The sequence below is a fragment of the Brevibacillus brevis genome, assembly GCF_001039275.2.
In the GTDB taxonomy this organism is placed as follows: domain Bacteria; phylum Bacillota; class Bacilli; order Brevibacillales; family Brevibacillaceae; genus Brevibacillus; species Brevibacillus brevis_C.
Map to the genome: position 1 here is coordinate 1,365,456 of NZ_CP030117.1, position 230,686 is coordinate 1,596,141.

209 protein-coding genes, 1 tRNA gene and 1 other annotated feature (1 of these 211 running past the window's edge) are annotated in these 230,686 nt (G+C 47.7%); of the genes, 159 read left to right on the forward strand and 51 right to left on the reverse strand.

Features of this window, described 5'->3' with window-relative positions; genetic code table 11:
* From AB432_RS07135 to AB432_RS07175, 9 genes are all read left to right on the forward strand, one after another.
* Positions 1–291, forward strand: the final stretch of a protein-coding gene (locus AB432_RS07135) for a MurR/RpiR family transcriptional regulator (protein ID WP_048031661.1). It extends 576 nt beyond the left edge of the window; the window shows 291 of its 867 coding nt (coding positions 577–867); its start codon lies off the left edge, out of view; its stop codon occupies positions 289–291.
* Between the two features lie 17 nt (positions 292–308).
* Complete coding sequence (locus AB432_RS07140; protein ID WP_048031662.1) at positions 309–1,346, forward strand: serine hydrolase domain-containing protein; 1,038 nt, start codon at positions 309–311, stop codon at positions 1,344–1,346.
* Positions 1,347–1,371: 25 nt separating this feature from the next.
* On the forward strand, positions 1,372–2,655 hold the full coding sequence (locus tag AB432_RS07145; RefSeq protein WP_048031663.1) for an ABC transporter substrate-binding protein: 1,284 nt from the start codon (positions 1,372–1,374) through the stop codon (positions 2,653–2,655).
* A gap of 136 nt (positions 2,656–2,791) precedes the next feature.
* On the forward strand, positions 2,792–3,685 hold the full coding sequence (locus AB432_RS07150) for a carbohydrate ABC transporter permease (protein WP_082196037.1): 894 nt from the start codon (positions 2,792–2,794) through the stop codon (positions 3,683–3,685).
* Positions 3,686–3,718: 33 nt separating this feature from the next.
* A complete protein-coding gene (locus tag AB432_RS07155; protein WP_048031664.1) occupies positions 3,719–4,543 on the forward strand; it encodes a carbohydrate ABC transporter permease in 825 nt (274 codons plus the stop codon).
* On the forward strand, positions 4,530–5,510 hold the full coding sequence (locus tag AB432_RS07160) for an N-acetylglucosamine kinase (protein WP_048031665.1): 981 nt from the start codon (positions 4,530–4,532) through the stop codon (positions 5,508–5,510). The genes AB432_RS07155 and AB432_RS07160 overlap by 14 nt, the downstream gene beginning before the upstream one ends.
* Before the next feature lie 127 nt (positions 5,511–5,637).
* On the forward strand, positions 5,638–7,050 hold the full coding sequence (locus AB432_RS07165) for an ATP-binding protein (protein WP_048031666.1): 1,413 nt from the start codon (positions 5,638–5,640) through the stop codon (positions 7,048–7,050).
* Positions 7,051–7,062: 12 nt separating this feature from the next.
* On the forward strand, positions 7,063–7,377 hold the full coding sequence (locus tag AB432_RS07170; RefSeq protein WP_007725309.1) for a DUF3870 domain-containing protein: 315 nt from the start codon (positions 7,063–7,065) through the stop codon (positions 7,375–7,377).
* 27 nt (positions 7,378–7,404) lie between these two features.
* Positions 7,405–8,619: a sensor domain-containing diguanylate cyclase gene (locus tag AB432_RS07175; RefSeq protein ID WP_048031667.1), complete on the forward strand. Its 1,215-nt coding sequence runs from the start codon at positions 7,405–7,407 to the stop codon at positions 8,617–8,619.
* On the opposite strand, the gene nhaC is transcribed toward AB432_RS07175, so the two are convergent.
* Positions 8,616–9,968, reverse strand: coding sequence for a Na+/H+ antiporter NhaC (nhaC, locus tag AB432_RS07180; protein ID WP_048031668.1), 1,353 nt, complete (start codon positions 9,966–9,968; stop codon positions 8,616–8,618). The genes AB432_RS07175 and nhaC overlap by 4 nt on opposite strands.
* A gap of 393 nt (positions 9,969–10,361) precedes the next feature.
* Here nhaC and AB432_RS07185 point away from each other — a divergent pair, with 393 nt between their 5' ends.
* From AB432_RS07185 to AB432_RS07195, 3 genes are read left to right on the forward strand one after another with little or no spacing between them, the layout of a single operon-like run.
* Positions 10,362–11,285, forward strand: coding sequence for an NAD(P)/FAD-dependent oxidoreductase (locus AB432_RS07185; protein ID WP_048031669.1), 924 nt, complete (start codon positions 10,362–10,364; stop codon positions 11,283–11,285).
* Positions 11,286–11,306: 21 nt separating this feature from the next.
* The gene (locus AB432_RS07190) at positions 11,307–11,555 is read left to right on the forward strand and encodes a glutaredoxin family protein (RefSeq protein ID WP_048031670.1); all 249 of its coding nucleotides are present in this window, start codon (positions 11,307–11,309) and stop codon (positions 11,553–11,555) included.
* 36 nt (positions 11,556–11,591) lie between these two features.
* Complete coding sequence (locus AB432_RS07195) at positions 11,592–12,146, forward strand: peroxiredoxin (RefSeq protein WP_048031671.1); 555 nt, start codon at positions 11,592–11,594, stop codon at positions 12,144–12,146.
* A gap of 95 nt (positions 12,147–12,241) precedes the next feature.
* Here AB432_RS07195 and AB432_RS07200 read toward each other — a convergent pair whose 3' ends face one another.
* On the reverse strand, positions 12,242–13,156 hold the full coding sequence (locus AB432_RS07200; RefSeq protein ID WP_048031672.1) for an NAD(P)/FAD-dependent oxidoreductase: 915 nt from the start codon (positions 13,154–13,156) through the stop codon (positions 12,242–12,244).
* A gap of 440 nt (positions 13,157–13,596) precedes the next feature.
* Here AB432_RS07200 and AB432_RS07205 point away from each other — a divergent pair, with 440 nt between their 5' ends.
* The 11 genes from AB432_RS07205 (at position 13,597) to AB432_RS07255 (ending at position 26,994) form a co-directional block, all read left to right on the forward strand.
* Complete coding sequence (locus AB432_RS07205; protein ID WP_048031673.1) at positions 13,597–15,819, forward strand: hypothetical protein; 2,223 nt, start codon at positions 13,597–13,599, stop codon at positions 15,817–15,819.
* Between the two features lie 21 nt (positions 15,820–15,840).
* Positions 15,841–17,025, forward strand: a complete 1,185-nt coding sequence (locus AB432_RS07210) for a HEAT repeat domain-containing protein (protein ID WP_048031674.1) — start codon at positions 15,841–15,843, stop codon at positions 17,023–17,025.
* 17 nt (positions 17,026–17,042) lie between these two features.
* On the forward strand, positions 17,043–18,485 hold the full coding sequence (locus AB432_RS07215; RefSeq protein ID WP_048031675.1) for a glycosyltransferase family 2 protein: 1,443 nt from the start codon (positions 17,043–17,045) through the stop codon (positions 18,483–18,485).
* Complete coding sequence (locus AB432_RS07220; RefSeq protein ID WP_048031676.1) at positions 18,482–19,273, forward strand: response regulator transcription factor; 792 nt, start codon at positions 18,482–18,484, stop codon at positions 19,271–19,273. Before AB432_RS07215 ends, AB432_RS07220 begins: the two co-directional genes overlap by 4 nt.
* A gap of 30 nt (positions 19,274–19,303) precedes the next feature.
* Entirely contained in the window at positions 19,304–20,665 is a 1,362-nt protein-coding gene (locus AB432_RS07225; protein ID WP_048031677.1) for a nucleotide sugar dehydrogenase, read from the forward strand.
* A gap of 44 nt (positions 20,666–20,709) precedes the next feature.
* On the forward strand, positions 20,710–22,542 hold the full coding sequence (glmS, locus tag AB432_RS07230) for a glutamine--fructose-6-phosphate transaminase (isomerizing) (RefSeq protein WP_048031678.1): 1,833 nt from the start codon (positions 20,710–20,712) through the stop codon (positions 22,540–22,542).
* Between the two features lie 54 nt (positions 22,543–22,596).
* On the forward strand, positions 22,597–22,803 hold the full coding sequence (locus AB432_RS07235) for a hypothetical protein (protein ID WP_048031679.1): 207 nt from the start codon (positions 22,597–22,599) through the stop codon (positions 22,801–22,803).
* On the forward strand, positions 22,800–23,822 hold the full coding sequence (gene glmU, locus AB432_RS07240) for a bifunctional UDP-N-acetylglucosamine diphosphorylase/glucosamine-1-phosphate N-acetyltransferase GlmU (RefSeq protein ID WP_048031680.1): 1,023 nt from the start codon (positions 22,800–22,802) through the stop codon (positions 23,820–23,822). Before AB432_RS07235 ends, glmU begins: the two co-directional genes overlap by 4 nt.
* Before the next feature lie 53 nt (positions 23,823–23,875).
* The gene (locus tag AB432_RS07245) at positions 23,876–24,736 is read left to right on the forward strand and encodes a hypothetical protein (protein WP_235617635.1); all 861 of its coding nucleotides are present in this window, start codon (positions 23,876–23,878) and stop codon (positions 24,734–24,736) included.
* Between the two features lie 3 nt (positions 24,737–24,739).
* The gene (locus AB432_RS07250; RefSeq protein WP_048031682.1) at positions 24,740–26,419 is read left to right on the forward strand and encodes a hypothetical protein; all 1,680 of its coding nucleotides are present in this window, start codon (positions 24,740–24,742) and stop codon (positions 26,417–26,419) included.
* A 68-nt stretch (positions 26,420–26,487) separates the two neighbouring features.
* Positions 26,488–26,994, forward strand: coding sequence for a hypothetical protein (locus AB432_RS07255; protein ID WP_048031683.1), 507 nt, complete (start codon positions 26,488–26,490; stop codon positions 26,992–26,994).
* 57 nt (positions 26,995–27,051) lie between these two features.
* Here AB432_RS07255 and AB432_RS07260 read toward each other — a convergent pair whose 3' ends face one another.
* The 5 genes from AB432_RS07260 to AB432_RS07280 all read right to left on the reverse strand — a co-directional run bounded on the left by AB432_RS07260 (position 27,052) and on the right by AB432_RS07280 (position 33,492).
* Positions 27,052–27,852, reverse strand: a complete 801-nt coding sequence (locus AB432_RS07260) for a hypothetical protein (RefSeq protein WP_048031684.1) — start codon at positions 27,850–27,852, stop codon at positions 27,052–27,054.
* Positions 27,853–28,223: 371 nt separating this feature from the next.
* The gene (locus AB432_RS07265; protein ID WP_048031685.1) at positions 28,224–29,531 is read right to left on the reverse strand and encodes a YheC/YheD family endospore coat-associated protein; all 1,308 of its coding nucleotides are present in this window, start codon (positions 29,529–29,531) and stop codon (positions 28,224–28,226) included.
* A 41-nt stretch (positions 29,532–29,572) separates the two neighbouring features.
* Positions 29,573–30,949 carry a YheC/YheD family endospore coat-associated protein gene (locus AB432_RS07270; RefSeq protein WP_048031686.1) on the reverse strand — a complete coding sequence of 459 codons (1,377 nt, stop codon included), beginning with the start codon at positions 30,947–30,949 and terminating at the stop codon, positions 29,573–29,575.
* A gap of 3 nt (positions 30,950–30,952) precedes the next feature.
* Positions 30,953–32,041, reverse strand: a complete 1,089-nt coding sequence (locus tag AB432_RS07275; protein ID WP_048031687.1) for a YheC/YheD family endospore coat-associated protein — start codon at positions 32,039–32,041, stop codon at positions 30,953–30,955.
* Positions 32,042–32,046: 5 nt separating this feature from the next.
* Positions 32,047–33,492, reverse strand: coding sequence for a YheC/YheD family endospore coat-associated protein (locus AB432_RS07280; RefSeq protein ID WP_048031688.1), 1,446 nt, complete (start codon positions 33,490–33,492; stop codon positions 32,047–32,049).
* 91 nt (positions 33,493–33,583) lie between these two features.
* Between AB432_RS07280 and AB432_RS07285 the strand changes: the two genes are divergently transcribed.
* The 3 genes from AB432_RS07285 (at position 33,584) to AB432_RS07300 (ending at position 37,506) form a co-directional block, all read left to right on the forward strand.
* Positions 33,584–34,741 (forward strand): DUF445 domain-containing protein, encoded by a 1,158-nt coding sequence (locus AB432_RS07285; protein WP_048031689.1) that lies wholly within the window; start codon positions 33,584–33,586, stop codon positions 34,739–34,741.
* Between the two features lie 214 nt (positions 34,742–34,955).
* A complete protein-coding gene (locus tag AB432_RS07290) occupies positions 34,956–36,266 on the forward strand; it encodes a DRTGG domain-containing protein (RefSeq protein WP_048031690.1) in 1,311 nt (436 codons plus the stop codon).
* 610 nt (positions 36,267–36,876) lie between these two features.
* Positions 36,877–37,506 (forward strand): DUF2087 domain-containing protein, encoded by a 630-nt coding sequence (locus AB432_RS07300; RefSeq protein ID WP_048031692.1) that lies wholly within the window; start codon positions 36,877–36,879, stop codon positions 37,504–37,506.
* 221 nt (positions 37,507–37,727) lie between these two features.
* Here AB432_RS07300 and AB432_RS07305 read toward each other — a convergent pair whose 3' ends face one another.
* Positions 37,728–38,039 (reverse strand): YtpI family protein, encoded by a 312-nt coding sequence (locus tag AB432_RS07305; protein ID WP_048031693.1) that lies wholly within the window; start codon positions 38,037–38,039, stop codon positions 37,728–37,730.
* A 169-nt stretch (positions 38,040–38,208) separates the two neighbouring features.
* Between AB432_RS07305 and AB432_RS07310 the strand changes: the two genes are divergently transcribed.
* The 11 genes from AB432_RS07310 to AB432_RS07365 all read left to right on the forward strand — a co-directional run bounded on the left by AB432_RS07310 (position 38,209) and on the right by AB432_RS07365 (position 53,099).
* Positions 38,209–41,637, forward strand: a complete 3,429-nt coding sequence (locus AB432_RS07310; RefSeq protein ID WP_048031694.1) for a DNA polymerase III subunit alpha — start codon at positions 38,209–38,211, stop codon at positions 41,635–41,637.
* Between the two features lie 169 nt (positions 41,638–41,806).
* Positions 41,807–43,051: an NADP-dependent malic enzyme gene (locus tag AB432_RS07315; protein ID WP_048031695.1), complete on the forward strand. Its 1,245-nt coding sequence runs from the start codon at positions 41,807–41,809 to the stop codon at positions 43,049–43,051.
* 105 nt (positions 43,052–43,156) lie between these two features.
* Positions 43,157–43,828, forward strand: a complete 672-nt coding sequence (locus AB432_RS07320) for a FadR/GntR family transcriptional regulator (protein ID WP_012685105.1) — start codon at positions 43,157–43,159, stop codon at positions 43,826–43,828.
* Between the two features lie 81 nt (positions 43,829–43,909).
* Positions 43,910–44,092: a hypothetical protein gene (locus tag AB432_RS07325; RefSeq protein ID WP_007725347.1), complete on the forward strand. Its 183-nt coding sequence runs from the start codon at positions 43,910–43,912 to the stop codon at positions 44,090–44,092.
* Between the two features lie 20 nt (positions 44,093–44,112).
* Positions 44,113–45,057 (forward strand): acetyl-CoA carboxylase, carboxyltransferase subunit beta, encoded by a 945-nt coding sequence (accD, locus tag AB432_RS07330; RefSeq protein ID WP_048031696.1) that lies wholly within the window; start codon positions 44,113–44,115, stop codon positions 45,055–45,057.
* Positions 45,024–45,980, forward strand: coding sequence for an acetyl-CoA carboxylase carboxyl transferase subunit alpha (gene accA / locus AB432_RS07335; RefSeq protein ID WP_048031697.1), 957 nt, complete (start codon positions 45,024–45,026; stop codon positions 45,978–45,980). The genes accD and accA overlap by 34 nt, the downstream gene beginning before the upstream one ends.
* A gap of 221 nt (positions 45,981–46,201) precedes the next feature.
* On the forward strand, positions 46,202–47,161 hold the full coding sequence (pfkA, locus tag AB432_RS07340) for a 6-phosphofructokinase (protein WP_048031698.1): 960 nt from the start codon (positions 46,202–46,204) through the stop codon (positions 47,159–47,161).
* Between the two features lie 40 nt (positions 47,162–47,201).
* A complete protein-coding gene (gene pyk / locus AB432_RS07345) occupies positions 47,202–48,956 on the forward strand; it encodes a pyruvate kinase (protein ID WP_048031699.1) in 1,755 nt (584 codons plus the stop codon).
* A 441-nt stretch (positions 48,957–49,397) separates the two neighbouring features.
* Complete coding sequence (gene nrdJ, locus AB432_RS07350) at positions 49,398–51,659, forward strand: ribonucleoside-triphosphate reductase, adenosylcobalamin-dependent (RefSeq protein ID WP_048031700.1); 2,262 nt, start codon at positions 49,398–49,400, stop codon at positions 51,657–51,659.
* A gap of 610 nt (positions 51,660–52,269) precedes the next feature.
* Positions 52,270–52,701: an acyl-CoA thioesterase gene (locus AB432_RS07360; protein WP_048031701.1), complete on the forward strand. Its 432-nt coding sequence runs from the start codon at positions 52,270–52,272 to the stop codon at positions 52,699–52,701.
* A gap of 2 nt (positions 52,702–52,703) precedes the next feature.
* Positions 52,704–53,099, forward strand: a complete 396-nt coding sequence (locus AB432_RS07365; RefSeq protein WP_048031702.1) for an FxsA family protein — start codon at positions 52,704–52,706, stop codon at positions 53,097–53,099.
* Positions 53,100–53,182: 83 nt separating this feature from the next.
* On the opposite strand, the gene ytvI (AB432_RS07370) is transcribed toward AB432_RS07365, so the two are convergent.
* Entirely contained in the window at positions 53,183–54,313 is a 1,131-nt protein-coding gene (gene ytvI / locus AB432_RS07370) for a sporulation integral membrane protein YtvI (RefSeq protein ID WP_048031703.1), read from the reverse strand.
* Between the two features lie 425 nt (positions 54,314–54,738).
* Here ytvI (AB432_RS07370) and citZ point away from each other — a divergent pair, with 425 nt between their 5' ends.
* The 13 genes from citZ (at position 54,739) to AB432_RS07440 (ending at position 70,302) form a co-directional block, all read left to right on the forward strand.
* Entirely contained in the window at positions 54,739–55,851 is a 1,113-nt protein-coding gene (gene citZ, locus AB432_RS07375; protein ID WP_048031704.1) for a citrate synthase, read from the forward strand.
* 153 nt (positions 55,852–56,004) lie between these two features.
* On the forward strand, positions 56,005–57,288 hold the full coding sequence (icd, locus tag AB432_RS07380) for an NADP-dependent isocitrate dehydrogenase (protein WP_048031705.1): 1,284 nt from the start codon (positions 56,005–56,007) through the stop codon (positions 57,286–57,288).
* Between the two features lie 52 nt (positions 57,289–57,340).
* Positions 57,341–58,279 (forward strand): malate dehydrogenase, encoded by a 939-nt coding sequence (gene mdh, locus AB432_RS07385; protein ID WP_048031706.1) that lies wholly within the window; start codon positions 57,341–57,343, stop codon positions 58,277–58,279.
* 634 nt (positions 58,280–58,913) lie between these two features.
* Positions 58,914–59,609, forward strand: coding sequence for a response regulator transcription factor (locus AB432_RS07390; RefSeq protein ID WP_007725334.1), 696 nt, complete (start codon positions 58,914–58,916; stop codon positions 59,607–59,609).
* Between the two features lie 13 nt (positions 59,610–59,622).
* Positions 59,623–61,386, forward strand: coding sequence for a two-component system histidine kinase PnpS (gene pnpS / locus AB432_RS07395; RefSeq protein ID WP_048031707.1), 1,764 nt, complete (start codon positions 59,623–59,625; stop codon positions 61,384–61,386).
* Between the two features lie 108 nt (positions 61,387–61,494).
* Positions 61,495–62,151 (forward strand): phosphate signaling complex protein PhoU, encoded by a 657-nt coding sequence (gene phoU, locus AB432_RS07400; protein WP_048031708.1) that lies wholly within the window; start codon positions 61,495–61,497, stop codon positions 62,149–62,151.
* A 255-nt stretch (positions 62,152–62,406) separates the two neighbouring features.
* Positions 62,407–63,495: a PRK06851 family protein gene (locus AB432_RS07405; protein WP_048031709.1), complete on the forward strand. Its 1,089-nt coding sequence runs from the start codon at positions 62,407–62,409 to the stop codon at positions 63,493–63,495.
* Positions 63,496–63,587: 92 nt separating this feature from the next.
* Positions 63,588–64,532 carry a VanW family protein gene (locus AB432_RS07410; RefSeq protein WP_048031710.1) on the forward strand — a complete coding sequence of 315 codons (945 nt, stop codon included), beginning with the start codon at positions 63,588–63,590 and terminating at the stop codon, positions 64,530–64,532.
* Between the two features lie 264 nt (positions 64,533–64,796).
* Positions 64,797–65,786: a hypothetical protein gene (locus AB432_RS07415; RefSeq protein WP_048031711.1), complete on the forward strand. Its 990-nt coding sequence runs from the start codon at positions 64,797–64,799 to the stop codon at positions 65,784–65,786.
* A gap of 592 nt (positions 65,787–66,378) precedes the next feature.
* Positions 66,379–66,807 (forward strand): MarR family winged helix-turn-helix transcriptional regulator, encoded by a 429-nt coding sequence (locus tag AB432_RS07425; protein WP_012685124.1) that lies wholly within the window; start codon positions 66,379–66,381, stop codon positions 66,805–66,807.
* Positions 66,808–66,816: 9 nt separating this feature from the next.
* Entirely contained in the window at positions 66,817–67,476 is a 660-nt protein-coding gene (locus tag AB432_RS07430; protein ID WP_048031712.1) for an HlyD family secretion protein, read from the forward strand.
* Between the two features lie 6 nt (positions 67,477–67,482).
* Complete coding sequence (locus AB432_RS07435) at positions 67,483–68,712, forward strand: efflux RND transporter periplasmic adaptor subunit (RefSeq protein ID WP_048031713.1); 1,230 nt, start codon at positions 67,483–67,485, stop codon at positions 68,710–68,712.
* 15 nt (positions 68,713–68,727) lie between these two features.
* Positions 68,728–70,302 carry a DHA2 family efflux MFS transporter permease subunit gene (locus AB432_RS07440; RefSeq protein WP_048031714.1) on the forward strand — a complete coding sequence of 525 codons (1,575 nt, stop codon included), beginning with the start codon at positions 68,728–68,730 and terminating at the stop codon, positions 70,300–70,302.
* A 62-nt stretch (positions 70,303–70,364) separates the two neighbouring features.
* Here the strand turns inward: AB432_RS07440 and AB432_RS30460 are convergent, their stop codons facing one another.
* Positions 70,365–70,505: a hypothetical protein gene (locus AB432_RS30460; RefSeq protein WP_162630221.1), complete on the reverse strand. Its 141-nt coding sequence runs from the start codon at positions 70,503–70,505 to the stop codon at positions 70,365–70,367.
* A complete protein-coding gene (locus tag AB432_RS07445) occupies positions 70,468–71,412 on the reverse strand; it encodes a DMT family transporter (RefSeq protein WP_048031715.1) in 945 nt (314 codons plus the stop codon). The genes AB432_RS30460 and AB432_RS07445 overlap by 38 nt, the downstream gene beginning before the upstream one ends.
* Before the next feature lie 130 nt (positions 71,413–71,542).
* On the opposite strand from AB432_RS07445, the gene AB432_RS07450 reads away from it, so the two are divergent.
* Positions 71,543–72,286: an N-acetylmuramoyl-L-alanine amidase family protein gene (locus AB432_RS07450; RefSeq protein ID WP_048031716.1), complete on the forward strand. Its 744-nt coding sequence runs from the start codon at positions 71,543–71,545 to the stop codon at positions 72,284–72,286.
* Here AB432_RS07450 and AB432_RS07455 read toward each other — a convergent pair.
* A complete protein-coding gene (locus AB432_RS07455) occupies positions 72,257–73,039 on the reverse strand; it encodes a divergent polysaccharide deacetylase family protein (RefSeq protein WP_235617636.1) in 783 nt (260 codons plus the stop codon). The genes AB432_RS07450 and AB432_RS07455 overlap by 30 nt on opposite strands.
* A 141-nt stretch (positions 73,040–73,180) precedes the next feature.
* On the opposite strand from AB432_RS07455, the gene polA reads away from it, so the two are divergent.
* From polA to AB432_RS07480, 5 genes are all read left to right on the forward strand, one after another.
* Positions 73,181–75,829, forward strand: coding sequence for a DNA polymerase I (gene polA / locus AB432_RS07460; protein WP_048031718.1), 2,649 nt, complete (start codon positions 73,181–73,183; stop codon positions 75,827–75,829).
* A 48-nt stretch (positions 75,830–75,877) separates the two neighbouring features.
* Positions 75,878–76,708 carry a DNA-formamidopyrimidine glycosylase gene (gene mutM / locus AB432_RS07465; RefSeq protein ID WP_048031719.1) on the forward strand — a complete coding sequence of 277 codons (831 nt, stop codon included), beginning with the start codon at positions 75,878–75,880 and terminating at the stop codon, positions 76,706–76,708.
* Between the two features lie 18 nt (positions 76,709–76,726).
* A complete protein-coding gene (coaE, locus tag AB432_RS07470; RefSeq protein ID WP_048031720.1) occupies positions 76,727–77,335 on the forward strand; it encodes a dephospho-CoA kinase in 609 nt (202 codons plus the stop codon).
* Positions 77,332–77,895 carry a lytic transglycosylase domain-containing protein gene (locus AB432_RS07475; RefSeq protein WP_048031721.1) on the forward strand — a complete coding sequence of 188 codons (564 nt, stop codon included), beginning with the start codon at positions 77,332–77,334 and terminating at the stop codon, positions 77,893–77,895. The genes coaE and AB432_RS07475 overlap by 4 nt, the downstream gene beginning before the upstream one ends.
* A gap of 174 nt (positions 77,896–78,069) precedes the next feature.
* Positions 78,070–79,116: a glyceraldehyde-3-phosphate dehydrogenase gene (locus AB432_RS07480; protein WP_048031722.1), complete on the forward strand. Its 1,047-nt coding sequence runs from the start codon at positions 78,070–78,072 to the stop codon at positions 79,114–79,116.
* A gap of 61 nt (positions 79,117–79,177) precedes the next feature.
* On the opposite strand, the gene AB432_RS07485 is transcribed toward AB432_RS07480, so the two are convergent.
* Positions 79,178–80,311 (reverse strand): HD-GYP domain-containing protein, encoded by a 1,134-nt coding sequence (locus AB432_RS07485; RefSeq protein WP_048031723.1) that lies wholly within the window; start codon positions 80,309–80,311, stop codon positions 79,178–79,180.
* Between the two features lie 137 nt (positions 80,312–80,448).
* On the opposite strand from AB432_RS07485, the gene nrdR reads away from it, so the two are divergent.
* From nrdR to dnaI, 3 genes are all read left to right on the forward strand, one after another.
* Positions 80,449–80,928, forward strand: a complete 480-nt coding sequence (gene nrdR / locus AB432_RS07490; RefSeq protein ID WP_048031724.1) for a transcriptional regulator NrdR — start codon at positions 80,449–80,451, stop codon at positions 80,926–80,928.
* 151 nt (positions 80,929–81,079) lie between these two features.
* Entirely contained in the window at positions 81,080–82,519 is a 1,440-nt protein-coding gene (locus AB432_RS07495; protein WP_048031725.1) for a replication initiation and membrane attachment family protein, read from the forward strand.
* Between the two features lie 15 nt (positions 82,520–82,534).
* Positions 82,535–83,467, forward strand: coding sequence for a primosomal protein DnaI (gene dnaI / locus AB432_RS07500; RefSeq protein WP_048031726.1), 933 nt, complete (start codon positions 82,535–82,537; stop codon positions 83,465–83,467).
* Here the strand turns inward: dnaI and AB432_RS07505 are convergent.
* On the reverse strand, positions 83,444–84,085 hold the full coding sequence (locus AB432_RS07505) for a YdcF family protein (RefSeq protein ID WP_048031727.1): 642 nt from the start codon (positions 84,083–84,085) through the stop codon (positions 83,444–83,446). The two genes, dnaI and AB432_RS07505, sit on opposite strands and share 24 nt — an antisense overlap.
* Positions 84,086–84,268: 183 nt before the next feature.
* Here AB432_RS07505 and AB432_RS07510 point away from each other — a divergent pair, with 183 nt between their 5' ends.
* The 3 genes from AB432_RS07510 to AB432_RS07520 all read left to right on the forward strand — a co-directional run bounded on the left by AB432_RS07510 (position 84,269) and on the right by AB432_RS07520 (position 88,005).
* The gene (locus AB432_RS07510; RefSeq protein WP_048031728.1) at positions 84,269–86,863 is read left to right on the forward strand and encodes an Ig-like domain-containing protein; all 2,595 of its coding nucleotides are present in this window, start codon (positions 84,269–84,271) and stop codon (positions 86,861–86,863) included.
* A 169-nt stretch (positions 86,864–87,032) separates the two neighbouring features.
* Positions 87,033–87,108 (forward strand) — tRNA-Ala (locus tag AB432_RS07515).
* Positions 87,109–87,345: 237 nt separating this feature from the next.
* Positions 87,346–88,005 carry a DNA-3-methyladenine glycosylase family protein gene (locus AB432_RS07520; protein WP_048031729.1) on the forward strand — a complete coding sequence of 220 codons (660 nt, stop codon included), beginning with the start codon at positions 87,346–87,348 and terminating at the stop codon, positions 88,003–88,005.
* Positions 88,006–88,018: 13 nt separating this feature from the next.
* On the opposite strand, the gene AB432_RS07525 is transcribed toward AB432_RS07520, so the two are convergent.
* From AB432_RS07525 to AB432_RS07535, 3 genes are all read right to left on the reverse strand, one after another.
* Positions 88,019–89,272 carry an MFS transporter gene (locus AB432_RS07525; RefSeq protein WP_053079556.1) on the reverse strand — a complete coding sequence of 418 codons (1,254 nt, stop codon included), beginning with the start codon at positions 89,270–89,272 and terminating at the stop codon, positions 88,019–88,021.
* 275 nt (positions 89,273–89,547) lie between these two features.
* On the reverse strand, positions 89,548–90,291 hold the full coding sequence (locus AB432_RS07530) for a LytR/AlgR family response regulator transcription factor (RefSeq protein WP_048031731.1): 744 nt from the start codon (positions 90,289–90,291) through the stop codon (positions 89,548–89,550).
* Positions 90,263–91,978 (reverse strand): LytS/YhcK type 5TM receptor domain-containing protein, encoded by a 1,716-nt coding sequence (locus AB432_RS07535; protein ID WP_048031732.1) that lies wholly within the window; start codon positions 91,976–91,978, stop codon positions 90,263–90,265. Before AB432_RS07535 ends, AB432_RS07530 begins: the two co-directional genes overlap by 29 nt.
* Before the next feature lie 271 nt (positions 91,979–92,249).
* Between AB432_RS07535 and AB432_RS07540 the strand changes: the two genes are divergently transcribed.
* The 3 genes from AB432_RS07540 to AB432_RS07550 all read left to right on the forward strand — a co-directional run bounded on the left by AB432_RS07540 (position 92,250) and on the right by AB432_RS07550 (position 94,927).
* Positions 92,250–93,563: an MFS transporter gene (locus AB432_RS07540; RefSeq protein ID WP_048031733.1), complete on the forward strand. Its 1,314-nt coding sequence runs from the start codon at positions 92,250–92,252 to the stop codon at positions 93,561–93,563.
* Between the two features lie 133 nt (positions 93,564–93,696).
* The gene (locus AB432_RS07545; protein ID WP_048031734.1) at positions 93,697–94,305 is read left to right on the forward strand and encodes a TetR/AcrR family transcriptional regulator; all 609 of its coding nucleotides are present in this window, start codon (positions 93,697–93,699) and stop codon (positions 94,303–94,305) included.
* A 7-nt stretch (positions 94,306–94,312) separates the two neighbouring features.
* Positions 94,313–94,927, forward strand: coding sequence for a GNAT family N-acetyltransferase (locus AB432_RS07550; protein WP_048031735.1), 615 nt, complete (start codon positions 94,313–94,315; stop codon positions 94,925–94,927).
* Positions 94,928–94,987: 60 nt separating this feature from the next.
* On the opposite strand, the gene AB432_RS07555 is transcribed toward AB432_RS07550, so the two are convergent.
* Both AB432_RS07555 and AB432_RS07560 read right to left on the reverse strand, forming a co-directional pair.
* On the reverse strand, positions 94,988–95,518 hold the full coding sequence (locus AB432_RS07555) for an ECF transporter S component (RefSeq protein WP_048031736.1): 531 nt from the start codon (positions 95,516–95,518) through the stop codon (positions 94,988–94,990).
* A 185-nt stretch (positions 95,519–95,703) separates the two neighbouring features.
* Positions 95,704–96,279 (reverse strand): NAD(P)H-dependent oxidoreductase, encoded by a 576-nt coding sequence (locus AB432_RS07560; RefSeq protein ID WP_082195885.1) that lies wholly within the window; start codon positions 96,277–96,279, stop codon positions 95,704–95,706.
* 142 nt (positions 96,280–96,421) lie between these two features.
* Here AB432_RS07560 and AB432_RS07565 point away from each other — a divergent pair, with 142 nt between their 5' ends.
* The 6 genes from AB432_RS07565 to AB432_RS07590 all read left to right on the forward strand — a co-directional run bounded on the left by AB432_RS07565 (position 96,422) and on the right by AB432_RS07590 (position 101,182).
* Positions 96,422–97,441, forward strand: coding sequence for an AraC family transcriptional regulator (locus tag AB432_RS07565; protein ID WP_048031738.1), 1,020 nt, complete (start codon positions 96,422–96,424; stop codon positions 97,439–97,441).
* A gap of 130 nt (positions 97,442–97,571) precedes the next feature.
* Positions 97,572–98,228: a TetR/AcrR family transcriptional regulator gene (locus tag AB432_RS07570; protein ID WP_048031739.1), complete on the forward strand. Its 657-nt coding sequence runs from the start codon at positions 97,572–97,574 to the stop codon at positions 98,226–98,228.
* 11 nt (positions 98,229–98,239) lie between these two features.
* Entirely contained in the window at positions 98,240–98,608 is a 369-nt protein-coding gene (locus AB432_RS07575) for a DUF4180 domain-containing protein (protein WP_048031740.1), read from the forward strand.
* A 2-nt stretch (positions 98,609–98,610) separates the two neighbouring features.
* The gene (locus AB432_RS07580; RefSeq protein WP_048031741.1) at positions 98,611–99,273 is read left to right on the forward strand and encodes a formylglycine-generating enzyme family protein; all 663 of its coding nucleotides are present in this window, start codon (positions 98,611–98,613) and stop codon (positions 99,271–99,273) included.
* Positions 99,274–99,350: 77 nt separating this feature from the next.
* The gene (locus tag AB432_RS07585; RefSeq protein WP_048031742.1) at positions 99,351–99,902 is read left to right on the forward strand and encodes a MarR family winged helix-turn-helix transcriptional regulator; all 552 of its coding nucleotides are present in this window, start codon (positions 99,351–99,353) and stop codon (positions 99,900–99,902) included.
* 74 nt (positions 99,903–99,976) lie between these two features.
* Positions 99,977–101,182: an MFS transporter gene (locus AB432_RS07590; protein WP_048031743.1), complete on the forward strand. Its 1,206-nt coding sequence runs from the start codon at positions 99,977–99,979 to the stop codon at positions 101,180–101,182.
* Positions 101,183–101,218: 36 nt separating this feature from the next.
* Here the strand turns inward: AB432_RS07590 and AB432_RS07595 are convergent, their stop codons facing one another.
* Positions 101,219–102,691: an MFS transporter gene (locus AB432_RS07595; RefSeq protein WP_048031744.1), complete on the reverse strand. Its 1,473-nt coding sequence runs from the start codon at positions 102,689–102,691 to the stop codon at positions 101,219–101,221.
* Positions 102,692–102,907: 216 nt separating this feature from the next.
* Here AB432_RS07595 and AB432_RS07600 point away from each other — a divergent pair, with 216 nt between their 5' ends.
* The 3 genes from AB432_RS07600 (at position 102,908) to AB432_RS07610 (ending at position 106,324) form a co-directional block, all read left to right on the forward strand.
* Entirely contained in the window at positions 102,908–103,354 is a 447-nt protein-coding gene (locus tag AB432_RS07600; protein ID WP_048035729.1) for an SRPBCC family protein, read from the forward strand.
* A gap of 126 nt (positions 103,355–103,480) precedes the next feature.
* Complete coding sequence (locus AB432_RS07605) at positions 103,481–104,242, forward strand: DUF4253 domain-containing protein (protein ID WP_048031745.1); 762 nt, start codon at positions 103,481–103,483, stop codon at positions 104,240–104,242.
* Positions 104,243–104,746: 504 nt separating this feature from the next.
* Positions 104,747–106,324 carry a restriction endonuclease gene (locus AB432_RS07610; RefSeq protein ID WP_048031746.1) on the forward strand — a complete coding sequence of 526 codons (1,578 nt, stop codon included), beginning with the start codon at positions 104,747–104,749 and terminating at the stop codon, positions 106,322–106,324.
* 497 nt (positions 106,325–106,821) lie between these two features.
* Here AB432_RS07610 and AB432_RS30465 read toward each other — a convergent pair whose 3' ends face one another.
* The gene (locus AB432_RS30465) at positions 106,822–107,616 is read right to left on the reverse strand and encodes a hypothetical protein (RefSeq protein ID WP_162630230.1); all 795 of its coding nucleotides are present in this window, start codon (positions 107,614–107,616) and stop codon (positions 106,822–106,824) included.
* 686 nt (positions 107,617–108,302) lie between these two features.
* On the opposite strand from AB432_RS30465, the gene AB432_RS07620 reads away from it, so the two are divergent.
* The 3 genes from AB432_RS07620 to AB432_RS07630 all read left to right on the forward strand — a co-directional run bounded on the left by AB432_RS07620 (position 108,303) and on the right by AB432_RS07630 (position 112,524).
* Positions 108,303–108,740: an SRPBCC family protein gene (locus AB432_RS07620; RefSeq protein ID WP_048031748.1), complete on the forward strand. Its 438-nt coding sequence runs from the start codon at positions 108,303–108,305 to the stop codon at positions 108,738–108,740.
* A gap of 127 nt (positions 108,741–108,867) precedes the next feature.
* Positions 108,868–111,528: a winged helix-turn-helix domain-containing protein gene (locus AB432_RS07625; RefSeq protein ID WP_048031749.1), complete on the forward strand. Its 2,661-nt coding sequence runs from the start codon at positions 108,868–108,870 to the stop codon at positions 111,526–111,528.
* An 81-nt stretch (positions 111,529–111,609) separates the two neighbouring features.
* Positions 111,610–112,524 carry an NAD(P)-dependent alcohol dehydrogenase gene (locus AB432_RS07630; RefSeq protein WP_048031750.1) on the forward strand — a complete coding sequence of 305 codons (915 nt, stop codon included), beginning with the start codon at positions 111,610–111,612 and terminating at the stop codon, positions 112,522–112,524.
* 81 nt (positions 112,525–112,605) lie between these two features.
* On the opposite strand, the gene AB432_RS07635 is transcribed toward AB432_RS07630, so the two are convergent.
* The 3 genes from AB432_RS07635 to AB432_RS07645 all read right to left on the reverse strand — a co-directional run bounded on the left by AB432_RS07635 (position 112,606) and on the right by AB432_RS07645 (position 117,642).
* Positions 112,606–113,451: a DegV family protein gene (locus AB432_RS07635; protein WP_048031751.1), complete on the reverse strand. Its 846-nt coding sequence runs from the start codon at positions 113,449–113,451 to the stop codon at positions 112,606–112,608.
* Between the two features lie 223 nt (positions 113,452–113,674).
* A complete protein-coding gene (locus tag AB432_RS07640; protein WP_048031752.1) occupies positions 113,675–114,532 on the reverse strand; it encodes an amidohydrolase family protein in 858 nt (285 codons plus the stop codon).
* Between the two features lie 14 nt (positions 114,533–114,546).
* Positions 114,547–117,642, reverse strand: coding sequence for a GNAT family N-acetyltransferase (locus AB432_RS07645; protein WP_048031753.1), 3,096 nt, complete (start codon positions 117,640–117,642; stop codon positions 114,547–114,549).
* Between the two features lie 136 nt (positions 117,643–117,778).
* Between AB432_RS07645 and AB432_RS07650 the strand changes: the two genes are divergently transcribed.
* Positions 117,779–118,498 carry a metallophosphoesterase family protein gene (locus tag AB432_RS07650; RefSeq protein ID WP_048031754.1) on the forward strand — a complete coding sequence of 240 codons (720 nt, stop codon included), beginning with the start codon at positions 117,779–117,781 and terminating at the stop codon, positions 118,496–118,498.
* 69 nt (positions 118,499–118,567) lie between these two features.
* Here the strand turns inward: AB432_RS07650 and AB432_RS07655 are convergent, their stop codons facing one another.
* Positions 118,568–119,776 (reverse strand): GDSL-type esterase/lipase family protein, encoded by a 1,209-nt coding sequence (locus tag AB432_RS07655; RefSeq protein ID WP_235617637.1) that lies wholly within the window; start codon positions 119,774–119,776, stop codon positions 118,568–118,570.
* Positions 119,777–119,995: 219 nt separating this feature from the next.
* Here AB432_RS07655 and AB432_RS07660 point away from each other — a divergent pair, with 219 nt between their 5' ends.
* From AB432_RS07660 to AB432_RS07730, 15 genes are all read left to right on the forward strand, one after another.
* Complete coding sequence (locus AB432_RS07660) at positions 119,996–121,189, forward strand: DUF418 domain-containing protein (RefSeq protein ID WP_048031756.1); 1,194 nt, start codon at positions 119,996–119,998, stop codon at positions 121,187–121,189.
* 124 nt (positions 121,190–121,313) lie between these two features.
* Positions 121,314–122,822, forward strand: coding sequence for an S-layer homology domain-containing protein (locus AB432_RS07665; RefSeq protein ID WP_048031757.1), 1,509 nt, complete (start codon positions 121,314–121,316; stop codon positions 122,820–122,822).
* A gap of 139 nt (positions 122,823–122,961) precedes the next feature.
* Positions 122,962–123,861, forward strand: a complete 900-nt coding sequence (locus AB432_RS07670; protein ID WP_048031758.1) for a helix-turn-helix transcriptional regulator — start codon at positions 122,962–122,964, stop codon at positions 123,859–123,861.
* Positions 123,862–123,880: 19 nt separating this feature from the next.
* Positions 123,881–124,690, forward strand: coding sequence for an NAD(P)H-binding protein (locus AB432_RS07675; RefSeq protein ID WP_048031759.1), 810 nt, complete (start codon positions 123,881–123,883; stop codon positions 124,688–124,690).
* A gap of 12 nt (positions 124,691–124,702) precedes the next feature.
* The gene (locus tag AB432_RS07680; RefSeq protein WP_048031760.1) at positions 124,703–125,656 is read left to right on the forward strand and encodes an ATP-binding cassette domain-containing protein; all 954 of its coding nucleotides are present in this window, start codon (positions 124,703–124,705) and stop codon (positions 125,654–125,656) included.
* Positions 125,653–126,435 carry an ABC transporter permease gene (locus AB432_RS07685; protein ID WP_048031761.1) on the forward strand — a complete coding sequence of 261 codons (783 nt, stop codon included), beginning with the start codon at positions 125,653–125,655 and terminating at the stop codon, positions 126,433–126,435. The genes AB432_RS07680 and AB432_RS07685 overlap by 4 nt, the downstream gene beginning before the upstream one ends.
* A 136-nt stretch (positions 126,436–126,571) precedes the next feature.
* Positions 126,572–127,954: a TraB/GumN family protein gene (locus AB432_RS07690; RefSeq protein ID WP_048031762.1), complete on the forward strand. Its 1,383-nt coding sequence runs from the start codon at positions 126,572–126,574 to the stop codon at positions 127,952–127,954.
* A gap of 142 nt (positions 127,955–128,096) precedes the next feature.
* Positions 128,097–128,600 (forward strand): tellurite resistance TerB family protein, encoded by a 504-nt coding sequence (locus AB432_RS07695; protein ID WP_048031763.1) that lies wholly within the window; start codon positions 128,097–128,099, stop codon positions 128,598–128,600.
* A gap of 183 nt (positions 128,601–128,783) precedes the next feature.
* Positions 128,784–129,503 (forward strand): lipoprotein BA_5634 family protein, encoded by a 720-nt coding sequence (locus tag AB432_RS07700; RefSeq protein ID WP_048031764.1) that lies wholly within the window; start codon positions 128,784–128,786, stop codon positions 129,501–129,503.
* A gap of 26 nt (positions 129,504–129,529) precedes the next feature.
* Positions 129,530–130,216 (forward strand): ABC transporter ATP-binding protein, encoded by a 687-nt coding sequence (locus AB432_RS07705; protein WP_017250832.1) that lies wholly within the window; start codon positions 129,530–129,532, stop codon positions 130,214–130,216.
* A 24-nt stretch (positions 130,217–130,240) separates the two neighbouring features.
* Entirely contained in the window at positions 130,241–132,223 is a 1,983-nt protein-coding gene (locus AB432_RS07710) for an ABC transporter permease (protein ID WP_048035730.1), read from the forward strand.
* A 140-nt stretch (positions 132,224–132,363) separates the two neighbouring features.
* Positions 132,364–133,062, forward strand: a complete 699-nt coding sequence (locus AB432_RS07715) for a response regulator transcription factor (protein ID WP_048031765.1) — start codon at positions 132,364–132,366, stop codon at positions 133,060–133,062.
* A 4-nt stretch (positions 133,063–133,066) separates the two neighbouring features.
* Positions 133,067–134,302 (forward strand): HAMP domain-containing sensor histidine kinase, encoded by a 1,236-nt coding sequence (locus AB432_RS07720; protein ID WP_048035731.1) that lies wholly within the window; start codon positions 133,067–133,069, stop codon positions 134,300–134,302.
* A gap of 173 nt (positions 134,303–134,475) precedes the next feature.
* Positions 134,476–134,877 carry a DoxX family protein gene (locus tag AB432_RS07725; RefSeq protein ID WP_048031766.1) on the forward strand — a complete coding sequence of 134 codons (402 nt, stop codon included), beginning with the start codon at positions 134,476–134,478 and terminating at the stop codon, positions 134,875–134,877.
* 432 nt (positions 134,878–135,309) lie between these two features.
* On the forward strand, positions 135,310–136,155 hold the full coding sequence (locus AB432_RS07730; RefSeq protein ID WP_048031767.1) for a BRB family alpha/beta fold macrolide esterase: 846 nt from the start codon (positions 135,310–135,312) through the stop codon (positions 136,153–136,155).
* Positions 136,156–136,305: 150 nt separating this feature from the next.
* Here the strand turns inward: AB432_RS07730 and AB432_RS07735 are convergent, their stop codons facing one another.
* Positions 136,306–137,358, reverse strand: a complete 1,053-nt coding sequence (locus AB432_RS07735) for a 2,3-butanediol dehydrogenase (RefSeq protein WP_048031768.1) — start codon at positions 137,356–137,358, stop codon at positions 136,306–136,308.
* A 336-nt stretch (positions 137,359–137,694) separates the two neighbouring features.
* Between AB432_RS07735 and AB432_RS07740 the strand changes: the two genes are divergently transcribed.
* The gene (locus AB432_RS07740) at positions 137,695–138,726 is read left to right on the forward strand and encodes a LacI family DNA-binding transcriptional regulator (protein WP_048031769.1); all 1,032 of its coding nucleotides are present in this window, start codon (positions 137,695–137,697) and stop codon (positions 138,724–138,726) included.
* A gap of 74 nt (positions 138,727–138,800) precedes the next feature.
* Here AB432_RS07740 and AB432_RS07745 read toward each other — a convergent pair whose 3' ends face one another.
* Positions 138,801–139,538 carry a cyclase family protein gene (locus tag AB432_RS07745; RefSeq protein WP_048031770.1) on the reverse strand — a complete coding sequence of 246 codons (738 nt, stop codon included), beginning with the start codon at positions 139,536–139,538 and terminating at the stop codon, positions 138,801–138,803.
* Between the two features lie 218 nt (positions 139,539–139,756).
* On the opposite strand from AB432_RS07745, the gene AB432_RS07750 reads away from it, so the two are divergent.
* The 4 genes from AB432_RS07750 to AB432_RS07765 all read left to right on the forward strand — a co-directional run bounded on the left by AB432_RS07750 (position 139,757) and on the right by AB432_RS07765 (position 144,448).
* The gene (locus AB432_RS07750; RefSeq protein ID WP_048035732.1) at positions 139,757–140,173 is read left to right on the forward strand and encodes a VOC family protein; all 417 of its coding nucleotides are present in this window, start codon (positions 139,757–139,759) and stop codon (positions 140,171–140,173) included.
* Between the two features lie 144 nt (positions 140,174–140,317).
* Positions 140,318–142,324, forward strand: a complete 2,007-nt coding sequence (locus AB432_RS07755; protein WP_048031771.1) for a serine hydrolase domain-containing protein — start codon at positions 140,318–140,320, stop codon at positions 142,322–142,324.
* Between the two features lie 50 nt (positions 142,325–142,374).
* Positions 142,375–143,082, forward strand: coding sequence for a response regulator transcription factor (locus AB432_RS07760; RefSeq protein ID WP_173630588.1), 708 nt, complete (start codon positions 142,375–142,377; stop codon positions 143,080–143,082).
* Complete coding sequence (locus AB432_RS07765) at positions 143,069–144,448, forward strand: HAMP domain-containing sensor histidine kinase (RefSeq protein WP_048031773.1); 1,380 nt, start codon at positions 143,069–143,071, stop codon at positions 144,446–144,448. The genes AB432_RS07760 and AB432_RS07765 overlap by 14 nt, the downstream gene beginning before the upstream one ends.
* 43 nt (positions 144,449–144,491) lie before the next feature.
* Here the strand turns inward: AB432_RS07765 and AB432_RS07770 are convergent, their stop codons facing one another.
* Positions 144,492–144,827: a hypothetical protein gene (locus AB432_RS07770; protein ID WP_048031774.1), complete on the reverse strand. Its 336-nt coding sequence runs from the start codon at positions 144,825–144,827 to the stop codon at positions 144,492–144,494.
* Positions 144,828–144,875: 48 nt separating this feature from the next.
* On the opposite strand from AB432_RS07770, the gene catA reads away from it, so the two are divergent.
* Together catA and AB432_RS07780 are read left to right on the forward strand one after the other, a co-directional pair.
* Positions 144,876–145,535: a type A chloramphenicol O-acetyltransferase gene (gene catA, locus AB432_RS07775; protein WP_048031775.1), complete on the forward strand. Its 660-nt coding sequence runs from the start codon at positions 144,876–144,878 to the stop codon at positions 145,533–145,535.
* An 81-nt stretch (positions 145,536–145,616) separates the two neighbouring features.
* Positions 145,617–146,780 (forward strand): PstS family phosphate ABC transporter substrate-binding protein, encoded by a 1,164-nt coding sequence (locus tag AB432_RS07780; protein WP_048031776.1) that lies wholly within the window; start codon positions 145,617–145,619, stop codon positions 146,778–146,780.
* A 487-nt stretch (positions 146,781–147,267) separates the two neighbouring features.
* On the opposite strand, the gene AB432_RS07785 is transcribed toward AB432_RS07780, so the two are convergent.
* Entirely contained in the window at positions 147,268–148,260 is a 993-nt protein-coding gene (locus tag AB432_RS07785) for a GNAT family N-acetyltransferase (protein ID WP_048031777.1), read from the reverse strand.
* A 239-nt stretch (positions 148,261–148,499) separates the two neighbouring features.
* On the opposite strand from AB432_RS07785, the gene htpG reads away from it, so the two are divergent.
* Positions 148,500–150,380 carry a molecular chaperone HtpG gene (gene htpG, locus AB432_RS07790; RefSeq protein WP_048031778.1) on the forward strand — a complete coding sequence of 627 codons (1,881 nt, stop codon included), beginning with the start codon at positions 148,500–148,502 and terminating at the stop codon, positions 150,378–150,380.
* A gap of 113 nt (positions 150,381–150,493) precedes the next feature.
* A complete protein-coding gene (locus tag AB432_RS07795; RefSeq protein WP_048031779.1) occupies positions 150,494–151,096 on the forward strand; it encodes an MSMEG_1061 family FMN-dependent PPOX-type flavoprotein in 603 nt (200 codons plus the stop codon).
* Between the two features lie 24 nt (positions 151,097–151,120).
* On the opposite strand, the gene AB432_RS07800 is transcribed toward AB432_RS07795, so the two are convergent.
* The gene (locus tag AB432_RS07800; RefSeq protein ID WP_048031780.1) at positions 151,121–151,756 is read right to left on the reverse strand and encodes a DUF5701 family protein; all 636 of its coding nucleotides are present in this window, start codon (positions 151,754–151,756) and stop codon (positions 151,121–151,123) included.
* A 162-nt stretch (positions 151,757–151,918) separates the two neighbouring features.
* Here AB432_RS07800 and AB432_RS07805 point away from each other — a divergent pair, with 162 nt between their 5' ends.
* Complete coding sequence (locus tag AB432_RS07805) at positions 151,919–152,620, forward strand: MerR family DNA-binding transcriptional regulator (RefSeq protein ID WP_048031781.1); 702 nt, start codon at positions 151,919–151,921, stop codon at positions 152,618–152,620.
* A gap of 56 nt (positions 152,621–152,676) precedes the next feature.
* Here AB432_RS07805 and AB432_RS07810 read toward each other — a convergent pair whose 3' ends face one another.
* Complete coding sequence (locus AB432_RS07810; protein WP_048031782.1) at positions 152,677–154,506, reverse strand: adenine deaminase; 1,830 nt, start codon at positions 154,504–154,506, stop codon at positions 152,677–152,679.
* Between the two features lie 336 nt (positions 154,507–154,842).
* A complete protein-coding gene (locus tag AB432_RS07820) occupies positions 154,843–156,213 on the reverse strand; it encodes an amino acid permease (protein WP_048031784.1) in 1,371 nt (456 codons plus the stop codon).
* A 417-nt stretch (positions 156,214–156,630) separates the two neighbouring features.
* Between AB432_RS07820 and AB432_RS07825 the strand changes: the two genes are divergently transcribed.
* From AB432_RS07825 to AB432_RS07840, 4 genes are all read left to right on the forward strand, one after another.
* A complete protein-coding gene (locus tag AB432_RS07825; RefSeq protein WP_048031785.1) occupies positions 156,631–157,374 on the forward strand; it encodes a metal ABC transporter ATP-binding protein in 744 nt (247 codons plus the stop codon).
* Positions 157,374–158,234: a metal ABC transporter permease gene (locus AB432_RS07830; RefSeq protein WP_048031786.1), complete on the forward strand. Its 861-nt coding sequence runs from the start codon at positions 157,374–157,376 to the stop codon at positions 158,232–158,234. The genes AB432_RS07825 and AB432_RS07830 overlap by 1 nt, the downstream gene beginning before the upstream one ends.
* Before the next feature lie 14 nt (positions 158,235–158,248).
* Positions 158,249–159,202: a metal ABC transporter substrate-binding protein gene (locus AB432_RS07835; RefSeq protein ID WP_048031787.1), complete on the forward strand. Its 954-nt coding sequence runs from the start codon at positions 158,249–158,251 to the stop codon at positions 159,200–159,202.
* 160 nt (positions 159,203–159,362) lie between these two features.
* The gene (locus AB432_RS07840) at positions 159,363–160,082 is read left to right on the forward strand and encodes a YebC/PmpR family DNA-binding transcriptional regulator (RefSeq protein WP_016741001.1); all 720 of its coding nucleotides are present in this window, start codon (positions 159,363–159,365) and stop codon (positions 160,080–160,082) included.
* An 824-nt stretch (positions 160,083–160,906) separates the two neighbouring features.
* Here the strand turns inward: AB432_RS07840 and AB432_RS07845 are convergent.
* Positions 160,907–161,845: an ABC transporter substrate-binding protein gene (locus AB432_RS07845; protein WP_048031788.1), complete on the reverse strand. Its 939-nt coding sequence runs from the start codon at positions 161,843–161,845 to the stop codon at positions 160,907–160,909.
* Between the two features lie 218 nt (positions 161,846–162,063).
* On the opposite strand from AB432_RS07845, the gene AB432_RS07850 reads away from it, so the two are divergent.
* Entirely contained in the window at positions 162,064–162,606 is a 543-nt protein-coding gene (locus AB432_RS07850; protein WP_048031789.1) for an RNA polymerase sigma factor, read from the forward strand.
* Positions 162,590–163,972: a hypothetical protein gene (locus AB432_RS07855; protein WP_048031790.1), complete on the forward strand. Its 1,383-nt coding sequence runs from the start codon at positions 162,590–162,592 to the stop codon at positions 163,970–163,972. The genes AB432_RS07850 and AB432_RS07855 overlap by 17 nt, the downstream gene beginning before the upstream one ends.
* A gap of 58 nt (positions 163,973–164,030) precedes the next feature.
* Here the strand turns inward: AB432_RS07855 and AB432_RS07860 are convergent, their stop codons facing one another.
* On the reverse strand, positions 164,031–164,513 hold the full coding sequence (locus tag AB432_RS07860; RefSeq protein ID WP_048031791.1) for a GyrI-like domain-containing protein: 483 nt from the start codon (positions 164,511–164,513) through the stop codon (positions 164,031–164,033).
* 51 nt (positions 164,514–164,564) lie between these two features.
* Positions 164,565–165,824: a hypothetical protein gene (locus AB432_RS07865; protein ID WP_048031792.1), complete on the reverse strand. Its 1,260-nt coding sequence runs from the start codon at positions 165,822–165,824 to the stop codon at positions 164,565–164,567.
* A gap of 167 nt (positions 165,825–165,991) precedes the next feature.
* On the opposite strand from AB432_RS07865, the gene AB432_RS07870 reads away from it, so the two are divergent.
* The 3 genes from AB432_RS07870 to AB432_RS07880 all read left to right on the forward strand — a co-directional run bounded on the left by AB432_RS07870 (position 165,992) and on the right by AB432_RS07880 (position 168,128).
* Entirely contained in the window at positions 165,992–166,324 is a 333-nt protein-coding gene (locus tag AB432_RS07870) for a PadR family transcriptional regulator (RefSeq protein ID WP_048031793.1), read from the forward strand.
* Positions 166,321–167,631, forward strand: a complete 1,311-nt coding sequence (locus AB432_RS07875) for an FtsW/RodA/SpoVE family cell cycle protein (protein ID WP_048031794.1) — start codon at positions 166,321–166,323, stop codon at positions 167,629–167,631. The genes AB432_RS07870 and AB432_RS07875 overlap by 4 nt, the downstream gene beginning before the upstream one ends.
* 80 nt (positions 167,632–167,711) lie before the next feature.
* Positions 167,712–168,128, forward strand: a complete 417-nt coding sequence (locus AB432_RS07880) for a VOC family protein (RefSeq protein ID WP_048031795.1) — start codon at positions 167,712–167,714, stop codon at positions 168,126–168,128.
* A 77-nt stretch (positions 168,129–168,205) separates the two neighbouring features.
* On the opposite strand, the gene AB432_RS07885 is transcribed toward AB432_RS07880, so the two are convergent.
* Entirely contained in the window at positions 168,206–168,586 is a 381-nt protein-coding gene (locus tag AB432_RS07885) for a VOC family protein (protein WP_048031796.1), read from the reverse strand.
* Between the two features lie 158 nt (positions 168,587–168,744).
* Here AB432_RS07885 and AB432_RS07890 point away from each other — a divergent pair, with 158 nt between their 5' ends.
* Positions 168,745–170,475, forward strand: a complete 1,731-nt coding sequence (locus AB432_RS07890) for an ABC transporter ATP-binding protein (RefSeq protein WP_048031797.1) — start codon at positions 168,745–168,747, stop codon at positions 170,473–170,475.
* Position 170,476: 1 nt separating this feature from the next.
* Positions 170,477–172,318 (forward strand): ABC transporter ATP-binding protein, encoded by a 1,842-nt coding sequence (locus AB432_RS07895; protein ID WP_048031798.1) that lies wholly within the window; start codon positions 170,477–170,479, stop codon positions 172,316–172,318.
* A 52-nt stretch (positions 172,319–172,370) separates the two neighbouring features.
* On the opposite strand, the gene AB432_RS07900 is transcribed toward AB432_RS07895, so the two are convergent.
* The 3 genes from AB432_RS07900 to AB432_RS07910 form a co-directional block, all read right to left on the reverse strand.
* Positions 172,371–173,108, reverse strand: coding sequence for a class I SAM-dependent methyltransferase (locus tag AB432_RS07900; protein ID WP_048031799.1), 738 nt, complete (start codon positions 173,106–173,108; stop codon positions 172,371–172,373).
* Entirely contained in the window at positions 173,105–173,863 is a 759-nt protein-coding gene (locus tag AB432_RS07905) for an MBL fold metallo-hydrolase (RefSeq protein ID WP_048031800.1), read from the reverse strand. Before AB432_RS07905 ends, AB432_RS07900 begins: the two co-directional genes overlap by 4 nt.
* 83 nt (positions 173,864–173,946) lie before the next feature.
* Complete coding sequence (locus AB432_RS07910) at positions 173,947–174,213, reverse strand: CD3324 family protein (protein ID WP_048031801.1); 267 nt, start codon at positions 174,211–174,213, stop codon at positions 173,947–173,949.
* 271 nt (positions 174,214–174,484) lie between these two features.
* On the opposite strand from AB432_RS07910, the gene AB432_RS31270 reads away from it, so the two are divergent.
* From AB432_RS31270 to AB432_RS07925, 4 genes are all read left to right on the forward strand, one after another.
* A complete protein-coding gene (locus tag AB432_RS31270; RefSeq protein WP_256434937.1) occupies positions 174,485–174,607 on the forward strand; it encodes a hypothetical protein in 123 nt (40 codons plus the stop codon).
* Positions 174,608–174,639: 32 nt separating this feature from the next.
* Positions 174,640–174,789, forward strand: coding sequence for a zinc ribbon domain-containing protein (locus AB432_RS30980; protein ID WP_206767977.1), 150 nt, complete (start codon positions 174,640–174,642; stop codon positions 174,787–174,789).
* A 13-nt stretch (positions 174,790–174,802) separates the two neighbouring features.
* A complete protein-coding gene (locus AB432_RS07920) occupies positions 174,803–175,018 on the forward strand; it encodes a hypothetical protein (protein WP_007727516.1) in 216 nt (71 codons plus the stop codon).
* Between the two features lie 86 nt (positions 175,019–175,104).
* The gene (locus tag AB432_RS07925) at positions 175,105–175,935 is read left to right on the forward strand and encodes a prohibitin family protein (protein WP_048031802.1); all 831 of its coding nucleotides are present in this window, start codon (positions 175,105–175,107) and stop codon (positions 175,933–175,935) included.
* A 48-nt stretch (positions 175,936–175,983) separates the two neighbouring features.
* Here AB432_RS07925 and ahpF read toward each other — a convergent pair whose 3' ends face one another.
* Positions 175,984–177,513 carry an alkyl hydroperoxide reductase subunit F gene (ahpF, locus tag AB432_RS07930; RefSeq protein WP_048031803.1) on the reverse strand — a complete coding sequence of 510 codons (1,530 nt, stop codon included), beginning with the start codon at positions 177,511–177,513 and terminating at the stop codon, positions 175,984–175,986.
* A 13-nt stretch (positions 177,514–177,526) separates the two neighbouring features.
* Positions 177,527–178,090: an alkyl hydroperoxide reductase subunit C gene (ahpC, locus tag AB432_RS07935; protein ID WP_048031804.1), complete on the reverse strand. Its 564-nt coding sequence runs from the start codon at positions 178,088–178,090 to the stop codon at positions 177,527–177,529.
* 307 nt (positions 178,091–178,397) lie between these two features.
* On the opposite strand from ahpC, the gene AB432_RS07940 reads away from it, so the two are divergent.
* On the forward strand, positions 178,398–178,889 hold the full coding sequence (locus tag AB432_RS07940; protein WP_048031805.1) for a PH domain-containing protein: 492 nt from the start codon (positions 178,398–178,400) through the stop codon (positions 178,887–178,889).
* Positions 178,890–178,891: 2 nt separating this feature from the next.
* Complete coding sequence (locus tag AB432_RS07945; RefSeq protein ID WP_048031806.1) at positions 178,892–180,412, forward strand: PH domain-containing protein; 1,521 nt, start codon at positions 178,892–178,894, stop codon at positions 180,410–180,412.
* Positions 180,413–180,452: 40 nt separating this feature from the next.
* On the opposite strand, the gene AB432_RS07950 is transcribed toward AB432_RS07945, so the two are convergent.
* Entirely contained in the window at positions 180,453–180,845 is a 393-nt protein-coding gene (locus AB432_RS07950) for a VOC family protein (protein ID WP_048031807.1), read from the reverse strand.
* A gap of 154 nt (positions 180,846–180,999) precedes the next feature.
* Here AB432_RS07950 and AB432_RS07955 point away from each other — a divergent pair, with 154 nt between their 5' ends.
* The gene (locus tag AB432_RS07955; RefSeq protein ID WP_048031808.1) at positions 181,000–181,710 is read left to right on the forward strand and encodes a DUF421 domain-containing protein; all 711 of its coding nucleotides are present in this window, start codon (positions 181,000–181,002) and stop codon (positions 181,708–181,710) included.
* Positions 181,711–181,781: 71 nt separating this feature from the next.
* Here the strand turns inward: AB432_RS07955 and AB432_RS07960 are convergent, their stop codons facing one another.
* Together AB432_RS07960 and AB432_RS07965 are read right to left on the reverse strand one after the other, a co-directional pair.
* Positions 181,782–182,414 (reverse strand): S-layer homology domain-containing protein, encoded by a 633-nt coding sequence (locus AB432_RS07960; RefSeq protein ID WP_235617638.1) that lies wholly within the window; start codon positions 182,412–182,414, stop codon positions 181,782–181,784.
* An 84-nt stretch (positions 182,415–182,498) separates the two neighbouring features.
* Positions 182,499–183,329: an MBL fold metallo-hydrolase gene (locus tag AB432_RS07965; protein WP_048031809.1), complete on the reverse strand. Its 831-nt coding sequence runs from the start codon at positions 183,327–183,329 to the stop codon at positions 182,499–182,501.
* A gap of 139 nt (positions 183,330–183,468) precedes the next feature.
* Between AB432_RS07965 and hrpB the strand changes: the two genes are divergently transcribed.
* Entirely contained in the window at positions 183,469–185,973 is a 2,505-nt protein-coding gene (gene hrpB / locus AB432_RS07970) for an ATP-dependent helicase HrpB (RefSeq protein WP_048031810.1), read from the forward strand.
* A 254-nt stretch (positions 185,974–186,227) separates the two neighbouring features.
* On the opposite strand, the gene bluB is transcribed toward hrpB, so the two are convergent.
* Positions 186,228–186,881 (reverse strand): 5,6-dimethylbenzimidazole synthase, encoded by a 654-nt coding sequence (gene bluB, locus AB432_RS07975; protein WP_048031811.1) that lies wholly within the window; start codon positions 186,879–186,881, stop codon positions 186,228–186,230.
* Between the two features lie 137 nt (positions 186,882–187,018).
* Between bluB and AB432_RS07980 the strand changes: the two genes are divergently transcribed.
* The 6 genes from AB432_RS07980 to AB432_RS08005 all read left to right on the forward strand — a co-directional run bounded on the left by AB432_RS07980 (position 187,019) and on the right by AB432_RS08005 (position 193,041).
* Positions 187,019–187,702: a response regulator transcription factor gene (locus AB432_RS07980; RefSeq protein WP_048031812.1), complete on the forward strand. Its 684-nt coding sequence runs from the start codon at positions 187,019–187,021 to the stop codon at positions 187,700–187,702.
* Positions 187,668–189,101 (forward strand): HAMP domain-containing sensor histidine kinase, encoded by a 1,434-nt coding sequence (locus tag AB432_RS07985; protein WP_048031813.1) that lies wholly within the window; start codon positions 187,668–187,670, stop codon positions 189,099–189,101. The genes AB432_RS07980 and AB432_RS07985 overlap by 35 nt, the downstream gene beginning before the upstream one ends.
* Before the next feature lie 146 nt (positions 189,102–189,247).
* The gene (locus AB432_RS07990) at positions 189,248–190,840 is read left to right on the forward strand and encodes an efflux RND transporter periplasmic adaptor subunit (protein ID WP_048031814.1); all 1,593 of its coding nucleotides are present in this window, start codon (positions 189,248–189,250) and stop codon (positions 190,838–190,840) included.
* A 4-nt stretch (positions 190,841–190,844) separates the two neighbouring features.
* Positions 190,845–191,576 carry an ABC transporter ATP-binding protein gene (locus tag AB432_RS07995; RefSeq protein WP_048031815.1) on the forward strand — a complete coding sequence of 244 codons (732 nt, stop codon included), beginning with the start codon at positions 190,845–190,847 and terminating at the stop codon, positions 191,574–191,576.
* Positions 191,563–192,774 (forward strand): ABC transporter permease, encoded by a 1,212-nt coding sequence (locus AB432_RS08000; RefSeq protein WP_048031816.1) that lies wholly within the window; start codon positions 191,563–191,565, stop codon positions 192,772–192,774. Before AB432_RS07995 ends, AB432_RS08000 begins: the two co-directional genes overlap by 14 nt.
* Before the next feature lie 51 nt (positions 192,775–192,825).
* On the forward strand, positions 192,826–193,041 hold the full coding sequence (locus AB432_RS08005; RefSeq protein ID WP_017250899.1) for a hypothetical protein: 216 nt from the start codon (positions 192,826–192,828) through the stop codon (positions 193,039–193,041).
* A gap of 370 nt (positions 193,042–193,411) precedes the next feature.
* Here AB432_RS08005 and AB432_RS08010 read toward each other — a convergent pair whose 3' ends face one another.
* The gene (locus AB432_RS08010; RefSeq protein ID WP_048031817.1) at positions 193,412–193,753 is read right to left on the reverse strand and encodes a hypothetical protein; all 342 of its coding nucleotides are present in this window, start codon (positions 193,751–193,753) and stop codon (positions 193,412–193,414) included.
* Between the two features lie 216 nt (positions 193,754–193,969).
* Between AB432_RS08010 and AB432_RS08015 the strand changes: the two genes are divergently transcribed.
* The 3 genes from AB432_RS08015 to mscL are packed head-to-tail and all read left to right on the forward strand — an operon-like array spanning position 193,970 to position 196,233.
* Complete coding sequence (locus AB432_RS08015) at positions 193,970–194,818, forward strand: nucleoside hydrolase (RefSeq protein ID WP_048031818.1); 849 nt, start codon at positions 193,970–193,972, stop codon at positions 194,816–194,818.
* 4 nt (positions 194,819–194,822) lie between these two features.
* Complete coding sequence (locus tag AB432_RS08020) at positions 194,823–195,755, forward strand: nucleoside hydrolase (RefSeq protein ID WP_048031819.1); 933 nt, start codon at positions 194,823–194,825, stop codon at positions 195,753–195,755.
* A 13-nt stretch (positions 195,756–195,768) separates the two neighbouring features.
* Complete coding sequence (mscL, locus tag AB432_RS08025; RefSeq protein WP_048031820.1) at positions 195,769–196,233, forward strand: large conductance mechanosensitive channel protein MscL; 465 nt, start codon at positions 195,769–195,771, stop codon at positions 196,231–196,233.
* A gap of 36 nt (positions 196,234–196,269) precedes the next feature.
* Here mscL and AB432_RS08030 read toward each other — a convergent pair whose 3' ends face one another.
* Positions 196,270–197,043 carry a YheC/YheD family protein gene (locus tag AB432_RS08030; protein WP_048035733.1) on the reverse strand — a complete coding sequence of 258 codons (774 nt, stop codon included), beginning with the start codon at positions 197,041–197,043 and terminating at the stop codon, positions 196,270–196,272.
* A 173-nt stretch (positions 197,044–197,216) separates the two neighbouring features.
* Between AB432_RS08030 and AB432_RS08035 the strand changes: the two genes are divergently transcribed.
* The 13 genes from AB432_RS08035 (at position 197,217) to AB432_RS08095 (ending at position 210,741) form a co-directional block, all read left to right on the forward strand.
* A complete protein-coding gene (locus AB432_RS08035; protein WP_235617640.1) occupies positions 197,217–198,041 on the forward strand; it encodes an AraC family transcriptional regulator in 825 nt (274 codons plus the stop codon).
* Between the two features lie 77 nt (positions 198,042–198,118).
* Complete coding sequence (locus AB432_RS08040) at positions 198,119–198,484, forward strand: MmcQ/YjbR family DNA-binding protein (RefSeq protein WP_048031822.1); 366 nt, start codon at positions 198,119–198,121, stop codon at positions 198,482–198,484.
* 5 nt (positions 198,485–198,489) lie between these two features.
* On the forward strand, positions 198,490–198,867 hold the full coding sequence (locus AB432_RS08045) for a VOC family protein (RefSeq protein ID WP_048031823.1): 378 nt from the start codon (positions 198,490–198,492) through the stop codon (positions 198,865–198,867).
* A gap of 316 nt (positions 198,868–199,183) precedes the next feature.
* Positions 199,184–200,404 carry an anhydro-N-acetylmuramic acid kinase gene (locus AB432_RS08050; protein WP_048031824.1) on the forward strand — a complete coding sequence of 407 codons (1,221 nt, stop codon included), beginning with the start codon at positions 199,184–199,186 and terminating at the stop codon, positions 200,402–200,404.
* A 26-nt stretch (positions 200,405–200,430) separates the two neighbouring features.
* Positions 200,431–201,966: an ABC transporter substrate-binding protein gene (locus tag AB432_RS08055; RefSeq protein ID WP_048031825.1), complete on the forward strand. Its 1,536-nt coding sequence runs from the start codon at positions 200,431–200,433 to the stop codon at positions 201,964–201,966.
* Between the two features lie 72 nt (positions 201,967–202,038).
* Positions 202,039–202,980, forward strand: coding sequence for an ABC transporter permease (locus tag AB432_RS08060; protein WP_048031826.1), 942 nt, complete (start codon positions 202,039–202,041; stop codon positions 202,978–202,980).
* Between the two features lie 15 nt (positions 202,981–202,995).
* Positions 202,996–203,829: an ABC transporter permease gene (locus AB432_RS08065; RefSeq protein ID WP_048031827.1), complete on the forward strand. Its 834-nt coding sequence runs from the start codon at positions 202,996–202,998 to the stop codon at positions 203,827–203,829.
* 25 nt (positions 203,830–203,854) lie between these two features.
* The gene (locus AB432_RS08070; RefSeq protein ID WP_048031828.1) at positions 203,855–205,075 is read left to right on the forward strand and encodes a serine hydrolase domain-containing protein; all 1,221 of its coding nucleotides are present in this window, start codon (positions 203,855–203,857) and stop codon (positions 205,073–205,075) included.
* Between the two features lie 18 nt (positions 205,076–205,093).
* Entirely contained in the window at positions 205,094–206,068 is a 975-nt protein-coding gene (locus AB432_RS08075) for an ABC transporter ATP-binding protein (protein WP_048031829.1), read from the forward strand.
* Entirely contained in the window at positions 206,065–207,033 is a 969-nt protein-coding gene (locus AB432_RS08080; RefSeq protein WP_048031830.1) for an ABC transporter ATP-binding protein, read from the forward strand. The genes AB432_RS08075 and AB432_RS08080 overlap by 4 nt, the downstream gene beginning before the upstream one ends.
* Before the next feature lie 44 nt (positions 207,034–207,077).
* Positions 207,078–207,986, forward strand: coding sequence for an N-acetylmuramic acid 6-phosphate etherase (murQ, locus tag AB432_RS08085; RefSeq protein WP_048031831.1), 909 nt, complete (start codon positions 207,078–207,080; stop codon positions 207,984–207,986).
* Between the two features lie 27 nt (positions 207,987–208,013).
* Positions 208,014–209,429 (forward strand): FAD-binding oxidoreductase, encoded by a 1,416-nt coding sequence (locus AB432_RS08090; RefSeq protein WP_048031832.1) that lies wholly within the window; start codon positions 208,014–208,016, stop codon positions 209,427–209,429.
* Positions 209,422–210,741 carry a (Fe-S)-binding protein gene (locus AB432_RS08095; protein WP_053079557.1) on the forward strand — a complete coding sequence of 440 codons (1,320 nt, stop codon included), beginning with the start codon at positions 209,422–209,424 and terminating at the stop codon, positions 210,739–210,741. Before AB432_RS08090 ends, AB432_RS08095 begins: the two co-directional genes overlap by 8 nt.
* A 36-nt stretch (positions 210,742–210,777) precedes the next feature.
* Here the strand turns inward: AB432_RS08095 and AB432_RS08100 are convergent, their stop codons facing one another.
* The gene (locus AB432_RS08100; RefSeq protein ID WP_048031834.1) at positions 210,778–212,022 is read right to left on the reverse strand and encodes a pyridoxal-phosphate-dependent aminotransferase family protein; all 1,245 of its coding nucleotides are present in this window, start codon (positions 212,020–212,022) and stop codon (positions 210,778–210,780) included.
* Between the two features lie 60 nt (positions 212,023–212,082).
* Positions 212,083–213,114, reverse strand: coding sequence for a sporulation integral membrane protein YtvI (ytvI, locus tag AB432_RS08105; RefSeq protein ID WP_048031835.1), 1,032 nt, complete (start codon positions 213,112–213,114; stop codon positions 212,083–212,085).
* A gap of 263 nt (positions 213,115–213,377) precedes the next feature.
* Here ytvI (AB432_RS08105) and AB432_RS08110 point away from each other — a divergent pair, with 263 nt between their 5' ends.
* From AB432_RS08110 to ileS, 14 genes are all read left to right on the forward strand, one after another.
* Positions 213,378–214,652: a cation:dicarboxylate symporter family transporter gene (locus AB432_RS08110; RefSeq protein ID WP_048031836.1), complete on the forward strand. Its 1,275-nt coding sequence runs from the start codon at positions 213,378–213,380 to the stop codon at positions 214,650–214,652.
* Between the two features lie 446 nt (positions 214,653–215,098).
* The gene (locus AB432_RS08120) at positions 215,099–216,007 is read left to right on the forward strand and encodes an NUDIX hydrolase (protein ID WP_048031838.1); all 909 of its coding nucleotides are present in this window, start codon (positions 215,099–215,101) and stop codon (positions 216,005–216,007) included.
* A 24-nt stretch (positions 216,008–216,031) separates the two neighbouring features.
* A complete protein-coding gene (locus tag AB432_RS08125; protein WP_048031839.1) occupies positions 216,032–216,892 on the forward strand; it encodes a TIGR02452 family protein in 861 nt (286 codons plus the stop codon).
* Positions 216,889–217,602 (forward strand): nicotinamide riboside transporter PnuC, encoded by a 714-nt coding sequence (pnuC, locus tag AB432_RS08130; protein ID WP_048031840.1) that lies wholly within the window; start codon positions 216,889–216,891, stop codon positions 217,600–217,602. The genes AB432_RS08125 and pnuC overlap by 4 nt, the downstream gene beginning before the upstream one ends.
* The gene (gene nadR, locus AB432_RS08135) at positions 217,590–218,648 is read left to right on the forward strand and encodes a multifunctional transcriptional regulator/nicotinamide-nucleotide adenylyltransferase/ribosylnicotinamide kinase NadR (protein ID WP_048031841.1); all 1,059 of its coding nucleotides are present in this window, start codon (positions 217,590–217,592) and stop codon (positions 218,646–218,648) included. Before pnuC ends, nadR begins: the two co-directional genes overlap by 13 nt.
* Before the next feature lie 41 nt (positions 218,649–218,689).
* Positions 218,690–219,277 carry a DUF1802 family protein gene (locus tag AB432_RS08140; protein WP_048031842.1) on the forward strand — a complete coding sequence of 196 codons (588 nt, stop codon included), beginning with the start codon at positions 218,690–218,692 and terminating at the stop codon, positions 219,275–219,277.
* Positions 219,278–219,310: 33 nt separating this feature from the next.
* Positions 219,311–220,291 carry a quinone oxidoreductase family protein gene (locus tag AB432_RS08145; RefSeq protein WP_048031843.1) on the forward strand — a complete coding sequence of 327 codons (981 nt, stop codon included), beginning with the start codon at positions 219,311–219,313 and terminating at the stop codon, positions 220,289–220,291.
* A 67-nt stretch (positions 220,292–220,358) separates the two neighbouring features.
* Positions 220,359–220,838 (forward strand): GNAT family N-acetyltransferase, encoded by a 480-nt coding sequence (locus tag AB432_RS08150; RefSeq protein WP_048031844.1) that lies wholly within the window; start codon positions 220,359–220,361, stop codon positions 220,836–220,838.
* A 234-nt stretch (positions 220,839–221,072) separates the two neighbouring features.
* Entirely contained in the window at positions 221,073–221,510 is a 438-nt protein-coding gene (locus AB432_RS08155) for an RrF2 family transcriptional regulator (protein WP_048031845.1), read from the forward strand.
* Positions 221,511–221,572: 62 nt separating this feature from the next.
* Entirely contained in the window at positions 221,573–221,962 is a 390-nt protein-coding gene (locus tag AB432_RS08160; protein ID WP_048031846.1) for an IDEAL domain-containing protein, read from the forward strand.
* Positions 221,963–221,992: 30 nt separating this feature from the next.
* Positions 221,993–222,556 carry a thioredoxin family protein gene (locus AB432_RS08165; RefSeq protein ID WP_048031847.1) on the forward strand — a complete coding sequence of 188 codons (564 nt, stop codon included), beginning with the start codon at positions 221,993–221,995 and terminating at the stop codon, positions 222,554–222,556.
* A gap of 31 nt (positions 222,557–222,587) precedes the next feature.
* On the forward strand, positions 222,588–223,793 hold the full coding sequence (locus AB432_RS08170; protein WP_082195888.1) for an MFS transporter: 1,206 nt from the start codon (positions 222,588–222,590) through the stop codon (positions 223,791–223,793).
* A 157-nt stretch (positions 223,794–223,950) separates the two neighbouring features.
* Complete coding sequence (locus tag AB432_RS08175) at positions 223,951–225,336, forward strand: VWA domain-containing protein (protein ID WP_048031848.1); 1,386 nt, start codon at positions 223,951–223,953, stop codon at positions 225,334–225,336.
* Between the two features lie 67 nt (positions 225,337–225,403).
* Positions 225,404–225,662 (forward strand) — a binding site (T-box leader).
* A 69-nt stretch (positions 225,663–225,731) separates the two neighbouring features.
* The gene (gene ileS / locus AB432_RS08180) at positions 225,732–228,812 is read left to right on the forward strand and encodes an isoleucine--tRNA ligase (RefSeq protein WP_048031849.1); all 3,081 of its coding nucleotides are present in this window, start codon (positions 225,732–225,734) and stop codon (positions 228,810–228,812) included.
* A 24-nt stretch (positions 228,813–228,836) separates the two neighbouring features.
* Here ileS and AB432_RS30470 read toward each other — a convergent pair whose 3' ends face one another.
* The gene (locus AB432_RS30470) at positions 228,837–228,977 is read right to left on the reverse strand and encodes a hypothetical protein (RefSeq protein WP_162630231.1); all 141 of its coding nucleotides are present in this window, start codon (positions 228,975–228,977) and stop codon (positions 228,837–228,839) included.
* Between the two features lie 20 nt (positions 228,978–228,997).
* On the opposite strand from AB432_RS30470, the gene AB432_RS08185 reads away from it, so the two are divergent.
* Positions 228,998–229,972: a Gfo/Idh/MocA family protein gene (locus tag AB432_RS08185; protein WP_048035735.1), complete on the forward strand. Its 975-nt coding sequence runs from the start codon at positions 228,998–229,000 to the stop codon at positions 229,970–229,972.
* 79 nt (positions 229,973–230,051) lie between these two features.
* Here the strand turns inward: AB432_RS08185 and AB432_RS08190 are convergent, their stop codons facing one another.
* Positions 230,052–230,642, reverse strand: a complete 591-nt coding sequence (locus tag AB432_RS08190; protein ID WP_048031850.1) for a TetR/AcrR family transcriptional regulator — start codon at positions 230,640–230,642, stop codon at positions 230,052–230,054.
* Between the last annotated feature and the right edge of the window lie 44 nt (positions 230,643–230,686).

Here is a 230,686-nt window from a genome sequence, read left to right on the forward strand (position 1 = left end):
CAGACCGAAGACATTATTCAATCGCTGACGGAGGCCAAGCAGCAGGGAGCGACCATCATTACCCTGACCAAATTCGGACCCTCGCCAGTAGCCGAACTAGCCAACATTCGGCTGTTCACCAGCTCGGTAGAAAAAAGCATTCGCAGCGGAGCCATGGCTTCACGCATTGCTCAATTGAACGTCATCGATATTTTATTTATTACCATGATCAGCAGGATGCAAGAGCAAGTCATTCCCCTGTTGGAAAAATCAAGGCTTGCTGTCAGCCGAACGAAACGCTCATCGACGTAGGAGAAGGGAGGGAAGACGTGGACGATTTGGAGCTGCTATTGCAAGGATGGGTGGACAACGGTTTGCTGCCGGGAGCTGCCTTGCGAATCGTGCGTGATCGTCGTATCTGGTATGCGTGTGATGTCGGAACGACGAGTATTACCAAAGACCAGCGGGTGACGCCGGATACCATGTTTGACCTGGCGTCGCTCACCAAAGTGACGGCGACGCTGCCGGCTATCCTTTTGCTCGTGCAGGAGAGAGTGATAGCGCTAGATGATCAGATTGGTCGATTTTTCCCCGATTGTCCCGCTGATAAAAAGCGGATCACACTCGCACAACTGCTCGCACATACCTCAGGAATGCCGGCAGATTTGGCAGAGAGAAGGCGCGATAGCGAGATCGATTTGCCAGAGCTATTGTATGCGCAAGAATTGATTCACGAGCCAGGGGCCCAGGTAGTTTACAGTGATTTGGGCATGATCTGGTTGGGCCTCGTTATCGAACAAGTAACCGGAGAGCGCTTGGACCAGTTTGTTACCCGGCGCCTCTTCACCCCATTGGGCATGGCACAAACCGTTTACTGTCCAAATCAGCAAATTTATCGGAATATTGCGTCTACTGAGTATTGCCGTCTCACTAACTCCTACATTACAGGCGAGGTTCATGATGAGAAAGCATTTGCGATGGGAGGGGTTGCCGGACATGCTGGACTATTTTCAACGGCTGACGATCTGTGCCGATACGCGATGAGCTGGTTGTACCAAGATCCTCGAATACTTGCGAGCGAATGGTATGAACTGGCGATTCGTAACCATACAGAGCAAGCAGGGGGGAATAGAGGGTATGGCTGGGAGCTCAATCAAGCTTCGACCACCTTGAGCTGTGGAAACGGCTTGCATCGTAAGAGCTTCGGGCATACGGGCTTTACTGGAACCAGTATGTGGATCGATCCGGAGCAACAGTTTGCTGTCATCTTTCTTACCAACGCCGTTCATCTAGGCCGCAATCATCAGCTTCGGCAATTACGACCAATTTTGCACGATGCGGTTACGGCTCAGCTTTTGCAGACCTAAGGGAAGAAAAAGGGGAGGGTTTCGCATGAAGCAATTTCGTTTTCGCTATGTAGCTTCAATCGTGTTGGCTGCAGTTATGGTAGTGACAGGATGTAGTAGTGGAGGAACCGAAACAGAGTCTGGCGGCGGGCAGGGTGGAGGACAGCAGGTAACACTCTCGATGCATAGCTGGCGTGTAGAAGACACAGAGGGCTACAAAGCCATCATCAAAGCTTTTGAGGCAGACAATCCGAATATCAAGATCGACTTCAAACCATTCAAAGCAACGGAGTACAATACCATCCTGAACACGGCGCTCCAAAGCGACAGTGGTCCTGATATTTTGCAACTGCGTCCCTACGCTCCAGGGATTACTCTGGCTGAAGCTGGACATCTGGAGCCCCTCGACAATGTGCCAGGTATATCTACCATACCAAAAGACGTGCTCGCAGCAGCCACAGGTAAAGACGGTAAAGTCTACGGTGTCCCACTATCCCTGAACTCCACGCAATTTTACTACAACAAGAAAATCTTCGAGCAAAACGGACTCCAGGCACCGAAAAGCTGGGATGAGCTGATCGCGACAGCCAAAACATTGAAGGAGAAAGGAATCGTCCCGATCTCTTTCGGAGCAAAGGAAGGCTGGCTCCTCTCTCTCAGTCATGGTGTGATTGCCCCTGCTAGCTACAGCGGAACGAATTATCTCGACAAGCTGCTAAAAGGAGAAAGTGACCTGAAAAGTGCCGAGTTCCTCCAATCTGTGCAGCGTATGCAAGAACTTATTCCTTATTTCCCGGAAAATTATGTAGGTCTCGAATTGAATGATATGCGGACGTTGTTCGCCACGGAAAAAGCAGCGATGTTCATCAATGGCAGCTTTGAACTGGAAGGAATCAAAAAGCTCAACCCCGATTTGCCACTTGATTTCTTTCCAATGCCAACCAATGACGGAAAACATGTCCTGACAACCTGGGTCGATGGTTCCTATGCCGTCAATGCCAAGTCCAAACACAAAGCAGAGGCATTGAAGTTCATGGAATTCATGGCGACGAAAAAGTTCGGGGAGCTATTCGCAAATCAGTTCAAACGAATCAGCGCGGTGCCAGGTGTATCGACTGACGATCCGTTGGTAAACAAGATGGCAGAGCTGTCCCAATCAAGCGCCACGCCCTACTTGATGGTCGTCAGCTTCGCGGAAGGAAAACCGACCACGAAGCAAACATTAGAAAATGCCCTCCAAGGCATGTATTTAGGCAAGCTCACCCCTGAGCAGGTCGTAGAAGAAGTCCAAAAGTCGGCGGCTACCTGGTTTCCTCCCTTTAAAAAGTAGAAAATAGCAAACGAAAAGGGGAGTGGACCTGAGTTGGGTTCACTCCCGGCTTCTAAACAGACCGCGATGATTTTCATAAGAAGGGGTGGGTATCATCGAGACGGTAAACCGGAAAAGCATTCGAACAAAGGGGCAGGTGCGCTGGCTGATTCACTTGTTTCCGCTGCCCGCGCTTGTTATTTATACGTTGTTTGTCGTGTACCCGATCTTTTCGGCATTTTTGTACAGCTTGTACGACTGGAATGGCATCAAGCGCGGGGTTTTTGTCGGACTGCAAAATTTCATTACGCTGTTTACGGTAGAGCCTTTCAACGAAATGTTCTGGAATGCTTTACGGCATAACGTCTTCTACTTTGTGGTCGAAATGATTGTGCAAAATGGGATTGCCTTCGGACTGGCTTTTCTCATCTATCGCAAAATACGAGGTTCCGGGTTTCTCAAGATCGCTTATTTCATGCCAAGGTTGTTGTCTGTCATTGTGATTGGGTTTTTATGGAAATTAATTTTAAATCCGAATTACGGTGCACTCAATACCGTTTTGGGGAAAATTGGTCTCGAAGAGTGGGCCAGACCATGGCTCGGTGATCCGGATACAGCGCTTCTCGCGATCATTTTGATTAACTGCTGGTTTGGCATAGGCTTTGCCATGCTGATCTTTTTGGCGGGACTTCAGTCGATCCCGGAGGATTTGATCGAGGCGGCGAGGTTGGATGGGGCAACAGGCTGGCGGATGTTGTGGAAAATGATTTTGCCGCTGTGCATGCCAGCAATCACGATTATGACGATATTCACGTTCATTCAGGCCTTTGAAGCGTTCGAGCTCGTCTACGCCATGCAAGGCTCGATGGGTGAGCCGTTTTATTCGACGGATACGCTGGCTGTTTACTTTTATCGCATGGCATTTAGCAGCGGAGCTGGGGATGTCACACTTGGACTCGGTTCGGCATTGGCTGTCGTGTTGTTTTTCATCGTCGGATCTGTGTCGGCGCTGTCACTCTATTTGATGAGGAAACGAGAAGTCCAACACTAGTTGCGTGTTCCTGAGTGGAAAGGAGGATGCGATGTGAAGATGACTGTGGGTGGGAGAGCTGTATCTTATGTGCTGGCGTATATCTTTGCGTTAATCGCGTTATATCCGATCGTACTGATGATTTCTTCTTCCCTGAAAACGAATATGGAGATTTTTGCGAGTCCGCTCTCCCTTCCGAAGACGTTTAGCCTGGATACGTATAAAAAGCTGTGGGAAGCGGTGCCTTTTGCTGACTTTTTGTGGAACAGTGTATTCGTCAGTGCCATGTCTGTCTTGTTGATTACGGTTTTTTCAGCGATGGCGGCCTTTTACTTGTCGCGCTTTTCCTTTAAATGGACAGGAGGACTATACTTCTTTTTCATTGTTGGCTTGATGATTCCGATCAAGCTGGGGATCGTTCCCTTGTTTTTGCTGATGAAGAATCTCGGGCTCTTGAATTCACTGTGGTCGCTGATTTTGATTTATACGGCGAGTGGCATTCCGATCTCCGTTTTTATTTTGACGGGCTTCTTTCGGACGTTGCCGATTGAGCTGGAGGAAGCGGCACGGATCGATGGGTGCAGCCATTTTCAGGTGTTTTGGCGTGTGCTCTTGCCACTGATTCGTCCGGCCTTGGCTACGGTGATCATTATTAATTTCATCCATGCGTGGAATGACTTTTTCTTCCCGTTGATTTTCATTCAAGAGGAAGCGCTCAAGACGATTCCGGTAGGCATGATGGTGCTTTTTGGAGAATATGAAACAGACTGGAGCCTGTTGTTTGCTGGGCTCACGTTGTCTGCCTTACCGATGATCGTCGTGTTTTTGATGGCATCGAGGCAGTTTATGGAGGGGTTGACGGCAGGTGCAGTCAAGTAATGGGGAAAAGTGGTTCATCGGGATCGATGGAGGCGGAAGCAAAACCAGAGCAGCGATCTGCAATGAGACGGGACAGGTTCGAGCAATTGTGGTGGGCGAATCATCCAACCCGCTCTCCAGGAGCTGGGGAGACGTGGAAGCTACTCTGCGCCAACTCATTGAGGCTGTAAGGATAAAAGCAGGTGCCAAAGAAGAGGAAGTAGCCAGCCTGTTTATCGGGCTTGGCGGTGCAGATCGTCCGCAGATTAGGGAAAGAATTCAGCATGCCTTTGTCGAAGAGTGGGGAGAACGGCTGTTGATTGATAACGATGTCATCGCAGCTCTTTACGCGGGAACATGGGGGCAGCCAGGCGTCGTTCTGCTTGCTGGTACGGGCTCGATTGCCTGTGCTTTTTCAAAAGAGGGGGCGCGGCACCGTGTAGGCGGATGGGGGTATCTGGTAGGAGATGAGGGCAGCGGGTTTGATTTGGGTAAAAAAGCGGCAATCGCCGTATTGCGCGAATACGATGGGCGCGGTGAATCGACCGTACTGACGGGACTGTTTATGGACCACTATGGCGTAGAACGTCCTGATGAGCTGATCAACCTGATCTACGGGGGAAGTAATCCGCGAATGGAGCTGGCAAAAACGAGCCAACTCGTGGAACAAGCCGCAACACTAGGCGATCCTGTGGCAAATGCATTGATCATGCAAGCAGTGGAGGATTTGCTAGAATTGGTCGATGCTTGCTTAAAACAGGTCCAGGAGCCTGTACCGGTCGTTTTGGCAGGAGGATTGTTAACTGCCGGTACAATCCTTCGGGAACAACTGGTTGCGAGCGCTTCGTTTCAAACGGTGATTCCCACAGTTTCACCTGTCGTCGGAGCACTGGTCGCGGCAATTACGAGGCTAGGCTTGGCTGTTGACGAAAAAATGGCAGAGCAATTGCGTGTCAGCGCAGCGATACTGGAAAAATCACACATTTAAATTTTTCGGGGGATGGAAACAACAGAGCGAATAGGGTAAAATTGGGTGAGAATAGGATTTGAGAACGTTGCAGGCTATTTCCGTAATTTGGAGTAGCCGTTTTCTCGTCCCAGGAGGGAGGGGCACGATGAAAAACTTATTGGACAGTGGATGGAGAAGTGGTCATCTCTATCGTTCCTTCTTTGATCAAATGATTCAGGCTACTTTTCTGCTCGATCAATTTGGTAGAGTTTTTAAAGGCAATCCTGCCTGCCAAGTGTTGAATGGGTATGCCGTAGAAGAATGGGAAGGGTCCTCATTTTGGAAGCTGGCTGTTTCGGAAGAACAGGAAATGGTACGCCTTCAAACACAATTTGCGATGAATGGCGATCCGAGACCTTATTACTCCGCTTTTCGTCATAAGGATGGGGCAAGTATTCCCGTGTATATTACATATGGAACCTTTTGGGAGGAAGGCACGTCTATTGGGTATTATGCGATGGTGCAGAAGCTTCCGGCCTCGTTTGGGAACAGCTATGGTTCCGAACAGTGCAGAGTATTGGATATTTCGGGTGAAGGTGCGTTCGTCTACCATGCTGGGGAGCTTCAATACGTCAATCAAGCAGGGATGCAACTAGTTGGGGCTTCCGGCTTGGACGAGCTGCTATGGTATCCTTTTCAGTCGTTTTTCCATCCCCGTGATGTACCGAAGATCAAGGGGCTACTCCGCATTTTGGAGGAAGGGGAAACGGCCGCGCCGATTGAGGTTGAGCTGATCCGCTTGGATGGCAGTCGGACGGAGGTAGAAGTGTGTGGAACATCCGTGCCGATGCAGGACAAGCCCTCCATATACATACTGATCCGAGATATTACGGAACGCAAACGGGCGCAAGAATTTTTGCAAAACTCGGAAAAACTCGCGCTCGTCGGGCAATTGGCGGCAGGGATCGCACATGAGATACGCAATCCGCTTACCTCGTTAAAAGGCTTTGTGCAATTAATGCAAAAGGATGGCATGAGGAAGCCAGAATACTTCTCGATCATGAGCTCGGAATTGGCGCGGATCGAGATGATTGTTACAGAGCTGTTGGTCTTGGCGAAGCCGCATACGGCAGTGTTTGAAGCCCGCGATCTGTCCAACCTGATCACGCATGTGGTGACTCTCTTGGAGACGGAGGCAATTTTGAAAAAGGTCATGATTCAGGTCGTTTTCGAATCGGAAGTCCCCATGATCCATTGCGATGAGAACCAGTTGAAACAAGCCTTCATTAACTTTTTGAAAAATGGGATCGAAGCGACCTCAGGGAATGGAGAAATTGTGATTCGGCTGCGGTGTGAAGATGACCGAGTCGTCATTCGGTTCGAAGATAATGGAGTAGGTATCCCGGCTCATCAGTTGGCGAGATTGGGAGAGGCTTTTTTCACGACGAAGGAAACGGGGACGGGCCTGGGATTGATGGTGAGCCGCAAAATCATCGAGAACCATCGGGGGACTCTGCGGTTGATAAGCACCCCAGGTAACGGAACGGCAGTCGAGGTATGCTTGCCGATCAGCAGCTAGGAGGACGACTGGATGAACAAAAATACGGTACTGACAGCAGGCTTCGCCCAAATCCCCAAGGGAACTACCTTGTACGAGGTTTCTACCATGGTTGGCTGTGTACTCATCATTGATGTAGACGCCGAAGTGATTTGCGACGCCAGCTTTACCTTTGTCATGGACAAGACGAGCGAGTTTTTGGTGAGCTTGCTGGTAGGCAAGACAGTTGCAGATGGCATGCAGGAGATCACAAAGGCGATCCAAGAACGTTTTTTAGCACCTGGTCAGGGAGCTGTCTTGCAAGCCATCCGTGCAGCTATTGAGCGATATCATGAAAAAAAAGCGTAAAGCTACCCAATAGCCGGAGGGTTAAATATGCATGAGAAGCAAGACGTTAGAGAAGCGTATGCAAGACAGTTGTTGGAGCGTTATAGCCAATGGCTCGGCAACATAGAAGCAGTCGAGCTTGGCGAGGTCGAAGCGTTATCTCGTGAGGTAGACAGTATGCTGGCGGAGCAGGACAGTGTCTTGCATGCAGAACTGCTGAAGCAGATTGTGGAGCTGCGAAATAAGGTAACCGAAATGATGTGGATCTCCGAGCACATGAAGATTTTACATGACCTCAGCCACATTTTTGCGAAAACGTTTGAGGAAAGTAAAATTTTGTGGAAAGCATTCGAGCTGGTCTCGCGCGTGATGCGTGCAGATGCTTTCTTTATTGCCTTTTATGATGAAGGCGACAGTGAGATCAAAATTCCGATCAGCATCGATAATGGGGTCAATTACGGTCCGCTCACGATTCCCTATGGGCAAGCAATGGTATCCAAAGTGATTGATACGCGGGAAACTATCCACATCAAGACGATGAAGAACGAACCAAGCGAGCCAGAAATGATTCGCTGGGGAAGCCCGGAAATTGATACGAATACATGCATTTTCGTTCCACTCATGCTGGGGAATCAGATCAAGGGCGTTATTTCTGCCCAGTCTTATCGCGAATTCGCTTATAAAAAAGAGCACGAGGAACTACTGAAAATCATTGGTTTTCAGGTAGCAAGTGCTATCGAAACGGCGCGTTTATATGAGCGAATGTACCAGATGTCGTTTCAGGATGAGCTGACAGGGATTGCGAACTATCGTGCATTCCATCGTGATTTGGAAAAGCTGCTGAGTGAAGAGGATGCGTCTGTCTCTTTGATCATGCTGGATTCCGACAGCTTAAAAGCGGTGAACGACCATTATGGTCATCATGCAGGGGACGCACTGATTAAGCAAATTGCCGAAGCGATGAAAGAAGTGGCCGGGCCGGAGGATACTGCGTATCGTTATGCGGGAGACGAGTTCATGCTGCTCTGCCCAGGATCGTCCAAGGAGATGGCGGAGGAAAAAGCGCATGCCATTCGGGAGTATTTGCGCTTGCGCCCCTTAACACAGGACGATTGCTGCATCTTGATTGCGGTCAGTGTTGGAATTGCGCGCTACCCTCAAGACGCAAACACGGCTGATGGCTTGAAGCGGGCAGCAGATGAGGCACTGTACCGCTCCAAGCGCAAAGGAAAAAACTGTACGACCGTGTATGCAGCCGGCTAAGCTTTCTGCTGACGCATGGCGAATAGAAACGTCAAAATTGGCGAGATCCACAGGTAGATGACATAAGGTAAGTATTCCAGTGTAGATACATGCAAGGTGGCGGTAAAGAATGCACCGCTTACCCCCCATGGAATGAGTGGGTTGACGAGTGTCCCGCAGTCTTCTAGAGTACGAGACAGTCGTCTGCCCGCCATTCCGCGAGCTGTAAATGCTTCACGAAACATCTGTCCAGGGAGCAGGATGGACAAGTATTGTTCTCCTGTCAGCAGATTCACGAGTATAGAAGAAGATCCGGCAAGACCGACCATCTCGGCGTCTCGTTTGATTCGATTGATGAATCCGGAAAAGAGAGAATGAAACACACCGCTGTATTGCAGGATACCCCCTAAAGACAAGGCAATTAAAATCAAGGCGAGAGACCAGGTCATCGACAACAGTCCACCGCGGTCCACAATGGATGCAACGGCTTCATTGGCGATATTGCTGACGAAGCCTTTTTGCATGACAGTCATCCATTCGACCGGAGAAGTAACTCCTTCGGAAAGAGCAGCAGTAACAATCCCGCTCAAAATCCCGAATACCAATGTAGGCAAAATTGGTTTTCGCAGCGCAGAGCATAACAGGACGACGAATGCTGGCAGTAGCGATAAAAGGCCAAGCGAGAAGTTTTGTTCCAAAGCAAGCTGGATTTCTTGAATCGCATCTAGATTCACATTGGCACTTTGTCCTTGAATTCCGAAGAAAATCGCGGTAATGACAAGGGCAGGAACGGCAGTGCGTGACATGAACTTGACGTGCTCCGACAAGGAAACGCCTGCTATGGCTGCCGCAAAGTTGGTCGTGTCGGAGAGCGGCGACATTTTATCCCCGAAGCATGCTCCACAAATAATGGCTCCGGCTGTAATCAATGGATCAAGTCCGAGAGCAGTCGAGACCCCCATCATAGCGACCCCTACCGTACTGATCGTGGTAAAAGAGCTTCCTGTAACAGTCGAGACGATCACCGTCAGAAACAGGGCGGAGAGTGTGAAGTACTCCGGTGAGATGAGCGAAATGCCGAGGTGCAAAATCATCGGTACGGTTCCACTCATCATCCATACCCCGATCAAAATGCCGATTAAGGAAAGAATCAGCATGGGGGCGATCGCGGTTTGAATGCCTTTGATCAAGCCCTCCTCCATTTGCTTCCACGGAACGCCGAACAGAAAGAGAAGAGTGGCAGCGCCAATGGTGGCGAGGAAGAGCGGCATATGCGGCTCAACTTTGCCCCAGAAAAGGGCAGGAAACAAGATTCCGAATACGGTGACAAGCACCCAAATACTTTGCGAAAAAGATAGTGGCTTGTTCATAATGGCAACTCCTTGTTAAATCAGGCTGAAGCAGTGAGAAGGGACATTTTTACTTTCGTACTTTTGTGCTTTCTTGCTTCTTTGCTTTTGTGCGTTCAAGTGTTAGTGGTACTTTATCCTGAATTACTTGTTTCGTCAACGAAATCGGGTGAATTCGGAATCGTAAAATAATTCAGGGCAGCGAGATGCAAAAATAGGTTGTCTAAACGGCAGTGATCAGTCACGTCCGCTACTCCTCAGAGGGGCGGACTTTTTCGTGCGCTTTTTTATAATAAGACCTTATTTAAAATTATTATAAAAAGATATTGACTTTCAAATTATATCAAGTACAATGATAATTGTTCCTAGTTGATAATAATTATAATTTGATAATAAGGAAAGGGGGAGCCGCCCATGTATGATGTCATTATCATCGGTGGAGGACCAGCTGGTGCTTCCGCTGCGATTTATACAGCTCGTGGAAATCTAAAGACGCTCGTCATTGATAAGGCACCCGGAACCGGGGCGCTTGCCCTGACACATAAAATCGCCAACTACCCAGGGGTGGAGGGCGAGATGACTGGGAAAGAACTGTTGGATAAAATGCGCAGACAAGCGGAGGGCTTCGGTGCAGAATTCATCCAGACTACGATTTCTGCGGTAGATGTAGAGGATGAGGAAAAAAGCATCTTCACGGCTCATGGTACTTTCCAAGCGAAGGCCGTGATCGTAGCGACTGGTTCCAAAGGACGTAACCGTATGCTCCCAGGCGAAGAGCAATTACTCGGGCGAGGCGTGAGCACTTGCGCGACATGCGACGGAGCTTTTTATGAAGGCAAGCACGTTGCAGTCATCGGTGATACGGAGGAAGCATTGGAAGAAGCGCATGCACTGACCAAATTTACAGACAAAATCACTTTCTTGGTGCCTCGCGCTGATCTTCAAGGGGTAGAAGGACTACCAGAGCTGCCAAACACGGAAATGCGTTTCCGTACACGCCCATTGGAAATCGTGGGAGAGAAGGCGGTCGAAGGGTTACGCATTCGCACGGCAGAAGGAACAGAAGAAATGCTGTCCGTTGATGGAGTCTTCGTCTTCCTTTCTGGCAGCAAGCCGGGTACCGATTTCTTGGATGGACAAGTTCCCCTCGATGAGGAAGGATTTATGATTCTGGATGAGTTCATGCAGTCTTCTGTTCCAGGCGTATTTGGAGCGGGTGAGGTACGCAAAACACCTGTGAAGCAAGCAGTAGTCGCTGCGGCAGACGGTGCCATTGCAGCTATGGCTGTAGACAAATACATCAACAAGCGTTCCAAAGTTGTCCCCCAATACAAATAGAAGAAAAGGAGAGAAACAAACATGGCACAAGCAATCGTATACTCCAGCACAAATTGCAACTTCTGCAAGCAATTAAAGTCGTATTTGACAGAACAAAACATTTCTTTCGAAGAGCGCAACATTGATGAAAAAGACGAGTATGGCCAGGAGCTGAGCCGTTTAGGCGTGATGTCTGTTCCTTTGACAGTCATTGGTGAAAAGCAAATTTTGGGCTTCAACCCGACACGTATCAAAAAAGCACTGGCAGCATTGGAAGAGGCTACGAAGTAATTTTTATCAGACACCATATAAAAGGAGAGATTTATCATGACAATACAGCAAACGATTCAACTTCAAGTAGGAAAACCAGCACCTGACTTTAACATGCTTACAACGAAAAACATCGAGACACTGGAAGAACGTGTGTCGCTGGCTGATTACAAAGGAAAATGGCTGATTTTGTTCTTCTGGCCGTTCGACTTTACATTCGTTTGCCCGACAGAAGTAACTTCGTTTAGTGACAACATGGAAGAGTTCGAGGATTTGGATTGCGAAGTGCTGGGCGTATCCACGGATAGTGTACATACGCACCGGGCCTGGATCAAAACACCACGCGATGAAAACGGCATCGGGGAAGTAAACTTCCCGCTCGCGAGCGACTTCAAAAAAGAGACGGCACGCGCTTATGGTGTCCTGGACGAAGAGACCGGTGCAGCTCACCGTGGTTTGTTCATCATCGATCCAGACGGCATTCTGCGCTACCAAGTGGTAACAGACATGAACGTAGGTCGCAGCGTGGCAGAGACGACTCGTATTTTGCAAGCCCTGCAAGCTGGCGGTCTGTGCCCGGCGAACTGGAAGCCAGGGCAGAAGACGCTGTAATCAATTGCTTCTATATATAAAAGAAGAGGGACAATCCCCAGTCTTTTGCACAGACGGAGGGATTGTCCTTTTTCAATGGAAGGAACACGATGGAGCTAACGTTGACGATTCCATTCCTCTACAAGCAGATCGTTGTTGATACTCATGCCAGCGGCAGAGCCAAGAGCCGCGGCAGTAATCACTTGGTAGTGTGTAGATGCTGCATCGCCTGCACTGTAGACGCCCGGTACGCTCGTTTTCCCAAAGCTGTCGACGATGACCGTACCTGCTTCCGTTACCTGGCAGCCTAATGCTTGCGGCAAGTCAGATCCAGCCACGAGCTTGGGAGCAAAAAAGATCCCTGTGCACGAAATGCTGTTGCCATCTGTAAGCGCAACGTGCTGAACCATCCCATCGGCAGATGCAATTCGCTCGATCGGAGAGTCAAAGACAGGAACGCGATGCTGCAACAGCTCCAACCTTTGTTCTTCCGTGAATTCATCTGGTCCATTGGTGCAGATCGTGTATTGATTGGTCCAACCAGACAACATTTTTGCCAAGTGCAATGCCTTCTCTCCATTGGCGATTAAGACGAGTGGCTGGTCGCGTAATTCCCATCCATCGCAATAAGGGCAGACAAAAGCACTTTTTCCATAGACTTTCTCTAATCCGTTAACAGGCAACGGGAGGTCCTTCATTCCCACTGCGAATAGTAGCTTTTTGCTTTGATAGGTTGTTCCCTGTGCAGTCGTAATGAGAAAATTTCCATCGTGTCCCGTGATTGTTGCCGCTGTATCCTCCACGAAATGGACGGAGGGATAGGCGCTGATTTGCTCCCTGGCAATGTGACGAAATTCGCCCGGAGTGATGCCGTCTCTCGTAAGAAAGCCATGCGACTCACGAGTAACCCGATTCCGTGGACGGCCTTCATCGATAACGACCACACTTTTTCTTGCCCTGCCAAGAGCGAGAGCGGCACTCATACCTGCTGGTCCTCCACCAATAATCCCTACATCGATATGTTGATTCATGCTTGTATACCACCTTTATAGATTCTCTATATCCGTAATAACATATTAAAACATCCATTATAGATCTTTAATATCTATTATAAACGAACCTTCCTGATAATCAAGCCGAGAAACACTTTGTATTCTTTTTGTAAATAATCCCTTATATCGGCAAAATCCAACGCCTTCCAAATAGTAGCAACCTACCATTTTCACAAGTGAAAAGGAAAAAAAAGGAAGAGTAAATATACCTAATTGAGAAAATGTGTGGGCCAGAAGACCGTCCCGGTTGCAGGACTTCCCTCCAAAAAACGTAGGACGATGGAGGCGAATCCGTCCCAACATTACAATTTCATGACAAATCTGAAAAAGACACAATAGTGAATTTTGTCTATGGGAACGATTTGCTCCCTATGTTTACAATGACTGTGACGTGGCAACATATCGGAGGTTGACGAGGAATGGAGCCAACAAAAAAGAGAAGATGGCGCTGGATGAGCCTGACCATGCTGATCGTGGTGGGGGCAAGTGCCTTCTGGTGGTTTTGGGCAGCAGACCGTGTCGAAAGCATGGAGACGACTACAGGTGCCCAATTAAAATTTCGCGCGAATGGCGAGCTGTTCGAAGTCTATCAGAATCAAAAATGGCAGCCCTTTTTCGCGAAAGGGGTCAATCTGGGGGCATCGTTACCGGGTCATTATCCGGGTGAGCTTCCCATCACAAGAGAGGATTACATGCGCTGGTTCGCGATGATCGACGAGATGGGAGCGAACGTCATTCGTGTGTATACCATCCATGCTCCTGTCTTTTATGAAGCGCTGGTCGATTACAATCAGCGAAAAGAAGGGGACCCTCTCTACTTGATGCAAGGCATTTGGAGTCCAGAAGAGCTGTTGATTGAAAAGAAAGACGCCTATTTGCCAGAGATTCGCGAGGAGTTTCGACAGGAAATCAAAGATGCAGTCGGCGCTGTCTACGGGGATATCACCCTGCCGGAAAAATCGGGAAAGGCAAGTGGTACATACCGTGCCAATGCGGGTAAATACTTGATCGGTTGGCACACAGGGACTGAGTGGGACCCTGTAATGGTGCGAAACACCAACCGCCTGCATCAAAAAGTTGCACCCTATCAAGGGAAGTACTTCCACGCGACATCGAATGCAACTGCTTTTGAAACATGGATTGCTGAAATGGTGGATACCGTCGCAATGGAGGAGAGCAAATACGGTTGGCAGCATCCGATGACTTTCACCAATTGGGTGACAACAGACCCCTTATCGCATCCAGGAGAGCCGATTCATCATGAGGATTTGGTCAGTGTCGATCCTACCCATATAGAGCCAACGCAGTGGGAGGCAGGCTACTTCGCTTCCTATCACGTGTACCCGTATTATCCGGATTTCTTCCGCTACGACACTACCCTGCAACAGTTGAAGAACGATGCAGGGCAAATCGATACGTACAAAGCGTATTTGCGAAAACTGAAGCAGTATCACAAAAACATGCCGATCATGGTGACGGAATTCGGGGTTCCGGCATCGGTGGGAGTCGCCCATCTGGGAAATTTGGGGCGCAATCAAGGTGGTCATTCAGAAAAGCAGCAGGGAGAGATCGATGTCGAGCTTTTGCAAGAAATTCATCAGGAAGGGTATGCGGGAGCAATTGTATTCGTTTGGCAGGACGAGTGGTTCAAAAAAACGTGGAACACGATGCGCTTTGAGTTGCCGGAAGATCGGCGCTCCCTGTGGATCAACGTGTTGACCAATGAGTCTCTGTTTGGAGTCCTCGGCATGTACCCGAACAAAGAAGGCGTGCTGACCATCGATGGGAATCGTACAGATTGGGATCAGCTCGTGGCAGAAGAGAAGCAACGCCTCAATGTTCAAGTCCCGGGTATTGACGAAATCTGGATGACACATGATGAAGGGTACGTTTATTTCCTTGCTCAGTTGAAGGAAGAGTTTGACCCGGCTAAACAACAACTTTATGTGGGCGTTGATACACTTCCTGGCGGGAACAAGCATGCGGCACAGCTTCCCGGCCTGACGCTGGATGAGGGGCTAGAGACGCTGATCACGTTGGGAAAAGCAGACGAGAGCCAGATTCAAATCGCCGCCAATTACGATTTTCATGCACGCTTATACGGAAAACGCTACGGCATGCTTACGGTCAAGGAAACGGAGAAAAAAGACAATTCCGGGATATTCAAGCCGTGGAAGCTGGCAGTTAGCCTGGAGATGGAGCCGCCAGACAGCAAGAAGTACTATCCGTTGGAGGAAGTCGAGGTCGGCAAGCTGATCCGGGGAACGACAAATGCCCAAGACCCGCAGTACGACTCACGAACCGCATGGCAAGCGAAGGGCAAAGTGGTAGAGCTGAGAGTACCGTGGATGCTGCTTGGATTTACAGACCCGAGCTCCTTGTCCGTCATGAGCTATGAGGATGATGGCAAAAGCTTCACGACGAAGAAGACGAAAGGCATACGCATTCTGCCACTCCTGGTGGATACAGCGACGAAACAAGTCGTCGGGCAAAACGCTTATGCAGTGACGAAGCTCCCGATGTATACATGGCAAGGCTGGGAGCAGGTCGGCTATCACGAACGCAAAAAACAAAGTTATTCCATACTAAAAAAAGCATTCCATGAGATTGAGGCTCCGGTGAAGATCGAGACTCAGCCTTGATTGGATAGGAGAGTGGCAAACGTGCAAACACCATTGGCGACGGCAATTGTTTTTCTGTACGCGCTATGTGGATTGACAGTATTAGGCTTGCTTGTCTTGTTCGCACTGAAGCTGCGCAACATTTCGGTGGAGAAACAGACCATGCGTTGTCTGGAAAAATATCGCGACTACTTCGTTTACCTGCAAGCACACGGGGAAGAAGAGGAGCGTTTGCAAGTGCCTTATGGCGATGTGACGCAAAAAGAAAAGCAAATCATTCAGAAAAAGCTGTTTGAGCTGATGGAGCGAGTCACAGGCATTCATCGGGACAAGCTGATCTGGCTCTGCGAGGATATGGGACTCGTAGAGCTGGACATGCAAAGACTAAATGGCTGGTGGAAATGGACGAGAGTGGATGCCGCATACAATTTGGGGATCATGCGCTCCAAGCTCGCCGTACCTGCTCTCTTAACCCTCCTGCAAAAAAACACAAATGACACCAGTGTTTTTATCATTGCGCGCTCTGTCGCCAAATGTGCACGCAACACAGAAGATTTGCGGGAAATGGTGACCCACGTTGTCAGAGCGAAGAAAAATGTCCACCAGCTCATTGTGGACATCATCAGTGATTCGCAGGTAGATACGGCACCTCTTTTTGCACAATTTTTACAAGAATCCGATGCTGAACTGGTCCAAATCGGACTGATTGGCTATGCCGTGCATGTCCAGCCCGGCATTGAGCCTGCGCTATACCAGCTCATTCAATCGCCTGACAAGGAAGTCCGAATTAAGGCAGTCAAGCTCATGTGCCGGGATATCCGCTATATGAATGAGCAGACAGTCACTGATTTTATGAATCACAAGGATTGGGAAATTCGGGCAATGGCAGCGAAGGCAATTGGCTCACTGAAATTGCATTCGTACATTTCCTCGCTGAAAAAGGCGGTGGGTGATGCGAACTGGTGGGTTCGTCATCACAGTGCACGCAGCCTGGCGCAGCTAGAGGTCGAAGGCTTTGCTGCCCTGTGTGAAATTTTGCAGGAAGAGAGAAACGGTCATAAGAGCGAGATGGCTCATCAAGTGATCCAGGAGGAGCTGGAAAAAGAGAAGCTTGTTCTACAGGGTGCGACAGCGACAGAGAAGCTCGTGCAATACAACGAAAAGCTGCATCTGTATCGCAAGTCGTATCGCAAAACGATCTCCACGGTTCAGGCACTGGAAAGATAGAGCGAAAGGAGGCTGCCATGAGAGAGTTTCTACTTTACTACGGAGTATTTGCGGTCTATTACGTCATTGCGATCAACTCTTTGTACTTCATCATCATGCTGTTCTCGTTCAAGAGCATCATGGGAATCTTAAAAAGCTCCATCTATTCGAGATTCCAGACACTTTCAGGCTCTGAGCACGTTCCGCCGATTTCGATTCTCGTGCCAGCATACAACGAGGAGCTGACGATTATTGAAAATGTAAGGTCGCTCTTATCCTTGAACTATCCACGCTATGAGGTACTCGTGGTCAACGATGGATCGAAGGATGCTACCTTGCAGGTATTGATTAACGAGTTTTCACTGGTTTACTCCGAGCACATGCCAGTACAGCCGCTTCTTCATACGTCGAAGATCAGGGGAGTCTACCACAATCCGGCTTTTCCGAATCTGTATTTGATCGACAAAGAGAACGGAGGAAAAGCTGACTCGCTCAATGCGGGGATCAACCTCTCCCACTATCCGTTGATCGCTTCTATCGATGCAGATTCCTTGCTGGAAAAAGACGCGCTGATTCGCATTGCGAAGGTGTATATGGAAAACCCGGATGAAACAGTAGCCATCGGTGGAGATATCCGCATTGCCAACGGCTGCAAGATCGAAGACGGTGTCGTGAAAGACATTCGTTTGCCAGATAAGTTTTTGCCGATGATGCAATCCGTCGAATACCTCAAGGCGTTTCTCGGGGGACGGATCGGCTGGAGCGCGATCAACGGATTGATTATCGTCTCAGGCGCGTTCGGTGTTTTTCGCAAGGATTACATCATCAAGGTAGGCGGCTATCGCGAGGGGTATCCGGGTGAAGACATGAACATCATCATCAAGTTGCACAAGTACATGCTGGAAAACAAGCTGCCCTACCGTGTGGCATTTTGCCCCGATGCGGTCTGCTGGACGCAAGCGCCGGATACACTCAAAATTTTGGGCAGTCAACGGCGCAGATGGGGACGCGGGAATCTGAAGAACATGATTGAGTACGGCAGACACATGGCGTTTCGCCCCAAGTACAAGCTGTTCGGGATGCTCACGCTGCCGTTCAATATCTTGTTTGAAACCTTGAATCCGTACTTCCGCATCACGGGTCTATTGGCCCTCATCGGTTACACCATGCTGGATATGACCAATGGCTACGTCCTTTTCATCTACGGCTTGCTCAATGTGCTGTATGGCATGCTGCTTGGCATTGGCTCCTTATTGCTGGAGGAAATCGCGTTTCGACGGTATCCGCGTTTTCGGGACATCGTCAAAATGCTTTTCTATACGATTCTGATGTTCTTCGGCTATCGGCAAATCGGTGTCATCTGGAGATTCCTCGGTCATATTGAATATTTACGCAACAACAACTCTTGGGGAACGATGACGCGGACGAGCTGGCAGACGAAGGGCAGCGAAAACATTTCAAGTTTGGAGGCTAGATCATGAGTAATCTCGTACCTGTTTTTTACGAGCATCTGAGCAAGATGGAAGAGAAACAATTGGCGTGTGGGGTTATTCTTGCGGCTTGCAAAACCCTAACGAAAGAGTCAATGGAGCTGATCAAGCAAGACCTGGGCACTCGTTCAGGAGACGGCTCCGAGATGGCTTTACATTACGCGTATGACAAAAACAAGCAGCTTTTCGGAATACTGCTCGAAGGACAGAAGCTTTCGAGTACCCATTTCTATGCTTTGCGTGTAAAAGACTATTTGCAAGAGCATAAACTGCTAGCAGGTAGCCTCTTCATTGCGAGTTTTCCCGAAAGCTCTCGCTCGTCCGGTCAAATGCTGATGCGGATGATCCAAGAGATGAGAGAGCCAGGCACGCATGGGGAGATCAAGATTTACGAGCAGAATCCCGCTCAAAAAGAGGAGCCGGCAAGTATTTTGCTGGTTAACCATGATGAGACTGTCAACGAATTTTTGAGCATCTACTTTCAACGCAAAGGGTATCTCGTTACGGTAGCCAATGACGGGATGGACGGCATGGAAAAATATCAGGAGGTCGCCCCTGATCTTGTCATTACCGACCTGAATCTCCCTATCCTCAATGGATACCAGCTCATGGAAAAAATCAAGCATATCAGCGCTTCCATGAGCAAGATTATGGTGCTCACTGACAAACGACTGGAAGAAGATGTGCAAAAATCGTTTGCGATGGGAGCATCTGACTACATTACCAAACCATTCTCCCCGGTAGAACTGGAAGCCAGGGTGAAAAGGCTGATTTCATAATTCTAGAAAGAGAAAGGGAGAGAAACGAGGATGGCGAGATACGAGGAACTGCAACAGAAGATTCAACGAAAGACAGCAAAAGTGGGTGTCATTGGGCTTGGGTATGTAGGGCTGCCGCTGGCGGTAGAGACGATCAAGAGCGGTTATACCGTAATCGGAATCGATCTGCATGGCGGAAAAATCGAGAGCCTGAAAAGAGGGGAGTCTTACGTTCAGGATATTTCCAATGAAACCTTGCAGGAATGCCTCGCGACCAACCGCTTTTTTCCGACGACCGATTATAGCGTAATCGAGGAGCTGGATGCGATCAGCATTTGCGTTCCGACGCCACTCAGTCCCAATCAGGACCCGGACACCTCTTACATTACAAACGTTGTCGAGCAAATCAAGCGATTCATGAAAAGAGGAATGCTCATTACGCTGGAGAGTACAACCTATCCGGGAACGACGGAAGAGCTGATCCAGCGGGAATTTGAAAAGCTAGGTTATCGGGCTGGCATCGACTTTTTCCTCTGCTACTCGCCGGAGAGGGTCGATCCGGGCAATCGCAAATACAGTACGTACAATACGCCAAAGGTGATCGGCGGAACGACAGAACGTTGCATAGAGTTAGGCACACTCTTGTACGGTAGCCTGGTCAAAACCGTCGTGCCGGTCTCTTCGCCAAAGGTGGCGGAGATGTCCAAGCTTTTGGAAAACACCTTCCGTAGCGTCAATATTGCCTTCATGAATGAGATGGCGATGATGTGCGACAGAATGGGCATCAATGTTTGGGAAGTAATCAAGGCCGCATCGACCAAGCCTTTCGGGTTCATGCCGTTTTACCCGGGACCCGGAATCGGTGGGCATTGCATACCGCTCGATCCGATGTATTTGTCGTGGAAGGCCAAGGGCTTTCGTTTTCACAGCCAATTTATTGAGATCGCCCAATCGATTAATGACAACATGCCGGACTATGTGCGCAATAAGACAGCACAGGTGCTCAACATTTACGCAAAAGCGATCAACAGCTCGCGCATCTTGATTCTCGGCATGGCCTACAAGCCGGAAGTTGATGACCTGCGTGAATCACCAGGTCTGGAAATTTACGAGCTGTTCACCAATAGCGGAGCAACTGTCGACTATTACGACCCGTATGCGCAGAGCTTTGTGAATAAAAAAGGCGAGATCGTCCATTCCATCGCCAATGACTACGAGGCGTTCAAGACTTACGATTGCATGGTGCTCATTACGAATCACCAATGCTTTGCTTATCAGGAGCTGGCGGATTTGGGAGTGGCCATTATCGATACGCGAAATGCGTTTGAGGGCATCACGAATCCGAATGTATATCGCATCGGAACCTCCGTCGCTATCAGGCAGGAGAAGGAAGTCGTTAGCTTGCTCGCATAATACAAAGTCCGAACAGTATACGCAACAAGGGAGGAACCGATGATATGTGCGGAATTATGGGATATATCGGGAACAAGGAAGCGCAGCCGATTCTAATCAATGGGCTGCGAAAGCTGGAATACAGAGGCTATGATTCGGCTGGCATTGCGATTTGTGACGGAGCAACCATCGGCATTCGCAAAGCAAAAGGCAGAATTGACGTACTGGAGAGCCAAACCCAAAAGTCCGGCTTGCAGGGCTCCATCGGCATTGGTCATACGCGCTGGGCGACCCACGGACGACCGTCTGATGAAAACTCTCATCCTCATTTTGATCAATCCGGCAAGTTCTCGATCGTGCATAACGGCATTATCGAGAACTATCTGGATCTCAAGCAGGAGTTGATTGAAAAAGGCGTGACGTTTACTTCGGAGACGGATACGGAGGTCATCGTGCACCTTTTGGCGCAGGAATACGATGACAACCTGGTTGCGGCAGTGCAGAAGGTCGCTGGCAAAATTCGCGGAGCATTTGCTCTCGGTGTGATAACAGAGCATGAGCCTGACAAGCTGATTGCAGTTCGTATGGCAAGCCCGTTGATTATCGGGGTAGGGGAGAATGAGAATTTTATCGGTTCTGATATCCCGGCGATCCTGGAGCATACGCGCGATGTGTACGTTCTCGAAGACGGAGACCTGGCGATTCTGACCAAAGATTCAGTTCACCTCATGCGTCTGGATACGACTGAGCCAATCGAGCGAGAGCTGGTGCGTATTGAGTGGGACAAGGAGCAAGCGGAAAAAGACGGCTTTGCTCACTATATGCAAAAGGAAATTTACGAGCAGCCGCGAGCCCTGCGCAATACCATGACAGGTCGAATCGATGCTACCCAGCAAAAGGTTGTTTTCCCCAATCTTCAGCTATCGGAAGCGAGTGCCAAGAATGTGGAGAAAATCTACATTGTCGCATGCGGTACCGCTTATCATGCTGGCTTGATCGGCAAGCATGTGATCGAACGACTGGCACAGATTCCGGTAGAAGTAGATGTAGCGTCGGAGTTTCGTTACCGTCGCCCGCTCTTTCAGCCCAATACGCTTACGATTGCCGTCAGTCAATCAGGGGAGACAGCAGATACATTGGCAGCCATGCGGGAAGCCAAACGAAACGGCTCAGCAGTACTCGCTATTACGAATGTAGTCGGTAGCTCGATTGCCCGTGATGCCGATGATGTGATTACGACAAATGCAGGTCCGGAAATCGCGGTTGCTTCGACGAAGGCATATACCTCGCAGCTGATTGCGTTTTACTTGTTCGGCATTTATTTGGCACAAGCGAAGGGGACGCTGGACGCTGACACCCGTGCTTCACTGCTTCACCAACTGACCAGTCTTCCGGATCAAGTCGAGCATATACTCGCGCATGCAGATGAGATACGTCATTTTGCTGAATCGATCAAGGACGAGCAGCATCTGTTTTTCATCGGACGAGGACTCGATCATGCGGTATCTATGGAAGGCTCGCTCAAGCTGAAGGAAATCTCGTATATTCACTCGGAGGCGTATGCGGCAGGAGAGCTAAAGCACGGCACGCTGGCGCTGATCGAAGAGGGAACGAGAGTCATCGCCCTGGCTACACAGGATGAGCTGCATGAAAAAATGATCAGTAATATTACAGAAGTGAAAGCCCGTGGAGCAAAAGTTCTCGGTATTACCTTGGAAGGACATGTAGAGCTGCATCGCTCGGTTGATGATGTTTGCCTGATTCCGCAGACAGATGCCTTGCTTACACCTGTTCTAGCCGTTATCCCCCTTCAGCTCATTTCCTATTACACTTCTGTTGCGCTCGGCAATGACGTAGATCGTCCACGAAATTTGGCCAAAAGTGTAACAGTTGAGTAAACACAAACGTCAGTCGTAAAGAAAGGTAGAGCATTCAAGAAGGGGGAAAGATGAATGAACACCTCGAATCGGACGTTGAATCAGGAGAAATTACTGGAGATTATGCTTCAGGCCTATCAGCTGGGCGTGCAGAGGAAAGACATTAATTTGACCATGATGATTGACACACTGACCTACGAATTGAAACCATACTTCGATCAGCAAATCCAACAAGGTCAGCTTGCAAAAGGGGAGCTGACCAAGACGGAGGCGATAGGATGAACATACATGCAGTAGTACTCGCAGCAGGAAAAGGAACCAGAATGAAATCTTCGCTCTACAAGGTCATGCATCCAATTTGCGGGAAGCCGATGATTGAACATGTCGTAGAGACATTGGAAGCATTGTCACTTCGCCACTTGGTCGTCGTTGTCGGCCACGGAGCCGAAGTGGTCAAAGAGCAGTTGAAAAACCGCGTTCAGTATGCGTATCAACCGGAACAACTCGGTACTGCTCATGCTGTTTGGATGAGCCAGGAAATTCTTGGAGCGCAGGATGGCGTGACGATTGTCATGAATGGCGATACCCCGCTCGTACAAGAACAGACGCTGCGTAGTTTGCTCGAATATCACCAGTTGAAACAGGCAGCAGCCACGGTTTTGACCGCCATTGTGGACGAGCCTACAGGCTATGGCAGGATCATTCGCGACGAGAACGGCGATGTCCGTAAAATTATCGAGGAAAAAGACGCGACCTTGGGCCAAAAAAAGGTGAACGAGATCAGCACCGGAATCTTTTGCTTCGACAATCAAAAGCTGTTTTCAATGCTGCCGATGGTCTCCAACGAAAACGCGCAAGGGGAGTTTTACTTGCCGGACGTTCTGGGGCTTTTGCAAGAGCAAGGTCATTTGGTAACGGCGTTTGCAACGGATGATCCCGAAGAAGGCAATGGCGTCAATGATCGTGTGCAGCTCGCTGATTTGGAACAGCTGATGCGCAAGCGAATCAACGATTTCCATATGCGAAACGGAGTTACGATGATAGACCCGAACTCGACTTACATCGATGCGGGCGTAATGATCGGGCGTGATACGGTGCTCTATCCGGGAACCTGCCTTTTTGGCGACACACAGATCGGTGAAGGCTGCCAGATCGGGCCACACGCGCTGGTCAAAAACAAGAGTATCGAGGATTATACCAGAATTCAGCCGTTTTCAGCGGTTGACGGCAGTACGTTTGGTGAGCGGGCTTTTGCTAGAGTGGGAGCGACGACACAACTGTACGGTATCGACCAGCGCTGATGCAGGTAATTCGTCGATATAGCTGGCTTTGGATAGCGCTGCTCCTTGTGACAGTGGCTTCGATCATCATGCTGTCGTTGGCAAACACCCGCTCCGCCCTGACAAAAGCAACCTGGATATGGGATGCCAAGCAAATAGAGACCCAAACCGAGGAAATGATCGCGTTTGCCGAGAAAAACGATATCAACCTGATCTATCTTCACGTTGAACCAGCAGCTGTTGCGCCTCAGACGTATCGTACCTTCATTGAAAAAGCCAACCAGGCAGGTATTAAGGTAGAGGCGCTTGGCGGTGACCCCAATTGGGCGTTAACAGCGAATCGCCAGAGCATCGACGATCTGATCTCCTGGGTGAAGGCGTTCAATCGCAGTGCCAAGTCAGATGAACAATTCTCGGGGATTCACGTCGATATCGAGCCGTATCTGTTGCCTGCATGGAAGGAAGACCAGGGAGAAATCGTCCGGCAATGGCTGGAAAACGTCAGCTATCTGGCGGCAGAGACGAAGAAGGATACGGATCTCGCTGTCGGTGCAGACTTGCCTTTTTGGATCGACTCCGTAAACGTTCCTGACAGTGATGAAAAAGTGAGCAACTGGATGGTGCAGCGACTCGACAGTATTACGTTAATGGCCTACCGCAATCAAGCCCTTGGGCAAAATGGGATCGTCGAAATCGTAGAAAAGATCGTCGATGATGCCAATGTACGCAAAAAAGGGTCGGTCATCGTAGGCGTCAACATCATGGAAACGATGGAAGGCGCTCATGTGAGCTTTTATGAAGAAGGCACAAAAGAGATGAACAACCAGTTGGCCATTTTACAGGAGGAGCTGTCTAGCAATCCGGCGTTTGCAGGAAGTGCGATCCATGATTACGAGAGCTGGAAGCACGCAAGTCAACGAGAGGAGCAACTTTGACGAATGAAAGCTGCGCGCATCTATTTGAGTGTTCTCTGCCTGACGGTCGGCTTTCTGTTCGGCTTTTCCCCCGCGGAGAAGAAGAGTAAAGCAACGTGGATCTGGCAGTCCGAAATGATCGGGAGAGAGAAACAAGAGATTCTCGATTTCTGCAAAAGTAACGATATTAATCTCGTCTACTTGCGAATCGAAATGAACAAGCCCTATGATTACTACCGCGATTTTATCCGCGAAGCGACAGAGATGGGGATCGAAGTTCATGCGGTTGCTGGCCATCCGGCATGGGCACTCAAAAGCAATGAAAAGCGGATGATGAATATCGTCCACTGGGTAAAAAGCTACAACCGTGAAGCGCAGAAGAATGAGCGAATTCGCGGGATTCAGTTAGACATCGAGCCGTATCTCCTGCCTTTTTGGGAGGCCGATCAGAAGCGGATTATCCGTGAATGGCAAGCCAATGTGCAGGCGTTCACAGCCGAGGTGTCAAAAGATGAGGATTTGGTTGCCAGTGCAGCCATTCCATTTTGGCTGGACGATATTCCCGTTCCGGGACAAGAAGAGATGTCCTTGTCCAAATGGATGATCAGCCAGTTTGATACGGTATGTATCATGGCGTATCGTGACACACTTTCCGGTCAGAACGGCATTCTGAATTTGATTGATCAGGAAATGAAGGAAGCGGATGAATTAGAGTCGCGTGTCTTGGTTGCTGTGAATATGAAGCCGCTGGATGAAGACCACACTTCTTTTGCAGAGGAAGGTCCGGCTCTCATGAAACAGCAAGTAGAGCAATTGCCTGCACATTTGGCACAGCATCCGTCCTTCTCTGGTGTCGCGATTCATGATTATCGCAACTGGAAGGAGGCGATTCCACTGCCCCCGGAAACGAAGCAACGCTACAAAGGCACCTACATATGGCGTGCAGAATTGCTTGGCACGGAAAAGGAGGAAATTCTCTCCTTTGCGGAACAAAACGGGGTGAATCTCCTCTATGTTCGTCTCGATTTGGAGCAGCCGATTTCCTATTACCGCGATTTTGTGAGAGAGGCCCGTGAAGCGGGGATCGAAGTTCATGCGATGGGCGGTCATCCGATTTGGGCGATGTCTGAAAGTCGGAGCAAGATCATAAAGCTCGTGAATTGGGTGAAAGCCTACAATGAGTCTGTCTCGACAAAAGAGCAATTTCACGGCATTCACTTAGATATTGAGCCGTACGTCCTTCCTGCCTGGCGTGAGGATAAAGAGGCAGTTTTACGCCAGTGGATGGGTAACATCGAAGTTTTTGTCGAAGAGACCAAGAACGGAACTTCCTTGGAAGCAAGCGTCGACCTCGCGGCGTGGCTGGACAAGACACCGACTCCAGGTCAGCCCGAGTTGCCGTTTTCGCATTGGATGATCAAACAGCTTGATCATACGACCTTGATGGCTTTTCGTGATCGAGCTCCTGGCATCATCGGCTTGGTCGAAAATCAGATGAAGTACGCAGAGAGCCTCCAGAAAAAGCTGGTCGTCGCTGTGGAAACGAAAGAGAGCCACGAAGGGAACGGGATCACCTTTTATGAGGAAGGGATGGGCGAAATGGATCGACAGCTAGATCTGGTGACAAAAGTGCTGGATCGATACTCCTCTTATTGGGGGCTCGCCATTCATGCGTATGACTACTGGAAAAACGGGAAAGAGTAGGCTGCCTGCATCGTGCACCTTTGTTGTAAAATAGAAGAAAACGAGCGTCGGAAAGAGGAGAACAAGCCATGCGAGATGTGCAAAACCGACATCGAAATCTTCCGCAGCGTACGCCAGAGATGTTGTACAACGTGGTGCGCAAGTTTTACCGTGGAGCAGTCAGTCATTTTGACCTGATTCAGGAGAAAAAACAGGAAGCACGTGCAGCCTTGGAAGCTGGTGACCACGACAAAATCCGTGCAGCCGTGCACACGTTATTTTTGGAGTTCCATTTTTATGTGACCTGCTGGCTCCAGATTGAGCTTGCCCTGTATCGGCTGGCGCGTCAGGATGAACGCCTTGCGCAAGTGATGGAAAGATATCGATCATCGATGGAAAAGCATGTAGCGGTACGGCAACTGCTGGAACAGACGGAGGCGTGTGTGGAGGCGCAGTTTCAACCAAACGGGGATGGATGGTCCTGCGTGCAGAAGGATGCCTACGTGTTTGGCAGCATCATTTTTACAGTGGATGAAGAGAGTCTGCAAGATTTGCATGCTGTGTATCAGGCGATTTGGGGAAATGTAGACTGCTAAACGATCACTCATAACAAAAAGCGTGACCGTCGCGATGGATGGTCACGCTTTTTGCATTTAGAAAGTTCCTGGGAAGATTGACCCTGTGTGTGGAGCAGCCTGACCTGGAGCGTTCAATTGGCGCACCTCTTGCACATTCGTGCCAGCAAAACCCGGATTGAAGACAGATTGTGCTCCCATGCCGAGTGTATTAGCATAAGCCTGCTGTTGCTGTAGAGGCTGCTGTTGCTGTAGAGGCTGCTGTGCTTGCAGACCGAAGCCCGTGTTGTTCAATTGGCGTACTTCTTGAACATTGGTTCCGGCAAAGCCTGGGGAAAAGATGCTGCCAGCATTTCCAGCTTGGTTTACAAAGCCCGTTTGTCCAGGGAAGCCAGTTTGACCTGCGAAGCCAGTTTGACCCGCAAAGTTGTTATAGCCAGCTTGATTTCGCGCCTGAACCTCTTGAACATTGGTTCCAGCAAAGCCGGGAGAAAAGACCGAGTTCGCTCCGCCACCAAATGCTGGTTGATACGATGGCTGCGCCTGGATGTACTGGGATGCCTGATTTTGCCCAAAACCAAATTGTTGTTGCTGCTGTTGTACTGGGTAGCCAGCATTTTGCTGTCTTACTTCTTGAGCATTGGTATTTGCAAAGCCTGGGGAAAAGATGGATTGGGCACCACCGACTCCGCCACTGAAGGATGCAGCAGATGAAGGCGCTCCGATGGATGGTGCATGACCACCTTGGTTCCAATACTGTACTTCTTGTACGTTGGTTCCAGCGAAGCCTGGTTGGAACATAGAACCTGCAGGGCTTACTGCACCGAAAAATTGAGGTTGTTGCTGGGATTGCATCATATTGTTATTTGTGTAGGTCATGGTTAAGACCACCTCCATGGAGTATTTTTTCCAAGCTTGGTTTTGTCATGCATCCGATAACGAAAAAAACATGCCGGAGTCTAAACGGCATGTTCCTTTAAAGCAAAACGTGAGACTTGCCTCATTGTTCAGTGCTACTCGCATGTACAACCAGCATACTCAATGCGGTAGCGTTTATCTACAACCAGGAAGGATTGACCCCATTTCCAATAGGAAACGGCGAATGTTTTCTCGTTTCTGGACCTTATGAGCCAGCAGCCTGAGGGTCAATCGCGTCAGCCAGTCGTTCGTTGGGTGATGCGCAGTTCCCCTTCCTGACGGGCAAATCGCACCAAGGACGTCTGTGAATCAGCTAATGCTGCTTGACTCCCTTATCCTGCGGCACTCCCTCGCTTGCTCTGCAAGTGAGAGACATGCTGTGCGTAGTGGATCAAATTCGCTAACGATAATCGTCGAATCGATGGTTCATCGAATTTCTCCGGCTTTGCATTCGCTTCAAAGAGCCATAGCTTTCCTTCTTCTGTCAAGCCAAGGTCCATCGACATCTCAGCCAAATCTGTCCATTCTGCATTTAATGACCGTGCGATGGCGAGCGCCGTATCGTGAATGTGTCTTTCCATTTGCTCGTGATTATTATGAAACAAGGCTTGCATAACGGTAGATAACGAGTGGATCGAGCCACCGCGTGGCACATGAGTGGTGATGCTTTGCGAGCCAGACCTTCTAATGCCAACTCCGGTTACGCTCCACTCGCCCTCGCCATCTTTCTGCACGAGGACGCGCACATCAAAAGGTTTGCCGTTGTAACGGGCACGACGAATACCTTGCTGCATGATGTACTTCTGCTGTTTGACATGAAGTCTAATATGCTTCCATACGTCATTCAAATTGGAAAAGCGGCGAGTAATGGCCTTTTGCTCCTTTAACCGTTGCAGGAACCACTTATCGTTTCTGAAATCAATGCGCATAATTCCCTGACCAGCCCTACCGCGCACGGGTTTCAAGTAGACAAAGCGATGTTCTGTGCAAAAGCTTCGAAACCGAGCCAAGGTGTCCAATTGTTTTGTCTCCGGTAGAAAAGCTTGCACTTCCAAGTGGGACTCAAGCATCGTAAAGAGCTGTTGCTTGTCAAAAAAGCCGCGATTAAACAATGTGACATTTGGCATCTCATGTATGCGGTTCAATGCTCTGCGGACTTCAGGTCGCCGTTCTGCTTTTCTCGTCGGTATTCGGTTGTAAACCACATGGGGGAAAGGTAGAATCACCTCTTGCCACGAGTTTAGACGACTGTTGTACAAATAGCCGCGCACCTTTTTCTTCTCCCAATTGATTCCTTGTGGAGTGAACACAAATACGAGTGCACCCCATTGCTTCCCCGATTGAGTAATATCCTTGAAGTTCTCGCGATTTCCTAAAAATGTTGCCCCTTCACCAACGGTCAATATGCCAAATAATGGGCCAAGCTTCAGGGAGTCGCCCGCCATTTTCCAGTTAATGCGTGTACGAATACGGCTTGCTTGCACGCGGGGTAAACCAGCGTATATCCGTTTCGTATGAGAAAAGGGACCGAGACTGGCGACCAGTGGCTTTGGCGAGCGTTTAAGGACTAGCCGAGGTAACTGTACGAACCATCTACCGCTAGGGAGGATCGTCAGCCACCCGGAGCGCTGCTGAAGCATGGTGTTCCTCCTTCCTGAAAAACGGTACAGATCGCGTGCGACTAGAAATTGGCCAAATAACAGCTATAATCGACGAGCAGCTTGCGTGATTCTTGATCAGCCTGCCTGAGACGAGCGTGCTTGAATATAGAACGGCCAGGCTTGGAGTTCGCTTCGAACATCCAGACATGGCCTTGCGTATCAATTCCCATGTCCAGCCCTAATTCGCCTAAATCAATCCCTTTGGCCAGTTCAATTGCGGTAGCCAGACGGATCGACGCTTCTGAAATGCGCTGGGTCATGAGGGCTTTTTGTCTGCCAAACAGGTGCTGCAACAGGTCATCGCCGGGGATGACAGTTCCACCTGTACGCACGTGGGTAGTTACGCTGCCAGAACCGGCAACCTTGGCTGCCGTGCACGAGACAACCCACTCGTTTTGCTGATTTTTATGCAAGTGAACACGAAAATCAAACGGACGTCCATGGAATGTCATGAGCGGAATGCCCTGTTGTGCCAGATACGCACTGACTCGCCGACTGCGGAAGACATGCTGATAAAGGCTGGACAGCTTGGAAAATTGCCTTTTTACATTGCCGCTGCTTGTATGATAGGAGGCAGTAAAGCCACCCCCTGCCTGGCGAACAACTTTGACAATACCGTACCCGAGACTTCCATTTTTGGGCTTCAAATAAACGATAGGGTATTTACGCAGCAAGTTTCGAACAGTCGTAAGGGAAGGAGAGGTGTAAGTCTCCGGGATATGCTCATTCACTTCTGGATTCGGATACAGCAGTTGATGTACGCCCCATTTGTTAAAAAAGCCCTGATTGAACATCGGTAAATTGGGGTAACTGGCGAGTCGATACTTGAATTCCTGAACGGCTTCATGCTTTTCTGCCGAACGAGAGGGAATACGATCATAGACGACATCGGGCATGGCGGTAACATGCTTTTTCCAAAAGTAGCCGCCTGACTTGTTTCTGCGCAAAAACCACGCTTTGACCGTATTGGATTCCCAGTCTACATCGGTTGGGGAAAATATATAGTAGAAAACACCCTTCCCTTCTTGAGCCTGTAACAGATTGTAAAAAAACGAGGTGCGAGAGCCAATTGGCTGCTTGGGATCTCGTCTTATGCCAGTCGTAACGATCCCGATTGAAGGACCGATCCGGAGTGCGGAGCCCTCTAGCTTGAGCTGGATCAAGCCAGGGTGTGGAATGCCCAGCTCTGCTTGCAAGAGCGTCGTCACTTTCAGGACGTTCGTATCCGGATTGCGTTTATCTTGTAAGACAGTTGCGACTACTTCCTTTTTGCCCAGTAAGACTTTAATTTTTTGGCGTTGTCGTAGCTGTAGCTGTTGGAAGAGAGTAGCTGGCAGGATAATCCCACTGATACGGGGGTTGGAAAGGAAGCGAAGCCGCATTCTGAACGTTTCCATGCTTTAACCTCCTACACGCTCTTTCATAAGATAGTGGGCGTAGCGAACAGGCTGAGTAATCGAATGCAGTTGTGCAGTCGGGTCGTCAATCATGCGAAAAACGGTTCGCCCTGGTCTGCTGTTTACCTCGATGATCCAAACATTACCTGCGGTGTCGATGCCAATATCGATTCCCAGCTCAACGAGTCTGCCGTGTGACTCTTCCAAAAAACGGGGAAGTTCTTCTGCCACTCGGTTGATTGTTTGCTCGATGCGTGCCGCTTTTGTGGATGTGAAGTGAAGGGGCAGGAAAGAGGCCAGAGGTGTTGCTTTCCCTCCTCCGTGCAAATTGGAGGTGATACTGCGTTTGTCTCCCAGGCGCACAGCTTTGCCAGTTGTCCCCCATTTACCCAGCCCGTTTTTTTGAACCAGAACACGGACATCGAATGGGGTACCATCCGGGGTATGCAGCTCCAAATAGGGCTGTACCAGGAACTTACGGCCGGCAGTAAAGACAGACACAAAACTTTTTAACCCGGCAGTGTCACGAATTCGCCTGGTGAAAGGCGTATTGTCTCGGTTTCGTCCGGAAGCTTCATAGCCACTGCGCATTTCTTTGATTCTCACAACGCCAATACCGTGAGTTCCCGCCATCGGCTTGATAATGGCTGCCCCGTATTTTTGCAAGGTTGCATGGAGCACAGGATATGAGAATATTTCAGTAGGCGGGAGCAGCGGGGCGAGGAGAGGGGACTTAACGAGCATCTGGTGCACCTGCCATTTTCCAGACAGACCATGCCCCAAAAACGTAATGTTGCGATCGTTTTGCAACTTTTCCACAAATGGTTTATAGTGGCGATAAGATGGGCCCACAAAGCAACGATCATAGATAAAGGCGGGAATTGGGAAGTCTTTCGCGTGCCAGGACCCATTGCGATATTCGAAGCCTTTTACCATACGGGTGGAAAAGTTAACCTGACGTGGTGAAAAAACGAAGACGCGAATACCGTGCTTGCGTCCATAGAGCGTAAGCTTTTTGTAGTACCCTTTGTCTACAAAGTGGGAGCCTTGGCACCGGGCCATGATGCCAAGACTTCTCTTGGATGCTGTCATGTAGGTCACCTTCGCCTGTTTTTGTTGCGCTTCGGTTTTCTTTTTATCGTCTTTTGTGGTTGTATGGTCCGGGGAAAACCACTTAGAAAGGCGGAATAATCCAGCATGCGAATGACAGAAGGGCGAGCACGCCGAGGCAGCTCTTCGGCACCTTCAGGCAGCGGAACAGTTTTGGCTGACTTGGATGGCTTGCTGTTGACCTCCAATAGCCACACCCGTCCATGAACATCGACTCCCAGGTCAATTCCGAATTCTGCATACTGCCCAGGCAGGGATTCCTCTAAAAGGATCGCGAGCTTAAGTGCTACTGCGTGTAACGTTTGAGGAGATGGTCGAATCGCGCTCGCCCGTGGTCCACAAACTCGCAGCGCCTGAAGGGGAGTCATCATCTGCCCGCCTCTGGATATATTGGAAACAATGTGGTTTAATCCCAGTCGAGCTACCATGGAAGTGATGGACCATTCGCCTTTTCGGTCTTTTTGAACCAATACACGAAAATCTGTCGGTCGTCCTTGGATGCCGATTAACGCTAACCCTTGTTGCAGCAAATAGGATGTGCCTTTTATCCTTTTTTGCAAATACTGATGTAAGCCCTGAATGCTAGCAAATGATTTGCGCAATCCTCCAGGGAACGCGAGCTGGTATCCCTCGGGCGAACTGCGAATTCGAATGATCCCGCGCCCCATGCTGCCGTTAGCTGGTTTTGCATAAACGGTGCGATACGTAGATAGCATTTTCTGCAGGTCTTCCTGTTTCAAATACCGAACCATACTGGGAAGATGCTCGGAGGCTGTCGGTTGATTCTCGAGAGCGGTGTGTACATGCCACTTATTCAAAAAACGCTCGTTAAAAAAGGGAATGGAAGCGTCCTTGCAGCGTTGGACCCAGTTGGCCATCTGTTCACTTCGTTCGCGTTGGCGGGATATGAGCCGGTTGTAAATGCATTGTGGAAGCGGAAGTAAGGTTTGTCTCCAGACGCCTCCTCTTCTAACGAGGCCACGAACGATTCCCGTATCCCAGTTGACATCCTGAAGCCGAAATGTGCAAAGGATACCTCCGCGTTTACGGGTGATATCGGACATCTCCTGGAAGAAAGAGTTTAGGTGTCCAAACGGTGCTTTCGGGAACGCTGCATTGTAGGTCGAAACAAGAACACCTACATACGGTCCGAAAACGATTGTTTTCTGACTCGCATCATAACGGACTAAGAGTGGAACGCCCCTGGGTAGATATAGGGATTGAGCTAAAGATGGTCGTATGAAGGTTTTACCCGAGGTTTTGCCTCCCCGTTCCGAACCGCCTACGCGTGCGGAAACGGTTTTGCTCCCAAATTGAACCGCAATGGTGGACGGTGTTGAAAGATTCCATTTGCGCAAGTGCGCCTGGGGCAGGTAAAGGTCTACTTCCGATATTATCTCGTTTTCGACAACGATTGTTGGAACGTAAGACATGAGTATCCCCTTCCCATCAGGCAAAGTTAGTCTATGGTATGAGCATCCAAAACGTTTGGTGCCATGTAGAGAAGAGAGGTTGTTAGTATTTATGAACGCTTGGGTACTATTAGTGAACATTGCAGTAGGCTCTGTCATCGGTGGGGTGACGAATGAGTTAGCCATCCGAATGCTGTTTAAACCAGTAAAACCGTGGTATATAGGCAGGTGGAAAGTGCCTTTTACCCCAGGATTGATCCCGAGGAGACGGGACGATATCGCGATACAAATGGGCAGACTCGTCGAAGAACATTTGCTGACGACAGAGGGAATCAAGCGTGCGCTGAATCAGAGTGGTTTGGAGAGCACACTGACAGGATGGATGAACACGATTGCTCGCGACTGGATGACAGATGAGCGTAGTCTACGTCAAGCATTGCTCACAGTGATGCCACAGTTATTTCAGGAAGACGGAACGTGGAGTGAGGGTGTCCGCGCGCCTATCGAGACGAAATGGGGTACTTTTGTCGAACAGGTTCTGGCACAATATGAAGAGAAAAAACTGCGAGAGTTGGTTACGGACAACGGACGCGAGCGTCTGGATGCTGCACTTGGCAGTGTGAGCGAACTGCTCTTGAAACGTTTCCGCGAATATTTACATTCCCCGGAAGGCCAGCAAACCTTGCAAAACATGGTGCGTGGATTGCTCGGTGGAGGCGGAGGCATGTTTGGCGGCTTGGTCGGGATGTTTCTGGGGGATGACAAGATTTTGGGCAAGATTCTCCCGTATCTTGATGAGCTTTTGCAAAGCAGAGAGCTTTCGGAGCGCGTGCACTACTTTTTGCATAAGGAAGCGGACAAGCTCTTGGACAAAAATGTGGGCGAAGTAGTTGCTTGGATTGGGCGAGATCAAGTGGACGATTGGGCGCGGAAGCTTTTTACCAAGTTGGAGGAGCAAAGCCTGCGCATCGTAGACGAGCCTCTATCTCGTTTGACAGCGCCTATTTCCGAAACGGTGACAACGGAACTCGTTCCTCGTTTAGCAAAGTGGATGGTGGACACGCTGCAACAAAACATAGAGAGAATATTTTCGCGTCTGGCCATCCGGGATATTGTTACCCGGCAAGTAGAGGGGTTCCCAATTGAAAGAATTGAAGAGATGGTAGTCGGGATCTCAGGGAAGGAATTCCGCATGATTACCGTGCTCGGATTCATCCTTGGCGGGATTATTGGGCTTGTCCAAGGGATATTGGCAAATTTGCTCAGTTAAACAAAACTGAAAAGAAACTGTAACTGTGTTGTAATAATCCTGTAATATTCCTTGGGTATGATAAAAGCACGATGAAAACCCCCTTAATGATATACTTTCTGGTCGGTAGCTTTCGAAAAAGCTACCCTTTTTTTTTGCCCCGCCTTCGGGTATATTGTTCGAAGGAGCGCACGTACATGGAACGGGTGGGAGAAAAGGAAGGGGGAATAGCAATATGGCAACGAAACATGAACAAATCTTGCAACATATTGATCGCCTTCCGATCGGTTCGAAGATTTCCGTGCGGCAGATCGCAAAAGACCTGGATGTGAGTGAAGGGACTGCATACCGCGCGATCAAGGAAGCGGAAACGCAAGGATACGTCAGCACGATTGAGCGTGTCGGTACGGTGAGAATCGAGAAGAAGCAAAAGGAAAATATTGAACGATTGACCTTTGCGGAGGTTGTGAACATCGTTGATGGTCATGTGCAAGCCGGACGTGAAGGCTTACACAAGACCTTGAATAAATTTGTAATAGGGGCCATGCAGCTCGAAGCCATGATGCGCTATATTGATGCGGGAAGTCTCTTGATTGTCGGTAACCGCTATCAGGCGCACAAAATCGCTTTGCAGCAAGGGGCTGCCGTATTAATTACCGGGGGATTCGATACAAGCGAGGAAATCAAGCAGCTGGCTGACCGCTTAGCGCTGCCAATCATCTCGTCTAGCTACGACTCCTTTACGGTAGCCTCGATGATTAACCGAGCCATTTACGATCGCCTGATCAAAAAAGAAATCGTAATGGTAGAGGATATTTTGAAGCCGCTTGCAGAAACGCCTGTATTACTGACATCAGATTCTGTTGCCAAGTGGCACCAGTATACGGAGCTGTATCAGGACACGAGATTTCCCGTCGTTGACGAGCAGATGCGCCTGATCGGGATTGTTACCTCCAAAGACATCATCGGTCATGAGGAAACGGCGACGATCGACAAGGTTATGACGAAGAACCCGATTACGACCTCGCCAAGAGTATCCGTAGCGTCATCTGCGCACACCATGGTGTGGGAAGGAATCGAGCTATTGCCTGTCGTAGACAACCATCGCAAGCTCGTAGGGGTCTTGAGCCGCAATGACGTGTTAAAAGCACTGCAATTTACAGCCAAGCAACCACAGATGAGTGAAACGTTCCCGAATCTGATCATGTCCCATTTCCGTGAGGAGCGACAATCAGATGAGATGGTCTATCTAGGTGATGTGAGCCCTCAGATGACGAATCATCTCGGAACGATTGCCAGCGGAATCATGACGACAGTCATGGTAGAGGCTGCTTGTAACCTGCTGCGCCACCATCGTCGAGGCGACATGGTACCGGAAAATATCACGGTCTATTTCCTAAAGCCAGTCCAGATGGAAAGTCATATCGAAGTTAAACCGCGCCTATTGGACATTAGCCGCCGCTTCGGAAAAGTCGAAGTATCCGTATTCCATGGGGAACAGCTCGTGGGGCAGGCCATGATTACTGCGCAAATTATTGAGCGTTAAATGAAAGGAACAGTCTCTCATGGACTGTTCTTTTTTATTTCCGGCCGTGGTGAAAGGAAGAAGCGCATTTCCAGTCTACGCTTCGGCCTCCGCCCCGCAAGGGATGAAGACTGTCCGCTCCGGGCTGAATAGCGGGAGCCGCTTCAAAAGTAGAAGTTTCGATGAGGGATTCGCAGAGTTGAAGCTAAAACCACTCCCTCCATTCAGTCCTCCACTTTGTCGGGCTCCAGAGGCGCTTGGACTGGAAATGCGCTTCTTCCACGCAGCTTTTGTAAAAAGCATCTTTTTAGTTCATTCATGAAGTTAAAAACTTCCTTGATTCACTGACAGTACAAATTCCAACAAAGACAATAGCCGCTTCAAGGAAAAAGGAGAAATAAGCGAGGCTCTTTGGGACGCGGTTTCCCTTTTTCCACGGAGACGTGCAGGAATGACCCCATGCAGGGGGCCCAAGAAGCTCGAGCGTTTTCTCCTTTTTCCGCTGCCGCCAACAGCAACGGCTAAGGGTATTTTAAACGCCCTAGAATTGACAGGCAAAGCAATGCAACTTATCATCTAATTAGAACATCATCTAATCGAAACGAATAAACTAGGAAAGGAGTGCCCCATTTTGCAATTAGACCAACTCGTCACCTTTTACAAAGCACTCGGAGACCCGACGCGCGTACGCATCCTCGCGATTTTGGCAAATGGTCCCCTGCACGGACAGGCGTTGGCAGGCAAGCTCGGCGTAACACCTCCCACCATCACCCACCATATGGCAAAGCTTCGAGAAGCAGGTGTCGTTTACGAACGTCGTGATAAAAACACCATTTACTTTTACCTGCACGAAGCCAATGTAAAACGTCAATCGCAAGAAATCGTGAACGTCATGGAAAAAGCAAAGGATTCCACAGCAGAGGACATTTTTGCGCAAGACAACTCACATGTTCAGAGGAGGCACCAGATGGCAGCGGAAAAAATGCAGGTCATTCGCAGCTTTATTACGCCAGATGGCAGGTTGAAACAAATCCCGTCCCAGCGTAAGAAAAAGCTGATCGTCTTTGAATACATGGTCCGTGGATTAGAAAAAGGCCGCAAATACAAGGAACCGGAGATTAACGAATACATTCGCCAATTCCACGAGGATTATGCTACGATTCGCAGAGAATTTATCATGAATCATTATATGTATCGAGAAGAGGGCATCTATGAGCTGAACCCAGAGGAAATGTGGGCAAAAGCCGAAGACCTGCAATAGCAGGAAATCGTTTCCTTCTGAATTGAACAGAAAAAAGGACAACCTTCGGCGCTGCCGCTCAGGTTGTCGAAGCAATAGAATGTCACACAAACTCATTATAGCGAGAGCTCTATCAGGTTTGTATGATAAACAGCTGGGAATAGAGGAAAAGTATTTCCAGTCATCGTTTTCCCAAAAATGAAAAAGGCATGTAGAACGTAATTTGTTCTCATGCCCTTTTTTTATACCCCTTTTTTCAATTCTGCCTGCCAAGCTGTTCGATAACGGAAATAATTGCGAGTTCCCAAAAATAAATTCATAGCCCCTACTATCAGCATGATCAACGCAACGACAATGCGAATCGTATCGAGAGAATCAAAAGTAAACTGATTGATGCCGAACAAAGAAACGAGTATCCCCAATGACACATTCATTTTCCCCAGCAACATACGCGATTCAAGCGGATGGATGCCTCGTCTGCGCGCATGGATACTATAGTAGACGCTGGCTACCAAGGAAGCGAGAACACCGGTCATGTAAAAGGCAGGCCACATATATGGATTCATCCTTTCTAGCCATTCTGGTATTAATCATCCTACCAAAATCAGGGGATAACGGTCAAATACAAGCAGGAACGTTTGTTCTTAACGTCCGTATGCGCTATACTTCCGGTATAATGTAAGAGAGAAAGTTTCAATCGTGAAAAGTGAGAGGGGTAATATCATGACCTCCTTTGTCCATTTGCATGTTCATACGGAGTACAGTCTGCTGGATGGAGCAGCACGTATCGATGAGCTAGTGAAGCGAGCCAGCGAATTGGGCATGCATGCACTGGCTATGACAGACCATGCCAATCTGTACGGGGCGATCCCGTTTTATAAAGCTTGTCTGGAGGCAGGCATCCAACCGATTATCGGAATGGAAATATACGTAATAGAAGGAAATCTGCAAGATCGCGTGCGAAATGCACCGCCGCCTAGTCATCTGATCGTTCTCGCTGAAAACGAAACGGGCTACCGGAATCTCCTGAAGCTGGCGACAATCGCGAATACAGACGGCAACTACATACTTCCGCGTCTCAACAAAGAGGTGTTGGCAAAGCATACAGATGGCCTCGTTGCACTGAGCGGCTGCCAGCAAGGGGAAGTAGCCAAGCTGTTACTGGCTGGAGAAGTGGACGCTGCGAAAGAAGCAGCCCGCAAGTATCAGCGAATGTTTGGTGAACAGCAGTTTTATTTGGAACTGGCTGATCATGGCCTGGAAGTGGAGCGCAGGCTGAATACTCGTCTCGTGAAACTGAGCCAGGAGACGGGGATTCCGCTGATTGCGACGAACAATGTTCACTACATCCACAGGGAGGATCACCAGCAGCATGATATCTTGCTGGCGATCAAAGAAGGCAAGACGATTGGCGAAGAAAACCGTTTTCGCTACGAGACGGATCAATACTATCTGAAAAGTGCGGAGGAAATGGCGGCGCTTTTTGCCTTTGCTCCCCAAGCGTTAGCGAATACGGTAGCCATAGCAGATAGATGCAAGCTGGACCTTACCTTTGGCGAACATATTTTACCGGAATTTCCCTTGGCAGAGGGACAAGCTTCAACAAAATATTTGCGTGAACTGTGTGAAAAGGGCTGTCTGGAGCGATACGGCGAGATGACACCAGAGGTGCAAGCGCGTCTGGATCATGAGCTGGCGATTATTACAGGGACGGGCTTCACCGATTACTTCCTGATCGTATGGGATTTCATGCGGTACGCTCACGAAAACGGGATACCAACTGGACCTGGACGCGGGTCTGCGGCAGGTAGTCTGGTTGCGTACGTTTTGAAAATCACGAATGTTGATCCACTTCGCTTTCAGTTGCTCTTTGAACGCTTTCTCAACCCGGAGCGGGTGACGATGCCCGATATTGATATCGATTTTTCCGTAGAGCGCCGTGACGAAGTCATTCACTATGTAGCGAGCAAGTACGGTCATGATCGTGTTGCCCAAATCATTACCTTTGGAACGATGGCGGCTCGTGCAGCCGTGCGTGACGTTGGACGGGCGTTAGGCCTGTCTTTGGGGATCGTGGATCGCGTGGCTAAAATGATCCCGCAATCGCCAGGCATGACGATTGAACGAGCGATGCAGATCAACCCGGATATCGGCAAGCTGTGCGCGGAAAACAAACAGGCAGCGCAACTGATCGAAACGGCAAGGGGCGTAGAAGGCTTGCCTCGCCACGCCTCCACACATGCGGCGGGTGTCGTCATTTCGCGGGAACCGCTGACGAATTACGTTCCATTACAGACGGGCAATGAAGGCTTGGCGCTCACGCAGTATCCGATGGAAATTCTCGAAGAAGTCGGTCTGTTGAAGATGGACTTCCTCGGCTTGCGCAATTTGACAATCATTCAGGAGACGTTGCGTCATTTGCAGGAGCAGGGAATATCGCTTGATCTGGATAAGCTGCCGACAGACGACGAGAAAACGTTTCGTATGCTCTCACGTGGGGAGACGACCGGCATTTTCCAACTGGAGTCTTCGGGGATGCGCAATGTGCTGCGAGATTTGAAGCCAAGCAACCTCGATGACATCATTGCGGTACTGGCATTGTATCGCCCAGGGCCGATGGAGATCATCCCGCAGTACATTGCCGCCAAACACGGACAGAGCAAAGTACAGTACGCCCATCCTGTTCTCGAGCCGATTTTGCGGGAGACACATGGTTTTATGATTTATCAGGAGCAAATCATGCAGATTTCCTCGACACTCGCAGGCTTCAGTCTTGGTGAGGCAGATATTTTGCGTCGAGCAGTCGGGAAAAAGAAACGGGAGCTTTTGGCGGAGCAGCGGGAGAAGTTCGTGGCTGGTTGTGTCCGGCAAGGGTACGGAGAAACGCTGGGCAATCAAGTCTACGATTTGATCGTGCGCTTTGCCGATTACGGCTTCAACAAAGCCCACTCGGTTGCTTATGCGGTCATTGCCTACCAGATGGCTTATTTGAAAGCAACGTATCCGCTTGCGTTCATGGCAGCGCTACTCTCGTTGTCCATTGGCAGTCAAACGAGAATTGCCGAGTACACGGAAGAAGCGCGGCGATTGCAGCTTACCGTGCTCGGGCCTGACGTGAATAAGAGCCTGGCCTACTTTACAGTGGAGCAGGATGCGATTCGCTTCGGTCTGGCCGCAGTGAAAAATGTCGGCTACGGTGCCATTGAATCGATCGTGAAAGAACGCAAAGGCAGACCGTATCGTGACGTCTTTGATTTTTGTGCCCGTGTGGATGCGCGGTTAGTCAATCGCAGAGTAGTAGAGTCACTCACTTTATGCGGCGCGCTGGACTCGTTGCCGGGACATCGCAGTCAGCTTTTGCTATTGCTGGATGAAGCGGTGGGGAAAGCAAACAGCAAGAGAATCGAGCGAGACGCCAACCAGCTCAATCTATTTGCGGGAGAAGAAGATTCGGCACCTTTGCGCGAGCCGACAGAATATCCCGAGGTGCCGCCGCTCTCACATACGCAGCAATTAAAAGAGGAGCGGGACTTGATCGGGGTATACATCTCCGGTCATCCACTGGATCAGTTTGCTCATGTCGCGAGCCGCCCGGAAGTATCAGTGATCTCTTCGTTGGGGGATGTGCCACGCGACAAGACGGTGAAAGTATTCGGAATGATAACGGAAGCCAAACGCATCCAAACGAAAAAAGGGGACCCAATGGCGTTTATTACGCTAGAGGACAAAACGGCACCCGTAGAGCTGGTCGTCTTCCCGCAGGTGTATGCGAAGTATGCATCACTGCTCGAGCGCGAACAAATCGTCGTGGCAGAAGCCCGAGTCGACCACCAGGACGACATGGTCAAGCTCATGGCTTCTCGTTTCTGGGATGTACAAACGCTGCCGCAGCCGAAGTCCGAGACCGTATTATTTGTCAAAATATCGGCAGAGCAAGAGCACGATTCGACGCTGCAAAGACTTTCACGCTTGTTTGTCGAAAAAAAAGGAACGATTCCTGTTATCCTCTTCTACGAAGGAAAAAGACAGACAATTCGCCTGCCAGAAGCAAATTGGGTAGACGTAGATGAGTCATTTTTGGAGCAAGCGCGAGAAATTGTGGGGCCTGACAGCGTAATTCGGAAAGAAATGCCTATAAATTGGGGAGGATGAGGAATGTCCTCCCTTTTTCGCCGTTTTCGGCAGGTTTACAGGAGAACAGTTTTTTATTATATTGAGATCATAACTCAATAAGTGGTCAGACCACTTGGAATAACCCAGGCATTTTTTACTGCCTACAAGCCATCATAGAAACTATTATCGTGAAATGGAGTGGGATCTCATGTCCAACCTGAGAGAGGAAGCACTGGAGCTTCACAAAAAACATCAAGGAAAATTGGAGGCAGTGACCAAGGTACCCGTTCGCAATGCTTACGATCTGAGTCTTGCCTATTCTCCTGGGGTTGCTGAACCTTGCAAAGATATTTTTGATGACAAGTCCAAAGTGTACGATTACACGATGAAAGGCAATCTGGTTGCAGTAGTCAGCGACGGTACTGCTGTACTGGGTCTCGGAAACATCGGACCAGAAGCAGCAATGCCGGTTATGGAAGGGAAAGCAGTTTTGTTCAAATCCTTCGCAGGCGTAGATGCATTCCCGATCTGCTTGAATACAACAGATGTAGATAAAATCGTAGAGACAGTTAAATTGCTCGAGCCTACTTTTGGCGGCGTAAACTTGGAAGATATCGCAGCTCCTGCATGCTTCGAAATCGAAGAGCGTCTGAAACGCGAAACAAATATCCCGATTTTCCACGATGACCAACACGGTACAGCAATCGTTACAGCAGCAGGTCTGATCAATGCTCTGCGTGTGGTTGACAAAAAGCTGGAAGATATCCGCGTAGTAGCGAACGGTGCAGGTGCAGCCGGTATCGCGATCATGAAGCTTTTGATTTCCATGGGCGTAAAAGAAGTAATCATGGTTGATACAAAAGGAATCGTGTACGAAGGCCGTCCATTCGGTATGAACCCAGTGAAGGAACAAATGGCGAAAATCACGAACCGCAGCATGCTGCAAGGTGACCTGGCTGATGCAATGAAAGGCGCTGATGTATTCATCGGTGTATCCGTAGCTGGCGCTGTTACACAAGACATGGTTCGTTCGATGAACCGCGATCCGATCATTTTCGCTATGGCAAACCCAGTACCAGAAATCATGCCACAAGAAGCAAAAGAAGCAGGTGCGGCAGTAATCGGTACAGGCCGTTCCGACTTCCCGAACCAAGTAAACAACGTTCTGGCATTCCCGGGAATCTTCCGTGGCGCTTTGGATGTACGTGCAACGGAGATCAACGAAGAAATGAAACTGGCTGCTGTATATGCAATCGCAGACCTGATCACGCCAGAAGAGCTTACTGCGGATAAAGTGATCCCTTCCGCATTCGATCCACGTGTAGCGCCAAACGTAGCTGCGGCAGTAGCAAAAGCAGCGATGGAAACGGGTGTTGCTCGCATCACAGTTGATCCGGAAGAAGTAAAACAAAAAACGACGAAATTGACAGCTATCTCTTACCAAGAGGCGTAAAATACTCTTTATCGAGGCACCGACGACACCCTCCGCGAAAAAACGTAGACTTTTTACAAACGTGGAGGGTGCTCCTCGTTGAAGGTACGAGTAAGGAGGATAATCGTGCTCGACTCTTCTCAAGATCGAAAGGTTTACGAAGGAATTCTCCTGCAACTTCATGAAATCATTCAGGAGCAAAACTTGCGGCCCGGGGACAAGCTGCCGTCTGAGAGAGAGCTGTCCGAGCAACTGGGAGCAGGTCGTTCCTCTGTACGCGAGGCTCTTCGGGCTCTGGAGTTGCTCGGACTCATTGAGACGCGTCGCGGGGAGGGCACCTTTCTCAAGCATTACCGACACAATCGGCTGATCGATATTCTTGGCTTTTTTATCCTACGGGATACCAAAACCAAGAAGGACTTGATCGAAATGCGCCGAATGCTAGAGCTGGATGCTGTCCGCTTAGCCTGTAGACGGGCGACTGACAAGCATTTTGATGAAATGGAACGCATCCTGGCCATTGCAGAGGAAAGAGTAGCAAGAGGCGAGGTACCTGCGGAGGAAGACTATCAGTTTCATCGCGTCATATGTCGCTCCAGCCGCAACTCGATTCTGCATCGCATCTGGACGCCATTGGTTGAGTACAGCAACAGTATCCGTATTGAATCACTGTCGCGTGAAGGCAGAGCGAGTGCAGCACTCGTAGAGCATCGACAGATTATGGAAGCCATTCGCGAAGGCGATGTGAACGTCGCACTAGAGAGAATGAAGAAGCATTTGGAAAACAGCAAGCTATAGATTTCCCCCAATTTGCGAGGGGCGCTGGCGCTGTGATATGATGATGCAGACCTGTATTGGACGATTGAGGAGGAAGCCAGCATGTGGACGGTCATCTACATCGCTCCTAGCGCTAGAATTGCAGAACGGATACAGCAACGTTTGACAGATGAAGGGTTTTTGGTAAAGGTTCGCGAAGGTAAGGTCTCGAAACAGTACGAGATTCTTGTGCCGGAGAGCGAACTAAACGAAGTCCGGGATGTACTCGGCACGATCCTTCACTGAAGAGAAAGGTGGGTTTACCTGTGCTTAAAGATCTTTTTGGGAAAAAGCGCAAATTCGCTACAGTTCCTTCAGAGACACTAGCACGTGTCCCTGCTTCCACCGACACTAGCAAGGAAGCGGGTACGAAAGAAAAGGAAGTCCCTGAGGGATTGATGAATAAATGCCCACATTGTGGGACGATTCACTACTCAAAGGATTTGGAGAAGAACTTGCGTGTCTGCAAAGGCTGCCAGTTCCACTACTCCATGTCCGCTCCGGAGCGTCTGCAAGCGCTTCTGGATGATGGGGTTCTGACAGAAGAATTTGATGCCAATTTGATTACAGCCAATCCACTCGGTTTTCCTGGCTATTTGGAAAAACTGGAGCAAGATATGGCCAAAACCAATTTGAACGAGGCGATCATTACAGGCGAAGGTGTTCTGGGTGGAAATCGCATCGTGATTGGGGTCATGGATTCTCGTTTCCGTATGGCGAGTATGGGATCGGTCGTCGGGGAAAAAATCACGCGTGCAATTGAGCAAGCGATCGAACGGCGTTTGCCTTTCATTCTGTTCAGTGCATCTGGTGGAGCACGCATGCAAGAAGGTGTATTGAGCCTGATGCAAATGGCGAAAACCAGCGCAGCGCTGTCTCGCTTGGATCGCGAACGCTTACTCTTTGTCTCGGTCATGACAAATCCTACATATGGTGGGGTATCAGCCAGCTTTTCTTCGTTGGGAGATTACAATATCGCAGAACCAGGAGCTATGATCGGTTTTGCTGGGCGTCGAGTCATTGAGCAAACGATCCGTCAGGAGTTGCCAAAAGACTTCCAAACAGCGGAATTCTTGTTAAAAAATGGGCAGCTCGATATGGTGGTACACCGTAAGGACATGCGAAATACACTGTCCAAACTGGTAGAGATGCACACGTCTCGGGAAGGAGTAGAAACATGGCAGGCGAGCTCTCCTTTGAAAAGCCATTAGTAGAATTACAAGATAAGATTAAGGAATTGCGCCGTTTTACTGAGGAAAAGGGAATTGATTTCTCTGACGAAGTACAGCGTCTCGAACAAAAATCAAAAGAGCTTGCTGAGCAAATTTACGGCAATTTGACTCCGTGGCAACGTGTACAGCTGGCCCGTCATCCTGAACGGCCAACAACTTTGGACTATATACAACTTCTTTTTACTGATTTTATCGAGGTTCATGGAGACCGTTTGTTTGGAGACGACCATTCCATCGTAGGTGGAATTGCCAAGCTGGATGGACGTCCGGTTACGGTCATCGGTCACCAAAAAGGGAAAGACACAAAAGACAACATCAAGCGCAATTTTGGGATGGCTCACCCAGAAGGCTACCGGAAGGCATTGCGCATTATGCAGCAGGCGGACAAGTTTGGTCGCCCGATTATTTGCTTTATAAATACATCAGGTGCTTATCCTGGAAAAGCGGCAGAAGAGCGCGGTCAGAGCGAAGCGATTGCCCGCAATCTGCGTGAAATGGCGACATTTGGCGTGCCGATTATTTGTATCGTCATCGGGGAAGGTGGAAGCGGTGGGGCCTTGGCGATCAGCGTAGGCAACCGCATCTATATGTTGGAGAATTCCTATTACTCCGTGATTGCACCGGAGAGTGCAGCTGCGATTCTCTGGAGAGATTCCAGCTTGGGTATGCGTGCAGCGGAGACGATGAAAATCACGGCTCCTGATTTATTGGAATTAGGAGTCATTGACGGAATTATTGATGAACCATTCGGAGGAGCCCATCGTGATTTGATCGCGCAGGCAGGGATGGTCAAGGCGGTCATCGCGGAACAACTAGAACAGCTGGGCCGTTTAACTCCAGATGAATTGATACAGGACCGTTACGAGAAGTTTAAACAGATCGGAGAATTCGCCACCCTGTAAGAAACAGGGGGCGTTTTTTTCTTTTTTCTCCGAGGGAAATCTGCTACAATCGAAGTCGAATGAAAGAGTTATCAGAGCTTTCAAAAAGTATGGCACATATCTTTCGAGTGTATAACAGATATGAGGAATTGAGTGATACAGCATGTTTCATACAAGGTATGGTACATACTGTTTCCGTTAAATGACATGCTAAAGACGATATGATTGGAGAGGTGGATTCCATGCGAAAACTTGCAGTTCTCACTAGCGGTGGAGATTCTCCTGGAATGAATGCCGCAGTCCGGGCGGCTGTACGTCGTGCTCATTTTCACGAGGTACAAATGTTTGGGGTTTACCACGGATACGAAGGGCTGATGAGGGGAGATATCAAGGAGATGTCTCTTGGCTCTGTTGGGGATATTATCCAACGGGGAGGAACCATTCTCTACTCCGCTCGCAGTGAAGCGTTCAAGACGGAAGCCGGACAGCAAAAAGCAGTGGACCAATTACGTGCTCATGGAATTGAAGGTTTGATCGTGATTGGGGGAGACGGGTCGTTTCGCGGTGCTCAGAAGCTGACCGAGAGAGGCTTCCCGACCATTGGCGTACCGGGTACGATTGATAATGATATTCCGTGCACCGATTTCACGATCGGGTTTGATACCGCATTGAATACCGTTGTGGAAGCGATCGATAAAATCCGCGATACGGCCACCTCGCATGAACGCACGTACATTATTGAAGTGATGGGACGAGATGCTGGCGATCTGGCATTGTGGGCAGGGCTTGCAGCCGGTGCCGAGTCCATTATTATCCCGGAAGCGTCACAGGAGATGGACGACATTATTGAGCGTCTGCATGCTGGACAACGCCGTGGCAAAAAGCATTCCATCATTATTGTGGCGGAAGGGGTAGGAAGTGCAGCTTCTTATGCCGAAGCGATCACGAAAGAAACAGGCTGGGAGACTCGGGTAACGGTACTTGGGCATATTCAGCGCGGTGGTTCCCCTACTGCGATGGACCGAATGCTGGCGAGCCGAATGGGTGCAGCAGCTGTCGATTTGTTGCTGGAGGGCAAGCAGGACCGAATGGTTGGGATTCAGAACAACCAGATCGTTGATGTTGATTTTCAAGAAGCATTGGCGAAAAAGCATCAATTGGATTTATCCATTTATCAATTGGCGCGCACGCTATCTATATAAAACTGACAGTTTCTACGAGTGTAGAGGAGGCTTACATCCTATGTTAAGGAAAGCAAAAATCGTGTGTACCATTGGACCGGCGAGTGAATCGGTTGAAACACTGAAAAAATTGATTGAATCCGGAATGAACGTAGCCCGTTTGAATTTCTCGCACGGTTCCCATGAGGAGCATGCGGCGCGAATTGTAAACATTCGTCAGGCGTCAAAAGAAACCGGGAAACCTGTTGCAATCCTGCTGGATACAAAAGGTCCTGAAATCCGCACGGGTACGCTCGCAGTAGATGCAGTCGAGCTCGTAGAAGGAAATACGCTGATCCTCACCACTGAGGAAGTAGCAGGAACTGCGGAGCGCGTCTCCATTACGTATCCGGAATTGCCTCGTGATGTAAATATCGGTGATACGATCTTGATCGACGACGGTTTGATCGGGTTGACTGTACAGGAAGTGAGTGACACCGAAATCGTCTGCTTGATCAAAAACGGTGGAACACTGAAGAGCAAAAAAGGCGTCAATGTTCCAGGCGTCAAAATCAACTTGCCTGGTATCACAGAAAAAGATGCACAGGATATCGAATTCGGTATTGAACAAGGAGTTGATTTCATTGCGGCTTCCTTCGTCCGAAAAGCATCGGATATCTTGGAGATTCGCCAAATCCTGGAGCGCCATAACGTGCGTATCGATATTATCGCGAAAATCGAAAACCAGGAAGGTGTCGATAACGTAGACGAAATTCTGGTAGTAACAGATGGAATCATGGTTGCGCGTGGTGATTTGGGCGTAGAGATTCCGGCAGAAGAAGTACCACTTGTCCAGAAGAAGCTGATCAAGAAGTGTAACGAACTCGCGAAGCCTGTCATTACGGCGACACAAATGCTCGATTCTATGCAGCGCAACCCGCGCCCGACACGTGCGGAAGCGAGTGACGTTGCGAATGCCATTTTCGATGGTACAGACGCGATCATGCTCTCCGGAGAGACGGCTGCCGGTAAATACCCGGTTGAGTCTGTTGAAACCATGGTGCGCATTGCTGTACGTGCAGAGCAGGAGCTGAATTATCGCGAGATCTTGTACGCACAAGCACAGCTCAAACAAGTGACGATTACCGATGCCATCAGCCAAGCTGTATCCAATGCAGCACTGGATCTGGACGCAGCGGCAATCATTACGGCGACCGAAAGCGGACACACTGCTCGTATGGTATCAAAGTTCCGTCCAAAAGCACCTATCGTGGCTGTAACGCCACATGAAGCGATTATTCGCCGTCTTGCACTCGTAAATGGCGTGTATCCGGTGAAGGGCGAAATGGCGAATACAACCGACGAAATGCTGGAGATGTCTGTTCAGGAGGCGCTCGATGCAGGCTTCGTTCGTCATGGCGATCTCGTTGTGATCACAGCAGGCGTGCCTGTGCGTGAAGTTGGGACAACGAACCTGATGAAAATCCACGTCATTGGCGATGTGGTAGCAAAAGGACAGGGAATCGGCCGTAAAGTTGTCACAAACAAGGTAGTGATTGCCAGATCCGCCGAAGAGGCGCTGGCTAAGGTAGAAGAAGGGGCGATCCTGGTAACCATCGGTACCGACTCCGATATGATTGAAGCGTTTGGCAAGGCTGGAGCGGTGATTTGCGAAGAGGGCGGGCTTACCTCTCACGCAGCCATCGTAGGCCTGAATCTCGGCGTTCCAGTCATCGTAGGGGTGCAATTTGCTACGGATGTATTGAAGGACGGGCAAATCGTAACAGTGGATTCTGAGCGTGGGCATATTTACTCAGGACATGCCCGGATTCTGTAGGTAATACTACTCATATTTAATGAAGAATGCCTCTGAAGGGTGACCAAGCGTCACCCTTTTTTGGCTTGGTATAAAAAGGATTAGCCGACGAACTGCCTGATAAGTTTTACCAGATAACGGTGATTATTAGGTGGTGCAAAGCAAGTGGGAATCTGTTAAAATCGGTCGGTGGCTTTGTGTCAGGACGGATGAAATCCATACGTTCGGAGTTTCCAAATCATGACAGAATGGATGTTATAGCGCTCGTTGCCAGGAAAAGGCTGAACATAGAACTGCCCTTTTGTACATCCAATGTTCGGGATTTTGTGTCAAGTGTTTTTTTAGAGCGAACACAACATCTAGTATTGTCGAAAATTATTTCGCACAATATATAGGTAAAACTATTGAGTTTTACAGATAAAGATAGTTAACTAGAGAGGAAAGATTCGAAGGAGGAACGATATGCTGGCGACCGAAACCGTATCCCGAACTCAATTTTTGCGGGATGAATTCTTAGATCAATATCCTGATTTTCCGATCCATATGAGTCCTCTGGGACAATTTGTTTACTACCGTACTTATTCTCGTTTTGTACCGGAAAAAGGAAGACGGGAAACGTGGAAAGAAACTTGCCGCCGCTCGGTGGATTACAATATTAAGCTGGCTTATCAGCATTTGAACAAAATCGGAATGTACGCCGATTCTCGCGCAATGGAAAAAGAGGCAGAAGGCTTGTTTGACAACATGTTCAACCTTCGCCAGTTTTTGTCTGGCCGTACCTTGTGGGTTGGCGGTGCAGACAACGGCGTAGCGGATTTGTATCCGTTGGCGAACTTCAACTGCTCTTTCCTGAACATCAAGTCTTGGGATGACTTGGGAGATTTGTTCTACCTTCTGTTGGTAGGAACTGGCGTAGGCTTTAAATGCACGAAGGAAATGGCTGCTGGACTGGGCCCGATTCGCACGAATGTTTCGCTGCTTTCTTCTGAATACAGACCGCTGCCAAAGCATCAACGCCTGGAGCGTTCTGAGCTGAATGTACTGGATAACGGCTTTGCCAAGATTTATGTAGGAGACAGTAAAGAAGGCTGGGTAGAATCCCTCCGTCTCTACCTGCAAATTTTGACAGATTCCACTTACGAACACATTCACACTGTGAAAATCTCTTATAACAGCGTACGTCCAAAAGGCGAGCGACTGAAGCGTTTTGGCGGTACTGCTAGTGGTCATGAGCCGCTTCGTGAAATGTTTGAAGGAATCGATAAAGTGTTGAAAAACCAAATCGACCAGCACTTGGCAGCGATCGAGAGTGATGAAAAAGGATACGGTAAAATCCGTCCGATACATATTCTCGACATTGGAAATCTCATCGGAGCAAACGTCGTAGTAGGTGGCGTGCGCCGTACAGCGGAAATTTTCCTGTTCGATCACGATGATTACGAGTGCATGCTGGCGAAATACGGCATCAACGGCTTCTGGACAGAGGATCAGTTGAACCACCACCGTCGTGTGGGCGAGCTGTTGGGTGAGCACAAGCCTGTTTGGTTTGACAGCATTCAAAAAGTAGGAGACGGACGCTTCGGTCTGGATCACCGCCGCATGTCCAACAACTCCATCGCTTTTACTAAACAACCGACCAAGCCATTCTTGAACCTCGTGTTCACTTTGATGCAATTGGAAGGCGAACCAGGCTTCATCAACCTGGAAGAAGCGAACCGTCGTCGTCCAAATGCAGAGGGCTTGAACCCTTGTGCAGAAATCCTGCTCGATTCTTATGGCGTCTGCAATCTGACGACAGTCAATCTGGTTGAATTCGTGAAGGATCGCGAGGATGGCTCCAAGTATCTGGATCTCGATGGCTTGCTGGAAGCACAACGCAAATCTGCTCGTGCCGGTCTTCGCATGACGCTGGTTACGCTGGAACTGCCGCATTGGGATACCGTTCAACAGCGTGACCGTTTGCTCGGAACTTCCCTTACTGGTGTGAAGGATGCGCTGGCATCCCTTGGCTATACAGAAGAGAAAGAGCTCGAACTGCTGCGCAAGCTGGGCGATGCTGCTCGTGACGAGGCGAACCGTTATGCATATGAGCTGCGTGTGAACTCTCCACTCTTGGTAACGACAGTGAAGCCGGAAGGTACGCTGTCTCAGGTTGCTGGTGGTGTCTCCAGCGGTCTGCACTGGTCCCATTCGCCGTACTACATCCGCCGCATTCGCATCAATGCTGAGGATCCATTGGCAAAAGCGGTACAAACTCTCGGCTGGACAGTCAACCCAGAGGTAGGAACACCAGGCGAAACATATGAAGAGCGCATGGCAAATGCACGTACACTCGTGATCGATTTCCCTGTAGCATCGGGCGCAGAAGAAACGAAGAACGAAGTAAGTGCAAAACGCCAATTCGATACGTACTTCCGTTTCCAAAAAGAATATACCGAGCACAACTCTTCTAACACCATTACGGTACGCAAGGAAGAGTGGGTAGAAGTAGAAGACATCGTTTACGATAACTGGGATAATTTCGTAGGTGTATCTTTCTTGCAATTGGATGGCGGAAACTACCAATTGGCTCCATATGAAGAGTGCACCAAAGAACAGTACGAGGCATTGAAGCAGTCCATGAAGCCATTTGATCCTGCGATTTTGCAGCAGTATGAAACCGGCGGCGAGGCTGATCTGTCCACGGCTGAATCTTGCGAAGGCGGAGCTTGCCCGATTCGTTAAGTGATCCAAATAAATAAAGACAGGGGGAGACTGGAGGAAACAGTCTGCCCCTGTTTTGTTGTATGCGGCTGTAGTGGAGAGAAGAATATTTCCAGTCTAGCCTCCAGGCTCCGTCCTGCTGGGGGCTGGGACTGTCCGCTCCGAAGGGATTCGCGGGGAAACGCAAAAGTGGTAGCCGCTACGTCGCATGGGCACGGTTGCGTTTCTTTTGCCCGCGAATCCCTTCTCACACTCGGTAGGACTCACAAGTCGCTACGTCTGGAAATATTCTTCTCTGTCGGAACTGATTATGTTCTTCCATCTTTTAAAAAATCGGATCACACGGAAAGCTCGTAGAGGAAACAGGAGAAATAAGCGAAGATCTTAGGGACGCCGACCGAGACGGAGTGCAAAAAGCGAAACACGCTCTTAAGCGTCCACCTCTGAGACACATCCTGAATGGACTACTTTGGACGCGGTTTCGCTTTTTGCATGGAGTCGGGCAGTCAATCCCTCAGGGGGTGGCCCTAGAAGCTGAGCGTTTTCTCCTGTTTCCTCCCCACCACAACAGCAACGTATTTTCTTGTCCTTGTATGGTACAATCATCCTATAGAGAAAGGAGCGATCCAATATGACTCCCATTATTCATTCCCATCGATTGCGTGTCCGCTATGGCGAAACCGATCAGATGGGTGTGGTCTACCATACGAATTACTTGAACTGGTTTGAAGTAGGACGAACAGAATTGATTCGCCATGCGGGGATCACCTATCGTGAGCTGGAGGAAAAAGGCGTACTTCTGCCTGTCACAGATGCGAACATCTCTTACAAACAGCCCGCCCGCTATGACGATGAGGTAGAAATACGGACGAGAGTAAAAGAGCTCAGTCCTGTCCGTCTCACTTTTGCATACGAGATTGTTAGATTGCCTGACCAACAGCCGTTGGTCTCAGGAGAGACGATGCATGTATTTACCAACACAGCTTTGAGGCCGATTCGCTTGTCACGAGCCGAGCCTGACATCTATGATTGGTTGGACTCCCAGCATAAAGGAGGGGAATAAGCATGTTCCGCTTTTTTGCCATTCTATTTGTCGTTGCGTTTGGATTAGAGCTTTGGGGGCTTATTACCATTGGATCGTGGATCGGTGGTTGGAATACAGTCGTGCTCGTCATTCTCACGGGGATATTGGGGGCTTGGCTCGCAAGACAGCAGGGGATGCAAGTATTCCGGATGCTCCAACACCAGTTGTCGCGTGGGCAAATGCCTACGGATTCACTTATCGATGGTGTTTTGATTTTGATCGGTGGCATTTTGCTCTTGTTGCCTGGATTCGTCACGGATGTGATTGGACTGGTCTTCCTCATTCCGTACACACGGATGATTATTCGTCATCTGTTGAAGCGTTGGCTGTGGAATCTCATCTCGTCTGGTCGTGTTCAATTGTTTTTCCGCCGCTAATACAGTACAGATATTCCCTATAAAAAAAGAATCGCTTCGAGCTGTGTGACAAGCTGCTCGCAAGCGGTTCTTTTTACGTTGGGTCAGGTTTTCTTTCCACGGATGTAGCCCCATACATCGACGAAGACGTTAGCTTTTACCAAAGCATTGATCATGACAAGTGAAACAGGTCCGATGATCAAGCCCAGGAATCCGAACAATTGGAGGCCAACAAACAGCGCGACTAGCGTGAGGAGAGGGTCGAGACCGACGTTTTCCGCAACGACTTTTGGCTCGATAATTTGACGGAAAATCAATACGACCCCGTACAAAATGGATAAGCCGATGACCATCGTGTAATTGCCTTTGAAAAACATGTAGATGATCCAAGGAACAAAGACCGTCCCTGTCCCAAGATAAGGCAAGAGATCGACCAAGCCCGTGATCAAGCCAATCGTTATTGCGTATTCGACACGCATGAACAACAGACCAATAATCACGATGGCGGCGGTTAAGGAGATGAGAGTCAACTGCGCCTTGACGAACCCGAACAAGGCATTGCGCAAATCGATAAAAATCTGATCGAGACGACTGTTTACTCCTTTTGGCAAAAGACGACGAGCCCGCGCTTCCCAAAGAGCAAAATCTTTGGAGATAAAGAACGCACCCATGATGGAAATGACGGAGACTGTTGCCATATTCGGGAGTGAGACAAGCAGATTTTTCAATCCATCCAGAAATTTGACGATCAAGTCCTGCCCGACATTCGTGATGGTCGAGATCGCACTGCCTACCGTACTGGTAAGCTTATCCTTATAACTTGGATCGAGCTGATCATAAAACCACTGAATCTGATTGTAAATGCCCATCAAGAAGTCTTGAGAAATCGTATTTTGCAAATAATGGGCCAGCTCCTGTGCAACGACTGGCAAGCGTTTGGCCAGCTCTCCGATTTCCACGACCGTTTCCGTGATAATCAGTGTGACCACTCCACCAGCGAGCAGCATCAAAACCAAGAGCGCGATAATGACCGAAAGCCAGCGTGGAATCCTGAACTTTTTCGTCATGAACGTAACTGGTTTATTGATGATGAGCGCAATGACTAAAGCGATTATAAATGGGTACAGTAAGGGTGTTGCGTGTTGGAATACCCAAATCCCTACATAGACAAGCAGGCAAACCCATAACAAGCGAATGATTTGAAAGAGGCGCTCTACCCAGTTTTCCTGATTCAAACGATTTCTCCTTTCCGCCGCGAAGGTGCGAACAAAATACTGATGTTTCTATTATGCAGCATGCCCGATAGGTGGAGCAAGAATCGCGAAAAAACAAAACTCCGTTTCACCCTTCGAAACATTTTTTCGCCAACCTTATTCACAAAATCGCAATAATCTTTTATAATTGGGTCGTCTTAGTGGATTCTTTTCTCTCGCCTCTCCCCTTACACGAGCGTCATTTTCATGTACGACCTTGTGAGGATTTGCGTGGATACATTCCCTGTCAAGAGTGGTGGATGAAAGAAACCGCTGCTTACAATTTCATAGATAGGATGTTCAAAAAATCGTCTTTTTTGAACCTGATTAGGTCGTTTATCAGTCATGGCGGACAAGCGAAGACTGGATAAGCACTACTACTTGAGTGGAAAAGGAGAGGGAGTTCTATGACAACTACTCGTGGACTTGAAGGCGTTGTTGCCGCTCAATCATCCATCTGTTCGATCGTCGATGGGGTTCTTTGCTATGGCGGGATCAACATCGATGAGCTGGCAGAACATGCAACTTTTGAAGAGGTTGTATATTTGCTCTGGCATGGAGCGTTACCGAAGCGTGATCAGCTAGACGCTTTGAAAAAACAATTGGGTGAAAATGCAGCAGTGGCCCAAGAAGTGCTGGAAAGCATTCGCCACTATCCTAAAGGCGTACATCCAATGGCGGCGTTGCGCACAGCTGTCTCTTCGCTAGCGCTCTACGACACAGAAGCGCAAGATATGTCTCCTGAAGCCAACTATCGGAAATCTATCCGTCTGATGGCACAAACTCCTACCTTGATCGCTGCTTACGAGCGTATGCGTAAAGGTCTGGAGCCAGTAGCTCCACGTGCAGATTTCACGATTGCACAAAACTTCCTCTACATGCTTACAGGCCAAGAGCCAACAGAAACAGCAGTAAAAGCGTTTGACGTTGCTCTGATCCTGCATGCTGACCATGAGTTTAATGCATCTACATTCTCTGCTCGCGTAACTGTTGCGACTCTGACTGACATTTATTCCGGTATCGTGTCTGCAATCGGTACACTCAAAGGCCCTCTGCATGGCGGCGCTAATGAAGCAGTAGCGAAAATGCTGAACGAAATCGGCGGCATGGCTAATGTAGAGTCCTATATCCGCACCAAGCTGGATAACAAGGAAAAAATCATGGGCTTCGGACACCGTGTATACAAAGATGGTGACCCACGTGCGAAATGGCTGAAAGAAATGTCCAAAGCACTGACCGCGCAAATCGGTCGTCCTGAGCTGTTTGAGATGTCTGTGAAGATTGATGAAATGATTTCCGGCGAAAAAGGCTTGAAACCAAACGTTGACTTCTACTCCGCATCTGTTTACATTTCACTCGGTCTCGAAACAGACCTGTTCACACCGATCTTTGCCATCAGCCGTATGTCCGGTTGGACGGCTCACATCATGGAACAGTATGAAAATAATCGCCTGATCCGTCCTCGCGCGGATTACACCGGTCCGGTCAACCAACACTACGTTCCAATTGACCGCCGCTAAGAACTCGCTATTTTCGAGCGTGGAGGGCAGGTCGTCAGCCAGGCTGATCGCTCCTGAGCGCAAGCTTGAGAACTACCACAAGTGGGTGGTAGTTCTCCTACGTCTGGAAATATTCATAATCACCAAATATATATAACACTGGAGGGATTTTTTGTGTTTAAAAACCTGACGCAACCAACTGTAGGCGAAAAAATTACTGTGGATAACGGTAAACTGGTAGTTCCAAACAATCCGGTCATTCCTTTCATCGAGGGTGACGGTACTGGCCCTGATATCTGGAAAGCTTCTGTTCGCGTTCTGGATGCAGCTGTAGAAAAAGCTTACAAAGGCGAGAAGAAAATCGCTTGGTTCGAAGTATTCGCAGGTGAAAAATCCTTCAACCAATACAGCGAGTGGCTGCCAGAAGATACGCTGACTGCTGTTCGTGAATACCTGATCGCAATCAAAGGTCCTTTGACTACACCAGTAGGCGGCGGTATCCGTTCTATCAACGTAGCACTGCGTCAAGAGCTGGATCTGTATGCTTGCGTACGTCCTGTTCAATACTTCGATGGCGTTCCATCCCCAGTGAAACATCCTGAATTGACTGACATGGTAATCTTCCGCGAGAACACTGAAGACATCTACGCTGGCGTAGAGTGGGCTGAAGGTACTCCAGAAGTGAAAAAAGTAATCGACTTCCTGCAAAACGAAATGGGCGTGAAGAAAATCCGCTTCCCAGAAACTTCTGGTATCGGTATCAAGCCTGTTTCCAAAGATGGTACAGAGCGTCTGGTTCGTGCAGCAATCGATTATGCAATCGACAACAAGCGCAAATCCGTTACCCTCGTACACAAAGGTAACATCATGAAGTTCACGGAAGGTGCGTTCAAAAGCTGGGGTTATGCACTGGCTGAAGCAGAATACGGCGACAAAGTGTTCACTTGGGCACAATACGATCGTATCAAAGCTGAAGGCGGCGACGCTGACAAAGCACAAAAAGAAGCAGAAGCAGCTGGCAAAATCATCGTGAAAGATGTTATCGCTGACGCGTTCCTGCAACAAATCCTGACTCGTCCAGCTGAGTACGATGTAGTAGCAACACTCAACCTGAACGGTGACTATGTATCTGACGCACTAGCTGCACAAGTAGGCGGTATCGGTATCGCTCCAGGTGCAAACATCAACTACCTGACTGGTCATGCGATCTTCGAAGCAACTCATGGTACAGCTCCGAAATACGCTGGTCTGGACAAAGTAAACCCATCCTCCGTGATCCTGTCCGGAGAAATGATGCTGCGTCACCTGGGCTGGAACGAAGCTGCTGACCTGATCATCAACTCCATGGAAAAAACCATCTCCGCGAAAACAGTAACATACGATTTCGCTCGTCTGATGGAAGGCGCACAAGAACTGAAATGCTCCGAGTTTGCTGACGCTCTGATTCAAAACATGTAAGATAGATTTGGATACAAATTTTTACACTTACATTTTTGGAGGGGAATAGTTCATGGCATTCAACCGTAAAAAAATCGCTGTTATCGGTAGTGGCTTCACTGGTGCAACAACTGCATTCATTTTGGGGCAAAAAGAACTGGGCGACATCGTATTGGTTGACATTCCGCAACTGGAAAACCCAACAAAAGGTAAAGCGCTCGACATGATGGAATCCTCGCCAGTATTAGGCTTTGATGCATGCATCACAGGTACTGCCAACTATGAAGACATCAAAGATGCTGATCTCGTCATCATCACAGCAGGTATTGCCCGAAAGCCTGGCATGTCCCGCGATGATTTGGTGAACACCAATGCTGGCATTATGAAATCTGTTGCAGAGCAAGTAAAAACATATGCACCTAACTCTATCGTGCTCGTACTGTCTAACCCAGTTGACGCGATGACGTACACCTTCTTCAAAACGTCCGGCTTCCCGAAAGAGCGCGTAATCGGTCAATCCGGTGTTCTGGATACGGCTCGTTTCCGTACCTTCGTGGCTATGGAGTTGAACGTATCGGTAGAAGACGTAACGGGCTTTGTTCTGGGTGGTCACGGTGATGACATGGTTCCATTGGTTCGCTACTCTTATGCTGGTGGTATCCCATTGGAAAAATTAATCCCGAAAGACCGTCTGGATGCGATCGTAGAGCGTACCCGCAAGGGCGGAGGCGAGATCGTAAACCTTTTGGGGAACGGTTCCGCTTACTACGCACCTGCGGCTTCCTTGGTACAAATGGCTGAGGCCATCATCAAGGACAAAAAACGCATTCTGCCATCCATCGCTCTTCTGCAAGGAGAGTACGGCTACAACGATCTCTACCTGGGAGTACCGACTCTGCTCGGCGCAAACGGGATCGAGAAAGTGATCGAATTGGATCTGACTGCCGAAGAGAAAGCAGCTCTCGACAAATCTGCTGACTCCGTACGCAGCGTAATGGCTGTTTTGAAATAAGATTAATGCATGTAAGACGCCTTTCTATGGGAAGGCGTCTTTTTTATTAAAGTTGCTGTGGTGATGGAAGAAGCGAATTTCCAGTCTGCGCTTCGGCCTCCGCCCTGCAAGGGGTATGACTGGCCGCTCCGGAATAAATAGCGGGAGCGCTTCAAACGTAGAAATTTCGAGGATGTCATTCATAAGTGAAGCTGAAATTCCCCGCCATTTTTTCCTACGCTGAGATGGGCTCCAGAGGCGCTTGGACTGGAAATTCGCTTCTTCTACGTAGCTTTTTTTAGGTGCTCAAGGAAAAAGCGTAAATCATCCTTAGCTGTACGGAAGCACTGTCACATGTTTGGAAGGAGACCGCCCGAACGTAGAGAGGATACAGGCGACTGGAAAACATGTGGCAGGGCTTCTCCCGACCACAACGGTTAGAAGACCTTTTTCATGTAGATACCTTTACCTAAAAGAGGAATACTATTGCCAAGCAAGTAAGTTCTATGTACCCATCAGCATGTCTTTACAAAAAAATTACTTGTTTTCCGCAATGAGCATTGGCAGACTGAGTATTGTAGAGAGAAGCATTTTTCAGGGGACGTAGGTAAGAAAATCGAGCGCAAGCATTGCAACGCTAGGGGGAAACAGACAGATGATCAAAGTGTTGGTAGTGGATGACGAAGCTTCTATTGTAAAGCTATTGCAATTTAATCTTGAAAAATCAGGTTTTCAGGTCGTAACTGCTTTTGACGGTAAACAGGCCTTGGAAATGGTTAAGAGCGAGCAGCCTGATTTTATCATTCTTGATTTGATGCTTCCCAAGATGGATGGAATGGATGTATGCAAAACCTTGCGCCAAGAACGCAATAATACACCGATCTTGATGCTTACAGCGAAAGATGATGAGCTCGACAAGATTTTGGGACTTGAGCTTGGTGCCGATGATTATTTGACAAAGCCATTTAGCCCGAGAGAAGTTATTGCCCGCGTGAAAGCCATTCTGCGGCGGTTTCAGAACACGCCAGAAGCGACTACAGCGCCTCAAGAGGTGTTGCTCCAATTTGGGGATATTCGCATCTACCCGGAGAAGTACGAGGTGTTTTGTAAAGACGTGAAGGTTGAGCTGACGCCAAAGGAATTCGAGCTGCTTAACTATTTAGCGAGCCACCAAGGACGTGTACTGACGCGCGATCAATTGTTGAATGCTGTTTGGAACTACGATTTCATCGGGGATTCTCGAATTGTGGACGTGCATGTCAGCCATTTGCGTGAAAAGCTTGAGGATGACACCAAGAACCCGAAATACATCAAAACAGTTCGCGGTTTAGGATACAAACTGGAAGGATAACGGAGGATTTACCTTGACTCGCTTTCGAATCAAACTCACTTTGACTATTTTGGGTTTAATCTCCCTCGTACTATTGGTGATGGGGATGTATTTTGCCAAAGTGCTGGAGAATTCCTACCTCCAATCACTGAATGAGCTATTGTCCCGCGAGTCGAAGCTCATCTCTCAGGCGGTCCGTTTCCCAAACGTCTTTACCGATAAGGCGACGTTAGCGGATCGGGTCACACAAGTAGCGCCAACGGATGAAGTACGGATTACCATTATCGACAAGGATGGTCAGGTGATGTACGACAACTCCTCCCACCCGGAAGAGATGGAAAACCACCATGACCGACCGGAGATGAAGGCAGCGTTACAAGGAGAAACAGGGATTTCCCGCCGTTTCAGTGAGACGCTCGGCTATGACATGATGTACGTTGCAGTTCCTGTTGAACTGAACAACGAAATATTCGGTGTTGTTCGTTCAGCGATGTCGATGAAAGATATTACCGATACGATTCACAAAATGTGGTACAGCTTGCTCACCGGTTTATTGGTTACTTTGGTAGTCGGATCGATTGTCGTTTCCCGCATTTCCTTTTCCATTATTCGTCCGATCGAGGAGATCACCCGGGTAGCCCGCAACATTACACAGCGCCAATACGAGAGCCGTGTGAGAATCAAAGCAAAGGATGAGATCGGCCAGCTTGCAGGAGCAATCAACTTCATGGCATCGAGCCTGGAGCAGCAGATGTACGAAATCTCGGAGAATCAGCAGCGCTTAGCAGGTGTGCTGACCAATATGACGAGTGGCGTGATCTTCATTTCAGAGCAACGTCGGATCATGCTGGTCAATCCAGCCGTTGAAAAGCTGTTGGGTACCGCTGGACATGAGATCGTAGGGAAGCTGCATATCGAGGCAGGCAAGAGCTTTGGGCTCAGCCAATACATCGACAGATGCCTCGACAGAAGCGAGAAGTTCCGTCAAGAGGTACACATCTATTACCCGCAGGAACGCATCCTCGACGTGAATTTTGCTCCCTATATTAACTTCAAGGGGGAGTCGAGGGGTGTAGTTGTGGTGCTGCATGACATCACAGACATTCGCCGCCTGGAGAAGATGCGTAGTGAGTTCGTGGCAAACGTATCGCATGAGCTACGCACGCCGATTACCTCGATCAAGGGCTTCACAGAAACCTTGCTTGAAGGTGCGATGCAAGATGAGGAAACATGTCGCAATTTCCTGCAAATCATCTCAGATGAGAGCGAGCGACTCTACCGGATGATCCGCGATATTTTGGACCTGTCCAAAATCGAGCAGAAGCGAATCCCGTTGCATCTGAGTCAGGTTCACTTGCAGGATTTGATCAGTTCGGCAGTTGCCATCATGCATGACCAGGCACAGCGTAAGGAATTGACGATCACACTCCCTTCACCGAAGCCAGATATTTGGCTGATGACGGATAAGGATTGCTTGCAGCAGATCATCTTAAATCTGTTGACGAATGCGATTGCCTATACGCCAGAAGGTGGAAAAATCAACGTCAAGACAGAAGCAGACAGCGAAAACATCACTATTCAAGTGATGGATACCGGGATCGGCATTCCGGAAAAGGAACTCACGCGTATCTTTGAGCGGTTTTATCGCGTAGACAAGGCGCGTAGCCGCGATTCAGGTGGAACAGGTTTGGGCCTCGCAATTGTGAAGCATCTCGTGGAAAATTTGCACGGACATATCAGTGTGGAGAGCAAGGAAGGAAGAGGGACAACCTTCACAGTTACGCTTCCCCTTACCTAAAAAAGCTACTGAAAAAACATTTACACAAACAAAATAGTAGCTTTACTTCTACAATACAATCGCCTTGTACCATTTGACATGTCAGACACTAGAAGGGGGAAGAGGGAAATGTCACGGCACGCTTTTGAAGAACAGCAGGATGTACTGCACCGCAAGCTCATGACGATGGGCACATTGGTGGAAGAAGCTATTCATAAATCCATTAAGAGTCTGGTTGAGCGGGATGCCCAACTGGCTGAACAAGTTATCGCAAGCGATCCTGTGATCAATGAGTTGGAGCAAGAAATACAGAGCGATTGCTTCCGTCTCATTGCATTGCAGCAGCCAGTCGGAGGTGACTTGCGACGCTTGGGAACAATGTTGAAGCTGGTGACGGATTTGGAGCGAATGGGTGATCATGCCGTTTCCATTGCCAAGACGACACGACGCTTGATGGCGGACCCGTACGTGAAACCCCTCATCGATATTCCGATGATGGCTGATCACGTCAAGGCTATGGTGCGCGATTGCTTAAATGCGTATATTGCACGCAATAAAGAAGCGGCAGAAGAGATTGCGGCACGCGACGACATTGTCGATAAACTGTACTCCACGATTTTCCATGATCTGATTGAATTGATGACGAAAAACAGTCAGGCCATTTCGCAAGGAACGCATTTACTTTTGGTTGCGCAATATTTGGAACGGATTGCCGATCATGTTACGAACATCTGCGAATGGATTATCTATATGTCTACTGGTAAAATGACGGATTTGAATAAATAATACCCGAATGCCAAAAAGCCGCTGTGAGCTATGAAGAATAGCTTGCAGCGGCTTTTCCATAATATCGTAAAGTATAAACTTCTTCGGGTTTCTTCTCGATATTACGGAAAACATTCCGCTAAAACGCGGTCGCTCATCCTTGAGTAAACCACGATAGAGGTTTTCTTATGGTTGTAGACAGACGCCTATTCTCCCTTTTGTGCATACAATACATCGATTCAATGGCAGCTAGAAGAAGTACAGGAGGGAAAGGAAATGACCACAAAAGTGCGCCACATATATGCCGCAGGGAATACTGCGCGAGGATACAAGACATTTTATGACTCCGTCTTGGAAGGCTTGGAGCGCGTTTATATTTTGACAGGGACAGTGGAAGGAATTACATCGCCACTGATTGAGTCGATTGGAAATCAAATGGCACGAAAAACAGACGAAGTGGAGTGGATTCATTCCCCTTTTGTGAACGGACAGTTTGATGGTGTCATTTTTCCTCGCTATAAAGTAGCGATCATGGACGGAAGTTATCCCCGCATGTGGAGACCGGCTTCCCCTGGCGTTATTGAAATTCAGGTCAATTTGCAGGCGATGGTAGACGTTGATCAGCTCGTGGATGACAAAGACCGGATTGCCGCCTGGTACGAAGAGATTTTTAACAAAAGTGAAGAGGCTTATCAAGCTTTTGGGGAAGCACTGCGCATCCATGATGAGTGGGAAGCCCCTTACATTGAAAACCTGGACAGAGAAGAAGCCAATCGCGTTACAGAAGAAGTCGTTGCGCTATTCTTCGGGGATGAGCAGCTAGAGAAGAGAGCAAAAGTTCGGCGCATGTACTTGGGGGCTGCCACTCCACAGGGACCAGTCGATCATATCATGAAGCTGACAGACCAATTGGAGAAGCGCTATTTCATCAAAGGCAGACCAGGCTCTGGCAAGTCAACCATGCTGAAAAAGCTGGTGAAGGAAGCCCAAACACGTGGCTTTGATGTGGAAGTGTACCACTGTGGTTTGGACCCGCACAGTCTCGATATGGTGATTGTACCTGAGAGGAGCCTCGCCATTTTTGACAGCACGGCACCGCATGAGTATTTTCCTAGCAAAGATACGGATGAGGTTATTGATATGTACGAACGCGCGATTACCCCAGGAACCGATGAGAAATATGAAGAAGAATTATTGGATATTAAGGTAAGATATACCCAAAAAATTAAAGAGGCCACAGCCAATCTTGTTGCAGCCAAGGAGCTGCGTGATCAATTAAACACCACGTATCAGGAAGCCGTTGACCAGCAACGTTTAAAGGCTGTCTCGCAAGCTCTCGTAAGCAGACTAACAAAGATGGGCTAATGGTATTCAGATCGTAGAATGAAACCCGTTCGACTGCTCATACTACAATAACGGAAGATGATCGTTGTTGGAGAATGGAGGTGAGCAGCCGGATGGGTTTTGCTATGAAGTTAGCTCTGTTACTATTAATCAATCCCCTCGACCCAACGAATTTTTTGCAGATAGAGATGGAGAACAAGACGGTAGCTATTCTCAATCGGGCTGATTATTCTCTTCCCTTTGATGGTGTTCCTTTGGTTGATGAAAGCAAGCTTGCGCGAATGGTGGAAGAGTTATCGAAAAAAGCGTACATTGAGCCCATCAATGCGACGATTAATAACGCCGGAGCCATCGTTCCAGAAACCAGGGGAAGAAGGTTGGATGACCTGACATTTCGCGCGCGTTTTTACGATTATTTTTACGGTGCGGGAGCCGCAAGCATGAATGTCAGCTACAAAGAGGTATTCCCAAAGGTAGACAAAGCGCTCATGAGTCAGGTTAGGAAAAAAAGGATCGGACAATATGCGACCTACTTCAATGCAGGTAACTGGAATCGAGTACACAACATCAAGCTTGCCTCACAGGCGATTAACAATTACGTGGTATTGCCAGGAGAAATTTTTTCTTTTAATAAGGTAGTGGGCCAGCGTACGAAAGAAAAAGGGTATTTGCAGGCGCCCATTATTGTCAGGGGAGAATTGTCGGAAGGCATTGGGGGAGGAATCTGCCAAGTATCATCTACTTTGTTCAATGCGGTAGATCAGGCAGGTTTGCATATTATGCAACGTTATTCTCACAGCCGAAACGTAGCGTACGTACCTCCAGGCCGGGATGCGACCGTGAGCTGGTACGGCCCCGATTTTGTATTTCAAAACAAATACGCTTATCCCGTCTTGATCCGGGCGATCGCGAGCAACGGAAGCATGTACGTGACGGTTCACTCTTTTCCAGAAATGGAGCATGAGCCACGAAATGTACCAAGCGTACGCCGCGCGACCCCTGAGGAAACACCGGATGCTCCATCTATTTTGAATGAGAATGGACCGACAATCCCTTAGAGATGAGGAGGGGGTGTCGGTTTTTTTCTTGGGTACGAGGCTGCGGTGGGGAGAAGAATATTTCCAGTCTAGGCTCCAGGCTCCGTCCCGCTGAGGGTTGAGACTGTCCGCTCCGAAGGGATTCGCGGGGAAACGCAAAAGTGGTAGCCGCTACGTATGGAAATATTCTTCTCTTCGTGACGGAGTCTTGAAATAGAAAAATTTACAATATTTTCTATTTGTTGTATTATCTTGGAGTAGTCTATTAGATTGGAGGTCAATGTTATGCTTTCATTCAAGAAAAAAGTTATCTCATTTGTCACGATTATTGCCCTAACATGTCTTTTACCGTTAAGTATTAGTGCGAACGAAAGTAATCTTAATTCTGATGAAATAGGTTTTAAGAGCATTAAGATTGAAAATCTTGAGGTAACAGTTTTTGATGATGGACGGGTAAAAGGGATTGAATATTCGGAGGAATTATCCCGAAAAGATAGGAGAAGAATTCTAGAACTTATGCATTTTACCGAACAAGAAATTAACCGTATGCCCGAGGGACTACAAGAAGACGTTATTCGGCTGGGTGGTGTAAAAGTAGATACAACCATTGAGGATTTCGTTCATATATATACTGATTTAGAAGGAAACGATCATATTGTAACTGATGAAAATAACGATGAAGTTGATAAAATTAGGCAAAAGGATGTAGAGATAATTGCACAACAATCAGGCAAGCAATTAACAATCACTCCCTCGGCTGTTAGAGATGGTAAGTTCTACGGATCAAGTATGGCTGTTTATATGGGGAAATCTAGAAATGGGAGAGAATTGGAATACCACTATTTAACAGAATTCGAGTGGAGTGCACGTCCGTGGCTTTACTTCGTAGATACCATAGCAAATACATGGCAAAATCATACTACTGGAGTTTCAAGGGATGGCAGATATGTGGTAAGACCATTTAATGGAAATGGTGATCCAATGGGTGGTATATCTATTGGTTTAAGTAACTTTGATGATTCTAATCCTTTAGGTACAAAAGCTGACGTAGATCTAGCTCGACATGATGGAATCCATGAGGGGTGGTTAAATGATGTCGTCCGGATACCTGATTCCGAGAAGGGCCGAACTGGACAATTTGCTTCTGCTTATGTTCATTCATATTCGTTGGATGGTATAAGCATAAATTTTAAGTATCTAGGTTATCAATTTAGTGGTACCGGGGATAAATGGTCATGGAAAACCTCATTTGAAATTGGTAAGGACAGTAAATAATATTGTACAGCCCTCTTGCATACTAGTTGTCAGAGGGCTGTTGTGTATATTTAAAACACACTCTATTCTTTTAAAAAATGACTAGAGGTATCGATTTTACTAATTGTTATAATAAAGTTAAAACGGTGAGGTGACAATTTTGGAAGAATATATTCGTGCTATAGCTTTTTGGTTTAATCCCATATTGGCAATTTGGTTTTTTATAAATTTCATTTCGATTATTAATAAAATCGTCAAAAATGAAGATTATAAACCTAATCTCTGGATTGGCTCCATGCTCTTGTTTTGGTTCGTTTTTTCCACTTCTTTTACACCTTAAAATGTAAGACAAAAATGGTTCCCTAGACAATTCTTTAATACCCTTTATACTAATAATCCATTTTAGAGCGATCGCTTCTCGGTTTTCCGCAGAGGATAGATCGCTTAACTATTTTATAAAAAGAACTGAATGAGGGTTAATCTACATAAATTCGTTTTACTTACTTAGTTAAAGTTTAACCTAAAGAAATAGTTGCCACGGATAAAAAAACATCGTATAGTTTTCATGTGATAAATTTCGTACACGAAATATTACTTAAGAAAGGAGTGCGCTATGAATAAATCACTGCATATTCGGGACTTGTTAAAACGGTTGAACAAGACATTTGGAACAATGGCCACAAAAGAACTGTCCCAATATGGTGTGACTGTCCCTCAGCTAATGGTCATTCGAGAAATACATCCTGATCCGAAAACGATCGGTCAGATAAGCAAAGCCGTGGATTTATCGTACAGCACCGTTTCTGGCATCATAGATCGTTTGGAACGAGAACAGCTCGTAGAACGTGTACGTGATGAGAATGACCGGCGTGTTGTCTGGATTCGTAAAACACCGAAGATTTCCGAGCTGTTCGCAAAGGTTGATTTTTTCTCAGAGAACTTTTACAAGCGTATTTTCCATGGATTTTCCGATGAGGATTTAGACATCATTATTCAGTCGATGGAAACATTGATTGCGAAACTAGAAGAACGAGAAAGTTGAGGAGAAACCATGAAGCGAAAACTGGTTTTGTATGTCATTTTGCTCCTGTTCGTGGCAGGTGGTGGAGGAATCGGTTACTACTATTGGTATCAAGGTGCGCATTATGTGACCACACAAGATGCTCGGATAGCGGGAGACATTTATCGCGTCATGCCAAAAATGACAGGCAAACTGACCGGGCTCGCTGTCAAAGAAGGCGACACCGTTATAGCGGACCAAATCGTAGGGCAGCAAGATACAACTAACGTAGCAACGACGATGCTGGAAAACAGCGTGTTGCGTTCTCCTATTACAGGTACCGTGATTAAAACGCAAGCAAAAGAGGGAGAGATTGTTTCGACAGGGCAATCGGTAGCTCTCGTGATTGACGAAAGCAAATTGTACATCTCCGCCAATTTGGAAGAGACTGAGATCGAACGGTTGAAACTCGGCCAAAAAGTCGATTTTACGATTGACGCTTACCCAGGTAAGAAATTGGGCGGTCATCTGATGGAGATCGGAAAGGCGACGAATTCTACATTTTCATTGATGCCAGCGGCCAATACGAGCGGGAACTTCACCAAGGTAACCCAGCGTATCCCGATCAAAATCGCCATAGATGACACAGCAGGTCTGGACCTTGTGGCCGGACTGAACGCCGAGATCAAAGTGCACGTGAAGGAGATGTAATCAAGCATGAAAAAGACAGCACAATGGAAAACAATCGCTGCAGTCATGGCGGCCGTTTCGCTTATTGCGTCGGGCTGTAGCGAGACATCTTCTGCATCGCAAACGAGCGAGAATGTCCCTGTCGTGAAGACGTGGAAGGTGACCTCTGCCTCTACGGGCGTCATTGCCAATGGTAAGGTGGCAGCATCTGAGGAGATCCAAGTCGTTTCTAAAGTATCTGGAAAAGCAGCGAGCGTGAAGGTAAAAGAAGGTGCAGTCGTCAAGCAAGGCGATGTTCTGGTCACGCTGGAGGCAGCCGATTATCAGCAACAGATCAATCAGGCACAGGCAGCCATTTCAGGCGCTCAGGCAAAGCTGAGAGATACGAAAGCAGGTGCACGCAATGAGCAGCTGACGCAGCTTGGAAGTATTGTCACGCAGGCAGAAGCCAGCCTGAAGGTAGTCGAGAGCAACTACAATCGGATGAAAGCACTGTTTGATGCAGGCGCATTGTCCCAAGCTGAGCTGGAGAAATCTTCGTTGGAATTGGAAAAGGCGCGCACAGGTCTTGAACAAGCGCAAGCCCAATACGATCTGGCAAAAGCAGGCCCAACTGCGGACACGGTAGCGGCTCTGCAAGCAGAAGTAAGCCGTTTGGGCTCCAATCTGGAGCTGGCGAAAAGCAATTATGACAATACCATTATTCGTGCGCCAATCACAGGTATCGTCGCCAAGCGTTCGGTTGATCCGGGAGAAATGGCAGCAGCCGGGACACCTCTCATGGTGCTAGTGAATATGGCAGATGTCAAAGTAGAAGCAAGCGTACCGGAAACCCAAATCAACCAAGTGAAGGTCGGTTCTACTGTTGATGTGAAGGTAGGCAGTCTCGGTGGGAAGGTGCTGAAAGGCACCGTTGAGTTTGTCTCTCCGATTTCGGATACCAACAGCAGTTCTTTCCCAGTCAAAGTGAAGGTAAATAATCAGGACGGCTTGCTGCGCGCAGGGATGGTAGCAGAGGTCATGCTCCAAGGCCAGGCAACACCAGGAACAAAATTGCCGACGTCAGCCGTGCTGGAAAAGGACAGCAAGCATTACGTCTATACCGTAAACGACAACGTTGTACACCAGGTGGAAGTAGCGGTGGAGAACGCAAGCGGCGACTGGACAACTGTCACGAATGGCGTCAAAGACAATGATCAAATTGTACTGAACCCGACAGACAAACTGTCCGAGGGCAGTAAGGTGATCGCAAACTAACGGGGGTGTTGACACATGGCGGAAGCGGTGGCACACCGGGAGGAGAAAGGCGGGAACGGCGGCATGTGGCTGTCTCTTCTCGCCATCCTCTCAGGAACCTTCGTTGCGATTCTGAACAATAGCTTGATTAACGTTGCCTTGCCTGCCATGGTCAATATTTTTGGTTCGACTACTGAGACCATGCAGTGGGTATTGACCGGATATATGCTGGCAAACGCCGTCATGATTCCCATGAGCGGCTCGTTGTCTGCCAAATTCGGGGCGAAAAAAATATTTGTACTCTCCTTATCTGCGTTTACTTTCTCGTCCATTCTGTGTGCCTTGGCGTGGAGTGACTCTTCGCTGATTGCCTTTCGTGTGGTGCAAGGTGTCAGCGGGGGGATGATCATGCCAATCGGGATGTCGATGATTTATATGATCGTTCCACGTGAAAAGATCGGAATGGCCTTGGGGATATTCGGGATTGCTTCCATGACTGCCCCGGCGTTGGGCCCGACATTGGGTGGATATCTCATCGAATTTTTAAGCTGGCAATTTCTTTTTCTAGTCGGTGTACCCTTTGGTATTTTTGCGGTGATCATGAGTATCGTTCTGCTCAAGGAAACACCGAAAAAACCAGAGTTAAAGTTCGACTTTTTGGGAGCATTTCTTGCCATCGTCGGTTTCGGGACGCTGTTGCTCGCTTTAAGTAAAGGGCAAGCAGAGGGCTGGACCTCCTTTTTCATCGTCAGTCTGTTTTTCATTGCCGTGATGAGCTTGATCCTGTTTGTTTGGGTGGAACTGGGGAAAGAAACTCCGCTGCTCGATCTGCGGCTTTTGAAGATTCCTACCTTCACTATCAGCATTTTGACTTCGGGCTTCGTCATGATGGGGATGATGGGCGGAATCTTCCTGATGCCGATTTTCCTCCAAAACATTCAGGGATTGACGGCTATGGAGTCTGGAATCCTGCTGATGCCGCAATCGATTGCCATGGCGATCATGATGCCAATCAGCGGAAAGCTGATGGATAAATACGGGATTGGACCAATTGGATTGATCGGCTTGACCATTATGAGCGTCACGACGTTTGAACTGCACAATCTATCTGCTGACAGCATGCACTCGTGGATCGATATGATCTTGACCATTCGCGGGATTGGAATCGGATTGTGCATGATGACGCTGTCTACCGTAGGGATGAACGCCGTGCCGCGTACAAGTGTGGGGGATGCCTCTCCGCTGTCCAACGTATTACGTCAGGTCATGAGCTCGTTTGCCATTGCGATTTTGACAGTGATCATGCAGGCGCGTCAAAATTTCCACATGGCTTCCATCTCTGACAACTTGAATACGGATATGGCGACGCAGTTTATCAGTGGTATTTCAGGAATGTATGCACAAGTAGGGGTAGATGCCGCGAGTGCGACAGGGGGAGCCAGTGCGATTTTGTACGGAATGATGGCAAAAGAATCGTTGGTCCAAGGCATCGGGGATACTTTCCTCGTCTCAGTGATCCCTATTGTCCTCTCGATTCCACTTCTGTACTTCCTGCATAAAAAGCCGAAAAAAACGCAACAGGTGCCAGCAACCGAAAAGGCAACAGCCTAATAGCCAGGGGCAATTCCGCAAGTCTTAACGAAGACTTTCTAGGAATTGCCCCCTTTTGCCTGTTAGGACATCATTTTAAATAACCAGTACAAAATCCGTCCTACGATATAGCCAAGAAGAATTGTCCAGCCAACCTTCGCCCAAATACTCAGTCCCTTGACGAATTCACGCAAGCTTTTTCGGTTCTCCGGTTGCTTGTTCAATGGAGGACACTCCTTTAGCAGGTTGGTTAAAACGAATGAACACATAAATGCCGGCGATAATGATCAAGCCACCGATCCATTGGGGAGGCGTTACCACTTCGCCCAAGATAAAGTAAGCGAGAATCGCAGTCCCGATCGGTTCACCCAAAATTCCCATAGATATCGTCGTCGTATTGAGCCATTTAATGATCCAGTTAAAAATAGAATGTCCAAGCAAGGTCGGGAACAGGGCGAGACAGAAGAACCATCCCCAATCCGCCGCAGGGTAACCGACGAGCGAATACCCGAGAGCCAGATCATAGGCAACCAGAATCACGCTGGTGGCTGTATAAACGACGAGTGTGTAGGCAAAGGAGGACAGATGCTGGCGAACGTACTGCCCGACCAGCCAGTAGCCCGTCACGGTGACAGCTCCCATCAATGCGAGGAAATCCCCCCATAAAGCCATGCCGCCTACTTGAAAATCTCCCCAGCCAATCACGAAGCTTCCCACAATTGCCAGCAAGCCGCCGGATAGAGCCAGAAATCGAACTTTTTCTCCAAAAAAGAAATAGCCGCCAATGAATGCAAATAATGGCTGCAACGTAACGAGGACCGTAGAACTGGCTACTGACGTGTAGTTCAGCGATTCAAACCACAACAGAAAGTGGCTTGCCAAAAAGGCCCCGGATAAAATACAGAGCAGCCACACTTTTTTGGACATTTTTCCAATCTCTGCGATGGCACCACGATTCCAGAATAAAAAAGGAAGCGTTAAGAGAACGGAAAAAATCAGGCGATACGTAGCGATAATCGGAGCAGGTGCATCCGATAGCTTTACAAAGATTGCAGAAGAGGAAATGGCGATCACCCCGATTAAGAGAGCCAAATACGGGGGAAATAACGGTTTTTCCAAAGATTGATTCATTAGTACACCTTCTTATGCGGGTAAGGTCATGGTTCATTATTGTAATTGTACAGTTGGATTAAAAAATTCACAATGTTATGTGTACCTTGCCACCTGAAAGGTTTCTTTTCAATCCGGTTATCCTACAGGCATGAGAAACTTACAGGCTATCTTCCGAATCGCTGCCTTCATACTTATCCTCATCTGTATCCCGACGCGAAGCGAGGCATTGCCGCTCACGCCATTTCACATTTTGATTGATGTTGGTCATGGGGGCGTAGATTCGGGAACTTCTTATGGGGATTTGTACGAAAAGAACATCAATCTGCAAATTGCCAAACAACTGTACCAAAAGTTGACAGAAGCTGGCTATACGGTGGCCTTGAATCGGAACAAAGATATCGCACTGAGCGATGAGAATCGGTGGTTGGACAACCGATCGAGGCATATTCGGGATTTGGCACAGAGAAAGAATTTGGCAAAGGAGATCGGTCCCCAAATGTTGCTTAGCCTGCATGTAAACTGGGCGTCTAATCCGCGGCGACGGGGTGCCATTCTTTTGTACCAAGATACCGAACAAAGCTATATGCTGGCAGAACTGCTGCAAAACTCGCTGAACAAGCTGACAGGGACGAACAACCAGCCAGTCAGGGGGAAGACGTACTACATGCTGCGTCACAACTACTGTCCGTCTGTCATCGTGGAGATGGGTTTTATCAGCAATGCACATGACCGCGAAATGTTAACGAATCCCAAAGCACAAGAAAAAATCGCTCAGGCCATTACAGAAGCCGTGAGCGAGTACGTAAAGCTGTCGGGAAATCTGAAAACGGAGGCTCGTGTGAAGGAGAGCTGGTGGCGAAAATTAATGGGCAGTTTGCTGGATAAGCTTTGAAATGGTTACAAATTCGGCCTCCTTCTGAATTCGCGGGATGTACTGGCGCAGAACGGAGGCTGTTTTCTTGCCAGGAGGCCCAACATGGCCTATCGCGATACATATCGGATGATTGTGGATTCGCTTGCAGACGAGCTCCATTTGCTTTGTAATATGTGGGACTGAGTATACGTCATCGAGAAAAATTTGATTCACTGCATGGGGCACGCCCATTTCAGCCGCTATTTTCGCAGCTACGCTTTTATCAGTGGTTTTGCTATCCAGGTAAATGAGCCCACGCTCCTTGACGACCTTCATGATGATGCGCATGATTCGCTCGTCAGCCGTTATTTTTGAGCCCATATGGTTGTTCATACCAATCGCATGTGGCACATCGTCAATCGCTTTTTCCACACGACTGCGAATCTCATCGTCAGACAGATCAGCCGTAATGGCTCCCGGACCGAGCCAGGAGCGTTTTCCTTTCATCGGCTCCATCGGCATGTGAACGAGTACATCATGTCCTTTTTGATGGGCGAGCTCGGCATCCTGCTTCGTGCTTGGAAGAAACGGCATGACGGCAACGGTCAGAGGGACTGGCATCGATAATATTTCCTCCGTCCCTTGCATGTTGTTCCCGAAGTCATCAATGACAAATGCCATCAGCTTTTTGACAGCGGGTGCGGGGGCTGGATTGGGGTTAGCCGTCACTGGAATCGCCCCAAGGGAAAGAAAAAGCGTGAGCAGGATCGGAATCAATTTCCTCCCATACATAAGATCACCTTCCTTGTCCATTTTTTTCATAGTCTGTACAATCACCTTGTGCTTTACCCGCCATATCTACAGCTTGGCTTTGATGTTTGCCCTATGTTACGATTAAAGATAGTAGTTTTGTAACGAGAGGGGTCGAATTCCTTGAGTCATTTTGTGTTGATTGATGGAAACAGTGTTGCGAACCGGGCGTTTTATGCGCTCCCTTTATTGTCCACATCGGCAGGACTGCATACGAACGCAGTGCTGGGCTTTACGACTATGCTGTTAAAAGTGTTGGAGGAAATGAAGCCAACGCATATCATGGTTGCTTTTGACGCGGGAAAAGTCGTGTTTCGCCATAGCGAGTATGCAGAGTACAAAGGGGGACGCAGCAAAACTCCGCCGGAGCTGTCTGAACAGTTTCCACTGATTCGGGAGCTGTTGGATGCCTTCTCAATCAAACGCTTCGAGCTGGAAGGCTACGAGGCGGATGACATTATCGGTACGTTGACGAAGCAGGCTGATGAGCAGGCTTGGAAAACGACTGTCATTACCGGAGACAAAGATATGCTCCAGCTCGTGTCTGAGCATGTATCCGTCGCTTTGACGCGCAAGGGTGTCAGCGAAATCGAGCTGTACACTCCGCAAGAAATTAACGAAAAGTACGGCCTTAAGCCGCTGCAAATAATTGATCTGAAAGGCTTGATGGGCGATTCGTCCGACAACATTCCAGGTGTCCCAGGTGTCGGGGAAAAAACAGCGCTGAAGCTGCTGCACGAATACGGCTCTGTCGAGCAGGTACTGGAAAACATCGATAAAGTCTCGGGTAAAAAGCTGCAAGAGAACCTGCGTGAGAATGTAGACAAGGCAAACATGAGTAAAGCCTTGGCAACCATTTTGCGTGAAGCGCCTGTGGAGCTGGATGTGCAAGAGACTGGCTATGAAGGCTATGATGGTGTACCTCTCAGCGAATTCTTTAAAAAGATGGAGTTCAAATCGCTCTTGTCCAAGATCAAAGTGGCACAGCCAGCAGATGGAAGCGGACAAGCAGACGCCAAGCCGTTTTCATTTGAGATGATTTCAGAGGAAAACAAAGCGGCGTACGAGTCCAAGCTGACTTCTCCAATGGCTCTTTACATCGAAATGGATGGGGAAAACTATCACCATGCGCCATTCCTCGGAATTGGACTGGCTGCGGAAGATACGGTGATGTTCGTTCCATGGGATGTAGCCAAGGAGTGGAAGGTGCTCTGTGAGTGGCTGGCTGATCCGGCGAAGGAGAAGTGGGTATTTGACGGCAAGCGAGACACGGTAGGACTCGCTTGGCATGATTTGGCGATAAAAGGCATCAGCTTTGATGTGTACCTCGCTTCTTACCTGCTGAATGCGGCTGAGAGCAACCCGACCCTGGACAGCATTGCGGCCCAATACGCACAGACACGGGTACTGTCAGATGAAGAGGTGTACGGCAAGGGTGCCAAACGTCTTGTTCCTGAAATGGACGTGCTGAGCGAGCATGTGGCACATAAAGCGGCGGCCATCTGGCAGAGCGTGCCTGTACTGCGCGAGCAGCTGGCGGAAAACGAAATGGAAAAGCTGCTCGGCGAATTGGAAGCCCCGCTGAGTATGGTACTGGCTCTCATGGAAAAGCAAGGCGTGAAGGTAAACAGTGAACGCCTCGTACAAATGGGGGAAGACTTGGACCAAAAGCTCGCGGGTCTGACAGATCAGATTTACGAGCTGGCGGGTGGGGCATTCAACATCAACTCGCCGAAGCAATTGGGTGAAATTTTGTTTGACCGCTTGTCTCTGCCTGTACTGAAAAAGACCAAAACAGGACCTTCTACCAGTGCAGATGTATTGGAGAAGCTCGCCCCGTACCATCCGATCATCGATGCGATCCTGACCTTCCGTCAGCTCGGCAAGCTCCGCTCTACGTATATTGAGGGCTTGACCAAGGAAATCCATACGAAGACGAGCAAGGTGCATACGCTTTACAACCAAGCGACTACGGCGACAGGGCGCCTGTCCAGTACGGACCCGAATCTGCAAAATATCCCGATCCGCATGGAAGAAGGACGCAAGATTCGCGAGGCGTTTATCCCGTCAGAGGACGGCTGGTACATGCTGGCGGCCGACTATTCCCAGATTGAGCTGCGGATTTTGGCCCACATTTCGCAAGACGAAAATTTGATTGACGCCTTCCAAAAAGGAATGGATATTCATACCCGCACCGCTATGGACGTATTTGGTGTGAGTGAGGAAGAAGTGACCTCGCTGATGCGCCGTCAGGCAAAAGCGGTCAACTTCGGGATCGTATATGGCATCAGCGACTACGGTCTGTCGCAAAACCTCAATATTACCCGTAAAGAAGCCGGGGACTTCATTGAACGTTACTTTGATGTCTTCTCCGGTGTGAAGCGCTGGATGGAGGAGATTGTCCAACAGGCGAAGGCGGATGGCTATGTGACGACCTTGTTGAACCGCCGTCGCTACCTGCCTGATATTCGCAGCAGCAACTTCAACCTGCGTTCGTTTGCCGAGCGTACTGCGATGAACACGCCGATCCAGGGGACTGCTGCCGATGTGATCAAGCTGGCGATGATTCGCATGCAGGAGGCAATCGAGGAGAAAGGTCTCGCTAGCCGCATGCTTTTGCAGGTGCACGATGAGCTTGTATTTGAAGTGCCAGAAAATGAGCTGGAAGTCATGCGCAAGCTGGTACCAGAAGTGATGGAGAGTGCGCTTTCCCTCAATGTGCCACTCAAGGTGGACGTCAGTGACGGACGTACCTGGTACGATGCGAAGTAGACATGCCTAGAACATAAAGATGGATAGACAACAAGAGGAGGAGGGCACATGCCAGAATTGCCGGAGGTAGAAACCGTCGTACGGACTCTGCGTGGCTTGGTTATGGGAAAAACGATTGAGAGAGTAAGTGTTCATTTGGCGCGTATTGTGCGTCAGCCAGATGACGTGGAAGCTTTCAAATCTCTCTTGGTGGGACAAACCATTCAGGATATCCAACGGCGGGCAAAATTCATTCAGTTTTTCTTAAACGAGGATGTGCTCGTGTCCCATCTGCGTATGGAAGGGCGCTATGGCGTGTATCAAGCGGATGATCCCGTTGAGAAGCATACCCATGTCGTCTTCCATTTTACGGACGGAACGGAGCTGCGTTATCGGGATGTTCGCCAGTTCGGGACGATGGATTTGTTCCCCAAGGGGAAGGAAACAACCGTTGGACCTTTGGCAAAACTGGGGGTAGAACCGCTAGATAAAAGTTTCACTCCAGAAGTTTTGGGGAAATTGTTAAAAGGACGGTCAACAAAAATTAAGCCGCTTCTCCTAAACCAGGAATGTATTGTAGGACTGGGGAATATTTATGTGGACGAGTCACTCTTTAAAGCAGGCATTCATCCGGAGAAACCAGCAGGAAAGCTGACAGATAAAGAAGTTGTCCGACTGCACGAAAGCATCGTCTCTACTTTGCAAGAAGCGGTAGAACAAGGTGGTAGCTCCATCAAGTCGTATGTGAACGGACAAGGCGAGATGGGTATGTTCCAGCAATCTCTATTAGTTTATGGACGAAAAGACGAGTCGTGTACCAAGTGCGGGGCCGAAATCATTCGGTTTGTAGTCGGCGGCAGAGGGACGCATATTTGCCCGGACTGCCAAAAGTTATCGTAGTTCGACCAAGGGAGGAGGATGGGCATGATACTAGGGTTAACAGGCGGAATTGCCACTGGGAAAAGCACAGTGACAGGTATGCTTCGAGAGCGCGGAATTCCTGTCATTGACGCTGACCAAATCGCCAGAGAGGTCGTAGAACCAGGTAAACTGGCCTATGAAGCGATCGTGCGCCATTTTGGAAGAGAAATCCTATTGGAAGATGGTCAAATTGATCGGAAAAAACTAGGTGAAATCGTGTTTTCGGACGAGTCCGAGCGCCAAAAGCTGAACGCCATCGTCCATCCCGAGGTACGCCGCGTCATGCGGGAAGAGGCCGAAGCAGCAGAAGCGAATGGAGCCGAGATCGTCTTTATGGACATCCCTCTGCTGTATGAAAGCAAGCTTACACATATGGTAGAAAAAATCGTGGTCGTCTATGCGCCCTACGAGATGCAATTGGCGAGAATGCTGGAGCGCGACGAATTGGAAGAAGAACAAGCACGAAAAAGACTGCGGGCGCAGTTTCCCATTGATCAGAAGAAGCAAGGCGCAGACTTTTTGATCGATAATTCTGGTTCGCGTGAAGAAACCGAGCGTCAAGTGGAGGCCGTATTGGCCGCGATTCGATCGGAGCGTCAATCATGAGTTTTGGCAAGCGTGCAGCATTGATCCTGCTCGTTTTGGCGAGTGTATTTCTGCTGCTAAACACGCCAGTGGTGTGGAAATGGATGTACCCGATCAAATATGAGCAACAGATTGTGACTACTGCACTAAAATATGAGGTGGACCCTCATTTGGTATTGGCCGTCATTCGTTCCGAGAGTGGGTTTGCGACAGATCGCGTATCGAAAAAAGGTGCGGTCGGGCTCATGCAAATCATGCCGGATACAGCGCAGTGGATCGTCAAGGAGGCAGGCTTCCGTCCAAAGGACAGCGAATACTTGTACGACCCTATCATGAACATCGAGATTGGGACATGGTATCTCGATTTTTTGCTGTCCCGCTATGATGGCGATATCGTCAAAGTCATTGCCGCCTACAATGCCGGTCCGGGCAAAGTAAACGGATGGCTCGCGAGTGAGCAATGGAACGGATCTCGAGACACAATTGAGGACATTCCATATGGGGAGACCCGTCAATATGTCCAGCGAGTGCTCTATTATCATGATCGTTATAAAAATATATACGACTTTCAATTACGTTAAAAATCATGAAAAGCCGCTTTCTTACTGATAAGAGAGCGGCTTTTTCTTCTTTTTTTGGGTAGGGTAAATCGTCCAAATATTTATTTTTCAGTAAAACACATTGATAATTGTGTCATACTTATTATAATAAAAGTATCAGATAAGCGTAACTCAATTCGAAAGGGGTTTCTATATATGACAATTAAAATCGGTATTAATGGTTTCGGACGAATTGGCCGCATGGTATTCCGCCGCGCTATCCAGGACCCCAACATTGAAATCGTTGCAATCAACGCCAGCTATCCAGCGGAGACGCTTGCACATTTGTTGAAATATGACACGATCCACGGACGCCTGCAAAATAAAGTAGAAGTCCAAGACAACAAGATTATCGTAGATGGAAAAGCAACAGTTGTCCTGTCTGACCGTGATCCGCTGAAGCTGCCTTGGGGTGACCTCGGAGTAGAGATCGTTGTGGAAGCTACAGGCAAGTTCAACAATCGCGAAGGCGCTGGCAAGCACCTGCAAAGCGGTGCGAAAAAAGTTGTGATTACAGCACCAGCGAAAGAAGAAGACGTGACAATCGTGATGGGTGTAAACGAAGGCACCTACGACCATGCGAATCACCACATTATCTCCAATGCTTCCTGCACGACCAACTGTCTCGCACCTGTGGCAAAAGTGCTCAACGATGCATTCGGTATCGAACAAGGTCTCATGACTACCATTCACTCGTTTACAAACGATCAGGTGAATCTCGACAATCCGCATAAAGACCTGCGTCGTGCACGTGCAGCTAGCGAGTCCATCATTCCAACGACGACAGGAGCTGCTCGTGCAGTAGGAATCGTTCTGCCAGAATTGAATGGCAAGCTGAATGGATTTTCACTTCGCGTACCGACTCCAAACGTATCTGTAGTAGACTTGGTGATCAATACGAAGAAGCCTGTTACATTGGACGAAGTAAACCGTGTCCTGCGTGAAGCGAGCGAAGGCAGCATGAAAGGCTACCTCGAGTTCTGCGACGAGCCCCTCGTATCCAGCGATTTCAATGGCAACGACCACTCCTCGATCATCGACGGTCTGTCTACGATGGTAATGGGAGACAATCAGGTGAAAGTGATTGCTTGGTACGATAACGAGTGGGGCTACTCCTGCCGAGTCGTAGACTTGGTTCGCCACGTGTCCGAGCAGCACAATCAAGCTGCAACAAAAGAAGCAGCCGCTGTTGGTGTAAAATAAGTAACATAAACAAAACCCCTTTGCCGAATTTCGAGCAAAGGGGTTTTTGGTTGCTTCGTATTTACGATGAAGTAGGAGATTCTTCTAATGAGTTCACGTTAAACAGATCATCATCTTCAAAGCCGACAATAAACAGTCGGATGTTCGCCTTGAGATCGAGGTCATAAGGGCTAGGAACATCGTTTCCTCGGCCGTCCTTTAACACTCGTACAGTGGGACGATGCGAATAGTCTGGATCAACCCGACTCACTACCCCGACTTCTCCGGTATTCAAAACGACGCTGCTTCCAATCGGGAAGATAGCAATGTGCTTGATAAAGGCATTTACGAGATGATGCTCGAACAGCGTACCGCCAGAGCCTAGCAGGTACTCGACAGCATCCTGTGGCATGTACCGCTTACGCCATGGACGTGGGGAAGTTAATGAGTCATAAATATCACAGAGACCGACGATTTGTGCAAATTCGTGAATTTGTTTGCCGGATAATCCCTGTGGATAGCCGCTTCCATTTAGCCGTTCATGGTGCTGCAAGCAGACGTGTGCTGACAAAAGCGAGATGTCATGCTGCTTTCGCAACAAATTAAAGCCAAGCATCGTGTGCTGTTTGGCGATTTCCTTCTCTTCGTCCGTCCAACGCTCTGTTTTTAGCAACAGCTCTTCAGGCAGGCTCACTTTGCCAATATCGTGCAGCATGGCGCCTACCCCTAGGTTTATGAGCTGTGTGCGATTGTAGCCCAGAGACATGCCCACAGCAGTCGCCAGCACGGCCACATTCACGGAGTGATGGTATAGGGATGGCGAATGAGAAGAGATCGTCGTCAAATGTCCAACCATTTGCTTGTTTTGCATCAGGTCGTCCAAAATAGAACTAAAGGCACGCTGAAAATGAAGGCCCATTTCTTTTAAAGAAATTTTCCGGGCCAGCTTGTTTGAGTTTGTAATTTGTTTGATCGTCTTCTCGATGGCTTCCACAGCTACTTGTCTGGTTTGCGGGCGAATTACTTCTTCCACAACGATGTCATTGGTGCGGGGATCATCGATATACACCGAATCAACACCAGCTCGCTCTAATCCGGAGATGAGTCGCTCCGTTAATTGCATACCGGTTCCAAGTAGCACCTTTCCATCATCTGTGAAGACCGTACGTCCCAATTTCATTCCTGGCTGTAGGTGCTTTAAAGATACTAAACGCATGACTATCCCTCCAACAGTACCATAATTGTACTCCATTCGACTTATGCTTTAAATAGGTACAAGGATTGACTTGACTTCTGACAGGAATATGAGGGACACTGTAGACAAGTATTGTCAGTATTGGAGTTGATTCTGATATGCGTTGTCCATTTTGCGAATATAATGGGACCAGAGTCCTGGATTCACGTCCTTTCAATCATAATAAATCCATTCGTCGTCGCCGTGAGTGCGAAGCCTGCGAGCGCCGTTTTACTACCTTTGAAATGGTAGAAGAAACACCTTTGTTAATTGTGAAAAAGGACGGAACACGCGAGGAATTCAGTCGAGACAAGATATTGCGTGGGTTGGTGCGTGCTTGCGAAAAGCGTCCTGTACCGTTGGAAGTGCTTGAAAATGTAGTGAACGACATTGAAAAAGAACTGCGTAGCTGCGGGCAAGCAGAGATCCCGAGTAATGACGTTGGGGAGAAGGTCATGGAGCGTTTATACCATGTCGATGAGGTCGCCTATGTGCGATTCGCCTCTGTATACCGTCAATTCAAAGATATCAATGTATTTATGAAAGAGCTGGAAGAGCTATTGGCACAAGCGCGAAGCAGCTCGTTTCCAAAAGAATAGATAAGCTTTTTCTACCAGACTCGCACCTTCTCTCTCGCTCTTGCGGCCAATCCGCCAGGGCTTCTTTGGCTTTCCAACTGATTTTTCCGCGAATGAATGGATAGTCGTGCTATAATAAAAAAATCGAATTTTGTCAGGAAGGAAAGATCTGATGCGTCGTTTAGTTTGGAACGAGTTGTTGCCGAAGGATCGTTATCTGGTGCGGATGGCAAGACCGATTGGCTTTGCCGAAATGGGCTTTGTTACGCAGCTATATTTGCCGATCATCGGTGTCGAATCGTACGCTCTCTACCAACTGCTCGTCCATGGCGTGCAGGAAGTGAGCGGAGCCTCCTCGGAGGGGACCCATCGCAGTTTGATGCTGACGACTTCGCTTTCTCTGGATCGGCTATTGGATGCGCGTGAACGTCTGGAGGCTATCGGGCTAGTCGAGGTGCGCCGCAGGGAAAATCAGCAGCGTGACTATTATTACGAGTATTTGATCAAACCGCCGCTTAGTCCGGCTGAATTTTTTGCAGACTATGTACTGTCGTTGATGTTGTTAAACAAAATCGAAAACGTTCGCTATTCGCAATTGCGCCAGCATTATGCAGATACGCTTGGCAGTCAGTTGGATCAAGAATACTCCATTGTGGAAAACGTCACGAAAGACTTCCATGATGTGTTCCAGTCGTTGAAACCATCGGAGCTGGAAGTGAAAAAAGGATCGGAGCGCGATCAGTTTTTAACCGAGATGGACACCAGCTTCCCGCAAGCGCCGATGAAATCTGGCTACGAGGCACAGGTCAACCATTCGTTGAGTGTATCGTCACTGCGCTTGTACTTGCCGGATAATGCCGACTCGGTCAAAGTTTTAGAGGGCAAGAGCATGGAGCTGTTGTTCTCGCTTTGCCATTTCTATCAGTTGGACAGCTGGGGGATGGGGCAGGAGCTGCGTGATTGGACGCTATACAAATCGGATCGGAGTTTGGACGGAGAAGTTTTGCGCAAGCGTTTGGTACAACGCTACACAGAAGACAAGCTGTACCGAACGGCGCCTGCAACGGACACGACAGAGGATGGCTTTGGACCTGGTCGCTTGCCAGAGCCAGGCAGTGAAGCCTTTATTCGTGCTTGTCGCCAGTTATCTCCGGTGACCCTGCTGGAAAAAGTCGTCGGTGGCAGAATCAGCAAGGTGTTTTTGGAACGGGCTGAAACGCTTGTATTTGCGGATGGGATGCAGCCGGAAGTCGTCAATGCGCTTTTGCTCCATACGCTAGCCAGCATGCAAATGGAGCTGCCAAAAGCGTACATGGAGACGATTCGTGACAGTTGGAAAGCGAAGCGGATCGCGACAGTTGACGAGGCAGTCAAGCAGATCCTCGAACGTGCGGATCAACGGGCACAAACAGCCGAGAAGGCTAAAACGGGCAAGAAGGAATCGGCCCCTGTCAGACGCAACGGTAGAGCTATCTTGCAGGACAAGCTACCAGCTTCTGTCGAGTGGCAGTTGTCGCAGGAAAAAAACGCATCCGACGCTGAAAAGAAACAGTCCATTCAGGATTTTCCAGACTTGCAGAAAAGACTGGAAACCTTGCGAAAACGGAAATAAGGAGTGTGAGGGAACGTGGAATCTATCAGTGAGTTCATGCAAGAGCTCGCCAAACGAACGCCGCGTCAGTTGCTGACACCGGATCAGCAGTTAGATAAAATGTTCCGTTCGTCAGCCTATTTAAAAGCATTTCAACAAGAGCATCCCGCATTGACCAGGGACGATTACCTTCGCTCGCTCTCCAACATCTATACGGCAGTAAAGGAGCAGTATTGGTGTGAGCGTTGTCCGGGTCTTGGCGAATGCCCGAATTTGGTCAAGGGACATAGCACGCAATTGGAACTGGCACACCAACATATTATCAGCTCGATGACGCCCTGCTCCAAGCAACTGTCGCACGAGGAAGAGATTCGCCGCCGCCGATTGATGCGAAGCTATTACGTATCCGAAGAGACCTTGAACGCGAGCTTTGAGGGCTTGGTCATTGACTCCGGGAATTTTGCTACTGTAGATGCCGCGATTCAGTTCTGTGAAAAAGTCGGAACAGGCGAGCGGGTAAAAGGACTTTATCTGCACGGTCCGTTTGGGGTTGGAAAAAGCTACATCATGGGTGCAATTGGTCGTGAGCTCTCGGAGCGCAACGTCGCTTCCTTGCTGGTTTATGTGCCTGACTTTATCCGGGAGATGAAGGATTCCATCTCGGATCAATCGTACGCGGGCAAGCTGGAGCTGCTGAAAGAAGTACCGGTATTGATCCTCGATGATATCGGCGCGGAGAACTTGACTCCATGGGTTCGTGACGAGATTTTGGGGGTTATATTGAATCAGCGGGCAAACAACCATTTGCCTACGCTGTTTACTTCGAATTACTCACTGAGTGAACTGCAAGAGCATTTGTCTATCTCCAACGGAAATCGGATCGAACAAACAAAAGCGGCTCGCATCATGGAGCGAATCCGCCATTTTGTCGACGTGTATGAAATTTTACGCGAGAACCACCGTTCCTAGTACTTGTGTAAAGAGGCGAGAGAGCTCCCAATACGTGAGTGCGAGTACTTCTCTCGCCTTATGATACGGTCCAAACAGGACGTGTGACGTCGTCCCTACAGGTGAGGCGACAATTCCCAGTGAATCAGCCATGACCATTGCACGGGCTAAATGATAGTCGTGGCTGATGATCAGGGCGTCTTGAATATGATGTTCCTCCAAGATCTGCTGGCCGTACAGCAGGTTTTCGTATGTGCTGGTAGACTTGCTTTCTAGCAAAATGTCCTCTTCGGGAATTCCTTTGGCCACTAAGTAATTTCTGCTTACAGCAGCTTCCGTGATCGTTTTGCCTTCACCCAGGCCGCCTGTGACCAACAGCTTCGATACATAGCCTTCTTCATACAGGGTCACCGCCTGTTCGAGACGTTCGCGCAGACCAGGACTAGGTCCCTCACCCCAGACTGCTGCACCGAGGACAATGCCGACGCTTGCGTGTCGTGCGTTGGCTTTCTCAATCGTCTGTTCGATACGATACCAGTTGTAGCCCGACCATATCAGACCGAGCAGCATGACACTCCCAAAGACTATCCATATCCCGCGCCAGCAAGGACGCTGTGCGTTTATCGTTCGATTTTTCATTCTTTGAATTCTCCCTCGTAGTCACTCTCTTTATTTAGACGTTTGAAATAAGGTCTAGTTACAAAGCTCGACACATGCCTGACACGAAAAACTAGTAAATTGTTACTTGCTCTTTGCCGATATAGTAATGGTGGAATGGTTTCGAAGAACAGCAAATTTCATACTTGCGAGGGAGGCTAGTTAATGTTCTGGAAAAAAACGATGCTCTTGTTTCTGGCCGTCCTGCTATTAGTGGGGACTGGGAACGCAGGGGTAGGATTGGCTGCCGATGAAATCAGCCGACTCGTTCTGTCCAAGAATGAGGTAACATTGGAAAATGGAGATTCTACCAAGCTGACGGCTACCGCTATTTATGTGAGCGGAAAAACGGAAGACGTCACCGTCAAGACAGAATGGACCACGCAAAATGCGGATGTCGCCTCTGTATATGCGGGGCAGATTACAGCCAAATCGGTAGGGAAATCGACCGTAACGGCTACGTACATGGGTAAGCCTGTTGTAGTAGGTGTAACCGTAACGAAAAAGGTAAAGGCACTGACGACAGAAGATCAATCATTGAACGTACGGATCGGCAACACGGAAAACGTAAAGCTGACAGCTGTATACAGCGATGGGACAACAGAAGACGTAACGACACAAGCAGACTGGTCCATCGATAATCCGGCGATTGCGACTGTAGTCAACGGTGCAATCAAAGGTTTGAATTCAGGAACTGGTACCGTGACAGCGAAGTTTGGCAGCCAGACGACAACGATCTCTGTGAACGTCGAGATCGCCCACAGACTGGAGCCAAACAAAAACCAGGTTTCACTCTTGCTGAACGGCGAAGAAACAATCAAGCTCAAGGCCATTTTCCCGGATGGAAGTGTAACGGAAGACGTTTCCGACAAGGCTGAATGGTCCTCAGACAATACTGCTGTAGCCGATGCGCTCAAAGGTACGATCAAGGCTTATGGCGCGGGTACAGCAACCATTACGGCGAAGTATGGAACAAAAACAGCGACGATCAAAGTCGATGTGGATACAACGCAAAAACTGGAACTCAGCAAGCAAAACATTTTCATGAATGTGGGGAAGGCAGAAGACATCGAGCTGAAAGCAACTTATGCCAATGGCGGTGCTTCCACAGTTGTAAACGACAAGGCAGAATGGTCCTCTGATCGCGAGGACGTTGCGTATTACAGCAACGGGAAAATCCACGCGGTGAAGTCCGGTGAAGCGGTTATTACTGCGAAATACGGAAACAAATCCGTTCAGGTACGCGTAGATGTAGAAGTACCTCGTTCCTTGTATATCGTTCCAGCTTTCCTGACGATGAAAAGCGGATCAACGAAAGACGTAGTTGTAAACGCGTCCTTCGCAAACGGAACAAGTGAAGATATCACTTCAAAAGTAGAGTGGTCTTCGGATAATGCAGATGTCGTATTTGCAAGCGGCAAGACGGTATCCGCCTACAAGGCTGGAACGGCGAATGTAACCGCTAAATACGGCGGGAAAACAGCGACACTGGTTGTCGATGTAGATGTACCGCAAAACTTGTCCGCAGATATCACGACAGTAGCGATTCCGGTGGGCGGCGCGAAGCAAGTGAAGGTAACGGCTTCGTATCCAGATGGAAGCACTCCTGCTGAAGATGTCACACAAAAAGTTGTTTGGTCATCCAGTGCACCGAACGTAGCAAGCGTGCGTCAAGGCTTGATCACAGGTGTGTCGACAGGTGCAGCGACAGTAACAGCTACATACGGAACACGCACAGTGAACATTTCCGTATCGGTTGGCGTCATGCAGACATTGACGGTAGATAAGAAAAAGATCGTGCTTGGCAATGGCAAGTCGGAAACCGTTAAGCTGACAGCAGCTTACGCGGATGGAACGACCAAGGATGTAACAGATTCAGCGACATGGAGCTCGGCTTCTGCTGCTGTAGCAGAGGTAATGAACGGGAAGATCACAGCGACAGGAGCAGGGAAAACGACCGTAACAGGTACCTTCGATGGCAAATCGGTTACGATTGCGGTAGAAGTAGACCAAGCGACGAATCTTTCCGTTGATCCTCGCCTGCTGATCCTGAACGTCAACGAATCAAAAGAGATCAAACTGAACGCAACAGACTCCGCTGGCAATTCGGACAATGTGACCAGCGATGCCGAATGGTCCTCGTCCTCGGTTAAAGTAGCGGATGTGGTAAACGGTCGCGTAACAGGTCTCTCAAATGGACGTGCGACGATCACTGCGAAATACGGCGGCAAATCGATCAGTATCCCGGTAGAAGTCGGAATCGTGAGCAAGCTGGAAGCCAACAAGCGTTATGTATCTACGAAGTCGAACAGCAACGTACAAGTAACCTTGACAGCTACCTTCTCCGATGGCCGCACCATGGATGTTACCTCCATGGCTGACTGGAAGACGAACAACTACAAAGTAGCAGACGTAACCAAAGGCCTCATTACAGGACGTACCTACGGAAAAGCAACGGTTACAGCGAGATACAACGACAAAAGCGTATCGATCCCAGTCGATGTTGATACACTGAAATACTTGAAGACAGATGTCGTCCAGCTCGTGATGAGCAAGGGTGAAGTGAAACAAGTGAACGCCATCGCTACGTATGCAGATGGCTCTGAGCAAAATGTCACCAAGCCAGCTCTCTGGACCACTTCTCGCCTGTTGGTAGCCGACGTGAAAGACGGCGTGATCAAGGCGACAGGGTCGGGTAAAGCGACGATTTATGTGCAGTATGGTGGGAAGAAGACACCGATTGTGGTGACGGTGAGATAGTGGAGTGATAGAGAAAAGAGAGGAGCCAACCGATTGGAGCGGTTGGCTTTTTTTGTGGTTTTTTTCAGTTGGGACGGGGATTTATCAGATTTTTTCGCTTGCAGTGTACGGCGGGCGTATGCTATACTGATTTCACTGAGGCGATAATCGCCGGAAGTACCATACATATGGGGCATTAGCTCAGCTGGGAGAGCGCTACACTGGCAGTGTAGAGGTCAGCGGTTCGATCCCGCTATGCTCCACCATACGTAAACGTTCAAAACGGCAGAAATGCCGTTTTTTCTTTTTTTATTTATGGTACCGTATTTGAAGCATGTGCATAAAAATTTTTGAGCTTCTTTGATTTTGTTGATGCTTGTTTTGAGACAAAGTAAAATGGTATGGAAATTCCAACCATAAGTGAAAACGCAAACGTGGTGTAACATACCTGCTAGTGAATTCTATTTCTTTATCATAACTTTTGAAAAGAAGGAGATAGAAACATGAATAATCATATTACCTTTCATCCCTCCCATGAAGGTATCGTATCGATTTGCAACCAAGATACCACTATCTGTAAACTGATTAACCATATTGGTCCACTTACATTGAAGACGAATGAAAATCATTTAGAAGCGCTCGTCATGTCCATTATTGGACAACAGTTATCAGCAAAAGCAGCAAGTACCATTCGCCAACGAGTAAAAATGCTTTGTAGTGAGATAACACCAGAAAGAGTCTTGCGTACACCTATTGAAAATTTTAGAAATGCTGGGGTATCAAGAACAAAAATAGAGTTTATTTTTGATTTATGTAAGAAAGTCCATAGTAACGAAATATCATTTGCAAACTTTCATTCACAAGAAAACGAGACCGTAATCAATTCATTAACTTCTGTTAAAGGGATAGGAAAATGGACGGCAGAAATGTTCTTAATATTCTCTTTAGGACGGCTGAATGTTCTTTCCTTGGGGGATGCCGGATTGCAAAGGGCGACAAAATGGTTATATCAACTAGATGATCGGCCGAAAAATAAATATATGGAGGAAGTTTCCATAAACTGGCATCCCTATTATAGTATTGTGTCCTTGTATCTATGGGAATCAATCGACCTAGGATTTGTAGATCATTTTCCTACGATAGAGGATGTAAATGAAAAATAAGTTCTTCACAAGTTTATGGGACAAGGTTCGGAGACGAAACACTTCCTCCCGATTGCTCCGTTTGGCGTTTTTCTTCACGAAAAACGCTGATAAGGGGGAAGACGAGAAATAAGTTAAGGATCGCTCCTCCTAAAAAAACAACTTGCAGGCCAGCCAACTCCGCCACAATTCCTGCGAGAAACGCGCCTATAGGTAACGTCCCCCAACTAATCAGCCTGTAGGCGCCATAGACCCGCCCCAACAACTCATTGGGTACAACTCGTTGGCGAATCGAATTGACAGCGACCACCCATGTTGTCCCGCCCATACCTGCCAGAAACATAGCCGCGCCCACCAGCCAAACATTTGCCCAGACGCCTGGCACGAACAACATTGCAAAGGTACCGATAATGTCCATCCCAAGCAGTGCCCCCCGCCCAAACAAACGCTGCAGAGGAGATACCAGCAAAGATCCGGCGACACTTCCCGCAGCCAAAGAGGTTAACAGCAAGCCGTACTGGTACTCTTGTAAACCAAGCGGCCCCGGCGCTACCGCATAGAGCACCAGAATAGAAAAAAACGCGCTCCAGCAGGAAGCCATAATAGCCACCATAATGGCAAGCGTACGAAGCAGCTGGTTAGTCCATAAAAAGCGAACGCCTTCCGAAACCTCTCGCCAGATGGAAGCCGATTGCTTCCGTTCGACTGAAAAATGTCCACGCATTAGAAGCAGGGCAACGGCAGCCGCAAGGAAAGAAACGGCACTGCCAACCGCCGGCAGGAGAAGACCAATCGCAAGTAGATACCCTCCCAGTGGCCCACCAATAAATTTGTTCATGATCGTTTCTACGCTGTAAATGCGTGCATTTGCCTGTTCTAATTGATCACGGTTAACGACGGAAGGCACGAGTGCCCCAGACGTAGTGTCGGATACCGTTTCGCAAGTCCCGACCAAAAACGCCAGAAAACCCAAAACAAATACCGACAGCCAATCTAACTGCTGGGCAAAAGCCAGAGATCCAACGGCAGCCGTCCGAATGAGATTAACAACGACCATGATTCGCTTTCGATCCAGACGGTCGACGATCACGCCAACCGGTAGAGCGAAGAGTAACCAAGGGAGGGTCAACGCCAGCGAAACGCTTGCGACCAAAGCGGGAGAATTGGTAAGTTTCGCTGCCAAGAGAGGAAGTGCAAATTTGAACAACCCGTCTCCCAGATTGGATAGAGCCGTGGCCATCCATAACGCCCAAAATTCTCTGCCAAACCTTTGATTTGTAATGCGCATTTCGTAACCCCCATTCATGTGTTAAGTAGTTACATTTTAAGATCACTTTTGTAACTAGTCAAATGTATTTTGGGGGTTACGATATTTAGATTAATAAATGCCGACATGCATCTTGCGGTGGGTAGCCGATTGACTCACGGGCATATTGTGTCTCCCTTTTCATTAGGTGGGGGTAGAAAAACGTTTGCGTGAAGAAAACTTATTACCCCGCTTCTCAGAAAAACAGAGCGAAAAGATACTCTCCCCCCGCTCCGTCCATCCTTCTATCCCCAAACTCACAAATTCATCAACCCTCGAAACGCTTTCATTCTCCCCCTACTAACAGGAATATCCGTCTGACTATCATCATTCATCTTAATCAAATACGTATTATTAAACCACGGAATGATTTCTCTAATATACTTCACATTCAAAATATAATTCCGATGACTTCGAAAGAAACATCGGGACCGGTTCAAAATCTCCTCCAGCTCATTTAAGGACAAATCGCACTTCTCAATACTCTCTTTTGTCGCCACATATAAATCTTTCTCCCGCACAAAAGCAAAGTAAATCTGCCCTACAGGGATCGGGATGATCTTGTTGGTCTTCCGGATGCAGACATGCTCTTCCAGCGGGGGAACAGTCTGGGTACGGTCATTCATGGCCGGTCGGTTCCTCAGTGTCCTCACTTTTTGGATCACATCGTCCAATTTCGTTTCCATGATCGGTTTGGTCAAATAGCCCACAGCTAACGTGGAAAAAGCCTCCAAAGCGTGTTCATGATAGGCAGTCGAAAAAACGATCAATGGGGGATTGGACATCTGGCTCAATGTTTTGGCAAATTCAAGCCCATTCATCCCGGGCATCTGAATATCAAGCATGAGCAAATCAGGCTCGGAATTGATAATATGGGGCAATGCTTCCAAGGGATTGGTATAGATTGCGTCCACCTGGATATCAATATATTTTTTTAGCAAATATTCTAATTCGGAACAAATGGCTGGCTCGTCATCGATGATGAACGTTTTCAGGAGCATCTGGATGCACTTCCTTTTCAAATGCGGATAACGGAGCGACAAAGGATACGACTGTTCCTAAACCGGGCTTGCTTTGAATCGTGAGGCCATATTTTTTGCCATAAATGGATCGTAGCCGTGAATGGACATTGACAAGGCCGATCCCTTTTGATTGGCTGTTCCAGATATCGGCCAAACGCTCTTCACTGATTCCAACTCCATTGTCTTCAATGCTGATTTTCACTTCATCGTCGTATGGTTCTACTCGAATCGTGAGTAGACAATCGCTAATTTTGGGAGAAAGTCCATGGTGAATGGCATTTTCCACGATCGGCTGCAAAGTCAGGACAGGCAATTTGCGCTCCAGCAGAGATTCGTCGATCTCCATGTTCACCTTTAATCGGTTGCTAAATCTGACCTTCTCGATTTCCAAATACGACTTGATTCCGTCCAGTTCTTCCTGCAAGCTGTGATGATTTCCCTTGCTTTTCAAATTGCGCCTGAAGATGTCACTTAAATGACCGATCAAGCTTCTCGCCTGATCAGGGTCTGTACGACAATAGGACATAATGGTCCCCAAGGTGTTGAACAGAAAATGCGGATTGATTTGGGCTTGCAGGGCGCTCACTTCAGCCTGCTTCCGCATTTTCGCCTGATGCTCGATCTCCGCCAGTTCAATTTGGACTGACAGCAGCTTAGCCAGACCGTCCACTAACTTCTCGTTGGTCTGGGACGTCTTGGAGGAAGAGGTTTTATAGTAAAATTGCAGCGTCCCGATTTTCTGGTTTTGATGATACAACGGTGCGGCGCTGATCGATTTTAGGCGAGGCGGACGCGGAAGAGCAAAATCCTTGTCGCAATATACCCCGGTAGGGTGGGTCAAAACAGCCTCCGCTACTTGTGCGCACAGCGTTTCTTTCTGCACATGATTCTCCAGTTCATGGCCTTTTGCGCTGAGTAGCTTTTCGCGGTCGGTAATGGCGACTGCATCCACCCTGGCCATTTCACGGATCAGTTCAGCGGTTTTTTTTGCAGAGTGTTCATTTAGCCCTGTCCGCAGATGAGGTAACGTCTGGCTTGCAATCGACAAGGCCAGGTTGGCCCCCAATGCGCCGGACTGGTCTTGCATCATTTTGAGATTTTGGAAAACGCGCGTGAAGAGCAGCAGTCCCGCAATGGTCATAATGGTGGTCGGGATCGCGATTTTTACTTCCAGTTCGAGTGCCGCAGAAAAAGGCTTGGCCAAGAGAAGCACCATAACTTTTTGAATGAGCTCGGCTGAAACGCCAATCAGTACGATATGCTGCCATTTCAGACGCAGCATATTCATTTTCGTACTTACGATCCCGGCCAAGTAGCCGTTCATTACGGTCGAGATGGCACAGGCGAATGCGGTAAATCCACCGATCGAATAGCGATGAATACCTCCGATAAGGCCGGCAAAAAAACCGACGACAGGCCCCCCGATCAACCCGCCCGCGACGGCACCGACAATGCGTGTATTGGCGAGTGCGTCATTGACACGTAGCCCATTCTCCGTTCCGATTACCGACAGGAACCCGAACAGAGTAGAGAGGATCACGATCCGCATCCAGTTGTTTTTGCCGTACATGATGTTCCGAAAGTAATCTAGTTGGCCGATGATAAGGGCGATGACTGCAATTACAGAGATGTTTTCAAGCAGTCCCAGAAGCATAGTGATTGTCATAACAGCCGCCTCCCTATGGAAAAGGGTAGCCCGATCCGCTCGAAAAATCAATGTAACTCAACTGGGTTTTTCGGCAGCTCGGATGCTGTTTTTGTACATCTGGAAGTATTCAATAGATTCTAGCAAAACAAACAACTTAGAATAAAGACAGTTCTTCTAGAATCCATCCGGGGAAATATGTAACCCCTTTCAAAGCATCGTTTCATTTGTAAGCGGTTAAACGATCCCAATTTTCGAATGGATTCGGGTCAATCATAAGGAGGGGGCAGCAATGAAGCCATCGAGTGATCGTGAAAATACGCGGCGAATCACAAGCAACATCTTTAAAGGTTCACTGGGTAACCTGATTGAATGGTACGACTGGTATGTCTATGCAGCTTTTGCGGTGTATTTCTCGTCTCAGTTTTTTCCAAAAGGAGACCCTACCAGCCAGTTATTGAATACTGCCGCTGTTTTTGCTATTGGATTTTTAATGAGACCGATCGGGAGCTTGCTCCTCGGCCGATATGCTGACCGTCATGGGCGCCGTGCCGCATTGACGCTGTCTGTTACCATCATGGCAGGTGGTTCTCTGGTGATTGCCGTGACACCAAACTATGAAACAATCGGCGTGTTTGCTCCTATTATTCTCGTTCTCGCCCGCTTGCTCCAAGGTCTTTCGCTTGGCGGGGAATACGGAACATCTGCCACGTACTTGTCCGAGATGGCTTCGAGCGGTCGTCGAGGGTTCTATTCTAGCTTCCAGTACGTCACGCTGATCAGTGGACAATTGTTGGCATTGGGTGTGCAAATTATCTTGCAGCAAATACTCCCGGAAGAAGCCATGATGGCATGGGGCTGGCGAATTCCTTTCATCATCGGAGCATTTGGCGCAGTAGCCGTGTTGTGGTTGCGCCGTAGTATGGACGAATCAGAGCAGTATACCAAAATGGAGTCGAAAAACAAGGAGAAGGCGGGTACGCTTCGTGAGCTGATGAAGCATCCGAAGGCGGTGCTGGCAGTTGTCGGCCTTACGCTCGGGGGAACGATCGCCTTTAACACCTACACGACCTATTTGCAAAAATTCATGGTGATTACGGTAGGACTACCGAAAGAAGTAGTGAGCTGGATTAACTTTACCGCATTACTCGTATTCGTCGTCTTGCAGCCACTTGCAGGTATGCTGTCCGACCGAATTGGACGGCGCCCGCTGTTGATTGGTTTTGGTATTCTTGGAACAGTGTGGACCGTACCGATGTTTATGCTCCTGGAACAAACCACTAGCCCATATATCGCTTTCTTGTTAATGTTGTCTGGACTTATCATTGTTACCGGCTATACGTCCATCAACGCGATTGTGAAAGCCGAAATGTTTCCTACCGCCATTCGCGCGCTGGGCGTAGGCTTTCCATACGGTGTGACCGTCGCGATCTTTGGAGGAACAGCGGAATTCATCGCCCTATGGTTCAAAAGCATCGGGAACGAGTCTCTCTTCTATTACTATGTAGCGGCTTGTATTGCCATAAGCCTCATTGTCTACTGGCGCATGGGTGAGTCGTCGAAAAACTCTCAGATCGAGGCTGAGCTGAACACTGCAAAGGACTAGATGGAAGAATAGAGGGGCAACGAAAAACGGCAGAGATGCCGTTTTTTGCATGTACGGAACTGTAAAAGATTGCTTTTGAAAACTGCTGCTTTTATGATGAAAAAAAACTCACTCAAAAAAGCGAGGTCCCCCAATGCCCCGCACCAAAGAACAATACGAACAAATGCGCAATGCAACCAAACAGAAAATACAATCGGCAGCCATGCAGCTATTCGTTCAAAAAGGATACGGCTCTACGAATGTCCAGGACATCGCGGATACGGCTGGAATCAGCATTGGACTTTTGTATCGGCATTACAAATCAAAAGAGACCTTGTTTGACGAACTGGTGGATTATGCACTTGCAGGCATACAGAAAAACATTGATTTTTTCGAGTCGGCCGTTTCACCCAAACAAGCATTGGATCAGTTTGTGAAAGAAGTTCACAGCGACATGATGACAGGCGAAGAGTTTGCAAATTTGCTGATCCTGATGGCGCAATCGTTTCTATCGGGAGGCGGGACAAACGAGAAACAAAGCGAGGTAGCTCGCCTTAGCGACAACATGTTCCGCGCTACAGCCCAGCTTATCAAGAAAGGTCAGTCACTTGGCGAATTCCGTTCAGGAGAGCCAGACGAAATGGTCGTGTTTTTCTATTCGACACTTCACGGGCTAGCTATGATGAATGGGATGCGGAAAAACAACTTCACAATGCCTTCCCCCTTTATCCTCACTTCTTTTTTATACAAGGAAGGAGAGTAACCAAAACATGTTTACTGTGATCAGGGCGGACCAAATAGAATTCGATACAAGAGAGCAAATGTCTCGGATTTTTGCGGAGGGGTTCACGCAGTGGCTTGGCTTTTTTTCCAATGACAAGCAAACCATTGCAAGAGCTTTTGCTCACATGTTCGTTTTGAATCAATTTTATGTAGCGGTAACGGACGATCGCAAAGTTGCTGGCATGGCCGCATGCACGGATGGCACTGCGTCTTCGGTAAAACTGAATCCAAAAGAGCTGCGAAAGCATCTAGGACTCTATAAAGGCACCCTTGCCGGACTCTTTTTGAAAAAAGAATTTGAAGCTACACTAGCAGATCCCTCGCCCGTCAAATGCTCAATCGATTTCGTCGGAACGGCTCCGGAATTCAGAGGGAAGGGAGCAGCAATGGTGATTCTCCGTCATATTATAGAAAATACCCCTTATGAACAATTTCTCATTGAAGAGGTAGCAGATACGAATATTCCCGCGATGAAGCTATACCAAAAGCTAGGGTTTCAAGAATATAAGCGAAAACCTGTCCCATTAAAAAGGGCTGAAAAAATTGGTATAAGTGGCTTCCTATCTTTGAAATACGTGAAGGGTACATCTGATTTAAAATAAATAAAGCGAACAAAAAAATCGCCCAAGAGAACTCATGCCTCCTGAGCGATTTTTCTATTTTTACCCTTGTCCCACAATCTTCTTCAAGCGTCCCACCAGCGGGATGACAATAACCGCTGCTACAACCACCTGCAAAACGTTCCCTGGAATGGAGCCAAACGGCTGAATCCAGTTCCCGTAAAGAATAACCTCAACAAAGTAGTAGCCCACGATCTTAATCACCAATGCAGCGGCAACTGCGAGTGCGTACACAAATACCCGATTGCCTGGTACCTTTTCGGCGATGAGGCCAGCTACATAGCCCATTGCACCTACGATTACAAAGGTAAACGGCGCCCATGCTGTCCAACCGGAGATAAGGTCAAAGAGGCCCATACCAAAAGCTCCAGCGATAGCTCCTGTTTTTCTGCCATATACAAAAGCTGCGATTAAAAGAGGCACGTTACCGAGATGGATGAGGCCACCGTTACCCATGATCGGGAGTCGTAAATTGATAAACATGGTGGCTGCGAGAGTAAAAGCGATAAAAAGTGCGTTGATAACCAAGGTTTTCGTCTTTGATGCTTTTCTTGCTGAAAAAGTAGAATCCATATGATAGCCTCTTTCTTTTTTAACTACTATCATACTCAGAATTAGCTACATAATAAATACACTTTTCACGATTTATTTGCCTGGGTAAATCATTCCAATGAAAAGGGACGCGCAGCTGGATTGGAAGCAGGTGCAGGACAGTGACAGATTTGGATAAACTAGCCGAAGTATTTGCTAGTGATCGCTTAGGCAAGCCTCTCCCCAAGCTGTTTCACTTTCTCCAGCCACTTCCTGCGCTTCTCCTCAGCCGCGGCATTCACCCCACTGATCTCCGTAACCTTCACAGGCTTAATCCCGCAAAACTTTAAAATGTTGCGTTTCATCACGAGATGTCCGGCTTGCCAGTAGATCAATCGGTTGTACCAAGATGGGGTATCCATGGTCACCATCACATGTGCGGTTTTGCCCGTTAACAGCTTATCCCATAGAGGAGAGTCTTCCCGATATTTATAGGCGAATCCGGGTAATAAGACACGATCGAAAAATCCCTTCAAGATAGCGGGCATCGTGCCCCACCAGGTCGGATAAACAATGACCAGATGATCCGCCCAACGGATGAGGTCCTGCGCTTCTTTTAAGTCGTCCTCCAGCTCCGTTCTTTTCCGATATCCGTACTTCAAATTCGGGTCGAAAGAGATTTGGCTTAAATCAATGGTGCGAATCTGTGCTGCTTTGCCTTTAGCTCCTTTCATATAGGCGTGCGCCAACGCAGAGCAATAGCTCTCGGGATCTGGATGTCCGATGATAACGAGAATGTTCATTTTCATATCCCCCTGTATAGTTGATTTCATTACCGACACATCGTGGTAAACTGAACTGTATTCAGCATATCGTGTGGAATGGAACAGAGGAATGATCGAGAGCGCATAAATGTTGTGGATTCACGCAAAGGAGGTTCCGTACTTGGAAAATGCGCATGGGTTTGCGATTTCGATGGTGTATCCGATTATGAAGACAATTACTCACAAGAACCTTGATTTTGAGCGTTTTTGTGATCATATTTCTTTCGACAGTAGCATGCTAAAAGATGTAGAGGCGCGCATTGGTGAAGCAGATCTCGAGCGTTTGATGAAGGAAGCGGCCATTTACACGCAGGATGATCATTTCGGACTGCATCAAGGACAGTTAACCGATATTGCCGATCTGGGCATTCTCGGTTATGTCATGATGCATTCGGAAAAAATCGTCGATGCATTGAAGGCTTATCAGCGGTACCACGTGATTCTTTGCAGCGGGTACGACCTGGATTGGGAAGAACGGGGGAACGATGTTTTCCTGCGGTTTCATAGACAAAGCCCGGGGAACGTTTCTCGACATTGCATGGAGGATATGGTCAGCTCCTTGTACCACTTGATTGTCCATATGAGTCATCGCGCCATTCCGTTACAGGCGATACGATTCACACACGACGCTCCGGATGATATCGCTCCGTATTTGAATTTGTTCGGAAGGGAGCCCCACTTTGGTGGAGAAGAAAATGGGCTCTTGGTCGGCAAAGAAGTTTTGCAATATCCGATCCTGTATTCAGATGTCAGGCTGCGTAAAGCTTTTGAACCAATCGCGGAAGAAATTCGAGAGAAGCTGATCAGAGGGCGGGAATTTTCGGACCGTGTGTTTCAATGGATGATGGGATGTATGCCTGCGGCTTTTCCGACCTTACAGCAGACTGCCGCTGCTTTTCATATGAGTACGAGATCCCTGCAAGCAAAACTAAAGGCGGAGGACACTTCCTATCATGAATTGTCCACGAATGTCCGCAAAGAAATAGCGATGGGATATTTACAGCAAGCGGAGTATTCCATCGGAGAGATTGCGTACCTGCTGCATTTTTCAGATCCAAGCGCCTTTCAAAATGCTTTCAAGAAATGGACGGGGCTGACACCGGGGCAATATCGGATCAGTCGTCAGGCACTTGCTATGTAACGTCATGATCGAACACGCTGCGTAAGCGTGTTTTTTTGTGTTGTCGAGCCTATTCGTTTGACAAACTGGAAAATCATGGTGTACACTTTTTTTATTCCGACCGTACAGTATAAATAAACGAGGTAAAATCATGCCCAAATTAGGAATGGAACCAAAGCGCCGAGCAGATGTCATCAATGCGACACTCACTTGTATTAGCAATCACGGGATTGATGGCATGACGCTGGATAAGGTGGCGGAGTATGCGGACTGCTCAAAGGGTGTCGTCACGTATTATTTTAAGAATAAGGATAATTTGACGAGTGAAGCCTTTCAGGCATTCTTGGCCTACTATGGCTTGAAAATTGAATCTGACATTGAGAGCACCATGACAGCCCAGGAAATGATGGACGTTACGCTTGCGCACATCTTGCCGCCGTACGTGGACGACAAGGAAAAACGGATCAATGTTTCGCAGTTGGATGGCATCGCTGACATGTACATCCCGCATGAAGATCAAGCAAGACTCTTTGTGCAATTCTTCTCCAGAGCCGCATTGGACCCCAATCTCCAAGAAGTGGTTGCGAAAAGTTATACAAGAGATTTGCAGGGCATCACCAAGATTTTTGATTACGGCAAGCAAACCGGGCTTATGTCTGTAGAGGATTCGCAAAGCGCTGCCTACGGACTCATGGCGATGGTTGTGGGCTTGAGCTTCTTTCGAGTGGCGAGCGTTCAGCCAGCAAACGGTGAAGACAACCGATATATTTGTGAGGACTATGTGAGGCAGATTATCAATAGAAAGTGAGGAGGATACACTTGAATATTACAAAGGTAGAAGCTGGCGGGAAGAATATTGCCATTGTGAGTGGTAGCGGGGTGCTTATAGAGGATGTGCAGTCCGCATTGGACCTGATCGCAACGGTACATTATCAAGCAGACAGTGATCGTATCATTCTCAACAAATCATTGCTCAACGAGAGCTTTTTCGATTTGAAAACACGTCTTGCCGGCGAGATCCTTCAGAAGTTTATCAATTATCGGGTGAAAGTAGCGATTGTAGGGGATTTTTCGGTGTACACAAGTAAAAGTCTAAAAGACTTCATCTATGAATCCAACAACGGAAACGACATCTTCCTCTTGCCGACCGAAGAGCAGGCGATCGAGAAGTTAAGCCAGGTGAAATAGGGATGGAACGGACGTACACCATGGTGAACATCCCGGCAGGGCAAATTGAATTACGGGACGATCGGATCAAGGCCACATGGACAACCGAGGTGAACGCTTTTTTACTCGCACCGGTTCCTGTTACGAATGCGTTTTACTTCTCGGTTGTACAAAAAGCAGTTGGACCGAATGAGCACCCAGAGGCTCCCGTTGTAAATGTGTCGTGGAACGATGCGATTTCGTTTTGCAATCTGCTATCTCAGCAAGCGGGTCTCACGGAATGCTACTCGATAAGTGAAGATGGTGAGCGTATCATATGGAACGGGGATGCGGATGGCTATCGTCTGCCGACAGAGGCGGAATGGCAGTACGCGTGCAAAGCTGGGACGGGTGGTTATCGCTACGGCGAGCTAGATGAGATTGCATGGTACCAAGAGAATGCTAAGGGTACAGCACATCCGGTAGGACAAAAGCTGCCGAATGAGTGGGGGCTCTATGACATGCTGGGAAATGTTTGGGAGTGGTGCTGGGACCTTTACGATGTAAGCGTCTACGGCTCCTACCGAATTTTTCGCGGTGGCAGCTGGGCAGAAGAGGCTAGGGGCTGTGGCGCGACGTGCCGCCGACGCAGTCACCCCACGTTTCGAATTGATGATCTCGGCTTTCGTCTTGCCAGGTCCCTGTAAGGTAGGGGGTTGCAAAATCCAAAAAAATCCTTTACATTGATTTTAGTTAGATAATCTAATTATATTTAGGGTGGATCATGAGCAGAAAAAACAAGCGGGAGCATACAGCCGATCAATTGCCGAAACTTGGTATTCAACCGTATTTGAATCTGATGGAAAAAACAGCTCTGCAAAATACGGATCGCAAATTGGCTCATTTGGGGCTATTGATGCTATGGCTGGGGGATAACGCCATAGACGTCATTGATTTGAACTTGGAGAAATTCGGCATAACGGAGTGTAAATTCGACGTATTGCTGTTGCTTACGTTACATGAAGACAGAGAACTTATCACCCCCTCTTCGCTTGCAGACAGGCTGGGCATTCGGCGTGCTTCTGTTACAGCTTTGCTGGACTGGCTGGAAAAAAGGCACTGGATAATCAGGGAGCAAAGCACGCTGGATGGTCGCAGGATTCATGTCAAAATAACACAGGAAGGCAGAGAATTAGTAGCCAGAGCACTGCCGGTTTTCTGGTCTGCCTGCGCCTCCATTATGAGTGAATTAGAAGAGGAAGAACGGATACTACTGGAAAAAATCTTGATGAAGTTGAATAGCAGCATGGAAAAGAAACTGGGGGTGGGAAGATAAGATCATATTTTTTTGTGAATATAATTAGATAATCTAACTATAATGTGTGTAACTATTTGAAAAAGAGGTGTGCGATGTCACAGCGAAACTACTCACTCATGACGGCAATCCTATGCTGGTCTGGAATCGTCGTCATGTCGAGCTTATACGTTACGATTCCCCTTATGAGCATATTTGCCGATCTTTTCCGTATTACGTTGACACAGGCTGCAGCAGTAGGCAGCGCATTTTCGGTTGGGTTTGCCATTGGGTGCCTGATTTATGGACCATTGTCTGAAAAGTATGGCCGCAAAAAAGTTATTGTGATCGGGCTGATTGCCCTGGCTTTCTTTTCTTTGTTGCTTGGTAGTGCAAATGATTTCGCATGGATCATTGTCCTCAGGAGCTTGCAAGGTGCTGCCGCTGCTACGTTCTCGCCTGTTGCGCTCGCCTATGCTGTGGAAATGTTCCCTGCGGCAAAACGGGTAACGGCAATCGGATTTATCAGCACAGGATTTCTAGCTGCAGGAATCATTGGTCAAGTAATTAGTACCGTAATGAGTGAACAATACAGTTGGCACGCTGTATTCTATGTGCTTGCTGCTATCTATTTCGTGACGCTGCTCGTGGTGATGAGGTGGCTGCCAAAAGAAGCGAGTCCCCTTGCTACCGTTCATATTTGGGAGCCGATTAAGCAAATTCCCTCCATGTTCAAACAAAAAAATATCGTCTGGAGCTACATAATCGCTCTTGTATTGCTTATGTCATTCGTTAATATGTATACGGTCTTGGGCGGTTATTTGGCGGGACCTGATTTTGGGCTTAGCAACAAGGATATTCTGCTTGTTCGATCGATTGGTGTAGTGGGCATGCTCATTTCTCCGATGGCGGGCTGGCTGGCAAAACGGTTTGGTTTACGTACCGTGCTACGCTGCGGGTTAGGTCTGGCAGTGGTCAGTATGGCTTCCCTCGGTATGATTTCGAACTTGTCTCTTTTGATCGGTACGAGTGTGCTTTTCGTTGCCGGAATTGCGTTATCCGTTCCTTCCCTAATCACGCTTATTGGACAGCTAGGGGGCAAATCGCGGGGAATTGCTGTTTCGGTTTATACGTTTATCCTGTTTTCGGGGACAAGTCTTGGGCCAATCTTGTCCATCCGTTTGATGCATGTTGGCAGCTATGAACTTACTTTTGTACTGCTTGCAATCGTACTAGGGATTGGTCTGTTGGCTGCATGCCTGATTCGCAGTGATTCCGCGGTTGAGAGCATAAGCACAAAACCTCCTTCACCACTAGCATAGTGGTTGAGGAGGTTTTGTTGTGATAAACGACGGCTGCTATCGATTATTTTGTTGATTCAGCAAGCGTTCTCGCTGCTTGTGCATGGCAATGAAAATGGCAAACACGAGAAGCAGGCTTCCTGTGAACAGAAACCCTTCCTCGATGGAGAAGGGCAGCCAACCTAAAAGGCCTGAGCCGACGACCACACCGAGAGAGAAGAAGGCGTATAAGTAACCGTGTGCTTTCCCACGCAATTCTTGCGGCGTCGATTGAATGAGCATCGTATTGACAGAGGGAAACAAGAGAGCAAAGCCTATCCCATATAGTCCTAACATGCAGTACAATGCCAATGTCGTGTTGGATTGACCAATAAGCAGTTGACTCACGCCCATGAAACCAATTCCGATGGACATCGTTTTGGAGGGGGCCACACGATCAAAAATCTGGTTGGTCGGAAGTACAAAAAGCAGGACGGCAATCATCCCAAACGTGCTCATTAATGTACCGCTTAATTTCGAATCGTATCCAAGCGATTGTACATGCAAGGGCAAAAGGTAAGCGATCACACCTTGTGAAAACATGAGCAAAAAGGCACCGCCGTAAGCCTTGATTATCCCAGCATTAAAGATCAGGGCTGAGGTTGGAACGTCCTTCTTTAGCTTCTCTTTTTTGCAGGCCTTAGTGGATTGCAAAAAAATGACGGACAGGATGGTTAGGAAAAAGCCCATAACAGCTACACATGTAAAGACAAACGGCACGGAGGTTTTGCTTGCCATGATGCCGCTGAATGCAGGCCCGATAATCGCTGCGAGTCCCACGAAGGTACCGGTGAAAGCAACCTTTCGTCCTTGCTGCTCGTGTGAAGTGTTATTCGCAGAGAAAGTAAAAGCAGCAGGAACGATCAAACCGGCAACAAATCCGTGGATGATTCGCACGATAATCAACAGAAACGGCTGATCGACGATGTGATACAGCAGCAAGGCGCAACTTGATAAAACCAATCCGATCAACAAAGGTTTGGATGGACCAACCTTGTCTGTCAGCATACCAGAGATAATATTGCCAAAGGTATTAGCTAACGAATACAGACCGATGACAAAGCCTATAACAAATGAGCTGGCACCTACGGAAGCAGCAAATGTACTCATGACCGGCAGTTGCGAGAACAAATCAAAGAACGAGAAAAAAACGATGCCGTATACGAGAAGGGCATTATTAAACGGCTTCAGAGGATACACCTCCTGTGCCGTTTTCAGTCTGCGATCCAGAAAGAAGTTTCCAAACGGTACAAAAGCGGCGAGTAACGCAGCTAGAGACCAGAGCAGGCTCCATCTCACGCGAATGGCCGCATAGAGTATCGCCAGAGCATACAAGCAAAATATCCCGCCGTGAATACTTCCAGTGATGGTTACGGCTTTGTCTAAGCCCCACACGTATTTCAAGGGCATCGCGATGCCCATCAATACTAATAAGGAAAGGCCATCTAACAGGCCTGTAAGACGTAAAAAGTAAATTGGATGTACCCGCACTTGTGACTCTCCTCATTTTTTATGAAGTGATGCCTCTATCCTAACATTTTTTTTGATGAAGAAAGTGAACAAATTCGGGTCATTCCTGTGTCGATATCATGAGGGCGGTCATTTTTCATGATGTGAAAAGCAAAGAAGTTACCCTATACTGTTGATAGGCGACATGGTATTCGTGAAAAGCTTGTGCTAACAAACAGGATGGGCGAGGTGTTCAAAATGAAGAATCCAAATACCGAATTAGGCAAAATGGTTGGACAAACGGCAGCGACGGGTTTCCAGGTAGGTGTACGCAGGACGATGTCCGTTACCCCGGAACAGGCATGGGCGTTTTTAACCTCGTCCGAAGGGGTGAAATTATGGCTTGGACATGTATCGGACCTTACCTTTAGTGAGGGGGAGTCCTTTACTTCCAGCGATGGAATATCGGGTCAATTTCGTGTTGTAAAGCCGCTCCGGCAGTTTCGTTTAAAGTGGTCGATGAAGGAATGGGAAAAGCCGTCCACATTGCAAATCCGGCTGCTATCCGACAAGCCTGACCGAACGACGATTAGTTTTCATCAAGAGAATTTGGATAACATGAACACAAGGGAACAAATGAAGCTTCATTGGGAAGAAGTTCTGAATGAAATCAGGAAAAATGTCTCCATGATGGAGAGGGAATAAGCTTATAAACTGCACCTCCTGTTTCTATGTCTTTTTGTTCATTCCCCCTCTATCTGGAAAATGAAGTAAAATAGATGAGTAATCCTATGATTTTGAACAAAACAACAGAAAAAAAGAGGTGTGACGATGGTAGAAGAGTTGTCGAATTACCTAAAGGAATGTGACATAGAAGTAGTTGCTACGGAAGGCTTCTCGGTACCTGCTACAAAGGCAGATACGCACAGCATCTTGGTCCTGCCTAGCTATAATATACTTGAGATGATAGAAGAAGCGGTGGACGAAGAGGGATCACTATCTGCTTATGTACATAACCAGCTTGCGGAAGTTCATAGCTTATCCGTTGAGGATGCTTTTCGACGAATTGTAAGCTCTCGACTTTTGTATACAGACATTTCATCCGAGTTAAAAAATTTGGATGGGAAGAACTTTGAAGAAATCTATAGGGCGTATTCCCTTATATGGGAAGGCCATGAGCTAATCGATGAACAACGCAGTGAAACAGAGACGGAATCCTTTCAAATCAGTGAAAAATGGGTGCAGGATCGATTAGAGGATGAGGCCTTGATTGTCCTGAAATTGCCGTTAGCATCTGGTTATGAAGCGCCGTTGTGGGTCCCGATGGGCGGCTATAATGAATGCCCACTACCCGTTTACCAGTCCGTTATCGTAAAGCACTGGCAGGAGGCGTATGGGATCAAGATTCTCGCTGTGACAGAGGATACGTGGACTTTTCAAGCCGGTTCAAGACCTCAGACCTACCAGGATGCCCTAAAGCTGGCACAAGAGCATTTTATCTTTTGTCAGTACGTTTTGGATGAGTTTCCTTCAATAGGGCATTACGCCGATTATTTAATGAAACAGGATGTATGGTATTTTTGGTGGGATTAGTGAATGAAATTATTCAAGGGAGATTATTACAGAGGAGGCATTTTTAAATAATCGGATAAGCTCGATATCTATTTACTTAATGCTGGCGGAAGTATGGGGGCTGTCAGTTAACTTAAATCGACTATATCATACAGTTAGCAAAGGCAAGACCTTTATTTTCACTATTTAAGAAGGGATCTTCAAGCTCGAATCCGAATGGATAAATTACTTGTCTGTAATACTGTAAGACTTGCACATATTAACATAAATAAATTCTCATAGGACAATTAGAGCAGTTGTTTGGCAATACATTGGTATTGCCAATTTTTTTTGGAGGTATTTCCGTTATTGGAACCTTTAAGATGATATTACTGGTTCAGGAGTGTTTGGAACTGTGTTCCTGGAAAACGTAGTACTATCCTGGCACAGGGTGACTTAATGTAAATTTGTAGGAATATGGATTTATTTGGCGAATTATGAAAAAGGTCCTTGTTGCTTATTAAAAGACTATAAAGGGATTAAGAAATGGGGCGTAAGTTTTACTACTATCGCATTATATCTAATGACTATTTAGGTGTTACTAAAGAAATAAAGGGTTCAACAGAATATGAAGTTGCTTTAAAAGTAGAAGAACAATTACGCAAATGGGAAACCAAAGAAAGAGCTCAACGACAAAGAGATGCAATAGAAGATATGAAATCCCAAGCAGAATTTGATTCAGAACAGGCACAAGAACTAATAGAAGATTATAAATCAATCCTTATCTCTACTTTGAAAGTAGATGATAAATTAAAATGGGAGAAATTAAAAGAAAAAAAGAAATTTAAAAACTTTCACTTCAATGAACCAGTACCTACATTACAGCAAATAATGAATCAATTAAAAGTACCAAATCCAAGGCCATTTGTGGAGTTTTTAATTAAATCAATAAAATTAAAAAGAATTGAAATGGAAGAAAGAGCCCAAGTAGAATTGGATAAAATGTTGGCCGATTATGAAAACAGAAAAGCCAAAGAACAAGAAAAATATGAAAAAGATAAGCAAGAATTTATAAAACTACAAAATGAGCACAATGAAAAAATAGATCAATTTAAGTTGGAGTTTGAACAGGGGCACGGAGAGGCTATTGAAAAATACGTCTACATGGTTTTGGAGAAATCAAAATACCCGGAGGGTTTGGATAGAGAATTTGAAGTTCAATATGATCCCATTAGTGGAACTGTTATCATTTCTTTTGAACTTCCCTCAAAGGATGTTGTTCCAAGTATTATTCAATATAAATATGTAACAACTAAAAAAACAATAACAGAAGTACGTATGAAACAAAAAGAGTTTGATGCTTATTACGAGGATGTTTTATATCAGATTTGCTTAAGAACCATTCATGAAGTTTTTGAAGCTGTTTATATACGTGATGTCAAAAGTGTTGTATATAACGGTTGGGTAAGTGGAATAGATAGTAAAACTGGTAATGATTTCAGATCATGCATAATGTCTTGTCAAGCTGAGAGGGAAGCATTTGAGAAATTTAATCTTGAGAGAGTTGATCCAAGAGAATGCTTTAAGGGTTTAAAAGGGTTGTCTGCTGGACCATTAGCACAACTAGCACCTGTTAGGCCGGTTATGGAAATTAGGCGTGATGACTCACGTTTTGTTGAATCTCGTGACGTATTAGCTGATATTAATTCGACGACTAATTTGGCTACAATGAATTGGGAAGATTTTGAGCATTTAGTAAGAGAGCTTTTTGCAAAAGTATTTTCAAAAGACGGTGCAGAAGTCAATGTAACTCAAGCAAGTCGAGATGGTGGAGTTGATGCAATAGCATTTGACCCAGACCCAATCAAAGGGGGCAAATTTGTCATTCAAGCAAAACGTTATAACAATGTTGTTCCAGTTTCCGCAGTTAGAGATCTTTATGGAACTTTATTAGCCGAAGGAGCAACTAAAGGAATTCTAGTTACTACAAGTTATTTTGGTAATGATTCAAGAGAGTTTGCTAAGGATAAGCCAATCACATTAATCGATGGTTCAAATTTGGTTTATATGTTTCAGGAATATGGACATAATGTTACAATACAATTGCAGAAAAAAGTGAATTAATACATTCATGTAAAAGTTAATGTGATTTAAATTTGAAGTGAGAGGTTGCTAACACGCCACTTTATATGTTAATTATGCATAACATGCTCGTGAATTATTGTAATTCACGAGCATCTTTGTCTTACTTGTTATCCTAAACTCGGGTAACGGGAATCAGGTTAAATTCCTCCTATTGTTTTAAGTCAAGGAGAGACAGCGGATTTTTCATTTTTATGTTCGTGCTGTGGGAGTGGGTAGGTAATTAATACTCATTTGAGAGCAAAAAGTAGTGTTATCATAAAGGCTTCAGCTTATTAACGGCTGAAGCCTTTGTATTTTCGAAGTTGTGATAAGAAAGGTGCTACACATAGAATTGTGTAAATGTAAGGAGAAATTATAATCTATCTTATTTTATTCGAGACATTTCTTAAGATACCTAACCCTTTAGATTAGCTTAACTGAGTCGAGATGAGTGCTTAAATGTTATGAGGTTAACAGTATCTTTTAAACTCGATATGTTAATCCGAAAATTGGAAAGACACAGTTCGTTCAGTATTACTAATTCGCCATAAACCGTCGTCCTCTAGCTTTAGAGTAATTTTGTAGAATAAGGTAGCTTCTTTCCAGTATTCAACGACTGCTATGTAAGAAGTTTTAGATTCTTCGGAGTATGTTGGAACAGACATTTCAACTCCTAAAAAATCTTTAAGGGGTTGCCCATGAAGTTCATTAGTCATCGTCCACTTCTTTCTTAATATCTCAGGACTAATTAATCTAAATTCCTTTTGATAAAAATCTTTGGTTATCATTGAGATCAATTCAGATGCATTTGCTTTTAGTCGAGCGTTGTAAAATTTATCTATTTGGGAATTGATTTTCTTTTGAGTATCGTCAAGAATAGTTTTTCCACTAATCATTTTACGGTAAGTATGTTCCTTACTGCCATCCCAACTTTCAATTTTATTAATCTTACTTATAGGGATTACTTCAATTTTTTTTGTTGAGTAGTTGAATCCTACGAAGTATTCTTTTGTAATATCAATCTTGAGATAGCTAGAAATATTGTTTTTTTCATAATAAACCGTAGAGAGTTTATGACTAACTTCGCCTTTATTAAATGCTTTATCGATTTCAGTTGCTTGGGAAAATGAACCTTGTAAATAAACGTGGAAAATGAAGCTTAATGACATAAAGGCAATGAAAAAGTAATGATATAACTTAACATTCGGTAAACTATTTAGATGTACAATATCTTTAGTTATTTGAATTTTATATACCTTATATGCTGAAAAATATGTAAAAACAATTATCATGTTAAGAATTGTGCCATACCAAACGTATCCAATAATCGGAAACAAAAGTAGACAAAAAAAGGGGCTGAATATCAAAATTAATTTAATGATTGTTGTATAAATATTCTTGGATAGAATGTACTTTCTTTGAAGACTTTTAAATATTTTAGAGTTTGAGAGATGTTGTAGTAAATCACTTAAGGATTCAATTAAAATGCTTGCAAGAAAAGCTCCTATCCCGAATCTAGTGAGGAAATGTGCTCCATTTATAAAATATAGTTCCAACGATAATGATAAAAACTCATTATTATTCCATATATTCAGGTTACCAGTATAAGGGGAAAGGGTACCCTGTGTGTATATAAATCCTACAAAGTAGACTAATAAAGGGATTAGAAGGTAGTAACTGTGAACAGTCTTAATTGTTTTCACAATAATAGGCTTTAGTGAATAGTTGTCCAAAAAATCACCTTTTTCATTTGTTTTCCATTGAATACGATTATAATTAGTATTAAGTTTCAGGAGAAACTCGGTGGGATTTTTTCATCATCACGTGAAAAAGAAACACATTGTTTATATAGCTTACTAGGTAAAAATATTTTGTAACTTTATAATATGTATCTGCTTAATTCCTGAAATATCTCCCGTGTTCCGACAATACACATAACAAGATACCAAAGAACACTGGGGGAAGGAATGAGCAAATCATGCCTCAAGGAATACATGATGTGGAGCTGAGCCTGCCTATCGGGGCGGTATGGCAGTTTGTGAGTATAGTGGAGAACTGGGTTCCACTGGTACCTGGCTACATCAGCCACGAGGTAATCAATGAACGTCGTGTCGCTTGGACGTTTACAGGCGATATCGGCATCATGAAGAAAACGATCAGCCTGCAAGTGGATATCACCGAATGGACGCCGCCGACCGAGGTGAGGTTTACCTTGACGGGGATCAGTGGGAATTTCACCGGGTATGGCTACTTCCAAGCAAAAGCATTGGGGGAGGCGCGGACGAAAATGACGGGGTGTCTCGACATCACTGCACATGGTGTGAAGGGTCCCATGATCAATTCCATTCTAAAATCGAATCTTCCCAAGACAACGAGAGAGCTCGTGGAAGCTATTGGAAAACGTATAACGAGATAACATCTATGCCGCCAAAACGAAAACACGCCAGCTCGGCGTGTTTTTTGTGTGATTTGAAAAAAGCAGAGAGTAAATCAAAAAGTCGGCGGAGTTGACGCTTAGAGACGGCGATCCTTATAATTTCTTTATGACGATTCCAATTGTAACGACCAAATTGTATATGCCCCCGTCACGGTTGAAGACCGTTACCCGTCATCGACTGATCGAGAAGTTAAACGAGGGCCTAAACCGTAAACTGACGGTTATTTCAGCACCAGCAGGCTCCGGTAAAACGACACTTGTCAGTGAATGGCTCGTCAGCGGTGATCGACCCTTCGCCTGGATTTCCATGGATGATGGGGATAATGACCCTGCGCGTTTTCTAACATACCTCTTCACAGCTCTGCGAAATATTGACCCGAATATTGGATCGGGCATTTTTCCTTTGCTCCATTCTCCTCAACCTTTACCAATCGAATTGATGATCACCACTCTGCTTCATGAAATAATCACAATACCCAACTCTTTTGTTCTTGTCTTCGATGATTACCACGTTTTGAAAACGGGGCCTCTCGACGATGCCATCTCTCTCATGCTTGAACGAATGTCCCCGCAGATGCATCTGGTAATCTTGACCCGCGAGGAACCACGACTTCCGGTCGCCAGGCTACGGGCTAGGAATCAATTGACCGAAGTACGCGCCTCAGACCTGCGATTTACCTATTCGGAGACAGCGGAATTTTTAGTTAATGTCATGAATTTGCACCTGTCGTCAGAAAACATCGCCCTGCTCGAAGCCTGCACAGAAGGCTGGATTGCCGGTCTACAGTTAGCTGCTCTTTCCATGAAAGAACAAATAGATGTCGCAACCTTCCTTCCAACTTTTTCGGGCAGTCACCATTTTATACTCGACTATCTGGTGGAAGAAGTGCTTACCAAGCAATCTGCAAGCATTCAAGCATTCTTGCTGCAAACATCCATCCTCGACCGATTGTCCGGTCCTCTTTGTGACGCCGTTTTTGGCCAAAGAGACATTTGTTCAGGTTCAGCCCAGGAAACGTTAGAATTTCTCGAACGAGCCAATTTGTTTATCGTCCCGCTGGATAGCGAGCGGCGTTGGTACCGTTATCACCATCTTTTTGCTGATCTGCTGCGGCAGAGGCTCCGTCAGCATTCTTCATCGACAATAGGAGAGGGAGAGCGAATTTTCACAGAATTACATACCCGTGCAAGCATTTGGTATGAAGACAATGGTCTTGAGATGGAAGCTTTTCACCATGCAGTGGCAGCCAATGATACATCACGAGCAGCGCGACTGGTGGAGGGAGAGGGGATGCCGCTGCTCTTTCGTGGAGGGGTAGTCCCTGTACTGAACTGGCTGGAGTCATTACCAAACACGGAGTTGGATGCAAGACCAGCACTGTGGGTGATGTACGCCTCAGCTTTGCTGATGACAGGTCAAATGACTGGCGTTGAACCGAAATTGCTAGCCACAGAAGAAGCACTGCAAGGTTTGGAGCCAGAAGTCAGCTCCAGAGATACTCTTGGGCATATCGCTGCTATACGCGCCACCTTAGCTGTGAGCAAGCACCAATCAGAGATTATCATGGCCGAGGCCAAGCTAGCCTTGGATTACTTGCACCCTGACAACTTGCCTGTCCGCACAGCCACTACTTGGTCGCTGGGGTATGCCTATCACCTTCAGGGGAATCGTTCCGCAGCCAGCAAGGCTTACCATGAGGCATTGTCGAACAGTGAAAAGATTGGCCATGTCGTGATCACCATGATGGCTACGCTTGGGCTAGCGAAGCTACAGGAGGCAGATAATCAGCTCCACTTGGCGGCTGAGACTTATCAGCATGTACGAAAATTGGCTGGTTCTCCTCCCTTACCAGCTGCTTGTGAAGCGCATCTAGGCTTGGCTCGGATTTTTTATGAATGGAACGACTTGCATACAGCGGAGCATCATGGTCTACAGTCCATTCAATTAGCAGGTCAACTGGAACAGACGGACAGAGTCGTGGCAGCGCAGGTGTTTCTGGCAAGACTGAAGCTAGCACAGGGAGACGTTTGTGGAGCGGCTGCCATGATTGCAAATGCTGAGCATGTTGCTCGAAAGAATTGCTTTGTCATGCAGATGCCCCCTATTGCCGAAGCACAAGTCCTTATATTACTTCAGCAGGATAACCTGACAGCGGCAGCCCGATTGGCACAGAAGCACGACCTTCCCATACTCCAGGCTCGTGTACTTCTGGCTCAGGGAGATACGTCCGCAGCACTTGCGGTGCTCGAACCATTACTCGAGCAGGCAGAGGCTAAACAAGTAGAGGATGAACGACTCAAGATCATGCTTTTGCTAGCAGTTGTTCTGCATGCGCAGGGTGATCAAGCTAAAGCTGCGCAAATGGTGAAAGACGCTTTGGTAATAGCGGGGCCGAATGACTTTATTCGCAGTTTCGTCGACGAAGGTATCTCGATGAAAAGATTATTGTATGATCCGGCAGTCTATGGAACGATGCCACGTTATATAGAAAAGCTGCTTTCGGAATGGAAAGAGGAAGAGCCGAAAAGGGAAGGGGGCAACTCGAATCCGTCCCACCATGCTGATTCCCTGATCGAGCCACTTAGTGAGCGAGAGCTTGAAATTTTGCAGCTCATCGAAAAAGGATTATCGAATCGTGACATTGCCCAGCGGCTGTTTCTTGCACTAAGCACGGTGAAAGGGCATAACCGGAATATCTTTGACAAGCTACAGGTACAGCGGCGTACAGAAGCAGTCGCACGGGCTCGCCAGCTAGGCTTGTTGTAATTTCCAAAACCATACTTAAGTATCTGTATACCAATACCGTGCTCCCGCTATACTCATGGCAAAGTGGATAGGAGGATGTCAATGAGAGCCGTGATATGCACGAAATACGGATCGCCAGACGTTTTGGAGCTAAGAGAAGTAGAGAAGCCTATGCCTAAGGATAATGAAATCCTGGTAAACGTTCATGCAACCACTGTTACATCAGGAGACTGCAGAATACGGGCCTTCAAAAGTCCGTTTTTGCTCTGGATTCCCATGCGCCTCGTGCTCGGTCTCACAAAACCGAGAAACCCTATTCTCGGTGTAGAGCTATCTGGGGAAGTCGAAGCGATTGGAAAACATGTCAAACGATTTAAAAAAGGCGACCAAGTCTATGCATTAAGCGGGATGCGATGCGGTGCGCATGCGGAGTACATCTGTCTGCATGAAAACGCAATCGTGGGGGTAAAGCCGACCAATGTAACACATGAAGAAGCCGCCGCGATTCCTTTTGGGGGAACGACCGCCTTGCATTTTTTTCGAAAAGGAAAGCTTCAAAAGGGGCAAAAAGTGCTGATCTACGGAGCTTCTGGATCAGTAGGGACCTCCGCGGTACAGCTTGCCAAGTACTTTGGGGCTGAGGTGACAGCGGTATGTAGTTCTGCCAATTTTGATTTGGTGAAATCGTTGGGAGCCGATACCGTCATTGATTACACGAAAGAGGATTTTACGAAAAAAGAAGAACGGTATGACATTGTATTTGATGCGGTTGGGAAAGCAACGAAATCGGAGTGCGTAAGAGTACTGACACCAAACGGGATATTCCTGACAGTGGATGGGCAAGGGATTGCAAAGGTGCGGACGGAGGATTTGGATTTTCTTAAAGAGTTGACGGAGGAAGGGCAGATGAAAGCGGTTATTGATAGGTATTATTCGCTGGAACAAATACCGGAGGCACACAGGTATGTGGAGACAGGGCGGAAGAAGGGGAATGTCGTGATCAAGATTAGAACATGATGAAATTGTGCCAAAATAAAAGACAAAGGGGGCAGCTCTTTGCCGAAAAAAATCGGCATGTGAGACTGCCCCATTTACCCCTTACTCATTCCGCCAAGCCAACGCCAACGTCCCCATCCCAGCATGCGCTCCAATCGTGGAACTGATCGGTCCAACCAACACCTCGACATCGGAGTACTTGCTCTGAATTTTCTCTTTCAATTCCAGCGCTTTGTCCAAGACGTTGCCATGCAAAATCTGCACGCGCTTCACGGAGTAATTTTGCTTGGCTTTCTCTAGCTGTTCCAGCATGCGCTTGACCGCTTTCCCTTCGGTACGGACCTTTTCATATACTTCAAACAGTCCATCTTTAATTTGAAAAATCGGCTTGATCTGAAGCAAATTGCCGATGAAATATTGCAGTCCGGTCATTCGTCCGCCCTTGTAAAACTGGTCGAGACTGCCGACCAGGATATAGTTCTCAAACTTTTTATATTCCTCGCGCAAGGAAGCAGCAATCTCCTGATAGCCTTTTCCTTCTTTCGCTTGCTCGATGCCATTTAAGATAATCGAGGTAATCGGGTACGACATTAGCTTGGAATCTACCGGCTCGACAGGGAAGTCTGCCATCTTGGCTGCTGTTGCACTTGTATTGTAGGTCCCACTCAGATCAGAGGAGAGGTGGACAGCAATCGCGCATTCATACTCTTCCTTTAATCGTTCGTAGAGTGTCACAAATTTTCCTAAGGAAGGCTGAGACGTTTTGGGAGCATAATTGGCCTGTACAATTTTTTGATAGAGCTGTTCAGGTGTTAAATCAATGCCGTCTTCATAAGTGCCATCTTCAAAGATAATCTCCAGTGGAACGACGTAGATGTCATGCTCTTCCATGATGTGATCAGGTATGAGCGCGGTACTGTCTGTAACCCAGGCAATTTTTTTCTTCAAGGAAACATGTCCTCCCCCAATTTAGTAGAAACCTAGTCTTGCTCTATCTGTTCTAGCGAAAGCTTTGGGTCATGGTTGTCCGTTACTAACGATGTATAAGCAAACTCGCATATCTATCATAATACGAATACTGTCGTTTTTTGTCGTAAATAGAAGAAGTTTTATTGAACAAATGAAAAATCCCATGTTTCTTCGAGAGGAAGAGACATGGGATTTGTATCGTCTACTCAACCAGAGGCTTGATTTTGGGAAACACCTTCAATGCTGTCTTGTAAAACACATCCTCGTGATACTCTGCTGGGATGAGGTCTTTTACAAACTGGATATATGGCTTCACTGGCGCCAACGGCCAATCCGTTCCGAACAAAAACTTGTCGTAATGATCACAATAGGTGATCGCGTGTCGCAGATGGGAAAAGAAGAGGGGGGAGTCCGCGAGTCGCTTGCAATTGGCTGCGTCACCGACCATTAAGCCGGAGAGATCTGCAAACATATTGCGGTTTTTATAAACGACTTCTGCCCCATCGAGTACCCATGGATCGCCAAAATGGGCCATCATGAAATTGACATCTCGATGTTTTACCGCTACTTCGTCCAGTGTGAGAGGGTGGGAGTATTTTAAGAGCCCACGTTCTGAGTACGTATCGCCGGTGTGAAAGACGACAGGCACCTGGTATTTGGCTGCGAGTGCATAGACGGGATCGTAGACGCTATCATAGGCGTAGAAGGGATAGTAGCCCAGATAGATTTTCAGCCCAACCACGTTGGGCTTTAGCAGGTCAACTTCCAAGCGTGCCACTGCTGCTTCATCCAGCTTTAACGGATTGATTCCCAGGCAATAGACGAACTGCGGCGGCAACTCGTCTGTCAGGTCTAGTCCCATGGGAGTGACAGCTTCCACATCGGGAAAGCCGTCCGGCTGAGTCTCTGTCAAGCCCATGCCTATCCCAAGGACCACGCCATTCTCGGCATATTCTTGCAAGAGACCAGCGACGGAGTAATCGACAAACGACTTTTCTGCCGCCGTCCGCTTGAATTCCTCGATATGGGATAAATGCATGTGCGCATCGATGATTTTCAATGTATAGCCCTCCCTTATTTGGCAAAGCGAATCGCCCGTAAGTCAGATAAGGCATTGGATGGAAGCGCGTTGTCGGCAAACAGGAAAAAGACAGGCGGAGTAAAGGTAGTGCTGTTGTTTGGCAGATTCAGTTCGCGAATGACAGACGCTACGGCGACTTCCTTGTTTGCGTATACTTGGAGGTCCGCCGTTTCGAGGTCAGTAACGATATGCATCTGATCCTTGCTGTTAGCTCGCCCGAGGACATAATCGGAGACTTCAAGGACATCCAATTCACCTTGTGCCAGCTTGTAGTTGAGCTCCTCGCCATTCGTACCGACGGTTTTCAGCCATACCGCCTCGTCCTCGGTTCCTGACTGCAAAAAGATGTCAGTAGCTAATTCCTTGCCAGCAAAGTACGTTCCGGTATTTTGCTCGATCGCTACTGTATGACAGAGGACAGGTACTCCTGGCAACAGCAAGTAATACTGGTGACAAGTCAACCCGCGATACTTCTCCTGCTTTTTCACATGGTAGCTCACCTTGATTCCTTGCCACGCATTTTGCTTGTTGTCGATTAGCTCAACAAAGGAAGCAGTACGCTCTTCCTTAACCAGAGAAAACGCGCTTAACTCTTCCATATAGTTGCCGATTCCACCTGTCCACGGATTCCACCAAGATTTCGGCTTCCGTTCTGGGAAGGCGCTATCCAGCCACTCCTGTCCATTACTTGTAAGCGAGTAGAGTGTCGGAGCAAAATCTGGAGCGGCTTTGATCCGCAATCGTCCATTGTCGGCGATATAGACCTGCTGTCCCTCTTCCACTGTTTGCTCCTGTATGACCTTGCCTTGACCGATTGGGAAAATCACGCTCTGCAAATGCGACACATGCGTGGCAAAACGTCCCTCTACTTGCACGAGGTCATATGGTTTTTCCGGCGTTTTGAAGGAGAAGCCAGATTCCGTTTCTTCCTCATCTTCTGCAAAGCTCTGCGTTTGTTCGGAAGCTGTCTTGCTCAAAAGAGATGCGGTCAGTTCTCCGTCCAAGTACTGCTGCTTGTATTCTTTCACCTGTACATCCAGTTCCTCGCTTGTGACAAACGGATTTTGCCCATTGGCACTCAATTCCAGGTGAGACGTCAAGTTCAGATCTGCTGGCATAGGTTCTTTACGGGCAAAGGCACGGAACTCTTTCCAGTCAGCATAGCCCCCATGCGAGAAGTGGAAGGGACCAAACGATTTTTTTTCATGTGGAGCAAGCATGCCGAGATTGGTTTCAAGTGTGACGTACCAGCCTTGAATGTCAAAACGGTATTCAGGAGGCCAGCACATTCCCCATGGGGCCGTTTCATCCTGTGTAAACAGCCAGTTTTCACTGACTAACTCAGCATTCCAATAATCCATATCGCTGCCATAGGAGGATGGTGTTTCAACATAACGGCCTTGGTACGGCACAATAGGGCGATGAAAACTGTGATGAAAGCCTTGGTTTAGCCACAGCTCAGCAGTCAGCTTGTCAGCAGAGCGGTTTTCGATCTCCAATCGGTGTTCTACAGTGCCATCTCCGAACAGGAGCGTATTACTGATCAGGGCAATTTGCGGGTATGCCCCGGAGCGATACGTCGCCCGGATGCCGATGGCTCCTTTTTCTGCGATAAACTCAACTTTCTCGGCACGCTTCTTCGAGAACTCGCTGGAAAACGGTTTTCCGAGCTTGGGATAGAGGAGGTTGGTTGGCTCCCCGCCTGTCCCGCCGACAACGGTCATCTCATTATCTTCTTTGTTCAAGTAGAGCGTATGGCGACCATGGTGAACTTGCCAAGCTTGTTCCGTTTCTCCCGACACCATCGCACCAAGTCCCGTAAAGGCAGCTCCGATTTTTTTGGCAAAAGAAACCGATTTGCCATCTGCAAGCTTTGCCTCCACCTGCACGTTGGCTTCGTAAAAGCCGTGTTCATACAGATTAGCGTTAAGCGGAAGCGACATGCGCTCTTTGCCAGACAGTTTCATAGTGTGGCGTTGCTCTTGTAAGCCAAAGAATGAGCAAGCAGGCAGCTCGAATGAAAATTCGGTTTCTTCCGCAAAGTTGTTCTCCACGTCCAAATAAAACAGCTTTGTCTGTCCCGGATAGGAGAGGCCAGGTACATGTAAGGAAAGGGTAGCAGGAAACTTAGGAAGGATTCCGACCTCAAACAGAGCTGCCTTGCCGTTGATCAGCAGGTGGGTACAAACGCGCGGATGGGTGCGCCAGATGCTTTGTTCTTCTGTGATTGGATCGACAAAAAAGGTTGCAGACAGCGTGGTTTCACCTGTCACTGTCAGCTCGTTTTGATAATCAAAGCGGATCGTGTCGCTCGGTTGCCCGTTTAATGAAATCTGTAACGGCTTGCCCGATTTGTTGATGATCCGGTAGTGAATTTGATATTCCCGTCCAAAGACCAACTCCAACTTTTCCACTTCGGCAGACACGAGATAATCTTCCGTCTCGATGAGGCGCATGCCTCGACCCCGCCGCTCAAACTCCACGCGCAAGCTCTTGCCTCCTTTTGCCCAGGAGTATGTAAAGTAATCAAAGCCGTTTTCCTTGCGACCATCCGGCTCTACGATGATCTCCCGCGTGGAGTCCTGGTACCAGTCAAGCTCCTCAAAATAGTGGGCGATTGCTTCGGTACGGAGCACGTAAGGAATCATGTTCATCAGATGGGTGGCGTCGTCCCGGTCTTCCCAGAAAAATCCAAACTTCTTATACAAGGGAACAGCCTTCGTGTTTCCTGCCCACGTATACAGATCGAGCCGCGGCCAGCCGAGCTCAATCGTTTTCTCCAGTGCGCATGAAAGTAGCATCCGGCCGACCTTTTTTCCGTGATAGTCGGGACGTACATTGAGCAACGGGATGTAGAGGGCACCGGTATCTTCGCGATATTCGGCCAGGCTGCAATAACCAACGACCGTTTCACCTTCCATGGCGAGATAGACAGTAATAGCGTCAGAGGCTGCTTCTTCTTGCCTGATTTGTTCGGCTGTCGTAATCGAATTTCCGCCTCCCCAGCTATCTCGGCTGGCATTCCACATATCTGCAACCGCTGCGGCCAACTCAGGGCGGTAGGTGACAATTGAAATTGATGCTTCCATGCTTGTTAACACCTCGATTACCTTGTTAAATTATGTATCTTATAAGAGTTGTACGTTTGATTGACAGAATTGTTGCTAGTTTTCGGAAAAAGAATATGAATATGAGATAATAAGAGTAAGCAGGAAGGAGTTAGCTATGAAAAGGAAACTTATTATTGGTGATATCCATGGATATTTTCATGTACTTAAACAGCTACTGGAAAAAGTAAATTATAGGCCTATACAGGACCAAGTTATTTTTATTGGAGATTATATAAGTAGAGGACCTGAATCTCTAAAAGTTGTTTCAGAGATAAAAAGAATGGTAGAGGAGGAAGGTGCAATTGCTTTAATGGGTAATCATGAATATTCTCTGATTGAATTTTTAGACTCTCGGAACCCTTCCTTTGATTTATTTTTTCTACATCAAATGGGTGGGATGAACGCAATAGAAAGTTTTCTTCAAGGTGTTGATGATTCCGTTTTTAACGATATAGAGCTTGTTAAAAGAACACTCAAAGTAGAGCGCAAAGAAGAAATTGATTTTATCAATCATTTACCTTATTACTTTGAAGACGAAGGACACATTTTTGTACACGCAGGAGTTTGTTCAGGGAATTGGCGAGAAACAACACCATCTGATTTTGTCTGGATAGGTGAGGATTTTATAGAAAGTCCAACAGGCATTGACAAAGTTGTGGTATTTGGACATACCCCAACTTCTAGAATAAAATCGAATCCAGAACCCAATCAAATTTGGTATTCAACAGAAGGTGATAAAATAGGAATAGATGGTGGGTGTGGCTATTCTGGTGGGCAACTAAATGCGTTGGAAATCAATACGGAAGGATACAGGAGCCACTTTGTAAAATGCTAAAATGCACAGCCCCTACCCTAGTTAAAAGGTGGGGGCTGTTTGACACTTGCCAACTAACCGGCCATTTGCTTACTGTACAAGCCCCTTCAAGTAGTCCAGGAGCAGCGGATAGAAATGTGGTTTGAAGTGAACGCCGTTGTCCGCGTATTGGATTTTGTTGGCGGCGAAGACGGGTGACAAGTCCACGTAATCGACTTTGACTTCATCGGCCAACTGTTCAAGCGCTTGGTTGAAGTCCGTGATGTTCGCATACTGCGGCACTTGCTTCCGGGTTTCCTCGGCGACTGGCGGGATCGAGAGGATGTGGAGCTTGGCCTTCGGCAGCTTGTTCCGGATGCTGTCGATCAGTTGGCGATAGCTCTTGACGAATTCCTGCTTGTCCGACAATGTAATGTCATTGCTGCCCAGCAGAATGAATACATGCTCTGGCGCCCGGCTGGCGAGTTTCTCGACATTCATGAGTGCGAGAGAGAGCGTCGCGCCGCTCGGGGCGATGACATTCGCCGTATCCACTTTGTTCAGATAGGACAACGCCCCCAGGATGGAATCCCCCAGGAAAACACTGTGCTTGAACGCTGTTTTGTAGGCTTCGTTCGTATCGGTGATTGCCGGACCGCACGCCTGATTGGCCAGATCCGTTCGCTCCTTTAAATAGCTCAGCAGGATTGGGTAGAATGCGTTCGTGAAATGAGAGCCGTCTTCATCGTATTGAATCTTGTGCTGTTGGAAAAGGGGGGCAAGGTCAATGTAGTCTATTCCCTTCTCCTTCGCCATCTTTTGCAGGGCTGCGTTGAATGATTCGATCTGCGGGTTCATGGACGCACCGAACGGTGATGCGGCATCTACCGGCGTAATCGACAGCACGTAGACACGCGTCGCAGGCAGCAGTTCCCTTATACGATCGACCAGTTGAGTGTATTTCTGTACGAACGTCTTCTTCGCTTCCTCGGACGGTTCATCGAGATCGTTCTGTCCCATTGATAGGAACACATGCGACGGCTTGCGGCTCGTGATCTCTTCGATGTTGTCCAGTGTAGATTGGACCGTTGCACCCAATCCCCCCATAACGTTCGCTTCAGGCAGCAGGTCATCGTTCGTCAGTCCTCCGATAATGGAGTCGCCTACGAACAAGCTGCTGCCAAACAACTCCTGAACGCTGCCTGCGGGCGCCTGCGTCGTAGCGAGCTGAGTCTGCCCCTTGTCGTCGGCTGCACCACAGGCGACGAGGGCCGATAGTATCGCCGCTGACAGAAAAATACTTACCCATCGTTGTACCATTTTCATACACAATAACTCCTTCTTACAAGATAGCCATATCATAGAATAGAGAAATCAATATCGGGTGCAGACGAGATCAATATCAGGTGCAGGCGATTGAAGTTCTCCTGATCGTCCACCATACGCAAGCTATGGTGAATGTAAAATTAAGGTAACGATAAGGTGCGATTTAGAAGCCATTAAGCTTAGCTCGTTACAATCAGGCTTGAGGTGATAGTCATGGAGCTAAAGCAGAATCGCGTTCGCATCATCGATGGCTTGCGAGGATTTAGTTTAATAGGGATTTTGATGGCGAATATGCTGATTTTCCAGTATGGGATTTGGGGAAGCCAAGAAATGGATTTATACGCCCTCCCCGATTATGAAATGACTGCTTACAAGCTTGTGAAAATATTTGTGGAAGGCAGCTTTATGCCGATTTTTACTTTTATGTTTGGTTTTGGCATGATCAAGATGCAGCAAAGCTTGGCTGCCAAAGGCTTGAGGCAAAAACGCTACCTTACCCGCAGGTTTTTGATGCTGATCGGACTTGGTTTCCTTCATTCGTATTTCCTATGGGAAGGGGATATCTTAGGGTTTTATGGCATGATGGGCTTTTTTCTGTTGCTGTTCATGAACCGCAAACCGAAAACACTGCTCATTTGGGGGATTGTCTTACTCTGTCTCATCAGCTTAATGGGGTTTACTCCAGAAGATCCGAATGATCCTGCGGGTATTACCGATCCAGCCCGTATGGAAGCGTATGTGGTCAAAACCATGACCGTCTATGGCACGGGTACATACGAGGAGATCGTCCATCACAGAAGCAGTGAAGATCCGCTTGGTTTGCCAGAATACATGATGATTGCTTTATTGTTGATTGCGCCACTTATGAGCGCACCCATGTTCCTTGGGATGTATGCTGCGAAGCGCCGTTGGTTCGAGAAGCCAGAGGAAGAACGAACCTCGTATCTCCGAAACATGCTGATCTTCTTGCCAGCGGGACTTTTGTTAAAAGCGCTGCATGCGTTTCTGCCGGGAACTTGGTTGAGTGGCGTCGGTGAGTTATCGGGAGGAACCATTCTTGCCATCGGTTACATCTTCGCCTTTGTTTGGTTCTTTTCCAAAAGCACAGAATCAACTTGGCTGCCAAGGTTTCAGGCCGTGGGGAAACTCTCCTTAACGAATTACCTTTTGCAAACCGTCATTTGTACGACGATTTTTTATGGCTATGGCCTCGGATGGTTCGGGAAAATCGGGGTATTGGCTGGTTGCGGATTAGCGATCGTGATTTATGTGGGACAGCTTTTCGCAAGCCCGTTGTATCTAAAACGGTTCCGTTATGGCCCAGTCGAACGACTGTTGCGTATGTGGACGAATTTTTCAATCTCGGGCAAGACAAAGCAACGCCCGGAAAAACCTATTTCTGCTTAGCGCCAAAAAATAAAAACCAAGAAGCTGCTCTATTGGCTACTTGGTTTTTTGTTTGGTTTTTGGCCTCTAAAAATATGAATCCTCTTATCGGTCTCCATCATATACTGTAAATGGTTGGAAAAAGATGATCGGATGGGTCATCGTAAAGAACGGAGGATGGGAATTGGGACGTTTTCCAAGAGCAGTAAGGAGTCTTGTTTTCTTTAGCCTCTTTTGCTTGATCTTCCAAGCAGGCATATTCGTGCCTGTAAGCCAAGTAGCAAGTGCAGAGGAAACACCTGCCGCGGTAGAAACCACTGTAGATCTTCGTCACTTACAAGAAAAAGTCAATGAAATTAACGCCGAGAATTTAATCCAGGAAAAATATACACCCGATAGCTGGAGAAAGCTTGCGTATGCGTTGGATGCTGCAAAAGCCGTACTGACGAAGCCAAACGTCACCCAAGCAGAAATCGATGGTGCCTTGTCCGTGTTAGTCCTAGCAAGAGAAGGGCTGAAGAAGCAGGAAGGTACAGTCGACAAGAGCAAACTGCAAACGAAAGTAGAGGAAATTGCAGTGGAAAAGCTGCAAGAAAAAGATTACACGAGGGCCAGTTGGAAAGAGCTACAGGATAGACTGGGGCAGGCTTACTTTGTGCTGGATGATCCGCATGCGAGCCAGCCTGTCGTAGATGTTACCCTTGAGAAACTGATCAAAGCGAGACAAGATTTGAAGATTCAAGATGACGCGGTCTATAAAAGAGAGCTGAGGGCCAAAGCGAGAGAGATCGAGGACAAAGACTTGGATGAAGACGACTACACCAGATCGAGCTGGCGCAAATTGGAAGATGCGCTTGAACAAGCGTGGGATGTCATTGACGATCCACATGCTACGCAGTCTGAAGTAGATGATGCTCTGTACGATTTGAGAAAAGCATGGAGAAATCTAGAGGATGATGATCGAGACAGAGGTCGGGATCGGGATAAAGACAGTAGGAAGGGTTCCTATAACACGCCGACAACCATCTTTTTCACTGGCGGTAGCCCTACAGATAAGAAAGTGGTTCTCCCTGCAACCAATATAAAAAGTAAGAGCCAACGTGGCTATATCAATGGCTATCCTGACGGAACGTTTCAACCGGATCGTACGGTGACACGCGCGGAGATAGCTGCCATTTTACTGAACGCTGAAATGGTGAGCCAGTCTTCTGCGAGTAAGGGAAGGTTCTTCGATGTAGCCGACAACTACTGGGCAGTGAATCCGATTCATCAAGTAAGTGCAGCGGGTATGATGAACGGCTACCCGGATGGCACATTCCGTCCATCTGCCAACATTACCCGAGCGGAAATAGCCGCGGTCATCTACAAGTATAAGGCCTTGCAAGGTGCGGGCGGGGGTACTGTCTTTTTTGATGTGAGGGGAAATCACTGGTCATCTCCAATCATTGCAGCGGTTGTTGCAAAAGGGTACATGACAGGTTATCCCGACGGTACCTTCCAGCCAGAGAAAGCGCTGACTCGTGCCGAAGCTGTGACGATTCTCAATCGCGTGCTGAATCGCGTGCCGCAGAATCAAGTTGGCCCGCAAAGATGGCCGGACGTCGTACCTGGTCATTGGGCGTATAAAGAAATTGAAGAAGCATCCATTAAGTAACGATTTCGAAAAAGGACTCACCCTCCTGTAAAATAAGAGGGTGAGTTTTTTTATAATCCTGACACACATGATGTCAGGATTCGTGCATTATGATGATGACAGTTACCGAATAGGTGATGAACATGAGGAGTGTAAACAGATGAAGCTGGATCGATTACTTGCCATCACAATAGAGTTGATGTCGAAAAAACGGGTGACAGCAACAGAGCTTGCCGCCAGGTTTGAGGTCTCTGTTCGAACGATTTATCGTGATGTCGAGTTAATTAATCAAGCTGGCATTCCCGTCGTTTCATTCACGGGAGCAGATGGTGGATTCGAGCTGATGGAAGGTTTCTTCCTAACGAAGCAGCACTTCTCTGTGAAAGACTTTTCGGTCATATACAATCTTTTAAAAAGTACGGAAGGAGCTATCGGAGGAAAATATACAACACTTGTTCAGAAGCTGGGCAGCCTGCAGCCTGCTCTACTGAATGGGGGAAATAACGAGTCGATCATTTTTAACCTGAGTACGGTAGAAGATGAAAAGGCCACTATTCACCCGCTTTCAGAGGCGATCCAGCAAAATCGAGTCACGACTTTCTTTTATGTGAGTGCATCAGGTACGGTCTCAGAGAGACGAGTAGAGCCGCTCTGTCTATTTTGGGAGCGTGGAGCGTGGTATCTTCAGGCGTATTGCTTGTTGCGTCAGGCCAATCGAATCTTCCGCCTTTCCAGGATGACCGCTCTTGAGGTGACAGAAATCATTTTTCAACCAAGAATTGACCAGACAAGCCAGGACGAAGAAGAAACGCAAGACTTTGAAGGGACACTCGCGCATCTCCGTTTTGATCCGTCCGTAGGGCTGCGTGTGTTGGAGCAATTCCCGGGAGAATGCACACATCACGGTACGCATATCGATTTGCACAAAGTCTTTTATAAGCGAGACTACGCGGTTTCAGTCGTATTAAGTTATGGATCAAAGGTGGAGATTATTTCCCCTGACGACTTAAAGGAAGACCTATTGAAAGAAATCAAACAGATTCAGCAACGCTACCAATAATTTGAGGAGGATGTATAACATGACGATTTTAGTAACGGGTGCAACAGGGACGGTAGGGAGACATGTGGTGGATCAGCTTTTGAAAAAAGGAGTCAAGGTGCGTACTATTTCGCGAAATCCGGAAAAAGCCGACCTGCCAGCGGGAGTAGAGGTGGTAGCAGGGGACCTTACTATACCGGAGAGCTTGGAAGCAGCACTGCAAGGTGTAACGGCTCTGCACTTACTTGCATCTAGCTACACCTTTCAAACCGATCCGAAGGTAGTCGAAATGGCGGAAAGAGCTGGTGTGAAGCGCGTATCCGTATTGGTGAGTGCCACCGAAGGGCCTTTAGAAGAAGCATTGGCAAACAGTGGGATGGAATGGACTCTCCTGAAGCCTGTGGAATTCATGTCCAATGCGATTGTCGATTGGCAGGAATCGATTCGTTTGGAGGGAGTCGTGCGGGAGCCTTTTGGCAATGCTTTAAGCGCCAAAGTACACGAAGCAGATATCGCGAGTGTTTCTGTGGTGGCATTGCTTGAATCGGGACACCATGCGCAAAGTTATTTTCTTACGGGACCAGAGGCGATTACACGCATTGAATCAGTTCAGATAATTTCGAAAATTTTAGAGAGAGAAATTCGATTTGAAGAGCTTACGGAGGAGCAGGCGCGACAGAATTGGAGAGATCAGGGCTATGAAGAGGGAGATATCGACTTTTTCGTAGCCATGGGCAAAAATCCACCTGAAGTGGGCTACACGGTCTTGCCCACGGTGGAGCAAGTGACCGGAAAGCCTGCAAGAACGTTTGCCGAATGGACATCCGAACATAAAAGCTATTTTGAATAAGGAGAGGCCGCTATGTCATATGCCATTGAAGTCACGAAGCTCAGGAAATCGTTTGGGGATCAAGAGGTGGTCAAAGGAATTGACCTGCATGTAAAAAAAGGGGAGCTGTTCGCTTTGCTCGGCCCGAATGGCGCTGGAAAAACGACAACCATCCATATGCTTTCCACGCTCCTTGCGCCAGACGGAGGAACAGCGTTGGTAGCCGGATGCGATATTGTGAAAAACGCGCAGGCTGTGCGCAAGAAAATTAGCCTGACGGGACAGTTTGCTGCCCTGGATGAAGGATTAACCGGATTGCAAAATTTGATCCTGATTGGCAGATTGTTTGGCTACTCTGCGAGGGAGGCCCGTACAAAAGCAAGCGAGCTGCTTCATACCTTTGGGCTTGCAGATGCCATGGATCGTACGGTAGAAAATTATTCTGGTGGGATGCGGCGACGATTAGATATCGCCGCTAGCGTCCTCACGCAGCCGGAGCTTATTTTTCTGGATGAGCCTACTACGGGTCTCGACCCGCAAAGTCGGCAACAAGTATGGGAAGTCGTTCGTACGCTTTTGAAATCAGGTACCACTGTGCTATTAACGACTCAATATCTCGAAGAAGCCGATCAGTTAGCAGACCGGATCGCGGTGATCGATAAAGGAATGATGATTGCAGAAGGGACACCTGAGCTGTTAAAAGCCTCGGTGGGTGGAAAGACGTTGACGGTTCGATTGACCGAACATCTGAACAAGGAATGGACAAGCCGTCTTTTGGAAGAACATCTTCGATTGCCGATTTATCCAGATCAAGATGACCCGCATGTTTTAAGAATCCCGGTAAAAGAAGCGAGTCTGGCAAACCAAGCAATCGGGATGCTGCTGGCTAATGATGTTTCTATCGAGGATTTTTCCCTGAGTGACCCGAGTCTGGAAGAGGTGTTTTTGGCCCTGACTCATGCCGAAAAGAAGGAGGCCATCCTATGAACGCAAGTCATACGCTCAGTACCTTTGCGGCGATCCGCATCTTTATGTGGCGCACATGGCAAAACACACAGAACAACCTTTTCATATTTTGTATGGATGCGGTCCTCTCACCTGTGATGATGCTGCTTATTTTTACTTATTTGTTCGGTGGAGCCATCGCTGGTTCTACGGCAGCGTATCTCCAGTTTTTTCTGCCAGGTGTGCTTGTGTTGACCATCCTTCCGATGACGGTCTATAGCGGGACGACCATCTGTCAGGATATTGCGAAGGGCGTCTATAACCGTTTTCGTACCATGCCCTTTTGGCAGCCAGCGTCTGTCATCGGTCCATTACTGACAGATGGACTACGTTATACGATTGCGATACTCGTCGCCTTTGGGACAGGAATGCTGCTTGGGTTTCGTCCAGAAGGCGGCATAGTTGGTGCGACACTCGCGATGTTGTATCTCATTTTCTTCGCCTTTAGTGTGAGCTGGATTTTTTCCATGATCGGTATTTTGGCAAAGCGACCGGAGACGGTATCAGGTTCAAGTATGTTTTTTGTCTACCCATTGCTTTTTGCCAGCACGATCTTCGTAGATTCTTCCACCATGCCAAAATGGATGGGGACAATCGTCAATCTCAACCCGATCAGTATCGCAGTAGGGACGGTTCGAGGATTGATGGGGGGAACAGCTAATCTGTCTGATGTTTTGGTTGGAATCGGATTATGTCTACTTCTGATTGTCATCTTTGCTCCGTTAACAATGCGTCTTTATTTGACTAAACCCAATCGATAACGTGCGGATTCATAGGAAAAGCGTCGACGATCAATTTGTCGATGCTTTTTATGTATAGTGAAAATTGTGGTATAATCTACCACTAAGATAGAATGGCATAAAATCATTCAGCTTAGAATCGAGAGGAGAAAGTTTCATGAAACTAAACAAACGCTGGAGCAAACTGACTCGCTTGGCGGGTACAGGTGCACTCAGTTTGGCGCTTTTGCTAGGGTATGTGCTTCCAGCCCACGGGCAGACTCCCGTAGCTCCCATAATCAGTCCTTGGTCGGTAACAACGTTGAACGATGGGGAGAAATACGGAATTTTTCCACTGGCGTGGTATGAAGACGGTTCTTTTCAACAATCGATTCCTGCTGACAAGTTTCTTACCTTGATGGAAGGAACAGAGAAAAAGCTGGATCTTCTGGGACTGAAGAAAAAGAACGTTTCTTTGTCCACTCCGACTGATAAGGTCATTACGAGAGAAGCAGTCATTACTTCTTTGTACAAACTTTTGGCGAACTACGAATTGCCAGCAGCGTTCGAAATGACCGGGGGTAACCCGATTGACTACATGAAGAAAAAAGGCCTGGTCAAAGGGACGAGCACAGGTCTCGATTTGAATCAGCCAAGCACGGTTGAACAAGCGACGGTGATGGCGAGCCGACTGGTCGAGTTCGCATACGATACGGTGGGTGGCGGTGCCGAAGGTCTCATGTGGAAAGTGACCAACGGCAAAAACACCATGTACTTGCTTGGCTCGATTCACATGGGAATCGCAGATATGTACCCGATGCAAAAAGACATCCGGGAAGCGTATGAAGAGTCGGATGAACTGTGGGTGGAAGCCGATATTATCAACGGTGACAATGACTATCTAACACAAAAGATGGTATATACGGATGGCACCACATTGAAGGACCATGTATCCGCTGAGACGTACCAAAAGGTGCAAACATTACTTGCCAAGCTGCAACTACCAGCCAATTCTTTTGACGCCTACAAGCCGTTTGCTGTTTCGTTGTCTGTGCCAACGCTTGGCTACGTAGACAGTGAAACGGATGTTCAGTTTGCGATGCTATCCGGAATCGACAGATACTTCCTGACGAAGGCGATGCTGGATGAGAAGCCGATCAACGAGCTGGAAGGGATTAAGCTGCAAGCAGACTTGCTGTCCGGTGTCCCGGCAGAACAGCAGGAGAAAGAATTGAACATCATTTTAGATAGCGCTATGGCCGAAAAAGGGCTGGAGGAAAGCGCAAAGCTCTTAAAAGACATGCAGACAGAATGGGTAGAAGGAGATCTGAATGGCTTTACCCAGATCATGACGACGCATGGTGATTTCGGTGAAGGCGAAGTGAATCAGCGTCTGCTCGGTGAGCGAGACAAAAACATGGCTATGAAACTGGCAGAAGTGTTGGAGAAAGAAGGGGAAACGACTTCATTCGTCGTGGTCGGTGCTGCCCACTTCTCGATGAAAGGTATGGTTATCGATCATTTGAAAGCCAAGGGCTATCACGTACAACAATTGCAATAAGAGCTAGAATAGGAAGTGTCGGCACGCAGGCTGGCACTTCTTTTTTGTTTGCTGAAAAATTGCTTACCCTGACAAGTGTTGCTAACAATATCCAGCGAATAGTAAAATTATACTATCTTGGCATACATAGGAGGTATTTTGCGTGGGCTTGTTTGATATGTTTAAGACAGACAAAGGGGAAGAAATGACCCCTCATTTTGGATTCGCATGTTCCTTGCTCTACATGATGAAATCAGATGGAGAAATGGACCACGAGGAAATCGGTCAATTGCTTGCTGTATTGGGCGGCGAAGAAAGCAACGGCGTGATTGGTGTCGGTGCTAATAACAGACAGTTGCTCGATAACGCAATGAAATATACACGCAATAACTCCATCGAGAAATTCCTGAGCGAAGTAACTCCATTGCTCACAGATGCTCAAAAAATGTGCATCCTGGTTAACCTGATTGATTCCTCCCTGGCAGATGGCCAACCTGAGCGTGAAGAGCAAGAGCTGTTTGGCAAGTTCTTGACTGCATTTGGTATTTCGGAAGATCGTTTCCGTCCATTCTTTGAAGTGATCGTGTTGAAAAATGACCGTGGTGTGTTCGTGAATCAAAACCATCCTAAGAACCAACCAGGTTACAGAGTGACGCTTCCTGTTTAATCTTTTATACGAATGTAAAGAGGCTGTCCCAAAAGTCATGAACAATGACTGAGGGACAGCCTTTTTATTTGATTTCTTACTAAAATGTAAGAGAGAGGGCGAAATCGTTAGATAGGAGTCATTCATTTGCATGAGAGTCTCGTCTATAATCCAGACATAAATCATTTTCAAGGAGATGTTCAGATGAAAAAAATAATAGGTTTCGTGTTGGTTATCGCTCTTTTTGTAGGCATAGGGTTTGGCGTAAAACGATATGTAGAAGGTCCATCGCAACCGGTCAATGGAGTTCTCGTTATCGGCACAGAGAAAGATACGAATAAGGTCAAAGAGTTGTATAAAGATAACACCAAACATACAAGCGACTATAAACTGAAATTGGTTACAACAACAAAAATCACGAAATTGACAGAGCAAGGTCAGAAAGAAACGGGTCAAGAATTTGATAGCCGAGATATTAAGTATTCGGTTGTGAATCGATCTACAGCTGAGCAATTCGTCAAGAAGGGGATTCTCAGAGCCAGACAAGATCCAGACAGCATGTCTATTATTTCAGTCCCTGTTACCAGCATCAAAGAATTATCGAATGGTCAAAATCTGTTTTACTCTATAAGTGATGCAGACATGAAGAATAACCAAATCGATTTGAACGGTCAGATGGTACCTGTAGCGTATGTGAACCATCAAATGTGGATCGGGTATATACCACAAGCGGATCTTGTTATTGTTGACGACAAAACTTACAACCAATTAACTGAAGCAGAGTCAACGCTCTCCTTGATCCAGTTTAGAAATGGCGGCTTCGATTATAAGAATAAAGATAACGTGAACCAGGTCTTACAGGAAATCGGGAACGTTTATGCAGATAGCGCAGACAAAGTAAATTTTGTAGATGTACAAGATTGAGTTTGAGTGATGAGAGGATGAACTGTATGGAAGTTGTACGGATGGAAAACGTAGTAAAAAGTTATGGGGAAGGCAACAACAGGGTAGATGCGTTAAAAGGGATTGACCTTTCTATTCAGCAAGGAGAGTTTGTCTCAATCGTAGGTGTTTCCGGCTCTGGAAAAAGTACACTGCTGCATATTTTAGGAGGGTTGGATCGGCCAAGTTCAGGGCAAGTATTTATTGGGGACCATAATCTTTATGATTATACAGATGATGAGCTTTCGATATTCAGAAGAAGAAAAGTCGGGTTTATTTTTCAGTTCTTTAATTTAATTCCCGTATTGAATGTCCAGGAAAATATCGCGTTGCCCATGTTATTGGACGACGAACCGATCGATATGACGTATTTGGATGAAATTATTGAAATCCTGGGGCTCCATGAACGAAAAGACCACTTGCCTTCCGAACTATCGGGTGGCCAACAGCAACGAGTTTCCATCGGTAGGGCCTTAATTAATCGGCCGCATTTGATTCTGGCGGATGAACCCACAGGTAATCTGGATACGCGAAATACGAAGGAAGTCATGGATTTATTAAGATTGACTGCAAAAAAATACAATCAAACCATCGTATTGATTACGCACGATCTTACCATTGCATCGGCTTCTGACCGTGTTATTACGATAGAAGACGGTGCGATCATTTCAGATCAACGGCTTGCTGCGAATTAGCCAAAAGACTGGGGGTGAATGATTTTGATCAGCAGTTATAAACAATTAAGCAGCAAGTATTTAAAAGGAAATATAAAACGAACCATTTTGACCTTGGTTGGTATCATACTCTCTGTAGCGTTAATTTCCACGATCGGCCTTTTTATGAAAGGATCACAAATCTCCCAAATCGAGAACATTAAAAAGATAAACGGGCATTCTTTTCATGTCGGTATTTCCAATTACGATAATGCGTTATTAAATAAAATCAAATATAATCCCCAGATTGAATCGTTTGGTTTGATGTCTCAAGGCAACATTGTGCCAGTTGGAGAAGTTTCGGTGCAAATGAATTTCGCCGATCATCGCGCCTTGGAGTTTTTAACGTACAGCCTCGCTGATGGTAAATTACCAACCAATGATCAGGAAGCAGTTGTCGATTCATGGGTGCTTCCTTTTATAAAAAAGGGTCTTCAGATCGGCGACTCATTTGAATTGGATGGTAAAACCTATCAACTGGTTGGTTTGCTGGATAATCGCGCGTTCACTCAGAAGAATAAAGTGGGCCGTTTCTTAACCTATAAACGTGATTTCGCTATTGGCGAAGGCAGGATTTTACTCGAAATAAACGAGAAAGCGGACTTTCAAGAGGTTGTAGAGGAAATAAAATCACTTACGCAAGACGAGAATATTGTGATCAATGACGAATTGATCAAAGTTTTGAAACCGGGATCGAACCAATCGATTTTCGCCATGCTCGTCATTGTCGTCAGTATTGTTGTGATCGCGACGGTTGTTGTGATTTACAATGCTTTTCAAATCAGCGTTGTAGAGCGGATGAAGCAATTCGGCTTGCTCCGAAGCATCGGTGCTACACGAAAGCAAATTAGACAAATCGTGATGAGAGAAGCTGTTGTGATGGCTGTCATCGCCATACCGATTGGGCTAGTATGCAGCATATTAGCGGTTGCTGCTCTTCAATTCATTTTCTCGATCCTTTTAGAAGATAGTGCAGGTGTTTCTTTTTTTCATATCGATTGGCAGATTTTATTCATCAGTTCGATCATTACCCTGACGGCCGTCTTAGGGTCCAGTTATTACCCGGCTTTTTTTGCTGGCAGAATATCCCCTTTGCTGGCAATCAGCAGCAGGTTATCCATTAAGAAAGAGGCGATCAAAAAACATAACAAAAATGTGTTGAAAAAGCCTTTCTCTTTTCCTTTGAGCCTGGCCTTGAAAAATGTCAAAAGAAATAAAAATCGTTATACCATTACGATTCTATCCATCATTATATCCAGCGTATTGTTTATTACTTTCTCGTCTTTGATGGATATCGCCTTTGCATCTAAATATGTGAAAAATTTATCCGCTACATCGGATCTGACCATCTATCTGGAACAGGATAAAGAGGATTCTTCCTTAGAAAGACAGCAAATTTTGGAGCGATTGAAGTCGCTTGAAAATATTTCCGAAGTGAAGGAACAGGACGACCGTTTTGAAATCAATTTGAAGGATACGACTCAGTCTTCTGCTACTGTTGCTGACATCAAGCAGACTGTCGGAATCAAACACTCCATTACCATTGCGAATCACATGGATGAGAATAAAGTAAAGAGGGATTCAGAGCTGGTAATAAAAGTGCTGGTTTATAGTTTTATTGCGGTCATTTCTTTGATTGGCAGTCTGAATATCCTCAATACGATTACGATCAGCATTATCATCAGGCGAAAAGAATTGGCTGCGTTAAAATCCATAGGCATGTCGCAAAGGGATTTGAAAAAAATGATCATCTATGAAGCGCTGATTTACGGTTTTTCGGGAAGTTTGCAAGGGATCTTTTTCGGTTGTATACTTTCTTATATTATCTATTTGGCTGTTTCTGGTATCGTGAGGATCAAATGGATGATCCCCTATGAAGCTTGTATCATTACGTTTGTTTCCGCTTTGTTCATCAGTTTTTTAGCAGTTCTGATCCCACTGAGAAAAATTCAAAAAGATAATATTATCGATATTATCAGGGAACAATAATAAAAAACGGTCATGACTGTTTTGCTGACCACAAGCGGTCACACCCACTTTTTATGAAAAGCGTTGAGACGTTTTTCACAGAAAAAGGCCTGGCTATTTGATAGTCGGGCTATTCGGATTGGTCAAAAGGAGGGGACTTCTTGAATAAAATTTTGCTTGTTGAAGATGATGAGGCTCTCGGTCTAGCCATCGAATTTTCATTGAAGAATGAAGGTTATGAGGTGGTCAGAGCCGCTAGCGTAAAAGAAGCGAAACAAGAGTTTGATCAACATACTTTTGATTTGACTATCCTCGATATTGGCCTTCCAGATGGAAACGGCTATGATTTATGTCTGCATTTCAAAAAACAAAAAGAGTCAGCGGTTATTATTTTTTTAACCGCCCTGGATGAAGAAGCAAATGTGGTAATGGGTCTGGATATTGGTGGGGACGATTATATTACGAAACCTTTTCGAGTCAAGGAACTCATGTCCAGAGTGAAAGTGCAAATGCGCAAACAAAGGCGGTCGGAAACTTCTCCCATGATCTTAGCGTCTGAGAATGTAAAACTCGATACGAACCTAATCAAGGCTTATAAAAATCATGAAAATATTCCATTAACGAATCTAGAATATAAGCTTCTGCTAACTTTCATGATGAACCCTCATAAAGCTCTAAAAAGAGATGAGATCCTCATGAAAGTATCGGAAGGAGAAGATGCTTTTTTTGATGAAAACACGTTATCTGTATACATTAAACGTTTAAGAGACAAAGTTGAAGATAACCCCAAGAATCCACAGTTTATCGTCACCCAAAGGGGATTGGGTTATCGGTGGAATAAGGATGTGAACAGAGAGTAAGATGATGAAGAATACCGAATGGAAAGGGTATATAACGATACTAGTTGTTCTGTTATCTCTATTTACCATTTACCAGTTTATCGCACATCAAATGTTTTATGATGGTTTGAAACGCGATTATATTTCAAGCTGGGGTGAAATTACTGCCAGATTGGTTGAACTAAATCCCGAGAATGAAGCAGAAATTATGAAAGTCATAACGATGCACACTTCTGATTCAGGTGAGTATCAGGAAAAAGGAAGAGAGATATTTAGGCAGTACGGATTATATGAAGATTTGGAAACAGAGCTTTTTCCGCTTTTACATCAACATATTTTCAGCCATAATCAATTTATTATTTGGGGATTGCTTTGTTTCGGATTGATGCTGTTTGGGGCAAGTTATATGCACCATAAGATGGTCTTCCATAAAATTAGACAACTTACTTCCGCAGCCAAAAAAATAATCGATGGGGATTACTCGGTTGTCATCAATGAAAATAAAGAAGGGGATCTCGCCAAACTAGCGGCTTCCTTTCGTTCTATGAAAGATATTATTAGAAAAAGCATGCAGGATCTACTGGAAGAGAAAGAGTTTTTAGGACAAATGCTGCAAGATATCTCCCATCAATTAAAAACGCCTCTTTCCACAATATCCATCTACAATGAAATGATGTTGAATGCAGAGTTGCCCAGGCAGCAGCAAGTTCAACTACTGCAAAACAATGAAGTTCAAATCTCGAGAATGAATGTCTTGATTCAAAATTTGCTAAAGGTAGCGAAAATCGACGCCAGAGCCATATCATTTGATAAAGAACCAGCAAATTTGGTGGAGACCATCGAGGAAGTATTGGATCGTTTGGCGAGCATGATCAGTGATAAACATATGTCGATTGACTGGGATGCTCCGGAGGAAATAATCGTTGTTCACGATAAACTATGGATGCAGGAAGCTTTGTTAAACCTGCTGAAGAATGCGATCGAGCATTCCAAACCCGATAGTAATATCATGATTCAAGTCAAAGATACGCCGATCTTTACAGAATTGGTGATTCAAGACTTTGGGGAAGGGATTGCAACTGAGGAATTGCCGCATATTTTCGATCGATTTTACAAAGCAAGAGGTTCAAAGAAGCATGACTCGTCAGGGATTGGATTGGCGCTGGTCAAAGCCATTATCGAAGCACATCATGCCTTGATTAAAGTGGAGAGTGAGAAAAGTAGCTATACAAAATTTACAATTACCTTTATAAAATTTTAGGGACAGAAGAAATAAAATTGTTCCTTATGCTTAACGATGACTTCTGAATTTCACCAGGGGTCATCTTTTTTATTGACCTGATGAGGAGATCCTCAAAAGAGCAATACAGAAGAAATGTCGCCTCTTTGATTGTGCTACGATTTGTTTAGGAAAAAATGAAAGGTGGGACACCCATGCGGAGTCAAATTTCAAAAACACGACTGTGGATTGCACGGATTATGAGCGGACTTGTCATTCTTTTTATGCTTTTTGACGGTGTATTCAAACTCATCCAGCCTGCTCCTGTCGTAGAGGGAACCCTCGTACTCGGCTATGCGGAGCATCACATTGGCGTGATTGGAATTCTCGCCCTTGTATCAACAGTATTGTATGCGATACCACGGACAGCAGTTTTGGGTGCACTTCTGTTAACTGGATTTTTCGGTGGGGTCATTGCTACCCAGATCCGTGTAGATGCACCACTCTTTTCCCATACGCTGTTTGCTGTCTACCTTGCGATTTTGATGTGGGGCGGATTGTGGCTGCGGGATGAACGAGTGCGAAAACTGCTTTTCACGGTCAAAGAAGAAAAGTGATATACCGCCAGCAAGGGATACGAACAACCATTGAAACTGCCAATCGTTGACAGATGAAAAAGCATGTGGTAGGATGGGCACAACTTATCAAGAACGGAGGGTTACGTGTGGCAAAATAGTTTTTCGATACTTTATTCGCACAACACAATCGATGTAATAGCGCAAAAAGGCTATGTTGTGTGCATACGAATCGGAAAATGGATTGCCGCTACGGTAACCCAATTGAATCATGGGCAAATGGGAGTGAGGAAGGCAAGCGTGCTGCCCCTTCTGTTTGCATGATCTGTGAAGAGAATGGAATCCATCCTGTACAATCAGATACTGGCATCTGATGTACGTGGTTTTCGTTTCTTCTTCCTTTTTCGATGACGTAAGCACAGGCAGCCTAGCCTGTGTTTTTTTATTTCCATTCGTTGAGGAGGAAAACATACAATGGCAGAACAGATTTTAAAAGTAAACGGTGTGGAAATATGCGCGGAAAGCTTTGGGAAGCCGACAGATCCGGCGATTTTGCTGATTATGGGAGCCCAGATGTCCATGGTTTGGTGGGAAGAAGAATTTTGTCAGCGAATAGCCGACGCTGGACGCTTTGTTATTCGTTTTGATAATCGGGATGTCGGACGCTCCACGACCTACGAGGTTGGTCAACCGGGTTATACGTTTGAAGATATGGCGGATGACGCTGTTCACGTCCTTGATACATTCGGCGTACAGCAGGCGCACTTCGTTGGTATGTCAATGGGCGGAATGTTGACACAAATGATTGCATTGCGGCATCCTGAAAGAGTTCAAACAATCACATTGCACGCAACGTCCAATTTTGCTCCTGGCCTACCACCAATCGATGAGAAGCTGATGGAGTTTTTCAGCAAGATGGGGGAGATCAATTGGGAGGATGAACAAGAGGTTTTAGCAGCGGCAGTGGCGAGTTCGAAAGTTTTGATCGGCTCCAAGCATCCTTTTGACGAGGCGCGTGTTCGGGCATTGACCCAAATCGATATCGCTAGAAGCAACCATTATGCGAGTAGAAACAATCACGCCTTTGTGACGGCCAGTGAACCGTACTTGTTGCGGACAGGGGAAATCGCTGTACCAGCTCTCGTGATTCACGGTACAGAAGACTTGCTCATCCCTTTCGCGCATGCCTTACATCTTGCAAACACCATTCCGGGAGCAGTCTTGCTCACGTTGGAAGGGACAGGGCATGAGCTTCCACATGGGGATTGGGATGTCGTCATCGAAGCGATTTGGAAACATACGCAAGAAAAGGAAGCGTAATGACACTCCTTCTCTTCACAGAGTGCAAGGTTAAAAATCGAAGAGGGGAACAAGAAAAAACGGAGCGGAAAACAGGAAGTAACCCTGCACTCTCTCCGTTTTTTGTAGCGGAATAAGGAAACAGCACGATATTTATGGAATCGTTTTCGCTTATGCTCTCGGGCTAACGAGAATTTTCACCTGGTTTTTCTCTTTCAGCAGGGCTTCAAAACCATGCTCCACGATGTCGTCGAGCTTGATGCGCTGTGTGACCAGCTTGTCTGCTGGGAAAAAGCCTTTTTCCATCAGGCTGATGACAGCAGGGAATACGTCACGGTAGCCGATAATGCCTGTCATATTGCGCTCTTTCATGACGATGTGATTCGGTTTGATTGACGCTTCTCTTTCGAAGATGCTGACGATCATGATTTGTCCAGCGATTTTGGTAGATTCGATGGCTTGCGTGAGGACAGGAGGCACGCCTGTGACTTCAAAGGCGATATCTGCGCCGCCATTTGTCCGGTTGTGAATTTCCTGGACTACGTCGTATTCTTTTGGATCGATGACGATGGCGCCCAGCTCAGCTGCCTTGTTTTTGCGTTCAGGGGACAGCTCCACTGCATAAATCTCAGCCGCACCTGCTGCTTTTAGTGCTTCGATGACAAGCAAGCCGATAGGACCGGCGCCGAATACGACAGCTTTGTCACCAGCTTTCAACTGACTCGAACGAACTGCATAAAGGGCTACGGCAGATGGCTCCACAAGAGCGCCTTGCTCATAAGAGAGACTGTCCGGGATTTTGTGGACCATGTGCTCATCGCAAGCCACGTATTCCGAGAAGCCGCCACCACCGCCGGCCAAACCAAGGAAGCCCATTTTTTCACAAAGATTGTATTTGCCTTGTCTGCACGCAGCGCATGTTCCGCAAGCGAAAACCGGCTCGACAACGACGCGATCACCAACCTTGATAGTGGTTACGCCTTCCCCGATTTCCACTACTTGTCCGGAAAATTCATGTCCCATTACGATCGGGGCTTTTTCGCCTGTAAGCGGATGTTCAGCTCCCTGTGGGATGAAGATCGGGCCAGCCACGTATTCGTGCAAGTCGCTTCCGCAAATACCGCACCACTCGACTCTGATTTTCACTTTACCTTTGGATGCAATCGGTTCCGAAATGGTTTCCAAACGGAGGTCTTTCAAACCGTGCCATCGTAATGCTTTCATATCTGCCATCTCCTCGTTCGATTTGGATTCTATATGAAATTCAGTAAGAAAAATAGGAAACGTTTCCGAAAACAATATGCCATAGGTTTGGCATCTTGTCAATTTGATTTCCTAGGCAAGAGTTGGGGGTGGTGTGCAATCGCTTGAGGAGAGGATGCTGATTCTGGCTAAGTTAAGAAGGTTTATACGTGTTGTGCAACAGGTACGGAGTTGCCTGCCATGTTTTGCTCACGCCTCGTTACCATTGGTTTTGTGTATGCTATAATAGCGGTAGTACAACACATTTTAGCTCGGAAACATAGAAAACGATTCCGATATGGAAAGGAAAGCAAGGCGTTGGATATAAAAAATAAAGTGACAATAGAAGACGTTGCGAAGAAGGCTGGCGTAGGAATCGCGACGGTATCGAGGGCCATCAATGACGGCGGGGGAATTAGTCCGAAGACGAAAGCGTTGATTCTTGAGGTGATCGATGAGCTGGGTTTTATTCCGAACACTTCTGCACAAAGTCTAAAGGTGCGCCAAACCTATCAAATCGCACTGGCTGTTCCTGACATTCGCAATGCAATTATTCCAGATATCGCCTGGTCAGTCGAGCAAGCGGCCAAGCAGCATGGCTACCGCGTCGTACAAATTAATACAGCAGGAAATGCCCGAATGGAGCTTGAGACTGTGCGTGAAGTCAAAAAGCTGCATGTAGATGGGCTAATTATCATGCCGCTCGCCTATCCGAAGACATTGGTCCAGATGATTAACAAAGCGAGTGTTCCGGTTTCGATTATTAACTATGGAAAAAGGCTCGAGGACAATGTGAAAGCAGATGTGGTCAGCATGGCCCGTCAAGAGGGTCGACTCGTCATGGAGCATCTGATCAAAATTGGCCGTACGCGAATCGCTTACGCAGGTGCGCCGAAGGACAAGATCGAGGAGCGGTATTTTGCCTATGAGGCGTCGCTTCAGCACGTCGATCCTTCGCTAGTGTATTTTGGTGAGGACTTCTCGTTTGAGACGGGTCTTCGTGCTGCTGATTACTTTTATAGCCTGAAAAACATGCCAGACGCTATCTATGCGGTCAATGACATGGTGGCCATCGGGATCGTGAATCGGTTCAAGGAGCTCGGAGTCCGCGTGCCGGAAGATGTCGCGGTCGTGGGAATTGACAACAATGTGTGGACGACGATTACGACTCCGCAGATCAGCTCTGTTTCGATCATGGGGGAAGAGGTGGCACGGCTGGCGACTGAGCTTTTGTTAAAACGGATTCGAGAGCAGGGGGCAGGCGCGTACGAGCGTGTACAGTTCGAGCCGCGGCTGATTGTAAGGGAGTCCAGTGTAGCGGTTATCCGTAAATCCTCGTTGGATACGTAGAGCATTTTCAGAAGAAAAGCCGAGTGAATGACAGGTGATCGGTGATGATACCTGGCGTTTTCTCGGCTTTGTGTTTAAGGCAATATGGCAAACGAACGAACAGGAAATCCGGAGGCTTTTTCAGGCTTTGGTGTAATGTTTACAATGACAGCACCTTTGGCCGGAAGCTTGTCGAGATTTTTGAGCAGCTCAACTTGATAGGTGTCTTGATCGAGCACGAAATATTCACCCAAAAGCGCCCCGTTTTTTCGGTAATCGATCGTCGCATCCGTATCGAAGGTTTCGTGACCGACTGCTTTGATTTGTCTTTCCGCGAACAAAAATTGTAAAGCCTCCAAAGACCAGCCAGGAGCGTGGTTGTTGCCATCTGCATCCTTATTGTTGAAGGCTTCCGCATCTGGCCAGCGTTTGCTCCAATCTGTGCGCAAGGCGACGAAGGAACCGCTCTCGATTTGTCCATGCTCGGTTTCAAAACGCAAGATGTCTTCCACAGAAAGCGAATAGTCGTTGTTGGCTTCGGCCTCTTTTGATTTGTCGATGACGACGAGCGGCAATACGAGTTCCTTCAGCTCGATCTCGTCCAGGTAACGCTTGTTGCGCACAAAGTGAATCGGTGCATCCAAGTGCGTACCGTACTGTCCAGGAAAAGAGAAGCGCTGGGCAAAGAAGCCGTCGTCATGTGTGAACAACGTTTGGAATTCGGCGGCGTCAAAGGCGTGGAAGTGCGGAGATTCCGGACCGAATGTGTGCGTGAGATCTACCCATTCCTTTTGTTTTAACAAAGTAATTGCTTGAATCAAATCGTTTGCCATGTGCCCACCTCGTTAACGTTTTTAGAATTTTCGCACTTGTATAACCAAGTTTATCCAATACTTTATCGGTTCTAATTCCGAGTGTCAATATCGCAATAATATGAATGAATGGTTAAACGCAAAATAGCAATCGGGAAGAAGCCTTTGTGCATGATTCTGCTATTCTTAAAAGGAGAAGAATGAGTATCATCCAAACAAAACGCGAAGGAGAAATTCCCATGACAAAAGAGCTTTGGATCAATTTGCCTGTCAAGGACCTCGAAAAGTCCAAATCGTTTTTTGCCGCACTCGGATTCTCTTTTCATCCTCGCCATGAGAACAGCAAAGATATGGCGGGCTTGGTGATTGGCGAAAAAGACATGCTCATCATGCTGTTCCCGGAGGCTACCTTCCAATCGTTTACGCAAAATGAGCTGGCAGATACGAAGCGTGGAACGGAAGTATTGTTTTCAATCGATGCCGAGAGCAGGGAAGAAGTGGATGAGTTGATTCGTCAGGTGGTAGAGGCTGGAGGCACTGTTTTCAGTGAGCCTCGGGAGCATGGTCAAGGGATGTACGGAGCAGGATTCGCTGATTTGGATGGTCATCGGTGGAATGTGCTGTATATGGATATGAGACTGATATCGACAGAATAGAAAATCGTGCCCCTGAGAAATCAGGGGTTTTTGCATGAACAAGTAAAAAATTCATGTTCTATTAAGGTTGTATAGAAATGTGATTAAGATTGGTCGTTTACTCTTCTAGAGAAGGAAATAAGGGTAAAGGAGAGGAGCAATCTTATGAAAATGTTTTCGAAGTTACAGACAGTAATGGCGACTGTACTTGTATTTACTATGAGCGTCAGCCTTGTAAGCGGAGTTGTTTCTCCAACCAAAGTGTTCGCAGCTTCTGTATCTGGGCCGGATGATCCAAGAGAGGTAGAGCAATTTGCAGATGAATTTTTTAACCGGTCTGAAATTAAGAACAACATGGCAGGGGCTACGTTTGTAGTTGTAAAAGGAGACAAGGTCCTTTTTAAAAAAGGGTATGGATATGCGGATGTAGAGAAGAAGATTCCGGTCGATCCTGATCGCACCGTATTTCGTGTAGCGTCAGTATCCAAGGTTATTACAGCTACAGCCGTTATGCAATTGGCGGAGCAAGGAAAAATAGATTTGAACAAAGATGTATCCGCATATATGGGGGATGCCCGGATTCCGAATAATACAGGCACTCCTCTTACAATGAAACATCTGTTAACGAACGCCACTGGATTTGACTATGGAGACACTTCTGACTCTTCAACAACCGACTTGAAACGGGAGGTTTCTTTAAAGAAATTCGTTATGGACAATCTCCCAAATGTCATTCGCAAGCCAGGAGAGTTTTACAGATATGACAATCTCGGCTTCACCATTCAAGGTTATGTTGTAGAACAAGTAGCAGGAAAACCATTTGGAGAATACGTGCAGGAAGGCATCTTTAAGCCACTTGGCATGGAGAATAGTGATTTTCGACTTACACCATCAATAGTCAAAAAGTTGGCTGTACCTTATAATCTTATCGGACAGCCGATCCCGACTTATGCAACGGTACCAACTGAGCTTCCTGATGGTGGAATGCTCTCAACTGGTTCTGATATGGCTAAATTCATGATTGCTCATCTCAATAAAGGAAAGCTTGGGAATGCGACGATTATGGAAGAAGAAACGGCGGCAGAAATGCAGAGACCTCATCTTTCCGTGCATCCAAAGCTGAATAACATGGCGCTTGGTTTCGAATATGCCAACCAGCAAAATTACAATGGACAATATGTTATTGAAAAAGCAGGGGATTTACAAGGATACCATACCGGGATGTGGTTGATCCCGGAAGAAAAAGTGGGGGTATTTGTTACAGTCAATAAGGACTTCGAAATTCGTACGCCTTTGATTGAAGCGTTTATGGATCATTACTACCCGAAAAATGAGCAGAAAAGGGGAGCGTTTGCGTTAGCGAAACAAGAACTCACGAAGTTTGAAGGGACATACAGCGATTTGCGAAACCGGATGTGGACGACTCGTATACGTGCTGAAGGCGGCAAACTCATTGTAAAAGATCCGCTGGGAGAACATGTCCTATATGAGGTGGAGCCACTCTTATTCCAGGATGAACAAGGTATTAAAGCTGCTTTTAAGCTGAACGATCACGGAGATGTGCAGGCTTTCTATTACGATTTAAAATCAGATAGTTGGGCAGAAAAATTGCCTGAGCCGCAACGTTATCAGGATGTGGAGAATGACCATCCATATGCGTCCTATATTTATCACCTGCGCCAGATCGGTGTCTTTGCTGATATGGAAGGAGACAATCGCTTTTCGCCCGAACAACAGATAACAAAAGGAGAGTTTGTTGGCTGGTTCATCAAGTGGAGTGGCATTGCCCCATCAAAACATAAACCGATTTACACGGATCTTTCGGGTAACAAGTATGCGCGGGAAATTCAAGCAGCTTACGAGTTAGGTTTACTAAAAGCATCTGCTGATGGCAAATTTTATCCGAACGAGCCATTGACGCGTCAAGAAGCAGCAACCATCGTATGGCGCATGGCATTTGGCTATCTTCATGCAGAGCCGAAAAAAGCCAAGTTGAGTGGTAGGACTGATGCTTGGGCTTTAGAGGGAGTCCATTTCGTAGTGGCAAAAGGATTATACGGACCAGAAGTGGTGAAAGGCAGAGATGGCAGTCTCGATTATAAATCAGAGCAGCTGATGGTAAGGAAAGAAGCGGCTGCGTTACTATCTCGGTTCGCAGACCAATTATTTTAGTGTACAACAAGCCGTGACTTCTTGTTTGTGCTTCGTTGCGACATGAGGCGATGGAGGGAAATACAATCAAAACGATACTGATCATCGACGATGAAGCACAAATTCGAGAACTACTCAGTATTTATTTGAAAAATTACGGGTTTGCTACTTATGAAGCAGGTAATGGGGTTGATGCGCTGGCTGTATTCTCAAACGTGCAAATCGATCTGGTTATTGCTGATATTATGATGCCGATGATGGATGGATACGAGTTATTAAAAAAGATGCGACATATTTCCGAAGTTCCGTTTTTGTTCCTGTCCGCGAAATCGGACGATATGGATAAAATTATTGGACTGCAGCTTGGCGCTGACGACTATGTGGGGAAGCCTTTTAATCCCATAGAAGTCGTCAGCAGAGTTCAAGCGTTATTCAGAAGAATGGATGTATTTTCTAAAGGTGAAAAGCAGAGCCATGAAATCATACAAATTGGCGATGTCATGCTCGATTTGGTGAGCTGTAAGCTGTACAAAAATGGACAGCAGAAAGAAGTGACATCGTATGAGTTCAAGATTTTGTCTTTACTGATGAAGCATGCGGGGAGAGTTTTTACAAAAGCATCCATTTACGAGCATGTTTGGGGGCAGGAATACATAGGGGATGAAAACCTCATCATGGTCTATATCAGCAAACTCAGGGAGAAGATTGAGGATAACCCAAGAAAGCCAGTTTATCTTATTACGATCAGGGGGTTAGGCTACCGTTTTGAAAAAAAATGAGAGCATCCCCGACAAGCGGCCGTTAAAACAACTGTTTTTTCGGCACTATGTTGTGATAAGCGGTTTGTTCTTATGCACGATTATGATTGCTCTTTTGGGGACAGACCTGTTGATGGAGAACTATTTTGATAAATCGCCTGATTTGACCCGAGTGGACGGCAGTAAAATATACCAGTACCCTTTTGAAAAGATTGATGGTCGGTTGTTAGACGAGTACGGCGGCTGGTTCGAGATCGTGGATGAATCGGGGGCAGTCATCTATGTAAAAGGCAACAAGGAAGACAATATCATGACATATAGCGATGGAATGCTGTACGCTAAAGTGGACATGCTGCGAAATGATGATTCAATTTTCTACCATGCCTATCGAGCGCAAGGGCCAGAGGGTGAAAACTATGTTCTGTTATGGAAAATTCCTGAGCGGTCGGAAATTATATCATTGGCGCTTGGAATCTTAATAGCGTTGTTTGTCGTTCTGTTGTTCATCGCCCTTTATTTCTACACCCGGTACTCCGTCTTGCAGATGAAGAAGCCTCTCCGGCAAATTGTAGAGGGCATTAAAGAGATGGAAGGCTTCAATTATCAGAAGAGGCTTACATTTTCGGCTGAAATGGAATTTGCAGAAATCCGAGAAGCATTTAACGGAATGGCAGAACGACTACAGCAGACCTCTGCAGAGATAGAAGCGGTAGCGAACAACAAAAGAAACATGCTGTTGCATTTGTCTCATGATCTGAAAACACCGATTACCTCTGTATTCGGGTATTCTCAGTTGTTGCTGGATAGGCCGGAGCTAGAAGAAGAGCAAAGGCGTCAGTATGTTCAATATATTAACGACAAATCGTCTTATATGGCCCATTTGATTCAAAATTTGTTCGAACTGGCAAAGCTGGAAGACCAGCACGTGAGACTGGATCAAGAAAAGGTGAATATTAGTAAGTGGTTTATGCAGCTTGTTGCGGAATTTTATCCGGAAATAGAAGATAGGGGATTTCAGTTGGAAGTGAAAATTCCAGAGGAGCCGCTGTTTGTCATGTTCGACAAAATGCATATGAACCGCGTTATTACGAATTTGATCGGTAACTCGCTAAAACATAATCCGCCGGGAACGCAGCTATTCGTTTCATGCGAGAAAATAGAGACCGGCGTTGTTCTATGGTTGGGTGATAACGGTACAGGTGTTCAAGAGAATGTTAGGGAACACATTTTTGAAGAGTTCATAAAAGGGAATAATCCTGTGAAAGATAGCACCGGACTCGGTCTAGCCATTTGTAAAAAAATTATAACGTTACATCAGGGGACCATTCATTTGGAGAGGGATCAACAGTTTACGACTCTATTTAAAATCACTTTGCCTCTTGAATGAGCGGTACTCTTCTTGTGGCTGTCACGACGGTCGTTTTTATCATCTATTGGTGCGTCAGGTGGTACAAGGCTGGGTGCGATGCAGATGGAGTAAAGAAGAAATGGCGGAAAAAGGAGCCTTCCAAATAGGAGGACTCCACCTCACTTCCCAACGTGTTATCTTTTTTGGGATAGATGAATAATATTCCCTCTTTCTCTTGTACAACCCCATAAGAGTCTCCATCGTACATTTCCATCAATGGTTGATAGGCCCAATGTCCATCCGGGATATCGCTGAACTGACTGGCTTGCAGGCTGATGTCAGGAAGAGATGCAAATGGTATGCTGGAGGGGTAAGGCAGGATTGGAGAAGGGGATGGTGTTATGAAAAGGACACGCAAAATCACCTCCTAAAATCATCATGTTTTCGATTTTAGGAGGGATACCCAATGAAATTTCAGCGAATCGATCTAAATAATTGGAGCAGAAAGCCTTATTTCGAGCATTATCTGAACCGAGTGAATTGCACCTTCAGTATGACTGCCAATATAGATATAACGGAATTGCTCCCCGCTCTACGGCAAAAGGGGATGAAGCTGTATCCGGCTTTTCTGTATATGGTGACAAACGTTGTCAATGCGCATCGTGAATTTCGAACTTCCTTTCATGCGGATGGCGAGTTGGGCTATTGGGAGAGGATGATACCCAGCTATACTTTTTTTCACCAGGACGATCAAACTTTTTCTACGATGTGGACGGAATTCGCTGACGAGTTCCCTATGTTTTATCAAAATTACGTAGCGGACATGAAACAGTACGGGGACAACAAAGGTCTTGTGGCGAAAGAACTGGAACCGCCTTATACGTTCCCTGTCTCGTGTATTCCCTGGGTTAGCTTCAGTGGGTTTAATCTGAATATCTCGGGAGATGGGCGGTATTTGCTTCCAATCATTACAAGTGGAAAGTATTTCGAGCAAGAAGGCAAAACGTTATTGCCTGTTTCTTTACAAGTCCATCATGCGGTTTGTGATGGCTATCACGCCAGTCTGTTCATCAATGACTTGCAAAATTGGGCAACAACTTACAAGGAATGGTTAGGTGTCGAGTGAATTGGCTCGTTTGGTATGCTTCTCCTTCCTAATCTCTTCCAATCATTTATAATAACGATAGGAGAATTGGGAGGAGAAGGAATGAATAAAGAATTGGTAGGGAAAATCTTCGGCTGTATCGTTTTGGGTGCGATTATCACTGTGATCGGAGTCGTGGCGGTGGTGATGACTGCCCTGAACGCAGAGGGAAGGGTTTATTCCCTTCTTGTCGCTGTCACAACAGTTGTTTTTATCATGTACATCATCGGACAAATGTTCGCCCCACAAAAGAGTCGGCTATGGAACCGAGCCCTCTTTGTTTATTTTCTCTTTTGTACGCTGCCCGTTGCAGGATATGAGATCAGCAGCTATTACCATAACAGCATTCCTGTGGTCAGTGAGGCGGAGGTCGATCTGGAACAGTATAAACCATTCAGTTCAGACTCCAAGGTTCATAAACTTGATCAACCAGCGACACTGTCGTTACAGTCTGATTTGCCCAAAATAGATGGGGCGACGGCTTTATATCCGCTGTACGCTTCCTTTGTGCAGGCTGTTTATCCCGAGAAAGATTACGACCTTTACGACAGCGAAGTCATGGTAAGTAAGACGCCAAATGCGTACGAAAACTTACTGGATGGAAAAGTCGATGTCATCTTTGCAGCAGGTCCTTCTGAGGAACAGCTTTTAGCAGCAAAAGAAAAAGGCGTAGAGCTGAAACTGACACCAATCGGAAGGGAAGCCTTTGTCTTTTTTGTCCATGCAGAGAATTCTGTTCAGGGTCTCACTACCGAGCAGATTCGGGGTATCTATGCGGGAGACATCATTTCCTGGGATGAAGTCGGGGGCGGGTATGAGTTTATTCGGGCCTTTCAGCGTCCTGAAAATAGCGGAAGTCAGACGATGCTCCAGAAGATCATGGGAGATAAAGAGCTTATGACTGCGCCGCAAGAAGACGTGGTAACAGGAATGGGTGGAATCATCGAGCAAACAGCCAACTACAAAAATTATTCGAATGCCATCGGTTACTCGTTCTTGTTTTATGCCACGGAGATGGTGCGAAACGGAAACATTCGTCTACTTGCAATTGATGGGGTAACGCCTAATAAGGAAACGATAAAAAGCAGAGCGTATCCGTTTGCGGCCGAGTTTTATGCAGTGACAGCTGGGACGGACAATCCGAATGCAGAGAAACTGATCGAATGGATTTTGTCTCCACAGGGACAAGAATTAGTAGAAAAAACGGGCTATATTCCGGTGAAATAAAAAGTAGCAAGCAAAGGAGACCCTTGGGCGATTGACCCGAGGGTTTCTTCTTCAGCTTTGACGTGCATTTAGGCTTCTAATGACAGCCGTGTTTGTCAAAGTAAAGTCGCGCTAGATTTTCGCCAAATGCTTTACTTACGCCAAACTGCGTATCGAGACGATGCATGACAGAAGAGTCAATGTTCTCACTCCGCAGATAAATTCCTCTTCAGGCTGTAAGTCTTGAATCGAATTGATGTCGGTTAGACGCAAGCGGAATTCATCACGTAAACGGGTTCACAAAACTGTGCCAATGCGCCTAGCTGCTCCTGTAATGAATACCTGTTTCATCTGATAATAGGTGAAGCGTTGGGAAGCTCGGTAATATAAGGTAACCGACACCGGACATTAAGTGTCATTTCTTAAAGTAAACAGGCTGATCCAATGTAGATCAGCTTAAAAGGAAATTTATAAAAACTAGACGGATTCGTGAAACGGGGATTTGGAACTACTCTTTCACCGAGGCTATTCTGCTATCAATAAGGCGAGAAACTCTGTATGAAACAGGAAGAAAGCCTTGACGAGGCCAATAACGTGAAGATTGTAAATTCGTTTCTCTCCAATCTGTCATGCAGTAGACATATCCTTTTTTCTTCGCATGGGCAAGTCCATGTAGTGTAAGCGCATAATTGATACCTTGCCCGCGATATTGATCTAGAGTACCAGCAACCCCTAATTCAACACAACGATCCGGCACATTCAAATTATGATCACTTTTGTCTAAGGGGAAGTATCCTTGGAAAGAAACAATTTTTCCATCTTTTAAGGCGATCCAGAAATCGACATCATGATCATCAAGGAGACCTGCATAGCCTTTACGTAATTCCTGAGGGTCATCACGTAAAGAATAACCAAAAACAGGTGCCTTATTTTGATGAGTTCTAATAATATTTGCAATATCCTCTACCAAACGACGGTCTTCTGGGGATGCCAAGCGAATTTCAACATCTGGAATGCTCAAGGGAAGGGGAAATTCCCGATCAAGTAAAGAGAGTAATGCATGTGTTTGTTCAAAGCCAAATCCTAAACGGAACCAAGAATGAAGTAATTCCGGTTGACTGGCTGGGATTAGCGCAAAATGACTGAAATACCCCTCATCTACCCATAGCTGAGAAGCCTCTGAATAAAGATCTCTATATAATTCAAAGGAGGTATTGCGAGAGATTGCGTGACCCTCCAAATTCATCCAGACATGTCGACCCCGAAGAGGATTTTCAATCTTTTGTCCAATTAGGTACCCGATTAATTTACCATCTTCAATTGCGGCTACTCCGCTACTGTTTGGTTTTGACCATTTCGTTTTAACAGCATTCGTTGCATAATTTTCATCTTCACATTCACTTGGTAATACGGAAAGGATTTCTCGATCTTGTCTATGTCGCTTGGACAATAGTTGCCCAGCCTCTGAGATTAGCTCATCAGTAAATGGTATGAAATACATGAAATGCCACCTCTGTTTTTTATCATCATAAAGTTGCTCTTAATCTATTGCAATAGGCTCCCTTAAGCCAATTAGGCGCAGTCTTTCGAAAACCTTCACGTTGGAGAGTTTTCTTTCTAGCTAGATCATATTGACAGAAAAATCTAAGACTGTTATAAAAATAGTAAATAGCACTCGTGAGGTGAGAGTGCTAATATTGAAGAAGGAATACATAAGAAGTCCGGAAGGGTGGGTATTTCATGGAAAAAAAGCAGTTTCAAGCAGAATCTACACGTCTGTTGGAAATGATGATCCATTCTATTTACACACAAAAGGAAATCTTTTTGCGCGAGTTGATCTCCAATTCCAGTGACGCGATTGACAAAATGTACTACAAATCGCTCGTCGATGATCAATTGGTGTTTGATAAAGAGAACTATTTTATCAAAATAGCGGTTAACAAAGATACCAGAACTTTGACCCTGACAGATACCGGGATCGGCATGACGCAGGATGAGTTGGAAAATAATCTGGGCGTCATTGCGAAGAGCGGTTCGTTGGCGTTCAAAAAAGAAAACGACGCGAAGGATGGCTACAACATCATCGGTCAATTCGGCGTAGGCTTCTACTCGGCTTTCATGGTTGCCGACAAGGTTACGGTCATCAGTAAGGCACTGGGCAGCGACACTGGGTACAAATGGGAGTCCAGCGGTGCGGATGGCTACACGATCGAGCCTTTTCACAAAGATTCCGTCGGGACCGAAATCATTCTCGAAATCAAGGAGAATACAGAAGAAGAGAACTACGACGAGTTTTTGGAAGAGTACCGTTTAAAAGCGATTATCAAAAAGTACTCTGACTTTATTCGTTACCCGATCAAAATGGACGTTACGCAGCATAAGCCAAAAGAGGGCAGCGAAAACGAGTATGAACAAGTGACGGAAGAACAAATCGTGAACAGCATGGTTCCGATTTGGCGAAAAAATAAAAGCGAGCTGACGACTGAGGATTACGAGCAGTTTTATGCGAGCAAGCATTATGGCTTCGACAAGCCGCTGGCGCACATTCACATCAGTGCAGATGGAGCCGTTGTTTATCAGGCGATTTTGTACATCCCGGAGAGCATGCCATTTGATTATTACTCGAAGGAGTACGAAAAAGGTCTGGAGCTGTATGCCAACGGTGTACTGATCATGAACAAATGCGCGGACCTGCTTCCAGACTACTTCAGCTTTGTCAAAGGGATGGTTGACTCCGAGAGCCTGTCGCTCAACATTTCCCGTGAGATGCTCCAGCATGACCGTCAATTGAAGCTGATTGCGAAAAACATCACGAGCAAAATCAAAAGCCAGTTGCAAAGCTTGCTGAAAACAGAGCGGGAAAAATACGAGCTGTTCTACAATTCATTTGGCAGACAGCTAAAATACGGCATGTACAGCGACTACGGAACGCATAAAGAAACGCTGCAAGACCTGTTGATGTTCTACTCTTCCAAAGAGAAAAAGCTGGTGACGCTAGAAGAGTATGTTGAGAGAATGCCAGAAGATCAAAAGTACATCTACTATGCATCCGGCGAGTCGATCGAACGAATCGAAAAGCTGCCGCAAACAGAGCTCGTATCCGAAAAAGGCTACGAAATCCTGTACTTTACAGATGACGTCGATGAGTTCGCGATCAAAATGATGATGAACTACAAGGAAAAAGAATTCAAATCGGTATCGAGCGGCGATTTGGGAATCGAACCGGGCGAAGAAGAAAAAGCAGCCGAAGCCGAAAACGAGAACAACAAAGAGCTGTTCGACTATATGGCATCGATGCTCGAAGGAAAAGTTAAAGCTGTAAAAGCTTCCAAGCGTTTGAAGTCACACCCTGTCTGCTTGTCGACAGAGGGTGAAGTGACGATTGAAATGGAAAAAATCTTGAATGCGATGCCGAACAATCCGAATGTGAAGGCGGACAAGGTACTGGAGATCAATGTGAACCATGCGGTCTTCCAGTCATTGAAAGGTGCCTTTGACACAGACAAGGAAAAGGTCAATCTGTATACCGCCCTCCTGTACAATCAGGCTCTCTTGATCGAAGGCTTGCCGATTCAAGACCCGGTAGAGTTTACGAACGACATTTGCAAAGTTATGGTGTAAGGCAAAACAGGGGATGCGATTCCAGCATCCTCTTTTTCTCGTATTGATTTTCCCATTACAAGGGATTTATGATGGAACGCAAGGATATACATAAAGAGAGGAGAGTAGAACCTATGTGGAATCCGTTGGAAGTAAAAGATCTCATCACCAGTGCAGAAGAGCTGAAAAGCCTTGTAGGAGAACCGCACGAGGCGGTTGTGAAAAAAAGCATCGCGCAGGTAGAGTCGCATGTGATCCATTACGTGTCCATGTCGCCGTTGTTTTTCTTGTCTACAGCAGATTCTTCAGGCAGATGTGACGTTTCCCCTCGAGGCGACGAGCAGGGCTTCGTTAAAGTGCTGGATGAACACCATATTATTTTTCCAGAGCGAATGGGGAACAGACGGGTCGACTCTTTACTGAATATCATCGCAAATCCGCAGGTGGGTATGATTTTCCTGATTCCTGGTCTGGAAGAAGTGTTGAGAATTAACGGATCAGCCCGGATTACAAAAGATACAGAGCTACTCGCCGCGCAAGAATGGAAGGGCAAAACAAGCGGCATAGGCGTGATCGTGAAGGTAGAGGAGTGCTTCCTCCATTGCCCGCGCGCATTTAAACAAGCAGGCCTGTGGAAGACGGATTCATGGCCAGAAAAAGAGGCGATGCCTTCGATGCTGGAAATGTTTCGCGCTCATTTGAAAATAAATGGCGTTCATTTGAATGAAAAAGAATAAGAAAGAAAAAACCTTGAAAATGCTTCAAGGTTTTTTTTCGTCCAAACGAGCTTGGCAAGAAGCCGAACCGAGCCACGTATGTGGATTGCCGGCCCAGCACCAGCCTAGCTTTGGTTTATTTTCGCTGATCCACATGGCCGTTACGCGTCGGTCGCCACAACGGGAGCCGAGCAGTGAAAAGCCGTTATTTTTCTTTACCCGAGCCGGGAAGTGAGTGATCAGGGCAATCCCTTCCTCCAGTGTGAGTGGGGAACGCTGTTGCTCCAAGAGGATGGGCATAGCGTCATTCGGTGTGACGTTCAGCGTCTCTTTTCCTGTATCAATTCCGGTCATCAGGTAAGCCATTCCTGTAGGAATCTCGATGCCCTCGATAGGTGTAAACCGCCGGATTTCTTCTGCATCCATGACACTGAAGCCAGCTTTCTTTTTCCGCTCGATTGCTTGCATCGCTTTTTCTCCGTCGAACCAATCACCTTTCACAACGAGAACAAAGGGGACGAGGCCCTCTTGCTGGTCGTCTTCTCGTATGGGGAGAGCTTCTGCCAGTGGTTGCAGCGGGGCCAGATTTTTCCTAAACTCATCTGCTGTCATGCCCGCCATTTCAGGATAGCCCTTTTGAATGAGCGTTGTCAGTTGCCGTTCGAATTCAGCTTTGTGCATGGGGTAATGCGCCTCCTTCCACTTTTCACATTCATCTTACAACATTGGTGCTAATTAAAAGGTTTATCCAAAAGAAAAGGAATAAAGCAGATTCGGATTGAAGTAACTTTATAACTAAGCTTTAATCTTTATAGAAAAAAATGAGGAAGGAGGCTAGCTGCCATGCGTCCCATTGATATTGCACGTAAGCTAAAGCTGAGCACAAGTGCCTTGCGCAATTATGAAGCGCAAGGGCTGGTTCCGCCTGTGGAGCGGTCAGAGAGCGGCTACAGGAAGTATACGGAGGAACACGTCGCTTATTTTACATGTATTCAAGCCATGTCTCCTGGCTTTGGGATGGAAGTGACGGCGCAGGTGGTGCGACTGATCCAGGATAGACAGTTGCAGGCTGCTATGTGGCGTGTGAATGAGGTACAGGCTCATTTGCAACGGGACAAGCAGTTAGCCGAGCGAAACGTGGCAATGCTTGAAGACAGCCGAGCAGGGAAGGAAGCTGGAAGCAGCGAATGGATGACGATTGGAGAGGTAGCAACCATGACTTCTCTGCCCAGCTCAACCATCCGCCACTGGGAAAAGGTTGGACTCATTACGACTTCCCGCGATGAGAAGAATGGCTACCGTCTCTTCAATCGCTCGCAAATCCGCAAAATCATGCTGCTTCGTACGCTGCGACCTGCTGTCTATTCCTTATCGGTTGTGGAGCTAAAGGATGCCATCGCGAACATGAATGAAGAGGATGTGAGAGAGGCGCGAAACATTGCTTTGGAAACGTTGCGCTATCTGGATCAGATGAATCTCGTACAAACGCGTGGGGTTTTCTATTTCTATCAATTATGCAAAGTGGTTCAGTTGGTCGAAGAATGAGATAGCCAAAAGAGAAAACCCTCTCCTGCACATTCGCAAAAGAGGGGATGTCATCGTTATTCCACAAACAGTGATACTCGCTCAAATCCTGCATCTGAAATGCGAATCAAGCCCGTATCCGATATATGCAAGGTCGGAATGACGACCAGAGCAAGCAAGGACAACGTCATAAAGGCGTAGTTCATCGTGCAGCCCGCCTTCACCAAGGCTTGGCTAATCTCCATGGATTGCTGCACAACTGTTTCATAAGGCTCGGTCGACATCAGTCCAGCTAAACGCAGCGGAAGCTCCACAATTTCGCCATCCCCAGTCACGACAGCGATACCGCCTTGCATGCTGATCACAGCATTGGCTGCTTGTGCCATCCGCTCATTGTCGTTTCCGATGACAAGCACGTTATGGCAGTCATGGGCGACTGTCATGGCAATCGCTGCTGGCTGGTTAAATCCGACATTACCGACAATCCCAATGCCAGAGCCACCTGTTTTCCCATGGCGTTCGAAAACAGCCATTTTGCACAAGGTGCTCTCGGGCGTAATCTGTAGCTCGCCATTTGCGACAGCCACATCGACAAACACTTCGTCCGTCTCAACGTGATTTTCCCGGACAACTGCGACGCGCGTCTTGATCGTCCCAGACGGAACAGGGGTCTTGATGATGAAGTCAGATGGAGTGAGCTCAGCCTTGATTTTCACAGAGTTGACAGCAAACGCAGGGTACGGGAACGGAGGAAGCTCCAGCGTCATTTCACCGTTTTCCGCCACTACTTCACCGCGTGCGATCGTCGTCACGACATTTACATCGGCCAGATTACCGTCGAGCAAAATGATATCGGCGATAATACCCGGTGCGATTGAGCCTACATCTCGTGCGACACCGAATCGTTCTGCTGTATTGATGGTCGCCATCTGGAAGGCAGTAACGGGCTTCACCCCTTGCGAGATCGCGTGTCTGACGATGAAGTTCATATGTCCTTCTTCTTTCAACGAATCACAGATGCGGTCATCGGACACGAGCATCATCCGGCGGGAGTCAATGCCCTGTTCGGTGTGTGCTTTGATCGTTGCTGCAACATCGTGCCAGGCAGAGCCGCGGCGCATTTTGGCATACATGCCGAGGCGTACGCGCTGTGCGACATCTTCGCTGGTCACACACTCATGGCAGCCGGTTACACCCGCAGCGGCATAAGCAGCCAGACGCGGGTCACTTGACGGCCACGTATAGTGACCATCCACTACTTTTCCTGCCCGCAGTGTCGCTTGTATTTCTCCAATCATTTTCGGATCTCCGTACACGACACCAGGGAAATTCATGACTTCTCCGAGTGCGATCATATCTGGTCCCCAGCTCAATGCTTCCGCGACCTCTGCTGGTCCGAATTCTGCACCAGCCGTTTCAAAAGAAGCATCCGTTGAAGGGACGCATGAAGCGACCTGCATGTAAGCAGCCATCGGTGTCTGCCTTGCCTCATCCAGCATGATGCGCGAACCGGGTAGACCGAGAACATTCGAGATCTCATGCGCATCGAAAAAGCCGCCTGTCGTTCCGAGCGGCAGTACCGCATCGGCGAACTGCGTCACGGACAGCATGCTGCTTTCGATATGACAGTGCCCGTCCAACAGTCCTGGTGCCATATACTTTCCTTTTGCATCGATGATCCTGGTGGATTCATCCGTCATCCCTTCCACAAAAGGACCGACATAAGCGATACGGGTGCCAACGACAGCCACGGACATATTCGGCAAGATTTCACCGGAGAGAACATTGACGAGCGTGCCGTTATGAATGAAGAGGGTCGCTTTTTTCTCCCCTCTGGAAAAGGCAACGAGATCAGGAATGCAATCTGCGAGTGGAGGTCTTGCAAAGGACGAATGCTGCTGTGTCATGTTTACTATCACCTCATGCTGGATTTGGTTTTTTACATATCGTACACATCGAAGTGGAAGGAAGCTAGTTTTCTTTTGAAAAAATTGAAAAAGAAGGTGCAGTGGATGACAAGAGTAAAAGTCACATACATAAAAATATCGTCCTACCTAAAGCTGTGCGTGGGAGCTGGGGTTTCAATCGGGGCTTTGGATGGGGCATTCCGTTTATGTACTACCTAAAGTGCAAGAAGGGTATTTTGATCGAAGGGGTATTTGAAGAGGAGCAACGCGAGGACATTTCAAAATAAAGCACCTCCCATTTTCACTGATTTTGAATGTGAAAACAGGAGGCGCTGCTTAGTGTTCTGCTACTTCTATTTCATTTGTCTTCGTTTTCCGCAGTTTGTAAATCGCAACGAGTAAAATAAACCACACAGGTGTGATGAACAAGGCGACTCGTGTATCTTCCGCTAGAGCCAGTACGACCAGAATGAAGGCAAGGAATGCCAGGATCAGGTAGTTGGCAAAAGGATAGAGCGGCATTTTAAACGAATTCGCTTTTGCTAAATCTGGTCTCGTTTTGCGATATTTCAAATGACAGATGACGGTGATTCCCCAAATAAAGATAAAGCAAACGGTCGAAACGCTAGTGATCAGTGTAAATACGCCCTCAGGCATGACGTAGTTCAATACGACTGCGATCAGGATGACAACCGTCGAAAAGAATAGTGCATTTGCCGGGACCTTGTTGGTAGTCAGTTTCGTAAGGGGCACAGGTGCATTCTTTTCTTTGGCAAGCGAGTAAACCATCCGGCTTGTACTGAAAATGGCGCTATTACATGCGGAAGCGGCGGATGTCAGTACCACGAAGTTGACGATACCGGCAGCGGCTGCAATGCCAATCGCTGCGAAGACCTGCACGAATGGACTCTCCAACGGGTTGATCGCGTTCCAAGGATAAATGCTCATGATGACGATGAGTGCGCCAACGTAGAAAATCAAAATCCGAATCGGGATTTGGTTAATCGCTTTTGGAATGACTCGTTTTGGGTCTTCTGTTTCACCGGCTGTCAGCCCGACGAGCTCGATCCCAACAAATGCGAATACGACCATCTGGAAGGAAAGAAGGAACCCATTAAAGCCGTTCGGGAACATACCGCCATGACTCCAGAGATTCGTGAAGCTAGATGCACCTGCATTCGTAGAAAAGCCCTTGATGATCATGAAGATACCGACAAAAATCAGGGCGAGAATCGCGATGACCTTTACGAGCGCGAACCAAAATTCCATTTCTCCAAAAAGCTTCACCGTAGCCAGGTTCATGATTAACAAAATCACGAGGGCAATTAAGCCTGGCATCCACTGCGGTATTTCCGGAAACCAGTATTGCGTATACAGACCAACGGCTGTAAGGTCAGCCATGGCGATCGAAATCCAGCAAAACCAGTAAGTCCAACCCGTGACAAATGCGGCCATATTCCCCAGATAATCTTTGACGAAATCCACAAAAGAATGGTAATTCAAATTGCTCAAGAGGAGCTCCCCGAGTGAGCGCATGATTAAAAAGCAGATGATGCCCGTAATCAAGTAAGCAAATAAGATGGATGGGCCGGCCAAATGAATCGATTTTCCTGCGCCCAAAAATAATCCTGTTCCGATTGCTCCACCGATCGCGATGAGTTGTACGTGTCTGTTTTTCAGACCTCTCTCCAATTTTTGATCCTGCATACGATCCACCTCTTTCTATTTTTAGTTAGTTTTTAATTTTTAGATTTTTATCAAACAGATAATGTTCATATTAACATAACTATAGTTGTTTCACATATGTTTATTTATTTTTATAGAAAAAAAGCTTTTAATTATGAACGAAATAGGGACATTTTGGAAGTGTTGGCTCTTTTGAACAAGGAGCTGCACTTTTTTTGTATTTCAGAAAAAAGAATATATTGACATGATAATGGAAATCATTTAATTTTGCATTAGGGCAACTTTTTTATACGAATGCATATTAGTTTGTTTGGGTGAATATTATTGGTACAAGACTACATTGTTGTGTGTAGGCATATGTGCATGGAGGAATTACCCGTTTCACCATCGGTTTTTGGGCGGGATCATATAACGGGCTATTATTTGGAGGGAAAAATCATGGATTCTGCTATCGCTGTAAGGGACCTGCATGTCTCTTACTTTGGGAACGAAGTTGTTCGGGATGTTTCGTTTGATGTTGAGCTAGGGAGCATGGTTGGGATCATCGGTCCAAACGGGGCAGGGAAGTCAACCCTGATCAAAGCGCTCTTGGACCTTATTCCGAGAGATAAGGGGAATGTGCGGATATTTGGGAAAGAGACAAATGAATTCCGGAAGAAAATCGCCTATGTACCACAGCGGAGCATGATTGATTGGACGTTTCCGATCACGGTCATGGATACAGTGCTGATCGGGACGTACCCAAGTGTCGGACTGTTCAAGCTTCCGAAAAAAAAGGAAAAAGCGTGGGCGCTGGAATGCCTAAGAAAAGTGGGGCTGGAGGATTTCCGCGACAGGCAGATTGGGGAGCTCTCCGGCGGGCAGCAACAGCGTGTCTTCCTGGCAAGGGCACTTGCGCAAAAACCGGAGCTGCTACTTCTGGACGAGCCATTTGTGGGGATTGATGTGGCGAGCGAGGACACCATCATTCGTATTTTGAAAGAGCTGCAATTTCAGGACAAAACGATTGTCGTCGTCCATCATGACTTGTCCAAAGCATACGCGTATTTTGATCAGCTTCTTCTAATGAACAAAGAATTGATCAAGTTCGGTACGGTCGATGAAGTGCTGAATCGAGAAGTCATGTCGAGAGCATATTCCTATCAGCTACCATTTCTCGAAAAGACCGAGGTGCTTGCATAATGGATTTCTTGATGGCAATTGGACAGTATGAGTTTTTGCAAAAAGCATTGTTTACATCTGTAGTGGTTGGGTTAATCTGTGGCGTCATAGGAAGCTTTATCATCTTGCGGGGAATGTCCTTGATGGGGGATGCCATCTCACATGCTGTTTTGCCTGGGGTGGCCCTCTCCTATGCTTTTGGGATCAATTTCTTCGTGGGCGCTGTTTTAACGGGTGTACTCACCGCTGTTGGAATTGGCTACGTGAGCCAAAATAGCCGCATCAAGAACGACACGGCGATTGGAATTTTGTTCACGTCGGCCTTTGCGATCGGGATCATCATGGTTACGATGCTGAAAAGCAGTACCGATCTATATCACATTTTGTTCGGGAATGTATTGGCTGTGCGTTCGTCAGACATGTGGGTGACCGTTGGCATCGGGGTCATCGTCATCGTGACAGTCTACGCTTTTTTCAAAGAACTGTTACTGACTTCGTTTGATCCGACCATTGCGGCTGCTTACGGTTTGCGTAACAACCTCATTCACTACTTGCTGATGACATTGCTGACGATGGTAACTGTTGCTTCCTTGCAAACCGTAGGAATCGTATTGGTTGTTGCCATGCTGATTACGCCGGCTGCTACCGCTTATCTTTTGACGGACCGCTTGTCGACCATGATCTTTTTGGCTGGCGGTTTTGGGATGCTGTCTTCAGTTATCGGTCTTTATTTTAGCTTTACTTATAATTTGGCCTCTGGTGCCACGATTGTCGTGGTTGCAACTGTGTTCTTCTTCCTGGCCTTTCTCTTCTCCCGAAAACACGGGGTGGTATGGAAATCAATCCGAGCTCGGCAAAAACGGGTCGAGCTCTCAAAGTAAAGGAGAATATCGTCATGAAGAAGTGGAATCTGTTTTTTGTTTTTCTAGTCTCAACCGTATTAATGGCGGCGTGTGGTGCTCCGCAAAGTGCGAACGAGCCCGCACCTGCAAAACAAGGCAACAGCGAGAAGCTGCAAGTGGTCACGACGTATTCCATCCTGTATGACATCGTAAAAAACGTTGGGGGAGATCGGGTGGAAATTCACAGCCTTGCTCCGATTGGCTCCAATCCCCATGAATATGATCCACTGCCTGCTGACGTGCAAAAAACGACGGATGCAGACGCGGTTTTCTACAACGGACTGAATTTGGAAGCAGGTAACTCCTGGTTCGATAAACTGATGACCACAGCAGGCAAATCAGGTCCGGATGCACCCGTATTCCGACTCAGTGAGGGTGTAGCCGCCAAGCACTTGACCACCAAAGGCAAAGAGAGCGAAGAAGACCCGCACGCTTGGCTGGATGTACGCAATGGGATCAAGTATGCGGAGAATGCAAAAAATGCCCTGATCAAGGTGGACCCAGCGCACAAGGAAACGTATGAGCAAAACGCCAAGAAGTATATCGAACAGCTAACTGCTCTGCACGAGGAAGCGGTTAAGCAATACAACCAGATTCCGAAAGAACAGCGTTTGCTTGTGACGAGCGAGGGAGCGTTCAAATATTTCAGCGAAGCGTACGATTTTGAAGCGGCGTACATTTGGGAAATCAACTCGGAGAACCAAGGAACACCAGAGCAGGTCACGCAGGTGGTCGATACGATCCGTGCGAAAAAAATCCCGGCTCTGTTCGTAGAGACGAGTATCGATCCGCGCAGCATGGAGATGGTATCGAACGAAACGGGTGTACCAATTGTCGGGAAAGTATTTACGGACTCTCTCGGAAAGCCGGGAGAAGATGGCGATACGTACATCAAAATGATGGAATGGAATATCAAAACGATTTACGAAGGATTGACCAAGAAATAAGGTTCGTAAAAGCAAAGCACAGCTCTCTTTATCAGGGGCTGTGCTTTTAAATTCTTCCACTGCTTAACATCTTTCATCAGATTGAGGTATAATAGGCTAGTGTGTAAAAGGAATCCGGAGTATTCATATTTAATCTGTCATATTGAAAGAGAGTGGGATTATGGGTCGTAAGTGGAACAATATTAAAGAGAAGAAAGCTTCTAAAGACGCGAGCACCAGTCGTATTTATGCGAAGTTCGGGAAGGAAATTTACGTCGCGGCAAAGCAAGGCGAGCCGGACCCAGAGTCCAACCGTGCTCTGAAGGTCGTCCTGGAGCGTGCTAAAACGTACAGCGTACCGAAAGCGATTATCGACCGCGCGATTGATAAAGCAAAGGGCGGTTCTGATGAAACCTTTAGCGATCTGCGCTATGAAGGCTTCGGGCCAAATGGTTCCATGATCATCGTGGATGCACTGACCAACAATGTAAACCGCACAGCTCCGGAAGTGCGTGCCGCTTTCAACAAAAACGGTGGGAACATGGGCGTATCCGGTTCGGTTGCTTATATGTTTGATCCAACAGCGGTCTTTGGTTTGGAAGGCAAATCCTCTGATGAAGTGCTGGAAATCTTGATGGAAGCGGACGTTGATGTGCGTGACATTTTGGAAGAAGACGGTGCTGTCATTGTTTACGCAGATGCCGAACAGTTCCACGCTGTACAAGAAGCACTCAAAAATGGTGGCGTCACAGAGTTTACCGTAGCTGAACTGACCATGCTGCCACAAAACGAAGTAACGCTGACAGAAGATGTACAAGCTCAATTCGAAAAGCTGATTGATGCTTTGGAAGACTTGGACGATGTGCAGCAGGTGTACCATAACGTTGATTTAGGTGAATAATGTTTTCAATGGGGAAGACCTTTGTTTTAGGACAAGGGTCTTTTTTATGTGGCTGCGTATTGGCTGCGGTGAAGAGAAGAATATTTCCAGTCTAAGCTCCAGGCTCCGTCCTGCTGAGGGATAAGACTGTCCGCTCCGAAGGGATTCGCGGGGAAACGCAAAAGTGGTAGCCGCTTCGTAGCACGGGCACGGTTGCGTTTCTTTTTCCCGCAAATCCCTTCTCCGCTGGGTAGGACTCCACAAGTCGCTACGTCTGGAAATATTCTTCTCTGTCGTAATAGATGAGGTTCTCCATTCTTTTAAGGATTTAAAAATCGGGTCACATGGAAAGCTCGCAGAGGAAACAGGAGAAAAAAGCGAAGATCTTTGGTACACCGACCGAGGCGCAATGAAAAAAAGAGAAACAAGCTTTTAGCGTCCACCTCTGAGGCACATCTTGAAAGGACGACTTTGGACGCGGGTTTCGCTTTTTTTCATGGAGCCGGGCAGTGAATCCTCCAGCGGGTGGGACAAGAATCTGAGCGTTTTCTCCTGTTTCCTCCCTACCCCTACCGCCCGACAAACGTGTTTTAAAAGAAATAAAACCGCCTCCATAAAGGAGACGGCATATATCGAGCTCGTTAGTTTTGAGGTGTTACCGATCATCACGTGCGACGCATCTACCTCCAGTATGAAGTTAGAAGCTTAAAGCAGTGTACGGTTTCCCTTACTCACTAGGTGATCGTGTAAATCATCCATGGCACATCGCCTCCGTAAAGGACTACAGCCTGATTGAGAACACACCACCGAGCTCGATGAGTATAGTATGAGCAAAGCCCATCTTTTTATTCACCCATCTTCAACATCTGTTTTCGAATCGCATTTAAAAACGATTGGTTGCTGTAGGCTGTGCCACCAGCCAATCCCGGTTCAACTGCATTCATATACATCTGATCCGCTTTGACTGCGCTGAGATTTTTCCATGCAGGCTGCTCTTGCAACTGCTTGAAAGCGGGCTGGTCTTCTTTGTTGACCATCACAAACAAGTAGTGGGGATCTTCTTTTGACAAAGCATCTATTGAGAGCGCGGTACGCTCCTGCACATTCGTGACGACATCTGGGACAGGCAGGGCCAGGTCCGTATATAACAGGTAATTGTACCGTTCATCCTTCGGATAGGCGTAGAAGGAGCCCTCTTGGAACCACAGTGTCAGCACTTTCTTTTCTGGAAGTGGGGCGAGCTTGTCGCGGAGTTCCTGTGCGTTTTGCTTCACTTTACCTACGAAAGTATCCAAATTGGCATCTTTTCCCCGAACATCAGCGAGTAGACGCAAGTTTTCTTGCCAATGAGCTCCGTTCGTTGAGACGGGAATGACGGATGCAGCGGTTTGCAATTTGGCCAAATCTTCCTTGGATGTCTTGTCAGTTGTCATGATGACGTCAGGTTCGAGGGCAACCAGCTCACCAAGGTTATCTGCAATGTTATAAGGAAGATGCTTGGCATTTCTGATCATGGCTTGATATTCCGCAGGAAACTTTCCGTTCTTATCCATTGTTGCTGCGACGGGCGGGATTCCCAGCAAGAAAGAATCTTCATACGAAGCAGGGAAGCCAACGAAAACAATATCTTTGGTTCTGGCCGGAATTGTATAAGTGTTGCCAAGGTAATTGATCGATCTGGTCGGTTTCGATGCCGCTGAATCGCCCGTTTGTCCACCATTGCCGCAGGCTGCCAGGACGAGGAGCAAAGCGGCAATCGGGATAGCTAGTAGCCGTTTATACATACAGGTCACTCCGTTCTTACTTCTTGTGTTATCAGGAAAGTAGCAGGACTCATGTAAATTATAGGCTACCCGATCCATCCGTCGCTGTTGCATTCCTGAACATTTTCAAACATTCTGCTGTAACCTTTTTCCTACTCAAGACACTAATGGGTATCCAAGAAAATATTCGGATAGGAAAGTAGTCGATCAGCCGACAGCAAGAGAATGGAGGAGCTTCTTTGTATGAAGAAATGAAACATCAGGTCATGACCATCTATGAGCGGCATTATCATGATGTATATCAATTTTTGCTGTACTTTGCCGGCAGTCAGAATGATGCAGAAGATTTGACGCAGGAGGTTTTTTTGCGAGTGATTCGCTCTCTTGAACGATTTGAAGAGCGATCTGAAATGAAGACATGGCTGTTTGCGATCGCGAAGCATACAGCGATGAATTACTATCGAAAACGCAAGTGGCAAAAGCTGTTGTCAGGGGACTGGCTGTCTGTCGTGATGCCAGCCTCGGAAGGGAATCCGGCACAGGAAGCGGAAAGCCGGGAGGATGAGCAGGAATTGATCGCTGCGATCAAGGGACTGCCGCCACATTACCGCATGGTTGTCATTCTGCGAGGCATTAAAGAGTACAGCGTCAAAGAGACAGCCGAAATACTGGGTTGTTCAGAATCAAACGTGAAAACGACGATGCACCGGGCATTGAAGCTGCTGCATGGCCAACTGTCGCATACGAAGAAGGGGGAGTTGTACAGTGGATTGGCAAAATGAGCGAGATATGCTGGAACGGTTAGCAACTCTGCAAAAAAGTACACCCCCACGTAAGGAGTTTGTAGAGAGTTTACGTACTGTGCTGGAACAAGAAACGAGTCGGGTTGGCAAGAAGGGACGGCTGTTCATGAATCCGTTGACAGCGGGGATAACAGCAGTCGTGATCGCTTTTGGCTTTGGACTGTACATCATGGCTGGGATGGGGCAAAACGAACGGGCGGACCCTCAAGTGACGGCAACAAGCAGTCCGCAGCTTCCCGCCCATCCTGTATACGAGCAGGCGAAGAAGCTGCTGCAAGAATTGGCAGGGCGAGATGCAAGCCAATATGCGGTAAACGGCATGCTGTCCAATACAGAAACAGGTCATGTCGTGATGAACAAGACGGTTAACAACATTCCGGTTCTTGAAGACCAATACACGTTTACAATAGACAAGGAGGGCAGGCATCATAAAAAAGTGGTACAGACAAACGATACGACAGGGATGGTCTTTCCTGATCCTAAAAGGGCAATGCCAGTGAAGCAGGCCGAGGAGATTTTTGGGCAAAGTGCCCGGCTTCTCTATTCAGAGGAAGAAGGGCGATTGCAATACGAGTTTCCATTTTCAGGTGATATCGATGCCATCACAGGAGAAATTTACTCCACAGAACGCTATCATCCCGATTACAGTCTCGTAGAAATGCCGCCAATTCCTGTGAAACCAGGAGGTATTAAGCTGGTAGCTCCTGACATCAAAGAGGCAGATAGACTTTTTCGGGAGTGGGGATTCGAGCCGCCGTTTTCCTTCGTGGTTCGCCAGGGCTCGGGCGTACATACGTACAAAATAGAGACGCGAACCAAACAGAAAATGGAACTGACCGTGGTGACAGAAACAGGCGATATTCTCGACTATCGGTATGGGAATATCCATGAGAAAGAGGAGAAGCTCCCTCATCCGAAGCTAGAAAATGTTCAAGAAGCAGCTAAACAGTTTCAGAAATACCTTCCGTTAGATACCAAAGAATTGCTTCTTGGTCCTGCCACTAGAAAAGGCAACATCGAAACCTATCAATTCTTTAAGTCCCATCAGGGAGTCCCGATTATGGGGGGCTATACAGTTCATTTTGATGTGGACAGGAAACAGGTGATCGGAATCATTCCTCCGTATGCAGAGGATTCTAAACCGCTTCCTGACAAAAGCAAAGCAATGTCACGGGAAGACGCGACTAGCGTATACGTCACCCATCGTCCGCTCCGATTGGTCTACAAGCTGATGGAGAATCCGGCTACAGGAAAATTAGAACCGCGTCTCGTCTATCATATTTATTATCACGACACACCGCTCTATATGGTGGATGCGCTGACAGGTGAGTGGGTACGTAGTTAATAACATCATACCAACAGAAAAACCAGGGAGAGGATTCCCTGGTTTTTCACTATGTCTCTTATTTGAAGAGCGGAACATAAATATCAATCTCGTTGTCTTCCTGCTCTGGTTTGTAGCGTTCGTCCCAATACTCAAAATCAAATCCGGCATACTCATATCCCGATTCACAGAGCCAGGACCCGTAAAGAAAAGCATACGTCTCGCCCAAGTTTGTCTCAGGTCCCTTGTGTGTTACTTTTGCAAATGTCCCCGCAGGAATCGTGTGATTGACCATCCCTTCAGGAATATCGGCGAGGCTGGAAACTTCGAGTCCAATAATTGTGGTAAAGGGATCTACCGCCGCATCGAAGTCAGCTTTGTCAGGATAGATTTGGATCAGGTATTCGCCCTCTCCAACCTGATTGTGAATCTCGCTTTTTCTAGCTCGCAAAGTTTGAGTTGTAGTAGCGGAGAGCTTTTTGCCCAAGTCTTCTGTCACATTCGCCGTAAAAGTGATACCAATTACGTGTGTTTCCTCGCGGGTGAGAATGGTAGGATTCATGAAACAACGTCCCTTCGTCTAGTGAAATAAGGAACAGAGCTAATCCAGCAGCTATTTCAGCTCTCTGGCATATATCTTCGTTCCATCATGTGTAAACGTACCGATATATTTCTTGCCACCTATCGTATATTCCATAGAAACGGTTTCCTTTCTAGGAGGCGTAAGCAGCTTGTGCGGAAACGGGAACGGCTGTTTGTTCGCCACGTCTGCAATGATCTGCGTGTCTGTATGAAAAAGCTTGCCTGTCTGTTTCAATTGCTTGAGCTGCTCTGGTTTATCCAGCTTGTAAGGCAGAGTCGTGGTCGGTTTGTCCATCGCATTGATTTTCTGGAAGAAATACCCGTCCTTTGTTTTCGACACCGCAATAAACTGTCCGTCACTCGTCTCTTTTAGAAACGCATACTTTTTCGAAGCGAATGTTCCTTTTTTATTCATCAATAAATAAAATTCCTCGTTGTCCTTTTTCCCGGAAATGATAAAAACTCCCGAATGGATGTTGGATTCCACCTTGTAATTTCGGGATGGCTTCAACACGACTTTTCCTTCATGCGTAATAAAATGGGTCATGCCATTTATTTTCACGCGATGCAATCCTTCGCTGAATCCCATGTACTCATCAAAGAAAGGCTTTGCGTGTATTTTGCCATTCATGTCTTTTAAGCCCAATTTGTAGGATAAAACCATGCCATCCTTTACGTTACGTTTGACAAAAGGGTAGTGATGAATGTCGAAAGTTTTTTCTCCCGTATGCTCACTCGAGATTGGAAATAGTTCCTCATCTGTGATCTGCTTGGATATTTTCGTGCGAGCATTGTACAGATAAGAGGTATAGCTTGTGGGAGAATACAAAAACCACTCTCCGTCTATTTGCGTGAAGTAATCGTTATAGGTGGTTAATTCCTGTGTGTTGCCTTGTTGATCGAAAATAATAAACGAGCTGTTTTTAAAGTGGGTAATAATCTGAAAAAAGCCATACCCGTTTTGCAATGGACTGATGTAGCCTGGATATAATAGCGCTTCTTGCTGATCGATTACTTTTCCTGTAGGAGAAACAAGGGCAAAATGAGGGAACCATTTCTGCTTGAACTCTTTGTAATAGGGATCATTCGGACTCGATCCTGCAAATGGTACGAAAAATGGTTCCGTTAGTCCAGGTGGTACCTGAATCTCTTTTTCTGTCGGAACGTACTTGAGTACTGTCGTTTCCGGTCTGTCTGAACGGATGGCATTTTCGGAATGTGCGACAGAAGGAACGATTGATAGAGTAAGGCTCAGAGCTAACAGAATGTTGACGTAGTTGGTCTTTTTCATAGGTGGAATCACTTTCTCTTTCCATTTTTGTATGTAGAAGGTAGACGCTTCTCGAAAGATGAATGTCACGTATGTGTTGATCTTACAAGATTTGGATGATAAAATTGTATACATAGATTTATGATGTATTGTTTATCTAGGTATATGGAGTTAAATCGGGAGGCACTATGAAAATCAATAAGGAGCTTTTAAAAGGCAGTACTGTGATCCTGATCTTGACGATGCTGGATCGAAAGGAAATGTACGGGTACGAGATCGCGAAAGCTATTGAGAAAGAGTCAAATGGTCTATTTACGCTAAAAGAAGGGACGTTGTATCCGATCCTGCATGCACTCGAAGCGGAGCGTTATGTGGAAGCGTATTGGGATGAGAAGGATGGGAGGAAGCGTAAATATTATCGGATTACGGCAGAAGGTCGCGGGCAATTGAAGGAGAAAAAGCTCGAGTGGCATACGTTCCGCGATGGGATTGATCGGGTGCTGGGAGAGGGAAGAGCATGAAGCAAACGAATACACATCCATTGATTGCCGACTATCTCGACCAAGTATGTAGACATGTGCGGGCAACGGAAATGCATCGCAGAATTCGCGATGAGCTGGAAAGCCACCTGCTTGATTTGATGGATGAGCAGATGGACGAGGGCGTGGAAGAGGAAGAAGCTGTGAGGCAAGCCATTTTGCAAATGGGGGATTCTGCTACGATTGGGAAGCAGTTGCATCGGATTTATAAGCCCAAAGTGGAGTGGAGGCTTCTGGTGTATGTGATGGCTTTCCTGGCTGTTGGGCTGTTTACGATGTATGGAATGCAGGTCAGTTTTATCGAGTTTAAACTGGATAGATACTGGTTCTATACCTTATTTGGTATCGGTGTGATGCTCGCTGTTACCTTCACGGATTATCGGAAGCTTTTGCCGTACTCGTTGTATTTGTACGTGCTGACTGTCGTAGTGCTTTTGATTGTTCTTGTGCAAGATTATACAATAAATGGAGAATCATATTTACACATAAGTCGTTCCATTACGATTGATTTTGCGGCCATGTCCACGTATTTTTTTCTCATAAGTGTTGCGGGCATGATTCTTACCAGGACATGGCGATTCCGGGGGACAGCTTCCAAGCTGATTGTATTTGTTTTGTTGCCCGCTAGCCTCTTTCTTATAGCTGGATCGCACAAGAATCTTATGCTTTATCTATTTGGATTCGTGATAATTATGATGTATGCAAAAACTGCTCGAAAAGAAAAACTCTTCTTGGTGACTGCGTCTACTGTTGCTGGTATTGCTGCTTTTTTGTTGGACAGCTTCCCTTTGGAACGCTTTTTACTTGGGTGGTTGCAACCGACCAAAGATGCGCTTGGATGGGGATATTATTATCTGGAGTTGATGGAAGTGCTCCGCACGGCGGGTTTATGGGGCAAGGGCTTCCAAGCTCCTTTACCGAACATGCCTTATTTAGACTCCGATTTCAAGTTCACCTATTTAATCTATAGGTATGGCTGGTTTGGGGGCATCATCATCTTGTTAGCCGTTACCCTGTTTATGATGAGACTGGCTCGGGTTGTCAAGGAAGTGGACGAACCGTATGGCAAGCATCTCATAGTCAGTATCGTTCCTTTATTCTCCGTGTACTTCTTCTGGCCACTGCTGATGTCAACAGGGCTGCTGCCAATCGTGACTCTTGGGATTCCATTTCTCAGCTATACTAATATAGGGACTGCCTTGGCTCATTTTACTGCCCTCGGTCTCATTTTGAGTGTCCATCGTCATAAGAACTCGATCGGAAAGCCACATACCTACATGGCAAAATAGCAATCCAGAAGAAGCCTCGGGCGATCGGTAATGCTAGGATATAGACATCAAGGAAAAACAAACCCGAGGAGGAAGTACACATGGCATTGCAATCCAAACAGATTTTCGTCAATTTACCAGTGAAGGACCTCAACAAATCCATAGACTTTTTCACGGCAATCGGCTATGAATTTAACCCGCAATTTACGGATCAAAACGCAGCATGCCTGGTGATCGGAGAAAATATTTTTGCCATGCTGCTCGTCGAAGAGTTTTTCCAAACGTTTACGAAAAAAGAGCTGACAGATGCTACGAAAAGCACCGAGGTCATTGTCGCGTTGTCTGCGGATAGCAGAGCACAAGTCGATGAGATCGTAAACAAAGCATTAGCTGCGGGCGCAACTCCATCGAAAGAGCCGGTTGACCACGGCTTCATGTACGGCTGGAGCTTTCAAGATTTGGACGGTCATCTGTGGGAGTTCTTGCATATGGATCAAGGTGCTGTTCCAAAGGAATAACAGACGGAGTAAACGAACTGAGGGCAAAAAGCATGGGATCGAAAAAGGGATTCCAGCTTTTTGCCCTTTTTGTCCATTCAATACTGGCACATCCCAAGCGGATTCCCGTCTGGGTCAAAAAACGTCAGCACCTTCGTAGACCCAAATTCATCAATCGGGGTTACCCTCACTCCACGCTCTGTTAACAGTTGATGTGCCGCTTCAATGTCCGCGGGAAGAAAATTATAGTATTTGCCGACGCCAAAATGATTTTCCGGAAATGCCATTGGCTGATGGTTCTCTACGCGGACGAGACAGATCACGGTGCTTGATTCATCGGAAATCCGCATGGTGACCGCTTCCTCTTCTACAAACAAAGGTCTGCACCCAAGCTTTTCTTCATACCATTTTGCAGAGGCACGCGGGTCCGTCACAGGTATAAAAACCCCTTCCATGCCTTTTAACAGTGATTGAATCATCATTTCATCTCCCATTCGAGGAAAAATCTATCGCCTATCATTTCGACGAAGATGGTAGGAAAAACCTGTAAGCCCCACACTTTCCCTTTGACAATCACTCGTGACATTTCGCTAGCTAAGCGTTATCTTGTACGTAAGAACACAGATGGGGTGAACGGATGCGCTTCTACACAACATACATAAAAAAATACGGCGTAGTCGCCGGGATATCCATGTTTTTTCTGGCTTTGGAGGCGGTATGTGATCTTTTGCAGCCGACGATCCTGTCGCACATTATCGATACGGGTGTAGCAAAACGGGATATGGACTATGTGCTCAAGACAGGCGGGCTGATGCTGCTCGTTACGGCGTTGGGGGCAGTCGCTGCATCGATCCGCAATGTGCTGGCCACATACGTCTCGCAAAACTTTGGTGCACAGCTACGAGCGGATTTGTTTGCAAAAGTGCAGTCCTTATCCTTTGAAAACTTGAACAAGTTCGACAGAGCCTCGCTCGTGACACGTCTGACCAATGACGTCAATCAAGTGCAGATGTTTGTAAACGGCATGATGCGAATATTCGTCAAAGCGCCATTGATGTGTATTGGCGGATTGTTTATGGCCACCCAATTGAACGTGGATTTGGCTGTGATTCTCGCAATTGTCGTGCCCGTTGTGGGTCTGTTTATTTTCTTGAATATGAAAATCGGTTTTCCGTTCTTCCTGAAGGTACAGCAAGCACTCGACAGGGTAAACGGTGCGATGCGCGAGTATTTATCTGGCGTACGGGTTGTTAAGGCTTTCAATCGCTTTGATTTTGAGCGTGGCAAGTTTACACGGGCAAACGAAGAGCTGCAATCCAAATCCGTATCGGCTACGCGGGTAATGTCTATCTTCAGTCCAGCGATTATGCTGACGATGAACCTTGGAATTGTCGCGGTCCTCTGGCTTGGGGGGCTTGGCGTAGAACAGGGAAGCATCGAAGTCGGACATATCATCGCGTTTACGAACTACATGACGCAAATTTTGTTTTCACTCATGATGATTTCCCTGGTATTTAACATGTTTGTGCGAGCCAAAGCATCGGCAGGACGCATCGGGGAAGTATTTGCTGAGGAAAACCAAATGAGCTGGAAAGAGGAACAACCTCACGAGCTTCCAGGCCAAAAGGGGCGCATCGACTTCGAAGAGGTCAGCTTCTCGTATGATGGAGAAGGCGGTCAGCAAGTACTCAAGCAGATTTCGTTTACTTGTCTGCCTGGGGAGACAGTCGGGATTATCGGGTCGACAGGCTCTGGAAAAAGCAGTTTGGTTGGCTTGATTCCACGGTTTTATGATGTAACGGAAGGCACGATTCGGGTAGATGGCATCGATGTACGAGACATCGAACCGAAGCGATTGCGTGAAAAAATGGCGATTGTACCGCAAAAAACAATGCTGTTTACAGGTACGGTGATGGAAAACATTCGTTGGGGCAAGGCAGAGGCGACCCACGAGGAGGTCGAGCAAGCAGCACGTATGGCGCAGGCTCACGAGTTCATCTCCACCACTCCTGAAGGCTATGAGACACGCGTAGGGCAGGGAGGAGTCAACTTCTCCGGAGGACAGAAGCAGCGTATTTCCATAGCCAGAGCCTTGGTGAAAAAGCCGGAAATCCTCATTCTCGATGACAGTACAAGCGCGGTAGATGTGGCGACAGAAGGGAAGATTAAGGATGCGCTTCGAGCCTATGCGTCTGGCCTTACCTGCATCTTGATCGCACAGAGAATAACCTCCGTCATGGATGCGGATAAAATCATCGTACTCGACAATGGAGTAGTCGCTGGCAGCGGTACGCATGATGAACTGATGACCTCTTGCCAGGTCTATCAGGAAATCTTTCAGTCACAAATCGGCCGGGAGGTGAAGTAAGGTGAGTCAACAGAAGCAACAACCGGTCTTTTCACCAAGACCTGGCCGAGGGTTTGGACATGGTGCTGCAAGAGGTCCAGTGAGTAAGCCCAAGAATTTTTCGGGTACGCTAAAAAGGCTCTGGCAAGCTTTTGGCAAAGAAAAAAAGCTGCTGCCTATTGTATTTGTCATTGTTTTTGTCGATGCACTACTCATGCTGTCTGCGCCTTATTTGATCGGAAAGTCGATTGATGCGATGACAGGTGGCGAGGAAGCTCTTAGCTTTTTGTCTATCATCATTCTTGCCTTGCTCGGCTCTTACATCTTGGATGGGGCACTGACGTTTTTACAAAGCTGGTTAATGGCAGGCATCTCGCAACGGATCGTCACGAATCTGAGACAAGCCCTTTTTGACAAGCTGCAAAAGCTGCCGATTGCTTATTTCGATTCGCGAACGCACGGGGAGTTAATGAGCAGGCTCACGAATGATATCGACAACGTCAGCAACTCCATCTCTCAATCCACAACGCAGTTGATGTCAGGAGGGATCGTGCTCCTCGGTTCGCTGGTGATGATGCTCGTCTTGTCTCCGATCCTGACACTCGCATGCCTGATCACAGTGCCGCTTGTGTTCCTGCTTACACGCACGATTGCCAAAAGAACGAGCGTCCTGTTCAAAAATCAGCAGATGGAGCTGGGCAAGCTGAACGGGCACATTGAAGAGACGATTTCAGGCATTCAGGTGGTGCAGGCCTTCAATTATGAGCAGAAGGCCATTGAGGACTTTACGACGATCAATGACCGCCTCTGCAAGATCGGGATGAAGGCACAGGTCTGGACTGGCTTTCTCATGCCAATCATGAACGTGATTAACAACCTCGGCTTTGCCATGGTGGCGATTGTCGGAGGCGTTCTCGCTGTAAAAGGATGGATCACAGTAGGTGTGATTGCGAGCTTCCTCAGTTATTCCCGACAGTTTGTCCGTCCGCTGAACGACCTCGCGAACATTTTCAATGTGCTTCAATCCGGTGTTGCTGGTGCGGAGCGTGTGTTTGAGGTATTGGATGAACAAGAGGAGCCATTGGATTCTCCCGTTGCCACAGTGCTTGCACAGCCAAAGGGCCATGTCGTTTTTGATCAGGTCAGCTTCGGCTATCGTCCAGATCAACCGATTTTGAAAAATATCAGCTTCGAGGCACAGGCAGGGAGCACCATCGCGTTAGTCGGTCCGACAGGTGCAGGCAAGACTACCATCGTGAATTTGCTCACACGGTTTTACGATGTGACCTCAGGAACGATCTATTTGGACGGAAAAGACATTCGGGAGTATTCTCGAGACAGCTTGCGGCGCAGCTTTGGCTTTGTTTTGCAGGATACGTACTTGTTTTCCGGTACCATCAAGGAAAATATTATGTACGGCAAGCCGGATGCGACAGATACGGAGGTAGTAGCGGCTGCGAAAATGGCAAATGCAGATGTGTTCATCAATCGGCTCCCGATGCGTTATGATACCATGCTGACGGAAAATGGGGGCAACCTGAGTCAGGGACAACGCCAGCTTTTGGCAATTGCCCGTGTCATTCTCGCCAAGCCGTCGCTGCTCATACTCGACGAGGCGACAAGCAGCATCGACACACGGACAGAGCTGAATATCCAGGATGCGCTCCTCACCATTATGGAAGGGCGTACGAGCTTTGTAATAGCACACAGGCTTAACACGATTCGGGATGCTGACACGATTATGGTCGTGGATCGGGGAGAGATCGTGGAAAAAGGTAGCCACGACGAACTTATCGAGCAGCAAGGTACCTATTATCAATTGTTTTACAACCAGTTTAAAAATCTGGAGGTTGCTGGGGAATAATAGAGCACCCCGTCCAAACAAAATGACGTGGAGGACGGGGTGCTTTTTCGAGTTAGGATGCTTGCTTGCTGGCGGCGATCAACAAAAAGATTGGCCGACGGACTTCGTCTCGCATCCCGGGTATATCCAGCATTTCTTCAGGAGGACCAGGTTCAGCGACTTTTGTTAGGTGAAATCCGGCAGCAAGGAGATCGTTCATATAGCTCGAAAACGTTCGGTGATACTTGACGACTTCATGATCCAGAAAGGTGGTTTGCCGGATGCCTTCCTGCTGATAGTTGTCCACTGGCCAGTGCAAGCGTTCGCCCCTGGGTCCGTAATGCCAGTCCTGTTCAGCCAGAGCAGTGAAGATGGGATGCTCCACGGAGAAAACGAAGGAACCTCCAGGAGCAAGACAGTGATAAATACGTTGGCAAAGCAGGTCAAAGCGCTCCACATAATGGATGGCCAAGGAGCTGATGACGACGTCGAATTCCTCTGAAGCAAAATCAATGTCTTCTATCGGAAGGCGGAGATACTCGATAGCGAGATCCGTTGTCGTCTCTCTGGCACGAGCCAGCATGTTATCAGAAAGGTCCACACCCACAACGGAGCGGGCCTGTTGCTCACGCGCATATCGGCAGTGCCAGCCGAAGCCACAGCCTAGATCGAGCACTTTTTTCTCGCGAAGGGAAGGCAGTAGCTCCCGGAACGCGTGCCATTCTCCCGCGGCGTTCAGTCCCTCAACCGAACGAGCCATTTGACTGTATTTGATGAAAAAACCTTGCTCATCGTATTTGTTCTGTTTCATCCGTTCAAAACCTCCTGGGTCGGGTCGGAGGCTTGGACTAGTTCCCGCAGCGCTTGTTTGACGTCCCCTTGAAACAATCCACCGTGATAGCAAATCAATTGCTCGATGTCATATTCGAGTAAGCGGCGGACAGAGCGAATCGCTTCCTGCATATCCAGCGTATAGGACGGATTGGCGATTTCGAGTCTACCGTTTTCGATTACAACAGCATCTCCGGCAATCAGCGTTTTGCTTGCGATCAAATACAACGAAATATGTCCCGGCATATGTCCAGGTGTGTGAATGATCTCGATGCCACCACACCAAGGAAGGAGTTCGTGATTCGTTACGGTTCGATCAACCGCAGTGGGCTCGATGGACTGCAAAAAGCGAATAAATTCCTTAGCGTGCTGCTTTTCACCCGACGACAGATGGTCCAGTGTTGCTTCGGCCTGCTCCAATCGCAAAGAAGTTTTTTGTCCGGCGATGTATGGTGCTTCGGATTCGAAGGTGATGATTTCGAGGTGTGGATAGCTTCTTTTTAACGCTGCCAAAGATCCGATGTGATCCATATCGTGATGTGTCACAATGACCTTCGTAAGGTCGTCGAGCGTAAGCTGTTGCTTGTGTGCGGCCTCCTGAAGCAGTAGCAAAAAATCTGGATAACCACAGTCGACAAGGATCATTTCATGTTCATCCTTCAGCAGCACCGGGGTAATGACCTGTGCAGATCCATTGTACATAAACGAAATGGCGAGAAAGTGAATCTGGTTCATGCGTTGTCCCTCCTGACTGATTGATCTTAAAAAGGAGTGTAACGCAATTGGGGAACAGACACACGGTCAATCTTTTCTCTGTCTCATTTATGTCCACGAATAATGCGCCGAATACTGTGTTCGGTCAAGTAATGTTTCTGGGCGAGCATTTTGACAGAAGCCCCTTCGTGAAATGCCTGCCAAATCGCTTGATTGCGCTCGCTTAGGCATTGCTTTGTGTCTGTGGAGGCGCCCCATTGTCGTTTGTTTTCGTGGTGGATCGGGATGTACAAGTAACTTCCTTGTACATAATGCTGAATTTGACGAAGCAGATCGTCTGGCAATAGGTCTTGTGCATTTTTGTATTTCATGTGCTTTGCTCCTGTCTATATAGCGTGATGTGCGTATATAGATGAGCAAAGAGATCCTCAACTCAATATGGGGAAGGCTCTGAACCAAGAGAAAGGAACTCTTTGCTCAGAGCCGCATTCGGCTCTTCGTACATAAGGGTCTAGCATATGAATCATCTCCCTTCTTGTCTCTATAGTAGTGAGAAAGGGGAGTTTCTTCAACATTCTTCTTTGCCTTCTTTTCCAAATAAAGGGTATGATGAGGGGACTGTGGATAATCGAATGAGTTGAGGTGGTAAGATGTTGGGAGCATGCGGAATATGCAACGAAAATCTGGATCAAAACAACCAGTGCAGGTGTACAAGGCAAGAGAGAGCTTCGTCAGATCGTAACAGTGGACGCAGAGGATGTATAAAATGCGGCTGCACGCGGACAACTGTGACACAGATGTCCGCTACAGGCGGTGGCTTATCGCGCATGTTGAATGTTCAGTATCAGGTATATGATGTAATCAGTTGCGTGAATTGCGGTTATAGTGAAATGTATAAACGAAATTCTTCGTCAACGATGAATATTGTAGATTTGTTTTTCGGATAGGAGATGCAATGACATGAGTCTTGGCGGTTTTCAAAGCGGCTTTTCCGCCCGCAAGGTACCACGTTCGGAAGTGCGCTGGGGACAGTTTTTAATATGCAATCACGGGTGTGAGGAAGTCATCCAATTGATTTCGCATGTATCTGGTGAAGTCGAGTTTGAGCTATGCAAAATCGAAGCAGAGCGTATGGCACATGTTCTTTTAGAAGCATCGAAAGCAGAGCGCTCCTGACATGTATTTTTCATAAATTTCTTGAAACTTATACCCCACTCCCTCGTATAAATGAATGAGCATGTATAGATAGAGGGAGGACGAGAATGAGCGACAAAAATGTTGTAAAAATGAGTCCCTTTCAAGCAGGAGGAAAGCTGATCGCCACGATTGTGATACTGGTCGCGTTGGTCTTGCTTGGCACGCAATCTTTTACGATTATTTCCGCTGGGCATAGTGGAGTTGTGCTGCAACTGGGAGCGGTACAGCCAAAAGTGCTGCAAGAGGGTATGCATTTTAAAATTCCGTTCATCCAAACCGTGGTACCGATGGAAGTGCGGGTACAAAAATCAGAAATGAGCCAGACATCCGCTTCACGTGACCTGCAAACCGTATCTACGACGATTGCTGTTAACCATCATTTGGATGCAGAAAATGTCAATAAGCTGTATCAGCAAGTGGGATTGGAGTACAATAGCCGAATTGTTGATCCTGCCATTGCCGAATCATTTAAAGCCGTGACCGCTCAATACACAGCAGAAGAACTGGTATCCAAGCGTTCCGAGGTCAGCCAAAAGGTAAAAGAAGTCCTGCATAAAAAGCTGTCAAATTATAACATTATCCTCGACGAAATCAATATTCGCGAGTTTACATTCAGTGATGAATTCAACCGCGCCATTGAATCCAAGCAGGTGGCCGAGCAGCAAGCGCTCAAATCGAAGCTGGATCTAGAGCGGATCAAGATCGAGAAAGAGCAAGAAATCACGAGAGCAGAAGCTCAGGCACAAGCACTGCGGCTGCAAAAGCAAGAGGTTACGCCAGAGCTGATTCAGCTCAGACAGATTGAGGCGCAACTCGAAGCGATCCGCAAATGGGATGGAAAGCTGCCGAACGTAACGGGTGGAGCTACTCCGTTTATCAACGTGGGTGCCCCATAACCAAATAAATAAACAAAGCCACTCCCTTGAAGAGGAGTGGCTTTGTTCTTAGTTGCGGATGAGATAATCGAAAGCTCCCAAAGCCGCAGTAGCACCAGATCCCATCGAAATGATGATCTGTTTATAAGCACTGTTCGTGCAATCACCGGCTGCAAAAACACCAGGGATGTTTGTAGAACCATGGCTGTCTACCACGATCTCACCAAAGCGAGTGCGTTCAATCGTGTCACCCAACCAATCTGTATTCGGTACCAGACCGATCTGTACAAACACACCTTGCAATTCAATGTGCTTGGTTTCACCTGTCTCACGTTCGATGTAAGAAATGCCGTTTACTTTATCCGTACCCGTGATTTCTTTGGTTTGAACGTTTTTGAGTACAGTGACATTCGGCAGACTGTAAAGACGATCTTGCAATACCGCATCAGCTTTCAGCTCTGGCGAGAATTCCAGAACCGTTACATGTTTTACAATACCTGCGAGATCAATCGCTGCTTCCACACCTGAATTACCGCCGCCAACAACTGCGACATCTTTACCTATGAACAAAGGACCATCGCAGTGAGGGCAATAAGCTACACCCTTGTTCTTGAACTCTGCTTCACCCGGTACACCGAGATTCCGCCAGCGAGCACCTGTCGACAAGATGACTGTCTTACTCTTCAGAACAGCGCCGTTTTCGAGTTCAATTTCGATCAGATCCTTCTTTTCCAAACGCTTGGCACGTTGCAGCTTCATGACATCAATGCCATACTCTTTTACTTGCTTTTCCAAGTTGGCTGCGAGCTGAGGACCTTCAATGTATTTCACACTGATGAAGTTCTCGATGCCCAATGTGTCATTGACTTGACCGCCAAGACGTTCAGCAACGAGACCAGTACGAATCCCTTTGCGTGCTGCATAAATCGCCGCACTAGCACCTGCTGGGCCACCGCCCACAACAAGCACATCATAAGGGTCTTTATTGTCAAACTCGGATGCGTCCGGAGCAGAACCCAGCTTGGCAAGAATTTCCTCCACTGTCATACGACCGCTTTCGAAAAATTCACCATTGAGGAAAACGCTTGGCACAGCCATCACGTTTTTGCTCTCTACCTCGTCCTTGAATACGGCACCGTCAATCATTGTATGAGTAATACCAGGATTGAAGATACTCATCAAGTTCAGAGCTTGGACAACATCTGGACAATTGTGGCAACTCAAGCTGATGTAAGATTCGAACTTATATTCACCACGAAGGTCTTTGATTTGATCAATGACACTTTGCTCAACCTTTGGAGCTCTTCCGCTAACTTGCAAGAGAGCCAATACCAAGGAAGTAAATTCGTGACCCAGTGGAGTACCAGCAAAAACGACGCCAGTATCTTCACCGACACGGTTTACGCTAAAGCTAGGTGTGCGAGTTAGTTCTGCCTTCTCCACACTGATCTTCAAAGACATGCTGGCTAACTCATCAATCAGTGCAAGCATCTCAGAAGATGCCTCATCGGTGCCTGCACTGACTTTGAGTACAATATCGCCTTCCAAGAGCTCGAGATATTGTTCTAGTTGCGCTTTGATTTCTTGGTCAAGGGCCATTATCTATCACACCTTAAATTTTGCCTACGAGATCAAGGCTTGGTTTCAGTGTTTTGCCACCTTCTTGCCATTTTGCTGGGCAAACTTCACCTGGATTGTTGCGAACGTATTGTGCTGCTTTGATTTTGTTGATCAGAGCACTTGCATCACGGCCAATGCCACCAGCAGAAATCTCAACAGCTTGGATGACTCCGTCTGGGTCGATGATGAAAGTACCGCGATCTGCCAGACCTTCAGCTTCGATTAATACGTCGAAGTTGCGGGAGATCACATGGGAAGGATCGCCGATCATGATGTATTCTACTTTACCGATTGCTTCAGAGCTGGAGTGCCATGCTTTATGAGTGAAGTGAGTATCTGTAGAAACGGAGTATACTTCCACACCGAGTTCTTTCAAAGTTGCATATTGGTTTTGCAGATCTTCGAGTTCAGTAGGGCAAACGAAAGTAAAGTCTGCTGGGTAGAAGCAAACTACGCTCCATTGACCTTTGAAGTTTGCTTCAGTTACTTCGAGGAATTTACCTTTTTGGAATGCTTGTGCTTTAAAAGGCAATACTTCAGTTCCGATGAGTGACATAGTGTTAGCTCCTTTATATGTTTTTTGTATTTACATATTCAGGACATGCGTAACGAGGCATGCTTGAATATAATTTACAATGATTATTATTTAATAAATGATTCAGTAAGTCAAGTTTTTTATAATGATTATAATGTGATAATTTTTACAAGACGTTTTAACCATTATTTAGTATGATTCGAACGGCATCAGAGTATTCGTTTGCTGTGCGAAAAATTGACCATTCGTGCGTAGAAACCGAGCGGATTGTTTTACGTATGAAATAAAGAGCGAATTGACAGCGGAATAAACATACAGGAGTGATGATATGCCATCACCAATTAGCGCACCGCAAAAATGCTTGTCCAAGGACGCGTTCAAGGTACAGCTTATTACCGAGGGGATTACGGTTGTGATCGGGCTTGTTATTTTGGCCGTACTTTATTATCTAGATAATCGTTTTGCCTGGAAGGAATGGATCGGATGGAGTCTGCACGGATTGCTCGTTATCGGCGTGATCGCGACGATTTGGTCTTTTGTCGAGCCGTATTTTTTATACAAAAGCTGGCGGTATGATATCGATGAAGATTTCCTGCAAATGAAATTCGGGGTGATCACAGAGAGACATTTCCTTGTCCCTATGACGAAAATCCAAGCAGTCTCAACAAAACAAGGACCGATTTTACGAAAATATGGACTGTACACCATTTCGATAAAAACGATGGGCTCCTCGCACGAAATTCCAGGATTGCCGGGGGATGTCGCTGCTCAATTAAGAGAACAGATTGCACAATACGCCAAATTAAAGGAAGTGGAGTAGCGATGGAAGCAAAACGATACCATCCACTAACTATCCTTTTTGATCTCATCATCCAAGTAAAGCATCTGTTTTTTCCTGCGTTGATTTTGTTTGTGTTCAATTATGACTCGACAAGCGCATTCATTACATACGGGAGAATTGTTTTTTACTTCTATGTAGGAGGGATGCTGATCTATCTGCTTTTGAAATGGGTCTCGTACAAGTATAGGCTGGATGAAACGGCTTTCCATCTATACGCAGGGATTTTTACGAAGACAAAGCAGACCATTCCTTTTACCAAAATCCAAAACGTCAATCGACATACGACGTTGCTGCACCGGATTTTTAAAGTGACTTCTATCCGATTTGAGACAGGGATGGTTGGCGATGATTCTAGAGTGGAATTCGCGGTGATTTCTCTGAATGAAGCAGATCGACTGGAGGCTTACACGAAACAGGGAATGCGTTTAGAAAAAGAGCCTGAAGCTGAAGCCGAAGGGAAAGAAGGAGACGCGACCTCTTCGGGGGAAATCGGTACGCCGTCTGCCACTCCTGAGCGAATTATTCACTTTACGCCAACGAAAAAAGAGATTATCAAGGCTTCCTTCACTTCTCTCAGCTTCCTCGGGATGATTACGTTACTGGTATGGGCGTATTTCAAGCTCACCGAATATATCGACGTGGAGGAGCAGGTAGTAGGTATTTATTCGCTGATTATGAGCTCGTGGACATTTATCACGCTGACAGCCGTTGGACTACTCGTCCTATCCATCGTATTCGGCATGGTTACGACCTATATTCGTTATGGAAAATACGAGATTTCGTCGGATCATGAGCGGATTTACATTGCCAAAGGAGTCATTGAAGAAACAGCTTTTTCGATTGCAAAAGAGAGAGTGCAAGCGATTAAAATCAAACAATCCTTGTTAAAGCGCATGTTGGGTCTCGCCGAAGTCAAGCTGACGGTTGTCGGCGGGGATAGTGATTCGGATAAAGATAAACAGGATGTCAGCTCGCTCTATCCATTTTTACCAGTAAAACGTGCGTATGAGATGATCTCCGAAATATTGCCTGCTTATGAAGTGAAGGAAGAAATGACGAGTCTCCCCAAAAAAGCGTTATGGGTTCGCTTGGTCAGATCGAGCTGGATTTGGATCATAGGCACAGGTGCGCTTTCCTATTTCAAGCCGAATATTTGGGGGTGGGAGCAAGCGTGGTGGGTCATATCCATTGCGTTGACACTGATCATCCTGGCCTTTGAAGTCATTGAATTCTGCAACACCCGATACACCTTGAATGATCACTTTATTCAGTTCCAAACAGGGAGCCTAACTACGACTTTATTTGTCTCCAAACGAGAAAAGATTATCGAGGTAAACGTCAAAAGGGGTCTCCTGCAAAAACGGCTAGGGCTTGCTTCGATCAAAACGGTCAATCGCGCCAAACCAGTGAGTCATAAAGGGGTAACAGATGTGCCGATAGAGTTGGCGGAAGGGTTTTATCAGTGGTATATGGGACGTAGAAAAGAGATCAAAGTAGAATAGAAGAAGAGGGGACGTAGAAGGAAAAGGAGAACCTTTCCCTCTACGTTCTTGTGCTTTCAAACAGCTCCAGCCATTCCCCATCCGGACCTTTGAAGAACATATAACGCGAACCGTTCGGCAGTGTGGTTATTTCCTGATCGATAAAGGATACATGTAGTTGCTTCAAACGGTCGATTTCAGCTTCGAGGTTGTCCACAGCAAACGCAAGGTGGTGGACCTTGCCCTCTACTGGCAGAGAATCGTTATATCCGTGAATGAGCTCCAGCTCTGTCTCTGTGCTTCCTGGAAAGCCAAGAAAAGCAAGCGTAATGACTCCGTTGGAATGGGAGAGCTTTCCTTTTAGCTCCATCCCAATCACTTCCGTGTAAAAGGCAATCGAGGCCTCCAAATCTTTTACCATCAATCCCACATGCTCCAGTTTTTTGATCGCCATATCACTTCATTCCTTTCTACAGGTCTGATTTTTTCTATTGTAGAAGAATTTGAAGAAAAAGTCTGTATGCCCAAGTAGTCATGATAGGTTTTCCAATGATGAACATGGCTATAATTGGGCTATGGTGCAAATTTCGTCATCCCCGGGGTGGAGCATGGAATCTATTGTGGAAATGATTGCGAGAGCAGTACTGGCTTTTGCGATCATGATGATCATTACAAGGATGTTGGGCAAGCAGACAATTGCGCAAATGACGTATCACGACTTTGTCGCGGCGATTACTTTGGGGGCGCTGACAGCAAATCTTGCTTTTAACAACATGATCAAAATATCGCATATGATCGTGGTGTTACTCACTTTTAGTGGCATCGCCTATTTGCTCATGATCCTTTCTCTGAAAAACCGGAAAATGCGAAAATGGTTTTCGGGTCAACCGACGGTGATTATCCAGGATGGAAGAATTCTGGAAGATAACATGCGCAAGCTAAAGCTGTCTTTGGATACGCTGAATCAAGAGCTGAGGGAAAGAAACATTTTTAATATCGAAGAAGTTCAATATGCTGTGCTGGAGTTGAATGGAGAGGTATCGGTTCTGCGAAAACCGCAGTTTCTGCCTGTCACTCGTGGAGACTTGAAACTGAAAATGGGGGCGAGGCAGACATTCCCGATTGAATTGATCATGGATGGCCAAATCATCCAGAGCAATTTACGTCAACATAGCCTAACCATCGAGTGGCTACTCTCACAGGTGGGCAAAAAAGGCTTGAGCGTCGCAGAAGTGAATTACGCCGTGATTAGCTCCAATGGACAAATTTATTTCGACCCGTATGATGACCATATCAGCAATCCGATCGACAAAGAATAAGGATTAGTAAAAAACCTCCGTGATGGAGGTTTTTCATTTGCTCGAGTATTGGCTGAGTGTTCCTGATTGCTTCAAATAGGTATAAAATCTGTGCAAAATAGTGATAGCTTCTTTGAGCGAGTCAGCATGTCTCCACCCTCGAACTTGCCGTTCCATGCAGTCATGATCCCTGTTTTTTGCAAGAGCGCGAGATTGGTTCCGAGGATTCCGCTGTAGTCATCCGTAAACAATATTTCATCGCCATTTTGGCCAAAGAGAAGCGGATACAGGATGTTCGTTTGGTCTCTCCCAGCTTCGTTGTACCGACCATCCTGCTTGAAAAAAGCTTCAGGTGAATTTGGGTCAAGCGAATACTGATTCAAGATGATGGGAATATCCCGCATGCCAGAAAGGATTTGTAAGACCTCTGCCGCTGGAATGTCTTGGTTTTCTAACATAAAGACGGGCAGGACGTTTGCCGCACCAATTCGATTTAGTTTCGTGTCTGGGTAAAAAAAGTAGCCGTTGGAAGAATAGCGGACAGCGTTCCACCAGTCTCTTGTGACGATCGAGCTGATCTCCGTGTACGCCCAGTGATTTTTGGGCACGTCGGCAAATCGCTCGATGCGATAGTCACTGTAATCTGTCTTTTGGTTAGCTTTATACGGTCTGTAACGATCAAACAGGCGATAGATCATGACGGTCAATTCTGCTTTGTCTACCAATCTTTCAGGCTGGAAGCGTCCGTCAGGATAACCGCTAACAACCCCCTTATGTTCTCCTCTCTTTTTTCTATGAAATGGTAAGGATTATCCTTCCAGTATACTATCCGGTGTAGGAAAAGGAAGGTGTTCTGCAAGAACAGATGTGACGATATGCAACGAGTCAAACTCGCCAGATGAAGCCGTAATGATCGGCGGTTTAGAGGTAAACAGTTGCTTGTTAATTGCATGGGGAGAAAGCCCTTTGCTATGGAAATGCAGGATTTCCCCAGACAGATTCTCTAAATGCTCCAGCTTTTGTTGCAAGCGTGTTTTCCCGTCTGGATGATATCCGGAATGGGCGCAAAAGATCGACTTGAAGTCACACGCGAGGACCTTACGAAGGGAATTCATCAAGGTGGGGACCGATTCTTCTCGTAATATGACCTTCGTTTTCACACCCATAAAAAGATCGCCACAGAACAAGCGACCGGTCCTTTCATCCAATAAGGCTATATGGTCATGGGCATGGCCGGGGGTATCAAGAACTTTCCATTCGATGGAGCGAGAGTGATGGACGTCACCCAAAGGTTGGGCCACAAACGGATCGCGAATCCCCCAAGTAAGCTTACGGTAGAAAGGATATTGTGCTTTTTGCGAGCAAATATTCACCCCTTTTTCGTGAATGAAAAGAGGGACCTGCTTGTGCTGGGCAATCCACGAGGCGGTACCGACATGGTCTTCATGGCTGTGCGTCAGTACGACCGAATCAAACGAGGCTTCCTGAAACCTGTGAACGAGAGCTTGCTCGAGTACTTTCGGGCCAGTATCAACCAGCATGCCATCCGTCACATAGACATAAATCCCTGATTCCCAATCCCCAACGCGAACAATCCCTTCCAGACATGCCACGTCTTCCTGATGATGAATGTGAATCATGCCGCACACCTCCCATCGTGATGGAATCATTATACTATTGAATGATTATTCAGTCATTTTTTGTTTGCGATCTACACTCATCCTTCATCCCTGTATCATGTATGATGAATAGGGATGATTGCTCGTATGAGGTGAAAACATGAATGCATTGCCGATAAATGAAGTATTGCCAGAGCTGATAGGCACGCTGTGCAAAGAGACGAACGCAGTATTGGTCGCAGCTCCGGGTGCGGGGAAGACGACGCGGGTACCACTGGCCTTGCGTGAAGAAGCTTGGTTACGCAATCGTCGAATAGTAATGCTGGTCCCGCGCCGACTGGCCGCACGTCAAGCTGCTACCTACATGGCTGCCTTGCTGGGGGAAGAAGTTGGACAAACGGTCGGATACCGGGTCAAGCGCGAGTCAAGAGTAGGGCCAGACACTCGGATTGAAGTGATTACAGAAGGAATTTTAACGAGAATGCTACAGGATGATCCAGAGCTATCTGATGTCGGTCTTGTTATTTTTGACGAGTTCCACGAACGGAATTTGCACGCGGATTTAGGACTGGCCCTAAGTCTTCAAGCACAAAGCTTGTTTCGGGAAGACCTGCGAATTCTCGTGATGTCCGCTACGCTCGATGCCGAGCCTGTGTCAGCCTTGCTGGGGAATGCTCCTGTTATCAGTAGTAAAGGCAGGATGTTTCCGGTGGAGACGCACTTTTTGACTTCCCCGATGGAGGGGCGTCTGGAGGAAGCGGTTGTCCAGATGAGCTTCCAAGCGTTGAGACAAGAAGAGGGAGATATGCTGGTCTTTTTACCAGGAGCCAAAGAAATTCACCGGGTGCAAGGTTTGCTTGAACAAAGCGGTGTGGGCACAAATATCCGGATTGCGCCTCTTTATGGAAACTTGTCGCAGGAGGAACAAGATAAGGCGATCCAGCCCGGGAAAACAGGGGAGCGCAAAATTGTCCTCGCCACCTCTATTGCCGAGACGAGCTTGACTGTCGAAGGTGTGCGCATCGTGATTGATAGTGGATTAAAACGGGTCCCGCGCTTTTCTCCACGAACAGGGATGACGAGGCTGGAGACAGCAAAGGTATCAAGGGCGTCCGCAGACCAACGCAGAGGAAGGGCTGGGCGGCTTGCACCCGGAGTCTGCTATCGACTGTGGACAGAGCAAGAAGATCGCATGCTCATTCCCCAGCAGGCACCTGAAATTATGGAAGCGGATCTGGCTGTGCTCGCTTTGGAGCTGGCCCTGTGGGGTGTTGGGTCGTCGGACGAGCTGGATTGGCTGAATCCTCCGCCGAAGCCAGCGATGGCACAGGCTCAAGAGCTGTTGCTTCAGTTGGGCGCATTAGATGAGTGGAAGCAGATCACACCACATGGACGAGTGCTGGCTGGGATGGGTGTGCATCCGAGATTGGGCCACATGATTCAAAAAGCGAATGAGCTGGGGGAAGGTGATCTGGCTTGCGAGCTGGCTGTCCTCTTGGAAGAACGAGATATTGTGCGGGGGCGCCAAGCGTCAGCAGATGCGGATATGCGTACGCGTGTTGAACTGCTTCGTCAGGTAGCAAACAAACAGAGTGAGGCAGTGGAGCTTCCGATTGATGTAGGAGCATGCAAAAGACTTTGGAAGGAGGCGGCGCACTTCAAACGGGGATGGGCAAACAACCAGTCTGGTGACACCTCCACTCGTACAGAAGCGACGGGAAGACTGCTGGCGTTTGCGTACCCGGACCGGATTGCCCAGCGAAGGGCAGATGGACGTTATTTGCTTCGCAATGGGCGCGGGGCGGCTTTTTCCGTGCAGCAACCACTGGCTGCTTCACCGTATATTGTGGCAGCAGAACTCGATGACCAAGGCGCAGATAGTCGGATATTACTGGCGGCTAGCGTGGAAGAAAGCGACCTGTTGAAGGATTGTGCGATGCAGATTACCGAACGAATGAACGTATGGTGGGAGCATACAGCGGGGGCAGTTCGCAGCCGCAAGCAAAAGCGGTTGGGGGCAATCTTGTTGGCGGATATGGCTGCGGAGGCTTCACCAGATGAGGTGTTAACAGCGTTTTTGCACGGAATAAAAGAAGAAGGCTTGGAAATTTTGCCGTGGAATCGGCAGGCGAGACAGTATCGGGAGCGTTTGCTCTTTATGCAACGTCTGGAGGAAGGCTGGCCGAATGTGGAAGATGAGGCACTACTTGTTTCCCTGGAGGAGTGGCTCGCTCCCCATGTGTATGGTTTCAAAAGAAAGGAAGACCTACAGTCGCTGTCAGTGGCGACGTTGCTAGAGAGTATGCTGTCATGGGAGCAGCGCAGACAACTAGACGAATACGCTCCGACTCATGTGATCGTCCCGAGTGGCTCCAAAATTCCTGTCGATTACAGCGATCCAGCAGCACCGGTGCTTTCGGTCCGGCTACAGGAGCTGTTTGGTTGGCAAGACTCGCCGAGAATAGGCAGAGGCAGAGTGCCACTGACATTGCACCTGCTTTCGCCGGCTCATCGTCCGGTACAAGTGACACGGGACTTGGCGAGCTTTTGGGCACATGCGTATTTTGAAGTGAAAAAAGATTTAAAGGGCCGTTATCCCAAGCATTATTGGCCGGATGATCCGCTAGCTGCCATTCCAACAAACCGGACGAGGCCACGCATATAAATCGATTCGCTAGGTATATTCGGGTATAGAGGGAGGGCATCGCGTCAGGTGAAATTTCCCATTTTGCTAGTTCCATGTTCGTGAGTCACGTCAATTGTGAAACCTTCTTCGTGTTCTGGCACGTCAGGAAGATACCGTGAATCACGTACTACCCCCTCTATTTCTTAGGGCTGCCTGTTACAACAGGCGGTCTTTTTTTTGTGAAAAAAAGGTGCCGCAGTTGCAGCGCCCTTTCTTTCGTATGGGGTCAAGGCTCACGCTTTGTTTCCCCACTGCTCCCGATAAATCAACTGTTGCAGATCCTCGCGTTGTCTCCATTGGTGTAGCTCCAAGAGTGGACGTTCCGGATAGTGATCCGTGTAGCCGATCGACAGCAATGCGACAGGATCGATATGCGGCGGTATGTTCAGGATACGACGCACGTCGGCCTTCTTGTAGAAACTGACCCAGCCCATCGCCAAATCTTCTGCGTAGGCTGCCAGCCACATGTTTTGGATCGCACAGCTAACAGACATAATATCTGTTTCCGGGATGGAATTGCGACCGAGTACATGGTCTCCGCCACGTGTAGGATCACAAGTGACACAGATGGTGACAGGCGCTTCCTTGATTCCTTGAATTTTCAACTCTAAAAAGGTCGATTCTCGTCCCGTTCCTTCGTAGTGGATGGCAAGTGCCCGGCGTTCTTTATCCGCACATTCTGCAAGAGCTTGTTTGGTTTCGTCGTCTTCTACCAGGACAAAATTCCAAGGCTGCATGAATCCGACAGAAGGAGCATGGTGGGCAGCAGCCAAGATCATGGCGAGCTTTTCCGGGGCGACAGGGTCTTGGCGAAAGGTACGAATATCGCGACGATTGCTGATGGCTTTATACAGCCCGTTTTTTTCTTCTGCAGTTAAGCGTTTCATGAGAAAAACCTCCCTATTTGCATTCAGGTCTCTTTATTTTACTTACAAAGTATGGTTCCTTCCAGACATCTACTTGACATATTCATGTCCTACGCTAAAGGGGAGGTTAGTCCGAGCAGAGGGGAGATAGTACGAGCATGCAAAACATCTTAATTGTAGAAGACGAGTTACCCATCTCTCGGGTATTGAAGGCGTATTTGGAAAAAAACAACTTTCAGGTTGAACAGGCATTTAACGGCGAGGAAGCAGAGAGGAAGTTTGATTCACTCAATCCTGCGCTGGTCTTGCTGGATGTGATGCTGCCTGGACGAAGCGGATGGAGTATTCTCGAATATATTCGGGCGAAAAGCTCGTGTCCTGTCATCATGCTGACAGCGTTGGGACAAATCGATAACAAGTTGGCGGGTTTGAACAAAGGCGCCGATGACTATATCACCAAGCCCTTTATTGCCGACGAAGTGGTCGCTCGCGTACATGCAGTATTACGTCGCTCGAAACAATTGATAGAAGGCAATCATGTGAAGCAGTTTGGCAGTCTGAAAGTCGACTTTAAGGCTTATTCTGTCATGCTGCACGGCATCGAACTGGCGTTTACGCCAAAGGACTTGTGTCTGTTTCTTTTTTTAGCGCAGTACAAAAACCAGACGTTCACCAGAGAACAGCTCATCGAGCAGGTGTGGGGAATGGACTACGAAGGAAGTGATCGCGCAGTAGACCTCGCGATCAAGCGTATCCGGCGATCTTTGGAGAATTGGCCGACATCCGAAGGGGAAATCCGTACTTATCGTGGCTTGGGCTACAAGCTGTGCGTATATGAGTGAGAAAAAACGCACCTCGTTGTTTCGGTATTGGACGACGCGATACTTGATCATCTTGTGTATCGGCCTTTTCGTGATCGGGATTGCATCCAGCTACTGGATTTCTTATAGCGAGACTCAAAAACGCCTTGATTTTATGAGACTGATGGCAGCGGAAGTAGCGGATCGGGTCGTTGATGTGGAAGGCAAGGTGAAAACGGCTCCGTTTTTGTTTCGTATCGTGGACAGTCGCCAGGAGTCACTCGGCGTCAATTACAAGCCAATCATGATGATTTTAGATGAACACAAGCAACCCGTATTTGGCGTACCTGGTCCTTTTTCTGGGGAACTGAAGCGTATCGCGCCTGATCTGGTGGATGCGGATGACAGCCTGTCACAGTTCGAGCTTGCGCGGGGTGACGAAGTGCTTTTCGTGAAGGAAAGCATTAAAGTTGATGAGCGAGTGGTTGGATGGGTCATGCTGTTCACCCCACAAAAACAGGTGATACGCGGCATGACCGAATTCCAATTGCTCGCGATCATGCTTCTGGGTCTCGGCTTACTTGGCTGGCTCGTCATATATTTGCTGACGAAAAAGCTGTCTCAGCCGATTAAGGATGTGGCAGACGCTGCCAAGCAAATCGTACTGGGAAACTACGAGATTCAATTGGATAAAAACAAGCGCGAACAAGAAGTGTATGAGCTGATTCATTCCTTTGAAGAAATGGCAGAACGATTGAAGCAGTTGGAAATGATGCGTACCGAGCTTTTGGCAGGGGTGACCCACGAACTCAAAACACCTGTTACGTCCATCAGTGGGCTGGTACAAGCCGTGAGGGAAGAGGTTGTGAGCGGTGAGGAAGCCAAGGAGTTTTTGGATATTTGTACGAAGGAAACGACACGTTTGCAAAAGATGATAGAGGATTTGCTCGATTTTAACTCGTTTGCTGTGGGTGACATTCGTATTCGCCGGCAACCCCAAAACATGCAGGAGCTGATTCGGGAAGTTACGCACCAATGGAAGATTGTGCAGGAAGAAGAAAAGCTCAGCCTGCACATCGAAAATACGTCTGAGCCAATGATGATAGAGACGGACCCGTTGCGTGTGCAGCAAATCATGTACAATCTCCTAAACAATGCAGCACAGGCGATGGAATCGGAGGGACGGATTATCGTGTCCCTATCTGCATCAGCAGATGAGATTCGCATTGACGTGAAGGACAATGGACGTGGGATACCGATAGAGGAACAATCTTTGATTTTCGAACGATTCTACCGAGGCGAGGACAAGAAGCACATCGTCCGTGGATTGGGGCTTGGTTTGTCTTTTAGCAGAATGATTGCGCAAGCGTTAGGAGGTATGTTGATCCTGACAGAGAGTACAGCGTCAGGCAGCACCTTCACGTTGATTTTACGCAAATAAAACAGGCATGCTTCAAAAAACGATCTGGTTCACTCCGGTCGTTTTTTTGTGTCTTCATCTGACTTTTCCCTGACGTATTCGTTCCGTATAGTGGTCGCAACCAAAAAGACAAGTCTTCAATCAAGTAGACGGTAGGAGGACTGAGCGTGACTCACACGGAGAAAAAGAGAGAGTTGTTTTCGAAAGCAGGAAGCAACAAGAAAAGGTGGATCGTTGGAGTTTTGGCTGTCGGGGTCGTGCTCGTTTCAGGAGCTATATTCGGCTACCAGTCGTTTTTTACCCCACAAACGGCGCAGGCCGCTTTTCAAGTGGAGACGGTAAAAAGGGGAGACATCTCAGAAGTCGTACAGGCATCAGGCACTGTCCAGGCTTCCAAGCGCTCGTCTCTCTCGTTTTCTGATGCAGAAGAAGCCAAGGATGCGATTTCTACCATTCAGGTCGGCGTTGGTGATGCCGTGAAGGCAGGGCAAGTTCTGGCGACGATGGACGATTCCGTAGCGAGAATCCAGGTGACGAATTCGGAAGCAAATCTTTTATCGGCGCAAGCCAAGCTAGAGGAGGCACAAAAGCGCAAGAGTCCCGCAGAAATCACTTCTTTGCAAGCTGCCGTCAATCAGACCAAGAACGAATGGGAGCTCGCCAAGCAAAACATTGACGGGAAAAAAGCGGCAAACGACGTAGAGAAGGCAAAGGCAAATCTGGAGAGTGCCCAGAAGACGTACACTTCCCAGCAGGCCTTATTTGCGGCAGGTGCGATTGCCAAGAGTGAATTCGACAGTGCTCAATCCTCGTTGGATCAGGCTCAGCGTGATTACAACTCGGCCATATTGACAGCCGGACAGACGACAGGGCAGGCAAGTGTGAAGGTAGAGCAGGCATTGGCTGCGTATCAAACAGCGCAAGAAGCGTTACAGGAAGCAAATGAAGGCCCTGATGCCGCCACAGTATTATCGGCCAAAGCAGCGGTGGAACAGGCAAAAGCGGGGCTGCAACAAGCACAAAAGGCACTGAGAGCAGTCACCTTGAAAGCACCAATGGACGGAGTGATCGTCCAGGTGAATGGCAATGTAGGCGAAATACCCGGCAATGATTTCATTATCATGGATAATTCGAATAGCGGAGATTTAGAGGTATTGGCCCAGATTAGCCAGAGTGACATCGGAAAAGTACAGGAAGGCTTGCCAGTGACGTTTACGACGAGTTCTTATGCGGATGAGACGTTCCGTGGAAAAGTAAAGCTGATCTATCCAGAAGCGAAAACTGACGCTGGAGTCACCACTTACGATGTGCTTTTGTCTGTGGCAAACCAGGATAATAAATTGAAGATCGGGATGACGATGAACGTCGCGATCGAACGGGGAACTCATAAAAATGTGCTCGTGGTACCTGCGCAAGCGCTGCAAACGCAAAATGGCAAGGATGGCGTGTATGTGCTAAAGGATGCTGCTGCACAACTAGCTGGTGAAGGAGCTGAAGGGAATCAGTCTGAGGCGAAGCAAGCGAATAATCGCAGTGGAGGCAAAGAGGGCAGAGCGAATATGCCGTATCGATTTGTTCCGATCAAAATGGGATACTTCACTGCCGATCAGGTAGAGGTGACGGAGGGGCTTACCGAAGGAGAGCGTGTCGTCATCCTCGTGAATACACAGACCTCATCTGGAACGAGTCAAAATGGAAATCGAATGGGCAGCGGTATGCCGGGATTCGGCGGAATGGGCGTCCAGATAAGGGGACGGTAAAAAGATGAAACCGGTCATTCAAATAGAAGAGCTGAGAAAACAGTACGTCATCGGAGATCAGGAGATTTATGCGCTCAGGGGTGTCAGCTTGTCGATCGAGGAAGGAGATTTCGTGGCAATCATGGGGCCGTCTGGTTCAGGCAAATCTTCCATGATGAATGTAATTGGCTGTCTGGATAAGCCCACCTCGGGAGAATTTTATTTAGACGGCTATCCTGTATCACAAGCACATGACGATGAATTGGCGGTCATCCGCAATCAGAAAATCGGCTTTGTTTTTCAAAATTTTAATCTGTTGCCACGTACAACTGCAGTGGAAAATGTAGAGCTGCCTCTTTTATATGGAGGCACATCTGCACGGGAACGAAGAGAAAGAGCCATCCGGGCATTAACGAGTGTCGGACTGGCAGAGCGATTAAACAACAAGCCCAATGAGCTGTCAGGTGGGCAGCAGCAGCGCGTGTCGATCGCGAGAGCTCTCGTCAATGATCCCGTCATCCTGTTGGCAGATGAGCCGACAGGAGCACTGGACACGAAGACGAGTGAAGAGATCATGGGTATTTTTCAAAAGCTGAACGATGCGGGCAAAACGGTTATTTTGGTGACACATGAACCTGATATTGCGGAGTATGCGAAGAGGATCATCCGGTTTCGTGATGGGCAAATCATCGCGGATGAAGTGGTGGAGGATCGCAGGGGGGTGTCGATGGAGGGTAGAGCAGATGAGCTTTATTGAATGTGTACGCATTTCATTTCGCAGTATCAGGGCAAATGGCTTGCGCTCCGTTCTCACGATGCTGGGAATTATCATCGGTGTAGCAGCTGTTATCGCGATGGTGGCGATCGGTGAAGGGACTTCGACCTCTGTTGCTTCGCAGATCAATGGGTTAGGGAGCAACCTGCTGATTGTCACACCTGGTCAGGCGACACAAGGCAGGGTAAGCCTTGGGGCTGGCTCTTTGAATACGCTGACGATGGCAGATGCAGAAACCCTGATGCAAAAAGAGTCCATTTCGGGTGTGGCTCCCAGCGTCAATGCGCGGGGGCAGATTGTCTGGGGAAGCAATAACTATTCCAGTATGCTCGAGGGGACGTCAGCCGATTTCCCTCAGGTGAGGAATGTAGAAATTGGGCAGGGGCGTTTCTTTAGTAACTTTGAGGTGAAGATGCAATACAACGTGGCAGTCGTGGGGACAGAGGTGGTCAGCAACCTGTTTAAAGGAGCGAATCCAGTAGGGCAAACCGTTCAGATCAACCGGATTCCGTTTACGATCATCGGCGTATTACAGAGCCAGGGAAGCTCAGGCATGACAAACAACGACGATCGGATCATCATTCCGATTACCACTGCGATGAACAGGTTGACCGGAGGCAAAAATGTGGGCTCGATCTACGTCTCGGCAGCATCGTCAGACTTGATGGAGAAGGCGCAACAAGATATTCAGCAATCCCTTCGTGCCAATCACAAGCTACGGCCACAAGCAGCCGATGATTTCCGCATTACGTCCCAGTCAGACATCTTAAGCACGGCACAGTCAGTCTCCAGCTCGATGACGGCGCTTTTATCTGGCATTGCAGCCATCTCACTGATTGTTGGCGGGATTGGCGTAATGAATATTATGCTTGTATCGGTCACGGAGCGGACACGGGAGATCGGGATTCGCAAGGCGATTGGAGCCAAGCGGGGCGATATTCTCCGCCAGTTTTTGATCGAAGCGGTTACGCTTAGCCTGATTGGCGGGGTGATTGGTATTGCCTTAGGGGTAGGGGCGGCGTTTTTGGTTAGCAAGCTCGGTCAGATGGCGACTTCAATCAGTCTGTCTCCGATTGTGTATGCGTTTTTGACCTCTACATTGGTTGGTGTCATCTTTGGTGTGTATCCGGCGAGAAAAGCAGCACAGCTCAAACCAATCGACGCTCTGCGGTATGAGTGAGTGTGTAATTTTACCAATCCGGGCATACTAGCCGTGAGAGGTGTTGGTCTGATGGAAAAAAGCGTTCAATTTTCCGTGCCATGGCGAGAAGCGACACGCATTGTGAAAAGGATCAAAACAAGCAAATTGCGTTATTTTGTCAGACAACAAGAGGGCAAGACCAGTGTTGCGTTCGTCTTTCCTCGAGTTAGCGTCAGCCAATATGTCTATTTGTATATCATTTTTGGACCAAGAGCTGCTGATGTGCTCAATAACGATAGCAAATAGAATGATCCCTGATGGCCTTAAGCAGGCGTCAGGGATTTGTAATAATTCACAGGAAAACAAAACCTGACACTTTTCGATAGGACTGTTTCATAGTACAATTCGAATATGAACGAACTTGGGGAAGTTCGGGATGGCGGCACCCAATCTGTGCAGAAGGGCCGCCTCTTTTTTTGCTATTGTCCAAGCGTTCGTTTTCGACAGCATTTTTGCTCAGAGGATATAATAGGTACAATTGCCTGAATGTACAACTGGAATGAGTGGGTAGTTGGATATAAAATATGCTTATTCACGTGAATACAACGTACTACTCTCTCCCAAGATTTGATCTTGGGGCTTTTTTTGTTCAAAAACGATGAAACAAAGCCGTTTCTCATGACGGCTTTGTTATCGATAGGGTAGGTTGAAAGCTTCCTTTCAGCAAGGCATCGATCAATTGCTCCTGTGTGAGAGAAATCGTGATACCCATTCCAGGCAGATCGACAGAAAAAACATTCTCTCGGTACAAATACCAGAGACCGCCTGTCGGCTCAATAGAATAGACGTGTATATTTTGCTGTGAATGCTGGCCTGCCTTTTGGATTTCCCGCAACGCTGTAAACATTTCTCCCCAAATAGGCAGATAAGGCTTCGTTTGGTGCTGCACAATCGCTTGAATCAGTTGGTTTTTCACGAGAGAAATAGCATCCATGGTTGAGTGGTTCAACGAAAGCATGACCGTTATACTCCTTTTGCATGGCTTGGCGCATTAGTCTTGTGTGATGGCGATTTTTGTCGAAGTTATGAATAAGTGTAAAATAGTTATCCGTTCGATGCAAGAGAAGAGAAGGTAGAGATGAGCATTTGGATATTTGACGGTTGCTGCTGATTTGGATAGCATAGGAAAAGCGGTTTTGACAAATGGCAATAGCGAGAAGCGGGAGATGAGATTGTGGCAAAAAAACACCGGTTGATCATCGAGTTTTGCGGTGGATTTGGACAAGGGCTGGCCTTGCTGTATGCTTTGCGGTCGCCTGATGTTCAAGTGGCAGGAATCATTTGCAGAGACACGCAGTCAAGCTTGGCTGGGAAGCTGATTGATTTTGCACAGCCTGGCTATGAAATTCCAATTGTAACAGGTGCCAAGCAACCGCTTTTCTCAGGAACGATAGAGACGACCACCTCGGAAGGTGTACGGTTCCTTGTAGAAAGCACGCAGGATGAGGAAAGTGACTTGACGCTCGTGACGTTTGACCGTTTGACGACGCTAGCTTTGGCTGTCGCGCGTGATCCACTGTTGGCGCGTAAATTTACGCGAATCGTGGTGCAGGGTGGAGCCATACGTGTACCAGGAGATGTTACGGCCATTGCTGAAACAAACATACATGGTGATCCGGAAGCAGCTGCGCTCGTTTTGGCAGCCCGCTTGCCGCTTTTGCTTGTTCCATTAGATACAACCAGCTTGTTTCGATTGACGGAAGAGCAAGTACATACGCTGGGAAGTCTCGCACAAGCAGTTGGCCTGATCGATAGAACAACGATCTCAGACATACAGTTGGCCGCTTCTGCACGTACGCTCCATGCATGGGTAGCGATGCTCGCGGCTCTCTCGCCTGAAAAGATGCGGATGGAGCAGATGAAGCTCTCAGTCGAATGCAAAAGCGAATGGTCACGCGGTGCCATTCTGGCCGATCTGCGGGCGAAACCGAGTGTAGGAACCGATACGGCCGTATGCGTTGAGGTTGAGATGGCAGAGGCAGAGCGCTTTTTGCAAACCGTTTTGGATCGGGGAGGGGTATAAGCGCATGGAAAAAATCATTTTGGATGTAGATACCGGGATTGATGATGCGCTGGCGATTGCTTATGCCGTTCACTCGCCTGCTCTTGAAGTGTGTGGGATTACCACGACTTTTGGCAATATTACGGTGGAGGAAGCAACACGCAATACCTTGCAGGTGCTAGAGCTGCTGGATGCCTCTGCGATTCCTGTCTATCAGGGGGCATCGAAGCCGATTGTTCGCGACCTCACAGGAAAAGCTAGGCTGTTCCACGGTGAGAACGGGCTGGGCAATGTCGTCCTTCCTGCGCCATCGACTACGGCTCAGCCACAGTGTGCCACACAATATCTCATCTCTGCAATAAAGGAACATCCACACGAATTGACACTCGTGACCGTCGGGAGCATGACCAATCTGGCGCAGGCGATTATGGCTGCTCCAGAAATCGTATCCCTTGTCAAACGAGTGGTCCTGATGGGAGGCGCTGTAACAGTGCCGGGCAATCGCACGCCTGTAGCAGAAGCGAATATTTGCGCCGATCCGGAAGCCGCCGCGTATGTCATCCAGTCTGGTATTCCAGTGACGCTGGTAGGCCTGGATGTGACGATGCAAACGCTGCTCACCCGCGAACACTTGCAGGAGTGGAGAGCGAAGGATACACGCTTGAGTCATGTTTTTGCGGATATGTGCGAGGTGTACATGAATGCCTACGCCACAGTGGGCAATTTGCGCGGCTGCGGTCTGCATGATCCGTTGGCCGTAGGTGTCGTTATCGATCCGACGTTTGTGAAGGTAGTCCCGATGCATGTTGTGGTAGATACATCCGGGGGAGCCAGTGATGCCCGTACGATTGGGGACAGACGGGAACATCCAGCGCATCCACCGAATGTGGACGTGTGCCTGGAGGTTGACCATGAGCGTTTTGTCGGTCATTTTCTGAAGTACGTACTAGGTAATTAAGGAGGAAGTTATTGTGTTAAAAGAATTTAAAGAGTTTGCGTTAAAAGGAAATGTGATGGATCTCGCTGTCGGTGTCGTGATTGGTGGGGCTTTCGGGAAGATTGTTACCTCGCTTGTTAATGACATCATTACTCCCCTGATCGGAATGCTTCTGGGTAAGGTGGATTTCTCCGGCTTGTTCATCAATTTGAGCGGGGTTCCTTATAAGACGATCGCCGAAGCAAAAGCAGCAAAAGCTGCGACGCTCAACTACGGATTGTTCCTCAACTCTGTGATTGATTTTGTCATTATCGCCTTTTCTATTTTTATCGTCATCAAGCAGCTCAACCGCTTCAAACGCAAGCAAGAAGTGGAGAAAGCACCTGAGACAACGAAAGAGTGCCCGCATTGCATCTCGGCTATTCCAATCAAGGCTACACGCTGCCCGAACTGCACCTCCATGCTGGAGACAAAAGGAACAGCATTGGCACACGAATAAGACCCATACACGAATCAAACGAACAGAGGAGGGCGATTATGCCTTCCTCTTTTTTCGTTTCACGCGGTTTTTGTACTGATAGTGAAGTCTTTTAATCGTATGGTAATAAGTCTTGTCTTTGAGCTTGGCAAACAGCCCGTGGGAAGGAAAGTCGTAATTGACCTCAATAATAGAGAGGTTTCCCGCTTTATCAATGGCAAAATCAACGCCGATTTGCGCACTGTGCCGATATTTATTAAAGTGGGCACATACACGGTGACTGATTTGGATCAACTGAGAGACGACACTTTTCAATTTGGTTGGCTCGACTGCGCCAGATTTTTTCAAGGCATGCGGGACTGTGACGGCATATCCGCCGCCACGAGCGACATTGGTAATGATACTGTCGGCGCCGGCTACCTTGGCTAGCATGCCGGCATATTGCCATTTGCCCAAGCCATTGCGCATCATCATGACGCGAATATCAAAGGGGCGGCCATCGATTTCAGCTAAATCCAGCCCTTTTTGAATCACATAATTTTTTTCCGTACACTGCGCGGCGAGCTGCTGCTTCAAGTCAGCCAAAGAATCTGCCTGCATAGGTTCTCCGCGCTCCTTGACAAATTGATAGCCCCCGCCATCCGTTTTCCAGACACGAATAATGCCTTTCCCCATATGGGTTCTCGTCGGCTTGATATAGACGGTAGAATACTTCGCTACATACGAATCCAAACTGGCGGGCTGATATAGCGAAGTAGGCGGCAGGTAAGGGCGAATGTAAGGACTTTTTGAAAAGAACTGATGAAGGCTCCACTTGGAGGAGGAGATCACATCTTGCACCTCACTTTGCGAAAAATCCATTCGTCCCAGCATATGCAGAAGCGTTCGCGACCGTTTTTATTTTGAAAGGGGACGTTTTTCAAAAATGGCCAAGGACTTAAGAAGGAGTTAAAGAATTATGGGGGAATATATGTTCTAATCATAAGGGAAGGATGGTGAAAATCATGCGGCAATTCCGTCCGGTGCAACCTCCGACTCTGCAACGAGCGAGCGCCCAAAATGCCTATCGCTACCAAGAGTACATGCCCAGCAAATGCCTGGTAAACGATATCGCTAGCTACTGGACCTCAGAGTACGACGGCAAAGGGATAGCACCTGCAAGCCGAGTCATACCCGATGGATGCATCGATATCATTTTCAATCTCGGCGCCACTTCCTATCAGAAGGGGGCATTTTTAACGGGATTGATGAGGACGTACGAGGTGATCCCATTGACCGAACCACAATCCTTGATCGGCATTCGGTTTTACGCTGAAGGAGCAGCTCGCTTTTTGCGCTACCCCGTCGCCATGATCAACGGACATCATCCCAATCTGGAAGACATCTGGGGCAAAGAGGCAGATGAGGTGATAGAAGGCTTGCTCGAAGCTTCCGACACAGCGGAGCGAATCGCTTGGTTGGAGCAGGAGCTTATCAAACGTTTGTCGATGGATGATCCAGCAGACCAGTTGCTTTTGACGAGCATGAACTATTTATATGAATACAGAGGAAATCTTTCCATGGCCGCGCTTGCCGAGAAAGTGAATTATAGCGAGAGAACCTTGCGAAGGACATTTCAACAACAGTTGGGTATGGGCCCGAAGGAAATGGGCCGAATCATTCAATTTCAAGGGCTGCTGCAAATGCTGGCTAAGGGAACATGCACTTCGTTTACGGATGCAGCTCTCCAATGTGGCTATTACGATCAGTCGCACTTGATCAAGAGCTTCCACACTTTTTACGGTGTAGCTCCAAGTAAAATGGTCTCGCCAGATCGTGCGAATCGATAAATCTTGAAAAGTTGTCCGTTTTTTACAATCTTCCTTTTGCGAGACGCGTTACCCTAAAGAAAGGATGGTGAATTCATGTGAATGAACAAACATTAGATACATACTGCCGAAAGCAGCCCGGTGCCACCCATGACTATCAGATGGATTGGGAATGCGATCGCTACCATGTCGGAGGCAAAATATTTGCCATGATCGGAGGCGATTCCAAAGGAGTTCGCATCCTCACCTTGAAATGCGATCCGATGCGTGCGGAGGAATTGCGCGAGACCTACGAAGGGATCGTACCCGGCTATCACATGAATAAATCCCATTGGAATTCTGTCTACTTGGATGCTGACATTCCCGAAGGCTTATGGGAAAAGATGATCGAGCATGCGTACGATACGGTGCTCCAAAAACTGCCTAAGCGCGTCCAGCAAGAAATCAAGAGCGAACAGGAGTGAGTAATGTGGGAATCAAGCTTGATATGGTAGGGATAGTCGTACAGGACATGAAAAAAGCGTTGGATTTCTATCGGGTACTCGGTTTCGATATTCCAGAGGGAGCAAATGAAGAGCCGCATGTGGAGGTTGCGCAGGATGGTGTTCGTCTGGCCTTTGATACAATCGAAGTTGCCAAGGGTGTGTATGGGGGATGGGAAGCACCTGTCGGGCATCGGATTGAGCTGGCTTTTTTGTGTGAGGATGCTGCGGCACTTGATGCGTTGTATGCGAAAATCGTTTCACATGGCTACGAGAGTCACCGTGAGCCGTGGGATGCGTTCTGGGGCCAGCGGTATGCCATTGTGAAAGACCCGGATGGGAACCTGATCAGTTTGTTTGCGTAATACGATCCTTACATAAGAAGACAAGCCGAGCCTATGTGAAAAAGGTTGGGCTTGTTTGCGTTTATGGACGGAATCATTGGCTGATATATAAAACTTTTTAATAGGAAAACATCCCCATAACATCCCGGGTTTTTCTCAATAGAACCGGCTATTGCTGTGACAGCTTGAACGGGGGGAGACTTGTGCATGGTCGTTGTTTCAAGAAATAAAATTTACTAATAATCGATTGACTTGTGTAATTTTGCTACATATAATGAAAGCGATAACAGGAACGAATTTTTCAACGATTCTCGATTCTCAAATGGGGGCTTTTGACATGGATCAACCTGCAAAATTGCTCGATTATCGTGCGAAAAATGAGCATGTACTCATCGGTCTCATGTCGGGTACTTCGCTGGATGGCATTGATGCCGCACTTGTAGCGATCCGCACAGATGAACAGGGTGAGATCGAAAAGGTGACTCTCCGCGACTTTTTTTATATGCCATACTCCGATGACTTGCGTGAGTGGGTCATGAATCTGTGCAGTGTAGAAACAGCGAGAGTGGATCAGTTGACTGCGGTTCATTACGGTTTATCTGAATGGTATGCGTATGCGGTACAGCAATTGATGCAGAAAGCGGGAGTCACGACAGCCGAAGTAGACGCAGTCTGTATGCACGGACAAACCATTTGGCATATTGCTGGGCGCACGCCATTTCCCGGACCACAAGGAATAACAGAGGTCAGGGCGTCCTTGCAAATCGGCGAGCTGTCCACACTGGCAGAACGTACGGGTATACCGGTAGTGGGAAATTTCCGCGCTCGAGACCTGGCTGCTGATGGAGAAGGAGCACCGCTTGTTCCGTATGCCGACTATATTTTGTTCCGCCATCCGCAAAAAGGCAGACTGCTGCAAAACATCGGTGGAATCGCTAATGTCACATTACTACCTGCAAGTGCAGCTATCGATCAAGTCGTCGCTTTTGACACGGGCCCTGGCAATATGATCATGGATCAAATCGTTCAGCTCATGACCAACGGACAGATGAGGTATGACGAGGGTGGCAAGCTGGCCGCAGGTGGCACCGTCTCTTCAGTGCTACTGGAAAAATGGTTGCAGGACCCGTATTACCAGATCAAGCCACCGAAAAGCACAGGCCGCGAAGTATACGGCAAAGCTTTTGCCCAAGAGCTGTTCCGTGATGCGAATCAACTCGGGATTAGTCAAGCGGATCTGTTGGCAACCGTGACAGCATTGACTGCCACGACAATTGCGAACGCCTATGTGCAATTCGTATTACCAACAACCAAAGTGGAGGAAGTGATCGTCTCAGGGGGAGGCGCTCATAACCAGACGCTTCTAGCCATGCTGCAGCGTCAATTGCCGACTGGAATGACCGTAATGACGGCCCAGCAGTTTGGGATGCCTGATGATGCGAAGGAAGCCGTCGCTTTTGCCATTTTGGGTCATGAGACACTAATGGGACGACCATCCAATGTGCCATCCGTAACAGGGGCGAAGAGGGCCGTACCGTTAGGAAATATATGCTTCTAACATGAGATCAACAAGGAGGTAACATCGTGAAAAAACGAGTATTGGCAGGCTTTTTCCTATCATTGTCTCTCGTGCTTTCCGCTTGTTCTGGTGGAGGAACAGCACCCGCAGAGCAAGGCAAGTCAGCAGAAGGACAAGCAAAAACAGAACTGATTGTGGCTGCCGAGCAAGAGCCAGTGGGCTATGACCCGCATAAAGTTCCGGCGGCATCCAGTGTGCGCGTCTATGCGCTCATTTACGATAGCCTGACCAAGTTGGACGAGAACATGAACATCGTACCGAACCTGGCAGAGAAGTGGGAGATTGCGCCAGACGGAAAAACGGTCACGATGTTCCTGCAAAAAGGCGTCAAATTCCACAATGGCAAAGACATGACGGCAGATGACGTAAAATTCAGCTTTGAGCGAATCATGAACCCAGACACGGGTTCGATCGCGAAATCGTATTTTTCCAGTGTAGAAGCAATTGAAGTGAAAGATCCAACGACGGTTGTCTTCAAATTGAAAAATGCGGATGCCTCATTCGTTGCAAATACGGCAAGTGCCTATGCTTCTATCGTGCCAGCAGGCTCCACTGATCTGACCAAGGAAGCAATTGGTACCGGTCCATTCAAAATGGAAAAAAGTGAGTCGGGACAATATGTCCTGCTGAAGAAAAATGCGGATTACTTCAATAAAGAACTGCCAAAAGTAGAGTCCATCAAGTTCCAAATCATGAAGGACGAGGCGGAGCGACTCGCTGCAATTCGCTCCGGTAAAGTTGACATCAGCATGGTGTCTGCTGATTCTGCGAAGCTTTTGGACGGCAAGCCAGGCGTACAGATCAAGAACTACCAATCCCTGGAGTACAGTTACCTGGGTATTAATGTAAACAAAAAGCCTTTTGACAATCCAAAAGTGCGCGAAGCGATCAGCTATGCCGTTGACCGTAACCAAATTATCCAGACTGTTTGGAAAGGGGAAGCGACTCTGACTGGTCCGATCGCTCCTGCGTTGACCAACTCGGCTTTGGACCCTGCTACTTATCCGACCTACAAAACAGATGTAGAAAAAGCGAAGCAATTGCTGGCGGAAGCGGGCTATCCAAACGGTTTCGAGACCCAAATCGAAACAGCAGCAACTTACCCAGATATGGTAGAAACGGCACAAGTGATTCAACAACAGCTCAAAGCAATCGGCATCAATGCGAAGATCAACCAGCTTGAGTGGGGGAACTACATCGATACGTGGAAATCCAAGGACATGAACTTGATGGTAGGGCGCAACACTTCTGGTGTAGATGCTGACCGTTCCATGCGCTTCTTCTTCTCGACAACTGGTTCAGCCAACGTGTGGAACTACTCCAACCCTGCCTACGATGAGCTGGTGCAAAAAGCACTGACGACCGTAGATCAGAGTGAGCGCAAAAAGCTGTATGACGAAGCACAAACCATGCTGGTAGCAGATGCACCAAACCTGTTCCTGGCATCTCCGAAAAATTACTACGCGGTTCGTGACAACATCGATTTCACGCCGTCCGCAGCGGGCGAAGTATACTCGCTGATCAAGACTTCGATCAAGTAATGTAGCATACGTGTGATGAAGGCTCCGCCAGAGGTTAGGCGGAGCCAAGTTTCTAAATATGGAGGGAAACTCGTGGGATCTTATCTAATCAAACGTGTCGCCAGCCTGATTCCCATCCTGTTTGGCATATCTGTTTTGATCTTCACGATCCTGCATCTGGTGCCGGGCGATCCAGCTTCCATCATGCTAGGAACGAATGCCACACCGGAAGCAATTGCGGCGTTGAATAAAAGCATGGGGCTGGATCAGCCGTTGATTAACCAGTACCTGCATTGGGTCACAGGAATCCTGCAAGGGAATTTTGGCGTATCGGTCCACACAGGAGAAGAGATTTTGCCCCAAATTCTCAAGCGTTTTGCCATCACCATGCAACTGACTGTATTTGGCGTTCTGATTGGGTGGGTACTCGCGATTCCGTTCGGGATTCTCTCGGCTATTCGCGCTCATTCCAAAACAGACATCGTGGTTCGTGTGTTTACATTGTTAGGCATTTCGGTGCCGAACTTTGCCATAGGGACCCTGCTCTTGCTCGGTTTTTCGCTTTATTTCAACTGGTTCCCGCCTATTGATGTGGTGAACTTCTGGGATGATCCGATCGAGGCGTTCAAAGTATTCATACTGCCTGCAACAACGATGGGGATTGTGGTGGCTGCTGGCGTGATGCGGATGACACGCTCTGCGTTTTTGGAAACGATGGACAAAGATTTTATTCGGACAGCGCGGGCCAAGGGTAACAGTAAGTGGACAATCGTCATGGGCCATGCGTTCCGCAACTCTTCGATCCCGATCGTTACGATCGCAGGTATGCAGATTGGTTACCTGCTGGGCGGGTCCGTGATCGTCGAGCAGTTGTTCTCGATTCCTGGTTTGGGCCAGTACATTCTGGAAGGAATTTATCAGCGGGATTATCCGGTTGTACAGGGAGGCGTTTTGTTCGTCGCTCTGGTGTTTGTCCTGGTCAATCTGCTCATCGACCTGATCTATACCTGGATTGATCCACGTATCAAGTATTGACAAGGGGAATGCGACATGAGCACATTTCGAAAGCGTTTTTTGGCGAATAAGACAGCCGTCTTCTGCTCCATTTTGCTGGCGTTGCTCTGTTTGACGGCAGTGCTGGCTCCGGTGTTGGCTCCGCATGACCCGACACAGATGTTTCAGGATCATCGGATGGAAGGCAGCTCGGGTGAGTTTTTGCTAGGTACAGACCAGTTTGGTCGTGATATTTTGAGCCGCATCATCCACGGTGCGCGCGTATCGCTGGTTGTCGGGCTTTCTGCCGTTCTTGTCAGCGCCGTTTTTGGTACGCTGTTTGGCTTGATCGCTGGCTACTTCGGGCGCTGGATTGACGGTTTTATCATGCGCTGTATGGACGTTCTGTTTGCTTTTCCGGAAATTTTGCTGGCGCTGGCGATTGTTGCCGCATTAGGACCAGGAACTTTTAACACGATCATGGCTATCGGGATCGTGAACATTCCGATCTTCACCCGGACGGTGAGGGGAGCGGTTCTCTCTATCAAAAGTTTGGAATATGTAGAAAGCGCTCGTGCCATCGGTGCGAGTACACCGCGTATCTTGTTTCAGGAGATTTTTCCGAATGTAACGGCACCGCTGCTGGTTCAATCATCTCTGGCGATTTCAGGTGCGATCCTGACAGAGTCGGCCCTCAGCTTTTTGGGCTTGGGGATTCAGCCGCCAGACCCGTCATGGGGCGGAATGATTTCAGAGGCGCGCCGCTACATGGAGCTGGCTCCGGGCATGATCATCTGGCCCTGTATTGCCATGACGGTGACGATTCTTGCATGCAACATGTTTGGGGATGCCGTCCGTGATATTCTCGACCCGCGTCATCGTGGGAAATAGGAACGATAGGCAGAGGTGAGAACGAATGAACGAGCAACAGATCAGAGAACGAATGGAGTCCAGTCTGGCGCAAGGGATTCATCAGGACATTTTTCCGGGAGGCGCTGTCAGCCTGCTGCGAAAAGATGCGCCTGCTGTGACAGTCTGCATGGGAAAAACAAGCGATGAACACGATGGAAGGCCGGTTCATAGTCAAACGCTGTACGATATGGCCTCTTTGACCAAGGTGATGGTGACCTTGCCGCTCATCCTCATCAGTGTGCAGGAAGGCAAGCTGTCGTTGACTGACTCCGTGACGACCTACCTGCCAGAATTGACGAGCGCCCACGATCAGGAACGCAAAGGGCAGATCAAAATCATTCACCTGCTCACACATACATCAGGACTTCCTGCATGGCGTCCGTACTTTTTGCTGGGGAGAAATCGGGGGGACTATTTGCGGTTGATCGCAAACGAGTCGATGCTGGATGACCCAGGGCGTAGCGTTGTGTACAGCGATTTGGGATTCATGCTGTTGGGCTTTTTACTGGAGCGCATCTGGGACGAGGAACTGGACGCACTTTCGAAGCGACTGATTTTTCAACCGAGTCGAATGCTTCATACGAGCTACTTGCCGCTGGAACAATCACGTCTGCAAGGAATGGACATTGCTGCTACGGAGAAGGGCAATGCCTTTGAACAAGAGATGGCTGTGACTTTCATATCGGAGCTGGCAGAAGCCAGAAATCCTTTGGCACTGGAATGGCAGCAAGCTTTGACCGGATACGGTTGGCGAGAAGGCGTTATTAGTGGCACTGTTCACGATTGCAACGCCCACTATGGCTTGGAAGGTGTCAGCGGGCACGCCGGACTTTTTTCCACCTTGGCTGATACAGAGCGCTACATGCAGATTTGGACGAGTGGGAAGGCTTCCGTACAGCTTGATCCGACGCTGTGTGCCTTGGCTACTCGCTCACTCACAGACCATTCGATTCATCGCAGAGGATTGGGGTGGATCATTTCCCCGACTGGCGGTTCCCTAGAACAGCTTGCCGCAGGTTGCAGTGGGGGAGACCTTGTTTCGGAACGCGCCTTTGGGCATACCGGCTTTACAGGAACGTCGATCTGGTCGGACCCTATGAGAGATGTGACACTGATTACATTGACAAACCGCGTGCATCCTGTCGCAAGCCCATTGATTGGGGCGTGGCGGACCGCTCACCATAACCGATTATTTTCTGTAATCAAACCTGACCGCACATCCTGATAAAAAGGGGGAGTACTCATGGCAGCAATGCTTACGATTGATGATTTGCGAACTTCTTTTATCCAAGCAGGCAAAAAGCTGACCGTGATCGAGGGTGTCAGTCTCTCTGTAGAGCCTGGTGAAACCGTCGGTGTGGTCGGTGAATCCGGATGTGGAAAAAGCGTGACTAGCATGTCCATCATGCAGCTCTTGGGACGGAATGTGGAGATGACCGGGAGCATCCGTTTTCAAGACAAGGAGCTGCTCTCACTTACGGATAAACAAATGCAGACGATTCGCGGCAATCAGATCGCGATGATTTTTCAGGAGCCGATGACTTCGCTCAACCCATTGCATTCGATCGGCAAACAGATCAGCGAGCCCTTGCGTCGGCATCTCGGACTGTCCAAACAGGAAGCCAAGCGACGGACGATCGAGCTTTTGAAAGAAGTCGGGATTCCGCGTGCCGATGAAATCATTTCCGACTATCCGCACCAATTGTCAGGCGGGATGCGTCAACGTGTGATGATTGCGATGGCGATGTCTTGTGCACCCAAGCTCTTGATTGCCGACGAACCGACGACGGCGTTGGACGTGACGATTCAGGCGCAAATATTGGAGCTCATGAAAAAAGTCCGGCAAGAGCAAGGCACTTCCATCCTGCTTATCACACATGACCTGGGAGTCGTGGCGGAGATGTGTCATCGCGTCATCGTCATGTATGCAGGTCAAATCGTAGAGGAAGCCGACGTCAAGCAGTTGTTTGACGAGCCAAAGCATCCGTATACGAGAGGGCTTTTGAAATCAATGCCTTCTGTCAGTGTCAACCAAGAGCGTTTGGATGCGATTCCGGGATCGGTGCCTCTTTTGAGCGAAATGCCTGTGGGATGTCGTTTTGCACCGCGCTGCTCACAAGTCATGGATATTTGCCGCGAGAAAAACCCAGAGCTTACGCCTGTCGCAGATAACCAAAAGTGCCGCTGCTGGCTGTATCGCGAGGAGGACGTGCAATGAGGCAACCATTGCTGGAAGTCAAATCATTGACCAAGCATTTCACGAGCAAGCAAGGATTCTTCGGCAAGGAGAAAGTCGTCCGTGCCGTCGACGGAGTCAACCTGACTGTTTATCCGGGTGAGACTGTCAGCATCGTAGGCGAATCGGGTTGTGGGAAGTCCACGACAGGACGATGCATCCTTCGTCTGATTGAGCCGACTGATGGAGAAATCTTTTTTGAAGGACAGGATATCCGCAAGCTCAATGAATCAGAGCTGCGCCGGGCTAGACGCAACATGCAGCTCGTGTTTCAGGACCCGTTTGCCTCGCTGAACCCGCGAAAAACAATCGGACAGCTTTTGGAGGACCCACTCATCATTCATGGCATCGGCAATTCAGTAGAACGCCGCAAGCAAGTCGAGGAGATGATCCAGATCGTCGGCCTCTCCAAGCAGCAGTTGGATCGCTTTCCGCATGAGTTTTCCGGTGGTCAGCGCCAGCGGATTGGAATCGCAAGGGCACTGATTTTGCGCCCGAAGCTGATTGTGGCCGATGAGCCTGTGTCTGCTCTGGACGTGTCGATTCAGGCACAAATTTTGAACCTGATGCAAGATTTGCAAAAGGAGTTCAATCTGACGTATTTGTTTATCTCGCATGATTTGAGTGTCGTCCGCCATATTTCGGACCGGGTAGCGGTTATGTATCTCGGAAAAGTGGTGGAGGTAGCGGATAAACAATCGTTGTATGAGAAACCAACACATCCCTATACACAAGCACTGTTATCAGCGGTGCCTGTACCGAATCCCCATTTGACGACCCAGCGGATCATTTTGGAGGGAGACCTGCCTAGTCCAGCGAATCCGCCGTCTGGCTGCACATTCCATCCGCGTTGCCGCCATTGTATGGACATTTGCAAAACGGTTGCTCCTGTGGCTAGCGAGGTATCAGCAGGGCACTTTGTCACTTGCCATATGGATCAGTCATGAAGTGAGCATGGGGTAGTAAGATTGAAAAGGAGGTTCGATAGAGCATGAATCTGGAGAACTTGCAAGCATTGACGACTGAAGGAAAAAACGAGGGCAGTAGTGATTTGGATCAATTGAGTGCCCGAGGCATTGTACAAATGATGAACGATGAAGACAAGAAAGTTCCTTATGCAGTAGAGCGCGTCCTCGATCAAGTATCCGATGCAGTAGAGGTTATCACACACGCATTGGAAAAGGGCGGAAGACTGTTTTACTTTGGTGCTGGAACGAGTGGACGTTTAGGGATATTGGATGCGTCCGAGTGTCCGCCGACCTTTGGTACCCAGCCTGAGCTCGTTCAGGGTGTGATTGCAGGCGGACCATCCGCAATGGTACGTGCGGTAGAAGGAGCAGAGGATTCTTTTGCATTAGGCCAAGAAGATGTGCATAAATACGGCGTGACCAAAAAGGATGTGGTCGTAGGTATCGCAGCCAGTGGACGGACTCCTTATGTACTCGGTGTTTTGGCAGAGGCACAGAAGATCGAAGCCAAGACAATTGCTGTCTCTTGCAACAAGCCATCGTACATCAATGAAGGAGTAGATGTAGCGATTAATGTCGTCGTAGGACCGGAAGTATTGACCGGATCGACGAGGCTCAAGGCAGGAACGGCCCAAAAGCTGGTGCTGAACATGCTGACGACAGCGACGATGATTCGCTTGGGCAAAGTGTACGGAAATCTGATGGTCAGCGTGCAGGCGACCAACCTCAAGCTGAAGGAACGAGTAAAGCGGATCATCATGGAAGTGACCGGAGCGAGTTACGAGGAAGCGGAGCAATTGGCTGATCAGGCAGACGGTGATGCGAAGACAGCCATTATTATGAAGCTGACCGGATCGAGCAGGGAAGAGGCCACTCGTTTGTTGAATGTTACCAATGGGAGAATCAGGGAAGCTATTCAGCAGTTGGACTAAGTTTTTGGGAAAGGATGGGGAGATTCCATGTTGCCAGAATCCATTCGTGAAGAGCTGCGTGCCATTGTCGGAGAGAAAAACTGTCTCGACAAACAGGAAGCATTAGTCGCCTATTCGTATGACGCGACACCAATGCAGCAAGCATTGCCGGATGTGGTCGTCATGCCGAAGAGCACAGCCGAAGTCCAACAGGTCATGCGAGCTGCAGCACGACATCACATCCCGATTGTGACGCGTGGAGCAGGCTCCAATCTATGCGGCGGAACGATACCAGTCGGGGGCGGAATTGTCCTGGTGTTGAGCCGGATGAATCAGATCGTAGAGATTGACGAGCAAAATTTGACGATAACGGTGCAGCCAGGAGTCCGAACGGTCGACATTCATCAGGCGGTAGAGGCACTCGGTTTGTTTTACCCACCCGATCCAGGCAGCATGGTCATCTCCACGATTGGCGGGAATATTGCGCTTAATTCGGGTGGACTGCGCGGGTTGAAGTATGGAACAACCAAGGATTACGTGCTGGGTCTCGAAGCTGTGTTACCGAACGGTGAGGTCATCCGCACCGGGGGCAAGCTGATGAAGGATGTGGCGGGCTATGATCTGACGAAGCTCTTGGTCGGTAGCGAGGGCACATTGGCGATCATTACCGAGGCTATTCTCAAGCTGATTCCGAAGCCACAGACACAGCGGGTTATGCTGGCGATGTTCGCCGATATGGCACAGGCGGCGAGGTCTGTTTCTGATATCATTGCCAATCGCATCATTCCCGGCACGCTTGAATTTCTTGATCAGGGCACGATCCGTGTTGTCGAGGATTTCAAACAGATCGGGCTTCCGACAGATGTGGCGGCGATTCTCCTGATCGGTCAGGACGGAGAGCCGCAGACGGTCGATCGGGACATGGAGCGGATCGCTGCGATTTGCGAGAAGAATGATGCCGTCCAAATCAAGGTAGCGACGACAGCGGAGGAAGCGGATGAGGTAATGACTGCCAGACGCAGTGCGCTCGCCGCATTGTCACGGATGCGCCCGACGACCATTTTGGAGGACGCAACCGTTCCTCGTGCCGCAATTGCGCCGATGGTCGCCGCGATCCAAGAGATTACAGAGCGTTACGGACTGCAAATATGTACCTTTGGCCATGCAGGAGACGGCAATTTGCATCCGACCTGCATGACAGACGCTCGCAACACGGAAGAGATCGAGCGTGTCGAGCATGCCTTCGAGGAAATTTTCGCGGCGGCAATCGAATTGGGCGGAACGATTACGGGAGAGCATGGCGTAGGGATCGTCAAGGCACCGTATTTGGAGTGGAAAGTAGGAGCCGCAGGTATGGAGATCATGAAAGGCATCAAGCACGCTTTCGATCCTCACAATCTCCTGAACCCTGACAAGATGTTTGCCAAACAGTCCCGGAACAGAGTGGTGGTCCAGCGTGCTTAAAGAAGCCTTGGTAAATAAACTCGATTACGATGAATTGTCCAACTGTATGCGCTGTGGCTTCTGTCAGCCAGCCTGTCCGACCTTTCGGGAAACAGGTTATGAGGCAGCTTCTCCACGAGGTCGCATTGCCTTGATGAAAGCCGTAGCAGACGGCGTCATGGAGCCGGACAAAGATTTCGTCGACCAAATGAATCTGTGTCTCGGCTGCCGAGCATGTGAGCCGGTATGCCCTGCAGGTGTGCCGTACGGTCAGCTAATCGAGCAGACGAGAGAAGCGATCGAAGAGGTGCAGGAGCATCCATGGTGGGTCAAAGCCGTCCGCAAGCTCGCGTTTTTCCACCTGTTTCCTTATCAGAAGCGCATGTACCAGCTCGGTGGATTCTTGCGCTTCTATCAGCGCTCAGGTGTGCAAAAAGCCGTTCGCAAGCTGGGGGTGTTGTCCATCCTGCCTAAGCAAATGCGGGAAATGGAAGCGATCATGCCTGAAGCATCTGGGAAGGGTATCGTGGACTTTTTCGGTGGCACGGTGATTCCAGCCGTAGGCGAGCGCAAGTATCGTGTAGGAATGTTTCACGGTTGCATCATGGATGTTTTATTCCATGAGACAAATCGCAACACCGTGCGGCTTCTCAGTGAGGCAGGCTGTGAGGTCATCATCGCTCCAGACCAGGTGTGCTGCGGTGCTCTCCATGCACATAGCGGTGAGCGTGAACAGGCTCGCCATCTGGCAAGAAAAAATGTGGCTGCTTTTCACAAGGCTGACGTGGATATCATTGTATCCAATGCAGGTGGTTGCGGGGCAATGCTACAGGAATACGACCATTTGCTGGCGGAAGATGCCGAGTGGCAAGAGAAGGCACAATGGTTCGCAGCACGCGTGAAGGATATTAGCGAGGTGCTTGCACTCCTCGTCGAGCCAAAAGCATGGCAGTCATTGCCACAACGGATCACCTATCAGTCCTCCTGTCACCTGCGCAACGGGATGAAGGTGACAAAAGAACCAGTGAACCTGCTGCAAGCCATTCCGGGAGCCACATACGTACAGCTCCGCGAGGGAGATCGCTGCTGTGGCTCTGCGGGCATTTACAACCTGGTGCAGCCTGAGATGGCCGGGAGCCTTTTGGATGAAAAAATGAGTCATGTAGCGGCTACCCAAGCAGATATTCTCGTGACCACGAATCCAGGCTGTCTGTTGCAAATGAAAGCAGGCATTCATCGAGCTGGACTGGAAGGAAAGATGGAGGCCGTGCACATCGTCGATTTATTGGCGCGTGTACAGCAGGAAGAGAAGCCCTTGTCTACCCCAGAGTGAGTGGGGATGACAAGGGCTTTTTCCGCTTAAGAGAGGCTAACTGTTTTGTGCTTTTTCCTGATCGTAGATATCCAGAGCGGCTTGAACGGCGCGCCCTGCGTGTACGCGGGCTCCATGCCGGATGAGAACTGCTTCCAACGCCCCTAGCACATGCAAAATATTTTTCTTCCGGCAACTGTAGCCCATTGTGCCAATCCGCCAGATGGTCCCTTTTAGCGGCCCGAAGGAACTGGCTATTTCAATATGAAAATCTTCGAGCAGCATGTTGCGGACTGACTCTCCGTCCAGCCCGTCAGGAATTTTGATACAGGTCACGACAGGAAGCTTGCAACTCGGATCGCCGTAGAGCTGCAATCCCATCGCCAATACACCAGCGACCAAGGCTTGTTCATGCAAGCGATGTCTGGCGAATCTCGCTTCCAGACCTTCTGTGAGGGCAATGCGCACACCCTCGCGTAAGGCGTACAGCATCGTTGTCGCCTCCGTATGGTGGTTCAGCCGCGAAGGTCCCCAGTAATCCATGAGCTGGCTCAAGTCAAAATAGTTGCTGCGGATCGTTCGGGTTTGAGCAGATTTCGGAGCAGACGGATCAGCGAGTCCACGCTCAATTTTTTTCCGTTGGAGCAAGAGTGCTTCTACACGAGAATTAAACGTGATAGGAGCCATCCCAGAGGGGACAGACAAGCATTTTTGCGTGCCGCCAATACATGCGTCGATATACCAATCATCTACCATCACTTCTGTTCCGCCAATCGAAGCGACAGCATCGACGACAAATAGGACATCCATCTGGCGGCAAGCTTCTCCGATTTCTTTCAAAGGCTGAACACATCCGGTGGATGTTTCGCCATGAACCATTGCTACGATTTTGGGCTGAACCCGCTCGATTTCGGCAATGACGTCCTGCGGTTCAAAGACACTTCCCCAGCGCGTTTCCATCGTAATCACATCTGCGCCGTACCTTTCCGCAATCTCCGTAAGCAAGTGCCCGAATCGTCCATAAATGGGTACAAGCACCCGATCTCCTGGTTCGATTATGCTACACAAAACGGCTTCAATGCCCGCCCGGGAGGTGCCATCAATAGGGAATGCCCAATGATTGGATGTCTGAAACAATTTCCGAAGCATCTCCATTGTTTCGTTCATGATGTTCGTGAATTCTGGATCGAATTGTCCCAAAATGGGTGAACCCATCACGCGAAGAACACTAGGCTCGGCCTCGACGGGCCCTGGCGTCATGATTGTCCGGTGTGAAGTGGTCAGTTCTTTGTATGCACTCATAAGCTCTCCCCCAGCTCTATCTATATCTACAGCCGTAGCACTACCGATCTTTTGTGCCCATCAAAAATCTATTTTGAAATGCAAGAAACCAGCTTTCCGCAGCGCCTCGTAAATGATGACGAGCGCTGGACCGAGTATCAGCCCGAAAAATCCCATCACCTGAAATCCGAGGAACAAGCTGACAAGTGCGGCCAGGGCGCTAATTCCCAGATTAGATGCGAGTACCTTGGGCTCAATAATGCGGCGGACGACCGTAATTACCAGGAAGATGACGATCAGGCCGATTGCCAAATAAGAGTTGCCCATCAAGAAGTTGTAAATAGCCCACGGGACGAGGAACGAGCCTGCGCCCAAGATGGGGAGAATATCGACGAAAACGATCATGAGCGAAATGACGGCTGCATATTTGACCTGCAAAATGAGCAATCCCAAAAAGGACAGCGTGAACGTCATTAGGCTCAAGATGATTTGCGCACGTAAAAACCCAAGGGTGGCACGGTTCAATTGAGAGATAACCACCTCGACCTTTTCACGAGCAGACACCGTGAACATTCTCATGAACCCAGCACGCAACTTCGGCAAATCGAGGCTGATCAAAAACAAGGCAACCAAGTAAATAATTGTCGAGATCAAAAAGCCCGGAACGATGGCTGCCACACCGAGAATGCCTTTGGCAACCGTAGAGGCTGAAGTAAGCGCCCAGCTTTTCAGCCCAGCGAAGACACTCTGGATTTCCGAGACGGTTTCGGCAGGTAGCGATTCATAGTAAGTTTCCCAGCTCATTAAATAGGACTCGACCAACTCAAAAATATGCTGCGAAAAAGCAGGTAATCGCTGAGCCAAATCAATTCCCTGAATCACGATCTGCGTGCCGATCCAGTACAGTACGATCCCAAAAGAAATGAGGAAAAGAAAAAAGGATGCGATTACCGCACTCATCCGATTCATTCGTAGCCTTTTGATAAGAAACAAGACGAGGGGCTCAACCAGAATTGCTGTTAACAGTGCTAGCAAAAAGGGGACGGAGTAAGGTAAAAGAAACAACCCGACTGCCAAAACCAGTAGCAGGATGATCATTTTCCGTATCGTCATGACTGCGCTCCATTCTGAATGAAAAATCGCTGTAAACTGATTCCCTTATTTTATCATTTTTCCAGAAACGAATACAACGAGCCCAATGATATCGCGAATTCTATAGATATTATCAGAAAAAATAAAGAAATAAAAAGAATACAAAAAAGGGGAAAACACAAAAAAACATGATATGATGCTCACCTATATACCACTCAAGTTTGATGCATATAAGCATATCGTCTTGAGAGTCACATCTTAATCTTTCATAGCGAGGTGTCAGAATGAAGCGGTTTGGATTAGCGATGCAGATTGTCGTCGGTCTCATTCTGGGTATCCTGGTGGGTGCTTTTTTTTACGGCAACCCGGCAGTGGCGACCTATTTACAGCCTATCGGTGATATTTTTCTCCGATTGATTAAAATGATTGTCGTTCCGATCGTTGTTGCCACGCTTATTGTTGGCGTAGCAGGCGTAGGTGACATGAAAAAGCTGGGCAAAATCGGTGGTAAGACAATTCTGTATTTTGAAATCGTTACCACGATTGCCATTATCGTTGGTCTTTTGGCGGCCAATATCTTTCAACCGGGTGTCGGCGTGGATCGAACAGTCCTTACGAAGACTGATATCCACACGTATGTAGATACTGCCGAAACGACACAAAGTCATGGCATGGTGGAAACATTCGTCAAGATTGTTCCTACCAACGTGTTTGATGCACTGGCTCGTGGCGACATGTTAGCTATTATTTTCTTCTCCGTTCTATTTGGACTTGGTGTAGCAGCTGCCGGAGAAAAAGGAAGGCCTGTTCTCAACTTCTTCAATGGGGTTGCAGACGCGATGTTCTGGGTTGTAAACACAATCATGCGTTTTGCTCCGTTTGGTGTTTTTGCACTGATTGGTGTTACCGTTTCCAAGTTTGGTTTGTCATCGCTCATTCCATTGGGCAAACTGGTTATTTTGGTTCACTTGGCCATGTTGTTCTTCATTTTGGTGGTATTGGGCATCATCGCACGTATCAGCGGAGTCAAAATCACTTCCATTCTGCGTGTACTGAAGGACGAGCTGTTGTTGGCTTACTCCACTTCCAGCTCCGAGACTGTACTGCCTAAAATTATGGAAAAAATGGAGAAGATGGGCTGTCCGAAGGCGATCACGTCCTTTGTTATTCCGACAGGCTACTCCTTCAACCTGGATGGTTCCACACTGTACCAGGCACTGGCTGCTCTGTTTATTGCGCAAATGTATGGTATTCACATGCCAATCAGCACTCAGATTACGCTGATGCTCGTACTGATGGTTACGTCCAAAGGGATCGCTGGTGTACCGGGAGTATCGTTCGTAGTATTGTTGGCTACCCTCGGCTCTGTAGGTCTCCCAGTCGAAGGTCTTGCTTTCATCGCCGGTGTAGACCGTTTGATGGATATGGCTCGTACGGTTGTTAACGTAGTAGGTAATGCGTTGGCAGCAATCGTGATCTCTCGTTGGGAAGGTCAGTTCGACAAAAAGAAAGCAGACGATTATGTTCAGGCTGTTAAAGTCGATCCGAGTGCTGCTTAATCTAAGCTATTAATAATTTTAAGAAGCCTCCTGTCAGTGAATAAGCTGGCAGGGGGCTTTTTGCTTTGGTTTGAAAAAGTAGCTGGGGTGGTGGGAAGAAGCGTATTTCCAGTCTACGCTTCGGCCTCCGCCCTGCTGTGGGTGAAGACTGTCCGCTTCGTAATAAATGGCGGGAGCGCTTCAAACGTAGAAAGTTTCGAGGAAGTAGTCCATAGGTGAAGCTGAAATTCCCCGCCATTTATTACGAAGCTGGGGCGGGCTCCAGAGGCGCTTGGACTGGAAATACGCTTCTTCTACGCGGCTTTTTTGCTAATTACCCAATACTCAAATTTTAATAAGTTGACACCAAAAACAGGAAAGAGTAATATGATACCAACAACTTGATAATAACATTTTGTTAATAACAAAAAGACAACAACAATTCAGCAGCAAAAAGAGGCGATTGGATGAAAGATAAATCACATGTAAATAAACGAGGTCAAACCGAACTGGAGTACTTGGAGGCTTATGATGTCAGCCAATTCGAGCGACCGTCTGTGACAGTCGATATGCTGGTATTCACCGTGATGGATGAGCTGGAGGAGAATTACCGCAAGCTCTCGCCCAAGTCGTTGAAAATATTGCTCGTGAAGCGTGGGGAGCATCCCTATATCGGCCAATGGGCGTTGCCAGGCGGATTTGTTGCACCTGGGGAGAGTCTCGAGGAGGCAGCCAGACGCGAGCTGCGTACAGAAACAAACGTAGACGACATTTACTTGGAGCAGCTCTACACCTGGGGTGATGCGGGCAGAGATCCTCGGACATGGGTCATCAGCACATCGTACATGGCCTTGGTAGACAGCTCGTCTTTACAGCTACAAGCAGGGGATGATGCAGATGAAGCGGAGTGGTACCGCATCGAGGACAGGTGGGTGAAAGAAACGAAGACGGCGACTATTGACGGCTCCATTACTGAAAAATGGCTGGAGCTGCGCCTTGTACATGAGAGCGAAGAGCTGTCTGCCACCATTAAGATCACCAAAACAGTAACGGGTCGCACGATACGTGAGACACGCGAAATTGTAGAGACGAACAACATCGCTTTCGATCATGCCAAAATCATTCAATACGCACTGGAACGATTGCGTAACAAGATTGAATACACGGACATCGCCTTTGCCTTAATGCCGGAGCTGTTCACGCTAAGCGATCTGCAACAGGTGTACGAAGTGATTTTGGGACGTGAGCTGTTGGCTGCGGCATTTCGCAGGAAGGTAGCCGACAAAGTGCTGGAAACGAATCAATATCGAAAACATGCCGGGCACCGACCATCCAAGTACTTCCGATTTAACCCGGAATGGATGGATCAGGCGTAGCCCCGTACCAGGGAGGAAATCAGAATGAATCAGGGACACAATCGAAGCGTGCGCGTACGAATCGCGCAAGAGACGCTGCAAATCATAGAGCAGGGCTACTACGTGAACAGAGCGGGAGAAAAGAAGAACATTACGGAGGATCTAGCTGCTGCCATCAGCCAGTCAATCTTGTATCGTCCAAATGATTTGACAGCAAACACAGTGCCATTGCTATCGAATCAAGCAGCGGCTGCACAGTTGCGTGCCAAAGTCGAGGTAACCTCGGAATCCAGTCTGGATGCAGCCAAGCGCCTCGTCGTTCACGAGAAACGAGCAGATACCGTTTGTTTGAATTTTGCTTCCGCCAAAAATCCGGGCGGAGGTTTCCTTGGGGGAAGCCAGGCGCAGGAAGAGAGCTTGGCGCGTTCCTCCGGGCTGTATCCTTGCATCGTGCAGATGCAGGAAATGTACACCTATCATCGTCAGTTGAAAACCTGCTTTTACTCCGATTACATGATCTATGCACCGCGTGTTCCTGTGCTCCGCGACCAAAGCGATCAGCTTTTGCATGATCCATATCTCTTGTCTTTTATTACGGCGCCTGCTGTGAATGCAGGGGTTATTCGTGAGCGAGAGCCTGAAAATATCGCGAAGATTGGCCCTGTCATGAAGGAACGCATTCGAAAAATCTTGCGGGCAGCAGCCATTCATAACCACCGGACGATCATTTTGGGAGCGTACGGCTGCGGAGTATTCCGCAACAAAGCGGAGGACGTAGCAGATTACTTTGCGACTGTTTTGATTGACGAACAGTATGCACAGCTTTTTGACCACATCGTTTTTGCCGTCTATGACAATTCTGCGCGCCAGGAAAACCTGCGAGCGTTCAAGGAGAGATTCGCATGAATGCGAAAAGCACCCGCTTTTTAGCAGACTGGAATTGGTTTGAAAAAATTTGGCTTATTTCGTTTACACTCGTTACCCTCTATTTGTATTTCGCATTGGATGATACATTCATCGGCTTGATCGCCTCCTTGACAGGGATGCTGAGTGTCGTGCTCGTCGCCAAAGGCAAGACGTGGAGCTATTACCCGGGTATCATCAATGTGGTTTTGTACGCGTTCGTCGCCTATGGGCAAAAGTACTATGGCGAAGTGATGCTGAATCTTCTCTATTTTTTGCCGATGCAATTCATTGGACTCTACCTGTGGCGTAAAAACCGCGTGTCCGAAGTGAAACAAAATGATGTCATGATTACCGTTTTGTCCAATCGAGCACGCATCTGGTGGACAATCTTGAGCGTCATTGCAACCGTCGCCTACGGATTTGTATTAAAGCAAATGGGCGGGGCCTTGCCTTTTGTCGATTCCTTGACGGCTGTGCTCTCCGTCATCGCGATGCTTTTCATGGTGAAGCGTTTGGTCGAACAGTGGGTGGTCTGGATCATCATTGATTTGTTCACGATCTACATGTGGCTGGTGGCGTTTTTGAAGGACGGAAGCGATATCTCGATGCTGGTCATGTGGTCCGCTTATTTGGTGAATGCCATCTACGGCTTGATGAACTGGGTAAGACAGTATCGCAAGCAAAGGGAGGAGCAGACATGGGGGGCGTAGGCTTCATTGGTGGAAAATTTTTGCCACTGCATCAGGGACATGTATACGCAATTACACAGGCGGCCTGCCGCTGTGACGAGCTGTACGTCGTTCTCTCGCACAGCCCGACTCGCGACCGAAAACTGTGTGAAGAGGCAGGGATCAAGGCCATTCCCTATGAAGTGCGCTTGAGATGGCTGTCCACACTGGTCAAGGACATGGAAAATGTCCGCGTACTGGCAGTCGAGGATCATGCGGATAGCGACGAGAGCTACGATTGGGAGGCAGGAGCAGTGGACATCAAGCGCAAGATCGGGAAAAAAATCGATCTGGTTTTCAGCTCCGAGTCCACCTATGATCCGATTTTTCGCCGTTTGTACCCGGAGGCAGCGCACATCATACTCGATGAATCGCGCAGCCAAGTGCCGATTTCCGCTACCCAAATTCGCCAAGAAGGGGTCTACACCCATTGGCAGCACATCCCTGCTGTTGTTCAGCCCTATTTCGTCAAAAAGGTAGTAGTGGTAGGAACAGAGAGCTGCGGGAAATCGACCTTGACCCGTTATCTTGCGAAAATCTACAACACCGTGTTTGTCGAGGAGTATGGGCGCACCATCTGCGAAGAGGTCGGGGGCTGCGATACGATTTTGACACCGGAGTATTTCCCGCATATCGCGTATGGACACAAAATGAAAGAGTACGAAGCGCTCCAGAAAGCCAACAAGCTCTTGTTCATCGATACCGAAGCGATTGTCACCCAGTTTTACTCTGAACTGTACACCGGGCAAACCTTCCCTGTCCTGGACCAGGTTGCCGAAGAGCAAGCGTATGATTTGTGGCTGTTCATGGAGCCAGATGTCGCGTGGGTGGATGATGGACTGCGTGTGCACGGAGAGGAGCCAGTACGCCTACACAATCATGAAAAGCTGCGTCAGATGCTGGATGAGCGTGGAATAACCTACGTGACACTGCGAGGAAATTATGCCGAGAGACTGCAAAGAGCTATGCAGCATGTCGATCAACTGTTGAAGACGACTTCTCAACGAGCTGGAATTGGGCTAGACTGAAGTCATCAAACGATTCTGACAGTAGAAGGGAGACGTGCTGCATGCAGTCGATCGTACAGCCGCTATCCCCCCTTAGCTTGAAGGAATGGGCAGTCGCCGTCAAAGCACTTGGAGAAGGTGAGCAGATCATCACGATCCGCAAGGGTGGATTATACGAAGAAACACGAGAATTCCGCTTGGAAAACAATCAATTTTATTTGTATCCGACCTATGAGCACCAGAAGCGCGACATGGTAAAGGCAGACTACCAACACCTGTTGGACGCGACCCTCGAAGGCTGGACAATGGACAAGAAGAGCGTGACGATTGAATACTTTGCCGAAGTAACCGATGATGTTGAACTGATGGACGATGCCAAGCTGCGTGCGCTTTCGCCCTTCCACATCTGGACGGATAATTTCGCAGATGTGCGCTTGCATTGGAAGAAAAAACAGCCGCTGCACATTTTGTTCGTGCGGATGTATCGATTAGAGCAGCCGATAGAAATCCCGATTGACGCTGCTTATCAAGGCTGCAAATCTTGGCATGATCTATTGGTGGATATTCCGCGAGCTGCGTTTACCCCTGTGCTTTCCGACGAGGAGTTCGCAGCGAAAAAAGCTGCGATCATGACCATTCTGCAAAGCTAACCATGTCATTCCAATCTTGTCTGGAGGGTTCTCATGAAAGCGATCTTGGTAACGGAATTAGGCGGGCCGGAAACGATGAAATATACCGAAGTCGAGATGCCGAGCATGTCACCTACACAGGTCCTGATCCGCGTCGAGATGACCAGTGTCAATTTTGCCGATATCAAATCACGATATGGAAAAAAGGGAGCAGCCAAGCTGCCGTTTATCCCGGGACTTGATGCGACTGGTGTGATTGAACAGGTGGGGGCAGAGGTGCATAGCCTGAAGGTGGGACAACGAGTCATCGCATTTCCGGCCAACGGATCGTACGCCGAATATATCGTGGCGGAAGAGAGCTTGACCTTTGCACTGCCAGATCAAATCAGCACGGAAACAGCAGCGGCTTGCCCAGTCGTGTCATTTACTTCGTACCAGCTATTGGCGAAGGTTGCCCGCATTGCCAAAGGGGAGACCGTACTGATTCACGCTGCGGCAGGCGGAATCGGAACCACGGCCATTCAATTAGCCAAGCTGCTGGGAGCAGGCCGTGTCATTGGCACAGTTGGTAATGAAACAAAGGCGAAAATTGCCTTGTCAGCCGGTGCCGACCATGTCATTTGCAATGATCGCGAAGATTTTGTGGAAAAGGTACGTGCGCTGACGGATGGTGCGGGAGCCGATGTCATTTTGGACTCGATTTCCGGAACGGTGAGCGAGCGTAGTCTCGAGTGCCTCGCTTGGTACGGCCGACTCGTCCATTTTGGCAATGCCAGCGGTGAAATCGGTCAGATCAAGACGATCGATCTGCATGCAAGCTGCCGTTCTGTATTAGGCTTCAGCTTTGGTACGACACGCAAGTTCCGTCCACACTTGTTGCAGGATACAGCCAAGCAAGTCTTGGAGTATTTGGCGAATGGTCAGCTCGACATCAAGATCGGCAAGCATTTTGCATTGGAAGAAGCAGCAAGTGCCCATGCGTTGGTCGAGAGCAGGGCGAGTACGGGAAAAGTACTGCTGGATGTGCGTTCGTAACGATGTGGAGCCCTTGCTGACTCAAAAGCGAGGGCTTTTTCTTTAGCATTTTGGAGAGGTGATTGTTATGCAGATGATTTCAACAAGCGAACTGGACAAAAATGTCATCACAGAATTTTTCATCAAACACTGGGGAAGTCCGCAAATGGTCATCTCCAGTGGCGTCTTCCAATGCGATGCGCTGGACGGCTACGCAGTGAAAGGGGAAGATGGTGCGATCAACGGATTTATTTCCTATGTACTCGAAGATCAGGAATGTGAAATCATTTCCTTGGACAGCGTGATCGAAAACAAAGGAATCGGGACCGCCCTTCTCTGTCAAGTAGAGCAGACCGCCAAAGAAAAAGGCTGCCACCGCATGAAGCTCGTCACCACCAACGATAACCTGCACGCCATTGGCTTTTACCAAAAAAGAGGCTATCAGCTTCACGCGCTGTACATCAATGCCGTGGACAAAGCCCGCCAAATCAAACCAGAAATCCCCCTGATCGCAGACAACGGCATCCCTATCCGCGATGAAATCCTTTTTATAAAAAAACTTTTTTAAAAAAGCACCGAAGAAGTAATAGCTGTCCGAAAAGCACAGGTACATGTTTGGAAGGAGACCGCCCGAACGAAGTGAGGAAAAAGGCGACTGGAAAACATGTGCCTGCGCTTCCCTGCGACCACCGCAGAATGAAAGCCTCTGGTTTTTTAAAAAGTTTCCCCCCACACAATTGTTGACATTCGTAACTGTACGAATTATTATTACAGTACTCTTCGCAAGGAGGCCGTCTGTGACGTGAATAGTGAATTTACCATAGCTGTTCACAGCTTGGCGTTGTTGGCTCATATCCCAGAGCATATGGCAAGCAGTGAGCTCATCGCAAAAAATGTATGTACGAATCCTGCCAGAATTCGCAAAATCATGAGCATTCTACGTAAGAACGGATTTGTGAAGACCAAAGAGGGAATTGGCGGCGGTTATATACTCGCGTGCGACCCGAATGAGGTCACCTTGGCTGAGATATATCGTTCGATCTCGAACGGTACGCTGAAGCCGCACTGGTGTTCGGGAGATCCGCAAGAAGCGTGTCAGGTTTCTGCGAATATGCATGGAGTCATGGATCAGATTTTTACCGAAGCAGAGATGTACTTCACGAAGTATTTGGAACAAATCACGATCCAGACCGTATTAGATAAAGTTCGTCAAGGATGTCAGGAGAATTCGCAACAGTAACCATACAAATTTTTAACGTGGAAACTGTAATAAATTCCGTTACAATTAGGAGGTGCACGAGAATGAATCGAGATGAGTTATTGGAAGTCGGAGAATGGATATTGGGCAAAACCAAATTCGGCGAATTAGTTCAAGGCTTCGTCGAAACAGATGATTCATTGCGAGGTACCGCGAAAGTTTATGTGGTTCATTGCGACAACGAAGAGACGATCGGCAAGCAGGTGGTGATTCCAAGACAGTGGATGGAACGCATTCCGGTAGGTTCTTTTGATGATGAAGAGCACATGCATGATCTAATCGACCTCGCCCTCGCAACCAAAGATAGAGAGTGGTTTATGGACCTGACTGCCAAGGCAAGCACCATGAAACAGACGTCAGGGAAAGAAGCCCGCAAAACAAGAAGCTCTTCCATTCGCAATCGCTTGGGAACTTCTGCTATTTGGGAGCAATAATTTTTCACTATACCGAGAGGAGTACGGAGTATGTCTAACGTGAATCATAACAGTTGGTTTGAAAAAGGAATGAGCTTTGCTGCGTACAAAGAAAGCATGAACGTCAACAAAGAAGAGCTGTCCCGCGTATACGATCAGCTCACATTTACTGACGAGGATCTGGCTGTCTGGAAGGACCTCTCCCAGCGCAATTGGAAAGGGGTCGTGCTGACCGCAGACTGGTGTGGGGATGCTTCCTTGTGCGTTCCTGTCATTCAGCGAATTGCCGAGGAAAGCAACATCGAATTACGCTTTCTTATCCGTGACGAAAATCTGGAGCTGATGGATCAATACCTGACCAATGGCACAGCACGTGCGATCCCGATCTTTATTTTCCTCGACCAGGATGGCTACGAGGCAAGAGTTTGGGGACCGCGTTCTCCAGAAGTGCAGGAAATGATTACGACGGCCCGCGCAGGATTGCCTGCTGCTGACGCTCCTGATTTTGAGGAGAAGCAAAAGGAGCTGTACCGCAGCTTCAAGCAGACGATTTCAACAGACCCAGCCATTTGGCGCACGGTGATTGAAAGTGTGAAAGCGAAGCTGCAAGGCTAAAGAGAAAATCTATAAGGATAGGACTGGATAAATGAATATGAATGCACAAGAGAATAGTCAGCGACCGATTCTCTTCCTGATGATTAACATGTTTATCGCCATGCTGGGAATTGGCTTGATTATTCCGATTTTGCCCGAGTTTCTCAAAGAGTTCGGCGCGGGTGGGGAGACGGCTGGATACTTGGTGGCGGCCTTTGGTGTGACCCAATTTCTTTTTTCTCCGATTGCGGGGGAATGGTCGGATAAGTACGGTCGTAAAATCATGATTGTAATGGGACTTGTCCTGTTTACGATCTCCAATCTGGTCTTTGCCTTGGCTGAACAGACTTGGGTGCTCTACCTTTCTCGTCTGATCGGCGGGATCGGGGCAGCAGCGATGATTCCGTCCATGCTGGCGTATGTAGCAGACATTACGACAGAGGATAAACGTGGAAAAGGACTGGGGATGCTCGGAGCTGCCATGTCGCTCGGATTTGTTATCGGGCCTGGTATTGGCGGATTTTTAGCAGAGCTTGGCTTGCGTATGCCGTTCTATATTTCCGCGGCAGTTGGTGCGGTAGCCACACTCGGTTCCATCTTTTTCTTGTCAGAATCACTTCCGAAGGAAAAGCAGCTTGTGGCACGAAACGCCAAAGAGAAGCAGGAAAACATCTTCGTACAACTCGGCAAGTCATTTCAATCGTCCTATTTCATCATGCTGGTGCTGGTCTTTACGATGACGTTTGGCTTGGCGAACTTCGAAGTTATCTTCCCGCTGTTCGTCGATGCGAAGTTCGCGTATACTCCGCGTGATATTTCCATCATTATCACAGTGGGAGCACTTGCTGGTACGATTGTGCAGGCAGCGCTGATCGGCAAGCTCATTACTCGTTTTGGCGAGAAGAAGCTCATTAACTGGACGTTCTTCTTGTCTGCTGTATCGATGGTGATGATGCTCTTGTCCGGTAACTTCTGGTATATGCTGATTATGACGGTTATCTTCTTTACCCTGACGTCGATTATGCGTCCGGCGATCAACACGCTGATCTCCAAGCGAGCAGGGGATGAACAAGGCTTTGTAGCAGGGATGAACAATGCCTATATGAGTCTGGGAAATATTTTTGGCCCAGCAGTGGCAGGTACGCTGTACGGGGTTCATTTGAACGCACCGTATTTGTTCGGCGCGATTATCCTGGTTCTCAGCTTGTTCTTGTCGCAAGTGGAAAGCCGTCGCAGCGTGAAAAGGGCAGTGGCTTAAAAATTTTTGTAAGCGGAAAAGAGTAGCGCAAAGTGTGGAAACGCTTTGTGTTGCTCTTTTTTTTGTTATAGGAAAAACGGCCTACATCTTTTATAATTTGTTCGAATTGGAATGATTTAGCATAATGTAGGGTGGAGTAAGAGGAGGGGGAAGCTTTTTGAAGAAATGGGCATCGTTTATTGTGTTTCTTATGCTAGTGATGACCGGCTGTACAGACGCTGATCCTGCGCAAAAAGACACTGCTGCGACACAACAAACCGCAAACATGCAGGAGCAGACGAAAACGTCTGATCAGACAACTTCAGATACATCCACACAAACGCAGGCCAGAGAGCCGCTGCCTCCTGTCAAGCGCGAGTTGACGGCATTTGAGCTCGCATTGGCAAACCAGGTGGTGGGGACGTATGCTGGCGAGAATTACGATGAAGAGAAGGTCAAAAAAGAATTGGATAAGCTCCCAGCTACACTTACTTCGGAGCAATATCTCGATGAACTGCTGAAATTACTCGGAGAGGACTACCGCCCGTTTGTACTCGCGTTTGCGAATTTTGATTCCAGTGTAGACGTTCACTTGCAGCGTCCGACTGAGGAGATTACCTTGCCGGAAACGCAAAAAACGCATTTTGCCTTGCTGATTGATGCGAGTGGCAGCATGAAAGGAAAAGTCGGCAAAAAAACGAAGATGGAGGCAGCTCGAGAGGCGATTGACCAATTTGCGTCAGTCCTTCCCAAAAACGCGACGATTTCTTTACGTGTATATGGGCATAAAGGAAGCGGCAGTGACCAAGACAAAGCGTTATCATGCGCCAGTACAGAGACCTTTTATTCGGAGACGGGTTATCAGAAGGAAGCATTTCAACAAGCATTGGGCAAAGTACAGCCAGCGGGCTGGACACCGATTGCAAAAGCGCTGCAAGCGGTGCAAGAAGATATTCCTGCCGGGACAACCGAAACATTCGTGTACGTGGTGAGTGACGGGATCGAAACGTGCGGAGGAAATCCCGTAGAAGCAGCCAAAGCACTGAACCAGTCGAGTATAAAGACCGTAGTGAACATTATCGGTTTTGATGTTGATAACGAAGGGCAGCGTATGCTCAAGCAAGTGGCGGATGCGGGAGCGGGGACATACATAACCGTGCAGGATGAAGAGGCTTTGAAAAAGCACCTTCGGGGCGAATACGATAAGCTCAAGCAAGCTTGGTATGCGTGGAAGGAAAATGCCAAAGAAGACGCACTCAGTCAAAAAGAAGCGAAGAAAAAACTCGCTGAAGATACCAAGGAAAAAGTAAAAGCGTTGGTGGAGGAAGAGAAACAAAGATTGCTGGACGCCAGGGAATATTTGAAAAAGAGATTTAACGGAAAAGGTGGAATTATGGATACCGATAGTGCCATTATCGACCGGAAGCAGGAAATATGGCGATACGCTGTGGATACAGGCAATGGGCTATGGAGAGATTCCGTTGACAATGGCAATCAGGAGTGGCGTGAAGTCATTGAGGAAGGACAACAAGGGGTTCGGGACGCAAACGACAAAAGACCTTGACCGTAATACGCTCGCTTGACATTTTTTTGAAACCAGTGTAAAAAATAAAGTAACGAAAATAACACCAACAAATTCATTGACGAGAAAGAGTAAGCTAATCCCCTTGTTCCCCAGAGAGTTGGCCCTAGTGCTGAAAGCCAACGTTCAAGACTTAGCCGAAAATCCTCTCCGAGAAGGAAAGCCGAAGCATTTGGAGTAAGCTGACCCGGAATCCCACCGTTACAAGGGACGCGTATGATGGTACGTAGTAGAGGTGCCGAAATGACATGCTAGCATGAAGATTTCGGAACAAGGGTGGTATCGCGAGATCAAATCTCGTCCCTTAGGGGGCGGGATTTTTTTGCGTTCTACGAACCTACACTTCTACGCAAACTACAGAAGAAGGAGTGTACATGATGAGGAAAGTAGACGTAAAAGAAAAAGCAAGGACACGAGAGTTGCGCGTTCTGGATCAGTGGAGGGAGGACGACACGTTCCGCAAGTCGATGGACAATCGGCTGGGAAAGCCAAACTTCGTCTTTTATGAAGGACCTCCGACTGCAAATGGACAGCCGCATATCGGCCACGTGCTCGGAAGGGTCATCAAGGATTTCATCGGACGTTACAAAACGATGTCCGGCTACCGTGTCGTCCGTAAAGCAGGTTGGGATACGCATGGTCTCCCGGTAGAGCTTGGGGTGGAAAAGCGACTTGGCATTTCTGGCAAGCAGGAGATCGAAAACTACGGAGTGGCCAAGTTCATCGAGGAATGCAAAAACAGCGTATTCGAGTACGAAAAACAATGGCGTGAGCTGACGGAAGGGATCGCTTACTGGACAGATATGGAGCATCCATACGTCACCTTAACTAACGACTACATTGAAAGCGTCTGGCACATCCTTTCTGAAATTCATAAGAAAGAACTGCTGTACAAAGGACATCGTGTCAGTCCGTATTGCCCGGATTGCCAGACGACGCTCAGCTCTCATGAAGTGGCGCAAGGCTATGAAGACGTGAAGGATTTGAGTGCGACCGTCAAATTCAAAAGCAAGACAAGCGATGACATCTTCCTGGCGTGGACGACGACACCATGGACACTTCCGGCGAACGTGGCTTTGGTTGTCAACAAAGAACTCGATTACGTGCGGGTGAAGCACAAGGATGAAGTGTACGTCGTAGCAAAAAATCTCGCGGAGAAAGTGTTCAAGGAAGACTACGAGGTTTTGTCCACGCACAAAGGGGCAGAATTCGTCGGTACCCCGTATGAGCCGCCTTTTGGCTATATCAAGGTAAACCATGGGCATATCATCGTCGATGCGGACTATGTCAGTGATACGAGCGGAACTGGCATCGTGCATACTGCGCCAGCGCACGGGGAGGATGATTATCGCACGACCCGTCAGCATGGTCTTGATTTTGTGAACGTCGTGAATTTGGCTGGCCGCTATACCGAGCAAATCTCAGATTTCGCGGGTCGCTTCGTGAAGGATTGCGACGTCGATATCGTAAAGGAACTGTCTCATCGCGGTCTACTGTTTTCCAAGGAGCGCTACGAGCACAGTTATCCGTTTTGCTGGCGCTGCAAATCACCACTGCTCTACTACGCGATGGAGAGCTGGTTCATCAAAACGACAGCGATCAAGGATCAGCTAATCGAAAACAACAGCAAGATCGACTGGTATCCAGGCCACTTGCGCGAAGGGCGCTTCGGGAAATTCCTCGAAGAGCTCGTAGATTGGAATATCAGCCGCAATCGGTATTGGGGGACGCCGCTCAATTTATGGCTTTGTCAGGATTGTGGCTACGAATATGCCCCAGACAGTGTAAAAGAGTTGCGTGAGAAGTCTGTGGCGCCGCTTGACGAGAATCTGGAGCTGCACAAGCCGTTTGTGGATGAGGTGAAGCTACGTTGCTCTTGCGGCGGTACGATGGAGCGGACTCCTGAGGTCATTGATGTGTGGTTCGACAGCGGTTCGATGCCGTTTGCTCAGTACCATCATCCATTCGGCGACGAAAAGGTATTTCAGGAGCAATACCCTGCCGACATCATTTCGGAAGGAATCGATCAGACACGGGGCTGGTTCTTCAGTTTATTGGCGGTTTCTACTCTATATAACGGAAAAGCGCCTTACAAGGCGGTCATCTCTACCGGTCACGTTTTGGATGAACACGGTCAGAAGATGTCCAAAAGCAAAGGAAACGGGATCGATCCGTGGGAGGTTATTGAGGAGTTCGGTGCAGATGCGTTCCGGTGGGCGCTCTTGTCTGACAGTGCGCCGTGGAGCAGCAAGCGTTTCTCCAAGCGGATCGTCGCCGAGGCGAAGTACAAAGTGATCGATACGATCCATAACACGCATGCTTTTTACTCGCTGTACGCCTTGATCGATGCATTCAAGCCAGAAGAGCATCTGCCACAGCCGCCTGTAAACGATTTGGATAGGTGGATATTATCCCGCTTGAACACCACCTTGCAGCACGTGGGAAAAGGACTGGAAACCTACGATTTCATGAATCCGGCGGGGCATATCGAAGCGTTCGTCGACGAGCTGAGCAACTGGTACATCCGTCGTTCGCGGGATCGTTTCTGGAGTAGCGGGATGACACCTGACAAAGTATCTGCTTACCAGACCCTGCGGGAAGTGTTGCTGACGCTGGCGAAGATGATCGCGCCTTACGCACCGCTGATCGCTGAAGATATGTACGGCAATCTGGGGGGAGAAGGCAGTGTTCATTTGACAGACTATCCGCAGGTGAACACAGAAGCAATCGATGAAACCCTTGAGCGGGACATGGAAACGGCTCGTCACATCGTGGAGCTGGCACGAAATGTCCGCAACGAAACTGGACTCAAGACCAGACAGCCTCTGTCCGAGCTGATTGTATCGATGGAGCAGCCATTTAACCTGGAGAGATTTTCTAGCATTATCCAAGACGAGATCAATGTCAAAAACATTCGGGTGGAGCAAAGCGACAGCAGCTTCGTGACGTATTATTTCAAGCTCAACCTGAAGGTAGCTGGGAAAAAATACGGCAAGCTCGTTGGGCCGATTCAAGGGTATCTAAAAGAATTGAAAGCAGCAGATGCACAGAAGGCAGTAGACAATGGCTACTTGGATGTGGAGGTCGCAGGAGAGAGCGTGCGGCTGACACTAGATGAGCTGCTCGTGGAAAAGCAAGGGAAGCAAGGCTTCGCTTCTGCATCTGGATATCAGCTCCACGTAGCCTTGAATACGACACTCACAGAAGAGCTTGAGCAAGAAGGCTTGGTTCGTGAAGTCATCCGCGTCGTTCAGGACGCGAGGAAAAAGCTGGATTTGCCCATCGATAAACGTGTCCAGCTCACACTGGATGTGGACGATGAGCTACGAGCAGCATTGGAGCGTTTTGATCATGTTTTACGTGAGAGTGTACTCGTTTCGGATGTGGCTTATGCGAAAGCAGCAGATATGGAAACCGTTTCGTTCGGAGACAAGACGTTTGGCTTGCACATCGGGTAACAAAGCAGTTGGATAAACAAACAGCTAGAGAACATGGATGATACACCAGTTCTCAGAGTCAAACCAAACGTCTTCATAATCATCCGCAACTGACAATCTGAGCTTTTCAGAAGGAATGTTCAGATGAATGGAGAAAGGGGTAGAGGCACGAAGACGAACATTCACCAGGAAGAGAGGAAATGCAGATGGACCAAGTGAAATGGAACGTTGGGGTGATTGGCGCAGGAGTCATGGGCGAGCGCATGATGAACGCTATCCGTACCCACGAAAAATTTCGAGTAGCCGCAGTGAGTGATGTATCAGCGGAGAGAGCACAGGAAGCCGCACAAAAGTCCGGTGATGTGCCTTGGTACACAAATTATAAGGAATTATTGAAAAAGGTAGAGCTGGACGTCATCTATTTGGCGGTTCCTCCCAAGTTCCATCATGCGATTGCTCTGGATGTACTGGCACACAAAAAGCATTTGCTCTGCGAAAAGCCGTTGGCTAATTCGTTAACAGAAGCGCAAGAAATGCTGGAGGCAGCAAATGATGCAGGGGTTGTCCATGCGATGAACTTCCCGCTCTACTATCAAGGCGTTTTTCCTGAACTTTCCCGCAGACTCGAAGAAATCGGAGATGTCCGCCGCATCGATATCCTGACGCATTTTCACCAGTGGCCGCGTCCATGGCAGCAAACACCTTGGCTGGCTGGTCGTGAGCAAGGCGGTTTCATCCGTGAAGTGCTGCCTCATTTCACTCACCTGACCTACGAGCTCTTCGGAGACCTGCATGTAGTCCGCTCAGAGGTAGATTATCCAGCAGATCATGACCTATGCGAGACAGGTGTATCGGCCTTCCTTCGTCTGACAGATGGTACTCCGGTTACGATCAATGGCTTAGCCGGTATCGCACATGAGGAGCATTTGGATTATCGCGTGTACGGGTCAAAAGGGACGCTGAGTGTCGTGAACTGGAGCAATCTGTTTGTGGGTGGACACGGTGAAGCGCTCGTTCCGGCTGAAGTTCCACAGCAAGACCGTCTCTCCCTGCTGTTGGATGAGCTGTCCATTGCGATGAATGGTGGAGATGCTAGACTGGTTACGTTTGAGACAGGCGTGAAAGTACAGCAAGTGCTGGAAGCATTGCTCGGACATGAAAAAGTACACTACATCAAATAGAAAGTAGCAAGAAAAGTCCACGAAAAAAGAGCAGGTAGGCAGGGAGATCACATCCTGCGCGCCTGCTCTTTTCTTTTTGCTATGGCTTGTATGTCTGTAAAAGCTGCTCAATTTGCTTGATGGCAAAATGGACATGCTTGTTGTCGCGGGTGAGTCTGCTTGCCATGATGGCTCCTTCAATGGAAGAGAAGATAACCGATGCGACTGCTTCTGCTTCCATTTCGGAACGAAATTCTCCCTGGGCAATTCCTTCTTCCAGTAATCCCTGCATGAACGATATCGTCTCTTGGTAAGCGGCGACGGCATAATCGCGAAGAACAGGGAACGAATGGTCACTTTCGACGGCTGTGTTGAGAAGCGGGCAGCCACCTTGGAGCGGGGGATTGTTTACCGCATCAGAATATACCTTTGCCATGGCTACGAGTTTTGCAGCGGCTGTGTCCTGTTTTTCTAGCGCAGCCGCAAAATGTTCATTCAATACTTCACCCGCATATTTGAAGGCCTCTATAGCGATTTCATCTTTACTGGAAAAACCTCTGTAGAGAGCGCCTTTGGTAAGGCCCGTGGCATCCATGATGTCTTGCATGGAGGTTCCTGTATAGCCGTTTTGATTAAACAGCTCTGCTGACTTCCGGATAATATGCAGCTTTGTTTTTTCGCCTTTTCGCATCGCGATAGTCCTTTCATTCGGCCAAAACGGTCTATATTCGTCCA

Excerpts from the sequence above, each read along its gene's own strand:
- AB432_RS07145 (WP_048031663.1), top strand. The coding sequence starts at position 1,372 with ATGAAGCAATTTCGTTTTCGCTATGTAGCTTCAATCGTGTTGGCTGCA.
- AB432_RS07165 (WP_048031666.1), top strand. The coding sequence starts at position 5,638 with ATGAAAAACTTATTGGACAGTGGATGGAGAAGTGGTCATCTCTATCGT.
- AB432_RS07170 (WP_007725309.1), top strand. The coding sequence starts at position 7,063 with ATGAACAAAAATACGGTACTGACAGCAGGCTTCGCCCAAATCCCCAAG.
- AB432_RS07175 (WP_048031667.1), top strand. The coding sequence starts at position 7,405 with ATGCATGAGAAGCAAGACGTTAGAGAAGCGTATGCAAGACAGTTGTTG.
- nhaC (WP_048031668.1), bottom strand. The coding sequence starts at position 9,968 with ATGAACAAGCCACTATCTTTTTCGCAAAGTATTTGGGTGCTTGTCACC.
- AB432_RS07185 (WP_048031669.1), top strand. The coding sequence starts at position 10,362 with ATGTATGATGTCATTATCATCGGTGGAGGACCAGCTGGTGCTTCCGCT.
- AB432_RS07190 (WP_048031670.1), top strand. The coding sequence starts at position 11,307 with ATGGCACAAGCAATCGTATACTCCAGCACAAATTGCAACTTCTGCAAG.
- AB432_RS07195 (WP_048031671.1), top strand. The coding sequence starts at position 11,592 with ATGACAATACAGCAAACGATTCAACTTCAAGTAGGAAAACCAGCACCT.
- AB432_RS07200 (WP_048031672.1), bottom strand. The coding sequence starts at position 13,156 with ATGAATCAACATATCGATGTAGGGATTATTGGTGGAGGACCAGCAGGT.
- AB432_RS07205 (WP_048031673.1), top strand. The coding sequence starts at position 13,597 with ATGGAGCCAACAAAAAAGAGAAGATGGCGCTGGATGAGCCTGACCATG.
- AB432_RS07215 (WP_048031675.1), top strand. The coding sequence starts at position 17,043 with ATGAGAGAGTTTCTACTTTACTACGGAGTATTTGCGGTCTATTACGTC.
- AB432_RS07220 (WP_048031676.1), top strand. The coding sequence starts at position 18,482 with ATGAGTAATCTCGTACCTGTTTTTTACGAGCATCTGAGCAAGATGGAA.
- AB432_RS07225 (WP_048031677.1), top strand. The coding sequence starts at position 19,304 with ATGGCGAGATACGAGGAACTGCAACAGAAGATTCAACGAAAGACAGCA.
- glmS (WP_048031678.1), top strand. The coding sequence starts at position 20,710 with ATGTGCGGAATTATGGGATATATCGGGAACAAGGAAGCGCAGCCGATT.
- AB432_RS07235 (WP_048031679.1), top strand. The coding sequence starts at position 22,597 with ATGAACACCTCGAATCGGACGTTGAATCAGGAGAAATTACTGGAGATT.
- glmU (WP_048031680.1), top strand. The coding sequence starts at position 22,800 with ATGAACATACATGCAGTAGTACTCGCAGCAGGAAAAGGAACCAGAATG.
- AB432_RS07250 (WP_048031682.1), top strand. The coding sequence starts at position 24,740 with ATGAAAGCTGCGCGCATCTATTTGAGTGTTCTCTGCCTGACGGTCGGC.
- AB432_RS07255 (WP_048031683.1), top strand. The coding sequence starts at position 26,488 with ATGCGAGATGTGCAAAACCGACATCGAAATCTTCCGCAGCGTACGCCA.
- AB432_RS07260 (WP_048031684.1), bottom strand. The coding sequence starts at position 27,852 with ATGACCTACACAAATAACAATATGATGCAATCCCAGCAACAACCTCAA.
- AB432_RS07265 (WP_048031685.1), bottom strand. The coding sequence starts at position 29,531 with ATGCTTCAGCAGCGCTCCGGGTGGCTGACGATCCTCCCTAGCGGTAGA.
- AB432_RS07270 (WP_048031686.1), bottom strand. The coding sequence starts at position 30,949 with ATGGAAACGTTCAGAATGCGGCTTCGCTTCCTTTCCAACCCCCGTATC.
- AB432_RS07275 (WP_048031687.1), bottom strand. The coding sequence starts at position 32,041 with ATGACAGCATCCAAGAGAAGTCTTGGCATCATGGCCCGGTGCCAAGGC.
- AB432_RS07280 (WP_048031688.1), bottom strand. The coding sequence starts at position 33,492 with ATGTCTTACGTTCCAACAATCGTTGTCGAAAACGAGATAATATCGGAA.
- AB432_RS07285 (WP_048031689.1), top strand. The coding sequence starts at position 33,584 with ATGAACGCTTGGGTACTATTAGTGAACATTGCAGTAGGCTCTGTCATC.
- AB432_RS07290 (WP_048031690.1), top strand. The coding sequence starts at position 34,956 with ATGGCAACGAAACATGAACAAATCTTGCAACATATTGATCGCCTTCCG.
- AB432_RS07305 (WP_048031693.1), bottom strand. The coding sequence starts at position 38,039 with ATGTGGCCTGCCTTTTACATGACCGGTGTTCTCGCTTCCTTGGTAGCC.
- AB432_RS07310 (WP_048031694.1), top strand. The coding sequence starts at position 38,209 with ATGACCTCCTTTGTCCATTTGCATGTTCATACGGAGTACAGTCTGCTG.
- AB432_RS07315 (WP_048031695.1), top strand. The coding sequence starts at position 41,807 with ATGTCCAACCTGAGAGAGGAAGCACTGGAGCTTCACAAAAAACATCAA.
- AB432_RS07325 (WP_007725347.1), top strand. The coding sequence starts at position 43,910 with ATGTGGACGGTCATCTACATCGCTCCTAGCGCTAGAATTGCAGAACGG.
- accA (WP_048031697.1), top strand. The coding sequence starts at position 45,024 with ATGGCAGGCGAGCTCTCCTTTGAAAAGCCATTAGTAGAATTACAAGAT.
- pfkA (WP_048031698.1), top strand. The coding sequence starts at position 46,202 with ATGCGAAAACTTGCAGTTCTCACTAGCGGTGGAGATTCTCCTGGAATG.
- pyk (WP_048031699.1), top strand. The coding sequence starts at position 47,202 with ATGTTAAGGAAAGCAAAAATCGTGTGTACCATTGGACCGGCGAGTGAA.
- nrdJ (WP_048031700.1), top strand. The coding sequence starts at position 49,398 with ATGCTGGCGACCGAAACCGTATCCCGAACTCAATTTTTGCGGGATGAA.
- AB432_RS07360 (WP_048031701.1), top strand. The coding sequence starts at position 52,270 with ATGACTCCCATTATTCATTCCCATCGATTGCGTGTCCGCTATGGCGAA.
- AB432_RS07365 (WP_048031702.1), top strand. The coding sequence starts at position 52,704 with ATGTTCCGCTTTTTTGCCATTCTATTTGTCGTTGCGTTTGGATTAGAG.
- citZ (WP_048031704.1), top strand. The coding sequence starts at position 54,739 with ATGACAACTACTCGTGGACTTGAAGGCGTTGTTGCCGCTCAATCATCC.
- mdh (WP_048031706.1), top strand. The coding sequence starts at position 57,341 with ATGGCATTCAACCGTAAAAAAATCGCTGTTATCGGTAGTGGCTTCACT.
- AB432_RS07390 (WP_007725334.1), top strand. The coding sequence starts at position 58,914 with ATGATCAAAGTGTTGGTAGTGGATGACGAAGCTTCTATTGTAAAGCTA.
- phoU (WP_048031708.1), top strand. The coding sequence starts at position 61,495 with ATGTCACGGCACGCTTTTGAAGAACAGCAGGATGTACTGCACCGCAAG.
- AB432_RS07405 (WP_048031709.1), top strand. The coding sequence starts at position 62,407 with ATGACCACAAAAGTGCGCCACATATATGCCGCAGGGAATACTGCGCGA.
- AB432_RS07410 (WP_048031710.1), top strand. The coding sequence starts at position 63,588 with ATGGGTTTTGCTATGAAGTTAGCTCTGTTACTATTAATCAATCCCCTC.
- AB432_RS07415 (WP_048031711.1), top strand. The coding sequence starts at position 64,797 with ATGCTTTCATTCAAGAAAAAAGTTATCTCATTTGTCACGATTATTGCC.
- AB432_RS07425 (WP_012685124.1), top strand. The coding sequence starts at position 66,379 with ATGAATAAATCACTGCATATTCGGGACTTGTTAAAACGGTTGAACAAG.
- AB432_RS07430 (WP_048031712.1), top strand. The coding sequence starts at position 66,817 with ATGAAGCGAAAACTGGTTTTGTATGTCATTTTGCTCCTGTTCGTGGCA.
- AB432_RS07435 (WP_048031713.1), top strand. The coding sequence starts at position 67,483 with ATGAAAAAGACAGCACAATGGAAAACAATCGCTGCAGTCATGGCGGCC.
- AB432_RS07440 (WP_048031714.1), top strand. The coding sequence starts at position 68,728 with ATGGCGGAAGCGGTGGCACACCGGGAGGAGAAAGGCGGGAACGGCGGC.
- AB432_RS07445 (WP_048031715.1), bottom strand. The coding sequence starts at position 71,412 with ATGAATCAATCTTTGGAAAAACCGTTATTTCCCCCGTATTTGGCTCTC.
- AB432_RS07450 (WP_048031716.1), top strand. The coding sequence starts at position 71,543 with ATGAGAAACTTACAGGCTATCTTCCGAATCGCTGCCTTCATACTTATC.
- AB432_RS07455 (WP_235617636.1), bottom strand. The coding sequence starts at position 73,039 with ATGTATGGGAGGAAATTGATTCCGATCCTGCTCACGCTTTTTCTTTCC.
- mutM (WP_048031719.1), top strand. The coding sequence starts at position 75,878 with ATGCCAGAATTGCCGGAGGTAGAAACCGTCGTACGGACTCTGCGTGGC.
- coaE (WP_048031720.1), top strand. The coding sequence starts at position 76,727 with ATGGGCATGATACTAGGGTTAACAGGCGGAATTGCCACTGGGAAAAGC.
- AB432_RS07475 (WP_048031721.1), top strand. The coding sequence starts at position 77,332 with ATGAGTTTTGGCAAGCGTGCAGCATTGATCCTGCTCGTTTTGGCGAGT.
- AB432_RS07480 (WP_048031722.1), top strand. The coding sequence starts at position 78,070 with ATGACAATTAAAATCGGTATTAATGGTTTCGGACGAATTGGCCGCATG.
- AB432_RS07485 (WP_048031723.1), bottom strand. The coding sequence starts at position 80,311 with ATGCGTTTAGTATCTTTAAAGCACCTACAGCCAGGAATGAAATTGGGA.
- nrdR (WP_048031724.1), top strand. The coding sequence starts at position 80,449 with ATGCGTTGTCCATTTTGCGAATATAATGGGACCAGAGTCCTGGATTCA.
- AB432_RS07495 (WP_048031725.1), top strand. The coding sequence starts at position 81,080 with ATGCGTCGTTTAGTTTGGAACGAGTTGTTGCCGAAGGATCGTTATCTG.
- AB432_RS07505 (WP_048031727.1), bottom strand. The coding sequence starts at position 84,085 with ATGAAAAATCGAACGATAAACGCACAGCGTCCTTGCTGGCGCGGGATA.
- AB432_RS07510 (WP_048031728.1), top strand. The coding sequence starts at position 84,269 with ATGTTCTGGAAAAAAACGATGCTCTTGTTTCTGGCCGTCCTGCTATTA.
- AB432_RS07520 (WP_048031729.1), top strand. The coding sequence starts at position 87,346 with ATGAATAATCATATTACCTTTCATCCCTCCCATGAAGGTATCGTATCG.
- AB432_RS07525 (WP_053079556.1), bottom strand. The coding sequence starts at position 89,272 with ATGCGCATTACAAATCAAAGGTTTGGCAGAGAATTTTGGGCGTTATGG.
- AB432_RS07530 (WP_048031731.1), bottom strand. The coding sequence starts at position 90,291 with ATGCTCCTGAAAACGTTCATCATCGATGACGAGCCAGCCATTTGTTCC.
- AB432_RS07535 (WP_048031732.1), bottom strand. The coding sequence starts at position 91,978 with ATGACAATCACTATGCTTCTGGGACTGCTTGAAAACATCTCTGTAATT.
- AB432_RS07540 (WP_048031733.1), top strand. The coding sequence starts at position 92,250 with ATGAAGCCATCGAGTGATCGTGAAAATACGCGGCGAATCACAAGCAAC.
- AB432_RS07545 (WP_048031734.1), top strand. The coding sequence starts at position 93,697 with ATGCCCCGCACCAAAGAACAATACGAACAAATGCGCAATGCAACCAAA.
- AB432_RS07550 (WP_048031735.1), top strand. The coding sequence starts at position 94,313 with ATGTTTACTGTGATCAGGGCGGACCAAATAGAATTCGATACAAGAGAG.
- AB432_RS07555 (WP_048031736.1), bottom strand. The coding sequence starts at position 95,518 with ATGGATTCTACTTTTTCAGCAAGAAAAGCATCAAAGACGAAAACCTTG.
- AB432_RS07560 (WP_082195885.1), bottom strand. The coding sequence starts at position 96,279 with ATGAACATTCTCGTTATCATCGGACATCCAGATCCCGAGAGCTATTGC.
- AB432_RS07570 (WP_048031739.1), top strand. The coding sequence starts at position 97,572 with ATGCCCAAATTAGGAATGGAACCAAAGCGCCGAGCAGATGTCATCAAT.
- AB432_RS07580 (WP_048031741.1), top strand. The coding sequence starts at position 98,611 with ATGGAACGGACGTACACCATGGTGAACATCCCGGCAGGGCAAATTGAA.
- AB432_RS07585 (WP_048031742.1), top strand. The coding sequence starts at position 99,351 with ATGAGCAGAAAAAACAAGCGGGAGCATACAGCCGATCAATTGCCGAAA.
- AB432_RS07590 (WP_048031743.1), top strand. The coding sequence starts at position 99,977 with ATGTCACAGCGAAACTACTCACTCATGACGGCAATCCTATGCTGGTCT.
- AB432_RS07600 (WP_048035729.1), top strand. The coding sequence starts at position 102,908 with ATGAAGAATCCAAATACCGAATTAGGCAAAATGGTTGGACAAACGGCA.
- AB432_RS07605 (WP_048031745.1), top strand. The coding sequence starts at position 103,481 with ATGGTAGAAGAGTTGTCGAATTACCTAAAGGAATGTGACATAGAAGTA.
- AB432_RS07610 (WP_048031746.1), top strand. The coding sequence starts at position 104,747 with ATGGGGCGTAAGTTTTACTACTATCGCATTATATCTAATGACTATTTA.
- AB432_RS30465 (WP_162630230.1), bottom strand. The coding sequence starts at position 107,616 with ATGATAATTGTTTTTACATATTTTTCAGCATATAAGGTATATAAAATT.
- AB432_RS07620 (WP_048031748.1), top strand. The coding sequence starts at position 108,303 with ATGCCTCAAGGAATACATGATGTGGAGCTGAGCCTGCCTATCGGGGCG.
- AB432_RS07625 (WP_048031749.1), top strand. The coding sequence starts at position 108,868 with ATGACGATTCCAATTGTAACGACCAAATTGTATATGCCCCCGTCACGG.
- AB432_RS07630 (WP_048031750.1), top strand. The coding sequence starts at position 111,610 with ATGAGAGCCGTGATATGCACGAAATACGGATCGCCAGACGTTTTGGAG.
- AB432_RS07645 (WP_048031753.1), bottom strand. The coding sequence starts at position 117,642 with ATGGAAGCATCAATTTCAATTGTCACCTACCGCCCTGAGTTGGCCGCA.
- AB432_RS07650 (WP_048031754.1), top strand. The coding sequence starts at position 117,779 with ATGAAAAGGAAACTTATTATTGGTGATATCCATGGATATTTTCATGTA.
- AB432_RS07655 (WP_235617637.1), bottom strand. The coding sequence starts at position 119,776 with ATGGTACAACGATGGGTAAGTATTTTTCTGTCAGCGGCGATACTATCG.
- AB432_RS07660 (WP_048031756.1), top strand. The coding sequence starts at position 119,996 with ATGGAGCTAAAGCAGAATCGCGTTCGCATCATCGATGGCTTGCGAGGA.
- AB432_RS07665 (WP_048031757.1), top strand. The coding sequence starts at position 121,314 with ATGATCGGATGGGTCATCGTAAAGAACGGAGGATGGGAATTGGGACGT.
- AB432_RS07670 (WP_048031758.1), top strand. The coding sequence starts at position 122,962 with ATGAAGCTGGATCGATTACTTGCCATCACAATAGAGTTGATGTCGAAA.
- AB432_RS07675 (WP_048031759.1), top strand. The coding sequence starts at position 123,881 with ATGACGATTTTAGTAACGGGTGCAACAGGGACGGTAGGGAGACATGTG.
- AB432_RS07680 (WP_048031760.1), top strand. The coding sequence starts at position 124,703 with ATGTCATATGCCATTGAAGTCACGAAGCTCAGGAAATCGTTTGGGGAT.
- AB432_RS07685 (WP_048031761.1), top strand. The coding sequence starts at position 125,653 with ATGAACGCAAGTCATACGCTCAGTACCTTTGCGGCGATCCGCATCTTT.
- AB432_RS07690 (WP_048031762.1), top strand. The coding sequence starts at position 126,572 with ATGAAACTAAACAAACGCTGGAGCAAACTGACTCGCTTGGCGGGTACA.
- AB432_RS07700 (WP_048031764.1), top strand. The coding sequence starts at position 128,784 with ATGAAAAAAATAATAGGTTTCGTGTTGGTTATCGCTCTTTTTGTAGGC.
- AB432_RS07705 (WP_017250832.1), top strand. The coding sequence starts at position 129,530 with ATGGAAGTTGTACGGATGGAAAACGTAGTAAAAAGTTATGGGGAAGGC.
- AB432_RS07720 (WP_048035731.1), top strand. The coding sequence starts at position 133,067 with ATGAAGAATACCGAATGGAAAGGGTATATAACGATACTAGTTGTTCTG.
- AB432_RS07725 (WP_048031766.1), top strand. The coding sequence starts at position 134,476 with ATGCGGAGTCAAATTTCAAAAACACGACTGTGGATTGCACGGATTATG.
- AB432_RS07730 (WP_048031767.1), top strand. The coding sequence starts at position 135,310 with ATGGCAGAACAGATTTTAAAAGTAAACGGTGTGGAAATATGCGCGGAA.
- AB432_RS07735 (WP_048031768.1), bottom strand. The coding sequence starts at position 137,358 with ATGAAAGCATTACGATGGCACGGTTTGAAAGACCTCCGTTTGGAAACC.
- AB432_RS07745 (WP_048031770.1), bottom strand. The coding sequence starts at position 139,538 with ATGGCAAACGATTTGATTCAAGCAATTACTTTGTTAAAACAAAAGGAA.
- AB432_RS07750 (WP_048035732.1), top strand. The coding sequence starts at position 139,757 with ATGACAAAAGAGCTTTGGATCAATTTGCCTGTCAAGGACCTCGAAAAG.
- AB432_RS07755 (WP_048031771.1), top strand. The coding sequence starts at position 140,318 with ATGAAAATGTTTTCGAAGTTACAGACAGTAATGGCGACTGTACTTGTA.
- AB432_RS07760 (WP_173630588.1), top strand. The coding sequence starts at position 142,375 with ATGGAGGGAAATACAATCAAAACGATACTGATCATCGACGATGAAGCA.
- catA (WP_048031775.1), top strand. The coding sequence starts at position 144,876 with ATGAAATTTCAGCGAATCGATCTAAATAATTGGAGCAGAAAGCCTTAT.
- AB432_RS07780 (WP_048031776.1), top strand. The coding sequence starts at position 145,617 with ATGAATAAAGAATTGGTAGGGAAAATCTTCGGCTGTATCGTTTTGGGT.
- AB432_RS07785 (WP_048031777.1), bottom strand. The coding sequence starts at position 148,260 with ATGTATTTCATACCATTTACTGATGAGCTAATCTCAGAGGCTGGGCAA.
- htpG (WP_048031778.1), top strand. The coding sequence starts at position 148,500 with ATGGAAAAAAAGCAGTTTCAAGCAGAATCTACACGTCTGTTGGAAATG.
- AB432_RS07795 (WP_048031779.1), top strand. The coding sequence starts at position 150,494 with ATGTGGAATCCGTTGGAAGTAAAAGATCTCATCACCAGTGCAGAAGAG.
- AB432_RS07800 (WP_048031780.1), bottom strand. The coding sequence starts at position 151,756 with ATGCACAAAGCTGAATTCGAACGGCAACTGACAACGCTCATTCAAAAG.
- AB432_RS07805 (WP_048031781.1), top strand. The coding sequence starts at position 151,919 with ATGCGTCCCATTGATATTGCACGTAAGCTAAAGCTGAGCACAAGTGCC.
- AB432_RS07810 (WP_048031782.1), bottom strand. The coding sequence starts at position 154,506 with ATGACACAGCAGCATTCGTCCTTTGCAAGACCTCCACTCGCAGATTGC.
- AB432_RS07820 (WP_048031784.1), bottom strand. The coding sequence starts at position 156,213 with ATGCAGGATCAAAAATTGGAGAGAGGTCTGAAAAACAGACACGTACAA.
- AB432_RS07825 (WP_048031785.1), top strand. The coding sequence starts at position 156,631 with ATGGATTCTGCTATCGCTGTAAGGGACCTGCATGTCTCTTACTTTGGG.
- AB432_RS07830 (WP_048031786.1), top strand. The coding sequence starts at position 157,374 with ATGGATTTCTTGATGGCAATTGGACAGTATGAGTTTTTGCAAAAAGCA.
- AB432_RS07835 (WP_048031787.1), top strand. The coding sequence starts at position 158,249 with ATGAAGAAGTGGAATCTGTTTTTTGTTTTTCTAGTCTCAACCGTATTA.
- AB432_RS07840 (WP_016741001.1), top strand. The coding sequence starts at position 159,363 with ATGGGTCGTAAGTGGAACAATATTAAAGAGAAGAAAGCTTCTAAAGAC.
- AB432_RS07845 (WP_048031788.1), bottom strand. The coding sequence starts at position 161,845 with ATGTATAAACGGCTACTAGCTATCCCGATTGCCGCTTTGCTCCTCGTC.
- AB432_RS07860 (WP_048031791.1), bottom strand. The coding sequence starts at position 164,513 with ATGAATCCTACCATTCTCACCCGCGAGGAAACACACGTAATTGGTATC.
- AB432_RS07865 (WP_048031792.1), bottom strand. The coding sequence starts at position 165,824 with ATGAAAAAGACCAACTACGTCAACATTCTGTTAGCTCTGAGCCTTACT.
- AB432_RS07870 (WP_048031793.1), top strand. The coding sequence starts at position 165,992 with ATGAAAATCAATAAGGAGCTTTTAAAAGGCAGTACTGTGATCCTGATC.
- AB432_RS07875 (WP_048031794.1), top strand. The coding sequence starts at position 166,321 with ATGAAGCAAACGAATACACATCCATTGATTGCCGACTATCTCGACCAA.
- AB432_RS07880 (WP_048031795.1), top strand. The coding sequence starts at position 167,712 with ATGGCATTGCAATCCAAACAGATTTTCGTCAATTTACCAGTGAAGGAC.
- AB432_RS07885 (WP_048031796.1), bottom strand. The coding sequence starts at position 168,586 with ATGATTCAATCACTGTTAAAAGGCATGGAAGGGGTTTTTATACCTGTG.
- AB432_RS07890 (WP_048031797.1), top strand. The coding sequence starts at position 168,745 with ATGCGCTTCTACACAACATACATAAAAAAATACGGCGTAGTCGCCGGG.
- AB432_RS07900 (WP_048031799.1), bottom strand. The coding sequence starts at position 173,108 with ATGAAACAGAACAAATACGATGAGCAAGGTTTTTTCATCAAATACAGT.
- AB432_RS07905 (WP_048031800.1), bottom strand. The coding sequence starts at position 173,863 with ATGAACCAGATTCACTTTCTCGCCATTTCGTTTATGTACAATGGATCT.
- AB432_RS07910 (WP_048031801.1), bottom strand. The coding sequence starts at position 174,213 with ATGAAATACAAAAATGCACAAGACCTATTGCCAGACGATCTGCTTCGT.
- AB432_RS30980 (WP_206767977.1), top strand. The coding sequence starts at position 174,640 with ATGTCCGCTACAGGCGGTGGCTTATCGCGCATGTTGAATGTTCAGTAT.
- AB432_RS07920 (WP_007727516.1), top strand. The coding sequence starts at position 174,803 with ATGAGTCTTGGCGGTTTTCAAAGCGGCTTTTCCGCCCGCAAGGTACCA.
- AB432_RS07925 (WP_048031802.1), top strand. The coding sequence starts at position 175,105 with ATGAGCGACAAAAATGTTGTAAAAATGAGTCCCTTTCAAGCAGGAGGA.
- ahpF (WP_048031803.1), bottom strand. The coding sequence starts at position 177,513 with ATGGCCCTTGACCAAGAAATCAAAGCGCAACTAGAACAATATCTCGAG.
- ahpC (WP_048031804.1), bottom strand. The coding sequence starts at position 178,090 with ATGTCACTCATCGGAACTGAAGTATTGCCTTTTAAAGCACAAGCATTC.
- AB432_RS07940 (WP_048031805.1), top strand. The coding sequence starts at position 178,398 with ATGCCATCACCAATTAGCGCACCGCAAAAATGCTTGTCCAAGGACGCG.
- AB432_RS07945 (WP_048031806.1), top strand. The coding sequence starts at position 178,892 with ATGGAAGCAAAACGATACCATCCACTAACTATCCTTTTTGATCTCATC.
- AB432_RS07950 (WP_048031807.1), bottom strand. The coding sequence starts at position 180,845 with ATGGCGATCAAAAAACTGGAGCATGTGGGATTGATGGTAAAAGATTTG.
- AB432_RS07955 (WP_048031808.1), top strand. The coding sequence starts at position 181,000 with ATGGAATCTATTGTGGAAATGATTGCGAGAGCAGTACTGGCTTTTGCG.
- AB432_RS07965 (WP_048031809.1), bottom strand. The coding sequence starts at position 183,329 with ATGATTCACATTCATCATCAGGAAGACGTGGCATGTCTGGAAGGGATT.
- hrpB (WP_048031810.1), top strand. The coding sequence starts at position 183,469 with ATGAATGCATTGCCGATAAATGAAGTATTGCCAGAGCTGATAGGCACG.
- bluB (WP_048031811.1), bottom strand. The coding sequence starts at position 186,881 with ATGAAACGCTTAACTGCAGAAGAAAAAAACGGGCTGTATAAAGCCATC.
- AB432_RS07980 (WP_048031812.1), top strand. The coding sequence starts at position 187,019 with ATGCAAAACATCTTAATTGTAGAAGACGAGTTACCCATCTCTCGGGTA.
- AB432_RS07995 (WP_048031815.1), top strand. The coding sequence starts at position 190,845 with ATGAAACCGGTCATTCAAATAGAAGAGCTGAGAAAACAGTACGTCATC.
- AB432_RS08000 (WP_048031816.1), top strand. The coding sequence starts at position 191,563 with ATGAGCTTTATTGAATGTGTACGCATTTCATTTCGCAGTATCAGGGCA.
- AB432_RS08005 (WP_017250899.1), top strand. The coding sequence starts at position 192,826 with ATGGAAAAAAGCGTTCAATTTTCCGTGCCATGGCGAGAAGCGACACGC.
- AB432_RS08010 (WP_048031817.1), bottom strand. The coding sequence starts at position 193,753 with ATGCTTTCGTTGAACCACTCAACCATGGATGCTATTTCTCTCGTGAAA.
- AB432_RS08020 (WP_048031819.1), top strand. The coding sequence starts at position 194,823 with ATGGAAAAAATCATTTTGGATGTAGATACCGGGATTGATGATGCGCTG.
- AB432_RS08035 (WP_235617640.1), top strand. The coding sequence starts at position 197,217 with ATGCGGCAATTCCGTCCGGTGCAACCTCCGACTCTGCAACGAGCGAGC.
- AB432_RS08050 (WP_048031824.1), top strand. The coding sequence starts at position 199,184 with ATGGATCAACCTGCAAAATTGCTCGATTATCGTGCGAAAAATGAGCAT.
- AB432_RS08065 (WP_048031827.1), top strand. The coding sequence starts at position 202,996 with ATGAGCACATTTCGAAAGCGTTTTTTGGCGAATAAGACAGCCGTCTTC.
- AB432_RS08070 (WP_048031828.1), top strand. The coding sequence starts at position 203,855 with ATGAACGAGCAACAGATCAGAGAACGAATGGAGTCCAGTCTGGCGCAA.
- AB432_RS08075 (WP_048031829.1), top strand. The coding sequence starts at position 205,094 with ATGGCAGCAATGCTTACGATTGATGATTTGCGAACTTCTTTTATCCAA.
- AB432_RS08080 (WP_048031830.1), top strand. The coding sequence starts at position 206,065 with ATGAGGCAACCATTGCTGGAAGTCAAATCATTGACCAAGCATTTCACG.
- murQ (WP_048031831.1), top strand. The coding sequence starts at position 207,078 with ATGAATCTGGAGAACTTGCAAGCATTGACGACTGAAGGAAAAAACGAG.
- AB432_RS08090 (WP_048031832.1), top strand. The coding sequence starts at position 208,014 with ATGTTGCCAGAATCCATTCGTGAAGAGCTGCGTGCCATTGTCGGAGAG.
- AB432_RS08100 (WP_048031834.1), bottom strand. The coding sequence starts at position 212,022 with ATGAGTGCATACAAAGAACTGACCACTTCACACCGGACAATCATGACG.
- ytvI (WP_048031835.1), bottom strand. The coding sequence starts at position 213,114 with ATGACGATACGGAAAATGATCATCCTGCTACTGGTTTTGGCAGTCGGG.
- AB432_RS08110 (WP_048031836.1), top strand. The coding sequence starts at position 213,378 with ATGAAGCGGTTTGGATTAGCGATGCAGATTGTCGTCGGTCTCATTCTG.
- AB432_RS08120 (WP_048031838.1), top strand. The coding sequence starts at position 215,099 with ATGAAAGATAAATCACATGTAAATAAACGAGGTCAAACCGAACTGGAG.
- AB432_RS08125 (WP_048031839.1), top strand. The coding sequence starts at position 216,032 with ATGAATCAGGGACACAATCGAAGCGTGCGCGTACGAATCGCGCAAGAG.
- pnuC (WP_048031840.1), top strand. The coding sequence starts at position 216,889 with ATGAATGCGAAAAGCACCCGCTTTTTAGCAGACTGGAATTGGTTTGAA.
- nadR (WP_048031841.1), top strand. The coding sequence starts at position 217,590 with ATGGGGGGCGTAGGCTTCATTGGTGGAAAATTTTTGCCACTGCATCAG.
- AB432_RS08140 (WP_048031842.1), top strand. The coding sequence starts at position 218,690 with ATGCAGTCGATCGTACAGCCGCTATCCCCCCTTAGCTTGAAGGAATGG.
- AB432_RS08145 (WP_048031843.1), top strand. The coding sequence starts at position 219,311 with ATGAAAGCGATCTTGGTAACGGAATTAGGCGGGCCGGAAACGATGAAA.
- AB432_RS08150 (WP_048031844.1), top strand. The coding sequence starts at position 220,359 with ATGCAGATGATTTCAACAAGCGAACTGGACAAAAATGTCATCACAGAA.
- AB432_RS08160 (WP_048031846.1), top strand. The coding sequence starts at position 221,573 with ATGAATCGAGATGAGTTATTGGAAGTCGGAGAATGGATATTGGGCAAA.
- AB432_RS08165 (WP_048031847.1), top strand. The coding sequence starts at position 221,993 with ATGTCTAACGTGAATCATAACAGTTGGTTTGAAAAAGGAATGAGCTTT.
- AB432_RS08170 (WP_082195888.1), top strand. The coding sequence starts at position 222,588 with ATGAATATGAATGCACAAGAGAATAGTCAGCGACCGATTCTCTTCCTG.
- ileS (WP_048031849.1), top strand. The coding sequence starts at position 225,732 with ATGAGGAAAGTAGACGTAAAAGAAAAAGCAAGGACACGAGAGTTGCGC.
- AB432_RS08185 (WP_048035735.1), top strand. The coding sequence starts at position 228,998 with ATGGACCAAGTGAAATGGAACGTTGGGGTGATTGGCGCAGGAGTCATG.
- AB432_RS08190 (WP_048031850.1), bottom strand. The coding sequence starts at position 230,642 with ATGCGAAAAGGCGAAAAAACAAAGCTGCATATTATCCGGAAGTCAGCA.